At 41.3% G+C, this 230,686-nt stretch carries 214 protein-coding genes and 3 tRNA genes (2 of these 217 only partly in view); 128 read left to right on the top strand and 89 right to left on the bottom strand.

Translation table 11 applies throughout. The features are described from left to right. From J2W55_RS22440 to J2W55_RS22370, 15 genes are all read left to right on the top strand, one after another. Nucleotides 1-367 carry the 3' portion of a glycoside hydrolase family 97 protein gene (locus tag J2W55_RS22440; RefSeq protein ID WP_310101469.1) on the top strand. It extends 1,586 nt beyond the left edge of the window, so only the last 367 of its 1,953 coding nucleotides appear in the window; its start codon lies off the left edge, out of view; it ends in the stop codon at nt 365-367. A gap of 39 nt (nt 368-406) precedes the next feature. Continuing rightward, a complete protein-coding gene (gene fucP / locus J2W55_RS22435; protein ID WP_310101465.1) occupies nt 407-1,675 on the top strand; it encodes an L-fucose:H+ symporter permease in 1,269 nt (422 codons plus the stop codon). 17 nt (nt 1,676-1,692) lie between these two features. Next, nucleotides 1,693-2,709, top strand: a complete 1,017-nt coding sequence (locus J2W55_RS22430) for an aldo/keto reductase (RefSeq protein ID WP_310101461.1) — start codon at nt 1,693-1,695, stop codon at nt 2,707-2,709. 15 nt (nt 2,710-2,724) lie between these two features. Beyond that, nucleotides 2,725-3,060: an L-rhamnose mutarotase gene (locus J2W55_RS22425; RefSeq protein WP_310101459.1), complete on the top strand. Its 336-nt coding sequence runs from the start codon at nt 2,725-2,727 to the stop codon at nt 3,058-3,060. A gap of 10 nt (nt 3,061-3,070) precedes the next feature. Then, nucleotides 3,071-4,084: a zinc-binding alcohol dehydrogenase family protein gene (locus J2W55_RS22420; protein ID WP_310101456.1), complete on the top strand. Its 1,014-nt coding sequence runs from the start codon at nt 3,071-3,073 to the stop codon at nt 4,082-4,084. Between the two features lie 196 nt (nt 4,085-4,280). Beyond that, nucleotides 4,281-5,723 (top strand): family 43 glycosylhydrolase, encoded by a 1,443-nt coding sequence (locus J2W55_RS22415; protein ID WP_310101454.1) that lies wholly within the window; start codon nt 4,281-4,283, stop codon nt 5,721-5,723. Between the two features lie 15 nt (nt 5,724-5,738). After that, nucleotides 5,739-7,352, top strand: a complete 1,614-nt coding sequence (locus tag J2W55_RS22410) for a glycoside hydrolase family 43 protein (protein WP_310101452.1) — start codon at nt 5,739-5,741, stop codon at nt 7,350-7,352. Nucleotides 7,353-7,656: 304 nt separating this feature from the next. Beyond that, nucleotides 7,657-11,856, top strand: coding sequence for a two-component regulator propeller domain-containing protein (locus J2W55_RS22405; RefSeq protein ID WP_310101449.1), 4,200 nt, complete (start codon nt 7,657-7,659; stop codon nt 11,854-11,856). A 524-nt stretch (nt 11,857-12,380) separates the two neighbouring features. After that, nucleotides 12,381-15,584, top strand: coding sequence for a SusC/RagA family TonB-linked outer membrane protein (locus tag J2W55_RS22400; RefSeq protein ID WP_310101444.1), 3,204 nt, complete (start codon nt 12,381-12,383; stop codon nt 15,582-15,584). 23 nt (nt 15,585-15,607) lie between these two features. Then, nucleotides 15,608-17,179 carry a RagB/SusD family nutrient uptake outer membrane protein gene (locus J2W55_RS22395; protein WP_310101440.1) on the top strand — a complete coding sequence of 524 codons (1,572 nt, stop codon included), beginning with the start codon at nt 15,608-15,610 and terminating at the stop codon, nt 17,177-17,179. Between the two features lie 71 nt (nt 17,180-17,250). Beyond that, nucleotides 17,251-18,432, top strand: coding sequence for a glycan-binding surface protein (locus tag J2W55_RS22390; protein WP_310101437.1), 1,182 nt, complete (start codon nt 17,251-17,253; stop codon nt 18,430-18,432). A gap of 185 nt (nt 18,433-18,617) precedes the next feature. After that, complete coding sequence (locus J2W55_RS22385) at nt 18,618-20,072, top strand: cellulase family glycosylhydrolase (RefSeq protein WP_310101433.1); 1,455 nt, start codon at nt 18,618-18,620, stop codon at nt 20,070-20,072. A 222-nt stretch (nt 20,073-20,294) separates the two neighbouring features. Beyond that, a complete protein-coding gene (locus J2W55_RS22380; RefSeq protein ID WP_310101430.1) occupies nt 20,295-22,382 on the top strand; it encodes a beta-galactosidase in 2,088 nt (695 codons plus the stop codon). A gap of 18 nt (nt 22,383-22,400) precedes the next feature. Then, nucleotides 22,401-24,848 carry a glycoside hydrolase family 2 TIM barrel-domain containing protein gene (locus J2W55_RS22375; RefSeq protein ID WP_310101427.1) on the top strand — a complete coding sequence of 816 codons (2,448 nt, stop codon included), beginning with the start codon at nt 22,401-22,403 and terminating at the stop codon, nt 24,846-24,848. A 184-nt stretch (nt 24,849-25,032) separates the two neighbouring features. Further along, nucleotides 25,033-26,727: a cellulase family glycosylhydrolase gene (locus tag J2W55_RS22370; protein WP_310101424.1), complete on the top strand. Its 1,695-nt coding sequence runs from the start codon at nt 25,033-25,035 to the stop codon at nt 26,725-26,727. 195 nt (nt 26,728-26,922) lie between these two features. Here the strand turns inward: J2W55_RS22370 and J2W55_RS22365 are convergent, their stop codons facing one another. The 3 genes from J2W55_RS22365 to J2W55_RS22355 all read right to left on the bottom strand — a co-directional run bounded on the left by J2W55_RS22365 (nt 26,923) and on the right by J2W55_RS22355 (nt 32,421). Then, nucleotides 26,923-28,500: a GH39 family glycosyl hydrolase gene (locus J2W55_RS22365; protein ID WP_310101421.1), complete on the bottom strand. Its 1,578-nt coding sequence runs from the start codon at nt 28,498-28,500 to the stop codon at nt 26,923-26,925. A gap of 31 nt (nt 28,501-28,531) precedes the next feature. Continuing rightward, nucleotides 28,532-30,568 carry a glycoside hydrolase family 3 C-terminal domain-containing protein gene (locus J2W55_RS22360; RefSeq protein WP_310101418.1) on the bottom strand — a complete coding sequence of 679 codons (2,037 nt, stop codon included), beginning with the start codon at nt 30,566-30,568 and terminating at the stop codon, nt 28,532-28,534. A 905-nt stretch (nt 30,569-31,473) separates the two neighbouring features. Continuing rightward, nucleotides 31,474-32,421, bottom strand: coding sequence for an NmrA/HSCARG family protein (locus tag J2W55_RS22355; protein ID WP_310101415.1), 948 nt, complete (start codon nt 32,419-32,421; stop codon nt 31,474-31,476). A gap of 107 nt (nt 32,422-32,528) precedes the next feature. Here J2W55_RS22355 and J2W55_RS22350 point away from each other — a divergent pair, with 107 nt between their 5' ends. The 10 genes from J2W55_RS22350 (at nt 32,529) to J2W55_RS22305 (ending at nt 42,894) form a co-directional block, all read left to right on the top strand. Continuing rightward, the gene (locus tag J2W55_RS22350; RefSeq protein WP_310101412.1) at nt 32,529-32,906 is read left to right on the top strand and encodes a winged helix-turn-helix transcriptional regulator; all 378 of its coding nucleotides are present in this window, start codon (nt 32,529-32,531) and stop codon (nt 32,904-32,906) included. A gap of 407 nt (nt 32,907-33,313) precedes the next feature. Beyond that, a complete protein-coding gene (locus J2W55_RS22345) occupies nt 33,314-34,009 on the top strand; it encodes a hypothetical protein (RefSeq protein WP_310101409.1) in 696 nt (231 codons plus the stop codon). A 12-nt stretch (nt 34,010-34,021) separates the two neighbouring features. Continuing rightward, complete coding sequence (locus tag J2W55_RS22340) at nt 34,022-35,992, top strand: c-type cytochrome (RefSeq protein WP_310101406.1); 1,971 nt, start codon at nt 34,022-34,024, stop codon at nt 35,990-35,992. A gap of 127 nt (nt 35,993-36,119) precedes the next feature. Then, nucleotides 36,120-36,482 carry a transmembrane 220 family protein gene (locus tag J2W55_RS22335; protein WP_310101402.1) on the top strand — a complete coding sequence of 121 codons (363 nt, stop codon included), beginning with the start codon at nt 36,120-36,122 and terminating at the stop codon, nt 36,480-36,482. A gap of 9 nt (nt 36,483-36,491) precedes the next feature. Continuing rightward, nucleotides 36,492-37,211, top strand: coding sequence for an EboA domain-containing protein (locus J2W55_RS22330; RefSeq protein ID WP_310101399.1), 720 nt, complete (start codon nt 36,492-36,494; stop codon nt 37,209-37,211). A 31-nt stretch (nt 37,212-37,242) separates the two neighbouring features. Beyond that, nucleotides 37,243-38,226 (top strand): TatD family hydrolase, encoded by a 984-nt coding sequence (locus tag J2W55_RS22325; RefSeq protein WP_310101397.1) that lies wholly within the window; start codon nt 37,243-37,245, stop codon nt 38,224-38,226. Nucleotides 38,227-38,231: 5 nt separating this feature from the next. Beyond that, nucleotides 38,232-39,119, top strand: a complete 888-nt coding sequence (eboC, locus tag J2W55_RS22320; RefSeq protein ID WP_310101394.1) for a UbiA-like protein EboC — start codon at nt 38,232-38,234, stop codon at nt 39,117-39,119. Nucleotides 39,120-39,148: 29 nt separating this feature from the next. Next, complete coding sequence (locus tag J2W55_RS22315) at nt 39,149-40,312, top strand: 3-dehydroquinate synthase (RefSeq protein WP_310101391.1); 1,164 nt, start codon at nt 39,149-39,151, stop codon at nt 40,310-40,312. A gap of 12 nt (nt 40,313-40,324) precedes the next feature. After that, a complete protein-coding gene (eboE, locus tag J2W55_RS22310; RefSeq protein ID WP_310101389.1) occupies nt 40,325-41,530 on the top strand; it encodes a metabolite traffic protein EboE in 1,206 nt (401 codons plus the stop codon). Nucleotides 41,531-41,535: 5 nt separating this feature from the next. Then, a complete protein-coding gene (locus tag J2W55_RS22305) occupies nt 41,536-42,894 on the top strand; it encodes an alkaline phosphatase family protein (RefSeq protein WP_310101387.1) in 1,359 nt (452 codons plus the stop codon). A gap of 106 nt (nt 42,895-43,000) precedes the next feature. Here the strand turns inward: J2W55_RS22305 and J2W55_RS22300 are convergent, their stop codons facing one another. Together J2W55_RS22300 and J2W55_RS22295 are read right to left on the bottom strand one after the other, a co-directional pair. Then, nucleotides 43,001-43,999, bottom strand: coding sequence for a PorP/SprF family type IX secretion system membrane protein (locus tag J2W55_RS22300; RefSeq protein WP_310101384.1), 999 nt, complete (start codon nt 43,997-43,999; stop codon nt 43,001-43,003). Beyond that, nucleotides 43,996-48,039: a DUF8696 domain-containing protein gene (locus tag J2W55_RS22295; RefSeq protein ID WP_310101381.1), complete on the bottom strand. Its 4,044-nt coding sequence runs from the start codon at nt 48,037-48,039 to the stop codon at nt 43,996-43,998. Before J2W55_RS22295 ends, J2W55_RS22300 begins: the two co-directional genes overlap by 4 nt. A 719-nt stretch (nt 48,040-48,758) precedes the next feature. Between J2W55_RS22295 and J2W55_RS22290 the strand changes: the two genes are divergently transcribed. The 4 genes from J2W55_RS22290 (at nt 48,759) to J2W55_RS22275 (ending at nt 55,731) form a co-directional block, all read left to right on the top strand. Beyond that, the gene (locus J2W55_RS22290; RefSeq protein WP_310101378.1) at nt 48,759-49,331 is read left to right on the top strand and encodes an RNA polymerase sigma-70 factor; all 573 of its coding nucleotides are present in this window, start codon (nt 48,759-48,761) and stop codon (nt 49,329-49,331) included. A 146-nt stretch (nt 49,332-49,477) separates the two neighbouring features. Next, the gene (locus tag J2W55_RS22285) at nt 49,478-50,524 is read left to right on the top strand and encodes a FecR family protein (protein ID WP_310101375.1); all 1,047 of its coding nucleotides are present in this window, start codon (nt 49,478-49,480) and stop codon (nt 50,522-50,524) included. A 203-nt stretch (nt 50,525-50,727) separates the two neighbouring features. Then, entirely contained in the window at nt 50,728-54,072 is a 3,345-nt protein-coding gene (locus J2W55_RS22280) for a TonB-dependent receptor (RefSeq protein WP_310101371.1), read from the top strand. A 21-nt stretch (nt 54,073-54,093) separates the two neighbouring features. Next, the gene (locus J2W55_RS22275) at nt 54,094-55,731 is read left to right on the top strand and encodes a RagB/SusD family nutrient uptake outer membrane protein (RefSeq protein WP_310101368.1); all 1,638 of its coding nucleotides are present in this window, start codon (nt 54,094-54,096) and stop codon (nt 55,729-55,731) included. 107 nt (nt 55,732-55,838) lie between these two features. Here the strand turns inward: J2W55_RS22275 and J2W55_RS22270 are convergent, their stop codons facing one another. From J2W55_RS22270 to J2W55_RS22255, 4 genes are all read right to left on the bottom strand, one after another. Continuing rightward, complete coding sequence (locus J2W55_RS22270) at nt 55,839-56,312, bottom strand: DinB family protein (RefSeq protein ID WP_310101848.1); 474 nt, start codon at nt 56,310-56,312, stop codon at nt 55,839-55,841. A 1,473-nt stretch (nt 56,313-57,785) separates the two neighbouring features. Next, nucleotides 57,786-58,364, bottom strand: a complete 579-nt coding sequence (locus J2W55_RS22265) for a Swt1 family HEPN domain-containing protein (RefSeq protein ID WP_310101365.1) — start codon at nt 58,362-58,364, stop codon at nt 57,786-57,788. Further along, complete coding sequence (locus J2W55_RS22260) at nt 58,361-58,993, bottom strand: DUF5343 domain-containing protein (protein ID WP_310101361.1); 633 nt, start codon at nt 58,991-58,993, stop codon at nt 58,361-58,363. Before J2W55_RS22260 ends, J2W55_RS22265 begins: the two co-directional genes overlap by 4 nt. Before the next feature lie 65 nt (nt 58,994-59,058). Further along, entirely contained in the window at nt 59,059-60,513 is a 1,455-nt protein-coding gene (locus J2W55_RS22255; protein WP_310101358.1) for an RtcB family protein, read from the bottom strand. 212 nt (nt 60,514-60,725) lie between these two features. Between J2W55_RS22255 and J2W55_RS22250 the strand changes: the two genes are divergently transcribed. From J2W55_RS22250 to prfH, 5 genes are all read left to right on the top strand, one after another. Then, on the top strand, nt 60,726-61,745 hold the full coding sequence (locus J2W55_RS22250) for a helix-turn-helix transcriptional regulator (protein WP_310101355.1): 1,020 nt from the start codon (nt 60,726-60,728) through the stop codon (nt 61,743-61,745). 37 nt (nt 61,746-61,782) lie between these two features. Further along, nucleotides 61,783-62,421 (top strand): hypothetical protein, encoded by a 639-nt coding sequence (locus J2W55_RS22245; protein ID WP_310101352.1) that lies wholly within the window; start codon nt 61,783-61,785, stop codon nt 62,419-62,421. A gap of 314 nt (nt 62,422-62,735) precedes the next feature. Further along, the gene (locus J2W55_RS22240) at nt 62,736-63,467 is read left to right on the top strand and encodes a hypothetical protein (protein ID WP_310101349.1); all 732 of its coding nucleotides are present in this window, start codon (nt 62,736-62,738) and stop codon (nt 63,465-63,467) included. 5 nt (nt 63,468-63,472) lie between these two features. Continuing rightward, nucleotides 63,473-64,873, top strand: a complete 1,401-nt coding sequence (locus J2W55_RS22235; RefSeq protein WP_310101346.1) for an RtcB family protein — start codon at nt 63,473-63,475, stop codon at nt 64,871-64,873. A gap of 2 nt (nt 64,874-64,875) precedes the next feature. After that, the gene (gene prfH, locus J2W55_RS22230) at nt 64,876-65,493 is read left to right on the top strand and encodes a peptide chain release factor H (RefSeq protein ID WP_310101343.1); all 618 of its coding nucleotides are present in this window, start codon (nt 64,876-64,878) and stop codon (nt 65,491-65,493) included. Nucleotides 65,494-66,004: 511 nt separating this feature from the next. Here prfH and J2W55_RS22225 read toward each other — a convergent pair. After that, nucleotides 66,005-66,077 (bottom strand) — tRNA-Lys (locus J2W55_RS22225). Nucleotides 66,078-66,210: 133 nt separating this feature from the next. Next, on the bottom strand, nt 66,211-67,233 hold the full coding sequence (locus J2W55_RS22220; protein ID WP_310101341.1) for a YCF48-related protein: 1,023 nt from the start codon (nt 67,231-67,233) through the stop codon (nt 66,211-66,213). 191 nt (nt 67,234-67,424) lie between these two features. Here J2W55_RS22220 and J2W55_RS22215 point away from each other — a divergent pair. Both J2W55_RS22215 and J2W55_RS22210 read left to right on the top strand, forming a co-directional pair. Beyond that, nucleotides 67,425-67,508: transfer RNA gene (locus tag J2W55_RS22215), tRNA-Leu, on the top strand. Nucleotides 67,509-67,587: 79 nt separating this feature from the next. Next, nucleotides 67,588-67,671 (top strand) — tRNA-Leu (locus tag J2W55_RS22210). Between the two features lie 46 nt (nt 67,672-67,717). On the opposite strand, the gene J2W55_RS22205 is transcribed toward J2W55_RS22210, so the two are convergent. The 11 genes from J2W55_RS22205 to J2W55_RS22155 all read right to left on the bottom strand — a co-directional run bounded on the left by J2W55_RS22205 (nt 67,718) and on the right by J2W55_RS22155 (nt 77,710). Then, nucleotides 67,718-68,551, bottom strand: a complete 834-nt coding sequence (locus J2W55_RS22205; RefSeq protein WP_310101338.1) for an O-fucosyltransferase family protein — start codon at nt 68,549-68,551, stop codon at nt 67,718-67,720. Between the two features lie 159 nt (nt 68,552-68,710). Continuing rightward, complete coding sequence (locus tag J2W55_RS22200; RefSeq protein WP_310101336.1) at nt 68,711-69,046, bottom strand: hypothetical protein; 336 nt, start codon at nt 69,044-69,046, stop codon at nt 68,711-68,713. Nucleotides 69,047-69,311: 265 nt separating this feature from the next. Further along, a complete protein-coding gene (locus J2W55_RS22195) occupies nt 69,312-70,142 on the bottom strand; it encodes a hypothetical protein (RefSeq protein ID WP_310101334.1) in 831 nt (276 codons plus the stop codon). Between the two features lie 95 nt (nt 70,143-70,237). Continuing rightward, nucleotides 70,238-70,882 (bottom strand): hypothetical protein, encoded by a 645-nt coding sequence (locus J2W55_RS22190; RefSeq protein ID WP_310101331.1) that lies wholly within the window; start codon nt 70,880-70,882, stop codon nt 70,238-70,240. A 221-nt stretch (nt 70,883-71,103) separates the two neighbouring features. Continuing rightward, complete coding sequence (locus J2W55_RS22185; RefSeq protein WP_310101328.1) at nt 71,104-71,748, bottom strand: hypothetical protein; 645 nt, start codon at nt 71,746-71,748, stop codon at nt 71,104-71,106. Continuing rightward, entirely contained in the window at nt 71,741-72,007 is a 267-nt protein-coding gene (locus J2W55_RS22180; protein WP_310101325.1) for a hypothetical protein, read from the bottom strand. Before J2W55_RS22180 ends, J2W55_RS22185 begins: the two co-directional genes overlap by 8 nt. Nucleotides 72,008-72,084: 77 nt before the next feature. Next, nucleotides 72,085-72,645, bottom strand: a complete 561-nt coding sequence (locus tag J2W55_RS22175; RefSeq protein WP_310101322.1) for a hypothetical protein — start codon at nt 72,643-72,645, stop codon at nt 72,085-72,087. Between the two features lie 225 nt (nt 72,646-72,870). Then, complete coding sequence (locus tag J2W55_RS22170; protein ID WP_310101319.1) at nt 72,871-73,509, bottom strand: hypothetical protein; 639 nt, start codon at nt 73,507-73,509, stop codon at nt 72,871-72,873. Between the two features lie 888 nt (nt 73,510-74,397). Further along, on the bottom strand, nt 74,398-76,446 hold the full coding sequence (locus J2W55_RS22165; RefSeq protein WP_310101317.1) for a hypothetical protein: 2,049 nt from the start codon (nt 76,444-76,446) through the stop codon (nt 74,398-74,400). A gap of 106 nt (nt 76,447-76,552) precedes the next feature. Further along, a complete protein-coding gene (locus J2W55_RS22160; protein ID WP_310101314.1) occupies nt 76,553-76,951 on the bottom strand; it encodes a hypothetical protein in 399 nt (132 codons plus the stop codon). A gap of 300 nt (nt 76,952-77,251) precedes the next feature. Beyond that, nucleotides 77,252-77,710, bottom strand: a complete 459-nt coding sequence (locus J2W55_RS22155) for a terminase small subunit (protein ID WP_310101311.1) — start codon at nt 77,708-77,710, stop codon at nt 77,252-77,254. A gap of 207 nt (nt 77,711-77,917) precedes the next feature. On the opposite strand from J2W55_RS22155, the gene J2W55_RS22150 reads away from it, so the two are divergent. The 5 genes from J2W55_RS22150 (at nt 77,918) to J2W55_RS22130 (ending at nt 81,634) form a co-directional block, all read left to right on the top strand. Then, nucleotides 77,918-78,421, top strand: a complete 504-nt coding sequence (locus tag J2W55_RS22150) for an Xre family toxin-antitoxin system antitoxin (protein WP_310101308.1) — start codon at nt 77,918-77,920, stop codon at nt 78,419-78,421. A gap of 121 nt (nt 78,422-78,542) precedes the next feature. Continuing rightward, on the top strand, nt 78,543-79,007 hold the full coding sequence (locus J2W55_RS22145; protein ID WP_310101305.1) for an RES family NAD+ phosphorylase: 465 nt from the start codon (nt 78,543-78,545) through the stop codon (nt 79,005-79,007). A 91-nt stretch (nt 79,008-79,098) separates the two neighbouring features. After that, complete coding sequence (locus J2W55_RS22140) at nt 79,099-80,352, top strand: BamA/TamA family outer membrane protein (RefSeq protein WP_310101302.1); 1,254 nt, start codon at nt 79,099-79,101, stop codon at nt 80,350-80,352. A gap of 225 nt (nt 80,353-80,577) precedes the next feature. Further along, nucleotides 80,578-81,174 carry a hypothetical protein gene (locus J2W55_RS22135; protein WP_310101300.1) on the top strand — a complete coding sequence of 199 codons (597 nt, stop codon included), beginning with the start codon at nt 80,578-80,580 and terminating at the stop codon, nt 81,172-81,174. 157 nt (nt 81,175-81,331) lie between these two features. Next, a complete protein-coding gene (locus J2W55_RS22130) occupies nt 81,332-81,634 on the top strand; it encodes an RNA recognition motif domain-containing protein (protein WP_310101297.1) in 303 nt (100 codons plus the stop codon). Nucleotides 81,635-81,841: 207 nt separating this feature from the next. Here the strand turns inward: J2W55_RS22130 and J2W55_RS22125 are convergent, their stop codons facing one another. Both J2W55_RS22125 and J2W55_RS22120 read right to left on the bottom strand, forming a co-directional pair. Further along, a complete protein-coding gene (locus J2W55_RS22125; protein WP_310101294.1) occupies nt 81,842-82,192 on the bottom strand; it encodes a hypothetical protein in 351 nt (116 codons plus the stop codon). 367 nt (nt 82,193-82,559) lie between these two features. Further along, complete coding sequence (locus J2W55_RS22120; protein ID WP_310101290.1) at nt 82,560-83,261, bottom strand: S24 family peptidase; 702 nt, start codon at nt 83,259-83,261, stop codon at nt 82,560-82,562. A gap of 159 nt (nt 83,262-83,420) precedes the next feature. Between J2W55_RS22120 and J2W55_RS22115 the strand changes: the two genes are divergently transcribed. Next, nucleotides 83,421-83,603 carry a hypothetical protein gene (locus J2W55_RS22115; RefSeq protein ID WP_310101288.1) on the top strand — a complete coding sequence of 61 codons (183 nt, stop codon included), beginning with the start codon at nt 83,421-83,423 and terminating at the stop codon, nt 83,601-83,603. 47 nt (nt 83,604-83,650) lie between these two features. Then, entirely contained in the window at nt 83,651-84,064 is a 414-nt protein-coding gene (locus J2W55_RS22110) for a hypothetical protein (RefSeq protein WP_310101286.1), read from the top strand. A 150-nt stretch (nt 84,065-84,214) separates the two neighbouring features. Here J2W55_RS22110 and J2W55_RS22105 read toward each other — a convergent pair whose 3' ends face one another. Then, a complete protein-coding gene (locus tag J2W55_RS22105; RefSeq protein WP_310101283.1) occupies nt 84,215-84,553 on the bottom strand; it encodes a hypothetical protein in 339 nt (112 codons plus the stop codon). A gap of 211 nt (nt 84,554-84,764) precedes the next feature. On the opposite strand from J2W55_RS22105, the gene J2W55_RS22100 reads away from it, so the two are divergent. Continuing rightward, nucleotides 84,765-85,076 carry a hypothetical protein gene (locus J2W55_RS22100; RefSeq protein WP_310101281.1) on the top strand — a complete coding sequence of 104 codons (312 nt, stop codon included), beginning with the start codon at nt 84,765-84,767 and terminating at the stop codon, nt 85,074-85,076. A gap of 90 nt (nt 85,077-85,166) precedes the next feature. Further along, the gene (locus tag J2W55_RS22095) at nt 85,167-85,526 is read left to right on the top strand and encodes a hypothetical protein (protein WP_310101276.1); all 360 of its coding nucleotides are present in this window, start codon (nt 85,167-85,169) and stop codon (nt 85,524-85,526) included. Between the two features lie 57 nt (nt 85,527-85,583). On the opposite strand, the gene J2W55_RS22090 is transcribed toward J2W55_RS22095, so the two are convergent. Further along, the gene (locus J2W55_RS22090) at nt 85,584-87,818 is read right to left on the bottom strand and encodes a tetratricopeptide repeat protein (RefSeq protein WP_310101273.1); all 2,235 of its coding nucleotides are present in this window, start codon (nt 87,816-87,818) and stop codon (nt 85,584-85,586) included. A gap of 745 nt (nt 87,819-88,563) precedes the next feature. Between J2W55_RS22090 and J2W55_RS22085 the strand changes: the two genes are divergently transcribed. After that, on the top strand, nt 88,564-89,301 hold the full coding sequence (locus tag J2W55_RS22085) for a hypothetical protein (RefSeq protein ID WP_310101270.1): 738 nt from the start codon (nt 88,564-88,566) through the stop codon (nt 89,299-89,301). A gap of 49 nt (nt 89,302-89,350) precedes the next feature. On the opposite strand, the gene J2W55_RS22080 is transcribed toward J2W55_RS22085, so the two are convergent. After that, nucleotides 89,351-90,172, bottom strand: coding sequence for an alpha/beta fold hydrolase (locus J2W55_RS22080; protein WP_310101267.1), 822 nt, complete (start codon nt 90,170-90,172; stop codon nt 89,351-89,353). 240 nt (nt 90,173-90,412) lie between these two features. Here J2W55_RS22080 and J2W55_RS22075 point away from each other — a divergent pair, with 240 nt between their 5' ends. Both J2W55_RS22075 and J2W55_RS22070 read left to right on the top strand, forming a co-directional pair. Beyond that, complete coding sequence (locus tag J2W55_RS22075; protein ID WP_310101264.1) at nt 90,413-91,234, top strand: N-acetylmuramoyl-L-alanine amidase family protein; 822 nt, start codon at nt 90,413-90,415, stop codon at nt 91,232-91,234. 157 nt (nt 91,235-91,391) lie between these two features. Continuing rightward, the gene (locus J2W55_RS22070) at nt 91,392-92,495 is read left to right on the top strand and encodes a Gfo/Idh/MocA family oxidoreductase (protein ID WP_310101260.1); all 1,104 of its coding nucleotides are present in this window, start codon (nt 91,392-91,394) and stop codon (nt 92,493-92,495) included. A 49-nt stretch (nt 92,496-92,544) separates the two neighbouring features. Here the strand turns inward: J2W55_RS22070 and J2W55_RS22065 are convergent, their stop codons facing one another. Beyond that, nucleotides 92,545-93,006 (bottom strand): hypothetical protein, encoded by a 462-nt coding sequence (locus J2W55_RS22065; protein ID WP_310101257.1) that lies wholly within the window; start codon nt 93,004-93,006, stop codon nt 92,545-92,547. A gap of 123 nt (nt 93,007-93,129) precedes the next feature. On the opposite strand from J2W55_RS22065, the gene J2W55_RS22060 reads away from it, so the two are divergent. From J2W55_RS22060 to J2W55_RS22045, 4 genes are all read left to right on the top strand, one after another. Next, the gene (locus tag J2W55_RS22060) at nt 93,130-93,348 is read left to right on the top strand and encodes a hypothetical protein (RefSeq protein WP_310101254.1); all 219 of its coding nucleotides are present in this window, start codon (nt 93,130-93,132) and stop codon (nt 93,346-93,348) included. Between the two features lie 195 nt (nt 93,349-93,543). Beyond that, on the top strand, nt 93,544-94,119 hold the full coding sequence (locus J2W55_RS22055; protein ID WP_310101251.1) for a YceI family protein: 576 nt from the start codon (nt 93,544-93,546) through the stop codon (nt 94,117-94,119). Between the two features lie 144 nt (nt 94,120-94,263). Continuing rightward, entirely contained in the window at nt 94,264-95,514 is a 1,251-nt protein-coding gene (locus J2W55_RS22050; RefSeq protein WP_310101248.1) for a DUF2130 domain-containing protein, read from the top strand. A 31-nt stretch (nt 95,515-95,545) separates the two neighbouring features. Next, nucleotides 95,546-96,466, top strand: coding sequence for a ChbG/HpnK family deacetylase (locus J2W55_RS22045; protein ID WP_310101244.1), 921 nt, complete (start codon nt 95,546-95,548; stop codon nt 96,464-96,466). Nucleotides 96,467-96,468: 2 nt separating this feature from the next. Here the strand turns inward: J2W55_RS22045 and J2W55_RS22040 are convergent, their stop codons facing one another. The 5 genes from J2W55_RS22040 to J2W55_RS22020 all read right to left on the bottom strand — a co-directional run bounded on the left by J2W55_RS22040 (nt 96,469) and on the right by J2W55_RS22020 (nt 100,391). Beyond that, nucleotides 96,469-96,681, bottom strand: a complete 213-nt coding sequence (locus J2W55_RS22040) for a hypothetical protein (protein ID WP_310101242.1) — start codon at nt 96,679-96,681, stop codon at nt 96,469-96,471. 165 nt (nt 96,682-96,846) lie between these two features. Continuing rightward, entirely contained in the window at nt 96,847-97,812 is a 966-nt protein-coding gene (locus tag J2W55_RS22035) for an EamA family transporter (RefSeq protein WP_310101239.1), read from the bottom strand. A gap of 7 nt (nt 97,813-97,819) precedes the next feature. Further along, complete coding sequence (locus J2W55_RS22030; RefSeq protein WP_310101236.1) at nt 97,820-98,299, bottom strand: Lrp/AsnC family transcriptional regulator; 480 nt, start codon at nt 98,297-98,299, stop codon at nt 97,820-97,822. Between the two features lie 335 nt (nt 98,300-98,634). Then, a complete protein-coding gene (locus tag J2W55_RS22025) occupies nt 98,635-98,940 on the bottom strand; it encodes a DUF3892 domain-containing protein (protein ID WP_310101233.1) in 306 nt (101 codons plus the stop codon). Between the two features lie 197 nt (nt 98,941-99,137). Next, nucleotides 99,138-100,391 (bottom strand): metallophosphoesterase, encoded by a 1,254-nt coding sequence (locus J2W55_RS22020; RefSeq protein ID WP_310101230.1) that lies wholly within the window; start codon nt 100,389-100,391, stop codon nt 99,138-99,140. Between the two features lie 113 nt (nt 100,392-100,504). Between J2W55_RS22020 and J2W55_RS22015 the strand changes: the two genes are divergently transcribed. Together J2W55_RS22015 and J2W55_RS22010 are read left to right on the top strand one after the other, a co-directional pair. Next, nucleotides 100,505-101,365, top strand: a complete 861-nt coding sequence (locus J2W55_RS22015) for a glycoside hydrolase family 16 protein (RefSeq protein ID WP_310101227.1) — start codon at nt 100,505-100,507, stop codon at nt 101,363-101,365. Between the two features lie 212 nt (nt 101,366-101,577). Then, the gene (locus J2W55_RS22010; protein WP_310101224.1) at nt 101,578-101,775 is read left to right on the top strand and encodes a hypothetical protein; all 198 of its coding nucleotides are present in this window, start codon (nt 101,578-101,580) and stop codon (nt 101,773-101,775) included. 81 nt (nt 101,776-101,856) lie between these two features. Here J2W55_RS22010 and J2W55_RS22005 read toward each other — a convergent pair whose 3' ends face one another. Beyond that, nucleotides 101,857-102,528, bottom strand: a complete 672-nt coding sequence (locus J2W55_RS22005) for a Pr6Pr family membrane protein (protein WP_310101222.1) — start codon at nt 102,526-102,528, stop codon at nt 101,857-101,859. 491 nt (nt 102,529-103,019) lie between these two features. Between J2W55_RS22005 and J2W55_RS22000 the strand changes: the two genes are divergently transcribed. After that, complete coding sequence (locus J2W55_RS22000) at nt 103,020-103,454, top strand: VOC family protein (RefSeq protein ID WP_310101219.1); 435 nt, start codon at nt 103,020-103,022, stop codon at nt 103,452-103,454. Between the two features lie 9 nt (nt 103,455-103,463). Here J2W55_RS22000 and J2W55_RS21995 read toward each other — a convergent pair whose 3' ends face one another. The 4 genes from J2W55_RS21995 to J2W55_RS21980 are packed head-to-tail and all read right to left on the bottom strand — an operon-like array spanning nt 103,464 to nt 104,946. Beyond that, the gene (locus J2W55_RS21995; RefSeq protein WP_310101216.1) at nt 103,464-103,667 is read right to left on the bottom strand and encodes a hypothetical protein; all 204 of its coding nucleotides are present in this window, start codon (nt 103,665-103,667) and stop codon (nt 103,464-103,466) included. A gap of 11 nt (nt 103,668-103,678) precedes the next feature. Then, nucleotides 103,679-103,894: a hypothetical protein gene (locus tag J2W55_RS21990; protein WP_310101213.1), complete on the bottom strand. Its 216-nt coding sequence runs from the start codon at nt 103,892-103,894 to the stop codon at nt 103,679-103,681. Between the two features lie 19 nt (nt 103,895-103,913). Then, nucleotides 103,914-104,324: a hypothetical protein gene (locus J2W55_RS21985; protein WP_310101211.1), complete on the bottom strand. Its 411-nt coding sequence runs from the start codon at nt 104,322-104,324 to the stop codon at nt 103,914-103,916. Between the two features lie 49 nt (nt 104,325-104,373). Beyond that, nucleotides 104,374-104,946, bottom strand: a complete 573-nt coding sequence (locus J2W55_RS21980; RefSeq protein WP_310101208.1) for an RNA polymerase sigma factor — start codon at nt 104,944-104,946, stop codon at nt 104,374-104,376. Between the two features lie 155 nt (nt 104,947-105,101). Between J2W55_RS21980 and J2W55_RS21975 the strand changes: the two genes are divergently transcribed. Beyond that, nucleotides 105,102-107,948, top strand: coding sequence for a hypothetical protein (locus tag J2W55_RS21975; protein WP_310101205.1), 2,847 nt, complete (start codon nt 105,102-105,104; stop codon nt 107,946-107,948). Between the two features lie 29 nt (nt 107,949-107,977). On the opposite strand, the gene J2W55_RS21970 is transcribed toward J2W55_RS21975, so the two are convergent. From J2W55_RS21970 to J2W55_RS21960, 3 genes are all read right to left on the bottom strand, one after another. Beyond that, nucleotides 107,978-108,751, bottom strand: a complete 774-nt coding sequence (locus tag J2W55_RS21970; RefSeq protein ID WP_310101202.1) for a copper homeostasis protein CutC — start codon at nt 108,749-108,751, stop codon at nt 107,978-107,980. Between the two features lie 134 nt (nt 108,752-108,885). Further along, nucleotides 108,886-109,893 (bottom strand): glycosylasparaginase, encoded by a 1,008-nt coding sequence (locus J2W55_RS21965; RefSeq protein ID WP_310101199.1) that lies wholly within the window; start codon nt 109,891-109,893, stop codon nt 108,886-108,888. 87 nt (nt 109,894-109,980) lie between these two features. After that, on the bottom strand, nt 109,981-110,397 hold the full coding sequence (locus tag J2W55_RS21960) for a putative signal transducing protein (protein WP_310101196.1): 417 nt from the start codon (nt 110,395-110,397) through the stop codon (nt 109,981-109,983). Nucleotides 110,398-110,453: 56 nt separating this feature from the next. On the opposite strand from J2W55_RS21960, the gene J2W55_RS21955 reads away from it, so the two are divergent. The 3 genes from J2W55_RS21955 (at nt 110,454) to J2W55_RS21945 (ending at nt 112,548) form a co-directional block, all read left to right on the top strand. After that, a complete protein-coding gene (locus J2W55_RS21955; protein ID WP_310101193.1) occupies nt 110,454-111,404 on the top strand; it encodes a helix-turn-helix transcriptional regulator in 951 nt (316 codons plus the stop codon). A gap of 170 nt (nt 111,405-111,574) precedes the next feature. Continuing rightward, entirely contained in the window at nt 111,575-111,997 is a 423-nt protein-coding gene (locus J2W55_RS21950) for an SRPBCC family protein (RefSeq protein WP_310101190.1), read from the top strand. A gap of 95 nt (nt 111,998-112,092) precedes the next feature. Further along, nucleotides 112,093-112,548 carry a GyrI-like domain-containing protein gene (locus tag J2W55_RS21945; protein ID WP_310101187.1) on the top strand — a complete coding sequence of 152 codons (456 nt, stop codon included), beginning with the start codon at nt 112,093-112,095 and terminating at the stop codon, nt 112,546-112,548. 141 nt (nt 112,549-112,689) lie between these two features. On the opposite strand, the gene J2W55_RS21940 is transcribed toward J2W55_RS21945, so the two are convergent. Then, nucleotides 112,690-114,024 (bottom strand): dihydroorotase, encoded by a 1,335-nt coding sequence (locus J2W55_RS21940; RefSeq protein WP_310101185.1) that lies wholly within the window; start codon nt 114,022-114,024, stop codon nt 112,690-112,692. A 179-nt stretch (nt 114,025-114,203) separates the two neighbouring features. Here J2W55_RS21940 and J2W55_RS21935 point away from each other — a divergent pair, with 179 nt between their 5' ends. The 8 genes from J2W55_RS21935 to J2W55_RS21900 all read left to right on the top strand — a co-directional run bounded on the left by J2W55_RS21935 (nt 114,204) and on the right by J2W55_RS21900 (nt 123,648). Further along, a complete protein-coding gene (locus tag J2W55_RS21935; protein WP_310101182.1) occupies nt 114,204-115,553 on the top strand; it encodes a DEAD/DEAH box helicase in 1,350 nt (449 codons plus the stop codon). A gap of 51 nt (nt 115,554-115,604) precedes the next feature. Next, complete coding sequence (locus tag J2W55_RS21930) at nt 115,605-115,871, top strand: hypothetical protein (protein WP_310101179.1); 267 nt, start codon at nt 115,605-115,607, stop codon at nt 115,869-115,871. A gap of 84 nt (nt 115,872-115,955) precedes the next feature. Then, entirely contained in the window at nt 115,956-116,285 is a 330-nt protein-coding gene (gldC, locus tag J2W55_RS21925; protein WP_310101177.1) for a gliding motility protein GldC, read from the top strand. Between the two features lie 2 nt (nt 116,286-116,287). Beyond that, a complete protein-coding gene (locus tag J2W55_RS21920; RefSeq protein ID WP_310101174.1) occupies nt 116,288-116,692 on the top strand; it encodes a hypothetical protein in 405 nt (134 codons plus the stop codon). A 141-nt stretch (nt 116,693-116,833) separates the two neighbouring features. Further along, the gene (locus J2W55_RS21915) at nt 116,834-120,280 is read left to right on the top strand and encodes a response regulator (RefSeq protein WP_310101172.1); all 3,447 of its coding nucleotides are present in this window, start codon (nt 116,834-116,836) and stop codon (nt 120,278-120,280) included. A gap of 1 nt (nt 120,281) precedes the next feature. After that, nucleotides 120,282-121,112, top strand: a complete 831-nt coding sequence (locus tag J2W55_RS21910) for a CheR family methyltransferase (RefSeq protein ID WP_310101169.1) — start codon at nt 120,282-120,284, stop codon at nt 121,110-121,112. Then, nucleotides 121,102-121,689 (top strand): chemotaxis protein CheB, encoded by a 588-nt coding sequence (locus J2W55_RS21905; protein ID WP_310101165.1) that lies wholly within the window; start codon nt 121,102-121,104, stop codon nt 121,687-121,689. The genes J2W55_RS21910 and J2W55_RS21905 overlap by 11 nt, the downstream gene beginning before the upstream one ends. Nucleotides 121,690-121,719: 30 nt before the next feature. Next, nucleotides 121,720-123,648 (top strand): hybrid sensor histidine kinase/response regulator, encoded by a 1,929-nt coding sequence (locus J2W55_RS21900; protein ID WP_310101160.1) that lies wholly within the window; start codon nt 121,720-121,722, stop codon nt 123,646-123,648. A 4-nt stretch (nt 123,649-123,652) separates the two neighbouring features. On the opposite strand, the gene J2W55_RS21895 is transcribed toward J2W55_RS21900, so the two are convergent. Next, nucleotides 123,653-124,138 carry a methylated-DNA--[protein]-cysteine S-methyltransferase gene (locus J2W55_RS21895; protein WP_310101157.1) on the bottom strand — a complete coding sequence of 162 codons (486 nt, stop codon included), beginning with the start codon at nt 124,136-124,138 and terminating at the stop codon, nt 123,653-123,655. A 118-nt stretch (nt 124,139-124,256) separates the two neighbouring features. Here J2W55_RS21895 and J2W55_RS21890 point away from each other — a divergent pair, with 118 nt between their 5' ends. The 5 genes from J2W55_RS21890 (at nt 124,257) to J2W55_RS21870 (ending at nt 128,931) form a co-directional block, all read left to right on the top strand. Next, a complete protein-coding gene (locus J2W55_RS21890) occupies nt 124,257-124,940 on the top strand; it encodes a heme exporter protein CcmB (protein ID WP_310101154.1) in 684 nt (227 codons plus the stop codon). 180 nt (nt 124,941-125,120) lie between these two features. Further along, nucleotides 125,121-126,311: a carboxypeptidase-like regulatory domain-containing protein gene (locus J2W55_RS21885; protein WP_310101151.1), complete on the top strand. Its 1,191-nt coding sequence runs from the start codon at nt 125,121-125,123 to the stop codon at nt 126,309-126,311. 151 nt (nt 126,312-126,462) lie between these two features. Next, nucleotides 126,463-127,134 carry a cytochrome c biogenesis protein CcsA gene (gene ccsA / locus J2W55_RS21880; RefSeq protein ID WP_374726378.1) on the top strand — a complete coding sequence of 224 codons (672 nt, stop codon included), beginning with the start codon at nt 126,463-126,465 and terminating at the stop codon, nt 127,132-127,134. After that, on the top strand, nt 127,134-127,343 hold the full coding sequence (locus tag J2W55_RS21875; RefSeq protein ID WP_310101148.1) for a CcmD family protein: 210 nt from the start codon (nt 127,134-127,136) through the stop codon (nt 127,341-127,343). The genes ccsA (J2W55_RS21880) and J2W55_RS21875 overlap by 1 nt, the downstream gene beginning before the upstream one ends. A 151-nt stretch (nt 127,344-127,494) precedes the next feature. Next, on the top strand, nt 127,495-128,931 hold the full coding sequence (locus J2W55_RS21870; protein WP_310101145.1) for a Glu/Leu/Phe/Val family dehydrogenase: 1,437 nt from the start codon (nt 127,495-127,497) through the stop codon (nt 128,929-128,931). Nucleotides 128,932-129,100: 169 nt separating this feature from the next. Here J2W55_RS21870 and J2W55_RS21865 read toward each other — a convergent pair whose 3' ends face one another. Next, complete coding sequence (locus J2W55_RS21865) at nt 129,101-129,277, bottom strand: hypothetical protein (protein WP_310101142.1); 177 nt, start codon at nt 129,275-129,277, stop codon at nt 129,101-129,103. A 190-nt stretch (nt 129,278-129,467) separates the two neighbouring features. Here J2W55_RS21865 and J2W55_RS21860 point away from each other — a divergent pair, with 190 nt between their 5' ends. The 3 genes from J2W55_RS21860 to J2W55_RS21850 are packed head-to-tail and all read left to right on the top strand — an operon-like array spanning nt 129,468 to nt 133,113. Further along, nucleotides 129,468-129,878, top strand: coding sequence for a cytochrome c maturation protein CcmE domain-containing protein (locus J2W55_RS21860; protein WP_310101140.1), 411 nt, complete (start codon nt 129,468-129,470; stop codon nt 129,876-129,878). 10 nt (nt 129,879-129,888) lie between these two features. Beyond that, nucleotides 129,889-132,345, top strand: coding sequence for a cytochrome c biogenesis protein CcsA (gene ccsA, locus J2W55_RS21855; protein ID WP_310101138.1), 2,457 nt, complete (start codon nt 129,889-129,891; stop codon nt 132,343-132,345). Between the two features lie 45 nt (nt 132,346-132,390). Beyond that, on the top strand, nt 132,391-133,113 hold the full coding sequence (locus tag J2W55_RS21850; protein WP_310101135.1) for a phytanoyl-CoA dioxygenase family protein: 723 nt from the start codon (nt 132,391-132,393) through the stop codon (nt 133,111-133,113). An 814-nt stretch (nt 133,114-133,927) separates the two neighbouring features. On the opposite strand, the gene J2W55_RS21845 is transcribed toward J2W55_RS21850, so the two are convergent. Next, nucleotides 133,928-134,851 (bottom strand): alpha/beta fold hydrolase, encoded by a 924-nt coding sequence (locus tag J2W55_RS21845; protein WP_310101132.1) that lies wholly within the window; start codon nt 134,849-134,851, stop codon nt 133,928-133,930. An 82-nt stretch (nt 134,852-134,933) separates the two neighbouring features. Here J2W55_RS21845 and J2W55_RS21840 point away from each other — a divergent pair, with 82 nt between their 5' ends. The 6 genes from J2W55_RS21840 to J2W55_RS21815 all read left to right on the top strand — a co-directional run bounded on the left by J2W55_RS21840 (nt 134,934) and on the right by J2W55_RS21815 (nt 138,348). After that, nucleotides 134,934-135,716 (top strand): Rossmann-like and DUF2520 domain-containing protein, encoded by a 783-nt coding sequence (locus J2W55_RS21840; RefSeq protein WP_310101130.1) that lies wholly within the window; start codon nt 134,934-134,936, stop codon nt 135,714-135,716. Nucleotides 135,717-135,735: 19 nt separating this feature from the next. Continuing rightward, nucleotides 135,736-136,068 carry a 2Fe-2S iron-sulfur cluster-binding protein gene (locus J2W55_RS21835; protein WP_310101127.1) on the top strand — a complete coding sequence of 111 codons (333 nt, stop codon included), beginning with the start codon at nt 135,736-135,738 and terminating at the stop codon, nt 136,066-136,068. 72 nt (nt 136,069-136,140) lie between these two features. Beyond that, nucleotides 136,141-136,383, top strand: coding sequence for a Fe-S cluster assembly protein IscX (iscX, locus tag J2W55_RS21830; RefSeq protein WP_310101125.1), 243 nt, complete (start codon nt 136,141-136,143; stop codon nt 136,381-136,383). A 95-nt stretch (nt 136,384-136,478) separates the two neighbouring features. Then, the gene (locus J2W55_RS21825) at nt 136,479-137,000 is read left to right on the top strand and encodes a KdsC family phosphatase (RefSeq protein ID WP_310101123.1); all 522 of its coding nucleotides are present in this window, start codon (nt 136,479-136,481) and stop codon (nt 136,998-137,000) included. A 61-nt stretch (nt 137,001-137,061) separates the two neighbouring features. Further along, on the top strand, nt 137,062-137,628 hold the full coding sequence (locus J2W55_RS21820; protein ID WP_310101120.1) for a Maf family protein: 567 nt from the start codon (nt 137,062-137,064) through the stop codon (nt 137,626-137,628). A 66-nt stretch (nt 137,629-137,694) separates the two neighbouring features. Next, nucleotides 137,695-138,348: a DUF4136 domain-containing protein gene (locus J2W55_RS21815; protein WP_310101117.1), complete on the top strand. Its 654-nt coding sequence runs from the start codon at nt 137,695-137,697 to the stop codon at nt 138,346-138,348. A gap of 41 nt (nt 138,349-138,389) precedes the next feature. On the opposite strand, the gene J2W55_RS21810 is transcribed toward J2W55_RS21815, so the two are convergent. The 3 genes from J2W55_RS21810 to J2W55_RS21800 all read right to left on the bottom strand — a co-directional run bounded on the left by J2W55_RS21810 (nt 138,390) and on the right by J2W55_RS21800 (nt 143,855). Further along, nucleotides 138,390-138,611, bottom strand: coding sequence for a hypothetical protein (locus J2W55_RS21810; RefSeq protein WP_310101115.1), 222 nt, complete (start codon nt 138,609-138,611; stop codon nt 138,390-138,392). Nucleotide 138,612: 1 nt separating this feature from the next. Next, complete coding sequence (locus tag J2W55_RS21805) at nt 138,613-142,065, bottom strand: beta strand repeat-containing protein (protein WP_310101112.1); 3,453 nt, start codon at nt 142,063-142,065, stop codon at nt 138,613-138,615. Nucleotides 142,066-142,349: 284 nt separating this feature from the next. Then, a complete protein-coding gene (locus tag J2W55_RS21800; RefSeq protein WP_310101109.1) occupies nt 142,350-143,855 on the bottom strand; it encodes an ATP-binding cassette domain-containing protein in 1,506 nt (501 codons plus the stop codon). A gap of 821 nt (nt 143,856-144,676) precedes the next feature. Here J2W55_RS21800 and J2W55_RS21795 point away from each other — a divergent pair. Both J2W55_RS21795 and J2W55_RS21790 read left to right on the top strand, forming a co-directional pair. Then, nucleotides 144,677-144,847, top strand: coding sequence for a phosphatidate cytidylyltransferase (locus J2W55_RS21795; protein ID WP_310101105.1), 171 nt, complete (start codon nt 144,677-144,679; stop codon nt 144,845-144,847). Nucleotides 144,848-144,940: 93 nt separating this feature from the next. Further along, the gene (locus J2W55_RS21790; protein WP_310101103.1) at nt 144,941-145,396 is read left to right on the top strand and encodes a PA2169 family four-helix-bundle protein; all 456 of its coding nucleotides are present in this window, start codon (nt 144,941-144,943) and stop codon (nt 145,394-145,396) included. A 126-nt stretch (nt 145,397-145,522) separates the two neighbouring features. Here J2W55_RS21790 and J2W55_RS21785 read toward each other — a convergent pair whose 3' ends face one another. Continuing rightward, a complete protein-coding gene (locus J2W55_RS21785; RefSeq protein WP_310101100.1) occupies nt 145,523-145,738 on the bottom strand; it encodes a hypothetical protein in 216 nt (71 codons plus the stop codon). A 177-nt stretch (nt 145,739-145,915) separates the two neighbouring features. Further along, a complete protein-coding gene (locus J2W55_RS21780; protein WP_310101097.1) occupies nt 145,916-146,134 on the bottom strand; it encodes a hypothetical protein in 219 nt (72 codons plus the stop codon). Nucleotides 146,135-146,478: 344 nt separating this feature from the next. Between J2W55_RS21780 and J2W55_RS21775 the strand changes: the two genes are divergently transcribed. The 3 genes from J2W55_RS21775 to J2W55_RS21765 all read left to right on the top strand — a co-directional run bounded on the left by J2W55_RS21775 (nt 146,479) and on the right by J2W55_RS21765 (nt 149,498). Further along, nucleotides 146,479-147,045, top strand: a complete 567-nt coding sequence (locus J2W55_RS21775) for an RNA polymerase sigma factor (protein ID WP_310101094.1) — start codon at nt 146,479-146,481, stop codon at nt 147,043-147,045. Between the two features lie 19 nt (nt 147,046-147,064). Beyond that, nucleotides 147,065-148,177, top strand: coding sequence for a S1C family serine protease (locus tag J2W55_RS21770; RefSeq protein WP_310101091.1), 1,113 nt, complete (start codon nt 147,065-147,067; stop codon nt 148,175-148,177). Nucleotides 148,178-148,427: 250 nt separating this feature from the next. Continuing rightward, a complete protein-coding gene (locus J2W55_RS21765; protein ID WP_310101089.1) occupies nt 148,428-149,498 on the top strand; it encodes an acyltransferase family protein in 1,071 nt (356 codons plus the stop codon). A gap of 26 nt (nt 149,499-149,524) precedes the next feature. Here the strand turns inward: J2W55_RS21765 and J2W55_RS21760 are convergent, their stop codons facing one another. After that, nucleotides 149,525-150,721 (bottom strand): NADH-quinone oxidoreductase subunit D, encoded by a 1,197-nt coding sequence (locus J2W55_RS21760; RefSeq protein WP_310101842.1) that lies wholly within the window; start codon nt 150,719-150,721, stop codon nt 149,525-149,527. A 493-nt stretch (nt 150,722-151,214) separates the two neighbouring features. Here J2W55_RS21760 and J2W55_RS21755 point away from each other — a divergent pair, with 493 nt between their 5' ends. Next, on the top strand, nt 151,215-151,802 hold the full coding sequence (locus J2W55_RS21755; RefSeq protein ID WP_310101086.1) for a fasciclin domain-containing protein: 588 nt from the start codon (nt 151,215-151,217) through the stop codon (nt 151,800-151,802). A gap of 81 nt (nt 151,803-151,883) precedes the next feature. Here the strand turns inward: J2W55_RS21755 and J2W55_RS21750 are convergent, their stop codons facing one another. After that, on the bottom strand, nt 151,884-152,378 hold the full coding sequence (locus J2W55_RS21750; protein WP_310101083.1) for a hypothetical protein: 495 nt from the start codon (nt 152,376-152,378) through the stop codon (nt 151,884-151,886). Between the two features lie 96 nt (nt 152,379-152,474). Here J2W55_RS21750 and J2W55_RS21745 point away from each other — a divergent pair, with 96 nt between their 5' ends. Next, nucleotides 152,475-153,104, top strand: a complete 630-nt coding sequence (locus tag J2W55_RS21745; protein WP_310101080.1) for a hypothetical protein — start codon at nt 152,475-152,477, stop codon at nt 153,102-153,104. Between the two features lie 15 nt (nt 153,105-153,119). Here the strand turns inward: J2W55_RS21745 and J2W55_RS21740 are convergent, their stop codons facing one another. The 3 genes from J2W55_RS21740 to J2W55_RS21730 all read right to left on the bottom strand — a co-directional run bounded on the left by J2W55_RS21740 (nt 153,120) and on the right by J2W55_RS21730 (nt 155,363). Continuing rightward, nucleotides 153,120-154,028 (bottom strand): alpha/beta hydrolase fold domain-containing protein, encoded by a 909-nt coding sequence (locus J2W55_RS21740; protein ID WP_310101077.1) that lies wholly within the window; start codon nt 154,026-154,028, stop codon nt 153,120-153,122. A 248-nt stretch (nt 154,029-154,276) separates the two neighbouring features. Then, nucleotides 154,277-154,759: an NADH-quinone oxidoreductase subunit B gene (locus J2W55_RS21735; protein ID WP_310101074.1), complete on the bottom strand. Its 483-nt coding sequence runs from the start codon at nt 154,757-154,759 to the stop codon at nt 154,277-154,279. Further along, entirely contained in the window at nt 154,752-155,363 is a 612-nt protein-coding gene (locus J2W55_RS21730) for an NADH-quinone oxidoreductase subunit A (protein WP_310101072.1), read from the bottom strand. Before J2W55_RS21730 ends, J2W55_RS21735 begins: the two co-directional genes overlap by 8 nt. Here J2W55_RS21730 and J2W55_RS21725 point away from each other — a divergent pair. After that, on the top strand, nt 155,362-156,576 hold the full coding sequence (locus J2W55_RS21725) for a BaiN/RdsA family NAD(P)/FAD-dependent oxidoreductase (protein ID WP_310101069.1): 1,215 nt from the start codon (nt 155,362-155,364) through the stop codon (nt 156,574-156,576). The two genes, J2W55_RS21730 and J2W55_RS21725, sit on opposite strands and share 2 nt — an antisense overlap. A 55-nt stretch (nt 156,577-156,631) precedes the next feature. Here the strand turns inward: J2W55_RS21725 and J2W55_RS21720 are convergent, their stop codons facing one another. Beyond that, entirely contained in the window at nt 156,632-157,084 is a 453-nt protein-coding gene (locus J2W55_RS21720) for a DUF1569 domain-containing protein (RefSeq protein ID WP_310101067.1), read from the bottom strand. 115 nt (nt 157,085-157,199) lie between these two features. Between J2W55_RS21720 and J2W55_RS21715 the strand changes: the two genes are divergently transcribed. Beyond that, nucleotides 157,200-158,171: a glycosyl transferase family 90 gene (locus J2W55_RS21715; protein WP_310101064.1), complete on the top strand. Its 972-nt coding sequence runs from the start codon at nt 157,200-157,202 to the stop codon at nt 158,169-158,171. Between the two features lie 80 nt (nt 158,172-158,251). Here J2W55_RS21715 and J2W55_RS21710 read toward each other — a convergent pair whose 3' ends face one another. Then, a complete protein-coding gene (locus J2W55_RS21710) occupies nt 158,252-159,232 on the bottom strand; it encodes a hypothetical protein (protein WP_310101061.1) in 981 nt (326 codons plus the stop codon). A 393-nt stretch (nt 159,233-159,625) separates the two neighbouring features. Here J2W55_RS21710 and J2W55_RS21705 point away from each other — a divergent pair, with 393 nt between their 5' ends. From J2W55_RS21705 to purE, 3 genes are all read left to right on the top strand, one after another. Beyond that, nucleotides 159,626-160,018, top strand: coding sequence for a hypothetical protein (locus J2W55_RS21705; protein ID WP_310101058.1), 393 nt, complete (start codon nt 159,626-159,628; stop codon nt 160,016-160,018). A 55-nt stretch (nt 160,019-160,073) separates the two neighbouring features. Next, nucleotides 160,074-161,213 (top strand): 5-(carboxyamino)imidazole ribonucleotide synthase, encoded by a 1,140-nt coding sequence (locus J2W55_RS21700; protein WP_310101055.1) that lies wholly within the window; start codon nt 160,074-160,076, stop codon nt 161,211-161,213. 150 nt (nt 161,214-161,363) lie between these two features. Beyond that, complete coding sequence (gene purE, locus J2W55_RS21695; RefSeq protein WP_310101051.1) at nt 161,364-161,855, top strand: 5-(carboxyamino)imidazole ribonucleotide mutase; 492 nt, start codon at nt 161,364-161,366, stop codon at nt 161,853-161,855. Nucleotides 161,856-162,798: 943 nt separating this feature from the next. Here the strand turns inward: purE and J2W55_RS21690 are convergent. Next, nucleotides 162,799-163,362 carry a YqgE/AlgH family protein gene (locus J2W55_RS21690; RefSeq protein WP_310101048.1) on the bottom strand — a complete coding sequence of 188 codons (564 nt, stop codon included), beginning with the start codon at nt 163,360-163,362 and terminating at the stop codon, nt 162,799-162,801. A 109-nt stretch (nt 163,363-163,471) separates the two neighbouring features. Between J2W55_RS21690 and pdxH the strand changes: the two genes are divergently transcribed. Both pdxH and J2W55_RS21680 read left to right on the top strand, forming a co-directional pair. Further along, the gene (gene pdxH / locus J2W55_RS21685) at nt 163,472-164,119 is read left to right on the top strand and encodes a pyridoxamine 5'-phosphate oxidase (protein ID WP_310101045.1); all 648 of its coding nucleotides are present in this window, start codon (nt 163,472-163,474) and stop codon (nt 164,117-164,119) included. Next, nucleotides 164,116-164,613 (top strand): NADH-quinone oxidoreductase subunit C, encoded by a 498-nt coding sequence (locus J2W55_RS21680; protein ID WP_310101043.1) that lies wholly within the window; start codon nt 164,116-164,118, stop codon nt 164,611-164,613. The genes pdxH and J2W55_RS21680 overlap by 4 nt, the downstream gene beginning before the upstream one ends. An 892-nt stretch (nt 164,614-165,505) precedes the next feature. Here the strand turns inward: J2W55_RS21680 and J2W55_RS21675 are convergent. Next, nucleotides 165,506-166,192 (bottom strand): hypothetical protein, encoded by a 687-nt coding sequence (locus J2W55_RS21675; RefSeq protein ID WP_310101041.1) that lies wholly within the window; start codon nt 166,190-166,192, stop codon nt 165,506-165,508. Between the two features lie 44 nt (nt 166,193-166,236). Here J2W55_RS21675 and J2W55_RS21670 point away from each other — a divergent pair, with 44 nt between their 5' ends. Continuing rightward, a complete protein-coding gene (locus J2W55_RS21670) occupies nt 166,237-167,253 on the top strand; it encodes a threonine aldolase family protein (RefSeq protein WP_310101039.1) in 1,017 nt (338 codons plus the stop codon). A gap of 90 nt (nt 167,254-167,343) precedes the next feature. Here J2W55_RS21670 and J2W55_RS21665 read toward each other — a convergent pair whose 3' ends face one another. Then, nucleotides 167,344-167,859, bottom strand: coding sequence for a YceI family protein (locus J2W55_RS21665; protein ID WP_310101037.1), 516 nt, complete (start codon nt 167,857-167,859; stop codon nt 167,344-167,346). 228 nt (nt 167,860-168,087) lie between these two features. Between J2W55_RS21665 and J2W55_RS21660 the strand changes: the two genes are divergently transcribed. Beyond that, nucleotides 168,088-168,624: a hypothetical protein gene (locus J2W55_RS21660; protein WP_310101034.1), complete on the top strand. Its 537-nt coding sequence runs from the start codon at nt 168,088-168,090 to the stop codon at nt 168,622-168,624. 96 nt (nt 168,625-168,720) lie between these two features. Here the strand turns inward: J2W55_RS21660 and J2W55_RS21655 are convergent, their stop codons facing one another. Continuing rightward, nucleotides 168,721-169,734, bottom strand: coding sequence for an aldo/keto reductase (locus J2W55_RS21655; protein ID WP_310101033.1), 1,014 nt, complete (start codon nt 169,732-169,734; stop codon nt 168,721-168,723). Between the two features lie 151 nt (nt 169,735-169,885). Here J2W55_RS21655 and J2W55_RS21650 point away from each other — a divergent pair, with 151 nt between their 5' ends. Then, complete coding sequence (locus J2W55_RS21650; protein WP_310101031.1) at nt 169,886-170,971, top strand: DNA topoisomerase IB; 1,086 nt, start codon at nt 169,886-169,888, stop codon at nt 170,969-170,971. A 44-nt stretch (nt 170,972-171,015) separates the two neighbouring features. On the opposite strand, the gene J2W55_RS21645 is transcribed toward J2W55_RS21650, so the two are convergent. Together J2W55_RS21645 and J2W55_RS21640 are read right to left on the bottom strand one after the other, a co-directional pair. Continuing rightward, on the bottom strand, nt 171,016-172,752 hold the full coding sequence (locus J2W55_RS21645) for a M56 family metallopeptidase (protein WP_310101028.1): 1,737 nt from the start codon (nt 172,750-172,752) through the stop codon (nt 171,016-171,018). An 11-nt stretch (nt 172,753-172,763) separates the two neighbouring features. Then, nucleotides 172,764-173,120 carry a BlaI/MecI/CopY family transcriptional regulator gene (locus tag J2W55_RS21640; RefSeq protein WP_310101025.1) on the bottom strand — a complete coding sequence of 119 codons (357 nt, stop codon included), beginning with the start codon at nt 173,118-173,120 and terminating at the stop codon, nt 172,764-172,766. Nucleotides 173,121-173,377: 257 nt separating this feature from the next. On the opposite strand from J2W55_RS21640, the gene J2W55_RS21635 reads away from it, so the two are divergent. From J2W55_RS21635 to accC, 8 genes are all read left to right on the top strand, one after another. Further along, the gene (locus tag J2W55_RS21635) at nt 173,378-174,955 is read left to right on the top strand and encodes an FAD-dependent oxidoreductase (protein ID WP_310101023.1); all 1,578 of its coding nucleotides are present in this window, start codon (nt 173,378-173,380) and stop codon (nt 174,953-174,955) included. A 126-nt stretch (nt 174,956-175,081) separates the two neighbouring features. Further along, on the top strand, nt 175,082-176,251 hold the full coding sequence (locus J2W55_RS21630) for a pyridoxal phosphate-dependent aminotransferase (protein WP_310101020.1): 1,170 nt from the start codon (nt 175,082-175,084) through the stop codon (nt 176,249-176,251). Between the two features lie 82 nt (nt 176,252-176,333). Beyond that, entirely contained in the window at nt 176,334-177,326 is a 993-nt protein-coding gene (locus J2W55_RS21625; protein ID WP_310101017.1) for a Hint domain-containing protein, read from the top strand. A 179-nt stretch (nt 177,327-177,505) separates the two neighbouring features. After that, on the top strand, nt 177,506-178,366 hold the full coding sequence (locus J2W55_RS21620) for an SDR family oxidoreductase (RefSeq protein ID WP_310101014.1): 861 nt from the start codon (nt 177,506-177,508) through the stop codon (nt 178,364-178,366). A gap of 100 nt (nt 178,367-178,466) precedes the next feature. Then, the gene (locus J2W55_RS21615; RefSeq protein ID WP_310101011.1) at nt 178,467-178,958 is read left to right on the top strand and encodes a c-type cytochrome; all 492 of its coding nucleotides are present in this window, start codon (nt 178,467-178,469) and stop codon (nt 178,956-178,958) included. A 67-nt stretch (nt 178,959-179,025) separates the two neighbouring features. After that, on the top strand, nt 179,026-179,538 hold the full coding sequence (locus J2W55_RS21610) for a GNAT family N-acetyltransferase (protein ID WP_310101008.1): 513 nt from the start codon (nt 179,026-179,028) through the stop codon (nt 179,536-179,538). Nucleotides 179,539-179,736: 198 nt separating this feature from the next. Next, nucleotides 179,737-179,958, top strand: coding sequence for a hypothetical protein (locus J2W55_RS21605; RefSeq protein ID WP_310101005.1), 222 nt, complete (start codon nt 179,737-179,739; stop codon nt 179,956-179,958). A gap of 80 nt (nt 179,959-180,038) precedes the next feature. Then, nucleotides 180,039-181,523, top strand: coding sequence for an acetyl-CoA carboxylase biotin carboxylase subunit (accC, locus tag J2W55_RS21600; protein WP_310101001.1), 1,485 nt, complete (start codon nt 180,039-180,041; stop codon nt 181,521-181,523). A gap of 7 nt (nt 181,524-181,530) precedes the next feature. Here the strand turns inward: accC and J2W55_RS21595 are convergent, their stop codons facing one another. After that, a complete protein-coding gene (locus J2W55_RS21595) occupies nt 181,531-182,175 on the bottom strand; it encodes an HAD family hydrolase (protein ID WP_310100998.1) in 645 nt (214 codons plus the stop codon). Between the two features lie 337 nt (nt 182,176-182,512). Between J2W55_RS21595 and J2W55_RS21590 the strand changes: the two genes are divergently transcribed. Further along, nucleotides 182,513-182,839: a hypothetical protein gene (locus tag J2W55_RS21590; protein WP_310100995.1), complete on the top strand. Its 327-nt coding sequence runs from the start codon at nt 182,513-182,515 to the stop codon at nt 182,837-182,839. 173 nt (nt 182,840-183,012) lie between these two features. On the opposite strand, the gene J2W55_RS21585 is transcribed toward J2W55_RS21590, so the two are convergent. From J2W55_RS21585 to J2W55_RS21570, 4 genes are all read right to left on the bottom strand, one after another. Next, nucleotides 183,013-183,165, bottom strand: coding sequence for a hypothetical protein (locus J2W55_RS21585; RefSeq protein ID WP_310100992.1), 153 nt, complete (start codon nt 183,163-183,165; stop codon nt 183,013-183,015). Nucleotides 183,166-183,298: 133 nt separating this feature from the next. After that, complete coding sequence (locus J2W55_RS21580; RefSeq protein ID WP_310100989.1) at nt 183,299-183,706, bottom strand: DUF983 domain-containing protein; 408 nt, start codon at nt 183,704-183,706, stop codon at nt 183,299-183,301. Next, complete coding sequence (locus tag J2W55_RS21575; protein WP_310100986.1) at nt 183,696-184,580, bottom strand: AraC family transcriptional regulator; 885 nt, start codon at nt 184,578-184,580, stop codon at nt 183,696-183,698. The genes J2W55_RS21580 and J2W55_RS21575 overlap by 11 nt, the downstream gene beginning before the upstream one ends. A gap of 137 nt (nt 184,581-184,717) precedes the next feature. Next, complete coding sequence (locus J2W55_RS21570; RefSeq protein WP_310100983.1) at nt 184,718-185,668, bottom strand: aldo/keto reductase; 951 nt, start codon at nt 185,666-185,668, stop codon at nt 184,718-184,720. A gap of 230 nt (nt 185,669-185,898) precedes the next feature. On the opposite strand from J2W55_RS21570, the gene J2W55_RS21565 reads away from it, so the two are divergent. From J2W55_RS21565 to J2W55_RS21520, 10 genes are all read left to right on the top strand, one after another. Continuing rightward, nucleotides 185,899-186,369, top strand: coding sequence for a nuclear transport factor 2 family protein (locus tag J2W55_RS21565; protein WP_310100981.1), 471 nt, complete (start codon nt 185,899-185,901; stop codon nt 186,367-186,369). Nucleotides 186,370-186,524: 155 nt separating this feature from the next. Then, on the top strand, nt 186,525-189,479 hold the full coding sequence (locus tag J2W55_RS21560; RefSeq protein ID WP_310100978.1) for a ligand-binding sensor domain-containing protein: 2,955 nt from the start codon (nt 186,525-186,527) through the stop codon (nt 189,477-189,479). Between the two features lie 13 nt (nt 189,480-189,492). Continuing rightward, nucleotides 189,493-190,119 (top strand): response regulator, encoded by a 627-nt coding sequence (locus tag J2W55_RS21555; protein ID WP_310100976.1) that lies wholly within the window; start codon nt 189,493-189,495, stop codon nt 190,117-190,119. A 249-nt stretch (nt 190,120-190,368) separates the two neighbouring features. Further along, on the top strand, nt 190,369-190,737 hold the full coding sequence (locus J2W55_RS21550; RefSeq protein ID WP_310100973.1) for a VOC family protein: 369 nt from the start codon (nt 190,369-190,371) through the stop codon (nt 190,735-190,737). A 9-nt stretch (nt 190,738-190,746) separates the two neighbouring features. Beyond that, complete coding sequence (locus J2W55_RS21545; RefSeq protein ID WP_310100970.1) at nt 190,747-191,610, top strand: helix-turn-helix domain-containing protein; 864 nt, start codon at nt 190,747-190,749, stop codon at nt 191,608-191,610. Between the two features lie 643 nt (nt 191,611-192,253). Next, nucleotides 192,254-195,442 (top strand): SusC/RagA family TonB-linked outer membrane protein, encoded by a 3,189-nt coding sequence (locus J2W55_RS21540; RefSeq protein ID WP_310100967.1) that lies wholly within the window; start codon nt 192,254-192,256, stop codon nt 195,440-195,442. An 11-nt stretch (nt 195,443-195,453) separates the two neighbouring features. Then, nucleotides 195,454-196,998, top strand: a complete 1,545-nt coding sequence (locus J2W55_RS21535; protein ID WP_310100963.1) for a SusD/RagB family nutrient-binding outer membrane lipoprotein — start codon at nt 195,454-195,456, stop codon at nt 196,996-196,998. A 19-nt stretch (nt 196,999-197,017) separates the two neighbouring features. Next, nucleotides 197,018-197,704: an immunoglobulin-like domain-containing protein gene (locus J2W55_RS21530; protein ID WP_310100959.1), complete on the top strand. Its 687-nt coding sequence runs from the start codon at nt 197,018-197,020 to the stop codon at nt 197,702-197,704. Nucleotides 197,705-197,717: 13 nt separating this feature from the next. Continuing rightward, the gene (locus tag J2W55_RS21525; RefSeq protein WP_310100956.1) at nt 197,718-198,236 is read left to right on the top strand and encodes a lipid-binding protein; all 519 of its coding nucleotides are present in this window, start codon (nt 197,718-197,720) and stop codon (nt 198,234-198,236) included. 370 nt (nt 198,237-198,606) lie between these two features. After that, a complete protein-coding gene (locus tag J2W55_RS21520; protein ID WP_310100954.1) occupies nt 198,607-198,807 on the top strand; it encodes a hypothetical protein in 201 nt (66 codons plus the stop codon). A gap of 18 nt (nt 198,808-198,825) precedes the next feature. Here J2W55_RS21520 and J2W55_RS21515 read toward each other — a convergent pair whose 3' ends face one another. Continuing rightward, a complete protein-coding gene (locus J2W55_RS21515) occupies nt 198,826-200,973 on the bottom strand; it encodes an FUSC family membrane protein (protein WP_310100951.1) in 2,148 nt (715 codons plus the stop codon). Nucleotides 200,974-201,268: 295 nt separating this feature from the next. Here J2W55_RS21515 and J2W55_RS21510 point away from each other — a divergent pair, with 295 nt between their 5' ends. Further along, nucleotides 201,269-203,842, top strand: a complete 2,574-nt coding sequence (locus tag J2W55_RS21510) for a phosphoenolpyruvate carboxylase (RefSeq protein ID WP_310100948.1) — start codon at nt 201,269-201,271, stop codon at nt 203,840-203,842. 126 nt (nt 203,843-203,968) lie between these two features. On the opposite strand, the gene J2W55_RS21505 is transcribed toward J2W55_RS21510, so the two are convergent. The 3 genes from J2W55_RS21505 to J2W55_RS21495 form a co-directional block, all read right to left on the bottom strand. After that, nucleotides 203,969-204,628 carry a YdeI/OmpD-associated family protein gene (locus J2W55_RS21505; RefSeq protein WP_310100945.1) on the bottom strand — a complete coding sequence of 220 codons (660 nt, stop codon included), beginning with the start codon at nt 204,626-204,628 and terminating at the stop codon, nt 203,969-203,971. A gap of 52 nt (nt 204,629-204,680) precedes the next feature. Beyond that, complete coding sequence (locus J2W55_RS21500) at nt 204,681-205,211, bottom strand: RNA methyltransferase (protein ID WP_310100942.1); 531 nt, start codon at nt 205,209-205,211, stop codon at nt 204,681-204,683. A gap of 69 nt (nt 205,212-205,280) precedes the next feature. After that, nucleotides 205,281-206,447 (bottom strand): galactokinase, encoded by a 1,167-nt coding sequence (locus J2W55_RS21495; RefSeq protein ID WP_310100939.1) that lies wholly within the window; start codon nt 206,445-206,447, stop codon nt 205,281-205,283. Between the two features lie 203 nt (nt 206,448-206,650). Here J2W55_RS21495 and J2W55_RS21490 point away from each other — a divergent pair, with 203 nt between their 5' ends. After that, entirely contained in the window at nt 206,651-206,941 is a 291-nt protein-coding gene (locus J2W55_RS21490; RefSeq protein WP_310100935.1) for a YciI family protein, read from the top strand. A gap of 96 nt (nt 206,942-207,037) precedes the next feature. Here the strand turns inward: J2W55_RS21490 and J2W55_RS21485 are convergent, their stop codons facing one another. The 4 genes from J2W55_RS21485 to J2W55_RS21470 all read right to left on the bottom strand — a co-directional run bounded on the left by J2W55_RS21485 (nt 207,038) and on the right by J2W55_RS21470 (nt 211,692). Next, nucleotides 207,038-207,466 carry a hypothetical protein gene (locus tag J2W55_RS21485; protein ID WP_310100932.1) on the bottom strand — a complete coding sequence of 143 codons (429 nt, stop codon included), beginning with the start codon at nt 207,464-207,466 and terminating at the stop codon, nt 207,038-207,040. A 74-nt stretch (nt 207,467-207,540) separates the two neighbouring features. Then, a complete protein-coding gene (locus J2W55_RS21480; RefSeq protein ID WP_310100929.1) occupies nt 207,541-208,392 on the bottom strand; it encodes an aldo/keto reductase in 852 nt (283 codons plus the stop codon). A gap of 116 nt (nt 208,393-208,508) precedes the next feature. After that, on the bottom strand, nt 208,509-208,913 hold the full coding sequence (locus tag J2W55_RS21475) for a DUF1761 domain-containing protein (protein ID WP_310100926.1): 405 nt from the start codon (nt 208,911-208,913) through the stop codon (nt 208,509-208,511). A gap of 58 nt (nt 208,914-208,971) precedes the next feature. Further along, nucleotides 208,972-211,692, bottom strand: coding sequence for a carboxypeptidase-like regulatory domain-containing protein (locus tag J2W55_RS21470; RefSeq protein WP_310100923.1), 2,721 nt, complete (start codon nt 211,690-211,692; stop codon nt 208,972-208,974). Between the two features lie 402 nt (nt 211,693-212,094). On the opposite strand from J2W55_RS21470, the gene J2W55_RS21465 reads away from it, so the two are divergent. Continuing rightward, a complete protein-coding gene (locus J2W55_RS21465; RefSeq protein WP_310100920.1) occupies nt 212,095-212,679 on the top strand; it encodes an O-methyltransferase in 585 nt (194 codons plus the stop codon). Nucleotides 212,680-212,753: 74 nt separating this feature from the next. Here the strand turns inward: J2W55_RS21465 and J2W55_RS21460 are convergent, their stop codons facing one another. The 5 genes from J2W55_RS21460 to J2W55_RS21440 form a co-directional block, all read right to left on the bottom strand. Next, nucleotides 212,754-213,047 carry a DUF3892 domain-containing protein gene (locus J2W55_RS21460; protein WP_310100918.1) on the bottom strand — a complete coding sequence of 98 codons (294 nt, stop codon included), beginning with the start codon at nt 213,045-213,047 and terminating at the stop codon, nt 212,754-212,756. A gap of 245 nt (nt 213,048-213,292) precedes the next feature. Further along, nucleotides 213,293-213,508 (bottom strand): hypothetical protein, encoded by a 216-nt coding sequence (locus J2W55_RS21455; RefSeq protein ID WP_076371974.1) that lies wholly within the window; start codon nt 213,506-213,508, stop codon nt 213,293-213,295. Nucleotides 213,509-213,640: 132 nt separating this feature from the next. Continuing rightward, nucleotides 213,641-214,201 carry a GNAT family N-acetyltransferase gene (locus J2W55_RS21450; RefSeq protein WP_310100913.1) on the bottom strand — a complete coding sequence of 187 codons (561 nt, stop codon included), beginning with the start codon at nt 214,199-214,201 and terminating at the stop codon, nt 213,641-213,643. Next, on the bottom strand, nt 214,201-215,376 hold the full coding sequence (locus J2W55_RS21445; protein ID WP_310100910.1) for a M28 family metallopeptidase: 1,176 nt from the start codon (nt 215,374-215,376) through the stop codon (nt 214,201-214,203). Before J2W55_RS21445 ends, J2W55_RS21450 begins: the two co-directional genes overlap by 1 nt. Nucleotides 215,377-215,404: 28 nt before the next feature. Further along, complete coding sequence (locus tag J2W55_RS21440) at nt 215,405-216,340, bottom strand: hydroxypyruvate isomerase family protein (RefSeq protein ID WP_310100907.1); 936 nt, start codon at nt 216,338-216,340, stop codon at nt 215,405-215,407. 367 nt (nt 216,341-216,707) lie between these two features. On the opposite strand from J2W55_RS21440, the gene J2W55_RS21435 reads away from it, so the two are divergent. The 5 genes from J2W55_RS21435 to J2W55_RS21415 all read left to right on the top strand — a co-directional run bounded on the left by J2W55_RS21435 (nt 216,708) and on the right by J2W55_RS21415 (nt 219,723). After that, nucleotides 216,708-216,872 (top strand): hypothetical protein, encoded by a 165-nt coding sequence (locus tag J2W55_RS21435; protein ID WP_310100904.1) that lies wholly within the window; start codon nt 216,708-216,710, stop codon nt 216,870-216,872. Nucleotides 216,873-217,190: 318 nt separating this feature from the next. Continuing rightward, a complete protein-coding gene (locus J2W55_RS21430) occupies nt 217,191-218,033 on the top strand; it encodes a glycosyltransferase family 92 protein (protein WP_310100901.1) in 843 nt (280 codons plus the stop codon). Between the two features lie 81 nt (nt 218,034-218,114). Continuing rightward, entirely contained in the window at nt 218,115-218,615 is a 501-nt protein-coding gene (locus J2W55_RS21425) for a hypothetical protein (protein WP_310100898.1), read from the top strand. A gap of 38 nt (nt 218,616-218,653) precedes the next feature. Next, complete coding sequence (locus tag J2W55_RS21420) at nt 218,654-218,851, top strand: hypothetical protein (protein ID WP_166088302.1); 198 nt, start codon at nt 218,654-218,656, stop codon at nt 218,849-218,851. A 278-nt stretch (nt 218,852-219,129) separates the two neighbouring features. Beyond that, complete coding sequence (locus tag J2W55_RS21415; protein WP_310100893.1) at nt 219,130-219,723, top strand: hypothetical protein; 594 nt, start codon at nt 219,130-219,132, stop codon at nt 219,721-219,723. A gap of 79 nt (nt 219,724-219,802) precedes the next feature. Here J2W55_RS21415 and J2W55_RS21410 read toward each other — a convergent pair whose 3' ends face one another. Beyond that, nucleotides 219,803-220,132 carry a YbjQ family protein gene (locus tag J2W55_RS21410; RefSeq protein WP_310100890.1) on the bottom strand — a complete coding sequence of 110 codons (330 nt, stop codon included), beginning with the start codon at nt 220,130-220,132 and terminating at the stop codon, nt 219,803-219,805. A 143-nt stretch (nt 220,133-220,275) separates the two neighbouring features. Then, a complete protein-coding gene (ppnP, locus tag J2W55_RS21405) occupies nt 220,276-220,557 on the bottom strand; it encodes a pyrimidine/purine nucleoside phosphorylase (RefSeq protein ID WP_310100889.1) in 282 nt (93 codons plus the stop codon). Between the two features lie 167 nt (nt 220,558-220,724). On the opposite strand from ppnP, the gene J2W55_RS21400 reads away from it, so the two are divergent. Next, the gene (locus tag J2W55_RS21400) at nt 220,725-221,291 is read left to right on the top strand and encodes a DUF6252 family protein (RefSeq protein WP_310100886.1); all 567 of its coding nucleotides are present in this window, start codon (nt 220,725-220,727) and stop codon (nt 221,289-221,291) included. A gap of 152 nt (nt 221,292-221,443) precedes the next feature. Here the strand turns inward: J2W55_RS21400 and J2W55_RS21395 are convergent, their stop codons facing one another. The 3 genes from J2W55_RS21395 to J2W55_RS21385 all read right to left on the bottom strand — a co-directional run bounded on the left by J2W55_RS21395 (nt 221,444) and on the right by J2W55_RS21385 (nt 223,402). Beyond that, nucleotides 221,444-221,839, bottom strand: coding sequence for a hypothetical protein (locus tag J2W55_RS21395; protein WP_310100883.1), 396 nt, complete (start codon nt 221,837-221,839; stop codon nt 221,444-221,446). 182 nt (nt 221,840-222,021) lie between these two features. Beyond that, nucleotides 222,022-222,792, bottom strand: coding sequence for an oxygenase MpaB family protein (locus J2W55_RS21390; protein ID WP_310100880.1), 771 nt, complete (start codon nt 222,790-222,792; stop codon nt 222,022-222,024). 220 nt (nt 222,793-223,012) lie between these two features. Next, nucleotides 223,013-223,402 carry a hypothetical protein gene (locus J2W55_RS21385; RefSeq protein WP_310100877.1) on the bottom strand — a complete coding sequence of 130 codons (390 nt, stop codon included), beginning with the start codon at nt 223,400-223,402 and terminating at the stop codon, nt 223,013-223,015. A gap of 328 nt (nt 223,403-223,730) precedes the next feature. Here J2W55_RS21385 and mutS point away from each other — a divergent pair, with 328 nt between their 5' ends. Further along, nucleotides 223,731-226,340, top strand: coding sequence for a DNA mismatch repair protein MutS (mutS, locus tag J2W55_RS21380; RefSeq protein ID WP_310100874.1), 2,610 nt, complete (start codon nt 223,731-223,733; stop codon nt 226,338-226,340). Nucleotides 226,341-226,424: 84 nt separating this feature from the next. Here mutS and J2W55_RS21375 read toward each other — a convergent pair whose 3' ends face one another. Together J2W55_RS21375 and J2W55_RS21370 are read right to left on the bottom strand one after the other, a co-directional pair. After that, on the bottom strand, nt 226,425-226,964 hold the full coding sequence (locus J2W55_RS21375) for a pyridoxamine 5'-phosphate oxidase family protein (protein WP_310100872.1): 540 nt from the start codon (nt 226,962-226,964) through the stop codon (nt 226,425-226,427). Between the two features lie 150 nt (nt 226,965-227,114). After that, nucleotides 227,115-228,482, bottom strand: a complete 1,368-nt coding sequence (locus J2W55_RS21370) for an exonuclease domain-containing protein (RefSeq protein ID WP_310100870.1) — start codon at nt 228,480-228,482, stop codon at nt 227,115-227,117. Nucleotides 228,483-228,724: 242 nt separating this feature from the next. Between J2W55_RS21370 and J2W55_RS21365 the strand changes: the two genes are divergently transcribed. Beyond that, nucleotides 228,725-228,919 (top strand): hypothetical protein, encoded by a 195-nt coding sequence (locus J2W55_RS21365; RefSeq protein WP_310100866.1) that lies wholly within the window; start codon nt 228,725-228,727, stop codon nt 228,917-228,919. 473 nt (nt 228,920-229,392) lie between these two features. On the opposite strand, the gene yidC is transcribed toward J2W55_RS21365, so the two are convergent. Next, nucleotides 229,393-230,686: the 3' portion of a membrane protein insertase YidC gene (yidC, locus tag J2W55_RS21360; RefSeq protein WP_310100863.1), read on the bottom strand. The gene runs 536 nt beyond the window's last position; the window shows 1,294 of its 1,830 coding nt (coding positions 537-1,830); its start codon lies off the right edge, out of view; it ends in the stop codon at nt 229,393-229,395.

Genomic DNA, 230,686 nt, shown 5'->3' with positions numbered 1-230,686 from the left:
TACCGTTTACTGCGATGCACCGGAACATATTTTGGGTAAGCCCGGATCTGATTTTTTAAACAACATGCCTACCGTTTGGGATGACACCAGGGTGCTGGGCGGATACCCCGGAGAATACGTCATTATTGCAAAAAGAAGTGGAAAAGACTGGTATGTGGGTGCGATGACCAATGATTCTGCAAGAAGCGTGCAACTGAAAATGGATTTTTTATCTCCCGGCAAATTTACATTGTCATCCTGGGCAGATGTTATATCCTCCCCTCAAAGTTTAACCAAGTCTAAAAAAGCGGTTTCGGCAAGTTCAGTTATTAATATCCATTTGGATACCGCAGGAGGGTGGGTGGCGAAGATCACCGCCAGTAATTAAGGATGGCTTTTCATCAGTAAACGCAATATAATACCGATCATGACAAAGAATAAAAGTCTTTTCCCTTTCATATTGATTACCAGTTTGTTTTTTTTATGGGGTTTTGCACATAACCTTGATCCCATATTGATACCACATCTGAAGAAATCATTTACCCTTACAACTGTTCAGGCTACCCTGGTTGATTCAGCTGTATTTATAGCGTATTTTTTAATGGCTTTGCCGGCGGGTTTTATTATGAAAAAATACGGTTATAAAACCGGTATTATAACAGGCCTGCTTATTTTTGCATTTGGTTCGTATTTGTTTATACCAGCGGCCAATATGCAACAGTACACATTTTTTCTGATTGCTTTGTTTATCATAGCCTGCGGACTAACCATTTTAGAAACAGCCGCTAATCCTTATGCTTCGTCATTAGGCGATCCTGCAACCTCTACTCAAAGGCTCAACTTTGCGCAATCGTTTAATGGGCTGGCCACAACCCTGGCTCCTATAATTGGCGGGCGCATTATACTAACTAAAGGATATACACCGGCACAATTAAGTGTAATGACAGAGGAAGGCCGCAAGCTGGCGCTTGCTGCTGAAGCCTCTTCGGTAAAAATGCCTTATTTTATACTCGGTAGCGTATTGGTTATCATTGCCATTCTGTTTGCTTTTACCCGCCTGCCTAAAATACAGCACCATGAAGGCCATAAGGCCAGTAAAAATATTTTTCACGCCCTAAAACACCGGCATTTGGCCTGGGGTGTCGCCGCTCAGTTTTTTTATGTAGGTGCGCAGGTTTGCGTGTTCAGTTTATTTATCCTATATGCAACAAAATCCGCCGGCCTGACAGAAGTAGAGACGACCTACTATTTGGCTGTATGCGGTTTTGCGTTTTTGATCGGCAGGTTTATCGGTACATTTTTAATGCGGTATTACAGCTCAGCAGGTTTACTGGGTGCCTATGCGGGTATTAACACTTTACTTTGCATTATTGCTATTTTCGGTCATGGCATATCAACCGTTTATACAGTAATAGGGATTTGTTTTTTTATGTCCATCATGTTCCCAACCATTTTTGCGCTTGGGATAAAGGAATTAAAAGGCGATACCGAATTCGGCAGCAGCCTCATCATTATGTCTATTGTCGGCGGTGCTATTTTGCCGAGGGCTTTTGGCTATATCAGTGATGTGACAGGCAATATTCAATATGGATACGTAGTGCCATTGATCTGTTTCGCGGTGGTAGCTGTTTTTGGATTTAAAGGCCATCAAGTAAAAGTAAAGCCTGAGAGTTTACCGGTTTCAGCCATTCTTTAAAAATAATTATTGTTTACATGCAAAAGATCAGTTTACCCAAAGTAATTTTTGGAACCAGTGGTTTGGGGAATTTATATGTAGCACTCTCTGATGTGGATAAGTGTGCTATTGTTGCTGAAAGCGTCAGATGTTCCCCAAAACCGGTCGTATTTGACTCGGCGGGTAAGTATGGTGCCGGGCTTGCGCTGGAATCACTGGGTAGAGCTTTAAAACAATTGAATGTTGATCCTAAAGATGTATTGATCAGCAATAAGCTGGGATGGCTTCGCACCGAATTAACGACAGCCGAACCTACTTTTGAACCAGGCGTATGGTGCGATCTGAAACATGACGCCGTTCAAAGGATAAGTTATGGAGGCATCCTGGAATGCTATGAACAGGGGAATGAGTTGCTGGGCGATTACAGGGCAGAACTGATATCGGTGCATGACCCTGATGAATATCTTGCCGCAGCAAAAAATGAGCCTGATCAAATACAACGTTACCGGGATATATTGGGGGCTTACCGTGCATTGAATGAATTAAGGGATCAAGGTAAAGTGAAGGGCATAGGTGTGGGTTCAAAAGATTGGAGGATCATTAAAAGAATAGCCCATGATGTAAAGCTGGATTGGGTGATGATTGCCAACAGCATGACAATCCACAGCCATCCCAGTGAGTTAGTGGAGTTTATGCAGCATCTTGAAAACCAGGGAACACTGATCATCAACTCAGCGGTTTTTAACGGAGGTTTTTTAACAGGGGCGGATTATTATAATTATCAATTAACAGATCCGGTAAAAGACAGCGGTTTATATCATTGGCGGGAGCAGTTTTATCAACTGTGTACCGGTTATAAAATAAAACCGGCTGATGCGTGCGTAGCATTTGGACTAAATGCCCCGGGTGTTAAAAGTATTGCATTGAATACCACAAAGGCAGAAAGAGTGGCGCAAAATGTTGCGGTAGCTTCGTTAAAAATCCCAACAGAATTTTGGAGTGAAATGAAAGAACGCGGACTGATCGATAAGTCGTACGCTTCTGTCTATTTGTAAAGATTAAATACTGTCATGAAGAGATATTGTTTGGCCCTTGATTTAAAGGATGACCCGCAATTGATAGCGGAATATGAACATTGGCACAGTACAGGAAATGGCTGGCCCGAGATACGTAAAAGCATACTGGATGCGGAAATCAGGGATATGCAGATCTACCGCACGGGCAACCGTTTATTTATGATCATGGAAACAAGTGATCATTATGAAGCTGAAAAAAAAGAACAAATGGATGCGGTTAACCCAAAGGTACAAGAGTGGGAACAGCTGATGTGGAAATTTCAGCAGCCCTTGCCCTGGGCAAAAGAAGGGGAGAAGTGGGTGATTATGAAACAGATTTTTCAGCTTTGATAATATTAATATGCGGGTAGTAGTTTGTGAGGAGCCCGGTAAACTGGCTTTTAAAGATCAGGAAATACCTGAAATAAAAGAAAGTTATGCCCAGATCAGGATTAGGAGAATAGGGATATGCGGTACAGACCTGCATGCTTTTGAAGGTACACAACCATATTTTAATTATCCCCGTATTTTGGGGCACGAGCTTTCAGGTGAGTTAATTGAGCCTAACGGTGCACCGGGCTTTAAAAAAGGTGAAATAATTACTTTCATCCCTTATTTTAACTGTGGAGTTTGTATTGCCTGCAGAGCTGGAAGACCCAACTGCTGCGCTAATATTAACGTTTGTGGCGTTCACGTAGACGGGGGAATGGCTGAATATCTGAATGTGCCGGCCTATTCATTGGTACATGGAGATGGTTTGAGTTACGATGACTTGGCTTTGGTAGAACCGTTAGCTATAGGTGCCCATAGTATCAGACGGGCTGATGTAAAGCCCGGCGAGTTTGTACTGGTTATAGGCGCGGGACCTATAGGGCTCGGAATAATGGAATTTGCCCGTATTGCAGGCGGTAGAGTAATTGCTATGGACCTCAACACAAAACGACTTGAATTTTGCCGGGACCGATTGAAGGTAGATCATATTATTAATGTATCGATCGAAAACATACAGGAGCGCCTGGCTCAAATAACTGATGGCGATATGCCTGCTGTAGTGATAGATGCCACGGGCAGCTTGAAAGCGATTAACAGTGGATTTCAATATATGGCACATGGCGCCAGATATATATTGGTTGGTTTGCAAAAAGGAGACATTAGCTTTAGTCATCCGGAGTTTCATAAGCGCGAGGCTACATTAATGAGCAGCCGTAATGCTACCCGGGAAGATTTTGAACATGTGATTGCGTCCATGAAGAAAGGTTTGGTGCAACCTGCTAATTATATTACCCATCGGGTACGTTTTGACAAGGTTAAGGATGAATTTGATAGCTGGCTTGATCCTGCCAATGGTGTAATTAAAGCGATGATAGAACTATAGCAGTTAATTGTAACTCAGCGCAGCTTTTATAGGAGCTCGCGTGGCATGGCCGCGGTTTGCGAATAACAACTACCATTACCTAACTATCGCTACTTGCTATTGTTAAATCGGGGCATATCGATAAACTGTTTGGTTTTGACATGCAATATATACCTATTGGTAGAAAGGCAAATAAACTAATTCGGCATTGATAAAAATGAATAGTACTAAATATAACTTTTCAATCTATTTTAAACGGAACGCGTATACGTCTTTTAGAACCATTCTGTTGTCCGCTTGCTTTGGTTTAATTTCACTTCCGGCAAAATCACAGGTGTCCAACCCTTTTGGTCATGCGCTTATCCCCGACATGATCGCTGATGCAAGTATTCAGGTGATTGACGGCGTATTTTATTGCTATGCGACGACGGATGGCTATGACAGGGGACTGGATGCATCCGGGCCGCCCGTAGTATGGAAGTCGAAGGATTTTGTAAACTGGAGTTTCTCTGGAACTTATTTTCCCTCAGCTTTGAATCAAAAATACTGGGCTCCGAGCAAAGCCATTTCAGCCAATGGCAAATATTATATTTACCCCACGGTAAATGGATTTATGTACCCGGCAGTTTCGGCTTCTCCCGACGGCCCGTTCAGGTTAGCGAAAGGCCCGGATACTTTTATCATGCCTTATTCCGCCGGAACGCTATTATCGTCGAAAAACTCAAAACCACCGCTGGGTATCGATGCTGAGATTTTTGTAGATGATGACCACCAGGCTTATGTGTTCTGGCAACACAGGTGCGCGGCTAAACTCGCAGCAGACATGATCACTGTCGACAGCAATGTCATTAATATACCCACTCCCAGAAAAGCATATTCTGAAGGTCCCATTTTTTTTAAACGTAAAGGTGTTTACTATTATCTATATACACAGGGCGGGGATGAGAAATACCAGTACGCCTACGTGACCAGTACAGTCTCCCCATTGGGGCCGTTTGATTTTCCGAAGAACGATCTCGTATCGACTACTGATCATCAACGGCATATCTTTGGTCCCGGTCATGGCTGTGTTTTTAATGTGCCCGGAACGGATAACTATTATTTTGCTTATCTTGAATTCGGCCGCGGCAGTACCAACCGGCAAACCTATGTCAATAAACTCACCTTCAATGACGACGGAACGATTCGTCCTGTAGAACTTACGCTGGATGGTTTAGGTGCGCTGGGGTCCGTTCACCGCGATAAAAAAATAAAGATTATCGCTGCTACCGCTTCGAGTGTTCGCCCGAATTTGCTGGTAAAACCGAATCAAGACACGCTGCTACACCGGACAGAATCCTTTGGGCCAGCCTTTGCTTTCGACGGACAGAACGGCTCACGCTGGATGCCCGCTCCGGAAGATACGGCTAACTGGATGGTAGCTGATCTGGGCAGGGTTCAAAAGCTTAAACGCAGCGATCTGTATTTTGTCAGGCCGACGGCAGGGCATACCTACAAACTTGAATACTCCGCAGATGGTAGTAACTGGCAAACATGCGTTGAGCATTCCGATCTGAAAATTCAATCGCCCCATACTGACAACCTCCTGATCAGAGCCCGTTATTTAAGAGTGAAAATAACAAGCGGTGTAAAAGGGATATGGGAATGGAATATTTATTAGGTCAAGTTTCTTGATATGAAAGTTATCCGGATATTTTTTATACTATTTTTCCTTCAATTTCAGGCCTTGTTCCTGTACGGCCAACTTTCGGAGCAATGGGGCGACCAGAAAAACGGCACATATGTTAATCCTGTCTTGCCTGCAGACTACAGCGACCTCGATGCCATCCGTGTTGGAGAAGATTACTATGCCATTTCATCGACTATGCAATTCTCGCCGGGAATGGTGGTACTGCACTCCAGGGATTTGGTAAACTGGGAGATCATCGGCCACGTTGTTAAAGATCTTACCGCAATCAGTCCGGAATTGAACTGGAACCGCATGAATGCCTACGGAAAAGGTATATGGGCTGGTTCTATAAGATACTATAAAAACAAGTTTTGGGTTTATTTCGGCACTCCTGACGATGGATTTTTTATGAGCTCGGCCAGCAGCGCTGCCGGGCCCTGGGAACCGTTACATCAGGTTTGGAAAACCAGGGGCTGGGACGATTGCAGTTCTTTTTGTGACGACGACGGCCAGCTTTATTTTATCGCGACAAATTTTGAATTTGATCCTAAAACCAACAAACAATATAATATCCATCTGTTTAAGATGAGCCCGGATGGTAAAGGCCTTATCACCTCATCAGACACGATCATTCATCAGTCCAAGGGTAGCGAAGCCAATAAGCTGTATAAGATTGGCGGTCTTTATTTCCACTATTTTAGTGAGGTTAGGGAAGAAGGGCGTGTAATGATGATGGAGCGAGCGAAAAAACTTACCGGTCCCTGGGAGATCAGACAGTTGAATCATGTTGATACAAAGCTGGATAAGGAACCGAACCAGGGTGGTTTAATACAACTTCCAAACGGTCAGTGGTGTTTTTTTACACATCATGGCACGGGTGACTGGGAAGGCCGAGTAGCCAGTTTGCTGCCTGTTCAATGGGTTGACGGATGGCCTATCATTGGAGCCGTCGGAGAAGACGGTATAGGCCGCATGGTGTGGTCGGCCGCTAAACCGATCAACAATAAAAGCGACCTTGAAATTAAAAGCAGCGATGATTTCAGTTCGCCAATACTAAATGCGCAATGGGAATGGAATTACCAGCCCAGAATCGAAAAATGGTCGCTGACCGAGCGTCCGGGGCATCTTCGTCTCCACGCGTTTGAAACGGTTAAGCCTGTTAAACCGCTATATCATATTTTAACGGCAGGAAATACGCTGACACAGCGGACTATGCGAACCCAGGCTAATACAGTCACCATCAAAATGAATATCGCGCATATGGCCGATGGTCAGTACGCCGGCCTCACACATTTTTCTACGACCAGTTATTCCACACTGGGTGTAAGACAGGTTCAAAACGAGCGATACCTGGTATATGAGTATAACGGGAAAGATACGGTTGGCGTCAAGATAACTGGAAAATCGATCTGGCTTCGTTCAACGTGGGACATCCATGGCAAAAACACTTACTCGTTCAGCTTGACCGGTCGGGTATTCATTCCCTTTGCAGGCATCACACAACTCACATGGGGGAGTTATCGGGGAGACCGGATCGGCATCTACAATTACAATGTACTCGGAGATAAAGGCTATGTGGATATTGATTGGTTCAGGTACCGATACTGGAAAAAAGAATAAAAATGGCTTATGGACATACTCATCAGGATTTACATCATGAAATTTTTTAACCTGCTAATTATATTACCCATCGGGTTGGTTTGGATAAGGTCAAGGATGAATTTGAAAGCCGGCTTGATGCCGCAAATGGCGTAATTAAGTCAAGATAAAAGCACAGCAGATACCTCTCCCTTCCCCAATTATCAGATTAAAAATGAAGGATGTTAATCATTTATCAGAACGGGTATTGTGAACATTGTGTAACTTAGTATTCTTGCTTTTTTAAACGATAGCCCGTTGGTTTTTGATTTTTCAACTATATTCCATGTACCCCAAATTTTATATTTTCATTATAGTTATATTCTTCTCATGCAGTGATGTTTTTGGGCAGAGTAGTCAATATCGTTTCTCACACTTAGATGTAGGCGATGGCTTATCGCACAACCAGGTTAATTGCATATTTAAAGATTCGGAAGGTTTTATGTGGTTCGGCACCGCATTCGGCCTCAATAGATTTGATGGTTATACCTTTAAAGTTTTTCAGCATGATAGCAATAACAAAAATTCTGTTAACAATGACTTTATAACCAAAATTTTTGAAGGTCCTGATCGTAAGCTGTGGATATCAACACGTAATGGATATTGCTTTTACGATATTGATAAAGAGCGTTTCAATGATGATGTGTCGTCATTATCGCATTCTTTAAAACTACCTGTTTACCCGAATGCCTCAAAGATATTGCGAACCGGCTCTTCCGACTTTTGGTTTCTCTACCCCGATTCTGGTATTTACAGATATAATGCTATAACAAGGCAAACAAAACGCTATTATCATAGCATTATTTCGGCTCCATCTTTATACTCAAATTCCATTGCAGATATCGCCCTTGATGGTAAAGGCAACTTATGGATAGTTTACAGTGATGCCACCGTCGAGATGCTTGATGTTAAACAAAATAAAATTATTTATCATACTGATGCTCTCAACAAGGCAACTCATAACAAAAGCGATTTTTATTCTTTAACTGTCGACCGGGACAACGACCTATGGCTTTACGCACCGTATGTTGATTTAGGGGTATTTTATTATAAACCATCAACAGGTGTGTTGCGGCATATTGATAAGGAATCAGCAGGGGTAAAGCTAAATGTAAATATCATTACCAATATTATCCAGGCCGACGATGGCCGGATATGGATTTCTACCGACCATGGGGGGATCAATATATTGGATAAAAAGAAATTCGAAATTACCTACTTGCTGAACCGTGAAGACGATTCCAAATCATTAAGGCATAATTCAACAATGCTATATAAGGATAATCTTGGTATTATATGGGCCGGCACCTATAAAAAAGGAGTAAGTTATTATCATAAAAATATTATCAGGTTCCCGCTGTACAGGCATTTTGCATCAGATCCTGCAAGTTTAAGTTTTAACGATATCAACAAGTTTGCCGAAGACAAACTGGGGAATTTGTGGATTGGCACCAACGGGGGCGGTCTGATTTATTTTAACCGAAAAACGGGTAAGTTTACACAATACAAGCACCAGCCCCAAACTCCCAATAGCCTCAGTAATGATATCATTGTAAGCTTATGTATTGATCATGATCAAAAGTTATGGGTGGGTACTTATTTTGGCGGTTTAGACTGCTTTGACGGTAAGACCTTTACCCATTACAAACACGATGATAAATTAGCGACAAGTATTGCTGATGACCGGATCTGGAGCATTTTGGAAGATTCCTCACACCGTTTATGGATAGGGACTTTTGCAGGAGGGCTTGAAATATTTGACCGCTCAAAAAAAATATTTTACCATCCGTTTAAACAAACTGATATAAGATCGTTGTTGATATCCTCGATCTTTGAGGATAAACAGGGTAATATCTGGACAGGCGGCTATTTAGGGATAGATGTTATATTAAAAAATAGTGGGCGGGTGATCCATTATATCTCGAATGGAAACGGTGGAAATAATTTGGTGGATAATAACATCAACAGTATTAACGAAGATCGCCGCGGGCTGATTTGGATTGCCACAACAGGTGGATTGAGTATTTTGAATCCCAAAACAGATACATTTACGTCGTTAACAAAAAAAAACGGACTTCCTGCTAATTCAATATCGGGTACGGAAGAGGATAATGAGGGGGGGATGTGGCTGAGTACATCAAATGGTTTAAGTCATGTCACCCTTACACCTGCTGGCAAAGGGTTTAATTTTCGCTTTGAAAATTTTGACGAAACGGATGGCTTGCAGGGTCGGGAATTCAATTTAAGTTCAGCTTTAAAGACACGTGCAGGCGAATTGATGTTCGGAGGCGGTGACGGTTTCAATATTTTTGATCCGGCTACCATAAAGCCCATTGCCAATAAGCCTCAATTGATCTTTACCGATTTTCAGTTATTCAATAAAAGTATTTTAGCAAATGAAGCTATTGATGGGCATGTCGTACTCAAAAAAGCCATATCTGCAACACGTGAAATTGTACTTAATCACAGTGAAAACGTATTCTCCATAGAATTTGCCGCGCTTGATTTTTTTAATCCTGACAAAGTTAAACATCAATATATGCTGGAAGGTTTCGATAAGGGATGGGTAAACGCAGACAACAGAACACGGAAAGCCAGCTATACTAATCTTGATGAAGGTGATTATGTGTTTAAGGTACGGGCATCCAACATAGAGAACGTATGGAATTCGGATTATATTTTTTTGAAAATTAAAGTACTTCCGCCTTTTTGGAAATCGACGTTCGCGTACATAATCTACGTAACATTGTTTTTTGCTATCCTTTTGTTAATTCGCCAAAGGGGGATACAAAAAATCAAAAGACAATTCATTGCTGAAAAAGAGAAGCAGGAAGCAAAGTTATTAATTGAACAGGAGCGGCAAGAAGTAAAGCGCATGCAGGAACTTGATCAAATGAAGATTAAGTTTTTTACTAATGTAAGCCACGAATTCAGAACGCCGTTATCCCTGATTATGGCACCTGTTGATAAAATGCTTAATCATACAAATGATGCTGGTCAGAAACAGCAATTGGGTATGGTCAGGAAAAATGCCGGACGATTGTTGAACCTGGTAAATCAGTTGCTTGATTTCAGAAAAATGGAGGTACAGGAGTTAAAACTGCATGCCAGAAGCGGTGATATCATTAAATTTATTTCAGATGTCTCATTGTCGTTTACCGACATAGCTGAGGAAAAAGGCATTTCATTTGCCTTTGATACAGATACCGAAGGCCAGATAGCCTGCTTTGATCATGATAAAATTGAAAGAATGTTATTCAACCTGCTTTCAAATGCTTTCAAATTTACTCCGGGGGGCGGGCATGTAAGTGTTTTGCTAAATATAAAACAGGAAAAATTTGATGATGCTCGCCAGGTGCTCGAAATTAAAGTTATTGATACAGGCATTGGTATCCCGAAGGATAAGTTGGATAAGGTTTTTGAAAGATTCTTTCAGCACGATGTCGCAGGTTCAGTACTTAACCAGGGCAGTGGAATTGGCCTTGCAATTACCCGCGAATTTGTTAAGATGCATAATGGTGAAATTACGGTGGAAAGTGAGGTAAACCGCGGCAGTTGTTTTACCATACAGTTACCATTGCAGGTGGATTCCTCCACGCCTGATGGAAATATCGATACAGAAAGTGAAAAAAAAGCAAGCCCTTTGACAGTTGTAGAGACCAATACTGAACCAAGGCACCCATTAGCCGATAAAAAGCCAACTGTGCTGCTGGTAGAAGATAATGAAGATTTTCGTTTTTACTTAAAAGACAATCTGAAGGAGATATTTTTTATAGTCGAAGCCTCGAATGGTAAGGAGGGTTGGCAAAAAGCATTATCACAACACCCGGATATTATGGTTACTGACATTAGTATGCCCGAGATGAACGGCATTGACCTTTGCAAAAAGGTTAAAACTGATAAACGTACCGCTCATATCCCTGTGATTTTACTAACGGCTATAACCGGTGAAGAAGAACAGTTAAAAGGATTGGAAACAGGTGCAAATGATTATATGACTAAGCCGTTCAACTTCGAGGTTTTGCTTTCAAAAATTAAAAACCTCTTGCTATTACAGGAAACGTTTAAACGAACCTATAAAAAGCAAATGACCGTACAGTTGGAGGAGATATCAGTACAGTCAGACGATGAGGTTCTTTTGAGAAACATAGTTAATTACATAGAGCAAAACATTACGAATTACAACCTGTCTGTAAAAGAGCTAAGCGAACAAATGAACATGAGTCGCGTGTCACTTTATAAAAAAGTTTTAATGCTAACGGGTAAAGCACCTGTGGAGTTTATCAGGTTCATCAGGTTAAAAAAAGCGGTTCAGCTGCTTGAAAGTAGCCAGATGAGTATCAGCCAGGTGTCTTATGAAGTTGGATTTAACACGCCTAATTACTTTACCAAAATGTTTAAGGAAGAATATGGTATGCTTCCCTCCGAATATGTTAATGCAAGTCGCAAAGACAAATCCTCAACCGGATCAGTAATTAAAAAGTAAGTAGTTATATCGCTTGCTTAAATCATCTCAGCTACGATGCTTGAGTTGCCTTGCCGTTTGTTGCCTATTTAAGTCAAATACTCTCCGAAATACCAAACAAATCGCGTCTGTTGCATGGTTATTTAGTTGTAATTAACTGACTATAAGATTGTTGCGGTGTGGTTAACATTCGTTCCATAAACGTTATCAAAACGGCTATCTCTGTTTTTGCAACTGTTTTAGTTTTATAAAACGAGAAGCCGGATTGCCTTTACTCCAGTTCCGCATACTCGGCCAATTTATAAACTAATAACTATATAATTATTTTTTGCTTGATGGAATTGCTATTACCAAGGGTATCGGCCATATTGAAGCTTCAGCTTTGCAATCGATTGTTAGCATGCTTTATAACAGGCATCGCATCACCCCCACATTTTATTAACTAATTCAATAACCCCTAATTAAATCAGCTCAATTATGAATGAATCAAACTGAATGTTTTTCATCCCAACACAATTATGAACCAATTATGAACCCCAATTAACATGGAAAAAAATTTACGAAAAAGATTAAAACATGGTGTACTGCTGTTAATGGCTTTGCTGTTGCTAAGCCTCACTGGCTATGCGCAAACGCACCGTATTATCGGCAAAATAATGAGTGCTGATGATTCCCAGCCTCTGCCAGGTGCAACCGTAAGAATTAAAGGAACAAAAAACGTGGTAACCGCAAATGCAAGTGGTATGTATGGTATAGATGCTAAAACCGGCGATGTGCTTGTTTTTTCATTTACAGGTTTTAAAGCTAACGAGGTTTCCGTTACTGCTGCCAATACAATAAATGTATCGCTCACCAATACAACTAACGCCTTAAACGAAGTTGTTGTAATTGGCTATGGTACCTCAAGGCGCAAGGATTTAACCGGCGCTATCGCCTCCGTCTCATCTGCGGATATCGCGAAAACGGTGTCTACAACGTTTGATCAGGCATTGCAGGGCAGAGTAGCAGGGGTTAACGTTATTCAAAACTCTGGCCAGCCGGGTGCGGGCGTTTCTATCCAGGTGCGTGGTTTAGGCTCCATAAACGCCGGTGTTGATCCCCTTTATGTAATTGACGGTGTGATCATTCCACCGGGACAACCCTCGTCAACCGGTGGGGTATATATGGGTAATAGCGGCACCCGTAATAATCCCCTGTCAACCATTAACCCTAACGATATAGCCACAATTGATGTATTAAAAGATGCTTCGGCTATAGCCATTTATGGTTCGCAAGGTAGCAATGGGGTTGTTATCATTACTACTAAAAGGGGAAAGGCAGGAGCTCCTAAAATTAATTTCGACAATTATTATGGTATTCAGCAGGTACCAAAATATTTGCCGATGATGAATTTACAGCAATATGCCACATTTTTAAATGCCAGGGCGGTAGTTACGGGCGCTACACCTGTTACTGATTTTGTGAATCCGCAATATTTGGGTACAGGTACCGATTGGCAAAGGGCGATATTTAAAAATGCAGGTATGTATAATGCAAACCTGTCTCTTAGCGGTGGTGATGACCGTACAACCTATTATATTGGCGGTAGTTATTTAAACCAGGACGGCACCGTTTTAAGCTCTAATTTTAAAAGAACCGCGCTTAAAATTAACTTAGATAATAAAACCACTAATTGGTTAAAAATAGGAACCAGTTTAACGTTTTCGGGCATCAAAGAAAACGTGAATGCCAGCGTTTACGATCTGATCAATGCCACCCTTAACCTTCCGCCAAATATTGCCCCGGTTAACCCGGATGGTAGTATAGGCGCTATTCCAACTCCGGGGCAAACGGTAGCCAATACCTACAATCCTAACCCAATAGCCGCGGCTGCCATGAATACTAACAAGGTACAGCGTTCGCAAGCTTATGGTAATTTTTACGGGGATATCAGCTTTACCAAGGACCTGAAACTGCATAATGAGGTAACTGGTAATTTCGATTATGGTAATGTTAACCAGTTTTACCCAACGTTTACCATTAACGGAATACTAAACCCAATTAACAGCGCTGCTGTTACGGCAACAAATAACAAAAGTTTTACCGTACGTAACTATTTTAGTTATGACCACTATGCTGCCAGCTACAGTATTAATGCAACAGCCGGTCACGAAGCAAGCTCAGGCACCTATACTTATTTAAGTGGCGGCCGTACCGGTTTTTTTGCAAACAACCCGCAGGATCTGAGTTTGGGTAATGCTTCAACAGCATCAAACTCAGGAGGATCAAGCAATTACTCCAATGAATCATACCTGGCAAGGGTAACCGCTGGTTATCTGTATAAATATAACCTTACTGCCACTTACCGCAAAGATGGCAACTCTAATTTTGCCGATGGCAAACGATGGGTGGGTACCTATGCCTTTGGCGGATCATGGAACGCTGAAAAGGAAAACTTTTTGAAAGGTGTTAAAGCCATTGACCAGCTAAAACTTAGGCTTAGTTATGGGCTTACCAACAATGCCAACTTACCGGCCTATACATATGGTTCATCCATTGGTACAGGAACCGTTGGCCTTGGGCAGGGTTCTTTAGTGTTAAACATAGCTAATCCTAATGTTCAATGGGAAACCTCTAAAAGCTTAGATGCTGGTCTGGACATCAGCTTTCTGAAAAACCGTATACAACTTACTGCCGATGTTTATAATCGCAAAACCAATAATCTGTTGCTTCAAATCCCGCTGCCGGGTTATGCAGGTACAAATGGGGCAGGCAGTTTAAGCGCGCCATGGGGCAATATCGGCTCTATCCAGAATAAGGGATTTGAGTTTACCTTAAATACCCGTAATATCCAGAATAACGCATTTTCGTGGAATACAACTTTAACCTTTTCTTTAAACAAAAATAAAATATTATCACTCAATAACGCCAACGGTGCTTTATATGGTAAAATTAATAATGCCAGTGTAATAGTAAGCAGAACCGCTGTAGGCAGCTCTATTGGCGATTTTTATGGTTACATAGCCCAGGGTGTTTTTAAAAATGCTGCTGACCTCAAATCATCTTCCTTACCAGCAGGGGCGATTGTTGACTACACACAGGGAATATGGGTTGGTGATACCAAATATAAGGATTTAAACAAAGATGGTGTAATTGATGCCAATGACATGACCAATCTGGGATCGTCATTACCAAAGTTTACTTATGGCATCAACAATTCTTTCGGCTACAAAGGGTTTGATATGACTATATTTTTTACCGGCAGTTATGGTAACAAAATATTGAACTACAATAAGGTTTTACACGAAGACCCAAATAGCGGTGCAACCGGTTATTTCTCCAGTTTAACTAATTATGCACAGGTTACTTTAATTGACCCCTCAGGGTCTAAAACCGATGTAAATAATGTATCTGTTAGCAATCCGGGCACATCGGTACCGGGTTTCCGTGTATCCGGTGATCCCAATCAGAATAACCGCATTTCATCACGTTTTATTGAGAGTGGCTCGTATCTGCGCCTTAAAAATATAGCAATTGGCTATAATTTGCCAACAAGCGTAGTGGCAAAACTGCACGTGCATTCGCTAAGGGTATACGGTAATATTCAAAACCTGTTTACCATAACCAAATACACAGGATATGATCCGGAAATAGGTACTAACGTTCCAAATCAATCTGGGCAGGGTACCAACGGCTTAACATCAGGTATTGATTGGGGCAGATATCCAACCCCACGTATTTACACATTCGGGTTTAATGTGGGCCTTTAATCGTTATTTAAAAAAGAGAAAACATGAAACGCATTAACAAAATATGGATCTTTTCTTTGTGTGCAGTGCTTGGGTTAAGTGCTTGCAAAAAAGATTTTCTGAATAAAGGGGTCCCAACAGATAAATTAGTTGCTAATACCTATTATCAAACCTCGGCCGAGTTAAGAGCTGCAACAGCAGGGCTGTACACCAAACCCTGGTTTGATTTTAACTACCCCTTTATTGTGTACGTGGGCGATGTTATGTCGGGTAATACAGTTAGTAATCCTTACAATACCAACGCCTCGCAATTTTCAAATTTTACCATAGCCAACGGTTATGGCGGTTTAAGCTATGGCTGGTCATCGTTGTTCAATGTGGTGGCACAATCAAACACTACTATCAATAATGTTACCAATTTCAGCCCCGTATCATTAGGTTCGGCACGAACCGCTGCAATTGGCGAGGCTCGGTTTATGCGCGCAGCAGCTTATTTTTACCTGGTACAATTATGGGGACCTGTACCTATTGTAGAAAGCAGTGATAAATTGGTCGATAAACCCTTACTACACCGTAATATACAGAGCGATATTTATAAGTTTATCATTAATGACCTTCACTATGCGGCGTCAAATCTTCCTGCAACTGATGATCCGGGCCGCGTTACCAAATGGTCGGCTAAAGGATTGTTGGCAAAGGTTTTTTTAACTAAAGCAGGTATTACAGGCACTCGTGTGCAGTCAGATCTGGACAGTGCTAAGTATTATGCCGCTGATGTGATTAATAATAGCGGCTTATCACTTTTTCCTAATTACTATGACGCGTTTTTAACACTCAATAAAAACAATCCCGAAATGCTCTTTGGGTTACAATTTACTGTAGCCACCGGTGCAGACTGGACAACCAACGATTTCAGGCAAACGGCTATTGAGGGTGATCCAAATATTGATGGTATTGGCGGTGGCGGATGGGACGGCTTGCGCATCAGTAAGGACATGTTTGATAACTATTCTTTAGCCGATAAGCGACGTAAAGCTACTTTTATGTTGAATGGGGACATTTACCCGGAACTGATAACCACCCAAAATCCCAATGGTTATAGCATGACTGATGCAAGCGGCGCTTACGTTAAGAAATATGTTATTGGCGGCCCGTTGGCAAACAGGGGCGATAATATAACATTAATGCACGGCGACATGCCAAATTATTTGTTAAGGCTGGCTGACGTTTATCTGGTGTATGTAGAGGCTGCTTTGGGTACCAATGCCAGCACAAGTGATGCTACGGCCTTAAACTATTTTAACCAGATACGCACAAGAGCTGGTTTGCCAATCGCCACTTCCTTAACCTTTGATGATGTATTTAAGGAACGAAGACTTGAACTGGCGTTGGAATATCAGTTTTGGTTCGATCTGAAAAGGCTGCATGATTACAACCCTGCAAAGGCCGAGGCTTTTATAAAAGCGCAGCATCGCAACGCATTTACTTATACAGCAGGAGCTACTACAGAACCAACGGTTACGCAAGTTACACCGGCGTATTATACGCTCCCTTACCCGGCGGTAGAGGTTACAGCTGATCCCCTGCTTACTCAGGCTCCGGTAGCTTATTACTAAACAGCCAGAAAACTAAAAACAGAATATTAAACAATATTAAAGTTTTTGAGATGAAAAAGATCTTACTAAATATGACAAACACAATAATGATGGTGATTTTAGCAGGTATTGTGTTTATGTCGTCATCATGTAAAAAGGATGGCACAACCAAAGGTTCCGGTAACCCTGTCATTACCGGGATAAGAGCCTACAAGGCATCTCCGCATGACAGTGTGCTTACCAAAGCTAACCCCGGCGATTACGTAGTTTTGCAGGGTAGCCATTTAACGGGTATAACCGCGGTTTATTTTGATGGCACCAAAGCTGCCGTTAACACAGCCTTAGGTTCTGATGTTAATTTTCCTGTTGTAATACCCGCCAATATACCATTCGCAACAGTTACTAACGACCAGCTTAATACGATAGTAGTAACTACTGCTACAGGTACGGTTACCTACAAATTTCCAATCACCGCGCCAGCTCCTCATATTACTGCCATCTCTAACGAGATGGCTAATGCGGGTGATGTCATTACGCTAAGCGGCACAGGTTTGTTTGCTTTAACCAGCGTTACTTTTCCCGGAAACATAGCTGCAACGACCTTCAACGGTGGTGCCGACGGGTCGCAAGCCATGGTTACTGTTCCAGCCGGTGTTACTACTTCCGGTCCGTTAGTTGTGACGACCAAATATGGTACATCAACCTCAGTTAAAGACGCGGTATTGAATGATAACGCTGATGTGCTTTTAAACTTTGATGATAAAAATGGTTTTACTCCATGGAGCGCCCTGCCGCTCGTAGTATCTTCTGTTTCGAATCCGGCCATAAAAGCAAACCGCGGTAAGTTTTTATATTGGAACGCCAAAGGTATTACCGCCGGAAGTTATTATGTTGGCGATTTGGCAACGCCAACAGATGGAAGCCAGTTAGCTTATCCAACAACCATAAGTAGCAGTGAGCCTGCAGCTAATCTGGCGGTTAAATTTGAGGTCAACATACCGGTTGGAATGAGTTCAGGCGAGATTGATTTTGATGTCAATTATAGCCACACCTATGCCTGGAGCCCCTGGCTGATCAATGGCTCAACCCGGGTTACAGTTGTTACTAACGGCTGGCAAACAATTACGATCCCATTAAGCTCATTTCCTGGTATCTCAACCTATAACGATATAAAAGGGCAGCCCATTCAGCTCTTTTATGTTAATAATGGCAGTGGCATTACCCAGGACGTAAATATTGGGTTTGATAATTTCCGTATTGTAAAAATTAAATAAGAGAGAGTTAAAGTTGATTATAAGTTAATGCCTGGGGCCTTTACCGAAGGTCCCAGCATTTTTTACACCATATCAATTCTGGGCTTTCTTGTACAGAGCGTCTTCCTACTACTGGTTTGGTCCATAATGGTTAAGAAATACACAAAATGTGTGGTTCTGATAAAAAGGGCCTAATTATTATAAAAATGAAAACAGTGAATTTTTTAAGTATATTATTTTCTATTGTGGTTGTTTCTTTCTTCTCGTGTAAGAAGGCAAATAATCCAGCCGCAGAACTAACAATTAATCAGACCTCAATAGTATTTACACCCGAAGGTGGAACTCAGGACTTATCCCTTGCAAGTAACGCTACCTGGAACATCAGCAATGCCGGATCTTCCTGGCTGCAATTGAGCACAACATCTGGCAACAGCGGCAGCGCGGTTGTTCATTTAACAACGCTGTCTCAAAATAGCACGGGATCAACACGTTCCAGCATTTTGGTCATAAGTTCTTCAAATGGTGAATTAAGAAAGGTAACAGTGTCTCAGACATCCGCGATCTACCCCTCTTATAATACTTCGCCAAAAGCACCGGATGCAAGTGGAATGAGCAGTAATGCCGTTCAAATCGCAGCCAAAATCAAGTTAGGGTGGAATATCGGCAATACCCTGGAAGCCCAGGGCGGTGAAACAGGTTGGGGTAACCCCCTTATTACTGAAGATTACATAAAATTTGTAAAACAGCAGGGCTTTAATGCCATTCGCCTTCCATGTGCCTGGAACATGGGGCATTTAAGTAACCAGTCGACCGCTCAAATAGACCCCAACTGGCTTAACAGGGTAAAGGAAGTGGTAGGCTACTGTGTAAAAAACGATATGTATGTTTTACTTAACATACATTGGGATGGTGGCTGGTTAGATAATAACATTAATGCGATAAAACAGGATTCCATCAATGCAAAACAAAAAGCACTTTGGGAGCAGATAGCAACAACCATGCGCGATTTTGATGAACACCTGATGTTTGCCAGCGCCAATGAACCACCTGTTGACAATGCAGCACAGATGGCCATACTTGCCAGCTATCACCAGACTTTTGTCAATGCGGTTCGGTCCACTGGTGGCAAAAACAGTTACCGTGTGTTAGTGGTTCAGGGCCCATCAACTAATATGGACAAAACAAGTGAATTAATGACATCCCTTCCACAGGATCAGGCGGCTGCCCGGATGATGGTTGAAGTGCATTACTACGATCCATTTCAATTCACCTCGTTAGACGGCGATGCCACCTGGGGTAAAATGTTCTACTACTGGGGTACAGGCCATCATTCAACTATTGAACCTGATCGCAATGCTACCTGGGGTGAGGAAAGTGGGGTAGATGCTTCCTTCGTCAAAATGAAAAAATTTGCCGACAAAGGAATTCCCGTTTTATTGGGCGAATATGGAGCTTATAGGCGTAACAACACCGCACACGTTCCGTTAGACCTGCCAACACATGAAGCTTCCGTGGATTATTGGTTAACGTATATTACCAAAAAAGCGATAGCTAACGGGATGCTGCCATTTTACTGGGACACAGGCGGTGCTTTGGACAGGCGAAATTATACTGTGAAAGATCAACGCACGATTGTTGCCATCAAGGCAGGTGCTAATTAAAGATCGAAACAGATTAACCTGTATTTTATACAGGGCAATTGAAATGTAGAACTGCCGGTTTTATGGAATAAAGGATTTTTTTCCTGATGCCGGCAGCATTCCGAATAGCGAAACTATTGTTAAGCTCTTAATATATCAAGCTGCCATTATTGCAAATGCTGAAATGAAAATGTATTATTAAATAACCATAGCAGCTTCCATATAAAATCTCCACATCTACAGATGAGAAAAATCATAACCATAATTATTGTAACCCTTTTAATCCCATCAGCAGTTTTAAAAGCCCAGGACGCCAATCGGTTTTTCCCTGAAAAGGATCTGGTGACCACCGGTATTTATTATTACCCCGAGCATTGGAGTGAAACCCAGTGGGAACGAGATATAAAAAAGATATCAGACATGGGTTTTGAATTTGTTCACCTGGCCGAATTTGCCTGGTTCAAAATGGAACCGGAGGAAGGCCAGTTTGACTTTACCTGGCTCGACAAGGTGGTGGCCCTATGCACAAAATATCACCTGAAAGTGCTGCTATGTACCCCTTCTGCTACCACTCCAACGTGGATGCGGATAAACTACCCCGAGACATTTGTGATGGATGGCCATTATATCCGTGGAGAGAACGGTACTCGTGGATTAGAATCGATAGTCAATCCGAAATTTCGCGGTTACGTGAAGAGAATAGTAACGGAAATGGCCAAGCGATACGGGCAGAACAGCAATGTGATAGGATGGCAAATAGATAACGAACCCGGTGCTGTTTCCGATTATAGTCCCTCATCGCAGGAAGCATTCAGAGCGTGGCTGAAAAATAAATACAAAACCATTGATGCATTAAACAATGCCTGGGGAGCCGCTTTCTGGAGCCAGTGGTTTAATAGTTTTGACCAGGTGATCATACCAAACACCAACCTGGTTGGCTGGTGGGGGAACAACCCTCATGCCCTGCTTGATTTTAAAAGATATTCGGCAGATGCCCAGGCCGGGTTCCTTGATTTTCAGGCAGATGTTTTACGGGATTATATATCAAAGGCACAATTTGTCACCACCAATTATACTGCCATATGTACGGGTTCGGACCCTAGCCGTACTACAAAGCTTGATTTTGCGGCGTACACCGCATATCCAAACGGAGGCAGTAATAATATTGGTGAATCAGGCTTCCGTTTAGGCAACAGCGATGTTGTTCTTTTTGCTTCAGAATATTACAAATCAGTTGGCGGCCTGTCAGGCGTTTTGGAGATTCAGCCCGGCCCCGTTAATTGGGGGAGCTACAATCCCTTGCTTTTGCCGGGAACCGTTAGGCTGTGGCTGTACCACAGCTTTGCAGCAGGAGGGAAGATAGCCTGTTCCTACCGCTTTCGTCAGATCCTGTATGGTGCAGAACAATATCATGCCGGTGTGATACAAACGGATGGCGTAACACCCTCACAGGGAGGTAAAGATTATATGCAGTTCATGAAAGAAGTGACCGAACTGCGGAAGCAATACAAACCAGGTATGAAGACGCCCGCAAAGCTGGCCGCGCGCGCTAGCGCAATTCTGTGGAATGTAGAAAATTACTGGAGCATTGACAGGCAAAAGCAGACCGGGCAATGGAATACCTGGGATTACCCGGTGAAATTCCTGAAAACCGCAAGATCATTGGGTGCGCCTGTTGATGTGATCCGGGAAACGGCAGATTTGTCGAAGTATAAGGTCGCAATAGTACCGGCCTATGAAATGATCGATTCGGCATTGGTAAAAAAATGGAACGACTATGTAACCAAAGGCGGCCATTTGGTGATCACCTGCCGTACCGGTACCAAAGACCGCAGAGGCCATTTTTGGGAAGGCGAAACAGCCATGCCGCTATCAAATCTGATCGGTGCTCATATCAGCCAAACGGATATGCTTTCATCCTATGGCAAGGGCGATATATTGATGAATTTAAATCATTACGCATGGCATAGTTGGGCGGATTTGATTGTACCCAATAATGCATCCGATGTGTTGGCTACTTATGATAATCAGTTTTATAAAGGGAAAGCGGCGGTTGTAAAACATCGGGTAGGCAAAGGAACCGTAACCTATATCGGAGTAGATACTGATGATTCCAAATTAGAAAAAGATGTATTGCGGCAGATTTACAAAGATGCCGGTGCTACAACAGAGGATTATCCTCCCGGTGTATTTGTTTACTGGCGTGATGGCTTCTATACGGCATTAAATTATTCGTCAGAAAATTACACCGTAAACCTGCCGGATAATGCAAAAGTTTTAATTGGAGAAAAGATCCTAAAACCTGCTGGAGTGCTGGTATGGACAGAATAGTTTTACATCAACACCATTATGAAACAACCTAATAATTATAATATTAAATATTATATAAAAACGGTGATTACGGCTTTCCTGCTACTATTAGCTGGTAACAGCGCATGTCAGGCTCAAGCCGCTAATAAAACTGAACGCAAACAGCTATTTGATTATAACTGGAAATTTTTTCAGGGCGATACAGCGTCGGCAAGATCAAAGGATTTTAATGATGCTGATTGGCGGAACCTTGATTTACCGCACGATTGGAGTATTGAAGGGAAAGTAAATCCTAAAAACCCAACGAGCGGCGCAGGTGGATATTTCCCGGCAGGCATTGGCTGGTATCGGAAAACCTTCAAAGCTCCTGGTGAATGGAAAGGCAAAAAAGTTTCTGTTTATTTTGAAGGGGTTTATATGAACTCTGAAGTTTTTATAAACGGAAAATCACTTGGGGTTCATCCGTATGGTTACTCCTCGTTTAGTTACGACCTTTCACCTTATTTGAATTTTACCGGTGAAAATGTGATAGCGGTCAGGGTTGATAATTCAAAACAAATTAACAGCAGGTGGTACAGTGGTTCCGGTATCTATCGCCATGTTTGGATGATGGTCACTGATAAGGTGCATATAGGGAATTGGGGAGTAGCGATCACAACTCCTGATGTCTCTGCTAAAAAAGCAACCGTTCAAATTAAAACATTAATAAAAAACGAAACGGGCCTGGCTCAAAGCGTTATTCTCAATACCCGGTTAAAGGATGCAAATTCTAAAAATGCAGGAAACAACCAAATAAAGATTGAACTGGCTGCCAACAGCGAAAAGGAAGTAACCCAAACTATATCAGTAACAGGCCCTGTATTATGGGCGCCGGAAACACCAGATTTATATGAAGCTCAGATACAGTTGCTGCAAAATAAAAAAACAGTTGACGAGACGAAGACCAAATTTGGCATACACTCTATAAAATTCACGCCTGAAAACGGTTTTCAACTTAACGGCAAAACCGTAAAAATCAATGGCGGATGTGTGCACCATGATAATGGCTGCCTGGGTGCTGCCGCGTTTGACCGGGCAGAGGAACGCAAGATCGAACTACTAAAGAATGCGGGATTTAATGCTGTGAGAACATCGCATAACACACCCTCCGAAACTTTTTTAAATGCTTGTGACAGGTTAGGTCTGCTGGTTATTGATGAGGCATTTGATTGCTGGAGAATAGGGAAAAACAAAAATGATTACGCGCAATATTTTAGCCAGTGGTGGAAACGCGATTTAGACGCCATGGTACTGCGCGATCGTAACCACCCCTCCATTGTGATGTGGAGCATTGGCAATGAAGTAGCGGAGAGAGGCACCTCCGGAGCTGTAAAAACAGCCGAAATGCTTGCAGGTGCAATAAAAAACATAGATACAACCCGCCCGGTTACATCCGCGATTGTGGATAATGGTAAAGAGTGGACAGTTATGGATTCGCTTATGGCCGCCCATGATGTAGCAGGTTATAATTATCATTTATGGAGCGCGCCTGCCGATCATAAGCGTGTTCCCTCACGGATGATCGTTCAAACAGAGTCGTATCCCAAAGATGCTTTTGCAAATTGGAAGCTGGTAAAAAACAATAGTTACGTTATTGGTGATTTTGTTTGGACAGCTATGGATTACCTTGGCGAATCGGGCATAGGCCGCTCGTATTACTCGGGTGAAGTGCCCGGGGAGAACTGGGAACATGATTTTTTTCCCTGGCATGGCGCCTACTGCGGCGATATGGATCTGACGGGATGGAGAAAACCTATTTCGCACTACCGTAACTTGTTATACAATAATACCGAAAAGCTTTATATGGCTGTTCGTGAGCCCGAGCCGGATCCACTGGAGATTAAAACAACATTGTGGTCGGTATGGCCCACATGGGAAAGCTGGACCTGGCCGGACTATGCTGGAAAGGACCTTAAAGTAGAAGTTTATTCCAGATATCCTAAAGTACGTCTTTACTTAAACAATAAACTCATCGGGGAAAAGCCAACGACTGAAGAGGAGGGATATAAAGCTGAATTTGCCGTACCCTATTCACCGGGTCAGCTAAAAGCGGTTGGTGTTGATAACGGTAAGGAAACAGAATCAACCATTCTGCAAACTGCCGGTGATGCCGCTCAAATTAAACTAACCGCTGATCGAAAAGAAATAGTTGCTAACGGACAGGACTTGTGTTATGTCACTGTAGAGATAACCGACAAAGATGGGATACTTCAACCAAACGCAGGCAACCGCCTGATCTTCAAAATTGAAGGTGCAGGCACGATTGCAGGAGTAGCCAACGCGGATATGAAAGATACAGACACATATGTATCTAATACCCGCAAAGCCTGGCATGGACGTGCGCAGGTGGTAATTAAAAGTACACACAGCGCAAGTGATGTTAAACTTACAGTTAGTTCGCCCGGTTTATCCGGAGCTGCTTTGAATATAAAAGCATTTTCCAGATAAAATAATTAAAAAAAGTGTGGTGAACTGCTTTATGCCCTTTTTTAATAGGTGGGAAGGGGTGCGGAAAGACCCGTGCTCATAAATGTAATAGCGTTTTGGAGCTGAGTGTCAACAGTCAGCTGTTCTTGTACTTAATAATCAGTCAGTTATTTCGCTTGAATTTTAAACCAATTTTATTTACAATATGAGAACATTAAATTATTTTTTCAGCTTCATTATCATCCTGGCAGCGTCGGGATGTCAAAAGCAGCAAATTGCCAGTCCGGCCGCTAAGTCGCTTGTCAAAACGAGTACCAAGTCATTGACTGCAACCAGCTATCCGAGTTACAACACGTCGCCGCTTGCACCCGATCAAACAGGAGTAACCAGCACAGCCACTCAGCTTGCTGCGAAGTTCCAGTTAGGGTGGAATATTGGTAACACACTTGAAGCAACAGGGGGTGAAACAAACTGGGGCAATCCCGCGGTGACCCAGGCACTTATCGACCAGGTTAAAAAAAGTGGTTTTACCGCAGTTCGTATCCCTTGCGATTGGGATCAGTATGCTAACGCCACCACTGCTCAAATTCAGCAATCATGGCTTGATAGGGTGAAGCAGGTTGTTCAATACTGCGTTAACGACGGTTTGTATGTGATACTAAATATACATTGGGACGGCGGATGGCTGGAGAACAATTGCACTACCGGCGCACAGGCGGCAGTTAATGCTAAACAGAAGGCATTTTGGGAGCAAATAGCTACTCAAATGCGTGGTTTTGATGAACATGTGATTTTTGCCAGCGCGAATGAGCCTGCCGTATCAGATGCCACAGGGATGGGGGTTTTACTATCTTACCATCAAACGTTTGTCAATGCGGTTCGATCAACCGGTGGTCGCAATAGTTACCGGGTGCTGCTTGTCCAGGGACCATCAACCAATATCGATTACACCAACAATTTTATGAACACCCTCCCTACAGATCCTGCGTCAAATCGCCTGATGGTTGAGGTACACTATTACGCTCCATTTAATTTTGCTGGTTTGTCCGCAGATGCAAGTTGGGGTAATATGTTCTATTATTGGGGTAGCGGATATCATTCTACCACCGACGCTTCGCGAAATGCTACCTGGGGCGAAGAGTCAGATGCTCCTGCAGAGTTCCCGCTGATGAAGAGCAAGTTTATTGATAAGGGCATTCCGGTTATGTTGGGGGAATATGGAGCAATCCGCCGGCTCCAAACGCTTTCAGGCGATGCATTAACTTTGCATGAGGCCGGTAGGGCATACTATCTTAATTATATCACACATCAGGCATTGAAATACGGCTTGCGGCCATTTTATTTTGATGACGGGTCGCAAGGAAATAATGCATTCAGAATCATTAACAGGCAAACTAATGGAGTTGCCGATCAACAAGGCTTAGCCGCAGTAATGCAAGGAGCGCAAAATGGTACATCCTCAACCATTCAGGTTGGACAAGTTTATCAAATTGTCAACAGAAATAGTTTTAAAGCTTTGGAGTTTGCCGGCTGGGGCACTGCCAATCAAACAGCAGCCGACCAATGGGATTATTTAACTGGAGCAAACCAGCAATTTAAAGTGGAAGATGCCGGAAGCGGTTACTATAGATTAACACCTATGCATGCCACCGGAAAATGTTTGGAAATGTATGGCTGGTATGGAGCTAACGGTGGTCAGGCTGATTTATGGGATTATACAGGCGGGAATAATCAAAAATGGCTAATTCAGATAACCGACAATGGATACTATAAGATTATCAATGCAAATAGCGGAAAAGCCCTCGAAGTTTCAGGATATGCGCTCAATAACGGCGGCGGCGTTGAACAGTGGGATTACCAGGGAGGTAGAAATCAGCAATGGGCGTTTTTGAAATTATAGGTCAGTAGCATGAGAGCCTGTTTAAATTGTTATCGTAATTTTATTATAAACTATAAACCATACGTTTTGCAATTAGCGGCGGTGATGATCATCAAAAATGAAACCCGTGCTTTTTGTATTTATAAAATTATTATTGAATAACATTTAAACAGGCTTTAAGTACCATGCTGTCTTCGATATAACCTACTGTCCTGATTAATTAACCCGGTTTACCTTAATTAAAAATACATCATTTTGGCGAATAGCCAGCTGTTTGGTTAAATTACCGGATGTATTTATGGTAACCATACTCTGCTCAATTGGATCGTCCGCATCTTTTTGTTTAAGCGTTTTTACCTGTGCGGTTGTGAGTTGCGATGGAGAACCCATTTCAAAATAAGCCGAGTAAGGATCATTTGCATGGTAACCGGTTTTATAAATGCTCAGCTTATATTTGCCCGGCTTTAGCCCCTGAAGCTTGAATTCAACAGGTGCCGCAGGTTTTGATGGCAGAAGCCTTTTATAGAAAATCTGGTTGTTTACGCTATCTCCCGGATGGTCAATAGTAAAGTCCCATAATAAGGCTTGTATCTCATCATTTCCGTTCTTGCAAACAAAAGCACTTGAGTCGGTACATTGCAACTCGGCATTACCAAGTTGGTTGAGGTATTTAAAAGCATAATAGGCAGGCTTTTTTATATCCTGGTAGTTCATTAAACCAAAGCCACCATGGAAAGGGGTAACCCTGGGGCCGGCTTCTTCAAAAACATCAGTAAACGTCCAATAAGACATCGAGTTTACAACCGTTGCTGCCCGTTTAATCGTATTTAAGATATAAGCGGCTTCATGATAACTGTCGTGAATGGGATCAGCTGGGGTGTAGGATGCGCTCCATTCTGTATAATGCAATTCCAAATTTGGCATCTTGGATTGTATGATCTGCTTTTTTGAATGGTACATGTCATCAGCGATAGCATTCCTGTTTTGGCTTATAACGGTGCCGGCGTTACCCGTGGCATCTAAAAATCCCTGCTTTACTCCATAGGCATGTGTACTGATAAAATCAACAGGCACTTTTTGTTGCGCGCAAAAATCAATCATTTCTGGTATCCAGGCATTACCTGCGGTAGCCGGGCCGCCAACACGATAACTGGCCGACACACTCTTAATAGCGGTAGCCGTTTCTTTATAAAGTTTAAAATAGTCCTGCTGGGTACCTGTAAAAAAGCCGTCCTTAAGGTTAGGTTCGTTCCATATCTCAAAATACCAACTGGCCACTTCTTCTTTTCCATAACGTTGTGTCCAATGTTCAACCAATGCTTTAACCAGGTTGTTCCATTTTTGATAATCTTTCGGCGGTGTAACATTTCCCCTCCACCAGAAAATAGTTTGTGTGCCGCTGGCTAAGGCGCCCGGCATAAAACCAACTTCAACAAATGGTTTCATTTGAATGGATTGCAAAAAGTCGAAAAGTTCATCGATATACTGAAAATTATAGATCGGTTTTCCGTTTTTATCCTCAAAATAAACACCCATATCATCAGTCAATAAGCCGTGAAAGCGGATGTACTTGAATCCGCACTCGTTATGTGCGATCTTAAGCTGTCGCTGCCAGTCTGCACGCAATCCTTCATTAGCGCGTCCAGCTCCTACGCATAAGTTTATGCTTTGAGGCAGCTGTCCCTTTATCTGGTTAATATTAATATTGACCGCTCTTTTATTAGTGATTAACTGCGCCTTTGCTGCGGTGCAAACGAAAATGAGTAATATAAATACAAAGTATTTTATTTTCATGGTTTTATAATTCTATAATATCAAAGTTTACTTAATTTATGGAAAAGGATGCTACCTGCCTTATATCTTTTGATGAGGATGCAGCCATTATTTTATACTCGCCGGGCTCAATTACCCATTTGCTTTGCTTATCATCAAAATAAGCCAGGTCATTAATACCGACATTCATAGCAACAGCAATGGTTTTACCCGGTGCAATCAAGATCTTTTTGAATGCTTTAAGTTCTTTATCAGCCTTTAAAACTGTGGGATTTACCTTGCTTACGTATAGCTGAACAACTTCTTTCCCCGGCATATTTCCTTTATTTGTTACGTTCACAGATACCGCGATTTTATCCCCAGGCTTATAACTCTTCTTATCTGTTTTTAAAGCGGAGTAGCCAAAACTGGTATAGGATAGCCCATAGCCAAAGCAATACAGCGGATCGATCTTTTTAGTATCGTACCAACGATATCCCACTAAAATGCCTTCTTTGTATTCGGCAGTCAAACTATCTCCGGGGTAGGTATTTAAAGCAAATGCAGGTGAATCATGCAGTGAAACCGGGAAAGTGAAAGGTAATTTTCCCGAGGGATTTATTACTCCTTTTAGCACATCGGCCAATGCATTGCCAGCTTCCGAGCCGTTAAACCATGACCATACAATGGTATGCGCCGATCTTTTAATCTCATTGAGATCATAAGGAGCCCCTGCCATTATTATGATGACAGTATTGGGATTTGAGGCTGTGACCGCGTTAATCAATGTCTGCTCTCCGAAGGGGAGTTCCAGATTCTTACGGTCATGCGCTTCACTCTCATATTCACGGTTTGAACCAATGCATAGTATGGCAATATCAGTTGTTTTGGCGAGTGCCACGGCTTCATCAATCAATGCCTGATCAGGCTTGTCATAATCGGCATTTTTCTTTTTATTTGCCAAATAATTTGCCTTATAACCCTGTGCAAATTTAATCTCGGCGGTTTTGCCGAACTTAGCCCTGATACCAGCCAATGCTGTTACTTCGTGTTTGGCCTTTACGCCGGCACCATAGCCTCCTAAAGCAAAGGTACGGGTGGCGTTATCACCAATTACTGCAATACTTTTTACGTTGTTTTTTAAAGGAAGCAGCCCCACATCGTTCTTTAACAACACTATCGATTCGGATGCGATATCATAAGCCGCTTTACTGTGCGCAGGAGTAGCTATCGACCCTGAAGGATGATTTTCACTCATGGAGGTGTGGTACATCACCCATAAAATTCTGCGTACCTTATCATCAATTGTTTTTTCAGATACCTGCCCAGCCTTAACTGCCGCAAGCAAAGGTTTCGCAAAATACCATTGGTCATATGCACCACTGGTTCCCATTTCAATATCCAGCCCGTTATTTGCAGCGGCTACAGTATGGTGGGTACCGCCCCAGTCAGACATGACAACGCCTTTGAATCCCCATTCCTTTTTTAATATTTTATTAAGCATAAAATCGTTTTCCGAGCACCAATAACCATTTACCTTATTGTAAGCCGACATGATGCTGTAGGCATTCCCCTGTTGTATAGCCGCCTTAAAAGCGGGTAAGTAAATTTCGCGGAGCGTCCTTTGGTCAATTACAGCGTTCACGCTGTCGCGACCTGCTTCCTGGTTATTAGCGGCAAAGTGTTTTACACAAGCCGATACGTGCTGACTCTGGATGCCCTTTACCGACTGGATGGCTAATTGTGCGTTCAGATAAGGGTCTTCGGAATAATACTCATACGTACGCCCGCAAAGGGGCATCCGGCAAATGTTGAATGCCGGCGAAAGTATCACTATCTTTTTACGGGCATTAGCTTCCTGACCCAATACAACACCATACCGGTTAGCCATGTCGGGGTTCCAGGTGGCGGCTATAGCCGAGCCGTTAGGCAAAAAAGTGGCAGAATCGGTTGTCCAGTTAGCCGAGTTCCAGTCAAAACGTTTGATCTCTTCGCGCACGCCCAGCGGCCCATCGTCAGAAGTTAACTCGGGAATTCCCAAACGCTTCACGCCGCCCGAAGAAAACAAAGCGTTGCCATGCAGCATGTCGATCTTTTCTTCCAGGGTCATCTTTTTAATTATTCTATTTATCTTAATCTGTAGGGCGGCTTCACTTTTATTTTGTGCCGAAACGTTGCAGCACAGAAAAACTGCAATTGAACATAGGGTAATATATTTTGTCATTCTTAATATCATTTCAATTAACGTGTATGGTTTAAGTCAGGGCTCCTTTGCAGTTACTGCCGATTAAGGCAGCAATGCTATTATTATCAATCTGTCTTTTTGTTAAATCGCTGATCGCGCGCTCCTTTATCAACTCCTATCTTTAATCTCTCGGTAGTGATTATGATGTTTTTATGCTCAACTCATTCCGAATGTTTTTACCTCTTGCCAATTGTATTGCCGATGGAGCTGTTTGGCAATAGTTGTTGGATTGAAAGAAAAGGAGATCATAAATATTCTAAGCATTAACCCTTGCATATCCATATAATAAATGATACGACATTGAAAATGCCTGAAACTGTTTTATGCATTAGTGATAGAAAATATACTTCAATAATTTAATGTGTAAGATTTATCCGATTGATAGATAAATTGGCTTATAAGCTGTGAAGGTATCAGGCACAGGCTGAAAAGGAGGGGGCATTTGTAAATATCAATGCAACAAATGTTAATGCAATTGTAATGCAATGAAATACAATTTATTACAAGTGAATGTGTAGAAGTGGATTTGAGAGATGGTGGAGCAATCTCCTAAGTGCCTGTATATACTTTTTTATTCTTTATGATACACATTATTCAAAAAGTATCAAATAGAAATTAATGATTCAGTGCGCTGTGCTAACCTTAAAAGGGCATACTAAAGGTGATGTAATTACTATAAATCAATGTGCATAAAATCAAGTATCTTCATTTATAAAGGCTGCGGCTGGTGTCACGCAAAAGTATGCCCTAAAAGTACAGCAGAGCAATGGCTAATAAGAAAGCTTTTGGCCTTGCCAATTTGTGATGCGCAGGAATTGCTCCCAGGTCAGGCTATCGGGATTGATTTGGCGGCTCCATAATAAATCGCGCTCTTTACTGAAATACCCGTATTCAACTGCATACTCTGCCATGCCAAGAATCTCATCCACTAAAAGTTGGTTTGAGCTGAATTCCGGCAAATAATGCAAAAAGTCCTTGCGTGTAAATGCAGAACGATATGCTGCCTTTTTACCGGTAACACGGGCGAAAGTATCAACCATTTCCTGTGGTGAAATGATATCACCTATAACAGGGAGGGACTTACCGGCATACCGATTCGGATTCGAAAAGATCTCCAAAACAGCCGGCCCTGTGGCTGTAAGAGGATCGACAAATGGGGCACGGAAGTCTTTAGGTAAGTAAATTGGAAATACCAGCGTGTCGCCCTCCATTCGGGGGGTGTAAAACTCTATAAGGTTGGTATAGAAAAATGCCATTAAGATAAACGAACTCTTGATGGGGAGCGTGCGGATATAGGCTTCTATGGCGGCCTTGTCCGTAAAATGTGGAGCGAACTTTTTACCCGCTGTAATTTGATCTACATTTTCCAGGCTGCTGAAAATGATGTGCTTAACTCCGGCCTGAACCGCCGCGTCTGCCAACTGTTTACCCAGTTCTGCTTCGTGCATTTGCGGAGGAACGATACTTGGTGTCATCAGAAAAACACCATCCGAGCCGCGGAATGCTTCCTCGAATTTTTTTTGATAGCCCAGTTCAAGAGGTAATTGCACAAGTTCGGCTCCTTGGTTAGCCAAACTCTGTGCTTCCGGAGAATGAATGCGGCGGGTAATACCGCGTACGCGGTAACGTCCGCTTTGTAATAACGTATGTGCAGCACTGCGCCCTTGTTTGCCCAAAATGCCGACGATGGTGATTAGTGGTTTATCGTTTTGTGTCATCGCTTTTGTATAAATATTAAACTATAATTTTTATAGTTGCAAAACTATTTTTAGTCAATTACTTTTGCAATAACTATCTATTTTGATAGTCCTAAAGATTTTATATCGTGAAAACAGAATGTATCGGTGACCACGTTAAACTCAATGGTAAAACTTATCCGTGTACCGTGAGCCTGGCTATGGATTTGATTGGCGGGAAATGGAAAACGGTAATCTTGTATCATTTAAAAGCCGAGCCGAAAAGGTATAGCGAGCTTTTAAAAGAAATGCAGACGGTGACGGAAATGACCCTGAGTTTGCAGTTGAAACAATTGGAAAAAGATGGTTTAATTGTAAGAAAGGTATATGGTAAAAAGCCTCCTGTTAAGGTGGTTTATAGCCTAACTGATTTTGGAAAAACGCTTATCCCTACTTTAGAAGCGATCACAGCCTGGGGGAATCAGATCGCCGAGCAAAAAGGTGAATTTATCAATATCGCCACTTAAATGAATACCATTACCTAAAACCTAAGTAGCAGTAATTTTTACAACAAATTTTAACTTCAGATCTTCCGCGAGAACCTGAGATGATAACCGATATTTTTTAAGGATTGATATAAGTATAAGAATAACAACTTTTATTGTCTGATAATTTTTAAAATCTGGTGCAATTTTTATCTTTACAACAAGGTTTGCAATCGATTGTATTCATTCCAATAACCAATTTTAAATTATTATATAAGATGTACCCTATTCAATTTAAACCTATCCCAATGTATTTTGGAAGAAAAAGGTTGTTAATTTTACTTATTTGTCAGCTGGTTGGCCCAACGCTTATGGCACATGCTGCATTTCCCTTGCATAGTTCACCCTTTTTTCGTGAACCATTAGCAAAGCGGGCTTTATCAAAGGAAATGCAACCACGTATTGCAATAAACCCCGGAAACTTGTCCGATTCTGTGCTGATTGATGCGGTTTCCAATATGGTTATACGCAGTTTCTCCGATCTGCCCGGGGGTATTCGTATTACGCACGCCGTTAATGTTGGCAGCCCGGCACAAGTACACTATACCTATGATTTGGATAAGGGAATGATTGTACAGGTTTGGCACGGCCGGTTTTTAAATGCCAGCACCATGTGGATAGGAAGGGGCGATGGTTCATCGCGCCCTCTGGGGGATGCCAAATATCTTGGTAAGCCGGTACCCGCCATTGAGAAATTAAACACCCCCCAGGCCGCTTGGGCTCAAGATACCGCAGGTACAGGATTTAAGCCTAAAGGATACGTACTGAATGCCGCTGGTCAGCCAACCTTCCGGTATGTCATTTATGGTTCTGCGGTGGATGACGCCAGTACGGTGATGGAAAATGGAAAAGGTATTCACCGGGAAATTGTTTTGAAGAACCAGGTTGAAGGCTTGTATATGCATCTTGCTATGGGTAGTCACATTGAAATGCTGAGTGACGGATCGTATGCCATTGATAATAAATCCTATAATATTCGAATAGATGATGGCGGAGGGAACAAACCTGTTATTCGTGAGGTTAGTGGCAAACAGGAACTGATTATCCCGATCCAGAAAAAATTAACCTATTCCATCATCTTTTAGACAACCCTGGTCATGAATTATACATTAAAACGCTTAGTAAACAAAGCCGCTTTATTTACCATACTAATAGCATGTGCTCTTTTAAGTCATGTTACCGATATTTTTGCTCAGGCCGAATCGCCTAAAGAAGATGATTTTTTCAAGATTATGACCGTTCCGGTACCTGAGGACGTTATATTGGAAGTTGGTGGTCTGTGCCTTATACCAGATGGCAGCCTCGCCGTAACCACGAGGCGTGGCGATATCTTTATGGTTGAAAATCCAACCAGTCAACATCCGGTTTTTCATAAATTTGCATCAGGCCTTCACGAAGTTTTAGGCGCTGTTTGGAAAAATGACGCGCTGTATGTAGCACAGCGCGGCGAGCTTACCAAGTTGGTCGATACTGATAAGGATGGCAAAGCCGATGTTTATGAAACTATTTATGCGTGGCCCCTATCGGGCAATTACCATGAATACAGCTTTGGCCCCAAGCTCGCGCCCGATGGTTCATTTTTTGTTACGCTGAATCTTGGTTTTCCCGATACCTGGTGGCACCCCAAAAGCATGGTGCCTTACAGAGGCTGGGCACTTAATATCAAAGAGGATGGCACCGTTACTCCCTGGGCTGCAGGATTTCGTTCGCCATGCGGCATCAGCATGATTGATGGTGAATTATGGTATAGCGATAATCAAGGTGACTGGGTAGGCTCGGGTAGTATTATGCAGATTAAGAAGGGCGCATTTATGGGCCATCCGGCAAGCTTAGTATGGACTAAACTACCTAACTCCCCGCTAAAGCTTACACAAGAGCAATTTTTTGCGAAAAATAATCCCAGGGTTGAATTTGATAAAGATGGAAAGCCGTTTAAGCCGCAGGATATTGTTAATGAAAAATACAAGACTGAGTTTGAGGAAAAAAAAGAGTTCCCTGATTTAACTTTGCCTGTTGTTTGGTTACCACACGCCATATTGGGCATTTCTAACTCTGAAATTGTAAAAATACCCAAAGGAGTATTTGGTCCCTTTGCCGGTCAGTTATTGATAGGCGACCAGGGTCAAAGTATGGTTGACCGTATTTTTTTAGAAAAAGTAAATGGCGAATACCAGGGAGCGGCCTGGGCTTTTCGCAGTGGCTTTCAATCAGGTATTGTGAGACTGGCATGGCTGCCTGACGGCTCATTAGCTGCAGGCGAAACCAGTCGTGGCTGGGGTGCGGCTGGTGAAGCAGCCATGGGCCTGCAGCGTTTACTATGGAACAATAAAATGCCTTTTGAAATGAAGGCTGTTCGTGCCATGCCCGATGGTTTTGAAATAGAGTTTACCAAGCCGGTTGAAAGAAAATCAGCTAATGATATTGCGTCTTACTCCATAGAAAGCTTTATATATAAATACCACGGGGTGTACGGCAGTCCGCCGGTGAGTACCCAGCAATGTCCAATTATCGGCGTTAAAGTATCTGCCGATGGTTTACGTGCCAGGCTAATCGTAAAGAACCTGCGCAGGTTTTATATTCATAATATTACAATTAATGGTGTGCGGGATAAGGAGAATTACTATAATTTGGTACACCCAACGGCTTATTACACCTTGAATAATATTCCTGTAGGAGAAAAATTAGCAATGGCAGGGGTAAGCAGGCTGAACTCGGCTAATAAAATCAAAAAGGCAACAGCCGTAGGTGCCAAGAAAGGGACTACAATAAAAGGTGCTAACACAAAATTAGTGAGATCAGTTAATGCCATTCCAACTTATGAAGAGATTAAACCGTTATTGTTGAAAAATACCTGTTTATCATGTCATAACGCTAATAAGCGTCAGGTTGGTCCGGCGTATGCAGATGTGGCTAAAAGAAAATATAGTATAACTGAGCTGGTGCAGCTAATCCATAATCCTAAGCCCGAACATTGGCCAGACTATTCAACACCAATGCCGCCAATGCCGCAGGTACCGAAGGAGGAGGCACGGAAAATTGCGTTATGGATAAATTCGCTGGCAAAATAATTTTAATAAGCGGGTAGTTTGTATAAACCGGCTATTTTAATTTACTTGGACTGAAATATCCGTATTTAAAATCCGTATTGGTTATATTAATATATGGTTAACAGTTGTTAGTTTTATCATTATTCACATGCTTTTAATTTTAAATATCATTTTCCTGCTTTCCTTCCTGGTTTTCGCCTGGCTAAATCTGAATGATGTTGACTGGTACTTATGGGTGCCCATATATTTAAGCGCTGCCATATGTTGCGGTTTGGCAGCATTCGGCAAATTTTACCCGCTGGTTTACATTTTGCTGATAACGTTTTATCTGGGTTACGCGATAATTCTTTTTTTTCAAAAAGATGGCGTACGTGACTGGGTAACTAAATATAATAAGCCCAGTTTGGTTGAAAGCATGCAGGCAACCAAGCCTTACATTGAAAAAACAAGGGAGTTTTTTGGTTTATTGATCATTGCCGCGGCACTACTAATTAACTATCTTGTGCTTTAACAATAGGTTATGAACACCCCCGATAAAGAGAAATTAAACGCCCTGATTGCTAACATTATACAGGATAATATCAGTCCGGATTCGTGGATCTGGCTTAGTGCAGAAAGTAACAAAAATAATAAAGCTGCTTTTAATACCGCTTTCGTTATGATACCACGTAAAACCGGTAAGGCAGGTATTACGGTTACACAGCGGCAACAAGAGTTATTGGCGGCTTTAAAACCAGGTTTCACCATCAATTACTGGAGTGCCGACAGGCTTAGCAGGGTTTGGTTGTTGATTCAGTATGATAGTACAGATAAAGACCATTATTTTAACATTGTTGAAAACCTTTTCTCGGTCGCCGAAATGAATGAGCAGGTCGCTTTGTATTCGGCCCTTCCACTATTGCCTTATCCTCAATTGTGGGTTAAACGCTGTATGGAAGGCATTCGGAGTAATATAAGTACTGTGTTGGAAGCTATTATGTATGATAATCCTTTTCCGGCAGAAAACCTGGAAGAGCCGGCATGGAACCAAATGGTTTTAAAAGCTTTCTTTACAGAAAAACAGGTAGACCACTTATACGGCCTTGACAAAAGGGCTAATGAAGAACTGGCCCGCATATTGATCGATTATGCTATGGAACGTCACTCGGCCGGTCGTACAGTAGATCCTATGCTTTGGTATTTGGTTGGAAAGTTTGTTGACTCAAAACGATTGGATGATATGAAACAAGGTAAATTTTAACAAATTATTGATCATAAAAACGGTAAAAAACATGTGTTGCAGCCATAATATAGAAGAAAGAAGTTTAGAATCAGCGCAATCTGCCGAGAAATTCGATATGGATTTGATAAAAGGGATGAAATTCTTTGATCCACATGTACATATGACCTCGCGCACTACTGATGATTATCAGGCCATGGCCGATGCAGGAATAGTTGCTCTTATTGAACCTTCTTTTTGGTTAGGGCAGCCCCGTACCGGTGTTGATAGCTTTAAAGATTATTATAGCAGCCTTGTTGGCTGGGAAAGGTTTCGTTCCTCGCAGTTTGGAATAAAGCATTACTGCACTATAGGACTCAATTCAAGAGAAGCCAATAATGAATCCCTGGCCGAACAGGTTATGGAAATGCTGCCATTATTTATGTATAAAGATGGCGTTGTTGGCATTGGCGAAATAGGATTTGATGATCAAACCGCTGCCGAGGAAAAATATTACCGTTTACAGCTTGAATTAGCAAAGGAGGCTGGTTTACCGGTACAAATACATACTCCCCATCGTGATAAAAAGCGGGGTACCCAACGCAGCATGGATATAGCCGTTGAACATGGGCTTAATCCCTATATGGTAATTGTTGACCATAATAACGAGGAAACCGTGAAAGAAGTGCTTGACAGGGGTTTTTGGGCAGCCTTTACCATTTACCCGTTTACCAAAATGGGTAACCAGCGTATGGTTGAGATCACCAAACAATACGGCCCCGAACGGATCATGGTCAACTCTGCGGCAGACTGGGGCATTAGCGATCCGCTGGCGGTACCAAAAACTGCAGCTTTAATGAAACTTAATGGAATAAGTCTTGCCGATATAGAACTGGTTACTTATCGTAATGCCATAACGGCTTTTGCCCAAAGCGGTCAAATCAATGAGGCTGACTTTACTACAACCATTGACCAGAGTGCCAAATTTGAAGGAAACAGCATATTAAGAGGAGGCCAACAACCCCGTATTGATAAATCTTCTATTATTATCAGCTGATCGCCTTGAAAAAAATATTTGATTATTTAAGGATGATGAGGCCTGCCAACGTTGTAACCTCAGTTGCGGATGTTTTAGCTGGTGTTGCAATAGCTGGTGTTTTTTCGACCGGTGTTTTCAGTGATCATTTAACTGCCATATTAATGCTCTGTTTTTCAACAGCTTGCTTATATGGTGGTGGTATTGTATTTAATGATGTTTTTGATGCCGAACTGGATAAGATTGAACGGCCTGAACGTGCTATTCCAAGCGGCCGCATCAGCCTTAGGCAGGCGACCATATTTGGCAGTACCCTTTTATTTGCAGGGATTATAGCCGCAGGTATGGTAAGCTCAATATCAGCGTTATTGGCAGCCGGGATTAGTTTTTTTGCTTTACTGTATAACAAGATCAGCAAACATCATCCCTTTGCCGGCCCGCTTAACATGGGAATTTGCAGAGGTTTAAACCTGCTCTTAGGTATCAGCATAATAACTGCTTCTTTAGCACAATGGTATTTTTTGGCTGCCGTACCCATAGTTTATATCTTTTCCATTACCATGATCAGTCGCGGAGAGGTACATGGAGGCAGTAAGCAAAATTTATACATTGCTGCACTTTTGTATAGCATAGTAACCGCTTGTATTCTTTTCTTTTCCTACAGAAATAATAAGTTACTCCTGTCCGTTATTATTCTTATTCCCTTTTTGTGGATGATCTTTAAGCCTTTATTAAAGGCCATTCAAAACCCCGTTGGTAAAAATATTGGTATGGCGGTAAAAGCTGGTGTTATTTCATTAATATTGATGGATGCTGCGTGGGCGGTAACATTTAGCACGATTTATGCGGCATTGGCCATAGCGAGTTTACTTCCATTGTCTATCTGGCTGGCTAAATTTTTTGCTGTTACTTAATTATATTGACTTAAAATATTTCTCAGCATATGAAGCACTTATCTCAATCTTTTTCTATAAAGTTTGAATATCAGGTTTATTTTACAACGGGTATTTTTAATAAAACCAATACCCTGTTTCATGATTTTTTGCACAGTACCGGAACGTCGGCCTCATTACGTAAAATACTTTTCGTTGCCGATAAAGGCGTGATAGATACACATCCGGAGCTCATAACGGAGATACAGGAGTATTTCTCTGTTGATAGCCAGATACAGCTTATTCCTGATATTTTAATTGTACCGGGTGGCGAGATCGTAAAAAATGGTATAGCTTATTTTAACAACATTGTTGAGGCTGTTAATACCTTTGGCATTGACAGGCATTCTTATATTGCCGCTATTGGCGGCGGTTCGGTGCTTGACATGGTGGGTTATGCCGCAGCGGTGTCGCACCGGGGCATTAAGCATATACGTATACCAACCACCGTACTCTCTCAGAACGACTCCGGGATCGGTGTTAAAAATGGGATTAACTTTTTTTCCAAGAAAAACTTTTTAGGAACATTCGCCCCTCCGGCGGTGGTTTTTAATGATGATAATTTCTTAAAAACATTAACGGATCGCGATTGGCGTTCAGGGATCTCTGAAGCGGTAAAGGTTGCCTTATTAAAAGATGAGCAATTTTTTAACTGGATTGAAGCTAATACTGCAGCATTGGTTCAACGTGATATGGCGGCAATGAATTATCTGATCTGGAAGTGCGCACAGCTCCATATGGAACATATAGCTGGTAAAGATCCTTTTGAAAACGGATCGTCACGGCCGCTTGATTTTGGTCACTGGAGCGCACATAAACTGGAATACCTGAGCAATTTTGAAGTACGCCATGGTGAGGCAGTGGCTATGGGTATTGCGCTTGATACCGTTTATGCCGAACTTTCAGGCCGGTTACCATCTGTGCAAAGTAAAAGGATAATCCAAACATTGCAAAACCTTGGTTTTGAAGTTTCGCACCCTTTATTGCAAGTAGATAAAAACAACAGTCCCATATTGGCCGGACTGGAAGAATTTCGCGAACATTTAGGTGGACAGCTAACCATTATGCTGCTTAAAGCAATTGGAGAAGGCGAAGAGGTACATGAAATTGATACTGACCTGTTAAAACAGGCTGGTGAAAAATTGGCAGAGATGTACAAACTTCAACTGCAATAACACCTTACATTTATGAAACTTACCGCAGGACATTTAACCTATTGCACTAACATACATGTTGGGGAAAACTGGGCCGATCATTTCAATGCGTTAAAACTTAGCTTCCCCGAAATAAAGCAACAACTGTCGCCCAATGCGCCAATGGGTATTGGGTTACGGCTGTCAAATATTGCCAGCATAGAACTTCTTCAGGGTGATAATCTGCTACAGTTTAAACAATGGCTACAACTGCAGGAAGCCTATGTATTTACCATGAACGGCTTCCCTTATGGTGGGTTCCATCATACCATAGTTAAAGACCAGGTGCATGCACCCGACTGGACAACCGACGATCGTGTAGCTTATACCTTAAGGCTATTTCATATTTTGGCTAATTTGCTGCCCGAGGGTATGGCAGGTGGTATATCTACTTCGCCTTTGAGTTACCGCAACTGGTTTAAGACAGCGCCTGCATTGGAAGCGGCCAAATCCGATGCTACTAAAAACATACTGCGGATAGCCGCAGAACTTAACCTGATAAAGCAAAAAACAGGTATTCAATTACATTTGGACATTGAACCCGAACCAGACGGAATACTGGAAACCGGACGTGAGTTTATAAATTGGTTTGAGCAGGACCTGCTGCTGCAAGGTTCTGTTTTTTTTGAACAAAACTATCAAATACCGGCTGCAGAATCACAAAAGCTTATTAAGGACCATGTGAACCTATGCTACGATGTTTGTCATTTTGCTATTGGTTACGAACCGCATGAACTTGTTATTGAGGAACTAACTAATAAGGGGATCAAAGTTGGCAAGATACAGATCAGCGCTGCATTAAAAGCCAAATTTGATGTTTCGCATACTAATAAACAGACTATTCTTGCGGAGTTTGAAAAATTTAATGAATCAACCTACCTGCACCAGGTTATTGCCAGGCTTGCCGATGGCAAATTGTTGCGCTACCCTGATTTGCCCGATGCATTAACAGCAACAGATGATGCCCGGGAATGGAGGGCTCATTTCCATGTACCTGTATTTTCAGAAGATTTTGGCTTGGTTCAGTCTACACAAGCTGATATTATAAAAGTACTGGAGATCCAAATGGAAAAGCCTTTTACTGATCATCTGGAAGTAGAAACCTATACCTGGGGTGTGTTACCCGATTCCTTGAAAATCCCGCTTACGCAATCAATTATCCGCGAGCTTGAATGGGTTAAATACAAATTAACAAACTGATAACTATGATGAATAAAACAGTTGTTATTGATATTGTAGGATTATCTACCGCTGTGATTGGCGAACACACACCCTTTTTAAAAGCATATATCGCCCGCAAAAACCTGAACATTATTGAACCGCTTTTACCCGCTGTAACTACTGCGGTGCAATCAGCATATCTAACCGGGAAATATCCGGTTGAAAATGGCATAGTGGGTAACGGTTGGTATGATCGTATTGATAGCGAAGTTAAATTCTGGAAGCAATCAAATAAGCTGGTAAACGGCGACAAGATTTGGGATAAGGCGAAAAAGGCAGATGCTTCATTTACTTCTTCGATGATGTTTTGGTGGTATAATATGTATTCAACTGCCGATTATTCGGTAACACCACGACCTAATTATTTGGCAGACGGAAGGAAGATGCCCGATTGCTATTCGCACCCTGCAGCGTTGCGCGATGAACTTCAGGAAAAGCTGGGCCAATTTCCGTTGTTTCAGTTCTGGGGCCCTGGAGCTAATATTAAATCGAGCAAATGGATAGCAGATGCATCTATGTATACTGATGATCTGCATAACCCTACGCTTACATTAATTTATCTTCCGCATTTAGATTATTGTCTGCAAAAGTTTGGACCCTATGAATCAAAAATAGCTAAAGAGCTTGGAGAAATAGATGCCCTTCTTGAAGAACTGGTTACTTTTTATGAAAAGAAGGAAGCACGTATCATCCTTTTATCTGAATATGGTATTGCCCCGGTAAGTAATCCTATACATTTAAACCGTTTATTCCGTGAACATAACCTGTTACAAATTCGGGTAGAGCGGGGATTAGAACTGCTCGATCCCGGCGCCTCCAAAGCGTTTGTTGTTGCCGATCATCAAATTGCACATGTATATATTAATGATCCGTCTGTAACCGAACAGGTAAAAGCTTTATTAAAAACTGTACCAGGTATTGAGTTGGTACTTGATCGTGAAGGTCAGTCGGCTCATCATATAAATCATGAGCGTGCCGGCGAATTGGTATTAGTAGCTGCCGAAAACAGCTGGTTTACCTATTATTTTTGGCTGGATGATGCCAAAGCCCCTGATTACGCCCGGGTGGTTGACATTCATAAGAAACCAGGTTATGACCCTGTAGAAATGTTTATGACCTCAAAAGCCCGGGCAGGATACAAATTACTTCGTAAAAAGGCCGGGCTCAGGTATGTAATGGATGTGATTCCCTTAGATGCTACGCTGATCAAAGGCTCGCACGGACGGATTAATGTTCCCGAAAAGTATAAGCCGGTGTTAATAACTAATGACAAGGTTTTGCAGGATCATATTGCTCCGGTTGATATTTTTGATATTATCTGGCAGCATTTAACCAAGGCATAATACCCGATAGGGTCGGTGTAAATTTAACGCCGGAATATTTGGTCGTCAGATTTAACGATGGTAATCTGGTTATGCCCTGATCTTTAAAGATGATTAGCTTTGGGCCTCAAAACTTAGGGCAAACCACCGACGGATTGATAGGGCCTCTGCGGAAAACATAAACCAACGAAAGCTCAAAACCGCCATGTCCGTTTGTTGCTCCTTTTAAGGCGGACGTGTTAACGTCGTAACTTAATCCGATGGCAAAACTTTTGAGGCGATAACCCACGTTGGTAACTGCCGCATCGCCGATGCGATACATTCCCCCTAAAATTAAACCGTTATCGCCTGCAAATTTCACTTCAGAATAAACACCCAATGCTTTTGTTGTGTTTGTCTGTTGACTAATGTAAATAGCATGAGGTATTATGTCAAGGTTATCTGAGGCCTTAACCTTGATACCCGCGTGCCCGGCAAAACGAACGGCCAGTTTGCTTTTTATGGAGCCGCCCGTAAAAGGGTCTGCTGGTGAGGTGAGATGAGCAGCGCTTACACCTGCAAATGCATTTGCTGTATGAGTTGGGTCACTATCATAGTAAAATATTCCTGCACCTGCGTCAAATACCGTTGCACTGGTTGTTGCAAAACCTTCAAAACTGGGAGTATTTGGATCAAAGCCGGTTACGGGGTTGTATTGATCGTCCAACTGAAGCTTGCTGGGGTCGAAACTGCGATTGATTATTCCGGCTTGGATACCGAAATGCAGTTTTTGCATACCGTCGGCAGAAATACTTATGCCGTATCCGTACGAACCGTATGCAGCAAGATATTTGTAACCGGCTGTACCTGCCGACTGGTTTAAAATATTAAACCCAAGACCCGTTTTTTCGCCCAGGCGCGAATCAATCGAAAGGGCTGTTGTTTTATACCCATCAGGAATACCGCTCCATTGGTTTTTAGCATTGGCATTAATTCGGATATCGCCATCAATAATCCCCGTTAGCGCAGGGTTAAGCCATAAAGGATTGGCATAATATTGTGAAAAATGAGGATCTACCTGTGCTTTAACAACACTGGCAAGTGCTAATTGGAACAGGAGCAATATGAGTAAAACTAACTTTTTCACCTTAATAGCGTAATTGTGCCTTTTTTCTTCACTTGTTTCCCGTCGTTAATAATTGCTTCCAGATAATATACATATACACCTGGGGGCTCTGTTTTTCCTTTAAAAGTACCGTCCCATCCCTTTTGCTGAATTTGCGAAGTGTAAAGCAATTCGCCCCACTGGCTGTAAACATAAAATTTAAGGCTTTTTATATTTTCATTACGCACGTATACTAAATCGTTCTTTCCGTCGCCGTTGGGGGTAAAGGCATTGGCTACAAAAATATTATCAGCCTGGGCATTAACGGTTGTGCCCGTAACAGGAGCCGAATTGTTACTAAGCTGACAGGTGCTGCTTCCGGTTGCCCTTACAATAATGGTAATGCTTTGCCCTGTCAGCAAACCTGTAACCATATGCGTATTGCCATTGATACCTGAGCTCGGGATGACAAAAGTTTGGCCGCCATCGGTACTTACCTCATAGCCGGTGGCTTCCGGTATCGTATTCCAACTGAAAGTTAAACTTTGTGCAAGAGCAGTTTCAACATTTACAACCGGAGCCTGCAAAGGTTGTATTACCTCGGCCCTGGCTATAGAGCGTGTTGCCGATACGCAACTATTACTTACAGCCTCGGCATAATACATGGTGTTTGCATTAACTGGAGGTGTAATAAAGTTGTTGCCAGTGAAAACAGATAACCCGCCTGTTGGACTTGTATACCAGTTTATGGTTACGTTAATATCATTATTATCTGTTGTTAATGTTGCCGTTTCGCCGGGGCAAACTTGGGTTCCTTTTGCTGTTACTGTTGGCGGTGGAGTAATGGATACGTTTACCACAGTGCGGGGGGTAAAGGACACACAACCTGAAACATTATTTACCGCCTCTACATAATACGTAGCATTGTTATTAACGGGAGAGAGCGTAAAATTGGGACCGGTAAATATAGGACTGCCAACTAAAGGAGTAAGATACCAGTTATAAGTATAGCCTTGTTGCGGGTTTAATATGCTCAGAACGGGCGTGCCTCCCCGGCATGTTGAAACCGGATTTGTAACCAATACCGGCCCTGGTGGAAGTGGGTTAACAGTTATAGGTACACTTGCCAGCGCTAAACTTGTACAGATACCATTTGATGCTTCTACATAAAAAGTTTGGGAGGCAGCTAAGGGGCCGGCTGTATACGAAGGGCCAGTGAAAAGTATATTGTTTTTAGCCGGACTATCATACCAGATATAAGATAACGTCGGGTTTGGAGATAATACTGAAATTGTGGTCATATCGCCGGTACAAACGGGCGAAACCGGACCTACTGATACATTAGCTGGGATTTGATTAACAACTATTTTTTCTGTGTTACTCGAAAGCGGTACCTGGCAGATGCCAGAGGTTACATCACGCCTGAACATGGTTGTAGTGGTAATTACCGGAGGGTCATAATCAATACCTGTTGCACCAGGTATCAGGCTCCAGTTTGTATTGTTATTGGTTGAGCTATACCATTGATAATGATATGAACCTGGGCCATCACCTCCTTGTACAATGCTGCCCGAAATTACCGGAGGGTCAACACTTTCGCAATTGGAAGTGACCGGGGCCGATATGGAATTGGATGTTACAGGCGGTGTTATATGTATTTCAATAATATTACTGATCAAAGACGTTGTACAGGCACTGCTCATTACTACCCGGCGATAGAACATGGTTGAAGTAAGATTAGGCGGATCAAAGTTGGCAGATGTTTGACCGCTTATGTCGGTAAATGCTGCTGCAGTATTGGTTGATGATTGCTGCCATTGATAAGTGTAGCTATCGTTGGCACCTGTGGGTAGTGAACCTGCGATTGGCGTTGCATTTCCTGATTGACAAAAACTGCTTACCAATGGAGGTGTAATGGTGTTATTATCTAAAGCCTGGTAAACAGTTATAACTACCGGGTTGCTTTGTAATGGGTTTAAACAAGCTCCTGATGATACCATTCGTTTAAACCATGTGGTAACAGTTAGCGCAGGCACAACATAATCCGCATTGGTTGCATTACTTATACGATTATAACTAATATTATCTGTCGAACTCATCCATTGATAGGCATATACACCATTGCCGCCTGCCGGCAATTGCGTGGTAATGGTTAGGGGCTGACTGGAACCGCAATAAACTGCATTTGCCGGTTGGTTTATTACGTTTGACGTAATTGCTGGTGTTACTTTTATTGTTACAGGGTTACTAACCAACGGTGTATTACAGAGACCTGATTTTACACTACGCTGGTATGTGGTTGTTTGAGTTATTGTGTGAGGATCAAAGTTTTGTTGGTTAGAATTGGGTATATCAATAAAAGGACCGCCATTTACTGAGCTTTGCCATGAATAAATATAGGTTCCGCTGCCGCCTGTGGGAGTTGATCCGATTATCAATCCGGAAGAACCACTTTCACAAAGTTCAGTTATTGACGGTGCTTGTATAGTGTTATTGTTTAAAGCCGGCTGTATAGTTATTGTAACCGCGTTGCTGTATATCGGTGTATTGCAACCTGGTACCATAACGCCCCGCCTGTAAGTCGTTGTTTGAGTTATGGTTTGCGGATCAAAATTCTGCAGGTTGGAGTTTGGAATATCGGTAAAGGGGCCGCCATTAACAGCACTTTGCCAAATATAAGTATAGGAAGCCCCGCCGGTTGGTATTGTGCCTGTTATTGGGCCCGGGATACCGCTTGAACAAAATGCAGTTATTGCAGGCGCTGTAATGGTATTGCCAGATACCGCCGAACTTACAATAACAAAGATCTGGTTGCTGACCAACGGTATTGTACAGGCACCGGAAGTAACCAGGCGCTGATAATAGGTTGTGCCGGTTGTTGCGGGTAACTGATAATCCTGATTTTGCGCATCGGTACCGGGTATATTGGTATATCGGCCGCCATCTGGCGAACTTTGCCACTGATAGGCATAAACTCCGATGCCGCCTGCTGCTGCGGTGCCCTTAATAACAACTCCGCCAATGGGACAGTCTGGGGCAAAAATTGAATTATTACTCAGACCAGGCTGTATAACTATGGTAACCACATTACTGTATGAGGGTATTGTGCAGGCACCGGAAATAGCGCCTCGCCGGTAATAAGTAGTAGTTGTTAGCGCAGGATGGTCGTAGTCTTGCCGGGTTGCATTATTCCCCGGTAAATCTGTAAAATTAACACCATCGGCTGAGTTTTGCCACTGGTAACGAAAAGTACCTGTACCGCCCGAAGGTATATTCCCATTTATAATTGATGGTATGCCGCGGATGCAATAGAAAACAGTTGCCGGATTATATATCTGGTTATTGGTTATGGCCTTTAAAATAGTAATGGTAACCTTGTTACTCACTGATGGTGGATTACACACTCCGGAAGTTACCTTGCGCTGGTAAACAGTAGTGGAACTTAGCACAGGCGGGTCATAATCAACGCCGATAGCTCCTGGAATATCTGTAAAATTCGCCCCCCCGTTTGTTGATTGCTGCCATTGGTAGTTATAAGTAACGCCGTCTCCACCGGTTGCGGCGCTGCCGGTTATAACATCAGGGTCGCTGTTTACGCACAGCGTAACCGCAGGCGGAGCGGTTATCTGGTTAGTAGCAATAGCTGTTTTTGGATTTACAGTAACATCATAATAAGAATCATAAGTTGTACCCAAAGCAGTTCTTATGCTGCGCCTGAAGCTATATATTTGGGGGGTGTTTACAACGTTTGAGAGTGTTGCTGTTATATAATCGGCACCGGAATTAACTCCCGGAGCTGTTACCCAATTATTGGCGGCGTTAAGTACTTGCCAAATAAATGTGCCAGCCGGGGTGGGTATGTCGCCGGGTATTGTTGCTGATGTTCCACTGCAGATTGACAGAGAAACTACAGCTTTGAATGTATTTGCTTCAGATATTGTAACAGGAATGCTTACAGGAACAATATGTTTTTTAACTTTTTTATAATTGCGCAGATGCTTTAAATAATGAGCATTGGCACACAGGCCTATTGATAACAAAAGCACCGGCAGAATTAAACAACGGACGCTTTTTTTTATCATATGCAGGATAAGGTTTTAGGTTTGTACGTTTAGACAACTAACAATCTGTCAGTTTGTTAAAATGTATATAAAGTTATCATTACCCGGCTTATTTTTAAGTTTTTTTTCAAACAATATTGCGGGCATTTTCTGATTTGCTTCGTGGTTGTAATCGAACCTCACATTGATGAAAAAGTAGCAGCAGGCGCTGCAATAAGAACTATGATAGCCATTGCATAAATGGCTTGCCGAATATTGATGTTTGCTCCCTATATCCCTGAAATTTTAAATGCCGGAGCATAATCTTATAATAACAGTTATATTAACACTTATTTATAGGTTAATAAAGCGTATTATTTATTAAAGCTAAAGCTTGGTAAATAATGGCTTATATTATTTAAGGCATTAAACTGATATGATTTTGTATTTACTCAACTCAATATTTTCGCTAAAAATTTATTAGTGTTGTATATACAATTATTTTTCTTTTTTTGATCAGAAAATAAAAAATATTGTTTAGCTTGCCTTCAATTATAACCTAAGTAATGTTATTAACATGCTGATACATTAATGCCAAATTGAAGCAGATGAAATGTGAAAAATGCACAATTCGCTGAAATTAAAGGTATTAATTAAATAGCTGTTATTAATATGTGTTAAATAAATTAACAATTAGCTGTTGGTGATTGTACTAACAGAATTAAGCTATTGATCTGTTTGCAAACGCATAAAGCGCCAAAATGAAGAAGTTATGTGGTCTTCCTGATAATGAGTTAGTCGAACTTTTCGGCCAGGGAGATATTGCAGCTTTTGAAGAGATTTATAACAGGTACTGGTTGGATCTGTATGCGGCGGCATATAAACGACTTAAAGAAAGGGAGCCTGCAAAAGAGATCGTTCAGGATTTTTTTACAAGTTTTTGGATCAACAGAACTCAGGTTAAAATACACTCATCCCTCCAGGGATACTTGTTTACATCAATAAGATATTTGGTATTAAATTATAAAAGAGCCGAGGCTGTTAGAAATACCTATAATGAATTACTCTTGCTGGTGAATGATCGTTTTGATAATTCTACCGAAGAAAATTTCAGTTACAAAGAGTTAAAAGAAAGGGTTGATATGGAGGTAAATCAATTACCTACCAAATGCCGCTTTGTTTTTGAACTAAGCCGAAATCAATATAAAACTAATAAGGAAATAGCCCGGCTTTTAGGGATATCCGAAAAAACCGTAGAGAACCATCTTACTAAAGCGCTCCGCTATTTACGGGTCAATATTAACGTCATCCTTCTTTTCTTTTTCATTAAGTAACTGCTTAAGAATAACCAGTTTCATCACGTTTTAAGAACAATTTTTATTTTTTTTTAAAATTATTCTGAATTAAGTAGGGGATAAGGCTTACTAAGGTTACATCTTATTATAAACCATAATTAAATCTTGTATTTAACAAGCACTTAATGAAAAAGAAATTACCTGCCGATCTGTTGGAGAAATATTTTGCAGGCAACTGTAATGAACAGGAAATAGCTGAGATACGTTCCTGGTATGAATCATTTGAATTGGATCAGGACGATGTTTCTAATCTGTCGGAGGATGAAAAGAAAGCTTTCAAAATAACGATGTGGAACAGCATTGAGGACAATATTAAGGCCGCCGAAAATGATAACATCTTTCAGCTCAATAAAGGATGGTCAACGCGGTTTAAGTCGGTTATATATTGGGTAACCAGCAGTGCCGCTGTATTACTGATTCTGTTTCTGGTAAAATATAAGGTGCCTTCCAAAAATTCGGTGCAGGAAAATAATGAAAAACTAATGGTGACCAACACTACAAACACTATCCGGAAAGTAATACTCTCTGATAGCAGTATGGTGTGGATAAGCCCACAATCAACATTAACTTATTTAAAAGTATTTGATAAAAATAAGCGCGAAGTAACCTTGACGGGTGAAGCCTTTTTTGAAGTAACAAAAGATCATAAACGACCCTTTTCAATTTATACCGGAAACGTGGTTACAAAGGTATGGGGAACAAGCTTTCGCATACGTTCTTATGTCCAGGATAAAACCACTAGAGTTAATGTGATTACAGGGAAAGTTTCAGTAAGCCTTACCGGGCAAAAGGAAAAAAGTGAGGAATTAAATGCAGCAGGGCAAACCAATGATGTAAACCAGGGGGTAATGTTGCTGCCCAATCAGGAAGCTGTTTATGATAAACAACTTGACCATTTACAGAAAAATGACGAAGTGAAGGATACATCGATAGATATGTGGAAAAAAATGAGCTTATCTTTTAATAACACCAGGATAAAAGAGGTATTTGCCGTACTTAATAAAAATTTCCATGTACATATAAGCTCCGGTGACGAAAAGATAAATTCAGACTATTTGAAGGCCGATTTTACCAACGAAAATCTGCCTGCTATTATGGATATCCTGAAAAAAACATTGGATGTAAACTACACGGTTCATGGAAATGAATTTGTACTGGAAAGCAATAAATAACCAATTATATAAATAACCAAATTACCCCTAATGATTAAAAATATGGAAAAACGAATTAGTACCTAACCCATTAAATTTTCTTGAAAAAGAATAGGAGTGCTGGAGACACTCCTAAACCTTTTTATACCCGGAATGTGACGCCTTTAACAGGTGATCCGGGCAGTTCTATGTCTCAATTTTTATCAAAAGAAACACTTAAATGTATGAAGATTTATTTACAAAACCATTTTGACTGGTTTAAAATTATGAAAGTCACTTTTAGTCAGCTCGTAATAGCGCTCATTTTTACAGGGATGTCCTATGCCACGTCAAGCAAGGGACAGGCTGTATTGGACCGGCGGCTTGATTTTAATATCCGTAACTCGAGCTTGAATACTGTTTTGAAACAATTGGAGAAGGAAACGAATTTAAAATTTGTTTACCGCAAGAGCCTTGTTGAAAAGGAACAGGGAGTATCTATTGATGCGAAGCAAGAAAAGTTAAAAGAAATACTTGCTGAGCTTTTACAATCAAGGGGTATTACGTTTGAGATTATTAGCGACCGTATTGTGTTGAGTAAAATTAATAAAGATGATAACACAAGCGGTTTACCCGTCGCCCAGGAGCAGGTTTCACCTTCAGAAATTAACTCAACAGATGTAAATGCCAAAACTATAACCGGCAAGGTAACTGATGAAGATGATAAGCCTATGCCCGGGGTAAGCGTTAAAATTAAAGGCACCAGTTTAGGTACGCAAACCGACGTTGATGGCAAATATTCCTTAAGTGTTCCTAATGATAATGCTATCCTGGTGTTTTCTTTTATTGGTTATATACAGCAGGAAGTTGTACCTAACGGACGCAATATTATTAACATACTGCTTAAGGCATCACCTAACTCGTTAAATGAAGTTGTTGTAATTGGTTATGGGAGCCAAAGACGAGCGGATGTAACCAGTTCGGTTGCTACAGTAAAGGCCGAAAATTTTGTTAAAGGACCTGTATTGGATGCAGGGCAGTTATTGCAGGGCAAAGTTGCGGGTTTAACGGTTGCGGCTCCAAGCGGTAACCCAACGGACGGTACACAGGTTTTATTACGGGGTAATACCACTTTATTTGGTGCTAATTCTAACCCTTTAGTAATAATTGATGGGGTTCCCGGCGATCTTAAAACGGTAGCTCCCGAAGATATAGAATCAATAGACGTATTAAAAGACGGTTCATCGGCTGCTATTTATGGAGTAAGGGGTTCTAACGGTGTGATTATCATAACCACTAAAAGAGCAAAAGGAACAAATACCAACAGTGTTGATTACAGCGGCTACACCACAACCCAGGTTATTTCAAAGAAATTGGATATGCTCACGGCGCAGGATTACCGCGACCAGATAAAAGCCGGAACAAGACTGGCATCATGGGATGCCGGAAGTAATACCGACTGGCTAAAAGAAGCAACCCGCACACCTTTTACACAAGTTCACAACCTTACTATAAAAGGTGGAAACAGCGCAACAAACTACCTTGTTTCTGCAAATTATCGTGCGTTGCAGGGTATCTTTAAAAAGAGTGACAACAACACGTTCACCGGTAGAATTGATGTGAACCATAGTATGTGGGATAATAAACTGAAGTTTAATTTCGGTTTACTTAATCAAACCAATAATTATACAAGAAATAATAACGGAGATAACAGTTTTAATGGCTGGATATACAGACAAACGGTGATCCGTAACCCTACAGAGCCGGTACGCAATGCAAATGGCGATTTTTATGAACAAACAGGGAATTTTGACTATGAAAATCCACTGGCGCTTTTGTATGAAAGTGATGGCGAATCAAAAAATGTAAACTCCCGTATGAACGGTACCATTACTTACAAACCTATAAGCGATTTAAAGCTATCCGCTCTTTTTTCTTACTCCAGGTTTAATGCAAATAACGGATACGCAGAAACTAAAAAACATATTTCTACAATTAAAAATGGCTTAAATGGCTTTGCGTCGGTAAGTTCCAAATTGTCTATTGACAGGTTGACAGAATGGACAGCTGAATATTCTAAGTCAGTAAATGACCACCATTTTGTTGTTTTAGCAGGATATGGTTATCAGGAAAATGTTACTTCAAATACTTATGCTGATAACCAGGATTTCCCGACTGATATTTTTGGTTATAATAACATTGGGTTGGGCGAAGGGATAAAGAACCAGCTGGCTAATTTGAGCAGTGGTAAAATCGAAACTAACCTGATCAGCTTTTTTGGAAGATTAAATTACAGCTACAAAGACAAGTACCTGCTGATGGCGAGTTTAAGACGTGAAGGAGCCAGTCAGTTGTATGGAGCCAATAATCCCTGGGGTAGTTTTTGGGCGGTTTCTGGCGGTTGGAGAATAACCAAAGAAAACTTCATGAAAGACCAGGAATTGTTTGATGACATAAAATTGCGGGCAGGCTACGGTATAACCGGAAACCCGCCGTTGGTTGGTTTCTTGAGCCAGCCATTAATAAATTATGGCGATTATGTATATTCTAATGGAAAATGGACACGGATTCTGAAACCTGCTACCAACGCTAATCCATTTATCAGGTGGGAAGAAAAAGCAGAAACCAACATTGGAGCCGACTTCAGCATGTTAAGAGGCAGGATAAGCGGTAGTATAGATGTTTATAAGCGTCAGATCAAAGGGTTACTTTATGATTATTCAGTGCCAAGTCCTCCAAACTTATATCCAATTACAACCGCCAACGTGGGTAAAATGGAAAATAAGGGTATAGAGGTGATGCTAAATTTTGTGCCGGTAAAATCAAGGAGTTTTGTATGGAATACGAGTGTTAATTTCTCCACCAATACCAACAAACTGGTTAGTTTATCAAACGAATTGTACCAAACAACTACACCTTATTTCACCACAGGATTTGCTGGTATACCGGTTCAAACCTTTACCAATATTGTAACCATAGGTAAGGGCATCGGCGATTTTTATGGATATAAAGTTATTGACATTGATGCAAACGGTAAATGGATATATGAAGGTCGGGATGGTAAACCGGTTAAGTATGATGATTTTGCTCATAGCTTTGAGGATAAGAAAGTAATTGGTAACGGCCTGCCCAAATTTTACGCAGGTTGGAACAATAGTTTCTCTTATAAAAATTTTGATTTAAGTGTTACCATGCGTGGAGCGTTTGGTTACCAGATCATCAACTCACAAAGAATGTACATGGAAAACCCTGCCATTCAAAATTATAATATTTTAAAATCTGCCTATAAGCCTGTTTTTGGAAAAACAGAGTTAAAAGTAAACGCATTGGAGTTTAACAGCTATTATGTAGAGAACGGCGACTTCTGGAAAGTAGACAACATTACTTTTGGTTACAATTTCAATAAAATAAAAACTGGTTATCTCAAAGGTGCACGTATCTACGTGTCAACTTTAAACACCTTCACTATTACCAAATACAAGGGCCTGGACCCGGAAGTGAACAGGCTGGGCTTAAGCCCGGGTTTGGATGACCGTGATAAGTACCCAACTACCCGTTCATTTACCTTGGGAGTAAACTTGAATTTTTAACAATTGAAAAGGAATCAGACAATGAAAAAGTTTCAAAAAATATATTTCATTATTGCGGTATTTGTTGCTGTAATAAGTATAACCGCCTGTACTAAATTAAAAGATACACCATATACGGCCATTATATCCACCAAATTTAATCCAACCCAGGCTGATCTTGCCGCCTTGGTGGGAGCAGGATATTCTCAATGGCGTTTTATATTGCTCGATTGGAATGGCCTTTGGCGTGCGCAAGAAGTTACAGGCGATCAGCTGGTTATACCTAAACGGCCCTGGGGATGGTTTGACGATGGCGTTTATCAAAGATTGCACAAGCATACCTGGACCACCGATGATGATGTGGTTAATCAAACCTGGTCAAGAACCTATGCAGGTATTACCAATTGCAACCGGATCATTTATCAGATAGAGTCGGGCCTTATCCCGATTACTACTGGGAAAGAAGCAACCCTGGCCGAGTTGAAAGTGCTGCGGGCATCATACTACGCAATTTTGTGCGATTTTTATGGTAATGTTCCTATCGTAACAAAGTTTGACCTTCCGGCTGGTTTTTTACCTAAACAAAATACCCGCACCGAAGTATATGATTTTATTGTTAAGGAACTTACTGACAATATACCATTGTTAAGTGCCGAAAATAATGTAGCCACTTACGGAAAGTTTAATAAATGGGCTGCTTATACACTTCTTGCCAAAATGCACCTGAATGCTGGTGTTTACACTGGGACACCTAAATGGACCGAATGTATTGCTGCCTGCGACGCTGTTATAAATTCAGGGGCAGGGTATATGCTGGAGCCTGCCCAGAAAAATGTATTTGTAACAGAAAATCAAAACTCAAAGGAGATTATTTTCGCATTACCTATGGATGAGGATTATACCAACAATTGGAATGCCTTTGATCTGCACATGCAAACACTGCAACAGGAAAACCAGGCTACCTATAATCTTAAAAACACCCCATGGGGCGGTATATGTGCAATCCCTCAGTTTATAAATACCTTTGATCAAAGTGATGCCCGATACCAGAACAACTGGATAAAGGGTCAGCAATATACTTCGGCTGGTCAGATGCTTTATGTTGCCCAGGGCGATTTTACCGGTAAACCATTAAACTTTGTTAATGAACTGCCCGGACTTGAAAAAGGAGAATCTGTGCATGGTTTTCGTTTAGGTAAATTTGAAATAAAAATGGGGGCAACCAACAGGTTAAGTAATGATTATCCGGTTTTCCGCTATGCTGATGTATTGATGATGAAAGCTGAGTGTCTGCTGCGTACCGGGAAGGCAGATGAGGCTGCTGTTATTGTTACCCAGGTAAGACAACGTGATTTTGCCTCAAACCCCGCTAAGGCTACTGTTACCGGAGCGCAGTTACAACAAGGTAGTTCATATGCATATGGTCTTCAGGATAATGTAAATAATCAACATACCACTGAGGGTGGTGCTGATATTCAGTATGGCAGGTTTTTAGATGAGCTGGGCTGGGAGTTTGATCAGGAAGGGCACAGGCGTACCGATATGATCAGATTTGGGGCTTTCACCAAAAAGTCATGGCTGTCTCATGCGGCAACCAATAATATAAACAGGATACTGTTTCCAATACCAAGAACACAAATAGAAAAAAATGCTAACCTGAAGCAAAATACCGGCTATTAATAATAAACAAAGCAGGCAATAACCAAGAACAGGACAACAAATTTGTTGTCCTGTTCTCTTGCTGACCGGCTACAAAAGGGAACAAATAACAGCAAGGTTTAAAATCTCTAACCAAAATATTTCATTCCGTCTTTGCCTAAACCCCTTCTTAATATTCCTATTTGGCCTATGGTATAAGCCTGATGATGGTTTGTAAATGCCCATTTTCCGCCCAGGGTATTATCAAAAGGGGAAATAGGGTGCTTAGCGTTAGTCACAGCATTTAAGGCCTCGTCGGGAAGTGCTTCAAGGCCGGCCCTTATTTGAGGGGTATCTTCATTCCACTTATCTCTGATCATCTGAAGCGTGGGCATCTCGCTTGTGCCGGCGTTGCGGTCGGCATCGGTGGCGCCGGCATTGGTATAAAAGTGATCGCGCCACGGCAAGTATATCTCCACACCACCTGTAATGGCTAAGTTATACTGCGCCCAAAGCAAGTGCCCGGCAAGCCATTTAATACTATTCATCGGCTGAGCGATAATTTTATTTGATTCATCTTCACTTATATCATCTATGACCTTGTTAAAGAGTACATGATGCAGGTCAAACTGGGCGAGTAATATTTTTTTGCTGACATTTTATTTTGTTTTTAGAGATTTCGCATCTAATGCCGAAATAATCACTACCCTTTCACAACCTGGTAGTGAATAATGATCACTCCCGATTTCAAGGGTGTGGCTTTATCTTATCGAACAGTCGGGATTGCCCATTTTCCTCAATAACTGGCTGTAAGGCGACACTACACGAAACGGTTGCCAATTGCACAAAATTCTTTGGCCAGTAAACCAGTTAACGTGTTCACGTTCACGGCGTGAACACCGTGAACAAACATGAACACCTGATTATCAACGATATATAAAATAAGGTATAATATTACCTAGATTTGTTATCGCTTGATTATGAGTTATATACGAAAAATATGATATTAAAAATTGACTTAACCCGTGAACATCTGTGAACGCGAGCTTTTGCTGGATATGCGAGTCATAGCGGGACTTCTTTATAGTGAAATGCTATTTTAATAACGTCACGCACGGACGCGTGCGCCATGAGACGAGGGCAATCTGTTGAATGGCTAAGCTGAAAGCTTAATATGTTTTAAGTCCAAGTAGGAAGCTCGGACCAGCGGGAGAGGCACAAGCGTGACGCTTGTAGCAGCGGGGAGGAGTTTGTATATTTAATCACAAAATGAAATACCTAAAAAGTTATCGGGCAATTTCTATTATAGCTTATTTTGTAATCATATTGAAAGGACAAATAATAGGATTACCTTTTCTGCTTTGGCTTGCCTTTACTATTTTTGATTTTGGTAATATAAATCAAGTACTTGCCCTTATGGCAGTACTAGGATTGATACTTATTTTCCGAAATTGGAATAAAGCGAGGACGCGGAAAATTCTGCTTGCCGATTTTTCGTGTTTTATACTTTTAACCATTCCCATCATTGGCCGTTTAAATACGGTGCCCCTTAACATGTTTAATTATGGTGCTTTTATTATTCCAACAACGGTTTTTGTTCTGTGCTATCTAACGTCGTTAATATATTCCTGTAAACAATATCTCGTTCTTCAAAAAGCAACTGTATAGCAAGATGGAGGTGGTGTAGTGTGGATTAGTAAGCCGAAAGCTTAATATGTTTTAAGTCCAAGTTGGAAGCTCGGACCAGTGAGGGGGCACAAGCGTTGCGCTTGTGGCAACTGGGGACACTAACCATAAGCTAAACACCTCAAGCAAAACAATGTAGATTTTGCGGGCATGATTGGCATTGAAATCTGTAGTCGCAGACTACTGGCATAGGTTATTCGTAGACATAGTCTACGAACAGCGGGGGAATCGTGAGTTTCGTAGTTTTCAGGTACAATACGGTATACATAATCCCAAAGCAGTAGGCTCGACTTCACCCACTCATATGAGGCAAATTCAATGGATGGGTAATACAAGATAGAAGCCGAAGACATATTGCCAATAAAATTATGTGATTTAAAATGTCGGTTGATTTTTTTTAATAATAAATATTAACCAACCTGATTTATCCAATCTCGAATGTACATTCCGATTCTTTCTATATCATGATTGACTAACTCCCCACTATGCATAATAACGTTCCTTGATCGCTCTAATGTTTTAATGATTTGTTCGGCCCATTCTATAGAGTTTATATGTGGCTCAAATTCAGTTATATTATTTCTTATAATTGAAATTAAATCGCCAAATTCAGTATAATTAATAATAGTATCGCCTCTTGGCGTATGCCAACGTATTTTACTTTCCTCCAGACGCCTACTTTCCGCTTTCTGTCTTATTTTTTCCGATACGGCAATAGTCCACCAATTTTCACCTTTTGTTTCTAAAAGTTTTTTACTGACAAAAGCTCTAATTGTATTTTCGAATGCACATATAGCAGTGTAAACTATTGCCATTTTTTGTGCATTTACAACTAATTCTTCATCTAATTCATCTATCCCTAAACTATTATGAATTTCAATAAATGTCTCATCTCTAGCCTTAGATTTTTTTATTCGTTCAGTTTTATCAAGAGCTTCTTCTGTTAAGATACCTCTAAAAACAAAAGAGTATAATGGATCCGTTTTCATAGTAAATGTTCCTTTAAACTTTTGAAAATAGCATCGTAGACTGTTATATCTCTTGTTTCCGGTAAATGAATTTGAATATTATAATGCATTTCCGTTGTGATGTTTTTTTGAATTAGCTCATGCCGAGTCTTATGATCTTCAGAATCGGAACTGTCATTTTGATAATTCTTTTTTTCAAATGATACAACTTCATTGCTTTTCACAGAGCTGAAATCCGCATAATTACACAAAGCTTTAAATGTACTGGCCATCAGAGATAATACTTTATCGGATTTAGTGCCTTGTAATAAAGTTTTTAATTTGTTTTTAACCTCACTTTCAGACATCTCATTCGCTTTTAAATTTACATTAAATAGGTCGGAATAGGCATCTTTTATAGCTTCAGCTAAGATTTGCTTTGATTGTGTTTGATCTATAAATTTGAAATACTTTTCTTGCGGAGTACCATTTGAATCTATAAATCCTAAAGCTTTCAATACGCCAATTAACAATCTATCATTAGTGCTTTTAAATTCAAGTTGCTCAAGGAATTTGGTAGTGAATTTTGCTGGTGGCTGGGCATTGAGCAAAGAGTTCAAAAATGAATTTAAATTCTTTGGGGTCATTAAATATTGTTCCGGTAAGGCCATATAATTAGGTTTGAATAAATGTAAGAAAAAGTGTTGATTATTAAATATTTAGTAAAGCAATTACCTCAATCTTCCGGCTTCTCCCTCGCATCCGCCATCCTCACTATCCTCGGCTCAAACTTGGCTAACACTTCCACCAAGTCATGCTGCGCCGCCATTACGGTATGGATATCTTTATAGGCCATTGGGGCTTCGTCCACATCGCTGCCCATCAGGGTAATGCGTTTATCAACCAAATTGGCGGCAATGGCGGCTTTGTCCAATGTCTTAAAGGCCGCGCTGCGGCTCATGGCCCTGCCCGCACCATGACTGGCCGAGTTAATGCTGGTCGCATCGCCTTTGCCACGTACTAAAAAGCCGGGTGTACTCATGCTGCCGGGGATGATGCCTAACACACCTTCACCTGCCGGCGTTGCGCCTTTACGGTGCACCATTACTTCGGTACCATCGGCCAGTTGCTCTTTCCAGGCAAAATTGTGGTGGTTCTCAATCATGCTGATTGGTTTAACACCTAAGGCACGGGCAATTTTGTTATGGATCTCGTGGTGGTTGGCGCTGGCGTATTCGCCGGCCAGGTTCATGGCAATCCAGTATTCCTGGCCTTCGTCTTTATCCAGGTCTAACCAGGCCAAATGTTTGGCTTCGGCAGGGAGTTTGGTTTTGGTCATGGCTATGCGGCTATAGTGGTCGGCAATGGTACCGCCAAACCCACGTGAGCCGGAATGAGAAAGCAATGCCAAATATTTACCCGCCGGGATATCATTTAAAGTACCGTCGGCAATAGTTAATTCACCCCATTCCACAAAGTGGTTACCGGTGCCGCTGGTACCTAATTGCGCGTAAGCTTTATCCTTTAACCCACGGATAATCTTAGTTTCGCCCCAGGTCTTACTATCAAACAACGAGCTATCAAAATAAGACTTTGCGGTGCAACCCATACCAAAGTAGGTGTTATCAACCAATATATTCTTCAGCTTGTCGGTTTCAGTATCAATGGCTTCGGCAGGCAGCTCGAAAATGCTTAAACACATCCTACAAGCAATATCCACCCCAACAGCAAAGGGGATAATGGTATTTGCCGTGGTAGCCAATACACCGCCAATAGGCAGGCCGTAACCCTGATGCGCATCGGGCATTAAGGCTCCGGCAACAGCAATGGGTAATTGTACTGCTGTACGCATTTGCGCTAAAGCACCCACTTCAATGTTTTCCAGTCCCCACACCGGGAAGTCGGCTATTTCTTCTTTCAGCTTAAAATTGGTGCGGGCTTGTTTTACAAACTTGCCCAGCTTACGCATAGCAATTACGTCTTCGGCCAGGTTTTTAAACTTACCGCCTTTTTTAAGGGTGTAGGGTATAGGGTCGTCTATCAATGCTTCTAAATTGGCCAGTATTTCGGGCTTAGGCATTACATTGTGTTTTAGCAGGCCGTTAGCAACGCGACTAAAGTTTACCAATACTTCTACATCATTAATGCCTAATGCCTTTAACTCGTTGTTGCCTATTTTTTCCTTTTCCATATCTATTGCGGTAATGAATTTAACAATTTAAAGTCTCCGGGCCAAAATCCCTCTCCCCGGATCGGGAGAGGGGGCGTTTGTGAACAGGTTTAGCCTTTCGACAGTACAAAGAGAAAAATCAAGTGCGCAGCGTATTTGCGCAGTAAAAAATAATTTATAAATTCATCAAAAAATAAATCCGAAACCGAACATCACAAATCCGAAATCAAATAATGCCTGTAAACCGCAATGCGCTCATCCGCTATCGCACTATTGACCAATGCCTGCAAAACCGCTTTAAAAAATGGACGCTGGACGATCTGATTGAAGCCTGCAGCGATGCCTTATACGAATACCAGGGGATTGATACGGGTGTGAGCCGCCGTACTGTACAGGCTGATATGGAGATGATGCGTAGCAATAAGCTGGGTTACGAAGCCCCGATAGTGGTGGTTGATAAAAAGTATTACACCTATGGCGATAAGAATTATAGCATAACCAACAGTCCGCTTAACCAGCAGGATATGCAGGTATTAAATGAGGTTTCGGGTTTGTTAAAGCAATTTAAAGGCTTCAACCATTTCAGCGACCTAAATGAAATGGTAAGTAAGCTGGAAGATAAGATCTATACGCAAAAGACACATAGTCCGCCTGTAATTGACTTCGAGAAAAATGACAACCTGAAGGGTTTAGAGTGGATTGAAGTTATCCGCAAGGCCATTGTTGCAAAGCGGACGCTTTGTGTTACTTACCAGTCTTTCAAAGCGCGAGAAGCAAGTACATTTTGCTTCAGTGGATATTTATTGAAAGAATATCGTAACCGCTGGTTTGTTTTAGGTCGGTCGCACCAGCGCCATGGGCCGTTGCTGACCCTGGCTTTAGACCGTATACAAACCGTGGAAGAGCACGCGGATGATTACCGTGAAAATACGGAGTTAAACCTGAGCACTTACTACAATGATGTATTAGGAGTAACTAAAAGCCCGAACCAACGTGATTGTGAGGTTGTGTTTTGGATTGATGCTGCTAATGCGCCTTACGTAATAACCAAACCATTGCATCATACTCAAAAGCTATTAAGTGAGGATGAAACCGGGAAAATATTCAGCATCAGGGTGATATTGAACTTTGAGTTAGAACGGGAATTATTAGGGTTTGGCGCAAAGATGAGGGTGTTGGGACCGAGGATACTGGTTAAACAGATTAAAGAGCAGCTAACTAAAACCATAGAGAATTATGGTAGCGACAATTGAGCATGTGTATGATTATTAATAACCTTCCTTCAATAAGATGTTAAAAGAGAATAGAAGAATAGAGTTAAAACTACCTCGGGAGCTCGAAGTGATTTTTGCGAGTTTAGATTATGAGAAAGAAGGCTGGTTGGTTGAGAAGAATTTGTCGTTCTCTGAAGATAAGCTACAATTTGATTTTGTGTTGCATTTAGGTGATGAAGAAAAAACAAAGCAACAATGGCAAATGATTGTTGAGGGCTATAAAACCAGCAGGTTTTATCCGAAAAAATTGGGTTCTTACTTTCAATTTTATGATCATCATTTTCTGTTATGGGAATTTCAAAATATATGGACCGAGTTATATGTGAAGAAAAAGACCGTCAATCCAGAAGCTTTGCTTGCTGACCTATGTGTGACTCATCAAAAGTCGTTCGGTAACTTTTTGCCTTTGGGCAAATTCTTTAATGGAGCAAATAATTTTTTAGAATTATGCAATTCTGGCTTTGGAATGTTTAGTAAAGGGCCTAAAAAAATATTAGATGTTTATTATGATTGTTTGCAAAGGGCAGGTACTGAGCCTTATTTTTTTGGACAATCTAATCTGGATTTAGAGAATTCAGATCTGAAGCTTTTAATTATTGGTGATTGTTATTTTATCGGGAACAACTTCCATTTTATAAGATCTGTAGCTGATTGAACTTTTCTTTTTTAGATAGATCAATATAATTTTCTATTTTTGCATTTAATTCCTGATTTGTTAATCTTTTAAATATCAAGGAATCATGACAGAACTACGCTACATATCACCCCTTTCGCTCATTGCCCATTAGGCAGGCAAACACCATGCTTTTTATTGAATTAAGTTAAGTCACTTTAGTGGCCATGCTGATTGTTTTTGCCTGCCGAATTAATTTATTGGGTTTTGTTGAGCGCTCTTAAAAGGGTATATCCTTACTCAAGGACGAAATAGAGATCCAATAACATTTCAAGACAAAATTAAATGGAAGTCCGATGGACATACATGAATGGCCGCGCTGTATCAAATCGGCGCGGCAAAAAAGTCGGCTCGTTAAAACAGATCGTGATAAACAACTAATTCAACTGGACAAACGGCGCGATGAACTATGGAAGCAAAAAATGCTTTTGCCAATGGTTGCGCTTGAACATCCGTATCAACGTGGTTGGAAACGATTCTTTGTGTTGCGGGACGATGTAAAGCATAGCCCAAGGAAGGACTTTTATGAGGCGTTGTTAACAAAAATCAATACGGTTGAATATCATCGGGACAGATCTTTCAAACGGAAAAAGCGACGTAAACAACGTTACGTATACCAAGTAAAAGCGCAGATGCTACGTGAATTTTCGCAGCATAGCTGGGATATAAACAGGATAAAATTAACCGAAGAGGAAAAGGTTTGTTTTACCCGTATCGAAACATTCGATGTTAAAACTTACCATACAGAGGTTAAATACGTGTTTGCCGAGCCCTGGCGATATATGCTTAAGATAATGCCACACATGGTTACGCATGTTAAAATGATGGACGCGGATATTGAAGGAGAGCTATCGTATATAGATGTTCACATTGATAACAACCACTTGTGGCCACGCATTAACCTGTTAACCCGTGGCCGGAGTTATCGTTGGAAGGACGAGTTTAACGAGCGCGCCAAATACATTAACAAATTAAAGAACATACCCAGGTATGCCGGTAAAGAAGCTTACCTGGAATTAGAAACATAGGCCACATGGGCAATTTAAGAACAAAAGATTTAAGTAAAATAGGTTACCATAACGATCAGCTGCGAAGCCTGGTGATTGGGATAGCCGCTAAAAATTTTAAACACCACAGCAAGGAGCAACTGCTTGATTTGCTGGTGAGTATTAAGAACGACCCGGGAGCATTTCTGGATGATGAATTGACAAGCAAGATAGCCGAAAAGGTGATCGGCAAAACAGATGCGCCCTTGTTTAAAACGTTTGAACTGCGCGATCAGCCGGTGTGTTGTAAAACCTATGGCGGCAAGGGTATTGAGCAGTCGGCCAAAAAGCAAATGGAGCTGGCTAACCTGCTGCCTGTAAGCGTACAAGGTGCATTAATGCCCGATGCCCATATGGGTTTTGGTTTGCCTATTGGTGGTGTGCTGGCTACGGATAACGCGGTGATCCCCTATGCAGTAGGTATGGATATCGGCTGCCGCATGGCACTATCGATTATTGACGAAAGCGATGGTTTCCTGAAACGGTTTGAATACCAAATTAAACAAGCATTAAAAAACCACACCCATTTTGGTATGGAAGGCGGTTTGGATGTAAGACAGGAGCACGAAGTGCTGGATAGCACGGTGTTTAATGAGATGCCTTTTCTGAAACCGCTGCGAAGTAAGGCCGTAAGGCAATTAGGAACATCGGGCAACGGCAACCATTTTGTAGAATTTGGCGAGATTGAATTGTTGGCTGATAATACCTTAGGCTTACCGGCTAAAAAGTACTCGGCTTTGTTAACGCATTCAGGTAGTCGTGGATTAGGCTCGGCAATAGCAAGGCATTACGCGCAGATAGCCATGAATACTTGTAAACTTCCGCGACACGCACAGCAACTGGCCTGGCTGGATATGAATAGCGAGGCAGGCCAGGAATACTGGTTAACTATGACTTTGGCCGGCGACTATGCCAAAGCCTGCCACGAGCGTATTCATGCTAACCTGTTAAAGGCTTTAAGTTTAAAGGCGCTGCACGTGGTAGAAAACCACCACAACTTTGCATGGAAGGATCAACTGGCTGATGGTCGGAATGTGATCATCCATCGCAAGGGTGCAACACCTGCGCACAAAGGCGAGCTGGGAATTATCCCGGGGAGCATGACTGCTCCGGCTTATCTGGTATCTGGCAAAGGCACCACGGATGCTTTATATTCTGCATCCCACGGTGCTGGCCGGGCCATGAGCAGGCAAAAGGCTAAGGACAGTATGACAGTGTCGGCAATGAAAAAGCTATTGACCAATGCGGGCGTTACCCTAATTGGCGGCACAGTTGAAGAGAACCCCTTGGCTTATAAAGATATCGAAACCGTAATAGCAGCGCAAAGCGATCTGGTCGATATCCAAGGCAAGTTTTATCCACGTATCGTTAGAATGAATAAGAAGTAGTGATGAAAAAGATGATAATACAGATAACCTCAGGCAAAGGCCCGGCAGAATGCTGCCGGGTTGTAGCCTGCGTGCAAAGCCAGATGATGAAACAGGCCAAACAGCAGGATATCCAAATTGAAGTATTGGAAAATAAGGCCGGCGAATTAAACGGCACTTTACTATCTGCCACAATGTTGGCTGAAGGCGATAACCTGGATGCATTCGTAAAAGAATGGATAGGAACCGTACAATGGATAGCACAAAGTCCATATCGCAAATACCACAAGCGCAAAAACTGGTTTGTTGGCGTAGCTGCTTTTGATGTGAAAGAACTGATGCAATGGAACGTTAAGGATGTAAAGTTGGAAACCTGCCGCTCATCCGGCCCGGGCGGGCAAAACGTAAACAAGGTAGAAACTGCGGTACGTGGAACCCATTTGCCGTCTGGCTTGCAGGTAATGGCAATGGATACGCGATCACAATTAGGAAATAAAAAACTTTGCCTGGCCCGGCTGGAAGCCAAAATAATGGTTTGGCAAACCGAACAACTTATAGAACAACAACAGAGCCAATGGCAGGGGCATAATGCCTTGGAAAGGGGTAATCCGGTTAAAACGATAAAGGCCGAATTGCTTTAACTCTTGATGTTATTCAGACTGAAAAGCAGATCGCCTCATGATATTCGTGAGGCGGTCTTTATTGTATGCGATATATCATATTACTGTCACATTACCTCTTAGATTGGATGTATTTCTTGCAAAGGCTTGTAGCCATGCCCGAGTTGATCGACTTTAATAAATTTAGTCACCGTGATCCTTATCGACCATGTTAATTATTAACTCATCAATTTTATCGAATGGATAAACCGATTTGTTAACGTTTATAAAGACCAGTAGATTGAGCAGCGTCAACCGATTGTTGAGAAAGGTTACTTCTTAGCTTTATTAACATTGATTAGTTCCCGATAATAAATTTCGGTCTGAACGGTTTGGCATTGTTTGATATGTTTTACCTCAAATCGCACGTTCCCTTGGCCGATTCCAGTAAAAATAGGTTTTGAAGCTGCAACATAGGTAAAACAATTGTTTTACCAGTACAAAAAAATACCCTGTAAGTTTTTGACTTACAGGGTATTATGCTGATTTTAAGTGATCCCGCTGGGATTCGAACCCAGGACCCCAACATTAAAAGTGTTATGCTCTACCAGCTGAGCTACGGAATCAAACTTTTAACTTTTTCGATTTAATTATCGTTTCCGTTTAAAGTGGTGCAAATATAGAAGTATTTGAAATAAGGTGCAAGCGTTTTTTTGAATTAATTTTTAAGTCTTTTTTAAGGTATTCATAGCCAATATACTACATTTTAAAAATGGCGATTTTACCACCATTCCCTGCAAGTAAAACTAATTTTCCGCGCTTCGCTTTACTGCAGACATTAAAACTTGCTTCATCGATCTTTGTCCATGTCTTGCCTCCATCGTGGGTGATATTGCTTCCAGAAGTGCCTGTAGAAAGAAATACGTCGCCTTTGATATGTTCGACGCAAGATTGAAATCCCGAAGGACCCTTTTGTGGAATATTAAAAAATGGAAAAGGACGTATTGGATATGTCGCCGCGATAGAATCCGTCTTTCGGTCATTTTCATAATCGCCGCCCACTATTATTCCTTGCCTCCTTCCAATTGCTATGGAGAAAGCTCCCTGGCTTGCTTTGTTATGGATAATTGGCAAATCAGCATAACTCCATATGTTATTATAAATGGAAAATGTAATCATTCTGCTATTTTTACCCCCTGAGACTATAAACAGGTTTTTACTGCTTATTCTTAAACAGGTACCACTGGCGGCAAAGCATGCTTCACCCGTTAGGGCATCCGGAAGATTTGATACCTTTGTCCATGTTTCGCCGCCATCTTTAGTTTCTAACAAAAAGAATTTGCTGTTTATAGGATCACCAAGAATATAGCCGTGCTGGTTATTAATGAAATCCATTGCATCAAAAAAATAGGCAGAATCGGTTTTATGATATTTTTCCTCCCAGGTTTTACCTCCATTAGTGGTTTTTAACACCAATGCGGGCGTACCAGAACTCATGATCACAGCCTCTTTATCTGAAAAAGCCTCTATATCTCTGAAGTCAGATTTTTCATGTCCTTTTACCTGTTCCCAAATCCAGGTTTTTCCGCCATCATTGGTTGTAGCTATATAACCTTTACTTCCGCTTATCCACGCTGTTTTATCATCGACTACTGACAGCCCTCTGATGTTGGAAGGTTTATTATTATCTGTGAGTATGATATTTTGGGCATATACATCGAAAGTAAATAGGGAGATTATAAAAAATAATGTGCTAAAAATAAGCGGGTTTCGATTTGTCATTTGCGGTTGAATAAAAAGCAAGTGTTATCGAAATTAATTTTAAATAGGGTAACGAACAACTTTAACTCAAATTTTGTATTATTTAGTTTCCAATTTGATGGAAACAATTATATTTGCACGCTTATTTAAATAATACTTGTAGCATGAAATAAGGGTTTGGCCTCATTATTCAAATTGCAGTATAAAGTTAAGCCCGGATGGCGAAATTGGTAAACGTTGCGGTCTCAGAAGCCGTTGAGAATTGTCTCTTGAGAGTTCGAGTCTCTCTTCGGGCACGCCTGATGTAAAATTGATCGTCTTAAATTGCACTGTTCATCCAAAATGGACAAAATTTAAGATGATCAATTTCAAGAAGCCCAGGTGGCGAAATTGGTAGACGCACCATCTTGAGGGGGTGGCATTCGCAAGGATGTACGAGTTCGAATCTCGTTCTGGGCACTTCGAGACGGTCAGATGGCCGAAAACAGGATTATCCTGGCGAAAATTAGTCTATTTTAATTATCGTCAATTGTGTATTATTGAATTTGGCAGCTACTTCGGTGAAAGAACTCCAATATGAGCCGAAAATTTCACTTGTATAAGAAAGACAATATAAATCTGTTACTGCATCCTGCATACCATGAATAGTTATTCTGCTATTTTCCTTTCTGTTAATTATTATTTTTGAATTTCCAAAAGTCGAGATAATTTTTTTTTCAACCTCATGATCATCGGAGCATAAAAAAAATGTTGTTTTTTCTTCGGTGATTAATTTTTTCTCTATTGCTTTTATAAATAATTCTATTGGACTTTTTTCTATCGAAATTACATTGTCAGTTCGTCTTATATGTACACCTACAACGAGTTGATTGAAGTTTTTCGTTATTAAATTAATTTTATCTTTGATTTTTTTTATCGGAATAAGATATTTAAATGATGGTATGTTGTCACCAAACTCCTGACAAGTTTGTATATAAATGTTTTTATCTTTTTGGGCTGATAATATGCTTAATATATTAATACCAATCCAAGTATTTGATGGAAAGTTACCCTCGATGATGCAATAATCAATACCAATTAACTTGTTTCTTAGGGAGAATAGAGTTCTTTTAATTAGCCCAACTTCATTTGACGGTTTTAGGTAGCGATAGGAGATTGGTTTAGAGATTATCTTGAATGCATCTGAGTTTTCAAATAATAAGTCAAATGGGCAATTTAATTCATAATTTTCATTCCATATTATGGTTAGGTCTGTATTTAGTATGCCTTTAAGCCATATGCCAGATGCAATTACTCGCATTCGATTTGCTAAGCCTCCAATTGGTTCAATAATAATCATTCATCAAATATAAAAGCCCTGATAATTCGCTATTATTTTGCTTGGCAGACAGTATTTTAAAACTACTGGCCTTATTTAACACTGTATAAAGATTAAGTTAAATTTGATAATCTATTATGCTTGAAGAATGTAACTTTTCATTTTTATTTAGCTTTAAGTTCATGCACTTCTTGCTGCAATAAAACTACTTTGGTTTGATGCAGCAACATTATCCAGTTTCATATAAATGGCATTATTGGCAAATTGCGATGTGTTGGAAGTTTCCATAAAAATTCGGTTACTGATTGCAGTATTCAAAAATTCGTAAGTGTAAGCAGTAGGCTTTCCATTCCACCCCCACCGTTTATTTACTGCATCATAATACTGAGGTATAATCGCTGGCGGTGTAGGCGTCAATGATGGATTAGGCGACTTTTTCATCCATGCCATAATGTTATGCAGTACAGACGATGTCAAAAGCAATGTATCATGGCCAAAGCCAGCCGCCTCATGCATGTAATAATTTCGGCCGGTGTTCAGCGCACCTTTGTAAAGCGTTCGCGTCCATCCTATGTATGGATCTGTTGTTCCCTGTGCAAAATAGGTTGGTATGTTGTTTTCATTGTATGACGTATCGCTAAAATTAGTATAAATGCGCTGATAGGGATTATATCCAAATGTCGCTTTATAGCAACTATCTACACTTTGGGTAAAGTTATATGCCGTTTGTATGGTATTACCGGCAGAAAGTCCTATAGCGGCGTTATAATAACCGTATAAGTTAACTACCGGGGTAATGCCAAATGACGTTTCCCAATTTTTTTATACTTTCAACAGGGCTGAATACTGCATTGATAATAAATTTGCCAAGGCTTGCAAATACGCTGTTGACTTTCTCCACAACCACTCCTATGGCTGCTAACGCCCCCCTTAACCTTTTACTACCTTCGGTGGTATTTGTAAGATATTCCGCAACAGATTGCAGAACCAGAACAAGTAAACCAAAGCCTGTAGCTTTTATTGCACCGCCAACGCTTTGAAAGCCAGTTTTTACAACTTCCAAACCGGTTTTCATGGCGTTGAACCCAGATGAAACAGAGCCTAAAACCGGACCGAAAGAACCTGCGCCTTCTTTAAGTTTATCAAACGATGATTTAAATGCATTAACCGACCCTTTATGAAAATCAAAGGCTTCTTTGCTTTTGGTTACAGCAGCTGTTTGTGAGCCTACTACGTTGGTTAGCGAAACAATATTTACCTGAAGCTGCTGCACCAGCGCTGTTGACACACCTTGACTTTGGGTAAGCCTGTTATAGGCCATAGTTAGTGCGGCCAGCAACGCTATATTTTGCTGGGCAGAGCCATTATAGGCGTTAAGTGCCTGCATGCCTTTATTAATTTCATCGGTAATGTTTTTTAAACTACTCTTTGTTTTATCAATTTGACTGGCAAGCGATTGATAAGCGTTGCTGTTTTTTTTGGTGCCCGCGGTTAGGGCATCCTGCTTACTGATTAGCGTTTGTAACGTTTGATTTAGTGCCGCTGCATCCTGCTTTAGTTGATTTGTTATGAGCTCAACTTGCTTTAAAACGTCTTGATTATTTCCTGTCATAAATTTTTATGTTTAATATGATAATTGGCATACTTAATGTTTTTAAAGAGCAAAACTTAAGTTTTGCTCTTTAACGTTAATTGTAGCATTGGATATTATTTTTTAGTAGTAAACAAATCAATTTCGTTGAATTTGCCATCCTGTGCATATATGTAATAATCGCTATCAGCTAATGTATAACCTGCTGGCATTTCAAATTTTAAGTAATGTTTCCTTATCAGTTTAAAATTTGGTTTTATGGCATACCAATGTCGTCCAAACCCTCCATACTCTTCTACACTGTCTTTTTTTATATAAGTACCTAAAAAGCCGGTTTTATATTTTAATAAGCTATCCTGATAAAATACACCGGGCGCAGTAAGCATTTCAGATTTTAATGACGAGTCTAAATTCATTTTCAACTTATCCTTTTTCCATTCGGCAATTTTCATCCGGTTTATATCGCCGCTATTTATAGGTCTAATTAAGCGAAACAAAAAAACCATATTTGAAGCGGTATCAGTAACCACATGTTTTTCCGCGTATAGTTTATCACCTGGTTTAACCTTATCCCAGGTGTCTTCATAGCCGTTATTAAATATCCATACAAATAACTGTATAATTAAAAACAACGCAATCACTGCTGCCAAAGCGCCATAAAAAAGCACGTTGAGTAAGCCATATCTGTTAACAAGTCTGTTAAAAAGGCTGTAAGAAATTACGCCGCCCGCTATGTTTTCAATATTATTAAAATCTGCCATAAGGTTGTTTAGGTTTTGCTAATTTTATTGGTAAATGTAAAGAAATAAAAAACATTCACAAAAAATAACTTCAATATTTTATCCCAGTTTATCAACTCCGGTCGATTAAATTTCTGTAGTCTGAGACTACCGGCATAATCGTCCGGAGTCGGAGAATCGGACAGCGGGGGGGGGAAGAAGACTCAAGTCTTGCTCTTTAACGTTAATTGTAGCATTGGATGTTATTTTTTAGTAGTAAACAAATCAATTTCGTTGAATTTGCCATCCTGTGCACTTATGTAATAATCGCTATCAGCTAATGTATAGCCTGCTGGCATTTCAAATTTTAAGTAATGTTTCCTGATCAGTTTAAAATTTGGTTTTATGGCATACCAATGTTGTCCAAATCCTCCATACTCTTCTACACTGTCTTTTTTAATATAGGTACCTAAAAAGCCGGTTTTATATTTTAGTAAGCTATCCTGATAAAATATGCCTGGTGCGGTTAGCATTTTAGATTTTAATGACGAGTCTATTTTCATTTTCAACTTATCCTTTTTCCATTCGGCAATTTTCATCCGGTCTATATCGTCGCTATTTATAGGCCTAATTAAGCGAAATAAAAAAACCATTCTTGAAGCGGTATCAGTAACCACACGTTTTTCCGCGTATAGTTTATCACCCGGCTTAACTTTATCCCAAGTGTCTTCATAGCCGTTATTAAATATCCATACAAATAACTGTATAATTAAAAACAGCGCAATTACCAAACTCAGCGCACCATAAAAAAGCACGTTGAGTAAACCGTATCTGTTAACGAGTCTGTTAAAAAGGCTGTAAGAAATTACGCTGCCAGCTATGTTTTCAATATCATCAAGATCAGCCATAAGGTTGTTTAGGTTTTGCTAATTTTATTGGTAAATATAAAAAATGAAAAGTAATTACAAAAAATAAATTCAATATTTTATCCCGGTTTATCAACTCCGATCGATTAAATTTCTGTAGTCTGAAGACTACCGGCATAATCGTCCGAAGTCGGAGACTTCGGACAGCGGAGTTTTTCAAAGCATCCATCGTATCTTTGTATTCTTTCGCTTTTTTAATGTCATCGTCGGTAATACCAACATCGGTATTTTGATTGGTCATATATCTTATATTTAATGTTTTAAATGCCGTTTGGCATAATTGATGAGAGTTTTATAAAGAACAATTATTCTTTATAATTAAAAAATCGAGGTTTGGCTGTCGGTAGTTTGATAAGTATATATATAATAACAAGTATCTGCAATTACATAATTGTCAGGTATTTTGTCAGGATTATTGACTTTATCAATCATCTGCACAACTGGCTTAATTGCATAAAGATACGGCTTATCGTTTACTGACATTCTTTTAATATAATCACCTATATAGGTGGTTTTATATCTAAGTAATCTTTTAATTATTATAGCATCTCCCGTAGTAACAATTTTTAAAGGGGCAGATGGATTGAACTTTTTCTTAAACTCTGCCTTTTTTGACGAATCAATATTTAAATTATCAATTTCTGCTAAGGTCATTGGCCTTACTAACTTATAGATATCTATGTTAAAATCATGACTCACGCGGTCATCTGCTGCATAAAGTTTGTCTCCCTTATTTAAATGCACTGGTACAAATGTCATATAAGCTGCAATGAAATATGCTTTTTCGTAAAAGCAAAGGCTAAGAAAAAGTAAAACGCTAACAATGGTTATTATCAGCCTTTTGCGTTTGGCTTTATTATTAGATTTTTGTTGTTGCATGGTGGTGTTTAGGCTTGAATGCTAATTTTTTTAGTAAAAATAAGCAATAGATTGATCAATTGCAAAAAGCAATCAAAAAAAATAAATTCACTGTTTTATTTCAGTTTATCAACTCCGATCGATTAAATTTCTGTAGTCTGAAGACTACCGGCATAATCGTCCGAAGTCGGAGACTTCGAACAGCGAGGGGGAGGTAAATGAAATCATAAAAATCAATGTTTTTGACTATTTTTTATGAAACTCCTTTACTTCTTTATTTGTAACGTTACCTGCTGAAATGTAAACCTTATCTTTTACAAGTACGTAATTATCTGGTATTTTAGGCAAACCAGAACTATAATACTCCTTGATTAAAGCATTCTTATTAGCTGTAATTTCATAATAAACAAAATTTATCCTGTATATATCACGATTGTAGTGATCAATTAATTTATGAGAAACCCGGTTTAAAACGGTACCAACATAAGCAGTTTTATATTTATATAGGCTATCATTAATTAAACCATCATCAGACATTACCATGAATGGCTCTAAGGATGGGTCTATTTTTGATTTCAACCGATCTTTATCAGTTGTACTAATGGTCATTTGATCAAGGTCAGTTGCTGTTAAGGGCCGAGCAATTTTGTAAATGACTATTGCATCTGATTTGTTGCTGTTTACAAAGGTGCCTAATGCATAAAGTTTATCACCAGGTTTATAATGACTTACGTTTAGATGATAAACACTATAACCCAATATTATTTTATAATTGTATGCTACAACACTTAATAACAATACAATTATGCCTATAATTAATATTCTGCGTTTATTTTTAATTAATGTAGTACTATTAGATTGTTTTACTAATCTTGCGTTTTTCAAATGGATTATAGAGTTTAGGTGTTGCTAATTTTTTTAGTAAAAATAAACAATAAATTAGTCAATTGCAAAAAGTAATCAAAAAAAATAAATTCACTGTTTTATCTCAGTTTATCAACTCCATTGAATTAAATTTATGTAGTCTGAAGACTACCAGCATAGTCGTCTGAAATCGGAGAATCGGACAGCGCCAGTCGTTTAATTCTCCTATCTGCTGTTCGAAGTCTCTGACTTCGAACAGCGAACATTCCCCATGGTTATTTCGATGAGCAAGGATTGGGTTGAGCAGGGTGCGAAGAGAAATCTTGTACGGCTCGACTACCACACGTATAAGATTTCTCACCCTTGCCTTTCACTGCCCCCGCCCCTCAAGGGTTCGAAATGACATTTGTTTTTTTATTACCATTCCTAGTTGTCATTTCGATGAGCAAGGATTGGGTTGAGCAGGGTGCGAAGAGAAATCTTGTACGGCTCGACTACCACACGTATAAGATTTCTCACCCTTGCCTTTCACTGCCCCCTCCCCTCAAGGGTTCGAAATGACATTTGTTTTTTTATTACCATTCCTAGTTGTCATTTCGATGAGCAAGGATTGGGTTGAGCAGGGTGCGAAGAGAAATCTTGTACGACTTGATTTACCACACGTATAAAATTTCTCACCCTTGCCTTTCACTGCCCCCGCCCCTCAAGGGTTCGAAATGACAATCGTTTTTTTATTACCATTCTCTCCGCTGTTCGAAGTTAGAGACTTCGAACTATTATTCCAGTAGTTTCCAACTACCGGTGCCAGAAGCCTGGTTAAATCGTTTTACGGTAGTCAGAGACTATCAGCATATTTAATCCGAAGTCGGAGAATCGGACAGCGGGAGAGATAACATATGGCTTATTCTCTTAACCCAGTTTCACCAGCTCCACCTTGGTAGGTTGTCCCTTGCGCCAGCTATCAATTTTGTTGATGTAGTAATAGGCGCTGTCCTGCTCCAGGTAAACGGGGATCAGCAGGTTAAGCTCCAGGATATCGCGCGGGGTAAGCAAAATGTAGCGTACCACCTTTTTGGTTTGCCTGAGTATTTTTTCGAGCTCGGGGTAGTACGTTGTGCGCAGATCGTCCCACAGCAGGCTATGTTCGGCCCCGGTCTTATTAAAATAGGGTACTGATATTACATCGTTTACCGTAATGTGGTTGTCGCCATCGGTAAAGGTAACGGAGGGTGAGCCGCTTTGATTGCGCAGATCCATCTTCTGGTCAACCAATATCCGTGGCTGTGTACCGATGGTGAAATCAACGGCATCGGCATCCTGCGTGGTATCAACCTTTAAAATTTGTGCAATACTGTCGCCTATGTAGGGCCGGGAAAGGGTAGGGGCAAACTGGCTCTCAAACAAGGTAGTTGTTAAAGGCAAGGTTTTATCTGCCACGCTGATCTGCGAGTTGCCAAAATTTTTGGGTAAAATGGCATCGTCTTCCTTAGAGGTCATGGTGTTTACCTGGGCATAGCTGCCCAACTGAAAAGAAACGGTTTTGCCCTGGTTTAGGCACTGCTTTGTCCAGTTTACGGCCAAGGGGATATTATTCACAATATCACGAAAGGAGGAGAACGTAACCGTACGCGTGGTATTATCAGTTTGGCAAATGATGCCGAACCGCTGCAGGGTGTCTTTCAGCAGGTCTTTTTGTGTAATATCCGGAAAGATGCGCTCGCATTGTATTTCCTGCCCATACAATACATTTTGGTTTTTGGCTTTAATGCTTAATGATGCCCCGGTATAAAGCGTGAACACCTCGGGCTCGCCCCCAAAAAATTCCCAGCGTACCGATACCTTATACCCGGGTTGAAAATCAATGTCTGCTGATATTGTTTTAACACCAAAGGTAAATTGCCCTTCTAAACCACCACCGCTGGTGCCATCAACCCTTGTCCAGTTTGAAAGATCATAGTTTAACGGATACTGCAGATATTGCCCGTTGGGCAAGTCAAGCCGTATAATGATGTTGATGTTTGAAGGGATCCTGTCGTTTTTTTTACCCCTGAAATAAAACCGCGGAATGGTGACCAGCACCTGTCCGGTAAATACATATTTTGATGTAAAGGTAGTGCCGTCAAACTGTCCCTGTTTGTTGTTTTTAATATCGCCGAATGAAAAAGTACCCTTGCCAAACGGATCAGAAATGGCATAGTGCCGAACGCTTTTATCAATGGTGGTATAAGCCAGCATGCCCAGGTCATCGGGTTGGGTTTGATAATCGGTGCCATGTTCAAAAGTGTCATTTGCAAACTGCACAATTAGTTTATCATACATAGGCTGTTTCAGCAAAAATGATTCGGGGTTAATTTTATAACCCGTGGTTTTCGCAAACAGTTCGATAGCCGTTTTCAGGAAAAAACCCGGGCGCAGGTATCGTACGTTAATGCTGGTATCATTTTTAAAGTCGACGGGTATTTTACCATAGTCAACCACAGGCCATATATAGCCACTGGTGTTTATTTGCGAGTGGGCCACATTACTCACATTCCAGATGTGCTGATAGGGTTCAAATACCTTCTTTTTTCCTATATCGGTATTGCTATCGCCCATATCATAAATGTTTACATCAAGGGAGTCAAAAAAATCAACGTTACCGCTTAATACGGTTATGCTGGCGGTATCCTGCTCTATAAGGTTAAGTTGAGCAATGGCGCTGGGAACTATCTCCAGCCCGTCCTGAATGATCCTGGCTTCGTAATTATCATAAGGCAGACTGGTGGTAAAGGCCACATCATCAGGAAAACCAAGTATTTGCCGGTTGCGCTGGGTTAGGGGCAGCTTAAACTGGTTGCTGGTGTTGCCCTGCTGATTCTTCACGTCGGCCAGGTTATTGATCTGGAAGGTGAGGGCAATAGGGCTGTCGTCGCTAAGGTCAACCAACTGGTTGTTAAGGTATAGTTGTATCTGGTCCATGGGTTTTTGATTTCGGAATTCGGATGTTCGATTTCGGATTCGCAAAAATTTAGTGATTTTCGAATTGTCTAAAGCCGAAATCGAACATCCGAAATCCCAAATATCCTTACTGTGTTTGTATATTGATAGATGGCATGTTGAACGTTACGCTGAACGGCGCGCGGCCGTTGCGGCTTTCATACTCGCTGTAGGTGGCGGTATTGATAACAATGGTTTGCCATTTTACCGGGTTTTTGTTCACCAGCATTTGTACTTTGGGCGAGTATTTGATGGATTGCAGGCCCTTGATGTCATTAACGGAAAGGTCCTCGGCCATCACCTTCATTTTTTGCCCCGCCGTTTTGCTGATCACTTCTTCAATACCGGTTTGATTTTCCCAGTCGCTCACAAAGTTCTTAATAATCACGGCGTTCTGTACATCAAGACTAACAATAGCAAATGTTTTACCCGAGCTGGTACCTCCCTGGTTAACAACTATATGCCTGTTTGAAAAATAATTTTGCATAAAAAGGACCGATCCCCCCCAGGCCGTGAAAAGGCGGGGCATTAATATCATTCATCATGGTATTTATTGTTATAGTTACTGTGAGTTTTGTAATTTCTATCAGCGTTACATTACCTGATCAGATCAGGCAGAATAGACTAACGCTTTTATGTGAAAAATGCCATTTGGCATAAATGTATTCAAATATACTAAAATTATTAGTTATTAGCAAAATAAATTTGATAATTTATTTAACAGGCAAGTGTCTTGCAAAAGCATTTGCCAAGGTGCAAAAACGACTTTGATACAGGTTTGTAAAGGTTAAAATATAACCTCTTTTTCGCTCCCTGCGGGGAGGGGCCCGCTATTTATAATTTCAACTTTTAGCGTATTGTCGGTTTGTGCCGCCGGTTTGTTCACGGTATGTTTATCGTTCCAGCCCATGGTTTTAAGTGCAAATATAACCCCGGTTGGAGTTTGGTAGAGCCGTGCTTCATAAGCGGCTTCCACACGCAGGCGCGCCCGTTTAAGTATATGGGCATGTTTTCCGGTGTCTTCATAGGCCTCAAACTCCTGTTTGCTGGTAAACCCCAGAAACAGGGCCAGACCTGCAATAGTGGCGGGTTCGCCATCCCAAAGCTTCTGCTCCCTGGCAATTCTTTTTTTGCCGGCCGCTGTTTTTTGTTCCGGGGGATATTTGCCGTCGATGTATATAAAATATCGATCGATACGCTTGGTAAGCACCCCGGCTGTTTTTAAAAAATATGGATTTGTTTTCATTATGAATTAAATGACGTTTGGCATAATTAGTATCAAATGTAGGGAATATATTTTATAAATGCTAATTTTTTTGGTAAAATATTTTGGGCGGCATAAACAGATGCAGGCTGACGGCAGGTTTGCTTTGAATTGTGTGTATAGCGGAGCATTTGTAGAATAAAAAAGCAAAATATTTTTGTTTTAAATAGAAAATAATTACATTTGTGTATGAGCAAAGAAATTAAAAACCAAGGAACAGGAGTTGGTGCCAAACGTGCCGCGCCACGCCCGTATGTAATGCCCGAAACCACATCCGTACCAATGGTAAATGATCTTTTGGAGCCTTATGAAGTTTATTTTAAATCGCCCCTTGCTAAATTGGGCGCTATAAAACAAGGTTTGCACGCTGATGCCATTACTGATTTGCTGCAGGTTACCGGCGCTACGCAAATTGATATAGCCAGGTGGCTTGATATTACCGAGCCTACACTGCGTAAACATATACAAGGTTCGCGTGAGTTAAACCGTGGTTTAAGTGAGCATATTATACAGCTTTTTGAACTTTTTGATAAAGGCCTTGATACCTTCGGCTCGCTCGATGAATTTAAAAGCTGGCTTAAAAACTATAACCCCGGCATAGATGCCATACCTTTTGAACTATTAGATACACTTACCGGTATAAGTATAGTGTTAAACCAGCTCATCCGTATTGATTACGGGGTATTGGCTTAATCAGCTATGGGTTTTGAGTAATGAGTTATAAGTTTTTATTTTTTTAAAACTTATAACCTGTAATTGGTAATACTGCTCAAAACTCATTATTCAAACTTATTACTCATAACGCAGCGCAAATTTGAACGTTTACAGGATAAGCCAAACCAAGTACGCCCATGACCGTAAAGGTTCAGGAGTTGACGGACGATGGAACTCGCAGGGGCAATATGTTATTTATACTGGCGGATCGCTGGCGCTTTCATGCCTGGAGAAACTTGTTCATACACCCGGTACGGCATTATACAGCGGCGATTTTTCGGTGATTACCTTACATATACCAGATACCTTACCTGTTTTTGAACTTACCATAACCAAGCTGGCCAAGCTTAATGCCAACTGGCACAAAGTGATCAATTACCCCATTACCCAGCTTTTAGGCGATACCTGGCTACGAAAAATGGAAACCGCCGTTTTAAAGGTCCCTTCGGCCATTATTGATATGGAATATAATTACCTGCTTAATCCGGCCCATCCCGATTTTGAAAAAATAAAGATCAGCAGCGTAAGTAAATTTGCCTTTGACCCCAGGTTAAAAGCCCATTAACAAATTGGGTTAAAACAGATAATTCAGGTTATTATTTGGATATTTATTTTATAATTGCATTTCTGAGCCTTTATAAAAGGATAAGATTATAATGCGTATAAAAAAAATATTTACCGGGGCCTTTATTTTTACAGCTTTATTGTTTGGTAATACAAAGCTACTTGCCCAGGATAAAAGATATATACCTTTAGGGCATACCAAGTATAAAGACACGCTGCTGGTTGCCCATCCGGATACTACTTTTGAGAAGGATCTGTTTGATGTAATAAAATTAATTTTTGATAAAAACTATAAGCAAGGGAAGGCAGATTCTGTAACCACCAAGCCGGTGATATCTGTTGTGCCGGCGGTAGGGTACACCCTGCAAACCTCCCTGGCAGGCACGCTATCCGGCAATGTGGTTTTTCGCACAGCTCCCAACACCCGCATATCAACAATTACCGCTAATCCCGCCTATACTCAAAAAAAGCAGGTGATCATACCATTGCAATCAAACATCTGGACAAAAGACAACCAGTATGATTTTATTGGCGATTTCCGGTTTTATAAATATCCGCAAAGCAGCTTTGGTTTGGGCAGTAACTCTGACCTGGCTAATGAAAATCCACTTGATTATACTTTTTTTCGTTTTTATGAAACCGTGTTAAGGCATATAGCCGGTAATTTTTACGCGGGCCTGGGGTATATTTTTGACGACCGCTGGAACATGTCGGAAAAAGGACAGGCCAATGGCCAGATCTCCGACTTTGAAAAATACGGACCCACCAGGCGTTCCATCTCAACAGGCATCACCTTCAGCGCTTTGTTTGATAGCCGCGATAATTCAATAAATGCCTCGCGCGGTTTTTACACTTCTTTGCAATACCGCGATAATTATACCTTTTTGGGTAGCACAACAGCATGGAGATCCTTAATTATTGATATACGTAAATACTATAAATTTCCTGAAACATCAGATAATATATTGGCTTTTTGGTCGTACAACTGGCTGGTGCTCAATGGCAGGCCCGCATACCTCGATCTGCCGGCAACAGGTCACGACCCTGGGAATACTACAGGTCGGGGGTATATCCAGGGCCGGTTTAGGGGCGCGCAAATGGTATATTTAGAAAGTGAATACCGTTTTAAGTTAACCCGCAACGGTTTGTTGGGAGGAGTAGCCTTTATAAACGCGCAATCTTTTTCGGCAGCGCCCGGCACACGCCTGCAAGGTATACAACAAGGCTTCGGCCCGGGATTGCGTATTAAGCTCAACAAGGTTTCAAAAACAAACATAGCTATTGATTATGGTTTCGGCCGCGAAAGCTCAAGAGGGTTGTTTATAAACGTAGGGGAGGTTTTTTAGCAATCTGCAGCAGTTGGTTGGTTTACACTTTGGGCAAAGTTTTTATAGGGCATATCGACCTTTATTTTTTTGTTATATTTATTAAAGAAAATGTCGTTTTGTAAAAAGCAAACATTATTTCAATAATGTTTATCAGTTGTAAAAAAGTGTTAAATATTTGTTTAATTTAAATGCGCGAATGAATTTTTTAATTATTTATTATTAGATTTAGCCATCTGATTGCCTATGAACAACGTTCGGTTTACAAAGTGGCTCATTTCCCTTACTTTACTCCTTTCGGTGGCGGTATCCTCGTGCCAAAAAGACGATAACGTAAAGGGCATGGATACAGTTAAACAAACGGCCGTAGCTGATAGTGTTTCGACATTAAGCGTTACTAACGCTCCCGGTAATTTCTTGGCAGGCAAAGGTACGCTTAAAGTCACTATTGAAGATTCCACTTATACTTTTGATGCAGCTACTGATTCTGTGGCATTTATCAATGTCCATACCGACGATAGCAAGTATTTTGGTATTACAGCTATAAACAAAGCCCATACGATGAGCTTTGGTATCAGTTCCGTAGGTTTTGCAGCCACCAATGTAAATAGCAAAGTAGCTGGTAGTCAACTTCTTTTTAAAGTTGATGATAAAAAACCAGTTTTGCAGTATACACTTACCCGTTATGCTGACCAGGAGGAATCAGGTAAAATAAGCCTTGAAAAATATAACAGCGAAAATATAATAGCCAAAGGCACCTTCTTTACTTTTTTAGCTAAGGACGATAAAGCAAATTCCCCTTTTTATCGTGTTGAAGGCAGTTTTGAGCTCCAGCTTAAATAATTGCTTACTAAATTATAATGAAAATTGGGGAGGGTAAAACAAGTGAACCCCACTGCGTAATTTGAAGGTAAAAAAGCCGGTAATATCTGCCCGTTGCTCTGAAGATAGCCTTAATTTGCTCATTTTTTCGTATCTTTATGCAAATTTTAATATATTGATGAAAGTATTTATTGCAGGGCTTCCTTTAGAAGTAGATGAAGCCGAATTAACAGCAGTTTTTGGTGATTTTGGGCCGGTTAAATCCCTTAGGATCATTAAAGATCGCGAAACAAAGGAGAGTAGGGGCTTTGGGTTTGTTGAAATGGTTAATGATAATGAAGCGAAAGAGGCGATAAGGTGTATGAATGGAGCAAGTTATTATGGTCGCAGAATTACAGTTAACGTAGCCGAAGATAAAGGACCGGGTTTTAATACCGGTGGCGCCAATGGCGGTGGCAAAGGTGGTTTCAGACGTAACTAAGAGCTGATAAATTTATTCTTCTTAAAGTATATAAAGCCGGCCAAGTCCGGCTTTTTTTGTGAAATAAGATCAATTTTAACAATAATCTTAGCTGATTAATGGGCGTTTTGTTTAAAATAATAAACCAGGTTGGTGAGAAGCCTGGTTCGATATTAATTATTACGGGTGATCTTATTAAGGTTGATAAACAGCGTTAACATGCCTGGATCAGGCCAGGGTTTTGGCATGGGGTATATTAACGGTATTTAACAAAAAATCGAGTTTTAAATTTAATTCATTAAGAGGTATTTCGCCATTTTCAAAAGCTGTGGTGAGCAGGTCAAGCTCCCGGGTAATATCTGGCGTGCCTGATGGATAACTATTGTTGTTGATCTTACTAAGTTGCTGCTGATTCTCTAATGCATTGATTTTGTACTCGGCCACTGTAAGCAGATAAAGGTGCTGTACATCATTTGTGTACAAGTGATCATTTAGTTTACTTTCCTGTTGCTTATTAAATGCAACTAAAATTATAGCGGCAATAATGGCTATAATCACAAGCATCATGATAGGTTCCATCTTTTAGTTATTATAATTTAGGTAACCACATGCCAGGGGGCATTGGTTGTTTATTAAAATAAATATATGAGTATTATATTTTATTTTTTGCTATAGTGTTGATAAGTCGGTTAAATGTTAATAAATATTTAATATATAGTTAATGATTTCAAGTTTGAACGTTGGATCTGGCTGTTTAACCTAACTACTTCCTGGTTTTTAACTGGATGATTATTACCCGAAGCATCAAAATCAAAACAGCGTAAAATGCAATGTTTTGCAATTTGTTGCCTACGCTAAATTGATCAATAAAATACAAAGCTTTAGCTGTCATGCGGGTAAGGTTGAGTTCAATTAAACAGTCTATTTGTTGTTTTATTGCATTTAATTAATGATTATGTTTTTTGTGTATGTCTTTTACGAGGCATAATTTTTTTATGTCGGCAATTTTGATGCTAAAAGGAGCATATTTAAGCCGGTTGCCAATCATTTCTGTAGTATTATCCGAGTGGGCAATAACCTCGTCGGGATTATCGCCAGCCAGTAAACGTTTGTACATGCGGTACTCGCCCCATTCAATATAATATACCTCCCCGGGTAGTATTTTTTTATCATGTATTACCTTCAAAGCTACCCAACAGCCATTTTCAAGATATGGATACATGGAATGACCCCAAACGGGTAATGCAAAGTCGCAATCCTCAATTCCGGGAAAATTCATGCGACCAACCGGCATAGAATCATTAATGTCATTATAAACTTCCACACCTGAGGCGGTAGCTGAAATTTCATACATCGGGATGCCTTCTTCTGTTTTATTTACTGTATTATTTTCTGTAGTGGTGGCTTGTTTCTTGCCTGTTATGAAATCTCTGTATTTTTCTTTAAAAATTCTGAGTTTCTCTGGATCGATATTTTGCCGGCTTTTAACAATTTCGGTAATTGAACTTGGTGAGTTAAAGCCAAGTGCCTCTGCCAATTGTGCATTCCCCATAAATGCTTTTCCCTTCAATTGGTTATAAAGGATAATAAACTCCAGGGTTTCCGGGCGAACTGTCTTTATTTTATTGGGTTTTGGTGTATCATCCATGATAAAGAAATTTATTTAATTTTTTCTTGATTATAATAAAGATATTTCTGTATATTTGTTTCGTTGATTATGCTAATGTACTATAAATATAAACAAAAGCAAATATAATCACACAGAATTTAAAGAAATATTTATTACAGAAATCAATAATTAAAAATTATGCATATAGCTTACTCAGCCCTGCAACAACCAGAAGGAGATAACCAGTATTATAACTCACTAACGCCCGTTCCAGAACCTTTGTTACGATACCAGGCCTATCAGGCTGCCTGTATCAAATACCAGGAAGAAATTGCCGCTATACAGAAATATATGCCGGGCTGGATGCCGGCTTTTAAATAGCAATTGCTGTATTCGTAAACCTCTTTGAACCAAACAAACCAAACAAAATGATAAAAATCGCACAAAAACTAAAAGATCAATTATGGTGGCTCATTATATCAGTTGATTATGATTATAGCCGCATTGCTGTTGCCGACCACGACCTTACGGACGAAACGCTTACACTTTGGCTGGAAGATAAGCATGACTTTAAAAACTCACTTGATGAATGTCTTCAGGTTGATATTAAGGCGCGCGAATTTGCCAAAATAATTAAAACGGAAAATCTGAACAGCTATGAGGGAAGTAAGATGCATCCTACAAAAAACTTCATATACCAAGCCCGTGTCGAAATAAATTCTCCGTTAAAATGGTACCAGGACGATGCCGCTGTAATTGAACAACAATGGGCCCGTGATGCGGTATTAAAGGCAATACTTACCCAATTGGTTGAAACAGAGGCTGCAGGTATATATGATTAATGCCGATATCTCACGGCCTAACTATGCCAATCGGCATAGTTAGGCCGTGTTTAAGTAACTTATATAATCTCCCAAAGCATTACTAATTTGTTTAACAGGGGAATACGAAGGACCTGTTCTGTACAGAGCAGGTCCTTCGCTGTATTTTAGTTACTTCACCTTTACCTGTTGTTTTTCCGGTTGTTCCAGTTCTACCAGTTCATCAACTTCGCTTATAGCCTCGGCAGGCTGGCTTGCATAGTTGAGTTTACGGAAACGCCATTGGGCAAATGCGGGCTCCTGGAAGCGGTTTATCAGCTTAAAAAATTTCGGAAAATTATGTACTTCTTCCAATAATACACCCGTTACAATACCATTATTATCCAATATCTCGCGGATGGTATATTCTTTATCTTTAGTTATCCAGATCTCAAAATCCCGCCTTATCTCTTCGCTTTTTTCAGGGTCAATCCTGTCGTTTATGCAAATTACCTTATCTCCTGGTTTCATAATATTACAAGCTTTTAAAAGCTGTCTTTTTTATGTACAGCCGCACAATTTACAAAGTACCGGTTTTTAAACCGGAAATTAAAAGCCACTTTGTAAAAAATGAGCGCTCAAATGATTGGTTGCTGCTATGTCTATTGTTCTTTCAAATCAAAATTTGCGCAACTTATATATTAACAATATCGTAATAGCGTATATATCAAACACAAAGACCATGGATTTATTTTATTTTTTTCTGATCTTGGGATCTATAGCAGTTTACCTGATCTTGAGGTTTGATAAGCAGCAACGCCGCAAAGCAAATACCTTACTACATCAAACCAACGATGTACAGCCATTGTTTCTTATAAAAAGCTTAGAACAAAAACTTAGCAGGTTGAATGCGGTATTAGCAGTTAATACAACTGAAAGCGTAGTAGGGGATCGGCTAAAAAAGATAACCGCCGACTATAACCATGGCCATATTAATATACAAGCCTACAATAACCGGTTAAGTGAGTTATTGCGCGAAGCAGAAGCGCGCTGATTGTTTATAAATCAATAAGCAGCTTAGCTGATCTCAAAAAACAAATAAATATTTGCCGATTGAACAAATTGTTTATTATTGCAGTCATATATGTCTGACGAAGCTATAATAAAACGGTTAAAGGTGATTGTGAAGGAGTACGGCGGCCAGTTGGGTCTTGCCGGTGCTATTGGCGTTGATCAAGGCTTCATTAGTAAAGTGATCAACCAAAAGCAAGACATCAGTTACTATCTTATCCGTAAGCTTTGCTTTCAGCTCAAATATTCGCCTGAGTGGCTTATACTCGGGACGGGTGAAAAAAAGATAGATAAGCCCGAATCGGCTAAGCTGATCACCGAAATACAAATGATGCGCACCGAAGTGGATATTTTACACGCCCGTATGCGTGCCTATGAGATGGAGATTAAAGAGTTGCGCGATCAATTACATCTTGACAAAAAGGCCGGTTAACAGGTTTATCTCCAAAGCTGATTTAAATAACACTGTTCAATCCTAACCTGTTTAATTTTATTTGCAATACCTTGCTGCCACGGCCGCCGCATTTTTTGATCCCAGTTCTACAGCTTTATTAAAATCGGCGCAAGCTTCTGTTTTTTCATTAAGTGTAAATTTTGCAATGCCGCGTTGTAAATAAACGTCCCCGTTTTTAGGGGTTAAACTTATTGCAGTATTACAATCGTCAATGGCACCCTGGGCATCGTTAAGCATAATTTTCAACGCAGCAAGGTCTGTATATATATCAGCTCCGCTGGCGCCAACTTTTAAGGCACTCGCAAAATCGTCGGTTGCTCCTTGTTTATCGCCCAACTTGTTTTTGGCTACACTTATGTGTGCATAAGCTTTAGCATTGTTGGGGTTCAGGTATAACGCGTTATGAAAATCGTCAACGGCACCTGCATAATCTTTTATCGCCAGTTTAACATCGCCCCTTAATACAAATGCTTCGTCGCTTGAATAAATTGAAACAGCCTTATCCAGATCAGCAATTGCACCTTTATAGTTTTTTAATTTGGCTTTTATATGGCCCCGGTTTTGGTAAAGCACCGCTGATGTATCAGATATGGAATCAACTTTCAACGCGGTATTAAAATCGGCCAGGGCACCATTGTTATCTTCGGCAGCGGCGCGGCTCAAACCACGCTTCAGCAGCAATGAAATATTTCCTGGGTTTTTAGTAATACCAGCATCATAATCGGCCATAGCACCTTTCATATCACCGGCTGCTGCTTTAGCCGTGCCCCTAAAAAGATAAAAATCTGAATTTGCCGGATTTAAACCGATAGCAGTAGTAAAAAGCTGTATACCGTTATTGGTATATTTAAAAAAATCGGGTACTTTACCCAGCCGCATATAGGCGTCCTCGCGTTTAGGTGAAAGCTCTATTAGTTTTTCAAAGTCTTTTACGGCCCCGGCATGGTCATTTACCTTGTCTTTTTCAATACCGCGATTTAAGTAAGCATAAGTATAGGAAGCATTTATCCGGATGGCTGTGGTATAGTCGCGAATTGCAGCTTGCCTGTTGCCCATATTGCGGTAGGCATCACCGCGTACCAGATATGCTTCGTCGCTTTTGTTGTTAATATTTATTGCCAGTGTAAGATCGGCTATCACACCAGCGGTATCTTTTAAGGCCATTTTTGCTTTGCTGCGACTCACATATGCTTTTAAGCTTTTGGGATTCAACGTTACCGCGGTATCGGCATCAAGTTTGGCGCCCTGGTTATCATTTAGTTCCAGTTTAACGCCTGAACGGTTCTGATAAGCCTCCGGATTTTTGTTATCAAGTGCTATTGACCGGTTCAGATCTTCAAGGGCGCCGTTAAAATCTTTCAGGTTGGTTTTTACCAGGCTACGGTATAAATACACATCAGCTTTATTCTGAAATTGCGCTGCAGCTTTATTAAAGTAATCAAGAGCTCCTTTGTTGTCGCCCATATTACTCATGGCGTTGGCCGTGTAAAGAAATAGATTTTTAAGACCGGGATTTATTGCCGCGGCTTTTTTGTAATCATCAACTGCTCCTTTAAAATCGCCCTGATTGCTCCTGGCGTTAGCTCTGTAAAAATATGCCTCGGCATCCTGCGGGTCAAGTGTTAAGGTAGTGGTATAATCTGCAATGGCGCCGCGGTAATCATTTACATTAACCTTTGCGCCGGCACGATACCGGTATAGCTCCGCCTTTTTTGGGGTTAGTTTTATTGCCGCGTCATAATCATTAATGGCGCTGGTAAAATCGCCTTTGTTATTTTGAGCCAAACCTCTGAGCTCGTATAGTTCGGTATTATCTGCAGCAAATTTCAACGCTAAAGTAAAATCGGTAATGGCGCCGGCATAATCTTTTATGTTTGATTTTGCATTACCCCGGTATTGGTACATTTTGGCATTTTGCGGTTCAAGGGCAATGGCTTTGTCAAAATCGTTAATAGCGTTTTGATAATCGCCAATATTGCTTTCGGCATTGGCTTTGTAATAATAGGCGTTGGCAAAATTTGGCTTAAGACTTAACGCTTTGGCATAATCGGCAATGGCTGCCTTGTAATCCTTAATGTTTCCGTAAGCGTTTGCGCGATAAAAGTAAGCTTCGTCGCTTTTATCGTTGAGTTGTATGGCGAGGGTAAAATATTGTATGGCGGCTTTATATTCTTTTGCGTTGGCACTGGTATTTCCGTTTTGGATGTAAGTGCTAACTGTTTGGGCAAATGTGGATAACGGTAAAAAAATAAGAAACAAGAATTTTTTCATTTGCAAAAATAGGATTTAACGCATTCAGTTGAAAGCCGGCAGAATATAGCAAAGCTTATACCGGAATTAAAAATACATCAGGAGATTTGACTAACGGGCTTTTTTAACAAGCAGGAAAGGAAAACTTGGGGCATAAAAGCCCCAGTTATCAGTTTGGGTAAGTTAGGGGACGTGTTTAAGTAACGTATAGCAAATTGTATAAATTAAGTATAAGACGCCTCGTTGTGTTCGTCGGCATGGTGTTGATTGCGCTTTTTGTTGTATGCAATAACAGCAGTGCAAAGGAGGATGCAAAAGACCAGTGAAAGCTCTATAATCACATGTGTCATTGGTATACGGCCCTGGTTTTTCGAGAGCAAAATGCCTGCATCAGGAAGAAGCAACCCGAATAATGGGAAGCAAAAGAACATTCTCAATATTATTAATTTTTCCATAATTACTAACATTTAGTATGATAATGCTAAAGTACACATAATTTCTTTATTATTTAAATAATATAACTAAATATCTTGTGGTACTACTACAATTCGGCAACGCGATTGTTTTAATTTTTCAAAAAAAAAATAATTTAAACCCCAGTTACATGCAAAATAAACGGAACTGTTTAAAGATTACCAATTTTTTAGAGCTGTGAGCCGGGCGTTATTTTATTAACATTTTATATGATTGCCTACCCGGAATTGTTTAAATATTTAATATATTGATACAGGTTGAAAACTGTAGTTTTTTTTTATTTTTACGAGTAATGAACCCTAAACAATTTAACTACGGCAACAATGGCAATGCAACCCCTGGCGTTCGTTATTCTCCGGTACCTTATTATTTAAAAGCCTTATTTATAATAATATGTACGTGCATTTGCAGCATAAGCATAGCCCAACGACGGTCGCATGCCGCTTTGACTTATGGCGGTGGAGGAGGGGGCAGTAATTTTGATTCAGGCTATGGTGTTATGCTGGGTATGGCCTATGATGCGCCGCTGGGTAATTTAAAGGGAGTGTATAAGCCCGCGGTAGATTTTAATTTAGGCGTAGCCCGTTTTATGGATAAATTTACAGTAAGCTTCACATTGGGTTATCATGCCTATAAGCCTAAAAACGATACTACAAACACAGATGAGGTTGAAAATACCAACGTGGTTTATAGCAATTACAAGGTATATTCGGCGTATGCGGGAATAATTTATAACCTTAACCTGTCTGAAAGTGCGAGGCTTTACGGAGGGGCAAACCTGGGCCTGTATTATACCCATTATGCTTATACATTTGTTGCTAACAATGATTCTTTTATTGCTGATCTGCAGCAGCAGAACTTTTATATGGCTCCGCGTTTGGGGATCATTTTTGCGTTAACCAATACTATAGGATTAAGTTTCGAGTCAAAGTATAACTTTTTTTCACCCATCGGAAAGTCGGAAACAGAAAGCTCCGGTACATTTTATACGTCGGTAGCAGGACAGGCAGCCCTGACTTACAAATTTTAAAGGTGATATCAAGAATACGTGCAGTGAATTGACCTCCGGTTAATAGGCTTTATTTGTAAGGCTGTTCAAAAAACTCATCTACTTTTCTGTTAAATTCATCCTTGTGTTCAATCAATGTGGGATGACCAGAGTGTGGCACAATCCACAGATATGCTTTCGGGATGTTTTGAGAAATAAGCACAGTATGCTGAGTGGGGATAACGTCATGATCGCCGGCAATAATAAGCGAGGGGCATTTAATAGCCTTTAGGTCAGACAGCTTAATGTTGGGTTGAAACCAATCAAGCAGAAAAATTTTCCAATCATTTTTTTCCTTCGCTGTTTTAAACACCATATTTTTTTTGGCGTTATAATCTTTTTGTTCCTGTTTCCAGTATGATGGAACAATGCCGGTAGAATCGGGCCATAAATTGGCTCCGGTTGATGCCAGTTTTATTACTTTGCCCGGATGCCGCATAGCCAGTTCAAGTGCATTGATACCGCCATCGCTCCAACCAATAACATATGCCGAATCAATATGCATGGTATCAAGCAGGGTGGCAAAATCATCGGCCATCATCTCAAAACTTAATGAATCACGGTCATCACGTGATTTGCCGTGCGCCCTGCTGTCAACAGCAATAACTTTATATTTTTTTGCAAAATAGGGTATGTTATTTTCAAAGGCGCTAATGCTGCCACCATTGCCATGTATAAGCAATAGCGGTTTTCCCGTGCCATAAACTTCGGCGTACAACTTTATGCCATGTATGTCATAATATTTACCTGCCTCGGGGTTATTGCCGTATGATATTTTTTTTTCGCGATTGCATCCAATTTGTATGAGCCCCAGGCAAATAAACAGGATCGATAATGATTTTTGGATCTGCATAAAGGTTAATGGTTGTAATATGATTAAAAGTAAATATGTAGTTAAAGCTGCTAAACTGCGCCACCGTTTAACAAAATAAATATAAGTTAACTAATTGGTAAAATGTATGTTAACAAGCCAACTAATATTACCTTTGCGCTCATTAATTAAATTGCTTTTAAACCATATAAGTAAAACAATATCTTATAAATATATTTTAGTAAAGAGTATGTTTTACTGTAGGTGACTAACTTTTTTTTCATGCCAGCTATTCGCAAAAAAAATACTTATAAAATCGCATTCATTTTTTTTATTGTAAACCTTTTTAGTGCTGCTGTTTGCCTGGGTCAGCAAGAGGCTGCGACCAGTGTGAGCCGGTTTAAGTTCAAAACTGTAATTATCGACGCCGGACATGGAGGGAAAGACCCTGGAGCGCACGGTGCTTATTCAAAAGAAAAAAATGTTGCCCTTAGCATTGCAAAAAAATTGCGCGACCTGATTATTGATGAAACAACCGGTATTAAGGTGGTTATGACCCGCAGCACTGACGTTTTTGTTGAACTGCATAAACGGGCCGATATAGCTAATAATAATCATGGTAACCTGTTTATATCTATCCATTGCAACTCGTCGCCGCAGCGCCGGAGCACTGAGCGGGGCACATTGTTGTTGGTATACGGCTTTCACCGCAGCCAGGAACAGCGCGAAGCCCTGCGCGAAAACGCATCTATCTATATTGAAAAGGATTATAAGGATAAATACAACGGCTATGGCAACGACGCGGTTGTGAACACCATTGTTTTAAACGCGTTTCAGCAAAAATACCGGAAACAAAGTATCCAGTTTGGCGATCTGGTGAACCGGGAGTTTAAAAAGACCGACGGACGCCACAGTTTTGGTGTGAAGGAGCAGGGTGTACTGGTACTGGCCCAAAGTGGAATGCCCGCGGTGCTGGTTGAAACGGGCTTCATTAATAACCCATCCGACGAAAAGTACCTGAACTCAGATGCCGGCCAAACTGAAATTGCCCGGTCGATATTGCGGTCATTAAAACAATACCGCGATAATCTGGAGGGAAGATAGTCCCGGTTGATTTAAACGGATTGTGTTGGTCAGTGCCACCTGTACAAATGTATCCTGTAAATTCTGACTTAGAGATTGGTTTATCAAACAAAACCTCTATATAGCTTGTATTTATAGGTTATTAACCCATTCACTTTCAATTAAATCAACCTAAAAAATGGCACTACAAAAAACATCCCGCAGAGATTTTATCCGCAATGCCTCGTTAGGCATTGGGGCGTTGGCTATTGGTCCGGCGTTGTCACAACTGGCTATGGCAAAGCCCGGCAAAAAATTAGGTATAGCACTGGTAGGCTTAGGCGGCTATGCCGGTGGGCAACTGGCACCTGCCTTGCAGAAAACTCAAAATTGTTATTTGGCAGGTATAGTTACAGGTACGCCTTCAAAGGCGGTTGATTGGGCTAAAAAATATAACATTCCACAGGAAAACATTTATAACTATCAAAATTTTGATGAAATAGCTAAAAACAAAGCTATTGACATTGTATATGTGGTGCTGCCGGTTGCCTTGCACAAAGAATATACTATAAGGGCAGCACAGGCCGGCAAGCATGTGATATGTGAAAAACCGATGGCTGTTAATGCCAAAGACTGCGAAGACATGATAGCGGCTTGCAAAAAGTCAAATCGGTTATTGTCTATAGGTTATCGCCTGCATTTTGAGCCGCATAATATAGAAATAATGCGGCTTGGCCAAAAACAGGTGTTCGGTAAGGTAAAAAGCATAGATACTGGTAATGGATTTACTTATGGTGGTGACCCCAATGCCTGGCGATTAAAAAAAGCACTGGCTGGCGGCGGCGGGTTGATGGATATGGGAGTGTATGCTATCCAGGCTTCGCGCTATACACTTGGGCAAGAGCCCATAGCCGTGAAAGCTACACAGGAGAAAACCCGCCCAGAGCTTTTTAAAGAAGTTGATGAAACCGTTTTCTGGGAGTTGAAGTTTCCCGGCGGCCAAAAAGTTACAGGCAAATCAAGTTATAATCATGATTGGGGTTATGTAAAGGCCGAGGCCGAGCGTGGCAAGTTTCAGCTTGAACCTGCATATGGCTATGGTGGTATTGAAGGTTTTACCAGTAATGGTCCGTTAAAATTTCCGCAGATTGTACAGCAGGCAGCTCAAATGGACGATTTTGCTAATTGCGTAAACCTCAATAAGCAAAGCCGTGTACCCGGAGAAGAGGGTTGGAAGGATATGAGGGTAATTGATGCTATTTATCGCAGCCTTGACTCAGGCAATTGGGAAAAAATAGGTTAAAACAACAAAACCAGGCATTGCCTGGTTTTGTTGTTTTAACGCGTAGGGCTTAATTATTAACCTTTATATATTTTTGCACCTCACTGCCTACCGTAATTTTAAGCGTATCTGAGCTTATTTTGTACGGGGATGTGTTTAAAAAAACCTGGTTAACAGTAGTACCACCTCCATTAAGGTCAGAAGAATTGAGTTTCTGATTTAATTTAATGTACAGTTGTGTGCCGTTGGTGTCAAATGTGCCTTTAAAGTAAGTGCTGTTTACTGTTGATACCGGGGTTGCAGAGGCATCTGTTTGCAATGCGAACAAAAAGCCTTCATAAAAAGAAAGTGTTTGCACACTATCGCCCTGGGCTGTGCGGTGTATGGTTCTTTTCCAGGCGCCAAACAGGTTTGTGTCTTCGTTTGATCCTGGTATTATACCTTTATCTTTTGAGCAGGATTGTAATGATATTATAAAGCCTAAAGAAGCAAGCAGCATTACTGCTTTGTTATAATAATTTTTAATGTTCATAGTAAAAATTTAAGTTACAAATTGTTTGTTTTTTTATTAATAACGCAAAGTAAACACCATTGCGTACAAAAAAGTTTTAGTAAGTGTGAGTTTTTATGGTAATTTTATGAAAACTATATTAACATGGAGCCTTTTACTATAACCATTAATGAAGTGGATTATCAGGTGAGCCTTCATTCTGGGTTCCCCCGGTTATTCGACATTGTTAATAAAAATATCAATTACACCATTGGCAAAACCGACGCAGGTAACTGGGTTTATATCAAACATGAGCCGTCGTCTGCAGTTATTCCACTGGAGCAGATCGGTGCCGCAATTGACGATCATGTATTTGAAGATTAACGGTTTATAATTAAGCAAATAAACTTTGGCGACATCCCGGAGTATTGATGTGTTTGTGAAAAAAGTCCACTAAATTGGTAGATATTTGTCATGGAATTTTAATAAAAACATGTTTAAACATTTATCTTGAAAAATATCTGAATCATTTGTATACTTTTGGCCAATTAACAAAAAGAAATTAAAAAAATAAAAACAATGAAAAAGATCTTTATCCTGTTTGCATCAGCATTTTTGTACACGGCCGCATCAGCACAAACCACCTGGACGGTTGACAAAGCACATTCAAACGTTAAATTTACTGTTACCCACTTGCTGGTAAACGACGTTGATGGCACTTTTAAAACCTATGATGCTACCATCACTTCAGCAAAACCTGATTTCAGCGATGCTAAAGTTTCATTTGTGGTACAAACAGCTTCTGTAAGTACCGACAATGATTACCGCGATAAACATCTTTCGGGCCCTGAGTTTTTTGATGTTGCAAACAAGCCAACACTTACTTTCACCAGTACAGGTATTTCAAAAACATCTGATAAACATTATGCCGTAACAGGTAACCTTACTTTAGCAGGAGTTACTAAACCGGTTACATTTGATTTGTGGTATCGTGGTACTATAACCAACCCTATGAGCAAGGCTGATGATGCTGGTTTCCAGTTAACAGGTACTATCAAACGGTCTGATTTTAATTTTGGCAGTAAATTTGGCTCAGCAATGTTAAGCGACGAGGTAGCAATTAAAGCTAATGGCGAATTTGCTAAAGCTAAATAACTAAAAAATATATATTATTAGCACTACGGCGCACTCATGCAAATGGGTGCGCTGTTTGTTTTTTACTATACCTTGAAGTGTGTTATGCACACGGCAAAATCCTTATCTTTGATCTGCATAATTATTTTTTTGTAATATTTATATATGGCTACAGAAGTTAAGTGCCCAAGTTGTGGTTTTGGTTTTCCGATAGAGGAGGTGATGGCCGAAGAGTATAAAAAGGAGCTCAGGATAAAAATGCAGGATTATACCCGGCAAAAAGAGGAAGAGTACCGGAAAAAGGATGAAGAGTTTTTAATTAGGGAGCGGCAGCAAAAAGATGTTTTTGAAATGCGGCTTGCCGAAGAAAAAAAACAATTACAACTGGCTATGGAGCAAAACCTTCGCAAATCCATTAGTCAGGATTATGAGAACCAGGTGCAGATGCTTAAAATTTCGGCACAGGAAAGCGAAGAGAAGCTAAAGCTATCGCGGCAAAAGGAACTGGAGTTTTTGCAGCGTGAAAAACAATTGCAGCAAAAGGAAGAAGAAATGGAACTTGCTTTGCAGCGTAAATTGCAGGAACAACGTAATGAATTAAGCGAACTGATAAGGAAGCAGGAAGCCGAACGCCACAGTATAAAAGATACCGAATACCAACTAAAGGTTAAAGAGCTTGAAAAACAGCTTGACGACCAGAAAAAGCTGGCTGATGAAATGAAACGCAAGGCCGAGCAGGGCTCCATGCAATTGCAGGGCGAAGCGCAGGAATTGATACTGGAAGAGCTGCTGCGTAATTATTTTCCGTTTGATGTGATAAGCGAGGTGGGAAAAGGCGTACGCGGGGCCGATTGTGTACAAACTGTGCGCAATCAGTTTGGGCAGGAGTGCGGCCGTATTATATATGAAAGCAAGCGTACCAACGCATTTGGCGCCGACTGGATTGAAAAATTAAAGAAGGATATGCGCAGCATAGGAGTTGACGTTGCGGTGATAGTTACCCAGTGTTATCCTAAAGGCATGGATTGCTTTGGCGAAAAAGATGGGGTTTGGATCTGCAGCTTTGATGAGGTAAAAGCGGTATCTTACATTCTGCGCGATAGCGTGATCAAGCTGTCAAACCAGGCGCGGTCGCAGGAGAATAAAGGCGATAAAATGCATTTACTTTATGATTATTTAACCAGTAGTGAGTTTTCTGAGCAATGGAAGGCTATTAGGGAGGGATATATGAGCATGCGCCTGTCTATACAAAAAGAGCGCGATGCAATGGAGAAGATGTGGAAATCGCGCGAGAAACAGCTGGACAAAGTTTTATTGAACGCTGCTCATATAAAAGGAAGCATTGAGGGTATTGCAGGGAGCGATTCCATACAACTTAGTTTAACCGATGATGATGATACCTTGTTATTAGAATAATAACAAACCCTGTTCAATTTATACCTGGTATATGAAGAAGTCTATCTCACTTTATTTATGCACACTGTTAATAGCCGCTGCAATATTGCCGGCCCGGGCCCAGCAATCTTCGGACAAGCTCCCGCAGCTGTTGATAAGGCTTGATGATATTGGCATGAACCATTCTGTAAATATGGCTGCCGAAAAGGTGGCTAAAACAGGAATGCCATTTTCTGTGTCATTACAATTTGCCTGTCCCTGGTATCTGGAAGCTGTTGAAATATTAAAGCAGTATCCGCAGGTAAGTGTAGGCGTTCATTTAACGCTCACCTCGGAGTGGAAAAACTATCGCTGGGGACCGGTACTTGGCCGTACGGCAGTACCCAGCCTGGTTGATAGCAATGGTTATTTCCCCCAGTCGACAAGGGCATTTGCCAAAAGCGGATATAAACTTGATGAGGTGGAGAAAGAACTGTCGGCACAAATTGAACGGGCTTTGGCATCCGGTTTAAAGATAAGCTATATTGATCCACACATGGGCATTGCCCTGTCAACCCCTGAACTAAGGGCTTTGACTGAGAAACTTGCCCATAAATATAAGCTGGGTATTTCGATACTAAGTAGTGTTAATTACTTTGATGAAACCTATAAAGAGATGTGGGGCGAGCCTATTGCTACTAAGAAGTCGGCATTTTTAGCCTATGTGAGCAAGCTTAACCCAGACAGGCCCAACCTGATGGTGTTGCATGTTGCTACACCCAGCCCTGAAATGGATGTTTTGGTTGACATGAACAGTAATATGATGAATACAAAAGATGGTAAGCCCCTTACCAGTCTGCACAGGCAAACCGAACTTGATGCATTGCTTTCGCCTGAGTTCAGGGATATGATAAATAAAAAATTCCAGATGGTCAACTACCAGCAACTATTGTCAACAAAGGATGTCGGCATACTCAAAGCTTCTGACAAATAACTTTATTTGTTTTTTGAGGTAATTACAACTATAATACCTCCAATCAAAACTATACCGCCCACGTACGGTGGCCAGTTAACAGTTTTCTGTCTGTCGGCAGATACCTGTATGGGACCTGCGTCAATGATTTTTTCTTTTTTGGTGTAAGTAAAGCCCGTCCAGATAAGCATTATGGCTCCGGCAATAATGAGCACTATTCCAATAATTTTATTCATGGCCGATGATTTGAAGTGTTTATTACTATAAAATTCTAAACAACCTCAATTTGTTTGTTGGCAGGCAAAATAATAATAACAATTGCGAATGAACCAGGAGATATGATACAAGGATCAGGATGTCATATTAACCAAATTTAATGCCCCTGATCCTTGTTTGTTTGATTAGTTGTCGGTTACGGCCAGTTCTGGCCTGGTTTGTTTTTCTTTACGGTATTTGCTAAGGTTAATCAATAATACGCTGCCTAAAATAATAACCAGGCCGCCTATTTGCGTAAACGAAATGTGTTCATCGGCAAACAGTACACCTAACACAACGGCTATAACAGGGTTTACATAAGCATAGGTGCTCACCTGTGTTGCAGGGCGCACCTGCAAAAGCCATACATAAGCGCTGAACGCAGCTATTGATCCAAAGAATATTAGATAAATCAGTGCATACCAGCTATGGGCCGGAATATTATGCCATTGTACATGTTGTATTTCATGGTTTGCAAAGCTTGCCGGTATAAACATAAGTCCGGCGGCCAGCATTTGCCATGCAGTGTTTACCGATGCGGATACCTCGGTGCTATGATATTTAGAATATAAGGATCCTGATGCCCATGACATTGATCCTATAAGCAGTAGTAACATGCCGGGCAGTTTTGAAAGACCTATTGATGAACCAAATAAACTGCCAATTTGCTCACTGAACAATAGTATAACGCCGGCAAAGCCTATAACCAAACCAACAATGGTTGACGTGCTTTTAAAGTTTACATGCCAGTTTTGCCTGTCAAACAATACAAACCATATTGGCGCCGATGATACCATGATTGCTACCATTGCACTTGGCAGCGTTTGTTCAACCCAAATTACCGCACCATTGCCCACCACCAACAGCAAAAAGCCTGTAACCGCTGCGTGAATGATACTGCGTTTAACCAAAACCTTCTCGCCTTTAATGACGCACCAAATGATTAATAAAATGCCGGCAGTAGTAAAACGGAGAGCGCCAATCAACAACGGCGGAAAGCCGTCTACAGCCATTTTTATAAAAAAATAAGTTGAGCCCCAAACCAGGTAAACAATAGCAAACGCTATGATTACCAATATGGGTGATGCGGATTTTTGAGGTGTTAAGGTCATGATGATATTATTTTTGAGGTATAACTAATTGTTGTTGTTCTTTTACAGTTTCAAGCACTATGGTGGTGCGGGTGCTTAAAATGTTAGGTATTTTGCTAAAGTGTGAACGCATAATTCTCATAAGCGAGGCCGAATCATAGGTGCGCACTTTAACCAGATAGCAGTCATCACCGGCAACATGATGTACTTCCTGCACTTCGGGTATTTTGGCCAGTTCAATTGTGGCATTGCTGCTGCCCGGGCCGTCCGAAGCTTTCATAAATATGAAGGCCAGTAAGTTTTGCTGTAATGCAGCCGGGTTTATACGTGCTGTGTATTGCTGTATAACGTTTTTTTGTTCCAGCTTTTTTACCCTTTCCAAGATCCCCGAGGGAGCCATACCCAGTTCGCGTGCAAGGTCGGCGTTGGATATGCGGGCGTTTTCCTGCATCAGGCGTAAAATGTGCAGGTCCGTTTTATCTAAAATTATTTCTGTTTCGCTAATCATTCTGTAATATTAAGGTATTAATGAATTATATTCAATATAATTTAATAAAAATGAATTTAATTCGACAAAACTATCGTATTGGTGTTTAAACGTCTATTTAATGGATCGCGAACCGGCTTAGAAACACCGGGTTTGTTCCATATAAAATGCCAAGGAGCTAATTCCCGGTTGATATCATTAAGATCTGGTATAATGAATAATTCAGGGTTGAGGGGCCTGATCTTTGTTTATATAAAGAGAACTATCAACTTATCGGGTTTACGGTACTCCATAAAAAACAAACACCCGTCAAAATTATGACAGGTGCAAGCAGATAAGGTATAGGTTCTCTTAAATTATTTTGTTGCCGGTAAATTTAGCAGTTTGTCAGATTTGGTTTCATCAAAAGCGGTTTTTACATATTTATATCCACTTTTGGTTGTTGCAGTAAGTAATTTGGCTTTATTCCCTTCTTCGTCTAAAACGTAGGCGGTGCCATTGTCATTGATCCAGTCAAAAAGCACATCTCTTGTGGTAATTCCACGATTTTGGGTATGATCATCAATCCACATTAAGGAGTTGATAGCCAGATATGGATTATCATACTCATCATTGGTTCTGTATACACCAGTTATTTGTATGGGCATTATTAGTAGTATCAAAGTTTAAAGCCATAAAACTCTGAATTATATGCTGCCCGGTCAATCGGTGAAAACACCGTATTTTTCGGTATTTAAACCCGGTGTTTTCACGGGTATGATTATGTTGATAAGTATTTTGCTGGAATTAAATTAACAGCCTTTAATGCTTTTTTTATTAATAAGCCGATATGCGTATCATGACGGTAAGACTTTGGAGATCAGGTATTTTTCTTTAATTCAATTACGGTGATCTCGGGCCATATACCCAGGCGGCCCGAAAATGCCAGGAAGCCAAACCCCCGGTTTACATACAGATATCGGTTCTTTTCGTTGGCCAAACCTGCCCAGTCAAGATACCTGTATTTTACCGGGCTCCATTTAAAACCCGGGATTTCGATGCCAAACTGCGCACCGTGGGTGTGTCCCGAAAGGGTAAGATGAATATTTGTAGCGTTATAGCGTACCTGTTCTTCCCAATGGGTTGGGTCATGTGACAGCAGTATCTTAAAGGCATCTTTTGGAACACCTTGCAGGGCCTTGTTCAAATCGCCTACTTGTTTAAAGCCGCGTCCCCAGTTTTGTACACCTATAAGCGATATTTTTTGCCCGTTTTTTTCAATGGTCACATTTTCATCAAGCAGCAGGCGGTAACCCAGGGCCTTGTGATGTTGTTTTAATTGTTCAAGGTTTGCGGCTTTTTCCTGCTCACTATCCCATTCTATGTAGTCGCCGTAATCATGATTGCCCAGTATCGAAAATTGTCCGTAAGCAGCCTTGATCTGACCAAATCTATCAATGTACGGTTCAATTTCCGACGCTGCATTATTAACAAGGTCGCCGGTAAAAACAAAAAGGTCGCTTTTTTGCGCTTTTGCCATATCAATACCACGCTGCATAGCTTCCGTATTATCAAAACTGCCCGAGTGAATATCAGACAGCTGGGTAATAGTAAAACCATCAAAGGCATCGGGTAAATCGTCAAAATAAAGCGTAGTGCGGTGTAACTTGTAATCATATTTACCTTTAAACATAGCGTAAAACATGGAAGTGAAGGGCACGGCGGCGGCCAACACTGCTATTTCGCTGATAAATTTGCGGCGGCCCGGAAAAACCGGCTGACTGTTATTTTGACTCGCGAGGTTAAACAGGCCAACAAAAAATCTACCCAGATCACCAAGTGATAATACAATAACAAAAAACAATTTGGTTATAAAAAAGGTGAGGAACAGGCTCAAAACCCATTCATGGAAAGGGCGCATGCCTCTGGCTGTGGTAAAACTTCCAAAACCCAGCAAAAACAGGGCAATTACTCCTACAGAAATAAATAGATATCCAAAGAGCACCACATTACGCCATAAAGGTGATTGCCAGTCGGCACTTAAGGTTTTCAGGCCCGAAAAAATGTACCAGTCAAGCAATAAGCTGACAGTTGATATGATTAAGAATACCCTGAAAAAACCACTGTTGTGCATGTAAATATATATTAGCCTGCAATTTAAAAAAGGAAAGGTAATTAAAGGGTAAAATTTGGCGCGATAAAAACTCATCGTATAAAATCATATTTTAGCTATCAAATCATATAGCCATGAAATTTCGTCGTCTTTTATTAATAGCCACCCTTTTACCGGGCTTAGGATTACACGCGCAGCAATCACCTAAAACTGATACCGTATTTTTTGACGATTTTAAAAGCCCGGTACTTGACCGGGCCAAATGGAACGTAGAGGTTACCGGCAACACCGTAAATGACGAACAGCAGGCCTATGTCGATTCGATCGCTACCATATATATGGTTGATGGCAATGATGCCGGGGGAGCTGTAAACGGCGCGCTTGTTTTAAAAGCGGTATACAAGCCGGGATTTACCAGCAAGGAACAAAAGAAGTACGATTTTATATCGGGCAGGATCAACACCCGGGCTAAAATGGAATTTACTTATGGCACTGCTTCCGCACGTATGAAAATGACTGCAGGTGCCGGGCTATGGCCTGCATTTTGGGCGCTGGGTAACGGCGAATGGCCCGGCTGTGGTGAGATAGATGTTATGGAAACAGTGGGCGATTCGAGCTGGACCAGTCATGCTTTGCATGGTCCAAACTATTTTGGTAATACGCCGCTTGTTCACCGGTCTTTTTTTGCTGCCGGTACTGATGTTACCAAATGGCATGTTTATTCGGTTGACTGGACTCCTGCCAGCCTGGTTTTTAAAATAGATGGCAAGATAACATATACAGTAACCAAACCTATGGTTGAAAAATATGGCCGCTGGGCTTTTGATAATAAAAAATTCATCATCCTTAATTTTGCGCTGGGAGGCGGGTATCCGGCCGGTTATAATAAGATCAGTAAACCATATTACGGAATATCTGAAAATACAGTAAACAAAATAAAAGCGGGACAGGCAAAAGTATTTGTTGACTGGGTATTGGTTACCAAGCGGAGGTAGTAATTGTTAAAGTTTGTTAAAGATGTGTAACAAGGTTGCAGCAGCAATAATAGATATTGCAATGATTACGTTTTACTATTATAAAATGCAAAAAACGCAAAAATGTCATTATAAAATGGCTTAAATTTTACTTTTTTTAAACATAGTACTAATTACAATTGCATATTTTTGAATTATCAATTTAAACGTTAAACAATTAAACATCTACCATTATGGCAATATTAACAATCCAAATACCAGACAGCGAAGTAACTACTTTATCAAGCATAATTGAGCAAGTGGCAGGCAGCGTAATAAAAGTTAATGCAGACGAAGATATAAACACCAATGAGTGCCTGCAAAAAGAAGATTTTTTTATCGAAAATAAATTGGCCCGATCTGTACACAAAAGTTATCTGTGGAACGATTAAGTATCAATATATAAATTAAACTGTTAATACACCATAAAAAGGAATGCCCGGCTCAATAAGCCGGGCATTCCTTTTTTTATTTTACGCTTTATTTTGCTTGCTTAAAGCACGGGTTAACAGGATAAGCAGTAAGCCCAGTGCCAAAAAAACAACAAGTAATACCAGGGAATTAATTGCTATAGTAAAATAACCAAGCTTTCCCGCATCTATAAAAGGGTAAGGGTAAAAGTTGGTAGCGGCGCCGCGGATAAGTGTATATATAAGGTATAAAAACGGAAACCATAGCCAGTTTAATGATTGTGCCCATTTCAATTTTTCTTTTGGTGAAAAAATTAACCAGCAAACAAAAAACAATATCGGATTAATAGAGTGCAGTAACTCATCGGCCACTTTAAATAAATCCTCAGGATGCCATAAACTACGTAATATGATATTGTAAACCAAACCTACAACCGTTATATACAAAACGATACCGGTAAGCACGTATCCGCGGGAGAAAAATTTATAAACTGTTGTGGATCGGTTTAATAATAAAGCGCTTAGTCCCAAGCCCGCCAGCAGGTTGGATTGAATGGTGAAAAAGCTAAATAACTGTACCAGTACACCAACAAGACTCCATCCATTTTTCATATAAGCTGGTATAGATATGTAGAATTGGAGTATCAGGCTTAACCAAATTACAATTACTGATAAAAATAAAACAATAAAGGAAAGTGTGCTTGGGTAACGGTGTTGTTCTGATGCCTGCGACATAAATATACTTTTAATAAAAGTAAATATAACACTCCCCAAAACGAATAAAATGCGTTTGCTCAAATACCTGTTTTATACAGTAAATTAGATAATAAAGGTAACAACGCGATGCCTTTACACGTAATAACTAATATGCCTGGCTATTTAACCATACCCAAATCAATTTGCTGCAAGTTTTGTAAAATTTGCGGGGCGCGTCCTGTTATCGAGGCTGATTCGGCCGGATTATACGTGGTTAAGTGCCCTAATGATAATGGTCACTATCAAACCCGCCCGGGGTTAATTGACATAGATGACTGGAACAGGAATAACACCATACATTTTGTATCAGTCCGTGATATTAACGCACAGATTTCTTTTAAGTAACAATTTCCTTGCTTTTTTTAATGCGGCGTTTAAAAGTATATCTTTAGCTTTTAAAACCTAAAGAAATGACATCTTTTTTCAATTCAAATATAAATATGCGTAAGCTTAAGTTCGCAATACTCTTCATGGCTTTTATTTTACCGATGTTTTGCCAGGCACAAACCGGCACCGACGCGGTGCCCGTAGTTGACCACATAGCTATTTGCGTACATGATCTTAAAAAAAGTACAGCTTTTTATACCGATGTAATGCACTTGCAAAAAGTGCCAAATCCGTTTGCCGATACCGTACACCAGTGGTATAGCCTGGGCAATGGTGTCAAGCTGCACGCCATACAGGGCGACTGTACAGGTAAGCACGAAAAAGCCGAACATCTTTGCTTTACAGTAAGCTCGGTTAAGGAATTTGCCAAAAAGCTCGACGCAATGAACATTCCTTATAATAACTGGAAAGGCGACAGCAAGGAACCCACTTTACGACAGGACGGGGTATTGCAGCTATATTTTCAGGACCCTGACGGATACTGGATAGAGATCAACAGCCCGGCAAAAGGTAAGTAGTTGGTTCCATTAAAGCTTTTTTAACTGCTTTTTAAACCAATGCCCTTTCCACAGCCAAAAGCCAGATAGTACTATCACCGGGAAAAATACCCATTTTACGGCGATAGCGGCATGTGGCAGGTTAGCTACTGGTCCGTATATGTAACCAACAACCGGGATACTTAATATAATATGCATCCACCGGATAACCTTTCTTTCTAAAGCGGCTGTCATGATATATTATACTAATACTTCAGCTCCTGGCAATGAATGCCGGCTTTTTGCAAAAGAGATTCAATGTATTGGGGCGACAGGTCACTGGACACAATACGCAATATGTTATCACAATCTTCCAGGTCAAAGTTCCATTGAGCAATAGCCGGAACTTTGGTGAGCAGGGTAGTTACCTTGCTCACCTGTCGCGGTTCTTTAACGCTTGTTGAAAATACCAGCACATCCATAATCAGGCAGATTAATTTGTTATTGATCTTTTTTTTCTTCTTCCTTTTCAGTTTTATAATCGTCCCATTGGCGGCCAAATTTGCCAAAGCCCGGGCCATGACCTTCCCAATGGCACATGCGGTCGCGCATTTTAGCTCTAAATTTCTCCTGTTCTTCGGGGCTCATATTCTTAAAGCGCTGTTCCATGCGTTTGCGCATCCATGGCGCGCCGCCACCCCAGCCCGGGCGCCCGCCTTTACCAAAGCCAAATAAAATTTTACACAAAACAAATATCCCCATAGCCTGCCAAAATGTAATTGTACCTACATGCAAAATATCAGGCAATAAATTATTCCATAACTGCATCACTACAAAGCTGATGAGCGACAGGAAGGCGGCAACTGCCAGCGGAATAAATATAAAACGCCCTCTATAAAATACTTTTTTCATTTTCTTGATTTTTAATGTTCTTAATAGCCTGCTTTATACAGGTTATCGTTTAATATTCTGTTATTTCTTTATACAATTGTTGCAAACGCTTGCGCAAGTGCAGTACCGCGTATCTTTTGCGCGACACCAGTGTTTGAATCTTTTCACCTGTAGTATCCGCTATTTCCTGGAACGACAGATCGTCAAGTTCATGCCATATAAACACGTCCTTTTGCTCGCATGGTAATTCATCAAGCGCCATAAATAACTCATCCCAAAACAAATTGCGCAAATACTCGGTTTCCGGAGTACTGGTTTCGGTGAATAGTATCGTTTTAAAGTCAACCGCATCATCCTCGCTATCTTCGCCGGTTAGCATATCATCAAGCAGAGTTTCTGATTTCTTTTTATGCTTGTCTGTTATTTTATTGCGGGCTACCCGGTAAAGCCAGGCGCTGGTTTGTTCAATAGGTTCAGAGTTGATCACAGAGCTAAACTGGTACCAAACATCCTGCAGTATGTCTTCGGCATCAGCATCATTTTTTACCCTACGGCGGATAAACCCCAACAGGTTTTTACCATACTCTTTTATAGTATGTATAATATGACTGTTCTTGTCTTCGGGCATTGTTGCGGTTATCAACTTTTTACTTCTTTAAAGATAAAGACGATTGAGGGTTGAAAACATTTTAAATTATTTTAAAAGAAAATAAACATAGGCTAAGCGAGATGAAGCACACACCGCAATTTGTTAAACTGATTGTTTAAATTACAAATTGTACTTACTTTGAGCCCCGAATGAATAAGCCTTTTGCCGTTTACAAAACTTTACAAAAACTGTTGCTGCCGGCGCTGTTGTTGGCTGCAACCATAACCAGGGCGCAGGAGTTTGGGGGCAATCCGCCATCATTAAAATGGAAGCAGGTTAACACACCCGCCGCCAAAATTATTTTTCCGGCCGGAATGGATTCTGCAGGAGTGGGCGTGGCAAACATCATACAGCAAATGAACGGTTTAATAAAACCAACCATAGGGTTTAAGCAAAAACAGGTGAGCATAGTTTTGCAAAACCAAACCACGGTGGCCAATGGTTATGTGGGTTTGGCCCCCTTCAGGAGCGAATTTTTTTTAACGCCCGAACAAAACAGCTTTGACATTGGCAGCCTGCCCTGGCCGCGGCAACTGGCCATTCATGAATTCAGGCATGTACAGCAGTATAATAATTTCAACGTAGGCCTGTCGCACACTTTGCATATTTTGTTTGGCGAGGGCGGACAAGCCCTGGGTAATGATCTATCAGTACCTAATTGGTTTTTTGAGGGGGATGCTGTTTTTAATGAAACTCATGTAAGCGAACAGGGCCGGGGGCGTATTCCATATTTTTTTAATGGTTACAGGGCATTATGGGCAGCCGGTAAAAATTACAGTTACATGAAACTACGCAATGGGTCGTATCGTGATTTTGTACCTGATCATTATCCGTTAGGGTATATGCTGGTTGCGTACGGTCGCGAGCAATATGGCGATAACGTTTGGAAAAATGTAACGCACGACGCCGCGGCTTTTAAGGGGGGATTTTATCCTTTTCAAAAGGCTGTGAAGAAATATACCGGTGAAGATTTTAAAACATTTACCAATAATGGGCTCAGTTATTTTAAAGAACAGTTTGCCGGCAGCGACATAAACGTTGAAACTCCCTCCGACGCCCCAAAACATTTTGATGCCGACAGGGAATATCCAGCCTATATTAATGACAGTACGCTCATTTATATGAAAAGTACGTATGACCATATACCCGCCTTTATCATAAAAACAGGAAATAAGGAACGCCGCATCAGCACCAGGTCATACTCTATAGACAACTATTTTAACTATCATGACGGTAAAGTAGTATACGCCAGTTACCGCCCTGACCCGCGCTGGGGATACCGTAATTACAGCGAACTGATGCTGCTTGATATAAAAACAGGCAAAGAGCACCGCATCACCAACAAAACAAAATATTTTTCGCCGGCTTTTAGTGCCGATGGGAAACGGATCGTAGCAGCGCAGGTGGCCACGTCAGGAGTAAGTGAACTGCATTTACTAAATATCAATGGCGAACTTATTAACGCATTACCCAACCCGCTAAAGTTGTTTTATACGTATCCCCAATTTTATGGTGATGATAAGCTGATAGCCGCCGTGCGCGATGCAGAAGGCAAAATGACCCTGGCCCTGATTGATATAGCAACAGGCGCAACAAAGTACTTAATGACCCTTAGCTTTAGGCCAATAGGTTTTGTCACGGTTAAAAATGACGATGTTTATTTTACCCGGACTGAGGATATTAACGACAGGTTGTTTGTACTGAAATTAAATACTAACCAGTTTTATGAACTGCTGCCTTCCGAAAAGGTTAGCTCCATTGGCTATTATCAACCTGCAATTGCAGATAATAAGCTGGCTTGGGTAGGTTTTACAGCATCAGGCTACCAAATAAACCAAGTAAATAAAAAAGACCTTAAATGGATAGCCGCAGGCAGTGAGTATGTGCACTATCTCCCTGACATGGGTATCAAGGCGCTTGAAAGAGATTCATCAGCCAATATGCTTTCCAATGTGATTGATAAACCACTACCGGTTACCAATTATTCAAAAGGGCATGGCCTGTTCAATTTTCATAGTATTATCCCCAACATCAGCGACCCCAATTATTCCTTTGCCATTACAGGGGAAAACGTGCTGAACACCTTTCAATCCGAACTGTCATTTGACTACAACCGTAATGAGGGTTACAAACAGTTTGGCTTTGACGCTATTTATGGGGCATTGTTTCCTTACATATCAGGCGGCGTTGACTATACTTTAGACCGCCGGCAATTTTACAAAGGCAATTATGTATATTGGAACGAAACATCAATACACGGAGGGCTGCAGGTGCCGCTCAATTTTAGTGCAGGCAAGCATTTAACCGGCCTTACTTTTGGAAGCGATGTATATTTTAACCAAACCAACTTTCAGCAGGGGAACGCCCAGCGGTTTAATAACAGAAGTTATGCCTATCTGAACAATACGATATCGTTTAGCAACCAAACCCAGGCGGCACGGCAAAATATATATCCGAGGCTGGCTCAGAGTATTAGCCTGAATTATAAATCGGCTATAACAGGAGCGGGGGCTACGCAATTGCTGGCATCGGGTACATTTTATTTTCCGGGACTGGTTACCAATCATAGCCTGGTGGTCAATGTGGCCCATCAGCAAAAGGGCAAAAACAATGTAATAGGGTTCTCCAACAATTTCCCCTTTAGCAAAGGTTATACCGCCGAAAGCCTGGATGAGATGAACAAGATTGGCTTAAACTATCATTTTCCTTTTGCCTATCCCGATGCCGGCTTTGGCAATATTGTTTACCTGCTGCGTTTACGAGGGTTGCTGTTTTTTGATTACACCCGCGCAACTGCCGATAACTTTTTTACCAACGGCAGCAACTTTAAGCAAAACTTCCGCTCAGCCGGTGCCGGGGTGTTTTTTGATACCAAATTTTTTAACCAGAACAGCATATCATTCGGCATCAGATACAGCCGCCTGCTTGATGATGACTTTTTTGGAGGCACCGGCCGCAACCGGATCGAGCTGGTATTACCGGTTACGTTTTTTTAGAAAAGCGCCGGGAACTGTTTTTAATTGTATTAATGAGCTCCCTTCGGTCGGTTGTTATTAGCCAGCCGTACCAATTCCTTTACTCTTTGAGCACTGGTAACATCCATACTATATTCATCGCCGGGTTCATTGCTCATTAAAATAGATTCATTTTTATATTGCATTTTGCTTTGAACATGTACACGGGCCGATGAATGTACTTCGGATACACCGGTAAAATGCACCAGATCGGCCACATTGGCCTCGGTAACACCGCTACCCGGCATGATGCTGATTCGGCCTGCTGCTTTCTCAACCAGGTGGTTAATGATGATAGCGCCTTCAATAGCGGTGGTTTTACCGCCGGAGGTGAGTATGCGTTCGCATCCCATCTCAATAATGTCCTCAAGGGCCTGAAACTGATCTGCACACATATCAAACGCCCGGTGAAAGGTAACACCCAAACCCCATTGTTTGGCCAGGCGCACCATTTCAAGGCAGCGTTCCTTATCAATGGTACCATCGGCATTCAATATGCCTATTACAATGCCATCGCAGCCGGCCTCAATGCAGTACCTGATATCGGCCAGCATAATGTCATACTCCAGGTGAGTGTATAAAAAATCGCCTCCGCGGGGGCGTATCAAAACATATAGCTTAATGTGCAGCATACGGCGGGCCTGTAATATTTGCCCGTGCGATGGGGTAGTACCGCCTTCTTTTAAGTTTTCGCAAAGCTCTACCCGCACAGCTCCGCCTTCCTGGGCGGCCAAAGCAGAGGTGACAGAGTTGGCGCAAACTTCAAGGGAAACGGGTTTGATCATAGTTTTGGGGTATTTATAGTTAGTTTATTAATTAGTTAGTCATAGTCCACAGATAAAAGATAATGGCAGCAAAAGGCATTTACCGTATCTGTATTTGTTACCGCGAAGCCGGATCAATTGTATTTAGGTTTGGCTCAATAAAAGCTTTTCCCTTTTATCAAAAGATCCTGTTGCTGTGCGTTGCAAACTGCAAAAGAGAATCCGCTTTGTATAGCATAAGCACCATATTCGCCTTTTTTATTGATGGCTAAAAAACCAACTTGTATCTGTTTTGCTGTTTCGGGTTTCTTTTTAATGATCCGGCGTACCGCCTCTTTGCACGCATCCTCTGGCGAAAGCCCCTGGCGCATCAGTTCCACCACCAAAAAGCTGCCCACATTCCTGATCACTTCTTCGCCTACTCCGGTTGATGTAGCGCCGCCTACCTCGTTATCAACATATAAGCCAGCGCCTATTATTGGGCTGTCGCCAACACGGCCGTGCAACTTAAATGCCATACCACTGGTAGTGCAGCCGCCCGATATATTGCCCTTGGCATCAATAGCCAGCATGCCTATGGTGTCATGATTGTACTTGTCACCTGGTTTGCTGCCGTTCTCAATGTTCATTACCGGGCTGTACTTAGCCGTTTTAAGCCATTCTTTCCATATTTTTTCCGATTCAGGTGTTAACAATTTTTCTTTCTTCATGCCCTGCTCTACAGCAAACTGGGTAGCGCCATCGCCAACTAGCATTACATGCGGGGTTTTCTCCATCACTAAACGGGCTACTGATATGGGGTGGGCAATATTTTCCATGGCAGCAACTGATCCGCAATTTCCAAGCTCATCCATGATACATGAATCCAGGGTTACACGGCCATCACGATCAGGCAGACCGGTGCGGCCAACTGTATGATTGGTAATATCCTCTGCTTCGGGTATCCTTGCACCGGCTTCTATCGCGTCGAGCGCCCGGCCACCGGTTGACAGTACCTTCCAGGCACCTTTATTGGCTATAATACCAAAATCCCAGGTTGATATAACGATAGGAAAATTAGTAGCTGAACCTGAGGAAATTGTTTTTGCTATAGCAGAACGTGACAAGGCTGCCAGCGAAGCACCAGCGGCTGATATTTGAATGAACTTACGGCGGTTATACATAGCGCTAATATAAAAAAAACCGCTATAAAAACGTTTTATATGGTGTTTTGATATGTTTTTTAAAAGTCGGCAGGTGATTGCCGCTTTTTATTCAAAATCCTGCTGACAGTTAAAGCAGTGCCAGGCTTTGGTATTGTAAAACGGAAAAACAGATGAAAGAAAAGAAGAGAATTTACCCGGATCGGCGGGGCCAATATTGGTCGACGCGCAAAACGGACATACAATTACATGATTTGATTCCTCATCAACTTCTATATGGTCCTGATCATGCAGATCGCCCTGCGCTGCCAGTATTTCGCGGCATTTTTCAAGATCGCGCTCAAATATTTTGAGCTTAATGCCACCTACCGCCTGGTTATACAGCGGGTTGGCGCCTATAATGTTTTCATCTGCGATAAAACAGGGTATGCCGTTGTCTTCAAGTTTGGTGCGTATAATGTGTGCAAGCATCACATCATAGTAGCTTTCAAGTGTTATGATCTTATCATCTGGTTGGTTAGCCATAGCGATAAATAAAATATTTACCCAAAGGTAGTTTGTTTTTTGCTTAATTTGATGTTATGAACCGCATCGACCGCATTTCGGCTATTTTGATACAGCTACAATCTCGCAGGGTAGTAAAAGCATCTGATATTGCCGAACGCTTTAATATTAGCTTGCGTACCGTATATCGTGATGTAAAAACCCTTGAAGAAGCAGGTATTCCGCTCATGGGCGAGGCCGGTGTGGGTTACTCCATTATGGATGGTTACCGTTTACCACCGGTAATGTTTACCCGTGAGGAGGCGACCGCCTTTTTAACTGCCGAAAAATTTGTTGAAAAGCTAACGGATACCACAACAATGAAGCACCACCAGTCGGCAATGTTTAAGGTGCGGGCCATATTAAAAACTGCCGAAAAAGACGCACTGGAGAACCTTGATGGCAGTATTGAAGTGTTAAAAAGCCATAGCCAGAAACGGGCCGGCAATAATACTGACCATATACAAACCATACTGGATAGCATTGTACAAAAAAGGCTTTTACGTATGGATTACTTTGCGGGCCATAGCCAGGAGTTCACCCAGCGGGATGTAGAGCCTGTTGGCATTTTTTTTCTGGACAGCTTTTGGCATTTAATTGCTTATTGCCGTTTACGTAATGATTACCGCGATTTCAGGGTTGACAGGATCCGCAAAATTATCACTACTGATATTAATTACAATGGCAGTAAACACCCGACTTTAAAAGCATACATAGCCCAAACCGCCCAGGAAAAGCAGCTGGAAACGGTTGTTATCAGGGTTGATAAAGAGATATCCCATCATCTCGATTATCAAAAATACTACAGCGGTTTTGTATCTGAAAAAGCCATTGGAAATAAGATTGAAATGACCTTTTTAACCTCATCTATTGAAGGCTTTGCACGGTGGTTTATGATGTTTGGCGACTGTGCCGAAATCATACAACCACGGGCTTTAGTTGATAAGGTTAAAACCATAACCGCGGCCATCGCTCAAAAAAACATTTAGGCCTTCGTTTTTCCTGCTGACATAGGGTTGTCATTACCCGGTGTTTAATTTGTTTAACTAAAGCAAAACGAGCTGTTATGGTCGTGTTTTTGTGGGTAAAATTATTCGCCTGGAATATGGTTATCAAAAGACAAGATGGCAGTAAGTGTCTCATTTTAAATAAAAACACTATGGAAAAGCTAACATTAAACACCGAATTAAAATTCAAAGCTCCGGCATCAAAAGTATGGCAGGGTCTTACTGATCCTGAGATGGTAAAAGAATACTTTTTTGGCACTACCCTGGAATCAAGCTGGAGGGTAGGGGAGCCTATTGTATTTAGTGGTGAGTGGGATGGCAAAAAGTACCGCGATCATGGAACCATACTGGATATTGATCCGGGTAAATTTGTAAAGTATACCTACTGGAGCAGTATGAGCGGTACCGAAGATAAGCCTGAAAATTATGCTAATATTACCTATCGGCTTACCGAAAATAATGGTGAAACAACACTGCATATCACCCAGGATAACATCAAAAACCAGGAAGTAAAGGAACACTCGGAACAAAATTGGCAAGGTGTTTTTGGAGGATTAAGAAAAATGATTGAGTGACAATTAGTATAAATTAATTATTTATATAAATATTGTAAAATTTTGACCTAAAGTTATTTATATATCAATATAACAAAAAGTGATAACTTGAAATTATGCACAAAACACATATAAAGGGTTTCTTTTTACTGGGTATCTCAGTACGAACCATCAACCAGAACGGGCAGGCAGAAAAAGACATCGATGAACTTTGGTGTCGTTTTATGGACGACAATATTTTACTGCAAATTGCCGACAGGATAAGCGACGAAGTATACTGTGTTTATACCGACTATGAAACAGACCACAGCGGCTACTATACCGCTGTACTGGGTTGCCGGGTAAACTCGCTTGATAACATTCCCGTGGGCCTCATTAGCCTTACTATAGCTCCGGGTACTTATACACGATATACAGCTAAAAGCTGGGTATCGGGCCGCGTGGCGCAAACCTGGCAGCATATATGGAACAGCAACCTTAACCGCAGGTTCAGTACCGACTTTGACGTATACGGAGTCAAAGCCCAAAATCCGGAAGATACGCGGGTGGAGATCTATGTGGGAATAAAGTAAAATGCCTTCATCTGTGTGTATATACCTCCGACAGTCTCAAGCTTCGGAGGCCTGCAACTTCACTATTTTGAATACATTCAGGATAGAAATTTCGCTATTTTTACTCCAGAAAGTTCTGTATTTTAGAATTAAACTATTTTATTAATGGTTAAAATTCAGTCGGTTACCATGGTTACCTTCAATTAAACTTCCGTTAGCAAAAGCTATATTGCCCGACACCAAAGTATAAGCAATCTTTGAATCGAAAGTAATCCCTTCAAACGGGCTCCAGCCACATTTGTATAAAATATTGTCTTTGTTTACGTTCCAGAGTTTATTCAAATTCACCAGCACCAGATCGGCCCAGTAACCTTCGCGTATAAAGCCGCGTCTGTCAATCCGGAAACAGGTAGCCACATTATGGGCCATTTTTTCGGCTATTTGTTCAAGGGATATTTTACCCTGGTGATACAGTTGCAGCATGGTTGGCAAGGCGTGTTGCACCAGTGGTCCGCCAGATGGCGCCTGCAGGTAGGGGAGCGCTTTTTCTTCGAGGGTGTGCGGGGCATGGTCGGTAGCAATAACGTCTATGCGTCCATCCAGTACAGCCTGCAAAATAGCGTCGCGGTCATTAATAGTTTTCACCGCAGGGTTCCATTTAATAAAATTGCCTTTGGTTTCATAATCAGCATCAGTAAACCATAAATGATGTACGCATGCCTCGGCGGTAATGCGTTTATCTTTTAGGGCTATTTTGTTATCAAACAGGTGGGTTTCCTTTGCTGTTGATATATGCAGGATATGCAGGCGCGTGTTGTGCTTTTTTGCCAGTTCAACCGCTAATGACGATGACAGGTAACAGGCCTCTTCGCTCCTGATGATGGGGTGCAGTCTAACCGGGATATTTTCGCCCAGCAATTCTTTGTAATGGTTCAGATTTCTTTTAACGGTGGCTTCATCCTCGCAGTGCACAGCTATCAGCATGGGCGATTGCGCAAAAAGCTTATCCAATGTATTGGGATTATCAACCAGCATATTCCCGGTTGATGATCCCATAAAAACCTTAATGCCGCAAACATTGGCAGCGTTGGTACGCAATACCTGGTCCAGATTGTCATTTGATGCGCCCATGAAAAACGAATAGTTGGCCAATGAGTTGCGCGAGGCTATCTGGTATTTGTCTTCAAGCAGGTCTTGTGTTAAAGTATTGGGCACAGTATTGGGCATTTCCATAAAGGAGGTAATACCCCCGGCCACGGCCGCACGCGATTCTGAATAGATGTTGGCCTTATGCGTTAAGCCCGGCTCGCGAAAGTGTACCTGATCGTCAATACAACCTGGTAGCAGGTGCAAACCTTCTGCGTTGATTACCTCATCGGCATGAACATCGATGTTAGCATCTATCCGTTCAATAAAACCATCTTTTACCAGTATGTCAGTTACATATTGCCGGCCTTCGTTTACTACGGTTGCTGCTTTGATGAGGATGTTTGCCATATATTGATTTCAGATCTGGGATGTTTCGATTTGGGATTTAAATGCTGCAAATTTAGCATATAAATTAAAACTAATTTTCACCGCGACACTTCGATATCCAACATTCCGTATTCAACGTTACAATTTCCATCTCAAATCTCACATCTCATATCTATCTTTCAAAATCCTATCTTTGCGGCATGGCTGTAACTTTTGATGAATTTAATTTTAACCGGCAAATATTGAATGCGATAGCTGATGCTGGTTACACCGAAGCTACGCCCATTCAGCAAAAAGCCATCCCGCCTATTTTAAACGGACAGGATGTTATGGGTATAGCGCAAACCGGCACCGGTAAAACGGCAGCCTATGTATTACCCATTATCATGAAGCTGAAATATGCACAGGGTGATAATCCGCGGGCGCTTATTGTTTCGCCAACGCGCGAACTGGCCATGCAGATAGAGGAAAATGTAAAAACGTTTGCCGCCAATACCGATCTGCGGGTTGTGGTGCTTTATGGCGGCTTAGGCCCCAAAACTCAAATTGAACAGATCAATAAAGGTGTTGATATTATTGTGGCCACCCCTGGCCGTTTTATGGATATTTACCTAGCCGGTCACATCGTAACTAAAACCCTGCAGGTGCTGGTTTTAGATGAGGCTGATAAAATGATGGATATGGGCTTTATGCCCCAGATAAACCGCATACTGGAAGTGGTGCCGGTTAAAAGGCAAAATTTGTTGTTTTCGGCCACCATGAGCGATAAGATCCACGAGCTATCAAATAATTTTTTGGAGTACCCTACCATTATTGAAGTAACGCCGCAGGCTACCCCGGCACAAACGGTAACCCAGCATTTATACCATGTGCCCAACGTTAAAACAAAGATAAACCTGCTCAAAAAGCTGCTTGATCAGGAAGGGGATATTACCAAGCTTATCATTTTTTGCAAAACCCGCGTAGCGGCCGAGGATGTTTACAAATTTCTACTGCGCAAGTTTGGCGAAAAGGAGGTAAGGGTGCTGCATGCCAATAAAGGCCAAAATACCCGTATCAATTCTATCAATTCGTTTAAGAACGATGAGGTGAAAATTTTAGTGGCTACTGACGTGGCATCGCGCGGTATTGACGTGAGCGATGTAAGCCATGTCATCAACTTTGACGTGCCTGTTGTAATTGAAGATTATGTGCACCGCATAGGCCGTACAGGCAGGGCATTACAATCAGGCGTGGCCATCACCTTTTGCGGGCCGTCTGAAGAATATTACCTGAAAAAGATAGAAAAGCTGATCAAGCAAACTATCCCGGTATCAATCATTCCTGACGACGTTTTTGTGGAAGAAACCGGTTACAACGAGCGGCAGGAGCAGAACAAGGAAATTGACATGCAGAAGCGCAAAGAGGACCCTGAGTTTAAAGGAGCCTTTCACGAAAAGAAAACCCTTAACCAGCGTAAAAAGTTCGATGCCGCCAAAGAAAAAGCAAAATTTGGTTCAAAAGCGCCTAAAGGCGGTTCAAAAAGCCGATCGTTCAGAAAAAAGCATTAATTACAAACCGGGGCAAATACTGGTCCTCAAAAACTCAATAATCAAATATTCATGAAACTTCGTATTACCCCTTTAAATTTTGCCACTGCGTTTTTTATTCTGGCAGCAGCCTACATCTGGATATATGGGGCGCATATTGCCGGGCGTCCGCTGGAAAGCTGGAAGGGGACCATAGGCTGGATATTTGTACTCTTTGCAGTGGTTGTCTTTTTTCTCGACCTGATATTTCGTAACTTTTTTGCTCAGCTTAAAAAATTGTGGATAGTTGAGCTATGCTTTATAGCCCTGGTGGTTATTATATTTTTATTGGTTAAATAATTACAAAACCATTATAAGCGGGGTGATCAAAAATTAGGATACTTGCAGCTTGAAAAACTAATTACTTTTAAAACAGATTAATAGATGAAAACTGCTGAAATAAAGCTTACCATTAACCTTGATGATAACAATGTACCTGAAACCATTATGTGGGAATCAACAGATGCGCAAAACAAGGAGGCTTTACCTGTAAAATCGATGATGCTGGCACTGTGGGACCAGAACTATAAAAACACCCTGCGCATTGATCTTTGGACAAAAGATATGCCCGTTGATGAAATGAAACGCTTTTTTTATGAAACCCTGCAAACCATGGGCGATAGTTTTTTACGTGCCACAGGCGAAAAAAATATTGTTGAGGACCTGCGCGACTATTGTGCTCACTTTGCCGATAAAATGGAAATAAAGCAATAACCATGCGCATCAGTTCAATTTTGTCGTTTGTGGGATTTACTTTGCTTTTTGCAGGTACCTACTGCCCTTTGTTGCGCCCCTTTCATATTGTTAGCTGGAATGTTTACCAGCTTAACCAACCGTATGGCCTGGTATTGCTGCTGGTAGCCATAATTGGCATTGCGGCCTCATTTTTAAATCAGCCAAAAATTATACGGGCAACAGCATGGATATCGCTGATCCTGGTAGTAATGCTGTTTATTGCTTCATTGTTAAAAATTCACTTTGCTTTTAGCTTCATCCCTTTTCATAAGTTTGAAAATTTTTTAGCCAGGCAAATCAAGTTTAAATGGGGCTGGTATGTATTGTTTTCGGGAGCTGTACTTGCACTTGCGGGCGCACTGGCCAATAAACCGGATATATATTAAAAGCCCCGAAGCCGGCGACGAAAAAAATATTGCTTAAATGTTTATTCGTATGTTTACTATTACTTAATGTTTATTAGCCCGTATAATAGTAAAAAAGATTTTTTTTAAACATATTTGTGTTAGATAAATAAATACGTCTGCATGTTAAACTTTTCTTTTCGCCAGCAAGTATTAGCTGGCTTTATAGTATCCATCATTCTTGTTTTAGCGGTTGGCATATTATCTTACAATAGCATTAGAAAATTTGAGGAGGACGACGAATGGGTTGAACATACACAAAAAGTTATCAATACATCCGAAGACCTGTTGCAACAGTTGGTTGATGCAGAAACCGGTATGCGCGGGTTTGCAGCTACCGGGAACAACGCGTTTCTTGAACCTTATCAGGCTGCCCTGCCAAACGTTACTGCCTATCTTGATAGCCTGCAGGAATTGATAAGGGATAACCCAATCCAGCATAAACGTGTTGATTCTATAAAGAAACTGGTAACGTCCCAGCTTTTAATTTTAAAAAACAATATCGAGACCCGTAAAAATAATGGGCTTGATTACATGCTGCAAAACCATATGTTTTTAAACGGCAAAGAGAATATGGATAATATCCGTATGATCAATGCTCATTTAATTTCAACAGAGAACAGGCTGCTTGCCCTGCGTAAAGAAAATTCACAAGCTGCATCACATACCATCGTAACGGTTATTGTTAGCGGTTCTATCGTATTTCTGATCGTTATCCTGATACTGTTCTTTTACATACAGTCAACGTTTGACCGGCAGAAAAAGATAGAAGACGAAATTAAAATAGCCAACACTGAGCTCAATAAAGTAATTGCCGAAAACGAAGCCAAAAACTGGTTGCTAACAGGTTCAGGCAAACTAAATGATACAATGCAGGGCCAGCAGAGCGAAAAAGAACTATCAGGAAATATATTAACTGAGGTTTGCGCTTATACCAAAGCGGCAGCTGGCACATTATACCTGTATAATGAAACCAATGAGCGGTTGGAGTTTTATGCCTCATACGCTTTTCATGATCCCGGGTTTATTAAAAAAACCATCCAGTTATCAGAAGGCTGGATAGGGCAGGTGGCTAAGGACCAGAAGGCCGCGGTTGTTAAAGGTAAGCTGAACGAAAAGCTTGATCTGGAATCGTCAGTGATCAAGGAAACACTGACCGAAAATATTATTATTCCTTTCTTTTTTGATAAAAAACTGAAAGGCGTAATGGAAATAGCATATGCCAGCGAGCTTAACAAAAATAGTTATGACTATTTAATGGCTGTGGCCAATGATATAGGCATTGCTGTTAATACAGCGCAGGCACGTACCATAATGCATGACCTGTTTGAAGAAACGCAGCAACAGGCCGAGGAACTGGAAGCTCAACAGGAAGAAATGCGCGTTACCAACGAAGAGCTGATGAACAAAACAGAAATGTTGCAGGCATCAGAAGAAGAACTGCGCGTGCAGCAGGAAGAGTTGCGTACCATAAATGCCGAACTTGAAGAAAAAGCAAGCCTGCTTGAAGAAAAGAACCAGGCCATTGAACAGGCCCGTGCCGCCATTAACCTGAAAGTTGACGAGCTGGAAACCACCGGTAAATATAAATCGGAGTTTTTAGCCAATATGAGCCATGAGCTGCGCACACCGTTAAACAGCATATTGGTACTGGCCCGCATATTGAAAGATAACAAACCGGCCAACCTTTCTGAAGACCAGGTTAAGTATGCCAGTGTGATCTTTAATGCCGGTAATGATCTGCTTACGCTTATCAATGATATACTGGACCTTTCAAAAATTGAATCGGGTAAACTGGAGATGCAAAATGAAGATATCAGGGTATCTGAAATTTTGAATGATATGGAAATGCTTTTCGCCCAGGTTGCCAGCAACAAAAGCATCAATTTCACAACCAGCATAGCCAAAAACGTACCTCAAACCATATTTACCGACAAGGTAAGGGTTGAGCAGGTTATTAAAAACCTGCTTTCAAACGCGTTTAAGTTCACCGCCGAAAACGGTTCAATCTCCATTAATGCAACGTTGGGGCAAAAAGAAAATACAATTAGCTTTGCCATAAAAGATTCAGGTATAGGCATACCTCCAGAAAAGCAGCGTATTATATTTGAAGCCTTTCAGCAGGCCGACGGCTCAACCAGCCGTAAATACGGAGGCACTGGTTTGGGCTTATCAATAAGCCGTGAATTGGCCCTACTGCTTGGCGGCAGTATAAGTCTCAGCAGCGTGCATGGTATAGGCAGCGAGTTTGTGCTTACTATTCCTTTCGCTGCACGGCAGGAAACAGCGGTGCAGGAGGATATTTTGCCAACGGCACAAACATTTAATCCTGAAGCCTCATTTTTAAAACCGGCTAAATTTACTCATGATGGTAATCGTGATCCGCTTGTTGTTATTGTAGAAGACGATAGGAACTTTGCCAACATATTGCAGGATTACGCCCGTGATCACGGTTACAAATCGGTTATGGTGCACGAAGGTACAAACGCTGTTGAAGCCATAAAAGAAAACCGGCCCGATGCTGTGATACTTGATATTATGCTGCCGGGCAAAGACGGATGGCAAATATTAAAGGAATTGAAGGGCGATGAGGAAACTATGCACATCCCTGTACATTTAATGTCGGCAGGTGAGGCGGCCGCAAACCGTGTACGCCGCGAAGGGGCCATCAGTTTTCTTAAAAAGCCAATAAATACCGAAACCCTTGATAAACTCTTCGCAGATATCATGTTGCAAAGCGGTACGCGGTTTAAACAGATATTGCTGGTTGAGGATCACAAAGCCCAAAGCCAGGCTTTAAAAGAGATGATGCAAAGCCAGGGTATTACGGTTGACCAGGCGTTTGATGGCGAGTCGGCTTTTAGAATGCTGCATGAAAACGAATACCAGTGCGTGATACTTGATCTGAACCTGCCAGACATATCAGGGCTCGACCTGTTGGATAAGATCAAGGAAGTAGAACGTTTTTCTGCGCTGCCAGTAATTGTGAACACCGCTATGGAGCTTGATAAAACATCAGTTAACAGGCTTATGCAGTATGCCAATGCCATGGTAGTAAAAACAAATAAATCTGCCGACAGGCTTATCGACGAAGTAAACCTTTTCCTGAACAAGATCAGTGGCTCAGCAGACAATCATCAGGATCAAAGCGCATCGTTCGGCAAAGCAAAATTACCAACCAAGGGCAAGGAAGCCATAAAGGGTAAAAAGGTGCTTATTGTTGACGATGATATGCGTAATATTTTTGCACTGAGCAGCGCCTTGCAAAGTCATGACCTTGTTGTTGAAATAGCCAACGACGGCGAAGAAGCGATATCCAAGCTGGAAGAGGTTGCTGATATTGATATTGTACTAATGGATATCATGATGCCTAAAATGGATGGTTATGAAGCTACAAGGCATATACGGAAGCAAAACAAATGGGTAAAGCTGCCTATAATAGCTTTAACAGCAAAAGCAATGAAAGACGACCGGGAAAAGTGCATAGCGGCTGGTGCCAATGATTATATTACCAAACCGGTTGATATTGACAGGCTAATTTCATTAATGCAATTGTGGATGGAAAGTTGATATGAGCGATACTGCAGTTATTATAACGCACCCTCAGATAATTGAGCTTATTGACCTGGTAAAAAGGGTACACGGGTTTGATTTTTCGGGCTATACCAAGGCTTCGTTAAAAAGACGGATTACCAGGATAATGCAGCTTAAGAAACTGGAATTTTATGACCTGAAACATATACTGGTTAATGACCAGCATTTTTTTCAGGTTTTTTTGGAAGAAATTACTGTGAACGTTACCGAGATGTTTCGCGATCCGTCATTTTACGCGGCGTTAAACCAACAGGTTGTGCCCTACCTGTCAACTTATCAGCATGCCAAGGTTTGGTGTGCAGGTTGTTCAACGGGCGAAGAGGTTTATTCGCTTGCCATATTGCTGCGCGAGGCAGGGCTCAGCAAAAAATCATTTATTTACGGTACTGATATTAATACCGAAGTACTGAGGGAAGCACGCAGAGGCATATATAGTCTCCGCAACATTAAAAGCTATGCCGAGAATTATCAGTTAACGGGGCTGAAAGGATCAATATCTGATAATTTTACAATGTTGTATGATGCCGCGTCTGTACATAACGAACTGAAGCAGAACACCCTGTTTTCGGTACACAATTTAGTATCTGACGACGTTTTTAACGAGTTTCAGCTTATTAGCTGCCGCAATGTGTTCATTTATTTTGAAACCGTGCTCCAGGAACGCGTTCTGGAACTGTTTTATAAAAGTTTGTGCCCGCTCGGTTACTTATGTTTGGGCAGCAAAGAAACTATTCGTTCTGATGCTTTTAAGAAGAAATTTAGGGTGATCAATCAAAAAGAAAATATATACCAAAAAATTGGGGCCTGATAAAAATTTAATCGAACGCTGGCGTACTACCGAAGTTTTATTGATAGGTGGTTCGGCGGGTTCGTTTAAAATTTTGTTCCAGATAGTGAAGTGTCTGCCGCCCAATCTTGATAAGATAGTGATCATTGTTATTCATCGTAAAAGGAATTTTCTTAGCGAAATAGAAAAGCTTTTTGCCGAACACAGCAATATGAAACTGCGCGAGGTACAGGATAAAGACGTTCTTAAAAAAAATACGATCTATATAGCACCGGCAAATTATCATACGTTAATTGAAAAAGAAGGGTATTTTAGCCTTGATGTTTCAGAAGCGGTATGGTATTCAAAACCATCAATTGATGTAACCTTTGAAAGTGCTGCTGAAATTTATGAAAAACAATGCATGGCCATTTTGTTATCGGGCGCGAACCATGATGGGGCAGCAGGCATGCTTAAATTGAGAAATAACGGAGCTGTTACCATTGCGCAGCACCCAATGGATGCTGAAATGGACGAAATGCCAGCAGCAGCCATCAAGATAGGTGCTGCTGAGTATGTATTGAGAACAGACGAAATATTTAATTTTTTACACACATAATAGTCAACCTTATATTAATTAATTTATTCAATGACCCCAGTTAATATTCTTATTGTTGATGACAGAGAGGAGAATATTATAGCCCTTGAAGCATTATTAAAGCGCGAGGATATTCGTATATTTTCAACAACATCACCAAATGAAGCCCTTAAAATAGCCTGGGAAACACATATTGCCATTGCACTGGTTGATGTTCAAATGCCCGAAATGGATGGTTTTGAACTGGTAGAAATGCTGAAATCAAATCCGCGCACGAGGGATATCATGGTGATATTTGTAACAGCTATATCAAAAGAGGCCAAGTATGCCGTAAAGGGCCTGGGTACAGGAGCTGTTGATTATCTTTACAAACCGCTTGATCCGTACATAACATCAGCCAAGGTTGATTCATTTGTGCACCTGGCACGCAGTCAGGCCGAAATCAAACTCAAGAACCAGGAGCTGCAAAACTTTGCCATTGTTGTAAAGAATTCAGCCGATATTATTTGCTCGGTTGATGCGCAAACACTTCGTATCAATGATATTAACCCTGCGGTTGAAAACATTATGGGTTTTAAGGCCCAGGAGCTGTTGAGTAAAAGCATAGTTGATTTGGCTGTTGACGGGCAACGGCAAACGTTTCGTAAAAAACTGGGCGAAATTATTAAAGACAGCTTGAGTTTTGCTGTTTTTGAATTACAGTTTGAAACATTTGATAAACACGTGATATGGGTGGAGTGCCGGGCTTCCTATCATAATAAGACCATCTTTATCAATATTAGTGATATTTCTCCGCAAAAAAGTTACCAGGAACAGCTGATCAAGTCAAAAGAACATGCAGAGTACAGCAAAAAAGTGAAAGAAACTTTTTTGGCCAACATGAGCCATGAACTGCGCACCCCTGTTAATGGTATTATTGGCATAACCAACCTGCTGCTCAGGACCGATTTAAACGAACAACAAAAGGGGATGCTCGACCTGCTCGAAACATCATCAAAATCATTACTTGGCGTAATAAACGATGTGCTCGACCTTTCAAAAATAGAGGCCGGCAAATTCAATATTGTGCGCACCCCCAACAATATACATGGTTTGCTCAAATCTGTTTATGACTTGCTTAAGTTTAGGGCCGATGAAAGTAACATTGAGTTCATATTGGAGATAGACAAGGATATACCCGAAAACCTGATGGTTGATTCACTGAGGCTAAACCAGATACTGATGAACCTGCTTAGTAACGCCATTAAATTTACTGAAAGGGGCTATGTAAAGCTTAAGGTATCGGTTTTACAAAGGCACAATGATAAGGTTAAACTAAAGTACACCGTTGAAGATACGGGCATTGGTGTGCCAGCCGACAGGATCAATAAGATTTTTGAATCGTTTGAACAGGCCGAAGAAGATACTGTGAGCAAATACGGCGGTACCGGCCTTGGCTTAACCATTGTTAAAAAGCTTGCCGAATTAAAGGGCGGTGAACTTGCAGTAAGCAGCCAGTTAGGAAAAGGAAGTGTATTTGATTTCGTAAACTGGCATACCATTGCCGCTGCCCCACCCGAAAAGGTGAAACATAAAACAGACCGCGTGTTGGCCCCGTTTGATCATATACGCATTTTGGTAGCCGAAGATAATATGGTAAACCAATTTATGCTGGCTAAAATATTAAAGGACTGGAATGTGCAGGTTGAAATGGTTGATAACGGACGTAAAGTGTTGGATAGGCTTAGTGCTAAAGATTATGACATTATACTAATGGACACCCACATGCCCGAAATGAACGGGTACGAAGCCGCCCGTATTATACGCGTTGAATTTGACGAACCGAAAAGAAGTGTGCCTATTATATCGCTTTCGGCATCGTCCTTTGACCATGAGCAGGAAGAAGCCTTGTCAGCCGGGATGAATGATGTGCTTGCAAAGCCATTTCAACCGTTTCAACTGCACGAAAAAATGAACCGGTTATTAAAGATCAGAGCGTGAGATATTAAAAGTTAAGTTTAGTTTGTCCTACACCTAAAACGCGGGCCTCATGTTCAAGCAGCCATTGCTTGCGCCAAAGGCCGCCGGCGTAGCCGGTTAAACTGCCGTTTGAGCCAATAACCCGGTGACAGGGTACTACTATCCATAAATTATTTTTGCCGTTTGCCGCGGCGATAGCCCTTATAGCAAGCGGGTCATTCATCAATGCTGATTGCTGCGCGTAGCTGATTGTGCTGCCGTAGTTTATCAGCATTAACTGCTCCCATACCTTTTGCTGAAAAGCGGTGCCAGGTTGTTTTATAGGCAGATCGAATATTTTCCTGGTGCCCGCAAAATATTCATTAAGCTGATTGATGGCCATTTGTAAAAGAGAGGTAGGCGCCGGGGTAATATCGTGATCCTCATTTAATGCCGAAACGGCCGAAATGAAATCTTCATCTTCGGTAATGCGGGTTATACCAAGTGGGGTTTGGCAGTAAGCAACAGGCATTTGTTTTAGTTTTATAGGTAAATAATAATTGCAGAAGCAATATAATTTAATGTCAAACTTAAGGCAATAGGCCCAATCTAACAAATGAACCTATAAACTAATTATTACCTTTGCCGGTATGAAGCTCGTTAATGAAACCTGGCACTTGTTTAAAAAAGAAATTTTACTGGAGTGGCGGTCAAAGTATGCTTTTAATGGTGTTTTGTTATATGTGGTATCAACCGTATTTGTTTGTTACATATCATTTAACTTAACCCCGGGTTTTACGGGCAGCAGCGGTTACCCCGTAGTATGGAACGTATTGTTTTGGATAATTATGCTGTTTGCATCGGTTAACGCCATTGCCAAAAGCTTTATGCAGGAAAGCAAGAGCCGTTTGCTTTATTACTATTCCATAGCAAGTCCACAGGCTATTATCCTGTCAAAAACCATTTATAACATCCTGCTAATGTCGTTATTAAGTGTGTTGGCTATTACGGTGTACATGATATTCTTCACCAATACACTGGGCGACCCGCTATTTTATTTTTTAACGGTACTGTTGGGCAGCCTGAGTTTTTCAACGGTGTTCACCATGATATCGGCCATCGCCTCAAAAGCAGGCAACAATGGCACGCTGATGGCCATATTAAGCTTTCCGGTTATTATACCGGTTATACTGGTGCTTATCCGCCTGAGTAAAAACGCCATGGACGGGATAGACAGGGGCCTGAGCTTGGGCAACATTGGCGTTTTATGCGCAATAAATGTTATTGTAATCACTACTTCGCTCTTGCTTTTCCCTTTTTTGTGGCGCGATTGATTTTGAATGCTAAACGTTTTAAGCATACCTCCAGATTCCTTGTAATTCGATGTTGGAAGTATCTATTTCAAATTTGTAAAAATGTTATCGCAATAAATAAATACTTTCGCAATTCATCAAGCGTTCATAAAAAATGCGTTTTTTAGTATCTTGAAAAAAATTGTAGTATTTTCCTGATTGATGCGGCATTACTGGATCATTTTAATTTTTGCTTTATGCCCGTTTGTTACACTGGCTCAAAATGCTACCATAACAGGTACAGTAGTAAATGCCAATGGTAAAAGCCCGGTAACCAGGGCAAGCGTATTTTTAAGCAATGCCACTTACGGTACCGTAACTGCCGACGATGGCTCATTTACCCTTGCTGGTGTTAAACCCGGGCAGTATGAACTGGTTGTTACCACGGTAGGCTATGAAGATTACTCGCAAACCATACAGGTAGGCCACGAGCCTTTAAAGCTGAATATTGAGCTAACTCAAAAGGTATTGATGCTGCGCGAAGTGGTGATCAGCAGCGCGGCCGACTGGAAAAAGAACTACGAATTGTTCAGGCGCGATTTTATTGGCACTACAGAAAACTCCAAACTTTGTAAGGTTGTAAACCCGCATATCCTGAATCTTATTTATCACCGTAACAAGCAACAGCTGGAAGCATCGGGCGATGAGTTTTTGGTGGTGGAGAACCGAGCGCTTGGCTACCGCACCAAATTTTTACTCAAAAACTTTTTAAGTGATGGTATTGAGCATACTATTCAATATGCAGGCAAAGCGCTTTTTGAAGAGCTTCCGGGATCGGCCGAGCAAAAAAAGATATGGAAAATACAGCGCGAGAAAGCGTACTATGGTTCGCCGCAGCATTTTTACAGATCGTTATACAAGGACAAATTAAAGGAAGAGGGTTTTGAAGCGCATGATTTTACACGCTATCTTAATCATGAAAGGCCTGAAGAAGCCTTGATTCAGCAAAAGATCAAGCGGTTCAGGGATATTACACCAAACCGCGATTCGCTGATCAATTGGTACAAGATGGCCAACCTCACCAAATGGAACCGCGAAAATCTGGTACGCTTGCCTTATCAGTCGTTCGAGATATTACGAAAAACGCCGCAAGCGGGTATCTACGCTGTTGTTTTTCCGCATTATTTATATGTGGTATATACCAAAAAAGAAGAAACAACGGAGTTTAAGGATGTTTACCGCCCGCTTGATATGGGCAATTTTGAAACCAGCATTGTAAGCCTGTCCAATAGCTATATCCTGTTTGATATGAATGGCATAGTAATATCAAACCCAAGCCCGCTTTATGAGGGTACGTGGTCAAAGGCCAAGCTTGCCGACCTGCTGCCGGTTGATTATGAGCCGGGAGATTAGGGTTCATTAGTTCGGTTTTACGTTGGTAGCTGTCGATCACATTTTCAGTGTATGCTGGTCCGTCATTTCCAACCTATAAATCATTTAACTAATACAAATGAACCATTGAACCAATGAATTAATAAATTGCTACATTTGCCCATCAATCAATATGAAATTTATTTATCAAACCTGGTGGAAGGTATTAGCGGTAATTGTTGTTTTTTACACGCTGATAGCGGGGATGTTGCTTGATGTGCCGCATCTGCCTATAGTTCACGAAACGATCAGAAATACTTATTTCCACGTACCCATGTGGATTGCCATGTTCACTGTTTTTACCATATCGGTTATCTACAGCATTAAATATTTAAATACAGGTAAGGAGGAGTATGACCTCATAGCGGTAGAGTGTGCCAATACCGGCATTTTCTTCTTTGTATTAGGGTTAATAACCGGTATGCTGTGGGCCAAATACACCTGGGGCGAGTTCTGGAGCAACGACCCCAAACAAAACAGCGCGGCTATAGCGTTCCTGCTGTATTGTGCCTATTCGGTGTTGCGCAACTCCATTGATGAGGAACAAAAACGGGCAAAAATATCTGCTATTTATAACATATTTGCCTTTCCGGTAATGATTGTGCTGATCATGGTATTGCCCCGGATGACCGACTCCTTACACCCGGGCAACGGCGGTAATCCTGCCTTTGGCAAGCTTGACCTTGATAACCGGATGCGTATGGTGTTGTATCCCGCTTTTATAGCCTGGAGCTTTATGGCCATCTGGATAGCTTCGGTACGTTACCGCATCCGTTTAATTGAATATAAAAAGAACGAAAATTAATGAAGAAGTTTACGGTTTTGCTATTACTGGTACTCAGTTTTGTAACTGCTTTTGCCCAGCAAACACAATCTGTTGAAATGGCCGACGTTTTGCGCAGCTCGGGCAAAATATATGTTGTGGTGGCTACTATTGTTATAATTTTTGCCGGATTGGCTTTTTATTTATTCTCGATCGATAAAAGATTAAAAAAAATCGAAAAGGAAAAATAGTCTAAAAAATTTATCTATCTTGTTTAAAGATGGTTTTTGTACCATTGTTGTAAGGTGTATCTGAAACACTAACTATAAAATATTACGATATTGATAAAAAATGTACCAAATTTGTGTGCTTTTTTAAGAGTTTAATATTTATATAACAACCATGATTACGAATAATTTAGTTGCTGACCAGGATACCCATTTCTTTGGCGACGTATGCAAAAACTTTGATTACGCCGCTCAATTCACTAAACATGACGCCGGTTTATTAGACCAGATAAAATCATGTAACAGCGTTTACCGTTTCCGCTTCCCCATCCGCAAAGGGAATAGCTTTGAGGTGATTGACGCGTGGCGGGTAGAACACTCGCACCACCAATCGCCAACCAAGGGCGGTATACGCTACAGCGAAATGGTGAACGAGGATGAAGTGATGGCACTCGCTGCTTTAATGACCTACAAGTGCGCCATTGTTAACGTACCGTTTGGCGGAGCCAAAGGCGGTATAAAAATCAATCCAAAAAATTACACCGTTGGCGAGCTGGAAAACATTACCCGCCGCTACACCGTTGAGTTGATCAAGAAAAATTTTATAGGCCCAAGTATTGACGTGCCTGCACCTGATTATGGATCTGGTGAGCGTGAAATGAGCTGGATTGCCGATACTTATGCCACCATGAACCCCGGTCAGCTGGATGCCATGGGAGCTGTAACAGGTAAACCTATTGCCCTGCATGGTATTGCGGGCCGGCGCGAGGCTACCGGGCGCGGTGTGGCCATTGCCATTCGCGAGTGTGTAAGCGTTGGCGAGGATATGCAGGAAATTGGTTTATTGCCTGGCTTAGCCGGCAAGCGGGTAATTGTACAGGGCCTGGGAAATGTAGGTTATTATTCGGCAAAGTTCCTGGCCGAATTTGGCGCCATCATTGTTGGTCTTTGCGAGTTTGAGGGGGCTATCTATAATGAAGATGGCCTTGATGTTGAAGCAGTTTTTCAACACCGTAAAGCAACCGGTTCTATTTTGGGTTATGCCGGTGCCCTGCATGAATTTAAAAATACCATGGAAGGCCTGGAGCAGCCATGCGATATCCTGGTACCCGCGGCTTTAGAAAATCAGATAACCGAGTATAATATCAGGAATATACAAGCCAAAATTATTGCCGAAGGAGCCAATGGTCCAACCTCGCCCGAGGCCGAGGCTATATTCTACGCAAATGGCGGTATCATCATTCCGGATATGTATGCCAATGCAGGTGGTGTTACGGTATCGTATTTTGAATGGCTGAAAAACCTGAGCCATGTGGCATTTGGCCGTATGAACCGCAGGTTTGAAGAAAACTCAAACCTTAACCTGGTTAATATGGTTGAAGGAATCACGGGAGTTGCCTTAACTTCTGTACAGCGCTCAACCATTATAAAAGGCGCATCAGAACTTGAACTGGTAAACTCCGGACTGGAAGATACCATGATCCGCTCGTACCACGAGATTAGGGAGATCTTCAAGAACAACCCTAAAATTGACACCTTACGCAGCGCCGCAATGGTAGGCGCTATTAATAAAATAGCCGTATCATACCAGAATTTAGGTGTTTGGCCGTAAATAGATTGCCGCGCTATCGCTGGCAATGACAACTGTTTTAAAAGCGGCAGATTCAAAGAATCCGCCGCTTTTTGTTAGCGGTAAATAGATCAGGTCACTATATCCGGCGAATCAGATAATCCGGGAGAGACATGTGACGCGTCTTTACTATAACCAATGTTATTATATATTACCTGTGCCGCTTCACCAGCGCTATCCGGCGTTTATAAGCGCCCTTTTCCAATCGCTTGCCTTCAGATGGAACACTGTTGTCCCTTTCGCTTTTTGTAAGTTTCTGGTCATCATCGCCTTCGTCCTTGTACGCCGAAGGAATCCACTCCGGTCTGATTATCTTTTCATTGCTCATGATCAAAATAGCTTAAGTGAATTTACTAATAATATCCGAGGTCACTTCCAAAAGTCCTTTGTCCTAAAAGTCTTTACGCAAAAAAAAACTATTAAGAATAATTCTAAATAACACATATCCCTTGTAATAAACATTATTAGCTCAAGGTTTTGTATTTTTGCATTCTATTTTATAATATATAAGCCGCAAAATGAAGAAAAGTGCAATTTTTGGTCTTGTTGTTATAGCGATAGCTATAGCGGTTATCATTAGTGTTTACTCCAACTCAAGCACATACGGTAGTTTTAACGATGCCCTGAAAACCAAAAGCGAGCTGCATGTTGTTGGTCATCTGAACAAATCAAAAGAATTGTTTTATGATGCTACCAAGGATGCCAATTACTTTTCATTTTACATGAAAGATAATAAAGGCGAGGAGCGCAAGGTTATTTTTACAGGTACCAAACCTGAAGATTTTGAACGGTCGGAGCAACTGGTGCTTACCGGCACCATGGTTGGCAATGAGTTTCACGCCTCAAAAATACTGATGAAATGCCCTTCAAAATATACCCAGGACAAGTTAGAAGTTACAGAAGTAAAGGCTAAGCAAGCCAGCATATAGATCATTTTTGATGGATACAGTTTATAAAGGTGAACACCTTTTACCCGGGCATATAGGTCAGTTTTTTATCATACTTTCTTTTGGTGCAGCCCTTTTATCATTCCTTAGTTATTATTTTGCCACCACCGACGATGCGGGCAAGCTAAACAGCAGCTGGCAGCGCCTGGGTCGTATTGGCTTTTTTGTTAATTCGATTTCCATATTAGGGATAGGCGTATGCCTGTTTTATGTAATATACAATCACTATTTTGAGTATCATTATGCCTGGGCCTATACCTCGCGTTCATTGCCGGTGTACTACATTGTATCGGGCTTTTGGAACGGACAGGAGGGGGGCTTTTTGCTTTGGACCTTTTGGCAGGCTGTTTTGGGCAATATATTAATATGGCGCGCCAAATCATGGGAACGCCCGGTAATGACGGTTGTGGCTTTGTCGCAGGTGGTTTTAGGAACCATGGTGCTGGGTGTCGAAATTTTTGGTACCAGGATTGGCAGCTCGCCGTTCCTGTTGTTAAGAAACGCGCTGGAAGGCCCCATTTTCCAAAACCCCGATTACCTGTCGTTTATAAAAGACGGACAGGGCATGAACCCATCCCTTCAAAACTATTGGATGGTTATTCACCCGCCAACCCTGTTCCTGGGTTTTGCATCTATGGTGGTACCATTTGCTTACGCTGTGGCCGGCCTTTGGCAAAAACGGTATAAAGAGTGGGTGGTTCCTGCCATATCTTACTCCTTATTTGCCAGTATGATATTGGGTACCGGCGTAATCATGGGTGCGTTTTGGGCATATGAGTCGCTTAACTTTGGTGGTTTCTGGGCTTGGGATCCGGTAGAGAACGCATCAATTTTTCCATGGATAACGATGGTAGCGGCCCTGCATGTACTGGTTGTATATAAAAATACAGGTCATTCCTATTTTACGGCTACCTTTTTGGTGCTGATAACATTTGTTCTGGTATGGTACTCGTCATTCCTGTCGCGCAGCGGTATCCTGGGCGATACCTCGGTACACTCTTTTACTGATAACGGGATGTTTTGGCAGCTGGTTACGGGTGTTTTGATATTCCTGGCGCTTTCCGCTGTGCTTCTGGTAAACAGGTGGAAAGAGCTGCCAATTACAAAAAAAGACGAAGAAACCTATTCGCGTGAGTTTTGGATGTTTGTTGGCTCGGTATTTTTAGGCCTTTCCTGTTTCCACCTGCTGGTGGTTACATCAGTACCGGTTTGGAATGCCATGTTTGGCTCCAAGATAGCTCCGCCTACTGTAAGGCATTACAATGTTATACAATCGTCATTTGCCTTTGTGGTTACCATACTTACCGGCTTTACCCAGTTTTTAAAATACAAGAAAACTGATGTTACCCGTTTTTTTATTACTACGGGCATATACCTGGTTTTTGCTGTTTTGGTTACCGCCCTGGTGGTTTATGGCACCGGCATTTATAAGCTGAACTTTATATTCATGCTGGTAATGTGCGGTTCAGTATACTCCGTTATTGCGAATGGCAAAGTACTGGCCGACGCGCTTAAAGGTAAATTTAAACTGGCAGGCTCGGCAGTGGCGCATATCGGTTTTGGTTTGCTGATGGTTGGGGCATTGATAGCTGCCGGCACCAGCAACGTGATCTCTATAAATAACACCGGCGAAGGTTTTTCGCCTGAATTTGCCAAGGAACAGAACCCGCGTGAAAATATATTGGTATACCAAAATGAGCCTGTAAAAATGGGCGACTATATGGTAACCTATACAGGCGATTCTATTTCGTCGCCTAATCATTTCTTTAAAGTTGACTATAAGAAGATAGGAGCAGATGGTAAAGTTGAGAATGAATTTGTATTGAAGCCCAAGGCGTTGATCAGTCGCGGCCAAATGTCGGCATCGCCTGATACCAAGCATTATTTGTTTCATGATATGTATACGCATATCACCATGTTTTATCCGGCCCCGCTTGCCGATGGCAGCGACGAAAATAGCGCAGGCGCTCATAACGAAGCAAATGACGACAAAAACTATGATGCTCCGGTAAGTCATGAGGTTGCGCCCGGCGACACCATCAGGTACCGCGACGGCTATATTTTGATCAAAAGCCTTAATAAAGAAGCCAAAGTGCAAAACATTCCGATCACCGACAGTGATGTGGCCATTGGCGCTAACCTCGAGATCGTGTCGCACGGAAAAAAATATACAGCTGAACCCGTATACATGATAAAGAACGGCAACGTTTTTGATTTTGCCCGCAAGGTTGAGGATGCCGGTTTAAAACTGCGTTTCAGCAAAGTGATACCTGAAAATAAAAAGGTAGAGATCATGGTTTACCAGCAACCGGAAAGCAAAAAGAAATTTATTGTAATGAAGGCTATTCAGTTTCCTTATATCAATTTCTTCTGGGCAGGAACCATCATTATGGTAATCGGGTTTTTCTTGTCCATTTTGCGCCGTAATAAAGAGTTGAAAACGGTTTAACGTGTACACACGTACAAAAAACTGAAGCGGTTTAGTTATTGTTAGATGGATAATTATTTAGCCGGGCATCATGAACATATTTTAAATGATGGTTTTGCCATTGTCAATGATGTTTACACAGATGCCGAGGTTAACAGTATCTTAACCGTTATAGAAGCAGCCGACCAATCAAACCCGGCATTTCGCAAAACCGATGATCTGTTTGCCATTAGGCAATTTTTAAAGGAAGTACCGGCGGCACTTCCTTTAATTTTTAACAGCAATTTGAAAACGCTCGTTAATGCCTTGTTTGGTAATAATTATTTTACTGTAAAATCCATTTACTTTGATAAGCCCGAACTTTCCAACTGGTTTGTTGCCTGGCATCAGGATCTGACCATTGCGGTTAATAATAAAACCGAAATAGCGGGTTATGGTCCCTGGACGGTTAAGCAGAACCAATATGGCGTACAGCCCCCGCTTGCTGTTTTACAGGATAATTTTACCGTTCGCATTCATCTTGACGACGCCGGCGAAAATAATGGAGCGCTTAAGGTAATTCCCGGTTCGCACCTCAAAGGAGTTTATCGTCCGGAAACCATTAACTGGAGTGTGGAAACTGAAACTATTTGCACGGTTAGATCAGGCGGTATAATGATCATGCGGCCGCTATTGCTCCATGCGTCAAACCGAACTACTAATAATAAAAAGAGAAGAGTGGTACATATTGAGTTTAGCAGGGGCAATTTACCAGAAGAGATTGACTGGGCCGAGAAGCAAGCTATATAGGCGGCTTAATCACCTGAACGGAATATTCCAGGGTTTGTTATTCCCCCGTCGCCATAAAAGTATCATCTTCACATGTCATTGCGAGCGATAGCGCGGCAACCGCATGCTATACAGAGCGAACCAGCCTATCGTAGAGCGCTCGATTTCAGCCGGGCTGTTACCTCGTCATAAAAGCATCAATTTCCCAACGCGTCATTGCGAGGAACGAAGCAATCTCTATGCAATACAGAGCAAATATACTTATCGCAGAGCGCTCAATTGCCGCTAAGGCTGTTACTTTGTCTTGATACAAAGTAACCAAAAATCAAGTCAGCAGAGAGGCTTCTTCGCCGCACACGGCCTTTGCCCTGCAAACCAGGCAGAACCACGGGCTGCTAAATTTTGCCCCTACCGCGTTCGCGCATTACCCCGCGCTTCAGGCAAAATTGCTAATGCCCTTCCAACCGCACAGTCTAACATGTTCTGCCTGCTTTCACCCGAAGCTGTTCTGCTGACGGGAAAAAGGATGGTTTGCCGGTTCATTTTACGCACACTTTCGAGGTAAAAGACGACCGACCGTAGAGAGCTCATTAATCCCGATAAAAATAAAACAACATTAATAATCTCTATGCTGTACAGAGCGAGTAAACCTATCGCAGAATGTTCAATTGCCGCTGGGCTGTTACCTTATCGTTATAAAAGCAACAATTTCCCAACCCTTCATTGCTGCGAGGTGCGAAGCAATGGCTGTACAGAGCGAATATGCCTATGGCTCTACGACATCTATTTGCGCCGTATGGCTTTATGTGTTCATTGTCAGAGGGGATGGTTCATTTTACCCTTCCTTCAAAAACGATAATATCTTATTATTGACCATATCGGGTTTTTCGATGGATGGAAGGTGCGCGGCATCAGCAACCGGAAAAAAATCAACCTTTAATACACTGCGTATAGAATCGCTGAAACGGAAGGGCACTGTTCTGTCTTTTTTACCCCAAATTAATAGTACAGGTTTGTTGGCGGCATTAAGGCAAATGTTGCTTTGTTTTCCGTTTTGATCGTAATCATACAGGGTTGATACCAGGGCATTCCTAAACCCTTTAAAACGCATTTGAGGCAGGTAACGGTTTTCCCATTGTGGATGATCTTTAGGATACAGAAAATCATCAACCTGTCCTTTTGCACGCTCGTTGGAGTTAACAGCTTCGTTGTACAGGGTAAAACATTTTGGCGCAACAGGTTTTTCGCTTTCGTACGCCGGGTCAATAAGTATAACCTTATTCACCAGATCGGGGTGCTGGCAGGCAAAATTAGTTATAACTTTGCCTCCGAAGGAAATACCTGCTAAATTTACATGGCCTTGCAGCTTAAGGTTGCTTATTAGTTCCAGTAACTGGGTGTTGTATAGTTCTTTGTCATACGCAACGTCGGGCCGGTCTGAGTAGCCTCGTCCATACATATCATAACGGAGTACTTGATATCCTTTTTTTACCAGGAACTCGTAGGTGCCATCCCATATATAGTACGGAACGCTAAAGCCGTGAACCAGTATTACCACTTCGCCGTTTGCCGGGCCGTCAAGCTGGTAATGGGTTATACCCTTGCTTAATTTAATAAAGCTGCCATCAACGTTTTTGCGGTCGGCATTGGTTAAGGTTTTTTCCTCTTTATTATTATACTCATAAAAACCATATAATATTAAGGCAGATGCCCCCACCAGAAATATTATAATTATTATGCTTACTTTAAGTATTTTCATAGTGTATTAGATGATGGTGCCCTAAAATACAGAAATATTTAAACTACGCTTATTCAATGAATATTTTAATTTAAAAAATAACATGCTCATAACTTTTATCGGCTCTGGCAATGTGGCTACACATATGGCAGCCGCATTGAAAAACGCAGGCCATCGCATAGTGCAGGTTTATAGTCCCGATTTTCAACATGCCTCCATGCTGGCTTATCATGTTGGCGCGCAGGCCACCAATGAGCTGCATGCTATTATACCTGATACCGACCTCTTTATTGTTTCGGTTAAAGACGACGCCATCATTGAACTGGTTAAAGCACTGGCCAAACACCAAAAGCTGATAGTACATACATCGGGCTCAACAGATTTGAATAGTTTATTAGCTTTTACAGATAAGGCAGGCGTTTTGTACCCGCTGCAAACTTTCAGCAAAAGCAGGGAGGTTGATTTTGCCGCTGTGCCCTTATGCATTGAAGGGGCAAACGATGACATAAAAAACCAACTGGAGCAGCTTGCTTATACCATCAGCAAAAATGTTTACAGCATTAACTCGGCCGACCGCAAGATACTGCATCTGGCGGCCGTGTTTGCCTGTAATTTCCCTAATTACTTGTATACCGTAGCGCAGCAACTGCTGGCAGAGCACCAAATGAAATTTGATATGCTAAAGCCGCTGATATTGGAAACCGCCCAAAAAGTGCAGGAGCAACCCCCGGCGGCGGTGCAAACAGGCCCGGCTGTGCGCAACGACCGTGTTACTATGGATACTCATCTGCAAATGCTTGGCCATCAGCCCTATTTGCAGGAGATATATTCCTTATTAAGTCAGGGTATTATCAAAAACAATAATGTAGGGCATGAGGATGAGTAATTTTGTTACTTTTGCCTAAATGAACGTTTTTAAAGTAAAGATAAATTTCGAGGAAAAGGGGCATGAAACTATTGAACTGCCTATTGCCGAAGGAGAATCTGTATTAGATGTATGCCTGGAAAATGGCATCGAACTGCAGCATAACTGCGGGGGAGTTTGCGGATGCAGCACCTGCCATGTGTATGTAAACAAAGGAATGGACAACATTCAGGAAATATCTGATAAAGAAGAAGATTTTATTGACAGGGCCGTAAACCCACGTATAAATTCGCGCCTTGGATGCCAGTGTGTGATCTTAGACGGCGATATAGAAGTTACACTGCCCGATCAGTCGCAATTTTTGGGACATTAACGGTTAACATAAATATAATACGTACAACGCATAACATAACACGTATAACGTAAAGCTACAACCTAATTAAAGATGAGCGAGAATAAATTTGCCTTACCAATTCACTGGAACGATTACGAAGATATTGCTATTGAACTTTATGAAAAGTTTGGTAACGATTTTGACGAATCAAAAATATACCGCATCCGTTTTACTGAGTTGCTGGAGTGGGTACTTTCATTACCAAACTTTGTAGGCACAAGGGCCGAATCAAACGAAGGTCACCTGGAGCAGATCCAGTCGGCCTGGGTTTATGAGTGGCGCGATAATCAATAATTTCAAATTGGTGAGTTTTAAAGCTTAATTCATTAATTAAAATTAAGTGCTCAAAATTTGTTTAAATCATCAAACACTTGCTGTAATCCATAAAAATGGAATCATTTTTACATAAATTAAAAGATATAACCACACTTATTTTTGATGTGGATGGCGTACTGACCGACGGTTCGGTTTTTGTAACCGATACCGGCGAGCAAAGCCGTGCCTTCAACATCAAAGACGGGTATGCCCTGCAGCTTGCGGTTAAGTGCGGATATAATGTATGCGCTATATCGGGCAGCCGTTCAAAAAGCGCCATATACCGTTTAAACAGCTTGGGTGTACAGGACGTTTATATGGGCACGCACACCAAATCCCAGCGCTTTAAAATATATCTGGAAGAAAAAGCCATTATAGCCACCAATGTGTTGTACATGGGCGATGATATTCCCGATCTGGAGGTTATGAAACTGGCCGGATTGCCTGTTTGCCCAGCCGATGCCGTTGAAGAAATAAAGGCGGTAAGTGCCTATGTTTCGCCTTATGGCGGTGGCAGGGGCTGCGCCCGTGATATTATTGAAAAGGTACTTAAAGTTCAGGACAAGTGGATGAGCGAACAGGCTTACAGCTGGTAATCAAATTGAATTTTTAAGTTTTTTGGCTTTCATCCCCTATCTTTAATCATTAAAAACGCCTATGATCCCTAAAATCATTCTTGCATCAAAATCGCCCAGGCGGCAGGACCTGCTGAGGCTGATGGATATGGATTTTGAAGTTGTTTTAAAAGAAGTTGATGAGTCATATCCCGCCGGTTTAACACCCAGGGAGGTAGCCGTATACATCGCCAGGAAAAAAGCCGAAGCGTTTGACGAATCAATAACTGATGAGGTAGTGCTTACGGCCGATACTATTGTTTGTATTGATGGACAGATATTAGGCAAACCCGAAACGGCTGATCACGCTGTTGAAATGCTGCAAACCTTATCAGGCAAGGTACACCAAGTTATTACAGGAGTTTGCTTATTATATAAGCACAGGTACAATAGCTTTTTTGATGTTTCTGAAGTGTTTTTTCGCAAACTAAGCGATCAGGAGATAAGAAGTTACGTGGCCGAGTATAACCCGCTTGATAAAGCCGGTTCGTACGGCATACAGGAGCGGATAGGGTTAATAGGTATTGAACGGATAGATGGCTCTTATACCAATGTTGTAGGGCTCCCTACAGAAAAGTTATACGCTCAGTTAGTTAATTTAAATAATTAATTATTTAAATTAAACCTTTATTTATTAGATAGTCTAATGCTTAAATAATAAGGGAGCGAATTTATCATGAAAAGAGCTATTTATACAGGGCTGGCAATATTGCTGGTTTCAGCCTTATCTGCTTGCAGCAGTTATAACTATTATACAGCAGCCCGAAACAAAACTGATCTTTCATCTTACCGCACATTTGCCTGGCTACCACCCCAAACAAGCCACAAGGCCGGCGGTGTTGTAAAAAAGGAAATTGCCGACGAAAAAGTGAAAGATGCTGCTATTGCCGCGCTACAAACAAAAGGACTTAAATTACAGGAAAATGATCCCGACCTGCTGGTGAGTTACTCTACCGTAACCGGCAGAGGCATGAAAACAGAATTTTATCCGGCTTACTATGGCGGCTTCGGTTGGGGCGGCTGGGGTGGCTGGGGCTGGGGTTGGGGCTGGGGATACCGTCCGTTTTACGGCTACTATGGTGGCTGGGGCGGCTGGGGATATCCTTACGGCGGCTTTGGTGGTGCATATGCCCGCGTGCCGTATAAAGAAGGCACCCTCATCATTGATCTGATCGATCGTAATACCCGCAGACTGGTGTGGCGCGGATTTGGCGTAGGCGAACTGCATAACCCAAAAAGAACGTTAGAAGAATTGCCAAAAGTAGTTGACGGTGTTTTAAAACAACTGCAGTTAAATCAAATAAACCAAATGCAGGTTAAAAAAGCCTAAGGTTTTGTTCGGAAAGAAGATATATTTGATCCCTTTAGGCCCTAAGCCTGAAGGGATTTTTGTTTGCGATGTAAACGTATAGCGGCAAAAGTAACGGCAATAACCGCCAAAACAATTACCCAGGTATCAAGCGGGCAGCCATCAGGGCCGCCGTCATTGCCATCACACAGGCCATCACCCGGATCAGCAAAACAGTTTGTTGCAAACAGCAGGTAAATACACACACCCAGTAAAAATTTACACTTGCTTTTTACAAAGGTCATATTATTGCTTAAAAAATTTCGCACTTCCAATTCGTTTTCCTGTGGTTTCGTCAATAGCTTCAACAACATAAATCCCTTTAAGCAGGTTACCCACATCCTGTTGTATAGAGTCGGTATTGTTGGTTCTTATGGTTTTTATCAAGCCGCCTGCTGAACTTACAATATTAATTTGTACCCGGCTGTTATAAGTTTTGCCAAAGTTAATATTTATATTTTGGGTTGCATTGCTTGGATAAACCATAAACCTTAACAGGTTTGTTGTCAGGTAATTAAAAGCTAAATTTTTTGATGTGTCAATACTTCCCGTAACTAATTTTTGAATTAAACGGTATGTTATTTGCCCGCTGCCCGCTGTTGGGTTTGTAAAAGAGTAACTGCCTTTTGCTGAGGATTGCAGACTATCAATAGCTGAAAAAGATTTACCGCCATCGAGGCTTTTTTCTATAACGAAGCCAGTGAAATTACTTTCATTATCAGTTTTCCAGGTGAGTTGTACACCGGTGGTAACCTTTGTGCCGCTAAAACTCAGTAATTTATATGCATGTCCCGGTGCAATGCCAATGCTTAAATAAAAGCGGTCATGCGCATAACTGGCCTTATCGGTAGTAACATTAAAGCTATACTCCTGGTTATGCACCACATCTAAAGAGTCATTAGTGAATTTATCCTTTAAGAAGATACTATAGCGCTCATCAATGTTTTGTTTAAATGGTGAAGTAATCTTGTATAAACCATAGTTTGAAAAAGTTACAATTAGGTTTATGCGTTTCAGTTTTTCCAGGTCGGTAGTGTAATTTGCAAAGCAGCCAATAGAGTCGGCTGTTAGCGAGTAAAGCAGGTCGCCCTGGCCAGATGGTTGATAATATGGCGCGTCTTCGCCCTGAACAAATTTACCGTTGGCGGTTTTGTCGAAATTTATATCGGTGGAATTATGGATAATGGAATCTTTAGCTAACTCCAATCTTAGTCTCGGTATAGCATCCGCGTCGGCATTAGTGCTGGCCGCCGCTGTAGCTAATGTTTGTTGTATATTCCCTCCATGCGGGTTAACAGCCATTTTAGCCGCTGCTAAATGATTGTTTGGATTGGCAACATTAAATACAGGAATGCTTGAAGGGGCTGCACTATAAAGTGAATAGGCCACCTTCATGCTCTCGTTAAATGTAATAGCCGAAGCGGAAGTGGCTAACGTGAAAAATCCCTGACCTGATAAAGCATAACGGCTTGCCCCGGTACCGGCTGAATTTAAATTGGCATCATAAAGTGCAAATTTGGTGGAAGAGCTGTTTGTGCCAGTGCTGGCATCTTTAACCAGCATATAATAAAACTTGTTAGAGGTATTGGCAAGATAGAGTGCATGCAGATCAATAACAGAAGCATATGGGTTACCAATAAGATTGAGCCCTTTTTTTGTTGATGCGGTTGAAGCATAGGACAGCGTTTGAGGCGCACTAACAGCCGTTGCTGTATAGTAAGTAGGCACTGTTGCTGGGAAATTAATAATATTCGCGTTAAAGGAAGCATTGGTTGCACCTGTCCCTTTAATAACGGTCCCAAAAAAGTTTAACGTTGCATTATCAGTAGCTGGAAAGGGTTTTACAAACGGATTGCTAACGCTCCTGCTTCCCCTGAAATAATAAAGAAAGCCATTTGCCGGGGGAACACCCTGAGCTGTTGAGCTAAATGCTTTATACTCATTGCCAACTATCTGATTCACGTCGGTTGTGAGGGGGGCATTTTCATCATAAACAAAAACAGACGGACTGTTGCCTGTCGAAGCTGCATCATCAAACCCATTGGTTGAGCCACCGGGACCTGTTATGTAAGTTGTAGCGAATAATGGGACTAAATTATATGTACTTATAGTGCCATTAGTAAATGCTGTAGATGTATTGGTAACCGGTGATGAAAGCAGCATGTATCGGCGCAAAGTTCCTTTTACATAACGTTGTACATTGATATTTCCGGTTATAGTGCCGGCTGCAAGCGTACCAATGCTGGCATCGCCGGAGAGGGTGGATAGTAAGGTTAACGCGGTAGTTGAAGAGTTGCTACCTACTGCAAGAGTAGATGAACCGGTAACACTTAATGTATACAGCGGTGCTACGGTAAATTTGCTTCCTGATGCCATGCTTTTAGTACCACCGCCGCTAAAAGCTACATTATAAAAATTGGTGCCGGTGGCAGTGGCATCCGTTAGCGTTTGTGTGGTGCCATCAAAGGTAATGGTGGGCGTGGCATTAGGTGTAAAAGTTCCGGTGTTGGTATAATCTTTGGCAATACTTAAAGCGCCAGTGCCCATGGTCATGGTACCGGCATTGCTGAGCGTTCCGTTTACGTCAATAGTTCCCGAGCCTCCGGTAATGGTTGCAGTTGAATTATTCGTCCAGGTAGCCGCGGTTGAGCTGGTTGCACCAACTTTTGTTGCAGTATTAGTTGCATTGGAAAATGACACATCAGAGTATGTGGTAAATGTGGAGTCAATATTTAGGTAGCTTGTTGAACCAGCTGTTGTACCACCTATAACAGCCGTGCCGCTGCCTTGTATAATCAAATTGTCATAAGTGGGGTCTGTAGCGGCATTCGAGTTTACCACGCCGCCGCCCGAGCCAAAGCCAACTGTTGATGTTGTATAAATTATAGGATTTGCCCCCTTATAATTAACAGTTGCTTTACCCCCGGGAGCACGGTCTCCGTAAAAATTACAGGATGCATAGGGTAAAGGCATGGTTCCAATAGCATTTGTACCGTTAAGAATTAATGTCGGGTTGGTAATTGTATTACTCGTTTTGTAAGATGTGCGCGCATTAACTGTAAAATAACAAGAATTTGGAGAGGTGCTTCCCCTGTTGGTAAATGTTATTTGACCGCCTATTGTCATTGTGCCATTTTCCAGCCTTACCCCGCTTCCGTTTTGAACTTTTGCATTCAGATTCATATTAACGTTGGTAGCTACTGTAAAATTGGCAGCCTCTAAAATTAAAAAAGACAAATTGGTTGTTGTCCCCGACGTATTACCAAATTGTAAATTATCACAGGTTATCGTACCAGTGCCTCTGATGTCATTAAAAATACTACTGCCGGATACGCTATTTGAATTGTAATTTTGGGTAATATCGCCCAATACCGTCAATGTTACCCCAGTTACCGTTAATATTGTTCCGGTTATAGTTGTTCCGGCCAATACATATGATGACTTATACTGAATACTGCCAAATGTGATGGAGGCTACAGTAACATTTGAAGATAGAACAGGTTGGTTTGTATATGATAAACCTGTTACACCAAATTGAACAATATCAGAGGTACGGCCGTTACTTCCTGGGAAATTAGCAAGTGTACCATCTGGGCTGGTTCCCGTTACTGTCCAATTAGCTGTGGTGGTCCAGGACGTGGAAGTAAGACCATTCCAATTAAAGGTGTAAACTGCGAATGATCTGCTGTGTATAAACATTATGCATACAGCTAAAAGAATGGTTTTTAGTAATGGTGTTCGCAAATTCAGAAGAAACAAAGTGTTATTAATTAGTGTTTTGTGACACCCTTTGTACGGTATATTTTCTTTAAAGTTTCTTTTACCGCAATGATATTGCATACTTGAAGAATCACCGTAAAGAAATGTCGGTGTTTACAAATAGTCGCCTTTATGCTTGAGAAATTCAATACACTTTACCCAAGTTCCATTAATGGCTTCATCAATGTAGCATGCTTAGGTGCCATTTTCCGGCATTATTGGGATTAACTTACCACTTTCCCCTTATCCAGCCGCAAGACCTTATCAACGCTGTTTGGTATTTCGTGCTGATAATGGGTTACATAAATAAGGGTAACATTACTTAAGCTGCAAATGGTATCAACCAGGTTTTTAAAATGCAGTTGCTGATGATCATCCATCCCCTGGCAGGGCTCATCAAAAATAAGCAGCGCGGGATTTTTTATAAGTGCCCTGGCCAGCAGGCACAAACGCTGGGCACTTGCCGGTATATTTTTGAGGAGCGTACGTGCATACTGGTCAATCTCGAGCGCTTTCATCCAACGGAAGGCAATATCGGCACGGTCCTTATTACCTGGCCTGAACAGGCCAAGAGTATCATAATAGCCTGATTCAATTACCTGCAGGCAGCTGTTATCGGTAGGGAAGTACTGGTGCAGTTCGGGCGATACAAAACCGATCTTCTTTTTTATATCCCAGATACTTTCGCCCGTACCACGTTTTTTATCAAACAAGATGATATTGTTGGCGTAGGCCTGCGGGTTATCGCCGTTAATTAAACTTAATAAGGTTGATTTACCCGCGCCATTTGGGCCGAGCAGCGCCCATCTGTCGCCCGTCTTTATCTCCCAGTTTACATTGTCAAGTATAACTTTGTCGCCATATTGAATATGCACATTATCCATTTTTACTATCCAATCGTAAGCAGCCGGGTTTTTGTTAATATTTAACAAGCTGGCAAGCTCGGCAGTATCAATACTGTCGGCGGTGTTGGGTTCAAACAGGGTGGGGTTAAATTCGGCCCGGGCTATCTGATGAGTAATGACTCCGTTTTTTAAGGCGGCAACGTGAGTAATAGCATCCGGAATTTCATGTACCGAAGCAGCCATGACTACGCTGATGCCAGATGCTGTTATCTGCTCAATAATGCCGTTAAATTCCTGCCGGGTTTTTACATCCAGCCCGGTTAGGGGATTGTCTAATAACAGTAGTACCGGGTTTTTAAGCAGGGCCGCGGCCAGCATCAGACGTTTGGTTTCGCCGTTTGACAGTTTTATTAATTGCTTGTCGCGTAAACCATGCAAATTCAGCAGGCTAAGCGTATTATCAAATGTCCAGTGAGTGCCAGGCCGTGCAACGCTTTTAACGTCGTGTAAATAATCATCAACCGTTAAAGCATCTTCAGAATCTGACGAATTATAACGTTGCTGGTAATAAAAATCTGTGGTATTGGAAAGGTTCCTGAAATGGTGCCGGGGCTCCACAAGGGCTATGAGCTTGCTTTTAACATTAAGGCCGTTGTTGGGTACGGGCGAGTTTGCAAGCTCATGTTCAAAATGGTAGGTTACGGTGCCGCCGGTTATATTAAAGCGTCCAGCTATGGTTTGCAGTAAGGCGCTTTTGCCCGACCCGCTTTCGCCTATCAGGGCCCAGTTTTCGCCTTTATTTATTTGAAAAGTAAGGCCCTTAAACAGGGTATTTGTTAAAAATCTTACGGTTGCATTATCTATTGCAAAAAGTATATTAAACATAGCTTATCAGTAGCCGGTAAAAATACTTATCTGCCCGAAAAAAGCCGGTTTTATTTAGATAAAGTTTAAAAAAAGACAGCGCTTAAAGAACTAAGCAGTTCTTTTAAGCGTTTGGTTAGGATTTAAGTTCGCGTTGTTTTTATTTAACCTGTTCCAGGCGTCAATATTAACAAGCAAGTCCTTCACCGAATTGTGGCAACTCTTATTTGGACAGGCAACAATCCAAAACTTTTTATGCTGCTCAATTTGCGGCCTTTTTCCACACTTAATGCAATTTTCACAGTGAATGTTTGGCTGTATTTGTATTGTCATATGTTATGTAAATGATATTAATGATAGACGGTGTAAAATTAGATATTTTAAATCAGATACTGAGATAGTTGCATGAAAACATGCCCTATAAGTATGTAAATATTAACCTTTAGTATATAAACAATTTGTTAATTTTTTTAAAATTTTCTTGAGTTTAACATCAATCGCTTTAAATTGTTTGCTGATTATTATCAAAAATTAAATTTATAAAGCGTACTCCCTGGTTTACTTAGATATTTTGACTCTGAATTTGCGTAAAGGTTTAACAGAAGCAGTGAATTTTTTTCTGTTAAACTGTATAAACTTCAGTACAATTATCTTGCCGTGGTTTGTTAAATCTGTCCTCAAATTTGTAGCAGTTTTAATTAAACCTCACTGATTTTTTAAATAACTACACTGTAAAATGCCACACTACCATTTCCGCACAAAAAGGCCTGATTATTGCATTTGCTTAGTTGGAAAAAAAATATCCAATTAGTGTAATTAAATCATTCCTTAAAATCATCACCATGAAAAAAGTACATTTAGTATTGTTAACAGGACTGATCATGCTTACTGTAAGTGGCTGTTCTGTAATTGAAGGCATATTTAAGGCCGGGGCTGTTGTAGGTATCATATCGGTTGTTGTTGTTATTTTAGTTATCATATGGCTGATCTCCCTGTTTAGAGGTAAATCGTAATGTAAAGATGTAATTTACAAACACAATAATTATTGTATTATAAATTAAACATTTTAACTGTTAATGCGTTTTTGCTATATAAATCATACAATTATGGAAAACATACAAGAAACAACAGAAGTATTAAACGACCTCATACAGATCAATAATGATCGTATTACCGGATATGAACGGGCTTTAAAAGAATTAAGAGATGACGAAACAAACCTCAGGACTCTTTTCTTAACGCTGATAAAAGATAGCCAGCGGTATAAAATGGAATTAGGAACCGAGATTGAAGTGTTAGGTAAGGATATGGAGACAGGGACAACCACATCCGGCAAATTACACCGTGCATGGATGGATGTTAAGGCGGCTTTTACCGCTCATGATACGCATGATATATTGGAAGAATGCGAATTTGGTGAAGATGCCATACTGAAAACTTATAACAAAGCACTGGAAGAAGAATATTTGCCAGCCTATCTGCGCCAGTTAATAACAGCGCAACAAGCCGAATTGCTTATCCGGCATAATGAGATAAAAGCGCTGCGCGATAGTGTGCAATAAAATAGCTGAGGAGGAATACCCAGCAAATCCTGGAGCTTTTCTAAATAACAAGTAGGCCAGGTGAGCATAACGCAAAAAAAACGCCCCGAAAAACCCGGGGCGTTTTTTTTACTAATAAAAGTAAGATTACATTTTTTTAGCAGTGTCAGTTTTAGCAGTGTCGGTTTTAGTAGAATCAGTCATTGCACCCATTTTAGAAGCAGTATCTGTTTTTGCTGAGTCCATTGTAGCAGAATCCATTTTAGCTGAATCAGCAGATGAAGATGAACCAGAACCTTTACAAGCTGCAAATGAAGTAGCAATAGCTAAGGCTAATAAGCCAAGTTTGAATGAGTTTTTCATGATTAATTTTAATAAGTGATTTAATAGTTTTCTTGTTAATACTATAAATAACAAAAGGTAACCCATAACTTTTAAAAAAAATTACAGATTACCTTTTGTAAATAATAAATAAACTAAAAAATCAATAAAAAGTGATTGAAATTTATATTTCTACCGCCTTTTTATTATATAGTATAATTATTTTTTAGTTGTATCTTTTTTAACTGAATCAACAGCAGCAGCGCCAGCTGTAGCAGCAGAATCAACTGTAGTAGCTGAATCAGTTTTAGCAGAATCAACTTTAGCTGAATCAGCTTTAGTTGAATCAGTTGCTGAAGATGAACCAGAACCTTTACAAGCTGCAAAAGAAACGGCGATAGTTAAAGCTAATAAGCCAGTTTTAAAAGAATTTTTCATTTTGTGAGTTTTTAATTTTAATATTTTGTGATCGTTTTCATGTCTTAATACTGATATAACAAAAAGGTAACCCATGAAATCTTAAAAAAAAATAATTTCTATCGGTTTTGTAGTTCTTATAACAAGCAGGAGTATTTTTGAAGCAGGTTTTTTTATTGCAGATTTGCCGCTTATTTGGCAGCGGACGGCCCCGCTCAATTTGCAGTATTAAAACTGAACTGATGATTATAATGTATAATTGTAATTATTACAGCAGCAAACGGGTGAGTAATTGTTGATGATTTATTTTGGTTAAAATATTTTTTTATAACAAGGGTTACAATTTCGCATAAATAGTATTAATAGTGAACAAAGAGTTAAAAGCTTCGGCAACAACAGATAGCGAGATAGTTCTTGGTATACTTAATAACTCGGATGTAGTGTTAAAAAAGTTATATACAACCTACTTTCCGATGATATTACAGTTAATTATCAATAACAACGGAGATGAGGATGACGCCAAAGATATCTATCAGGAAGCGATCATAGTTCTTTATAATAAGATAAAAACGGGGCAATTTGAATTAAGCAGTAAGCTAAAAACTTATATTTATTCAGTTTGCCGCAGGCTTTGGCTCAAAAGGCTTAGCCAAATGAACAGGTACGGGGGCGATATAAGGGATTTTGAAGAGTATTTGCCTGTTGATGATGAGGTTGACAACCATAATGAGCGGGACGTACAGTTTAATAAAATGGAAAACGCGCTCCAGTTATTAGGCGAACCCTGTAAAACCATTATGGAAGATTTTTATATACATAACAGATCAATGCAGGAGATCTGCGAGCGTTTTGGCTACACCAATGCTGATAATGCCAAAACACAAAAATATAAATGCCTGCAAAGGCTGAAAAAGTTATTTTTTCAGCAATAATAAAAAGGAGCGAAACGAGATGAGCGATAACCAACTTACAGAGCTGATTGAACGGTACCTCAATGATGACATGAGTCATGATGAGCGTGTACAGTTTGAATTGCTCCGCAAAAACAATGCTGCTGTTGAAAGCCGGGTAGCCGAGCATAAACACTTTATTGGTTTGCTGAAGCAATACGGCGAGCGTTTGGAACTTGAAAAACGCCTGAACGCTATTCATGATGAAATTGATGTGCATGCCTTAAAAGAAGAAATGACGGTTCATCCGGTATGGATCGTGCGTATGTGGAGGCATCATCATTCTAAAATATCAGTTGCGGCCTCTATAGCTATATTTGCTATTTTGAGCACTTTATTTTTTACCGGTAAGCTTAACAACCACGAGTCTAACTTTGTACAGTTGAGCCAAAAGGTAGACAGGCTTCAAAACGCCAATGACCAGCTTAAGCAAACGGTTACCACAAGCCTTATACATACCGCCAAGGCAAACAAGCCCAAACCCAGTAATCCGGGTAATTTTAGGGGAACCGGCTTTGCCTTATCATCAAACGGTTATATAGCTACCAATTATCACGTAGTTACCGGCGCCGATTCAGTATACGTACAAAACGCCAGCGGCGAGTCGTTTCACGCCAGGGTAATTTATACAGAGCCTCAGTATGATATTGCCATATTGCAGATCAATGATCCAACTTTTAAAAATTTAGGCACCGTGCCTTACAACTTTAAAAAGACAGCGAGCGATCTGGGCGAAGATGTGTACACCTTTGGTTACCCAAGCGGGCAGGAGGTTTTTGGTCCGGGTTCATTAACCGCGGCTACCGGCTATCATGGCGATACCTTAAACTACCAGGTATCTATCCCGGTTGATTATGGTAACAGCGGTGGCCCTTTGCTCGACGACAAAGGTAACCTGATCGGCGTTATCCGGGGTTTACAAACCCAGGTGGCAGGCACCGCGTTCGCGGTTAAATCGGCTTATTTGTTAAAAGCGATCCAGAATATACCGTCTGATTCCTTAAGTAAATCATTAACCTTAAATACCAGGAATACGCTGGCCGGCTTAAGCCGCACACAACAGTTGAAAAAACTTAAAAACTATGTTTTCATGGTTAAAGTTTACAACCAATAATTTGCCCATCCAATAAAAATTAATAATTAAAAGGAGATATCGTAAGGTATCTCTTTTTTTGTGCCGGAAAGTTTTTCGGGCCATGAATGCGCTTTATGATTATTAATTTATCTTAAACTCATTAATATTTTTATTTATTATTGGTGAGATGTTTATTATATTCAAAAAAATGCATATTATTGCGGGCCGAAAATACGGTCCTACATTCTGCCTATCCGTTTAATTTATTTATAAAATACTGTAAAAAGTAATGGATACAAAGGGCACTATTAACAGAATTGATTCGCTGGATTATTTAAGAGGACTGGCTGCATTGGGTATCATGTGTTATCACATGTACTTATTTACCTACGGCGAAACAGACGCTTCAAGCGTTTTGGCAAGGATAAAAATTTACGGTGTTATCATATTTTATGTACTTAGCGGGCTAACCCTGTACAAGGTATATGCTAATAACTTCACTTTCAATAAACCGGTACTTACCGATTTTTATATCAAGCGGTTTTTCAGGATAGTCCCCCTTTTATGGATGGCTTCTATTTTAACCATGGTTTTCAACTATGAGCCCACTTACTTTACCTTAAAAAAGCTTATTGCCAATATAACAGTTGTACTTGGAGCTTTTAAACCCGAAACCTTTATTGCAAAAGGAGCATGGTCAATAGGGGATGAGCTCTTTTTTTACATGTTGTTCCCGTGCCTGTTGTGGCTTGTTAAATTCAACAAGTGGCTGTTTTGGAGTTTCATGGGGATTGCGTTGATTTTACTGTGTTACTTTACTTTTTACAAGTTAAACCCTGGTATAAGATTAGGAGAGCAGTGGGCCAATTATGTAAATCCGCTGGGGCATGTATTTTATTTTGGGGCTGGTATAGCATTGGGTACTATTGACGGTACCGAAAAATTTGGCAAGTGGGCTTTGGTAGCTATTTTGTCTGTTTGTGCCTTAATTGTTTTTTATCCAGTTTCCAATGGCGATCCTGTAGTGCTGGTTACCGGATATAACAGGTTGATATTAAGTGCATTTGTAATTGTATTATGTTTTCTTTTTTACAAGTGCAATTTTGAATTTTTGCCCCGCATTGTTAAAAACGCCCTCCATACGTTAGGTGCGATCAGCTTTTCGGTTTATTTGATACATCCTATTATATACGCTGTTCTTAAATCTTTGCTTTCGGTGTTTTCTGAACCCAACACCGCTGTTTTAATATCGCTGACGATGGTTCTTACCCTGGTTTTGAGTTTTTACAATTACAATTACTTTGAAAAATACTTTATCAAATGGGGTAAATCATTCAGCTTAAAATTAAGCGTTCAATAAGTTTCGGGCGGAGTTATAAGGTAAGCTTATCTGTCAACTTCGCCCAGTACAAAATCAATGGATCCTACAATAGCTATCAGGTCGGCTATCAGTACACCTTTTGATATTTCGGGCAGTACAGAAAGATTATTGAAACTTGGCCCGCGCGACTTTACCCGGGTAGGTATTTCCGATTTTCCGTCGGCTATAAAATAAAAGCCCAGCTCGCCTTTGGCACCTTCGCAGCGCACATAATAATCCTGTGCCTTGGGTATGGTTTTACGCGGCATTTTCGCGCGCGGATCAAAGTCTGGGGTCCTTTTAAGCTCATTTTGCAGCCGGTCAAGGCATTGTTCCACAATGCGTAATGATTGGGCTATCTCATCAACGCGTACCTTATACCGGTCCCAGCAATCGCCCACGGTGCCCATCAGGCCTTGCCCAACCGGGATGTCAAAATCAAGTTCAGGATAGGCCGAATAATTATCAATGCGCCGCAAATCCCACTTTAATCCCGAAGCACGTAACATTGGGCCCGAGCAGCCGTAATTAATAGCAACATCAAGCGGCAGCACACCCACGTTTGCCGTACGCGATATAAACACCTGGTTATCGGTAAGCAATTGGTTAAGTTCAACCATTTTGGGCTTAAAGTACTCTACAAAGTCGCGGCAGCGTTCCTCAAAACCTACAGGCAGGTCGTAAAACAAACCACCAACCCATATATAGTTGTACAGCATGCGTGAGCCCGAAGCCCACTCCAGCATCCCCATAATATGCTCCCGGTCTCTAAAACACCATAAAAAAGGGGTAAAAGCGCCAATATCAATACCGTAAGTACCAATGGCTATCAGGTGCGATGCAATGCGGTTAAGCTCGCAAACCAAAACACGTATATATTCAATACGCTTGGGGATGTCCTTATCAATGCCCATCATACGTTCAACCCCCATAACAAAAGCATGGCTGTTGTTCATTGATGCCAGGTAGTCCATCCTGTCGGTAAAAGGAATGGTTTGTTGGTAAGTTAATGATTCGGCGTGTTTTTCAAAGCAGCGGTGCAGGTAACCAATATGCGGAATAACCTCTTTAACTATTTCACCATCGGTTATCAGCTCCAAACGTAAAACCCCGTGTGTTGAAGGGTGCTGCGGCCCCATATTAAGCACCATATCTTCCACACTGGCATCAGCAATTTTTTTATGGTAGTTATTTAAAGCTTCTTCGTATTTAGGATTAGTGATCACCAATGTTGGATACTTTTAATTTAAACAGATACAATGCCCGCGCATCGCCACAAGGGGGTGCATAACAGGAAACCAAAAATCAGCTTTTTTTTTCATTTATCGGGTTAATTTTCATGTAAAATTAAACAGCAACCAACCAGGGGCAACCCTCAAATTCGCGGTTCAGGGTTAAGGCAGAGGAACTCAACGCCCAAAAGCCCCAAAAACAAACTAATTATTGTTCTGAGGTGTAAATTTCCTGAGATCCTAAGGAGGAGGGATATGTGCATCTGCCCGCCGCAATTCGTTGTCAAGTCGGTTTTTCTGATCCTTTACTCGCTCTGTCTTAGGGACTTACGCGCTATTTTAATTAATTAAAAACTATTTTATGTAATTATAGGTTATAAAACAGCGTTAAATACCAAGTATAAATAACTTAAAACGAAATTTTATAGAAAAAAACTGCTACGCATTACATTTTATTACTAACTAAAACTAAGAAAAAATGAACATGAAAAAGTCAGTTTTAATTGCCGTTGCATCGTTATTTATCGGAGCTTTATCAAACAATGCAATTGCCCAAACCCAACAACAGGATACTACTAAACACGATACGGCCGCCCAGGCTTCACCTGCCAGTCCTGCAGCTGCAGCATCAGGTGACCTGGTGAGTGTGCTTTCTACTTCTACAGACTTTGCCCCTTTGGCGCTGGCCATAAAAAGTGCCGATCTGGAAGCTACATTAAAAGGCCCCGGCCCATATACTTTATTTGCTCCAAATGATGTGGCCTTTAGTAAAGTGCCAAAACCAACCATGGACGAGCTTACAAAAGACCACGCCAAACTCGCAAAAATTTTAAAATATCACGTAGTAGCAGGTAAATATACTAAGGCCGATATTATTAAGGCCCTGAGTGCGGGTAAAGGCAAGGCTGTTTTAAAAACCATTGACGGCGACTCGCTAACCTTGTCAGTAAATGATAAGAGCAATTTGCAGATCACCGATGCCAAGGGAAATGCCGCCCTGGTAATCTCGTTTGATACGATGGCTTCCAATGGCGTTGTACACGGTCTTAACGGCCTGTTGATGCCTCAATAATTTAATCGTACGTTTGTTTAATTTTAAATCCAATAAAGAGCCCGGTAATTGACTGCCGGGTTTCTTTTTTTATGGCGGTTGTTATCCATTGCGTATGGCCGTAAATTTCCCGGCCTTGTAGTGCTTGTCGGCAATAAGTGCTATAGGCAGTCCGATGCAAACAATTAAAACCGCGATGCCTGTAATAACCCCCGCAAACTTAATAACAGGAAATGCTTTCTGGCTTATGGGGATAACCACCAGGTTCATGATCATCCAGGCGGTAAACCCGTACAATGCGGCTATAATATAGGCGTTTCGTAACCCCCTTTTAAAGAATGGGTAAAGCAGGTAAAACGCCCCGGTAAATAAAAGCGCTATCAGGTAATGAAATACCACCCCGGCAACTACCATTTCGGCTCCGCCTTTAAAGGCAGCCTTGCCGAACATACCGCTTGCAATAAATTTAAAAATAACGGCGGGACTTATTTTATAATTCAATATCAGGGCGGCCAAAGCGTCGAGCGTACCGGCTATCAGGCCTATCCAAAGGATCCGGATCAGGGTGCGGCTTTTATCAGGTGTAGTTTTTTGCATTAGGTTGATTAAATGGCATAAAGTTATAGTTTTTACAAAGAGCGCTATTTGTAATTGTAATTTATTTTTTTTCTTGTAAAAAAACTATTGATACAGATGCTTATTTTTATGCGGATGAATAATGATACCTGCCTTATCGAAATTCCCGCGTTGCTGAACAATAGAGTCAGCAAGATATTATCGTTTAGGGCAGAAAACCTGATCATTGAAAAGCCTTTAAGTTTAATGCCGCCCGATTTTATACCTGCCGAAACCATAACCGGATTCCGGTATGGGGTTAGCTGGATAAACGGTTTCACCTTTACAATAGGCAGGCAGTATTTTATTGAGGTACAAAACGATCAGCAAAAAGTGATTCATATAAAGCTTCCCAGCTATTATGGTATCCGCAAAAAGTTATACGGCCAAATATGGTCAGACATTATTTACCAACTGTGGCACAGTTATTTTATTAACCAGTATAACTACTATTATGAGCTGTACAATATCAATCAAACGTTTGAGCTTTGCGGTATTCAGTTTCATTTTTATGGCATCAGCTGGCATGTTCAAAACATTTTGCTTTGGGACGAGGTAGCGATCAGCAGTTACCGTACCTATTTCATGATCTATAACAGCAAAAACAAAATGCAATATAAAAGCAGGAATTTTGCCAGGGACTGGAATGCTGTTGTGCTGCAAGCCCTTTTGAAACGAATAGTTGATGAAAGAAAAGTACTGCAATAACCTCCTTAATCCATCTTATTTCAGGTACTCATCCAGGTACTGAAAGGCTTTTTCCCTGATGTTTTCCGCGTCAAACATTACACCAAAATGCGGTGCGTTGGGCACAATGATCAGGTCGTTTTTTACCCCGGCCAGTTTCAGGTGCAAACTTAATGAAATTGACTGTATAGGATTTACCGACTCGTCCTTTTCGCCCTGCACTATTAAAAATGGCGGGTCATTTTTATCGACATAAGTAACCGGACTTGCCTTTTGCGCCAGGTCGGGCCGATCAAACACCCAGGCTCCCAGCAGCAGGTTAACCGGGCTTTTAGCATCATTTACCTCAACACCTTTCAGCGAAAGAAAATCAGACGGGCCATAAAAATCAAGCACCACCTTTATTTTAAAGTCTGGCTTTTTTCCGCCGGCGTAAAACTCCTTCACATTATTGTTATTTGACAGGGCCAGCAAGGAAGCCAGGTGCCCGCCTGCCGAAAAGCCGATCAATGCTATTTTATCGCGGTCAAGTTTGTATTTGGCGGCGTTCTGATAAAGAAATTCAACGGCCTGGTTACAATCCTGTATCTGCGCCGGGAAGGGCGCGGTTGTGCTGTGGCGATAGTCGATAGAAGCAATGGCGTAGCCTTTATCTATAAAACCCTTCAGTGTTTGGGTCATATAACTCATATCGGCATATTTATCATTCAGCATCCATGCACCGCCGTGCACCCAAACAATAAGCGGATAACTGCTTTTTACAACCGGCGGCAGATAAATATCCAGCAGGTGTTTTTTTAGTGTATCGCCGGCATAGGGCACATTGTTAATGAATGTAGTTCCCTTGGGGAAAATATCCTGTTTGGGATTGGTAATAGTTTGTGCCTGACTATAAGCAGCGAAGCATAAAACTATGACAATGAGGTTAAGGCAGATCTTTTTCATAATTGGTTTATTAGCTTAAAGATATAAGATAATTACCAAATTTTTATACCTATTGAAACGAAAGGGCGCTTGAACAGGTGGTGCCGTATGGCAATACGGGGTTAGGGAAATTATTTATTGTTCATGTTCACGCTCGTGAACACCGTGAACATTCATGAACACTTGATAATCAGCTATTTGAATTTTTAGCTTTGCCTGTTTAAGTGTCACCACCATGCCAATGTTGGTGTTGTTACCAGCAACCTTCCTTATCCCCTTACCAAATGCTCTTGCTCAATTTTCTTTTGCAGTTCCAGTATGGAGCCTATTAAAGCTTCGGGGCGGGGCGGGCAGCCTTGTACGTATACATCAACGGGGATTACCCGGTCAACACCTTTTACCACATGGTAGCCATGCTGCCAGTAGGGGCCGCCGCAGTTGGAGCATGAACCCATTGATATTACATATTTAGGGTCGGGCATTTGCTCATACAGCCGTTTAATACGTTCGGCCATTTTAAAGGTAACCGTTCCGGCTATGATGATCACATCGGCATGGCGCGCAGACGGGCGCGGAAAAACGCCAAATCGGTCAAGGTCATAGGTTGATGCCATTGAACCCATCATTTCAATGGCACAGCAGGCAATCCCAAAGCTCAGCGGCCACAGGGATGATAAACGCGCCCAGTTAAGCAGGTCATCCAGTTTGGTGACAACTATACCACCGCTTTCACTTGTTACATCACTACTCATTTGCAGGCTTTTTAAAGGTGGGCTTAAACATAGGTTTTCTTACCGGCGTTGCTGCGGGTGTTTCTGCCGCAGTTACTGCTTGTTCGGCAGGTTCATCGTTAGTTAAACTAAATGCTTTAACGGTGTATTTACTTTGTTCCAGGTTCAATTGCTCATAAAATGACGTAGGAATAGCCACATCAGTAGTGGGTACTATAGGTTCGGCTTTTATCCATTCCAGGTCGCCTTTGCTCCAAACGTACACCAGCCCCAATATCAGGATGCCTAAAAACACAAACATTTCGGCCAGGGAGAACCATCCCCAGCGTGCATCCTGCGCTATAATTTCATGGCTGCCAAATACCGTTGCCCATGGAAAAATAAAAACCATCTCCACATCAAATAATAAAAAGATCAGCGCTATCACATAAAAACGCGAGTTAAAGGGCAGCCAGGCATTGCCGGTGGGTTCTTCGCCGCACTCATATGAGGTTAATTTTTCGTAATTGGGGTTTTTAGGAGCAAGCAGGCGGTTAACAAAAAAAATAACGCATACCATTATAATTCCGGTGATCAGAAAGATAAGTATCTTTCCAAATTCTGATATTTGCGAAACATCCGTCATGACTACAAATTTAACAAAACAAACCCATTTTGATGCAATAATAATTGGCGGCGGGGCCTGCGGGCTCATGTGCGCGGTACAGGCAGGCTTTTTGGGCAAGCGTACCCTCGTGCTCGAAAAAAACGACCGCGTGGGCGCTAAAATACTTATTAGTGGTGGCGGCAGGTGTAATTATACCAACCTGTATGCAACAGATCAGCAGTTTATATCACAAAACCCGCACTTTAGCAAATCGGCCTTTTCGCAGTGGACGGTTGATGATACCATTAGTTTTTTTGAAACCTATGGAATTACAGGCAAGGAAAAAACGCTGGGCCAGCTTTTCCCGGTGAGCGATAAGGCAAAAGATGTAGTACAGGTTTTTATTGACCTGTGTGTCGACCTGGACCAGGAAATATGGTGCGACGCTGAAGTTAAAATGGTTGAAAAAACAGGCGATGGTTTTACCGTTAGGGCAGAGGTTAACGGCCGGCAGGAATACATCAGCGCCCCAAGTGTGGTTATCGCTTCGGGCGGGCTGCCCATTCCCAAAATGGGCGCTACCGATTTTGGCTTGCGCACGGCCCGTAAATTCGACCTTAAAATTACAGATACAGCCCCCGCGCTGGTGCCGCTTACCATTACCGGCAAAGACCAGCCCTGGTATGAGCAATTATCGGGCAACAGTATTTTTTGCCGGGTTTGGAACAACAGGATCAGCTTTGAAGAGAACATCCTGTTTACGCATTGGGGATTGAGCGGCCCGGCAATATTGCAGATCTCGTCCTACTGGAAACCCGGCGAATATATCCATATCGACCTGCTGCCAAACCAAAACATTGCCGACCTGCTGCAGCAGGAAAAAGAGGCCAATGGGAAAAAAATGCTGCTGGCCTACCTTGCAGGCTTATATACCCGCAAGTTTGCCGAGGCGCTGAGCGATAAACTACCCGTAGAGAAGAACCTGGCATCGCTCACCAAAACCGATATTGAAAATATAAGCCAGCTGATACATGAGTTTAAGGTGAAGCCTGCCGGCGATAAAGGCTATGACAAGGCCGAGGTAATGCGCGGAGGCGTATCAACCGATGAGCTATCGTCAAAAACGCTGGAGAGCAAAAAGGTGCCCGGTTTGTTTTTTGGCGGCGAATGTGTGGATGTTACCGGCTGGCTGGGCGGCTACAATTTTCAATGGGCCTGGGCCAGCGGTTTTGTGATAGCGCAGAATCTATGATCAGCGTTTTCGGCTTGCAAGGTCTCTCTTCGAATCGGGACGACAGGCAGAGGCATTAAATAAGCCCGAACTGTTTAAAATGATGTGTAAAATGTTTGCCGTGCCATATCAGCCATTCCTGGTGGTTCATGGGGCCAAACCCGCCGTGAATAGCGGTTGTTCCCGGTTGTTTAAAATATTGGTCAAAATCGTCAAGCTCTTTCATTAATTGGTCAATGGCGGTTTCCATGTCAGGGTACTTGAAATCATCGGGCAGGTTTTCTAAAAAAACGTTCTTCGGAATTTCGGCATCGGTGTATACCATATACTGTTTGCTTTGATAAGCCTCTTCGGCGGGCCGGTCGCAGGTGGGCGTTTTTTTGCCGTTGGTCCATTCCACCTGGTCAACCAAATGCTCTACCATTTGCCGGGGCTTCATCTTCCCCCAAAGGGGCACGGCGTTTTCATCAAGCGACAGTAATAATTTTCGCAGCAGTGTACGGTTTGTAATATCAATAGGTTGTTCCATACGCATCGTTTTACCGTTTCGCTCAGTCAATAATACCTTCAGTATTTTGCAAAATTTAAGCTCAAAGTTTATATCGGGTCAAAATTTGTGAACTTTTGCTTAATATAGCTGCGTAATGACGATCTGGAAAAAGTTAAATATTGAAATAAAAAAAAGTAAAATACCTTACTATTCCAAAAATATTTTAAGGCAGCTCATTCCGTCAGCAATCTACCAGTCATCACTTGCCTCAAAATTAAAAGCCATAGATCATCACCCTAAAAAAGAGGCCCTGTTAAAGCGGGTAAACTATTATAACAAACTCAGTTCCGTAACCGAACCGGGCAGCAATGCCATTGAATTAGCGCAGATGCCCATATTTAAAAGCCCCAAAGCTTATAATTTTGACACATTTGAATATACCCGGTATTTTAAAAAAAGCCTGAAAGCAAACTTTCTTTTCGGAGATATTATTCATGTGGCAGATACGCCAACCTTACAAAAAAGCCGGCCTATTACTGACGATAATGCTAACGCCATTTTATTAAAACTGGACAAAAAACGACATTTTGTTTTTGTAAAAGACGATAAAAAGTACACCGACAAGATAAGCCTGCTGATAGGCCGCGGGTCAGTTACCCAGTCCCACCGCATACAGTTTATGGAAAAGTATTTTAACAACCCGCTGTGCAATCTGGGTCAGGTTAATCAAAACGGCGGCAACATAAACTGGTTAAAACCCAAAATATCCATAAGTGAACATTTGAACTATAAATTTATTTTAAGCCTGGAAGGCAATGATGTAGCCACCAATTTAAAGTGGATCATGTCGTCAAATTCCATAGCTGTAATGCCCCGGCCCAAATATGAAACCTGGTTTATGGAAGGCTTGCTGGTACCCGACTACCATTACATACACATTAAAGACGATTACTCGGATCTGGAACAAAAACTGCACTACTATATAAGTCACGAGCAGGAAGCCATAACCATTGTACGCAACGCCAATGCTTTTGTACACCAGTTTTTTAATAAAAAAGAAGAGGACCTGATATCATTACTGGTGCTCCAAAAGTATTTTTACTACACAGGGCAAATTGATAAATAAAGCGGACTATCCGGGCAAAAAAAAAGGCTTTCCCAAATTAACGGAAAAGCCTTTTTTTGATTTCGATCAGTTAATACCGACTACCAGGTAGCGTTATTAACGGTATAAGTACTTTTGCCGTCTGAATTATATGGAGGCAAAACACGCGCATAATAGTTGCCCCTAACAGAAGCAGTAACGGTTGACTGAGAAGCCTGAAAGGTACACAAAACACGATCAAGGTTGTTTCCATCAGTTTGAGATGCATTCACGTTTGATCCTGTAACGTGTGTAGTAGTGCCATTGCCTGTATTGATGAATGAAACATCAAAGCTTAAGTTGGTAATTGTTTTCTCGGTAGGTTCGCCTGCAGGCAGCCAGTTGTTAGGTTTATTTCCGCCTAAATACTCTTGTTTTATCCTTGTGTGTATGTAGCAAATGTAGGCAAAGGGATTTTGCTCAACATAGTTCTGTATTTCAAATACTAACTTACGTTTGCTGTTATTATCACCATTTCTTAAAAATTGATATTGATAACGTGCATCAATTTGTCCATTTGTTAAACTTACGCTTTGGGTTGAAAGTGATTGCCCGGTTGCGTTGTTAATAGCCCCGGCGCCTGCTTTAAATTTTAAAACACTTACACCCTGGTTGGCTTTAATCTTAGCCAACTGAGCTTCGTCTTTGTTTGGTATCAGGTGTTTATAGCCATTATTGAAATATACAATAGTGTCACCTATCATATATTCCCCTTTATTATTAATAATTGATTCATAAAAATCCGGGAAACCAAAGCTGGCAAAGGCAGCGGCAGCAGCAGAGTCGCTCCTTAATGATTTTACGCCTAATGATTTTTCCCATTTAGACAACGTTTCAGGATCTTTGTTAATTAGTTCATTAATAGTTTGGTTTAGGGCTTTGCTGTCCTTAAACACCAGTCGGCCGTTAACATTGGCAACCTCGGCATTAGTCAGATCAGTTGTGTTTTTGTTTGCAGCAATACCATTGTCTTTTTTGCAGGAAAACAATGCCACGCTTAGCAATACGGCAGTTGATAATCTTAGAATCAGGTTTTTTTTCATAGTATTTGATTGATAATATGTCACAATAATACTATAAAATATTTATGTATAGTGAAAAAATAATTATTATATATAAATTTAATAAATTCATAACATAAATATGTCTTCCTGTCTGCTTAATACTTAGCTTAAAGGCAGATAATTAAGCATATTAAGTTTTTAGGAAAATTATGCTGATAAAATGAAAAAGAAGCCGGCCTTTTGATTTCCGTTCCGGCTTGTTATTTTGCCGGAATAATGTTTAAATTGAACAGGCCGGAAATAGGCGGTTACTAATACCGGCCCCACCCAATTTGTGACATTAAGATTAGGGCTTTTAGCGCTATCATCTGTTACTTTGCGGGCATTAACTACCGTTTGCAGCCGGTATGTTTTTTACTTGAACAATACATCATGAAAATAATCCCAAAACAGCTTTTTAAAACCTTTTTGATCTCCGTTATACTATCTATAGCGGCAAACAGTATTTACTATGCCAGTATGCAAAAAGGTGCCGATATAACCAATGCTTTAACTACTATTATGGAGGACGCGACTTTCCTCAATATTGTCATTTTTATCATGAGCCTGCCCGCGTTGTTCCTGGCAAGCCCGGTTTACTGGAATAATTTAACGGTAAGGTTATTATTGTACTTTGCCGGTTCAATTATATTTATTGTAACGGCCCTGAGCCTGAAAATACAACCTGCAAACCGCGTAGTTTATTTACTGTCTGGAGGCATTTTTCTTATCGTTCACTCCGTGTTTTACTACTTTACCGTTAAAAAAGCGCGCCAGCTTAAGTGATATTGCAGCATTTTATGGCTTTTTGAAAGATTTCAGGTAAACTTGCAACATCAACATGAAAGCATTTTACGGAGATTTAAAATTAGGTATCCTGGGTGGCGGTCAACTTGGCCGTATGCTCATACAACAGGCTATAAATTACAACGTTAGCATCAAAGTTCTTGACCCCGACCGCGAAGCACCCTGCCGTAAGCTGTGCGACGAATTTACAGTAGGTTCATTAGGCGATTATGAAACGGTGTATAAATTTGGTAAAAATGTTGACCTGCTCACAATTGAAATTGAGAAGGTGAATGTTGATGCCCTTGAGCAACTGGAAAAAGAGGGGGTGTTGGTATATCCGCAATCGCGCATTATCAGGCTGATACAGGACAAGGGGCTGCAAAAACAATTTTTTAAAGAGAACGATATACCTACAGCCGATTTTCAGATCATATCATCGCCGCAGCAATTACAGCAAAGCCTTATACCTTTCCCTTACATTCAAAAACTGCGTAAAGATGGTTATGACGGTAAGGGTGTTTATAAAGTGGTTGATGAAACCTTTTTGCCGGGCGCTTTTAAAGAACCCAGCCTGATTGAAAAGTGGATTGATTTTGAAAAGGAAATAGGAATTATAGTAGCCCGCAATGAAAATGGCGAGATAAGTACCTTCCCGATGGTGGAGATGGAATTTAACCCCGAAGCCAACCTGGTTGAGTTTTTAATATCGCCGTCAACCCTGCCATTTGAGATACATGAACGCGCAGAGCAAATAGCCCGGAAGATAGCCGAAAACCTAAAAATAGTAGGTTTGCTGGCGGTTGAAATGTTTTTGGATAAGCAAGGCAAAATACTGGTTAATGAGCTTGCCCCCCGGCCGCATAACAGCGGCCACCAAACTATTGAGGGCAATGTGGTTTCGCAGTTTGAACAGCATTTACGGGCCATATTTAACCAGCCAATGGGTAATACCGCCTGCCTCAACAACGCTATTATGGTGAATGTTTTGGGCGAAGCAGGGTATGAAGGCCCGGCCGTTTACCAGGGCATTGAAAAAATATTGAAAGTGCCGGGTGTGTACGTGCATTTATATGGCAAGGCTTTAACCAAACCGTTTCGCAAAATGGGGCATGTTACCATTGTTGACGCCGACAGGGAAACAGCCATAGAAAAAGCCCGTTTTGTGCAGAAGACGTTGAAGGTGATCAGTTAATTATAAAAGACGTAATATAAAAATTGTCATTCTGAGCGGAGCGAAGAATTAACCACGTCATTGCGAGGAACGAAGCAATCTCTAAGCTATACAGGCAGATCCTGCAAATTGCTCCAAACCTCGCACTGACGGCTTTAAATAAACAACAATATGAGCCAACCCAAAGTAGCCATCATTATGGGCAGCAAGTCAGACTTGCATGTAATGCAAGACGCTGCCGATGTTTTAAAAGAATTAGGTGTAGCGTACGAAATCACCGTGGTATCGGCCCATCGTACACCCGACAGGATGTTTAGCTATGCCCGTGCTGCGGCGGATCGCGGTATTAAGGTAATTATTGCAGGCGCCGGCGGTGCCGCGCATTTACCGGGCATGGTTGCCTCGTTAACTCATTTGCCTGTAATTGGCGTGCCGGTAAAATCAAGCAATTCTATTGACGGATGGGACTCTATCCTGTCTATACTGCAAATGCCAAACGGCATCCCGGTGGCTACTGTGGCACTTAACGCGGCTAAAAACGCGGGCATACTGGCCGCGCAGATACTATCAACCGCCGATGAATACCTGGTTGAAAACCTCATCAACTTTAAAGAAGACCTTAAAAAGAAAGTAGAAGATTCGGCACGGGAAATGGAATCGTGAGTTGTTAGTGGTGAATGACACAAAAAAGGGCTGCAACCCTGAGCTTGTCGAAGGATAGTGGGAGGGCCTCTGCGCGCGCCCTTCGACAGGCGCAGGGTGACAGTCCGCACCCTCAAAATACAACTTATCATGTTAATCCGCGGACTTTGAAAGTGGAATGATGCAAAAAGGGCTGTCATCCTGAGCTTGTCGAAGGATAGTGGGAGGGCCTCTGCGCGCGCCCTTCGGCAAGCTCAGGGTGACAGGCCCGCCCGCCTCAAAATATAACTTGTCATGCTAATCTGCGGACTTTGAAAGTGGAATGATACAAAAAAGGCTGTCATCCTGAGCCTGTCGAAGGATAGTGGGACGGCCTCTGCGCGCGCCCTTCGACAGGCTCAGGGTGACAGTCCGCACCCTCAAAATACAACTTATCATGTTAATCCGCGGACTTTGAAAGTGGAATGATGCAAAAAGGCCTGTCATCCCGAGCTTGTCGAAGGATAGTGGGAGGGCCTCTGCGCGCGCCCTTCGACAAGCTCAGGGTGACAGGCCCGCCTGCCTCAAAATACAACGTGTTATGCTAATCCGCGGACTTTGAAAGTGGAATGATACAAAAAAGGCTGTCATCCTGAGCCTGTCGAAGGATAGTGCGGAAAGGCCTCTGCGCGCGCCCTTCGACAGGCTCAGGGTGACAGGTCCGTCCACCTATGGAAAAGCCGGCGAACAGCAACGCGAAGAAGATCCTTCGCTATCGCTCAGGATGACATGTGTGGGTAAATATGTGTGAGTAAGTATGTCATTGCTGTAGAGGTTAGATAATTCGGTAACAGAATTATTAAACCTTTACAATTGCGGGGAACGAAGCACTCGCGAACTACGCAGGGTTGCCCTGTAATGCGGGATTGCTACGCTGTCGTTCGCAATGACATAAAAGCAAGCCGTCATGGGTAGTTTGCCCAAACTAATTCAGCGTAGGGTTTTCGGGGAAATTGGCAATATGTGCGTAACGCTGCCCTAAACCGATCACTACGTCTTTCCAAAGGTTTTGTTCGTCGTTTGAAAACAGGGTTTCGCTTTTAAAGTTATCAGCAACTATCCAGCTATCCTGTATTATTTCGTCATCAAGCTGCTGCGGTGTCCACCCGGAGTATCCGGCAAAAAACTTTATTTCGCTTTCGGTTAGCTGGTAGTTTGACACCAGCTCTTTTGCCTGTTCAAAATCGCCTCCCCAAAATATGCCATGCGTAATTTCAATACCGCCCTCAATTTTTTCGGGAACGCAGTGTATAAAGTGAAGGGTGTTTTTGGCCACAGGCCCGCCATCATAAACCGGCAACTCGGAGTAGGATACATCGGGCAAAACATCGCCCAGTAAATATTCACTGTGATGGTTCAATATAAATCCCATTGCACCGTCGGGTGAATATTCCGTTAGTATAATAACCGACCTTTTAAAGTTCGGGTCGAGCATAAAAGGCTCCGAAATGAGTAAACGCCCCGCGGCAGCCGAAATTTGACTAAGCATAAGGTTTATATTTTAATATTATAACAAGCATAGTAAAAATATGTTCAATTATTAAATTGAATATATACATTATTAAGTACGATCTAATTAATTTGTAAGTTTGCATTCAATGAATCAGCAGGAAATACAAAATTTAAGGCAGGACTATTCTGCCGCCACCTTATCTGAAAAAGATACCAAGGCCGACCCGATAAACCAGTTCGAACAATGGTTTAACGAAGCCGTAGCCGCAAAATTGCCCGAACCCAACGTAATGACGCTGGCAACAGCCACATTAAACGGCAAACCATCTGCCCGTATTGTGCTGTTAAAGGGCTTTAATCAGTCCGGTTTTATGTTCTATACCAATTACTTAAGCCGTAAGGGCAAGGAGATAACCCGGAACCCGCAGGGCGCCCTGACTTTTTTTTGGGGTGAACTGGAACGCCAGGTACGTATTGAGGGCACCATTGAAAAATTAAGTAAGGAAGAATCGGAAAAATATTTTCATTCGCGCCCCAAGGGCAGCCAGATAGGGGCGGTGGTATCGCCACAGAGCCAGGAAATTGAAGGTCGCGAGGTTCTGGAAGAAAAATGGAACCAGCTGGAAGCTGAATATGATGGTAAGGAAGTGCCAAAACCATCATTTTGGGGAGGCTATATTTTAAACCCGCAGCTGATTGAATTTTGGCAGGGGCGCGCGAGCCGCTTACATGATCGTATTTTGTATAAAAAAGTTGATAAAAAAAGCTGGAAAAAGGTACGTTTAGCACCATGATGTTTAATGACATAAAACTTTTGCTGATCCAAAAATTTGGTGAATCGGTAATTGCCGGCGAAGAAACAGGCGGGCTGCAGCCCGCTTTGCTGATAAACCCCGACGATATTGCAGAGGTATGCCTGGAACTGCGGAATAATTCAAAAACTTATTTTGATTTTTTGTCGAGCCTGAGCGGGGTACATTATAATGACGATGATAACCGCTATGGGGTAGTATACCACCTGGCGTCTATACCCTATAAAACCCAGCTTACCTTGAAGGTAAGCAAGCCCCATGATCGCCAAAGCGCTGACCTGCCCGAATTTAAAAGCGTAACCAGCGTTTACCGCACGGCCGATTGGCATGAACGGGAGGCTTATGACTTGTTAGGTATTTTTTTTGAAGGTCACCCCGACCTGCGCCGCATCCTGTTGCCTGATGATTGGGAAGGTTTTCCCCTCCGGAAGGATTACCAGGCCGCGGAATTTTATAAAGGAATCAGGATAGATTAAAGGAGTCTAAACGCGGGGTAGACTCACCCCGGCTACGCTTCGCTGGCCGACCCTCTCTATGGCTTTGCCATAAAGAGGGTTGAGGAGTTGTTTTTTCTTTGCTCTTTTGTTCAATTATCTTTCATTTGTTTGTGAATTCCTCTTTGCGCCGCAGGCGGAGAGAGGGATGTCGAGCGGAGCGATGACAGGGTGAGTTTAAACGCGGGGCAGACTCACCCCGGCTACGCTTCGCTGGCCGACCCTCTCTATGGCTTTGCCATAAAGAGGGTTGAGGAAGAGTGATTTTTTCTTTGTCCTTTGTTCAATTATCTTTCATCTGATTTGTGAACTCCCTCTTTGCGCCGCAGGCGGAGAGAGGGATGTCGAGCGAAGCGACGACAGGGTGAGTTTAAACGCGGGGCAGACTCACCCCGGCTCCGCTACGCTGGCCGACCCTCTCTATGGCTTTGCCATAAAGAGGGTTGAGGAGTTGTTTTTCTTTGTTCTTTGTTCAATTATCTTTTATCTGATTATAAATTCCCTCTTTGCGCCGCGGGCGGAGAGAGGAACGTCGAGCGGAGCGACGACAGGGTGAGTCTAAACGCGGGGTAGACTCACCCGGCTATGCTACGCTGGCCGACCCTCTCTATGGCTTCGCCATAAAGAGGGTCGAGGGCGAGTGGTTTTTCTTTGCTCTTTTGTCGATTTATCTTTTGTATGGCCATGCCTGGGAAAGTCAATTCTAAAACTGTTTGATTTAGTGTTAAAATTGTAGTCAACATAAAAGATAAACCACGGAAAGCGCAATTATTTATCAAAAAAACAGCAGTTTTTTAGCTGTAATGCTGCTGACACTATTTTGTCAGCGTTCAGGTTTGTTCAGGTTCTCAATCAACCGGACACGCTCGTGGTCCTATTGCTTTTTGTGCGCGGCCGCCACTTCATTAAAATAAGCCACCAGCTTTTCAATGTTTTTCAATCCATACTGGTGTGCATGAATTTTCTCCACCACATCGGGCTCGTCGCCCATGATGTCAGCCATGATGTCTTCAAAATTTTCGTCTGTAAGTCGCTGCATTTCAGCGGTATTAGCACCGTAGTAATAAATGGTTTTTCCACCGCCGTTACGGCCGCGACCTCCACCCAATGAGATACCTACGCCGCCGCCCACGCCGCCGCCGTAGCCTCCGCTGCCATATCCCAGGCCAACTCCGGGCGAAATGCCAAAGCCGCTTCCGCCGCCTTTACCGCCCTGGGCTACGTAAAGCTTGGTTGGCTCGTCAAGTACTACCTTTACAAAGTCGGTTTCTTCCTTGCCCCATGATTCATTTTGAGGCGCATGTGCAACCACAAAGCTATCCTTGCCGGCCACGAAAGACCTTAGATCACTGGCACTTAGCTTATACGGGTTCGCTTTTTTGTCTTCCCTGAACTCAATGAAACCCTCATCTTTGATTGGTCCCTTGCCTGAGGGGTTAACCCTGATCAGCCCCGTTTCGCGGTTGCCTTTTACATCTGTAAAGGTGCCGGGCTGCCATTTTTGTGATTTTGCTGTTATAAAACACAGCATAAAAAATAAAATGATTAAAATTGAGCGCATAACGAGTTTAAAATACAAAGAACGCAATTTTTATACATTTTAATATGATGACCGTTGATTTACGCAGCGATACCGTAACCAAACCCACTCCCGGAATGCTGGAAGCTATGTGGAGTGCCAAAGTGGGTGATGATGTTTTTGGAGAGGATGAAACCGTTAGCGAACTGGAACAAAAAACCGCTGCTATTTTCGGTATGGAAGCAGGGCTGTTTTGCCCCTCAGGTACCATGACCAACCAGATAGCCATTAAGTGTTTTACCCAGCCGTTAGATGAGCTTATTGCCGACCAAACCGCGCACGTTTACCGTTATGAGGGTGGGGGTATTGCTTTTAACTCCGGTGCATCAACCCGTTTGCTGGATGGTTACCGGGGCATTATCACCGCCGAAATGATTGAACCGGAGATCAATGCTGAAAATATACATTACCCCCATACCAGCCTGGTAGTATTGGAAAATACTGTTAACAAAGGCGGCGGCAGCTGTTATACACTTGCCGATATTAAGCCAATTGCCGCGCTGTGTGAGGTTAAAGGACTAAAGCTTCATCTTGATGGCGCCCGTGTTTTTAATGCACTGACTCATACCGGCGATAAAGCTGCTGATTATGGTAAATATTTTAATGGCATATCTGTTTGTTTATCAAAGGGTTTAGGTGCTCCGGTGGGTTCGGTTTTACTGGCAGATGCATCAACCATTAAATATGCCCGTCGTATCCGCAAGGTTTTGGGTGGGGGATGGCGCCAGGCAGGTTTTTTGGCTGCGGCAGGCATTTACGCTTTGGATCATCATGTTGAGCGTCTAAAAATTGACCACGCCCATGCCACAATTTTGGGAGAAGAATTAAGCAAACTATCCTGGGTAAGCCATGTAATGCCTGTTGAAACCAATATAGTACTTTTTGATACTGTTGAATCTGCGGGCATCGTACTTGCCAGGCTGGCAGCTCAGGGTATTAAAGCAAGCGATACGGCTAAACACCGCATCCGTTTTGTAACTCATTTGGATGTTCATGCTGATCAAATAGAACATGTTGTAAAAGTACTAAAGAGCTTAGAGTAGTGATTGGTGAATAGTGAGTGAAAGTATAAAAATCCAGTTCGCAAACATCCTTACTCACTACTTTCAACTCACCATTCACTACTCGCCACTTTATTTAGTTACCGGCACATTTAACATAATTTGCAGATCATCAGGGGTTCCGTTTTTGGTGATATTGAAGTCCTTTGGTATTATTTTAAAGTTACCGTTAAAAACACCTTCATTCCCCTTATCATCAAATGTAAAATGAATAATAACAGGTTTTGTAACACCTTTCAGGGTTAGTTTGCCATTGGCATCGTATCCATTGCTGCTTTTGCTTACGGATGTCGATGCAAAGCTAATGGTAGGATAATGGTCGGCATCCAGTGCATCCTTGGCATGCATTGTTTTTATAAAAAAGCCCGTGCTTAATGTAGAAACGTCAATAGATGCCGATATTTTTGCATCCTCAGGGTGTGTTTTGTCGAATTGTATATTTGCCTTCAATCCCTGAAACTCTCCGTGAATTTTTCCATTTGCGAACTTTACTTCGTAGGGTTCCTTTACCTTCCAGGTGGTAGATGCAATAAAAGCCGAAAAACTAACAATTAATGCGATTAGCACCGGATACATTATTTTTTTCATAGAAATGTTTTTAGTGATTTGATACATTGAAATCTGTTTAAAAGATGGTCGTTGTAAAAAATACGAGCAGTTTTGACGATAGGTTGCCTGGTGTAAAAATTTCAGGTATAAGTCACATTTTGACTAAGGAGCTTGCCCGCCAGGGCAAAAATAAATTTGGAGCGAGGCAACCTATTTGTAAATGAGATAGTAATGTATATAGTGTTGTTTTACTAAAAATTATTACAAATGAAAAAACTATCAAAACTAATGAGCGCAGCGTTTATGGCCGCCATTTTGTTTTTTACAACCGAAACTAAGGCTCAAACCACACCGGCCAATGCTTTTGTTTTAAGCTTGGGTATTGAAACAGGTATCCCCACAGGTGTTGCCCGTCTTGGTACAAATTTTAACCTTGGAGGAACCGCACGTCTGCAGTATGGTATTACCAACAATTTTGCACTTACCTTCACTGCCGGCGGTTATCATTATTTCCCTAAAAAGATACCCGGACAGGATGCAAGATTTCAAAGCTATGGCGAATTGCCTATAAAAGCGGGTGTAAGAGAGTTTTTTCTGCCTAATGTATATGTTGGCGGTGAGGTAGGCATTGCTTTTGAAAAATTGGAAGGTCCGGATTGGGGGCCGCGTCGCTTAGATCTGTCGCCTAACTTAGGTTACGCTACCAAAAACTGGGATTTTGGCATCCATTATGATCACCTCACCCATAAAGACGATCACCTGGGTATATTTGCCTTACGGGTGGCTTATGGCTTTGGTTTGTAATTAAAATTACCTGCAATATTTATCGAGCGGAAGGCATATAGTTGTCTTCCGCTTTGCTTTAAATTAAAGGTGATATTAGCCAAAAGCTACCGCTGATTATCTGTTCTTGTTCTGATACTCAATGATCCAGCCTGGGTACTCTACAGGCAAAGCGCTCACTTCATCCATCTTTTGAAGGTCGTCAGCCGATAATTCTATATCAGTCGACCTGATGTTATCCAATAACTGATCTGCGTTTTTTGCACCTATAATAGTACTTGTAACGCCTTTTTGTAAACGCACCCAGGCCAATGCTATCTGCGCTGCCGACACACCATATTGCTTGCCTATACCAGCTATTACATCAATAATATCATACGCCTTTTCTTTGTTTATTAGCGGAAAATCAAAAGAGGACCTGCGCGCGCCGTCGGCATTTTGATTATCGCGGGTGAACTTGCCCGATAAAAAACCTCCCGCCAGCGGGCTCCAGGGCATCATAGCCAGGTTTTGATCAGCAGCAACCGGCAGTACTTCGCGCTCAATATCCCGGCCTGCCAGCGAATAAAAGTATTGCATCCCAACAAATTTATGCCAGCCATATTTTTCGGCAATACCCATGCCCTTCATCACCATCCAGCCAGGCCAGTTGCACACGGCTACATAGCGTACCTTGCCACTTAAAACGATATCATTTAATGATCGCATGATCTCTTCAACAGGTGTATGCAGGTCAACGCCATGTACGTATAAAATATCAACATGGTTAAGCTGCAGCCGTTTTAGGCTGGCATCAACCGACTGAAATATATGGTACCGGGATAAACCGCCGCTGTTTTTGCCCTGGTTTAAAAAAGCGCGAACCTTGGTGGCAATGATCAATTGGTCGCGGTCGAGCCCCACATCTTTAATGGATTGCCCAAGCAGTGTTTCCGATTCGCCAAAGGAGTACACATTGGCGGTATCAATAAAATTAATGCCCGAGTCAACCACGGTTTTCATGATGCTGTTAACATCCTGTTGCTGAGCCTTTCCTATGGCTTCGTATAAGCCTTTACCGCCAAAGGTCATGGTGCCAAAGCATATTTCAGAAACCAGCAGACCGGTATTCCCTAAAAAATTATATTTCATGAGTTGATGGTTTTTGTTTGACGTGAAATTAGTTACAATGCCCGGGTTTGTAAAGTAAACATCATTATAAAATAAAAGTTGGTTGGGGCAGTGCTATCTGGAGTTTGTCTTCAAAAACTTAATAGGCCGGGTTTTGTTATATCAACAGAATATGAACCGTCTGCTCCAAAAACTTGAAAAAATTGGCCGTGACCCTAAGATCACCGCAAAAGCTGTGGGCCTGCGGTATATGTCAGATTCTTCAGCCGGGTATACCCGTAAAAGAGCAGGCACAGGCTGGAGTTATTATGATGCCGAAGGTAAATTGGTTAAGGATAAAGAACTTATAAAACGCTTTAATAAATTGGTGATTCCGCCGGCATACGTCAACGTATGGATCTCGCCTTACGAAAACGGGCATTTACAATTTACAGGCATTGATACCGCCGGGCGTAAGCAATATCGCTACCATCCTGACTGGAGCCAGGTACGTAATCAATCCAAGTACCATCGCCTGCAAACCTTTGCTTCTCACTTACCTGCAATACGGGAACAGGTTGATCTGGACCTTTCGCGGCATAAACTTGATCATGAAAAAGTTGTGGCGCTTGTGATACGCTTAATGGAGCTTACCGCTATTAGGGTGGGCAATGAATCATATAAAAAGTTGTATGGCTCTTTTGGTTTAACCACCTTGCAAAACCGGCATATTAAAATTGAAGGGTCAAACCTTAGGTTTGAGTTTAAAGGCAAAAAAGGGGTTCTTCATAAAATAACGCTGCAAAGTAAAAAACTGGCCCGGCTGGTAAAGCAATGTCGCGATATCCCCGGGAAAGAGCTTTTTCAATATTATAATGCCGAAGGTGCCCGCTGCAGTATTGATTCTGGCGATATCAATAATTATTTGAAGGCAATTACGGGCGAGGATTTTACCGCTAAAGATTTCCGTACGTGGGCAGGCAGTGTAAGTGCTTTATATGCCTTTAAAAATGCCGGTGAATTTTCTAACGAAACGGAATGCCGCAAGAAAATTGTGAGCGTACTTGATGAAGTAGCTATTAACCTGGGCAACACGCGAACGGTTTGCAAGAAATATTATGTACATCCCTTAGTGATAAAAAGCTACGAGGAGGGTACTTTATTTAAATACATCAGCGACTTAGATGACGATAATGAAATAAAAGCGGCAGAGCTCAACAAAGCTGAAAAAGCCATGCTGAACTTGCTTGAAACAGAAAAACTGGCCGAAGCCAGTTAATTAAACTACATTTAAAGGTTAGGTTAAACTAAGGGAAAGTTTGCTTACTTTTTGTTTTTGGTGGTTATAAACACGACGCCGTTTTTGCCTTTATCGCCATATTTCTTATTAATTTCGGTGCCTTTTGAAACATTAACATCTTCTATTTGCCGGGAGTCTATTTTTTGTAAATCTGAAAAAGGAGCTTCTTTCCCGTTTATTATAAGCAGCGGATCGGAACCATCGGTTGTGTTTATTTGCACTCCATTTATATTTACAGCATTTTCAGCGCTTGCATTTGTTGCGGCTGAAATTTTTGCAACAGTGCTATTTGATACGACTACTTTTGGCATTACCCTAACATTGACAACTTTACGGGAAATTGCTGGTGAACTGTTTATGCTTATTGCTGTATCAACGATAACTACATTAGGGCGGTCAACTATGGTAATGTTATTATCAGCTTTCATCCTGTAACCGGTTACAGTAATAGCGTTGCTTTGAGCTACGTTTTTATGCTGACTATTGCTACCGTTGCCTGATTTTATTCCAATGGCTTTTTGATTTGTAGTTTTGTCAATAATTTTTTTGCCTTTCGGCGAATCCTTGATATATACCCTGATTATATTGGTGTCCTTAACCGCATTGGTTGCACTTTCAATGCTGGTAATTTTAGCGGGATCTGCATTTTTAACGATGCTTTTAACGCCATTTATTTTGTAAACTATAGTATCTTTTATGGCACCCCCCGCAATTATCAGCATTTTTTTAACTGTATCAGCTTTTAAAGCTCTGACAACTTTATTGGTTTTTTTAGGTTTAGCAATGGTTATTTGCCTGGCAACTGGCTTTTTATCCGTATTGATACGAATAATGTTTGTGATAGGATGAATTGCAGCCACCAGGTTCAACCTGATAGGCCTGGCAAAATCAGCTGTTGATATACTGAACACCAATAGCACCGTAATTACAGCGGGTACCAGGAAAGCATACCTGGTGAGGTTAAATTTTGAAGATCGTTTAGCGTTCATCATGATAATGCGTTTTTTTATGGTTGATATATTAAAATGGTTAACGATGCTTGGTTTATGATGATTAAAACTTACCGAAACCAAGCTATATTGATAGGTTTTACTGTCGATACCCTTGGTCAGGATCTTGCGGTCGGTTATAAACTCTATGTTCTCGCGGATAGCTTTTTTCATGAGCCATATACCCGGGTTAAACCAATAAAAAATGCTGCTTAATTCTGCCAGTAAGATATCGGCCGTGTGCCATTCATTCACGTGCACTTGTTCATGCAGTAGTATGGCCTTTAGGTCGGCCGGGCTATGTTTGGCCGGATTGATAAAAATGCTTTTCCAGAAAGAAAAGGGGGCAGCGTCTTTATCCATGACCCTTACCTGGTGACTGTTGATCGTAGCTGGTTTTGAATTTTTATACAGCTTGTACAGGGACACTAACTGCATTGTCAGTCTGACAGCCAATATAGATACCCCCAGCCAAAAAACAATCCCGGCCCAGTGCCAGTAATCAGGCTGACTCAATGGTTTTATCAGGCTTTGCACCGGGCCCTGCCAGTTTATGGCCACGTGTTGCACCGAACTGGCTAATCCATCATGACGTTGTACAAACGCTGATAGATTTATTTGGGGATAAACGCTGGCAAACAATATAGCTACCAGCAAATAAACGCGGTTTAAGGTATAAAAAGTAAGAGGCCTCAATATCAGGTAATAACCTGCACAAAATAACAGCAGGGCAATATTTACTTTAAGCAAAAAAACAAACAATGCTGGCATGGCTTTAGGTTTTATTGTTTTTCAATCAGTTTAATGATCTCCTGCAAATCGCTGGCACTTATCTTTTTCTCGTTGGCAAAAAAGGTAACCAGGTCTTTATAAGAATTCTGAAAGTAATCGCTTACAAAGCCGCTCATAAACCTCTTTTTATACTCCTCTTCCTGTATAGCAGGGTTATAGCGTAAAGAGTTGCCCATTTTTTCGCTCTTCAAAAAACCCTTACGTTCCAGGTTTTTAATGGTTGATGCCAGTGTAGTGTATGGTGGTTTAGGTTCTTCCAGTTGATCAAGGAAATCCTTAATAAAACCTGAGCCGCATTGCCATACTGCCTGCATGGCTTCTTCTTCCTGTTTTGATAATTTCTCCATTGTTATTACGATTGTTTCGTAAATCTACGAATATTTCGTAGATATGCAAATTTATTTTCCAATTTGTTATAGAATAAAAAAAGCGCCCCGCGAAAATTTAAGCAGTGAAACATAACGGGTTTTAATCGGAGGATTAGCAATAATCCATACAAACTCCGTAGATGTTATCATATTTAAAAAATTGTGGCAGGTCTTTTAATAAATCGTAAAAAAAATTATCTTTAGCACACAGGTTATTATAAAACATAAAACGCTTATTGAAAACTATTACACGCAGAGACTTTTTGGGTAAAGGAGCTATGCTTGCCGGGGGGGCTTACCCCGCTATGATGGCCCTGGGTTTGTTGCGCCCGGCACCGGCGCATGCCTTTAATTTATCAGGCGATGGTAAAGGCAAGCACATCATTATATTGGGTGCCGGTTTGGCCGGGATGACTTGCGCCTATGAGCTTAACAAGTTAGGTTATCAATGTACGGTACTGGAGGCCCGGCAACGAGCAGGCGGACGCTGCTGGAGTATTCGTAATGGCAGTACCCACCAGGAGGTTGATAAACCTGCGGTAAACGCTCGTTTTGACGATGGGCTGTACTTTAATGCCGGCCCGTCACGCATACCACATCATCATGAGCTTACCCTGCATTATTGTAAGGAGCTGGGGGTACCTATCCAGGTGTACAACAATGTTAACGAGGGCGCTTATTACTTTGCCGAAGGCAAAGGCCCGCTCTCCAATCAAAAGGTAAGGGTTAGAGAGGTTCATAATGATATTCGCGGCTATATGACCGAAATGCTGGCCAAAAGTATCGATCATGGTAGTCTTGATGGAAATTTAACCAAAGAGGACGGTGAAAAGATTATTGAGTATTTAAAAGCCGAAGGCGGTCTGGATATCGACAAGTTGTATAAGGCATCGGCCCGCAGGGGATATTCCGAATCGCCGGGCGCAGGTGACAAGCCGGGTAAAATAGCCGATCCGCATAAATTGGCCGATATACTGCATTCCGGTTTGATGGATCCTGATTTTTACAATGTAGCCGAATATACCTACGAATTGCAGATGACCATGTTCCAGGCCGTAGGTGGCATGGATCAGATTGCCAAAGCATTGGAAAAAAAAGTATCAGCATCTATAAAAATGGGAGCGGAGGTTACGGCCATAACCAATTTACCAGAAAGTGTTAAAATTACTTACAAAGACGCGCTGGGTGAGCATTTTTTAACGGGCGATATGTGTATTTGTACATTGCCGTTACCTGTGTTAAGCAATATCAGTAATAATTTTTCGGGCGATGTAAGCCGGGCTATTGATTATATTAGCTATAATTCAACCGGTAAAATAGGCCTGCAGTTTAAGCGCAGGTTTTGGGAAGAAGATGAACATATTTATGGCGGCATTACGCACACCAACAATGACCTTACACAAATATTTTATCCATCTTATGATTATCTTAAAAAAAAGGGTATCTTAATAGGATATTATAATTTTAACGAAAAAGCTCAGAAAATAGGCGCGTTAACCTATGCCGATCGCGAAAAATTCGCGCTGGAAAAAGGCAGATTGATACACCCCCAGTATGACAAGGAGTTTGAGCATTCATTTTCAATAAGCTGGCATAAAACCAAATACAATTTAGGTGGATGGGCGGTATATAATACCGAAACACGTAAAACGCAGTATCCTGTGCTTTTAAAACCTGATAAACGGGTTTATTTTGCCGGTGAGCATTTAACTTATTTAAATGCCTGGATGGCCGGGGCTTTTGAATCGGCCAGGAGCACGGTAGCTGCCCTGCATGCCAGGATAAGCGAGCAGCAGGTACAATATAAAAAATAATTAGTACCGGGTAATTAGCATCAAGTAGTTAATGACAACTGTATCCTTTGCGTAGGTTCTTCAAAAACATGATACTATTTACTTGATACTACCAACTAACTTAAAATATTAAATAACCAAACCACCATGGCAAATTCACTTAACCGCAGAAACTGGATCAAGTCCAGCGCATTTATGGCCGGGGGACTGGCCTTCTTTTCAGGTACAATCAATAAGCTGGCGGCTATGCCGGCGCGCGTTTTTAAGTCGTCAGAGCGCAGTTTAAATGATAAAGAGGTAATAACGAATGCCGGGTTTGAATTAAAAGCAAGGTTATTGGCCAATGAAAATCCATTTGGCCCGTCAGCGGCTGCTAAAAAGGCCATGCAGGAAACGCTGGATAAAAGTTATCAATACCCTTTTATGTTATTACCGCAGCTTTACGGAAAAATTGCGGCGTACGAAGGTGTAAAATCGCAAAATATTTTGATGGACGCTGGTTCAACGCCTTTATTGCTTGCTGCCGCTATGTATTTTACCAAAGGCGGTAAAACGGTTATTACCGGCGACCCGTCATATGATGATTTGCCCAGCCGTGCAGAAGCGTTAGAAGGTAAATGGGTAAAAGTACCGCTTACCGCCGATTATAAGCTGGATCTGGATGCGATGGAAGCTAAGGTGGATAGCAATACCGGGCTGGTTTACGTTTGCAATCCCAATAACCCAACGGCCACCATTGTAGATACCGAAAAACTGAAAGCGTTTTGCGAACGGGTATCAAAAAAAACAACCGTGTTTGTTGATGAAGCATATATTGATTACCTGCCCGATCCTCAGGCCTCTACTATGATTAGTCAGGTTAAGGCAGGTAATAATGTAATTGTGGCGCGTACTTTCTCTAAATTATATGGCTTTGCGGGTTTGCGGTTAGGTTACATTATTACCCAGCCCGAAACCGTAAAAATATTCGGTAAATACACCACACAATCATGGAGCATTACTGCAACTACGCTTGCTGCTGCCCTTGCCGCTTATCGCGAGGAGGCATTTTTGCAGGATACCTTAAAGAAAACAAATGCTTCAAAAGAATACCTTTATTCTGTACTGAAGAAAGAAGGATATGATTATATCCCGTCATCGGCAAATTTTGTGATGTTCCCGCTAAAAATGGACGGTCAGAAATTTGTGGGCGAAATGATGAAACGTGGTGTAGGTATACGTAACTGGAAACTTAACGGTAAGGACTGGTGCCGGGTAAGTATTGGCCGTATGGACGAAATGGAAGCCTTTGCCGACGCTTTTAAGCAGTTATCATAACTTAACAGAAATCAAAAAACAAAATTCGAAAAAAGAGGATGTTCTTTTATCCTGTCACCATTGTCTTTTATCCCCCAATTATATGCGCAAATTAATAGTAACACTCATTTTAACAAGTTTAATTTATTTAAGTAAGGCACAAACGGTAAACCCGCGACCGCTTACTAGGGATGAGTATAACAAGGCTCAAGCCTTTACCATTGCCGATCTGGACAAGGATACTTACGTAAAATTTGAAAACGCTTATGTGCTTGACAGGTATGAAAATCGTAAGCCTTATTTTATTACCGGCGCCGATGGGTTAAAAAAACGGGTAGACCTATACAAATTGATAGCTAAAGAAGGTATGCAGGAAATAGGATTGATGGTGTTTTATACCAATGAAAAAGGAAAATTGTATAAAGCTCTTGTGCCCGACTTTACTGCTGATGGCAAAGTTTGGGAAAAGTATTTTCAGGATATTGACAATATCAACAAAGAAGAAAAGAATTTTATACTCAAATTGTCCTATGTATTATCAAAGGAAGTCAGTTTTCAGCAATATAAAGCTTTAAACGCGGGTAAAGACATGAAAGAAGAGTCGGCCACCTACGGTAATGATATATGTTTCCCGGGAGATGAACTGGTAACTATGGCCAACGGTGAAAAGAAAATGCTGAAAACTGTAAAAGCCGGCGACGAAGTGATCACTATTGATCCCAAAACTAAAAAAAGCTCAGCGGTTAAGGTGAAAGAGCTAACCGTACATGACGCCAAAAACTATGCTTTAACCCGTTTGGTACTGGTAGCGGCAGTGGTTAGAAATACTAATAAAGGCCAACTGGTAAATTTAAATACCAAAATATTGCAGGCCACACCCAACCACCCCATGCTTACCAAACAGGGCCGCCTCAAGATGGGACAAATTGCAGAAGGACAGAAAGTATTGTGCCTTAACGAACAAACGGGCAAATATGAAACGTTTACTGTATTACAAAAAGCAGAACACAGTGGCGGTATACAAAAGGTATATAATATAATAGCCAATGGGGGCAGCACTCTGCTGATGAATGGTGTAATGGTAATGCAAAAATAGCAGTTGCTAAGGCATACCGGCCAATGAAACAAAAGCAAACAGCAGAGATTTTAGCGACCTAATTACGGGCAATTAGCTTGTTTGCTAACCATTATCAATAATTTTACGTTCAGCGGATAGGTGCATGTAATAAACAATAGTATCTTGCAAATAACAATCATACATTTAAAGGCTGGGGCATGGCATTAAAAACAACCGTTATAACCGGAGCAACATCCGGCATAGGGCGCGAAACAGCTTTGGCGCTTGCCGGGCAGGGGCATGCACTTTATTTATTGGTACGCAACACGCCAAAAGGAGAGCGGCTTAAGCAGGAAATAGCCGACAAAACAGGTAATAAAGAGGTTTTTGTTGTGCGATGCGATCTGGCAGATCTGCAAAGTGTTCGTGAAGCGGCAGAAGAGCTGACACAAAAATTGTTTGCCATAAATATACTTATTAATAACGCGGGGAGTGTTTTTGAAGATCGTCAGTTAAATAAGAACGGATTTGAAATGACCTTTATAACCAATCATCTGGGGCATTTTTTATTAACCCACAGCTTGATGCCGTTGCTGCAAAAAGGACAGGCACGCATAATTAATGTAAGTTCAGAAGCACATAAATGGGGCAAGCCACAGTTTGATGACCTGCAATGGGAGCAATCCTATAGTGCCATTAAAGCTTATGGTATGAGTAAATTGTTCAATATTTATTTTACCCAGTCGCTGGCCGAAAAATATGCCAACAAAGGTATCCTTGCCTTTTCCCTGCATCCCGGTACCGTAAAAACGAGCTTTGGGGCAGCGCTTAAGGGCCTGGGCAAAATAATGATCCTGTTGGCCCGCCCATTTATGATATCGGCTATGCAGGGCGCCGAAACTTCGGTATTTCTGGCAACCGCTCCGCGGCTTGATAAATACAATGGTGGCTATTTCAAAAAGAAAAAGATAGCAAAGACATCTGCCATAGCAACCGATACAGAATCGCGTAACAGGTTATGGGCCATTAGCGAAAAACTGCTTTCGCGTTATATGGTATGGCCGGCCATTGTGGATTGAGCGCTAATCCGTGTATCTTAAAAATTACCTTTTTAGTAAGGCTAAAAAGTTGTAACATTAAATGTTATTGGTTATTTTCGATGACTTAATTATGACAATTATGCCTTTTAATAAAAAAATAGTAGCCACACTTGGTTTGTTATCAGTTGTAGTATTTGGTGCCATGACCTCCATTACTCCAAAAAAGCAGCAGGACGAAGGCTTTAAAAACCTTAAGGTGCTCCCTAAAAATATCTCGAATGATGATCTTCATAAAGTGATGGAAGATTGGGAGCATTCATTGGGGGTACATTGCAATTTTTGCCATGTACGAAATGAGGAAACAAAGAAAATGGACTGGGCGAACGATACCAAGCCCGAAAAGGAAATGGCGCGTGATATGTATAAGATGATGAATAAGGTTAATCAGAAATACTTTCATGCCAAAAAAGACTCATTAGGGATGGTTATGCAAACAGGTGTTAATTGCAATACCTGCCACCGCGGTACAGCTCATCCCGAAGTGGTGGTTCCGGAGGGAAAGGGGCCGGGCGGAACACCTCCAGGTGGTCAGCCAGCTCCCGGCGCTGTTACTCCTGATAAAAAAGGATAGTTTAAAAGAAAATATATGATAACACCTCTGACAAAAAAATCAGGGGTGTTTTTAATTTGTAGTAGCTATGTCAAGTATAATAAACATCAGAGGCGCACTTGAGAATGATCTTTTGGCCATACTTAACATCTATAACGATGCCATACTTAACACAACCGCTGTTTACAGCGAGGAGCCTCACACTATTGAAATGCGAAAGGCATGGTATCATGAACGTATTACCAACGGTTTCCCCGTGCTGGTGGCCGAAACCGAAGGAAAAATCGCCGGTTTTTGTACCTATGGGCATTTTAGGGCATGGCCATGTTATCGCTACACGGTTGAGCATTCCGTTTATATTCATCCTTTGTTCAGAGGACAAGGCATCAGCAAGCTTTTGTTAAGACCACTTATTACTATTGCCGCGCAAAACGGAATCCATGCAGTAATAGCTGGTATTGACGGCGAAAATCAGGTGAGCTATCAGTTACATCAGTCACTTGGCTTTAAACAGGTTGCCCATTTTAAGGAGGTGGGATTTAAATTTGGCAGATGGCTTGATTTGCTTTTTATGGAATTACTGCTTGATGAGCATAAATAACCTAAATATTAATTTTATAATTAATATTATTTTTTAGCGTCCTGGTTAAAAATTCATACAAACTTCATTGTTTTATAATTAAATTAGCTTAATTTAGTTGAATATCAACTTGATATGGAAATAAAATTATCTAATAAGTATTTATTATAACTTTTGTTTTATCAAGATTTGTATGAATACCCCTAATTGCCTTTAATCATGACTGCTGACATCGAAGACGGGCCACGTATAGCGTCCATCAACCCAAAACAAGTTACTACCAATCATGGTCATTGTCGCTACTGCGGCAATACTAACCTAACCCGTATACCCAGGGGGCGGTTTGTAAGAAGGTTTTTGTTTTGGCTTCCACTTAAAAAATATGTTTGTTATCGCTGCCATCATAAAACTTACAGGTGGGGTAACAGGCAAAAAGGTTAGGTAAACTCACAATTTTTCGAAACTTTTCGCGAAAACGGAATTTACTGCCTTACAAAGCACAAATCCGTTACATTTGTTAAATGCAAAAGATACTGATTGCCAACCGGGGCGAAATAGCTTTAAGAGTAATGCGTTCTGCGCGCGAAATGGGTATTAAAACTGTTGCCGTATATTCAGATGCCGATCGTAATGCGCTGCATGTACGATATGCAGATGAAGCCATTTATATAGGTGCGGCGCCTTCCAGCCAGTCATACCTAAACGGCGAGAAAATTATTGCTGCATGCCGCCAAACCGGGGCGGAAGGGATTCATCCCGGCTATGGATTTTTGAGCGAGAATGCTGCTTTTGCAAGGCTGGTTAAAGCCGCGGGACTGGTACTTATTGGTCCGTCACCCGAAGCAATGGAGGTGATGGGGAATAAACTGTCGGCCAAGGCTGCAGCTTTAAAGTACAACATTCCTATGGTTCCCGGTACCGAGGAAGCTATTACGGATGTTGCAGAGGCCAAGAAACGGGCTGTTGAGGTTGGTTTCCCCATACTTATTAAGGCAGCGGCAGGGGGAGGCGGCAAGGGTATGCGTATTGTTGACAGCCCTGCTGAATTTGAAGAACAGATGCAACTGGCCGTGTCTGAGGCTACCTCGGCTTTTGGCGACGGATCTGTTTTTATTGAACGCTACGTATCTTCACCCCGGCATATCGAGATACAGGTTTTAGGCGATACACACGGCAACATAGTGCACCTTTTTGAGCGTGACTGCTCTGTACAGCGCCGTCACCAAAAAGTAATTGAAGAGGCTCCCTCAAAAGTACTTACTCCGCAACTCAGGGAGCAAATGGGAAAGTGTGCCGTTGATGTGGCGCGGTCCGTAAACTACACCGGCGCCGGTACGGTTGAGTTTATTATGGACGATGAGCTTAACTTTTACTTTCTGGAAATGAACACCCGCCTGCAGGTAGAACATCCCGTAACAGAACTGATAACCGGGATTGACCTGGTGAAGGAGCAGATACGTATTGCCCGGGGCGAAGCCATCAGTTTTAAACAGAGCGATCTGCAGATACGGGGCCATGCTATTGAGTTAAGGGTTTATGCCGAAGATCCGGCCAATAACTTTTTACCGGACATAGGCACTTTGCAAACTTATATTACCCCCAGGGGAGCCGGAGTTAGGGTTGACGATGGTTTTGAGCAGGGCATGGAAATCCCCATTTATTATGATCCGATGATAGCCAAGCTGATAGCTTATGGTGAAAACCGCACGGAAGCTATTGAGCGTATGCTGCGGGCCATTGATGAATACCAGATAACCGGAATAACCACCACTTTGGGTTTTGGCAGGTTTGTAATGCAGCATGAAGCATTTACATCAGGCAATTTTGATACCCACTTTGTTAAAAAGTATTTTACCCCCGATGTACTGAATTCCGATAACAAAGAAGAGGCTGCCATAGCCGCTATTATTATGGAACAGCTGCTTAGCGAAAAGAAAGCCAATACAGTAGCCACCCAAACCACAGAAGTAAGTAATTGGGTAAAAAACCGAAGCAGGTTGCAATAAGTGAATATTACAGTATTTCGGTTAATTCACTAAAGCTGTTTACTGTTGCTACCATGCCTTCGGGTACTATGCCAAAGCCGTAGCTTGCAAAAATGAAAGGCACGCCAGCCTGGGTAGCGGCTGTATAATCGCCCATAGTATCGCCTACATAAACCGGAGCTTTAAGCTGATGATCATTTACAATATCTTTAATATTATCAGCTTTCGGTTTACCTTTTGTGCCAAAACATTGGTGGCCTAAAAAGTGAGGGTGCATATTATTCAGATCTAAAAACACTTCGATATAGCCGCTTTGACAGTTGCTTACTATATATAACTTATATTTTGTACCAAGATATTTTAAGGTTTCTTCCAATTGCGGATATAATTCACCGCCTTTGGTGTGCAGTATTTCGAGTTCGCTGACAGCGCAAAGGGTTTGTACTTCTTTGCGCTGTTTTGTGTCAAGATCAGGGAACAGCTTATCAAAAATAGCGTCATAGGTCATCCCGGTGATGGATCTTACCCGTTCTATGGTCATTTCTTCATCAATATAGTCAACCTTTGAAACTGCAGCCTGCCAGGCCAGGGCCACATTGGCTGTGCTGTCCCAAAGCGTGCCATCAAGATCAAAAATTATACTGTCGAATTTATTATTTAGTGAGGTATCCATAGCGTCGGCAAAAGTAAGAGATTATTTTCTGAAGCGGTTACTTCAATGAAAGTAATTCATATTTTAAAGCTTTGGACTTGAACTATTAATTTGTTTGACGATGTGAAACATTAGATTGATATCGCTTTTTATTAATCATTGGTTAATTGTGGAGCGCCACCAATTTTGGCTGATTAATTATTAGTTGTAATTTATTCATTATTTCCTTATGATATTTAAAAATTGCGTAAAACTACGTATGGAAATCAGTGAAAACCCCTATTACTTTTGGCTTTGTAAAGATTAACTTTGAATTAATGCTGGAACGTGACAGATCAGGTATTTAAAGTCATTTACCATGAAGCTTTTTTATCACTTTTTAATTTTTGTGTTTGTATCTCTTTTGTTGGTTGCGTGTGCCAATATATTTACAACAAACAGCAAAGCACCGTTCAGTGATAAACCATCCGGTTTAAACCGGGACAATAGCAATCATGCTGATGGCTCGCAAAGAACTAAAGGCGAACGTACAGCTGATATAGCAGGATCTTTTAATTACAGGAGCCTTTTAAAAGCGAGAAGGTGGACTGATAACCAATGTTATTATAAGGATGTTTTTGGTTTTAAAAATATACAAACCGCTATTAGTCAAATAGCCGGTATAAGCAATATTTATAAGAATTGAGTTTTTAGTTAGTTTAATTTAGTTAGGGAACAGTTGGCAAACAGTCACTACAGCAATGTAATGGCTGTTTTGTTTAAATGGCTCTCCCATGTTCACAAATTGACATTTGGCTTGTGATATGTTTGAATACTTACGAAGCTTACAAGCCCCGTAAGTATGGTTACTCCAGCAAGTTAATATTTGGGAAAATTCCCGAATATGCAAAACAGTGTAAAAAGAGGTACTGCTAATAAAAAGTATATCCTTGCCAATTGCCTGTCATCAGCATTGCCCATTACAAATACGTTATACAGGTCTTTTTTTATCATATTTAATTTCGATTTCATAGTGTGAAATGGTAAAGTTTTATATGGATTTGACGAAACATGAATAACAAGGTTTAAATATTAAGCTTTATAAAAACAGCGCCTGCAGGTTTTAATTGCAGACGCTGTTTGCCATCAAAAGAAAGCGTAAAGGTCAGTTGGTTTTATCCTGGCTCATTTCGGGGTGGTAATGCAGCCCGGGGGTAAGCCAGTATAATAGTATCACTCTTGAATACCTAAAGTTAAAAGGCGACAGTATTACTGCAAAAGCCAATATAATGGTAACATATAACCATGGGTTGTGGCTGCCCGTTAATACACTAATGGCAACGGCTATGGTTACCATTTCGGCAACATTAAAGGCATAGCTTACAAACATGGCCACATAAAAGTAGCCGGGCTCTCTTTCATAAACCAAGCCGCAGTGCGAGCATGTTTTATGCATAACTTGTCCCTGAAAACCATACATCTTATTGGCAAACATATCACCGCGTCTGCAACGGGGGCATTTGGCATGTATAAAGGCTGGCCATACGTCTAATTTATATTTATTATTTTCCATGATCGTTTATTAATTTTTTTCTGAATTCTTCGGGAGTAATATTTTCCAGTTTTTTAAAAAACTTGGTGAAGTAGGAGTTATCGCTAAAATTTAATTTTAATGATATTTCACTGATACTTAATTTTTGATTGATAAGCATACGTTTGGCCTCCAGCAATATCCTGTTGCGGATAAGCTCACCGGCTGATATCCCCATTATATCTTTACAAACAGCATTGAGGTGGTTTGGGGTTATATACAGCATAGCTGCATAATCCTTTGGCAACCTCACATCGGTATAATGGTGTTCAATTAAATTTTTAAAGCTTTTAATAAGGGTTTGATTGTATGACGCGTTGCCGTTTAGTACTGAAGCGACACCCACCCGGTTAACCAATATAAATATCTGTAACATTAACAACCTAACCATATCACCTGCCGATAAAGCCGGTGTTGCAGCTTCGGCCAAAATAGCTTCAAACAGGGGCTTTATAGCTTTATAGGTTTGGTCGGGTAAATTGATCACCGCGTCTGCCAGGTTGCCGCTAAAAAATGAAAAACTTTCCAGGTAGCCATGTTGCAACAGGAATGACTGGATAAATGAGGCCGAAAAATTAATAATGTAACCATCCGTAAAACCCTCAAAGGCCCAGGAGTGTACCTGCCCGGGTATCATGAAATAAATTTGACCGGGCTTAACTTCAAAATTCTCAAAATCTATAGAGTGCGTTCCCCCGCCGGCGGTAAATAATACCAGGTGATAAAATGAGTGCCTATGCGTAGTGAACAGATTTTTATGTGTATCCAGGTATGGCGCAAACCGGCTTATGAGTATATCATCCTGATTTATATCAGATAAGGAGCATATATCATATAGTGGTATGTTTTGTAACATAAAACAAAGTTACTCATCAAATTACCATATATAATGGTACTATTTTTATTTTGAATGGTATTATTCAACGATAATTGATTAATGCCATTAAGTAACGATGTTTAGCGCAAAACATTAAAAGCGATCTTTGACCGGCTCTAATAAGCGCTCGCTATATTCAGCGTTTCAATGGCCTGGTTACTTAATTGCAGCGTTGCGGCCTGCGTAAGTTCATTAAGCTGTGACACACTTGTTGCGCTTGCTATAGGTGCAGTTACGCCGGGCCTTGCAATTAACCACGCTAAAGCAATGGTAACAGGCCTGGTGTCGTATTGTGCTGCTACCTCATCCAGGGCCTTTAAAATACGGAAACCGCGTTCCGTTAAATATCTTTTAACTGAACCGCCCCTGTTACTGCTTTCCAGATCTGCAGCCGACCGGTATTTTCCGCTTAAAAAGCCGCTGGCTAACGAAAAATAGGTAATAACACCCACATTCTGTTCTTTTATAAATGGTTCTAACGTAGTTTCGTAATTTTCTCTGTCAAACAGGTTATACTCGGGTTGCAGCGTTTGGTAAGGGGGCAGTCCTTTTTCCTTGCTTACTTTAAGTGATTCATGAAACCGCTCGACCGAAAAGTTAGAAGCTCCGATGGCTCTTACTTTACCATCTTTAATTAGCTGATCATATGCCCTCAGCGTTTCTTCAACCGGGGTGGAGGGATCATCATAATGCGATTGGTAAAGGTCAATATAATCAGTTTGCAGGCGGTTCAATGAATCCTCGGCAGACTTAATGATATATTCCTTTTTCAGCCCTTTTTTACCATCTTTGAATTCTGCACCTACTTTGGTAGCTATGATCACCTTTTGGCGCTTACCGCTTTGCTTAAGCCATTTGCCAATTTCCGTTTCTGATTCGCCGCCTTTATTGCCTGGTTTCCAGGTTGAGTAAACATCGGCGGTATCAACGGCGTTAAAGCCTGCGTCTAAAAACGAATCCAGTAAAACCGCGGTCGTGTTACCTTTCACGGTCCAGCCAAACACGTTGCCACCAAAAATCAATGGCGCTGTTTTTATGCCTGAGTTGCCCAATTCACGTTTTTCCATAGGTGTTTAATTAAAGGAATCTAAATTAATAGAAGTGCTGTAAAGCATAATTGTTTGTAAGCAAATGGAAAAAATAGGTAACTGGGGTTTAAAGAATTTTTACGGTTTAAAAGAATAAGATAAGTACTGACAAATTAATGACCAAATGGTGTTATACGCATATTTTTAAGGTGGTTCACACACATTTTAGTTGTATAACCATAGTGACATTTGATAAAAAAAATATCACAATGAAAAGTAAATTTTTAGTGGCTTGCATAATAAGCTTATTATCGGTCACCGCTACCTTTGCCTATACTGGTCCCAAAACCGAGGCTGATTATACAGCCGTGATCAAGGATTTTATTGACAGCCACATGAGCTCGAATTATAAAAAACTTAACAAAGTGCTGGATGAAAATTCCACTTTAAAGATACCCCGTGGTGAAAAGGTAATTCAACAAAGTAAAGAAAGTTTGATTGAAGCAATGAAAAGCAGCGCCGGTACACAACAAAATTGCCAGTCGAATTATGAAGTGCTTGCTAAAAGTGATGCACTGGTGATTGCCAGGGTCGACTTTAGCTATCAAAATAACATACAGCATAATTACCTTGTAGTTGAAAGGGATGACAAACAAGAATGGAAAATTACGCAGGTTTACAAAATGTTTGATGATATTGAAACACCTGATAATGGCAGCCCGGTAACCGCCAAAAACTGAATTTTTTAACTGATCTTATTATATAGTTCACGAGGCTTTTATCAATTCGGCCCTGTGACATTAATCACCCCAAAAGGGTGATTTTTTTTATTTTATTTAGCTTTATTTTGAATATTAATTGCGGTATTACCGCGGGCTATTTAAACTGTGTTGAATTGAACAATAATTTTTTTATCAGGGCGGTTGGGATTGTGTGTATGGCATTTGTTTGTTTAATACAAGCAAACCAGGTTTTTGCGCAAAAATATACGTTTGCTCACTATGATATAGAAGATGGGCTGATACAGTCGCAGGCAAACAGATTTTCAATGGATAACAACCATCGCCTGTGGATAGGTACGTTTGGCGGGGCTTGTCGTTTTGATGGAAAGGATTTTTTTGGGTACTCCAGGCAAAACGGTTTACCCAGTAATTTTGTAAGCGCTGTTCTCTCAGATAAAGGAGGGCGAACCTGGTTTGGTACGCTTGATGGGGTAGCAATGCTTTATAATGGCAAAACCAAAAACTACAAACCGGTTGTGTCTCATAAGGGCAACGTAGTTACTAATATCGTTCAGGATGGAACCGGGACAGTTTGGGTAGTAATGAGTTACGAGCTTTTCAAAATTACAGGCGATAAAATGCAGCCTGTAATATTTGATGACAGCGCCAAAGTAACCACCATAGCTATTGATAGTTCGGGAAAACTTTATGCCGCTGTTTATAAAAGCGGTTTATACAGTTTTAAAAATAATAAATGGACCCTTAGCACTGCGTTTAAGGGAGATTATGGATCAATACCCGTTAGAAAAATACTTTTTGACAGATTTGATAAGCAAAAAACATATCTCCTGGCCTGGAATGGCTTATATTATATTAATAACAACGAAGTAAGGCCGTACGCGCCCGGGCAAATGGCTGCTGTAAAAGGACAGTTACTCAGTTTGGAGCAGGACGCTTATAAAGGCTTATGGATAGGTACCGACAATGGAGCTTATTGTATTTTTGACGACGAGGTGATTCATTATAATTCTTCAAACGGACTAACAGATAACTCTATAGCCGACATATATAAAGATGCTGATGATAATTTGTGGCTTGGCAGTCTTGGTAATGGTATATACCGATGCGAAGGGAGTAAATATGTAACCTTTGATGCCTCGCAGGGTTTGCCTGATTCAAAGATAGTAATGGCCCTTACCAAAGACTGGAACGACAATATTTTATTAGGTGCCGATGGCGGCGGACTGATAAGATATGATGGCCGGAAATTAACCAATATACCTACACCTGTAACCCCTAAATATTTAAAAGGCATACAATGTTTATATACTGATAAAAATAAAACTACCTGGATAGGAACCAGTCAGGCTGGTTTATGGCAGTATAATAAAAATGGTTTCAAACAGATAAAGGATAGTGATGGCATAGGTTATAATTGCATAACGGCAGATAGCAGCGGGGTTATCTGGCTGGCAACTTCTATGGGTGGTTATTATATTGAGAACGGCTTATTGAAACAGTTGGAGGGAATACCTGCCTTTTCATCGTCATTGGTGGTAACCGGGCGCGACTCTGTGTTTATCGGCACGCAAAATGGCATTGTGCTTTCGGTAAACAAAAAAGTAGTTAACACTTTCAACCAAAATTCGCTCAAGAATTCCGCCATTCTGGCCATGCTTAAATACCGCAATCTGATGCTGATCGGTACTGATGACCGTGGTTTGTTTACCTGGGATATGAAAACCGGTCATTTAAAGAATTATACTATAAACGATGGCCTTAAGGCTAATACCATATATAGTTTGATAGCTGATGAATTTGGTAAAGTATGGATTGGTACTGGTAAAGGGGTAAACCGCATGCAGTTTAACCCCGATATTAAAAAATTTACGGTTATTGATAATACCGGCTCAAAAGAGCCGGTATTTGAAACCAATCAAAACGCTATACTTTATAAAGATCATCAAATTTGGGTAGGTACTACAAAGGCGGTTATGGTTTATAACACCCGGATAAAAATGCACGAGTCCGCACCTCCGCATATCCTTATTGAGAGCATAAAGTTAATGCCCCAGATAGGTAACAGCATCGATACTAATTATACTTACTTAGCTGATGGGGCAAAGCTGAATTACAATCAAAATCATCTGGCTATTTCTTTTTTAGGTATTTATTTAAAAAACCCTGAAGGGGTATCATACCGCTATAAACTGGTTGGCCTTGACAGTACGTTTTGTTCCCCAGTGAAAAATAATGTTGTTGAATATCCATCACTACCGCCGGGCAACTACACCTTTAAGGTTAAGGCGATCAGTCCCGATGGTAAGGTATCGGCAAGCACTGCTGATTTCAGTTTTGAGATAGTGCCGCCATTTTACAAAACACTAACTTTTCAGATTTCAGCAATATTGTTTTTTGTTTTGATAGGGTTTGGGTTGCAAAATATCTGGCACCATAGCAAAATACAGCGACAGCAGGTAATTGAAGCTATGAAACGTGAAGAGAAGATTAAGATAAGACAGCAAACCGCCGAAGACTTTCATGATGATCTGGGTAATAAGCTTACCCGTATAGCCATACTCTCAGAAATTTTAAATGCTAAGATCGATCAGGATAAAACAGATCAGCGTGGTCTTGTTGATCAGATCAAGCAAAACGCAGCCGCTCTTTACAATGGTACAAAGGATATTTTGTGGGCGCTTGATCCTAAAAGCGATAATTTGTACGAAACGTTGATCCACATAAAAGAAATTGGAATTGAACTTTTTCAGGACATGCCTACTGATTTTAAATTTGAGGATATAGACGAAGGTTTGCAGCAAATTAAGCTACCTATGGAGTATAGCCGTAATATTACCATGATATTTAAAGAGCTGCTTAACAATGCACTTAAACATGCAGAAGCAAGCAAGGTTATATTGAAAAAGGCCAGCGCCGATAAAAATGAGGTGGTACTGCGTTTTACAGATAATGGCAAAGGCTTTAACTGCGAAACTTTAACAAAAGGGCATGGTTTGCACAATATAAAAGCAAGGGCCAAACGTATTAATGCCGAATTGGTTATTGTATCAGAAACCGGGAAAGGGACTTCGGTTGAATTGAAATTCAAGAAAAATATTATTGGATAATTATAAGCCACAAATGAATCGCAATATAAAAATAACCATTATTGAGGACGATGAAACCATAAGAAGTGGTTATGCCTATTTAATTGGAGCAACAGAGGGTTACGAGGTAGTAAGTACCTATTGTTCATATGACGAAGCTGCCAAAAAAATTGCTACCGATAAGCCTGATGTGATACTTCTTGATATTGAATTGCCGGGCACTAACGGAGTTGATGCCATTCCTAAGTTAAAAAGGTTACTGCCACAATGCTTTATATTAATATTAACGGTTTACGAATCGGAGAAACTTATATTCAATGCACTGGCCAATGGTGCTTCAGGATATCTAACAAAAAACACACCTTCGGTTAAAATAATAGAATCGATCAAAGAAGTAAAAGAAGGCGGAGGACCCATGAGCATTAACATAGCCAAATTGGTTATACGCTCATTTCAAAAAAACCAGGAATCGCCATTGTCTAAACGCGAAACACAAATACTGGAACTTATTGGTGACGGAAAAAGCCGTAGCCAAATAGCAAAAGAATTATTTATCGACCTTGAAACCGTACGTAGTCACATTAAAAATATATATGTTAAGCTTGACGTAAACTCCCGTGCCGACGCTATAAAAATGGCAAAACAAAATAAGCTTATCTGACATAAATAATGCTTTACACGGTTAGGCAGCCTGTTTTGCGGCTGTTTTTACTATCTTTATTATTATTAAATAAAAAATAAATCCCCCTATTTGGGGGATACACAGCCTTGTTGGTTAAGCTAACTTTGGCATTGTACAGTGGTTTTAACTGACCGGCCGCTGTAACCTCACTAAAAATTATCACCCTAATTATCATGCTGTGATGTTGGGAGGTTGATATCCAAAATTTTTGCTAAGAATTATTGTAACATGAAACTGAAATACATTCCTGTTTTTGCAGAGGACGTTGACGCACAAATAGATTTTTATACCCAAAAACTGGGGTTTAACGCTATTGGCAATACTTGTTTTTCAGAAGGAGAGGAGTACACCGTATTACAGGCCAGTAATATAGATGTAGCACTTGTTGTGGCAGAAAGCAATGGTGCTAACGTTTTTAAGAGCTGCATTATATTGAATACCGAAGATTGCCTTAAAGATTATCATTTATATAAAACTGCCGGGGTGTTTTTTTATGCTGCGCCCAGGTATTTGCCTACCGGGCTGGCGGCCGAGTTTTTAGATCCGGCAGGCAACCGGTTTATTCTGTTAGAAGAGAGAAATTATACTGAAATATAAAATTTTTATATGATGGATTATTCAAAAACATTGCGGAACAATAATAAAATATACAGCCGCACCAGCAGTCACGGGCAAAACCAACAGTACAGCTCAGATTTTAGCCTGAGATTTGTATTCTCAGGAAATGAGCGTTATGACATAGGCAAGCGGCATTTATCAATATATCCCGATTCTTTTTTGATATTGAACCGGGGCACACAATACTCAACCGATACTGATTCAAGCATGCCTGTGCAATCATTCAGTATTAATTTTGATCAGCAATTTTTAGAAGATTTTAAGGAGTATTGGGCTTTTACTGATAATCGGTTATTAACTAAAAGCAATTACAAACAACGGCAGGAATTTGATGAAACTATTTATCCTTTCACAGGGGATATTATGTATAACGTATCTCATCTTAAACAATACCTTGATAATGGCATGCATGATGAACTGCTGATAAATGAATATTTAACCCATTGCCTAATCAACTATTTCAGCATTTATAATGAGGAAATACTTAAAAAAGCAGAAAAGCTTCATTTTTTAAACCAAAGTACTAAAATTGAGATCTTGCGCAGACTTAACCTGGCTAAAGAATATTTATATAGCAACTATAACCAAAATATAAGCCTCGAAGACCTGGCCGAACATTCCTGTCTGTCAGTTAATCACCTTTTACGCACATTTAAACAAGCTTTTAATTTAACTCCGCACCAGTTTTTGATACAATTACGCTTAAAAAGAGCCCAATTATTGTTAAAAAGTACAACATATCCAATTAATGAGGTAGTAAATCTTATTGGTTTTGAGTGCTCGAGTTCTTTTATCAGATTATTTAAAACACATTACAAAATTACCCCTCTAAAATATAGGCAAATAGCCTGAGCGGCTTGTGTTTTATGTTGCTCGGTGGTTAATAATATTATTATAATAAGTCACCCCTGAAATAGGTGTAGGCGGATATGCGAAAATTATCAAAATGGTGATTATCGCATATCCGCCTACATTTTCATATGTTATTATTGTGTTTGGTATTAGTCAAATAAGTTGTAATTTAGACTTATATAATAATTAACTATTAAACACATATTTATGATAATAGCACCTGCTTAATCCAACTAATATTCATTTCGACATTTACGCCTGGTATGAACTAAATGTACCTGAGAATAAGGCATTTTTCTCCAATTGGCACTCCCCTTCAATTGGCTTTAATCATTGATCATATAAGAAATTATTTTGTTAATGACATAACTCAAAACACATAAAAATAATTCATTAAGATATTAAGTTACTCGTTTGTTCTTTATAATCAGTTAATAGTTAAGAGGAGTTTTTTCCAGGAGTGGAGGAGACTTTGCATTTGTTAGTTCTAAATTTTAAAAAGAACTATAATTAGAAAATTCACAAAATATGAAATATAAACAAATACAAACAGATACTTAGCTTACTAAGCTAAATTAGCTTTCTGATAAAGCTAAAACGTAAAAAATAAAAAAAAGTATATTCTATAAATAATTTTAAAAGCATGAAGCATAAATTACTTAAAATTTTCATGGTTTGTTTTTTCGGCACGGTTTCAATGGCCTTTGCACAAAATAAAACCATAACCGGTACTGTTACCTCAAAGGACGACGGCTTGCCAATTCCAGGGGTAACGGTAAAAATTAAAGGCTCCAACCAGGGAGCTCAAACGAGCAATGATGGTAAATATTCCATTTCTGCGGCCGATGGTTCAACATTGGTATTTTCATTCATTGGTTATACTACTCAAGAGGTAGTTGCTACAAAAAACATCATTAATGTTACACTATCAACAGATAGCAAGCAATTGAGCGAAATTGTAGTTACTGGTTTAGGTATCAACAAAGCGAAAAAAACTTTAGGATATGCACAAACTACAGTAAAGAATGAAGACATCAACAGATCTGCATCTATTAACGCGCTTGGTGGATTACAAGGTAAAATAGCAGGTGTTAACATTTCAAACGTATCTGGTGCATCTGGCGGTTCAACCAAAATTATTTTACGTGGTTACACATCTTTAACTGGTTCAAATGCTCCGTTATACGTAATTGACGGGGTGCCCTTGAACAATGCGCGGTCTGGTTCTGATGATAATTTTGACTTTGGTAACAACGCCAACGACATTGATCCTAACTCCATTGATAATATATCATTCCTGAAAGGATCTGCCGCATCTGCCATATATGGTTCACGCGGTTCAAACGGTGTTGTGGTGATTACTACCAAAAAAGGAAAAGCCGGAGCTCCGGTTGTTAACTTTTCATCGGCAGCTACGGTAACAGATGTTGCTTTTGTTTACAAACCACAGAGTGAATTTGGACAAGGCTGGGATGGACACTTTGTATTGGGTGAAAACGGAAACTGGGGTCCTAAATATACAGGCCAGACATTGCCCTGGGGTTCCATTGTTGACAATGCACAATTGATAAGGCCGTTTTCGTTTATAAAAAATAACGTAAGAGACGCTTTTGATCGTGGATTGGAGCTAAATAACAACATATCTATTGCAGGTGGTACTGATGCATCAACTTATTTGATATCATATAACAACATTCATTCAAATGGTGTTTTACCAGGTCCGGCTGATAAATTTAACAGGAACAACTTTTCTTTTAGAGGAACTACTTCCTATAAAAAATTCTCGGCCGACGTTTCTATGAACTACGTATCAAAAGTTGGAAACTTTGTTGCAACAGGGCAGGGGCCAACTGGTGTAGGTACAACGTTTTATGAAAATATTTTGCAAATTCCTGGCAACATTCCAATTAAGGATTTAAGGGATTATAAAAATACATTCTTTAATGTAGATAATTACTACACTCCATTTGCCGAGAACCCATACTGGAATTTGAATGAGAATGGCAGCCGAAGCAAAAGTGACCGTTTTTATGGTAATATCAATCTGAATTTTAAAGCAACCGATTGGTTAACCATTAACTTCCAGCAGGGAGCCGACGTAACTAACTCCGGCGCTCGAATTTGGTACAATTCAAACTATCCGCTTCCGGGCAGCTGGGTTGGCGGAGCTAATACCGAGGGTGCTGTAAGAAAACCAGACGTGGGTAGTGTTGAAGAGGATAACTTCCAAAATTTTGAGTATGATAGTAAATTACAGGCACTGTTTAACAAAAAGTTCAGTACTGATTTTGATATTAACGGCCTTATTGGTGTCAACTATAATGACAGGGGTTCAAGATCACATATTTCCACTGTTGAGGTTTTGGCCATACCCGACTTTTTTAACCTATCAAACAGTTCTAATAAACCAATTTCTACGGAAACAAAACTTCACCAGCGTTTAGTAGGTTTTTATGCTCAGGGAACATTGGGTTTCAGAGATTATTTGTATTTAACCGTAACCGGCCGTAACGATATTACATCAACACTGGCAACAGGTAACAATAGTTATTTTTATCCCGGGGCCAATATCGCTTATGTGTTATCACAAGCACTTGGATTTACCAATAAAACAGTAACCTATGTTAAATTAAGAGGTAGCTATGGTGAAACTGGTAGTGACACAGGTCCGTACCAGATATATAATACTTTGAAGCAAACTAATTCGTCGCTGGGTTTTGGTAACCTACTGTTTCCGTTTAACGGAGTAGCAGGCTTTAGTATAAACGATATATTATATACTACCGGTTTAAAACCCGAGCGCGTAAAAGATTATGAGCTGGGTGGAGAGTTTAGGTTTTTAGATGACCGTTTAGGTTTAGATTTTACTTATTACCACAAGATTCGTAAAGATCAGATACTTAATGTGCCCATCGCGCCTTCAACAGGTTACGCAAGTCAGCTGATCAACTTTGGCGAGCTTACAGAACATGGTTACGAAGTGGCGCTCAATGCAACCCCTGTAAAAACCTCATGGGTTAAGTGGGATTTTAACTATACTTTTTCACGTAACAGGACTATGGTAAAATCATTACCTCCTGGTTTAGATAAAGTTATACTGAATGCTGATGGATATGGTGGTCAGTTCGTAGCAATGGCAGGTCAGCCGCTTGGTTTGTTACAGGCACCGGTTCCGGCATATGATCCTCAGGGGCATGTTATCGTTGATAGCCAGGGTTATCCTATTGCGGCTGCTGAAAATGGCACCTACGGTAATTTTCAGCATGACTTTGTAATGGGCTTTAATAACACTGTACGTGTAAAAGATTTCGCTTTAGGCTTTACCTTAGAGTGGGATAAAGGCGGTAAGTTTTATTCTGGAACTGCTGACTTATTTAACTTTGTTGGTGCAGATCCTAAAACTACTTACAATGACCGTAATCCATTCATCGTTCCAAACTCTGTTCAAAGGGTACTGGACGATGCGGGTAACGTAATTGGATATAGAGAAAATACTACACAAATAACCGAGGCTAACAATGATGACTTCTATTACACAACATCAAACAAAGCGTTGGCATGGTCAAGAGATATATTAGACAGAAGCTTTGTTAAATTAAGAGAGGTAACTTTAACCTACAACCTGCCAAAAACGTTCCTCAGAAAACTGGGGGCATCAAATGCAACAGTTGGCGTGTTTGGTAAAAATTTAATTACCTGGCTCCCTTCAGGTAACCATGTTGTAGATCCGGAAGTATCTAACTACGGAACTGATTTGGCAAGTGAGTACGGAGAGTTCAGAACAGCTCCACCATTAAGGTATTATGGTGCTTCACTAAAAGTTACATTTTAATTATTTGCATCATGAAAAATAAAAATATAAAAATTAAATCACTATTCGTTATACTGGCTGCCACATCATTATCATTTGGCTGCAGTAAAATAAATGATATAAACGTAAGCCCAAACGATCCGCCAATTGAGAAAGCCACCCCTCAGGTTTTATTCCCGTCGGCTGTGATGTCTACAGCAGGCCAGGTAGGAGGCGAATTGGATATCATTGGTGGCATATGGTCACAATACTGGACGCAGTCGCCCATCGCTAACCAGTTTAAAACCATTGATTCATATAACTTGCAAAGGCAGGATTTTAACCGTGGTTACAACGAATTATTTGCTGGTGCACTCGCCGATTACCAGTTAGGTATTACTAAGGCAAAAGAGGCCAAACTGTACAATTTTTATTTAATGTGTACAGTGATGAAAGCTTACACTTATGAAGTGCTTGTTGATTTATATGATAAAGTACCATATACTGAAGCTTTTCAGGGAGCAGCCAAGTTAAATCCTAAATTTGACGATGGCTTTGCCATTTACAAGGGCTTAATAGCTGAAATTGATGCTGCCTTAGCTACGGATTATAAAGGCGCTCCATTTGTAGGTAGTTCTGCCAGTACTGATTTCGTATTTGGCGGAACTATGGATTACTGGCTTAAATTTGCCAATACCTTAAAATTGAAAATGTATTTGCGCATGGTAAATACACATGCGGCCGAGGCTGAAGCGGGTATAAGAGCGCTATATGCAGCTCATGCTCAGTTTTTGGATACCGACGCCGGGGTAATAGAAAGCTCAGACAAGGTTAGTTATTTTACAGATGTTACCGATCAAAGAAATCCTATTTATGCCTATACTGTATTTAATTTAGGCGGAAACGATTTACGCGCGAGCAAAACGTTAGTAAGTTGGCTAACAGCACACAATGATCCTCGTGCGACCGTATATTTTGGAACAGCCAGCCCAATTTCCATTGACCAGGGCAACTATACCGCTCCTCAATCTGCACAGCCAAGTTATTATTCAGCCACAGCGCCTGCGTTTAAGGCAACAGACCCGGTGTATTTCTTAACCAAAGCCGAATCGCACTTTTTACAAGCAGAAGCAGGTGTCCGTTATGGAGTAGTTAGTGCGCAAACAGAGTTTCTTAATGGAGTAACTGCAGCTTTTGCTCAATATAGCTTAAGTGCACCTGCCGATACTTCTTATCAATGGGACAACACGTTTAATTCAGCTTCAACAGCCCGTAAAATAAAAAGGATCATTTATCAAAAATGGGCTTCGTTCCCTAACTCACATGCATTGGAAGGTTTTTTTGATCAACAGCGTACAGGTTATCCGGAAATATCGGATGTCTATTCTACTAATCCTCTTTATACTGAAGATACCAGGATAGATCCTTTACATCCGATAAATCATTCAGGTCAATGGGTGTATTCTAAAAACGGTGTAACTGGTGGCAGGTTCCCTAAACGTTTGGTTTTTCCAGACTCAGAACGCAGCAGAAATTCAAGCACTCCGGCCGAAGTTCCAATTACTACACCAGTATGGTGGGGTTTGCCAAATAAATAAATTTTAAATAGATAAGAATATGAAAAGATATATAAATTATTTGGCCATCCTAACAATATCGAGCATATTGTTAACAGCCTGCAATAAAGATAACTTCAATTATAAAGCGGGGTATGTTGGTCAATCAAAAATTACAAATTACGCTGTGTTTACAGTAAAAGGCGCCACAGCGGTGAGCGGCGTAAATTACACAGCTGTCGCTAAAGGAAGCGCATATACAGAACCCGGAGTTGAAGCTAAAGCGGGATCGGCAACCTTAAAGGTGACTACAAAAGGTACGGTAAATACCAGCACGCCCGGTGTGTACGTAATTTCATACAGCGCAACAAATTCTGATGGGTTTGATGCAACCGCTCAAAGGTTTGTGGTAGTTTACTCAACAGATGCAACAGCTGCCTCGAACAATTTTTCTGGCAATTATGCCAGAAATACCAATGGTTCAATAGCAGCCTGGACAAAGCTTGCTCCTGGCGTTTACGCGGTAAATAACCCTGGTGGTGCTCCTGGAACAAACTTAACCGTAGTTGTGTTTAACAATACGGGTAACAAAGTGTTTATTCCTGAACAGGTATCAAGCGATGGATCTGTAACCAGCTCTGATAACGAATCAACTGTAGCCGGGCCAGGTGGTACATTAACTCAGTATTCTATGAAGATTGTGAATCCTGGATATGGAACCTCCGTTAGAACATTTATTAAACAGTAAATTTATCAGAATCATGAAAAAAATAAATACTATCATATATACGGCGTTAACGTTGTTTGTAGTAGCGGCATTTACATCCTGCCAAAAGGATGAAAAGATAGGAGGAACCAAGGTACAATCTCTCGCGGGAGAATTTTGGGTAAAACTGGATGGTGGTAAAGGTGATTTTGGTGACAGTTACTATACCGTATTTACCTATAATACCGCTTCAAACCGGGCCGATAGCTTATGGTTGGATGATGGACTTGATGCCTCAACAGGGGTGCCTTTCTGGCAAATTAAAGGCAGGCTACACGCTGATGTACCAAACCTTACTTTCTCCGGTAAAGATGTTGCCAATCAGGATTATGAAAGTACTTTTACTGTCAGAAATGCTAAAATCATTCCTAAAGCAGCAACTGCGCCGGGCACTAAGACAAAAACCGATTCAATTTATTTTGAGATATCATTTAGCGATGATGCTGATCCTTCGGTATTTCACAAGGTTGGTGGCTACGCCCGAACCCGCTTTGATGCTGATGATCATTATTAATAGTTAATAACTCTTAATGCCAACCCGGAGCACGAAAGTGCTCCGGGTTTTTTATAGACTATTGTTTAGATATGCTGTTAACAATCAGACCAATTATAAACAACCTTTATTATGGGTGATTTTCACATATCTGATTTTTATTTTACATATTATGTTTGTAAGAACCAGATAGTTTTGTTAAGAATATTTGGTCAGTTAATAGTTAATTAAAAAAGTCAGTAACGCGAGGTCACTGACTTTTTCTTTATACGTAATTTAATAGGTTACGCCAAGTCTCCCGCATAATTTAAATATGCGAAAGTCACTTTTTTTAAATTGTTTGTAACGTTTTCGCCTTTATCCCAGTCTTAGGCTTACATATAACTTTAACATGAAAACATTTACACTACTGGCAGTTACCGGCGGACTTTTTTTTACATCGCTTTGTTTAAATAGCAAACATGTAAAAAAAACTGAGGTATGGTCAAAATGCAATGCGAAACATTGTATTAAGAAAGGCTGTGATAATGCAAAAAAGGGGAGGATTGGTGGTGTGAATACTAATGGCAAGGCCGCTTGTGGTCGCGGATAGCCATTATAATCACAAATCTCATTGTAAAATGTTGTCGGTAATTTTTGCTATATCATAGCTAATCTTATTAATAAACCCCAGTTGTTCTTTCAGTAAGTTATCTTCTGCTGATAGTTCCTGCTTCTCAACGTCAGGAACTACTACATTTTTGCCGATATTAAATTCAACAGGTTGGCTCTGTAATTTTTTGCAGCTTTCATTTAAAACCGATATACTTTTCTTAACCAGTTTAAGTGCCTCCGGATGGGGTTGCAGTGTTTCTTTTTTTACTAAACCAGAGGCTATGTTAGCGATGTATGATGAAAGGATGTGATTAAGCACCACAAACTTATGTACCTCTTTTACTTTACGCTGTTTGCTTTTAGGCTCAGATGTCATACGCTCGAAAGCTGCCGATAAATTGGCCGATTTTACATACACATCTTTACGGGCCAGTTTATACATGGTAGTTCCGGTTATCTTGCCTGACAGGCTTTCGGCAATAGTTATCAGATAGTTAATATTGGCTATGATCACATCGCGCAGGGTTTCCTGTATCTGCTCAAATTCCCAGGTAGGGAATATTACATAGCTTGCTATAAAAGCAATTGACGAACCTATCAGGGTATCTAATATACGCTCCTGCGCAACATTTAATAAGCCCACACCCAAAAACTTGAACAGAATAAGTACATAAGGTGTCATGAAAATTACGCTCACCACATAGTTTAACCGCTGAAAACTATATGCCCCTATCATGAATACCATTAAAAAGATAAACTGGGCAGTAGTATCAGGTATAAAGTTTAATATTAATATGCCGATAGCGCCGCCGCCAATGGTACCTATAAGGCGCTGATAGTTGCGTTGTTTGGATAAACTGAACCCGGGCTTTAGTATAACGATGATAGTTAACAGCACCCAATAACTATGATGACCCTGAGCCACCGTTTTAGCAGTAACAAAACCTACCAGACAAACTAATGCTACTCTTAAAGCATGTTTAAAGGCACCTGAGCCCAACGTTAAGTTATCAAAGAAAATATGCGGCGCGTAATCCTGGTGGGTTACAAATTGCGAATACTCTACATCGCCACGCACCTCTGTTGATTTTTGAGACGTTTTGGAATTGTAATAATTATAGATGTTGTTAATACTTTCGCTAAGGGTGCGCAGATTGATCAATATTTTTTTTAAAACCAGGTTACTGGTTTCCAGGTTGCTATTGCCAATAGCGTCAATTTTTAATTTCAGTTTTTCCAGCTCAATGTTAAAGTCTTTCAGGTGCCTGTGCCTGGTGTTTGATAGCACAATAAAGGCAATGTCATCCAACTCATCGGCCATGTGGTGCAGTATGCGGGCAAATTCATTCAGTATGCCGGTATCTTTAAATTTTTCCCGTATATAACTGTAATCATAATGCGTGGCCATGATCTGCTCAAACATATCAACCAGGTCAACAAACGTGAGTACCAGTATCCGACTGGCCCCGGTTGATTCCCTTACCAGCAGCCGGCTTTTAAACAACAGTTCACGAACGGCGTCCTGGTGCTGGCTTACCTGTATTTGCTGCGATACCAGCCTGCGGTAACTTTCGTCTATGTCCTTTTCCGGTAGATAAAAATCTGCTTTTATCCTTAAAAATTTTGCAATATCTGCTATATTTTCGCCAAGTGTTTGCTGTGCAGCCCGGTAAGGTCTTATTCCAAAAAATATAATGCTGAACACCATATACCATATGCCGCCCGCCAAAATGATTGCGCTATAGGCAAGCACGCCATTTGCAGGCAGGGCTTTATCCATCATAAATATCATGATGAGCAGGGACGAGGTACCCACCGATGCCGCCCGGTTGCCATAAACGGTAAACATGGAGAAAAGGAAGGAGAATAACGTTATTTCAAGCCCAAGCGTAAAAATATTGAGCCTTGCAAAGCCGGTGATAGCAGCAACGAGAAAAAGACACAGGTTGCCCACCGCCATAGAGTTGCGCTTATGGGAAATGGGGCCCGGATTATCAATTACACAAATACAAAGTGCACCTAATGACAATGTAAGCCCCAGTTCAAACTGGTTAAATTCCAGCAATACCAATGAGGGTAGTAATATGCCAATTGATATACGCAAACCATCAGAAAAATACTGGCTGTAAAAAAAGCTTTTTATTTCCCTGGTATTAATATTCATCAAAATAGTTATATGTTTTTTGAGTTAGCTGCAAAGCCATCTACAAGCAAGTTATAAAAATCTTTCAGCTTCATTATGCCTAATGATTTCTTTAACGTCTTTTTAATTCGAAATTCAGGTGCAAATTTACAATAATTTAATTTTTATGCCGTATTTTGGTAAATTTGGTATCAATATCATAATACTTTTATAAATTTAACTACTTTTAGCAGAATTTTAATTTTAGATAATTAAATTCACCCCCGGTTTTGTGCATTGGCCGGTACCGCTCAATTTTTACCAATTATTTTGAACTATGTCATTAACCTTAAAACTCAGTCAAAAAGAAACAACTTTTAACAACGAGGTTGTAACACGGTTTGAGTTATATAACAGTTTGTTTCAAACATTGCCTTTTTACCAGGTAAAAGACACCGGTATTTTATTGCCGTTTTTTAGTTCTCACTGTGAAAAAGGCGCAATTAAACAAGCATCGCCTACTGATATTATTGAAACGTTCTTTAAAAAATATGTACCGGATATTGACCATCGCGAACAGATAAACCGTTTGTTCAGGTTTATACAATATATTGAACGCCAGGTGGTTTTGTTTGACGCTATTGAAGATTCATCGTTTAACAAAATAGGTAAGTTTGATGATTCGGGCACGTTGCAGAGCTTGTTGCACCAGGCTACAATGAGCGATGAAACACGCAATAAGATCAGTGAAAAGCTTAAGGATTTTTCTTTGAGGCTTGTGCTTACGGCGCATCCAACCCAGTTTTACCCGGGCACTGTGCTGGGCATCATGACCGATCTTATAGAAGCGGTTAAAGTTAATGACATTCCAAACATTGATGTATTATTGCAGCAGTTGGGAAAAACCCCATTCTTTAACAAAACATCGCCAACCCCGGTTGATGAAGCCGTTAGCCTGTCATGGTTTTTAGAAAACATATTTTATTACGCCGTATCGGGTATCCAATCAAAACTTGAAGAAGAATTTGATATTGATGCAGCCGACAATCAGGTGCTTGAGCTTGGTTTTTGGCCGGGAGGCGACAGGGATGGCAATCCTAACGTTACCACGCAAACCACAAGGGAGGTGGCCAGCTTTTTAAGACAGCGTTTGTTCAGGTGCTATTATCGCGATTTTAAGGTGCTTAAGCGCCGCATTACCTTTAGAGGTGTTGAAAAAGCTATGGCAAAGCTGGAGAAATTGATATATAAGAATGCCAACGAACAGCACGATCCTAAGAATCTGCAGGGCGAATTACTGAGCCTGCTTCAATCTATTAAACAAACCATCGTGACTGATCACGATAGCCTGTTTGTTGATATTGTTGAAAACCTGATACAAAAGGTACGTTTATTTGGCTGTTATTTTGCCACGCTTGATATCAGACAGGATAGCCGCGTTTTACGCAGTGTATTTGACTATAGTGTAAAAAATATTAAAACTGGTATAGTTAAAGGGTATTCCGGCTTAACTGAAGAAGAGAAATTAAAACAAATAAGTTTTAACGAAGCTGATTTCCATTGTCCCGACGAAGCCGATGACATGACCCGCGACACCCTGAACACGATCAGGCTAATGCAGGAAATTCAAAAAAGCAATGGCGAAAAGGCATGCCAACGCTTTATTATCAGCAATTGCCAGCAGTCATCAGATATTTTACAGCTTATTGATCTGTTTTTATGGAGTGGGTGGAAAAAAGATAGTTTGAGTGTTGATTTCATGCCGCTGTTTGAAACCGTTAATGATTTGACCCGTGCGGCACAGATCATGGAACAGTTATATACCCATCCGTATTATGCCGAGCATTTAAAAAAACGAGGTAACAGGCAAACCATTATGCTTGGTTTTTCTGATAGTACCAAAGATGGTGGTTACCTGATGGCCAACTGGTCTATATACAAGGCCAAGGTTGAGTTAACTACCATGGCCCGTCAGTATGGAATAAGCCTGGCGTTTTTTGACGGCAGGGGCGGCCCTCCGGCCCGTGGCGGTGGTAAAACCCATCGTTTTTATGCCTCTATGGGCAATGAGATAGCTAATGAGCATATTCAGCTCACCATACAGGGGCAAACTGTAAGCTCGCAATATGGTTCCATTGAAACCGCCCGGTTCAATATGGAGCAGCTGATCAATGCAGGCATCATATCCGCATTACACCCTAACCATAACGATCTGCTTGATAACAGGCACAAGGACCTTATATCGCAAATGGCCGATGAAAGTTATAAGCTATTCATGGCCCTGCGCGCGCATCCTATGTTTGTAGAATACCTGGAAAAATACAGTCCGCTTAAATTATTGTCGCGTATTAATATCAGCAGCAGACCAACAAAAAGAAATGCCGGGGCGCCATTGAAACTTGAAGACCTGCGGGCTATCAGTTTTGTAACTTCATGGAGCCAGCTTAAACAGAATATTCCCGGCTTTTACGGTGTGGGCACTGCCTTGAAAAAGGTAAAGGACGATGGTAACTGGCAGGAGATAAAAGAGTTGTACAGAACTTCGGGCTTTTTCAAAACAATGCTGGATAACTGTATGATGTCTATGTCAAAATCAGATTTTAGAGTAACCGCATATCTGGAAAAGGATAAGAAGTTTGGCGAGTTCTGGAAATTGCTTAAGAATGAGTTTGACCTCACCCGCGAAATGTTACTTGAACTGACCGGAAGCACCGTACTGATGGAAGAATATCCTGTTGAACGCCGCTCTATAGCCATACGTGAAAAGATTGTATTGCCATTGGTGATCATTCAGCACTATGCTTTACAACGCCTGAATAGCAGCGACGACAGCGAACTTACCGAGATATATGATAAACTGGTGATCAGAACTGTTTATGGTATTGTGAACGCTGGGCGGAATTTAGCGTAAGGGCTTTTTTTGTCATTCTGAGACAGCGAAAGATCTGTTAACGAACATGCAAGTTGGCGAATAGATCGTTCGCCGCTTCAGCATGGTTGTTGCCTCAGTTGTTTTTTGATGGTTGCGCTGCCTTAATTACTTATCTGCAGGATTTTTCTTTTTATTGATCAGCATTTCTACCATTTTCGCCAAGCGGTCCTGGCGCGTTTTTTCCTGTTTGGCGGTTAATATCCATAATACGTATTCCTTTTTATTACTATAAGCCAACTGTTCAAACCAGGCCAGTGCACCGGTATGTTGTTCAAGTTCGGCTTTGATATAATCAGGCAAGGTAACCGTTCTGTTAGCTACGTCAATAAAAGCGCCGTACTCATTACTCTTTACGGCTTCGGCACGGCCTTCTGAAACTTTAACCTGTTCAACAGGACGAAAACGTAACGCTGTCCATGTTTCATTAATCGCAGCAGAAGCAACCGGGCGTAGCCCATACCGGGTTGGCGCATCCCAGCTGCCCGTCATTTCCAAATCGGTAACTATGCCCGACTTCTTTTTGGGATAGATGATCCATAATATGGTATCATCCTTTAATAAGGGTACTATTATTTGAAGATCGGCTTCCAGCTGAGCGCTATTGATAATAAATAGCTGCACGCCGTTGTAATGGCCATTTATATTGAAGTTTATTTCAACGTCAGCAGGGAGGGGTGTTAAATCATCTGCATAATGGGCCGGGGCGTTATACAACAACCAGCGAGAATTTGGCTTTATTTGTAGTTTTTTCGCGAGTGGGTTCATAGCTTGAACGGAAAATGTACAGCCAATTTAATAAGAAATTTGTATCAATTATCTATTTCGTCACTTTGGCAAAAAAATCCCACAATACTATGCCGGCCGATACTACAATGTTAAAAGAATGCTTGATGCCAAACTGCGGGATCTCGATACAGGCATCGATATTTTGCATTACCTCGTCGCTTACGCCATTTACCTCATTGCCGAATATCAAAGCATACCGTTCGTTTTCTGCAGGAGTAAATTCATTGAGCATGGTACTATTTTCGGCTTGTTCAATTGCGATGATCTTATAACCATCCCGGCGAAGTTGCTCTACAGCCTGCAAAGGGGTTTCATAATAGTTCCAGTTAACAGATTGCGTGGCACCGAGAGCCGTTTTTTCAATTTCGCGATGTGGGGGCTGCGCGGTGATACCGCACAGACATATTTGTTCAACTGCAAAACCATCTGAGGTACGGAAAATAGAACCGATGTTGTGCATGCTGCGTACATTATCAAGTACTACTGCTACCGGCAGCTTATCCTGTGCCTTAAATTCATCAACCGAAGCCCGGTTTAGCTCTTCTAACTTTAATTTGCGCATATTTTATAGTCCATGGTCCACGAAATATAACCATGGACTCTTAACAGCGCAAAAGTATTGATTAATCGCTTAATTTACGGCTACATTCAGTGAACCTACGCCATCGCCAATTAAAGAACTATAAACCGATGGGGCATAACCAATTTTATCGGTATAATACTGAGTTACTTCACGGCTAAAATCTTCAAAAGCATCGCCTTTTACCAATGCTATGGCACAGCCGCCGAATCCAGCGCCGGTCATGCGTGCACCGGCAACGTTAGGGTTGGTTTTGCTGTATTCCGCTACGGCATCGAGCTCAACGCCGCTAACTTCATACAAATCGCGCAGGGAATCATGCGAAGCATACATCAACCGGCCAAATTCAGCCAGGTTATTGTCTGCAAGCGCAACAGCGGCCAGTTTTACACGGTCGTTTTCTTCAATAACATGTTTGGCCCGCTTTAACACTACAGGGTTTGTTATCAAGTGCTCATGTTTTTTAAAGGTATCAGCATCAATATCGCACAGGTAGTTAATATCCAGGTCTTTTTGCAGGGCGGTTAGCGCCTCCTGGCATTCCTGTACCCGCTCGTTATATTTTGATTCGGCCAGTTGGCGGGGTTTATTGGTATTAATGATAGCCAAAACGTATTCGCCCAGGTTACTATCAACCGCCTGGTAGTCAAGCGTATCACAGTTAAGCATCAGGGCCTTGTTTTTTTCGCCAAAAGTAACGGCAAACTGGTCCATAATGCCTGAATTTACACCAATGAAGTTGTTTTCTACTGATTTTGACAATTTAACCAGGTCAAGCTTACTATATCCACAGTTAAACAGGTTATTAAGGGCATAAGCTGTAACCACTTCAATAGAAGCTGAAGATGAAAGGCCCGAGCTAATGGGGATATCGCCATAATAAAGCATATCCAGGCCTTTGAGCTGATGGCCGTCCTTTAAGAAATGATCAATTACACCAATAGGAAAATTAAACCAGCCATTCCCTTTTTTTTCATAACGTTGTTGTAAAGGAACATCCTGCTGGTCTGTGAAATTCAGGCTCCTGAAACGGAAAACGTTATCCTCATTAGGTGAAATTAAAAGGTAAGTGCCAAAGGTAATGGCACATGGCATAACCAGGCCGCCATTATAGTCAATATGTTCGCCAATAAGGTTTACCCGTCCCGGCGAAAAATATATATAATCTGCGTCTTTGTTATAAAGCTTGTTAAATTCCTGGTGTAAAATATTCTTCATTATACAGGTTTGTTTATTTGGAAAACAAATATTGTAAAAATTGTCAAATTTACAGTTATAAATTTAATTTTAATTTAAAAAAAATATTCTTTGCCGCTGGTATGGGGTTTTTACAACCATTTTTAATTTATAGCTTTATAAAAAGCGACACTAAAACAGAAAAACTGTTTTGATGTTGGATAAGAACATGATAAGTTTTGGCCATGAAACAATACCTGATTACCGGATATGATTATACCGATGCAGACGCGTTGCAACGCCGTATGAACGTGCGGCCGCATCATTTAGATGGCGTAAAGGCTCTGAAACAAAGCGGCAATTACATTATAGGCGGGGCTATATTGAACGAAGCGGGAAATATGATAGGTTCTGTGATTATAATGCAGTTTGAGACCGAGGAGGAGCTGGAAGCCTGGAAAAAGAACGAACCTTATATTACGCAAAAAATATGGGAGTCAGTTGATGTAAAGCCGTATAGAGTGGCCGATGTATGATATAAAAAAAGAATTTGTCATGCTGAACAGAGTGAAGCATCTTTTCCAGTACAAAAGCCGGCGCTCAGCAAGGCGAATGGGATACTTTGCTAACGTTTATTTCCAGCTGCTTAATTGCCAATAGCCATTGTTATCTTTAGTATAAAAGGCGGTATAAGTTATGGCATTCATGGTAAATTCAAACGAAAACTGGTTTACCGCATTGTCGTCAGGTAAGAAGTGAGGCAGAACACTGTTGGCGGCTAAAGCGATGGCATCCGCTAATTCATCAGGCTTTTCCAGTTCGTTTTGAAGTAACTGTTGGGTATGGCGCACGTAATCTGCGTAAGTGGCAAACTCATAGGTGTTATCCTTTAATTTGCGGGCCGCGGTAAAAGCTTGTTCTGCATACTGGTCTTTGTAGGCTTCCATAGCATTTAAAAGGTCTTCTGCAGATATTTCGGGCTGGCGGTCGTTACCTGGGGTATAAAAACTATTCAGGATCTCTTCTTTGCTTTTCATGTTCATATCTGCGCGTTGATGCATTTGTACCAATAAAAAAAGGACGCCGTAAACATAACGACATCCTTTTTATTTTACAGGATAGACCGCAATTTTATTTATCCGCCCAAAGCTTCCAGTTGCAGTATGTCATTTTCGGTTAAGGCTATATCGGCTGCTTTCATATTTTCTTCCAGGTGTTCAACACTTGATGTGCCGGGAATAAGTAAAATATTTGGTGAATGGTGCAACAGCCAGCTTAAGGCTATCTGGTGTATGGTGGCACTGTATTTATCGGCCACTCTTTGCAGTATTTGTTCACCCTGAACATTGCCGCCGCCCAATGGGTACCATGGTATAAAGGCAATGCCGTGCTCGCGGGTATATTGCAGCTCGGCTTCCCACTTGCGGTTGTCAACGCTGTACATGTTTTGTACCGACACCACTTCAAAAAATTCCTGTGCTTTCTTAATATCGTCCACACTCACTTCAGACAGACCAATGTGTTTGATCTTGCCATCCTGCTGTGCTTTCTGTAAAAATTCAAACGTTTTTTCGGCAGGTACTTTGGGGTCAATGCGGTGCAGTTGGTACAGATCTATCTGCTCAAGTTTTAAACGTTTTAAGCTGCCTTCCAGTGCTTCTTTTAAATGAGCCGGCGATGAGTCGATGGGCCATTCATTTGGACCGGTACGCAGTAAACCACCCTTGGTACCAATCACCAACCCGGCCGGATAGGGTGCAAGGGCTTCGGCAATCAGCTCTTCTGATACATGTGGACCGTAGCTATCGGCAGTATCAATAAAGTTAACGCCCAGCTCAACAGCCCGCTTTAAAACGCGTATGCATTCCTCTTTATCTTTAGGTGGACCCCAAATGCCCTGGCCGGTAATACGCATAGCGCCATAACCCAGGCGGTTTATAGTGTAGTCGCCGCCCAACCTGAAAGTTTTTTCAAATGTATTTGCCATTGTAATAGTAGTTGTTATAAGTTTCAACCCAAATATGGCTCCATTGTTTAAGAATATTATAAGTCGATTGTAAATTTGATACAACGCCTGAAATACCCGGACACCGACCGGTTAGGTTATCTCCACCAACCAATAATAGCTCCCATCAGCGTTAGTGATACCAGGCTATAGCCTCCGTTTATAAATATCAGGCGCCAGCTTTTAAGTTCAAACAGGCTCATGATAGCTATGGCGCTAAACGTCCAGATCCCAGCCAGGAAACCAGCCGTTGTGCCCCATGTCAGGTCGGTTTTGTCATCGGCCAAAAAGGCGGCCAGGTTTGCGGCCATAATTAGCGAGAATATAGCCGTCATGCCAAAAGAGCGTAATTTGCTCGAAGCTTTTAGTTTGTCTGTATTCAATTTATTATCAGCCATCCAGGCATTGGCAAATAATGCAGGTGAATACCAGATGCCGCCCACTATAAAAGAAGACAGCGCAGCTACCACAACAGCAGCCCAATTGATCAGCGAAGGATTCATGATGATAAGTTTATGTGTATAATAAAATTAAGAAAATAAATCCTTAATTATCACACAGTTACTTTACCCCAAAATGTATCACCTGTCTGCCTAAATTACCTTCTGAATCCAAACCTTCAATTATGGCGCGGTATGAGCCGCGGGCATCGCTGTTAAAGAAATTAAATGACGCTACGCCGTTTTTATCGGTTATTATCTTAGGGTTCCAGTAAATGGTATTACGGAGGTCGGCCCCAAGTGCACCTGCCTTGGTAACATCATATTTAGGCATATAAAACTCCCTGGCCTTATTATAACCCTGTATGGCAAATGTCACTACATTTTGTTTGGGAATAAGCGCCTGTAATTGGGCAAGGGTTATCTTTTGTTTCTTGATCACTTTTTTATTGATGATCAGCACACCGTTTGTTTGGTTCATCCGGTTAATGCCGCTTACCCCATCCTTTAAAAATATCTCCACAGAGGCCACTTCGGCACCGGTTATAGTCGACAGAAAGTTTACATCAACCGGCATGCTTCCAACGTATATCTGCACCGGTACTTTTTTCCCGGCGTTATAATCACGGGTAATATAAAAGTTGTTATCAACGTAAGTTAAACCAAAGGCCATGGTGCTTAAACAGTTTACTAAAAGAGGACAATCCTTTAACTGGTCGCCTGATATTTCATGGTCGGCCTGACCCGGCAGCCCCGCGAATGTGCCAAAATCATTATGACTTGGTTTTTTCTCAAACTTGGTTGACTTAACCACCACCTCTTTAAGTACGCGCGAATTTTGATATTGCCTGCGGGCATTATCAAGGTATGGGCGCATGGCACTGTCAATATTCACAATTTCGTCAGGCTGATTAGGGTTTTTACTTAATTTCTGATACAGTTCGCCGTTAACGTTAATCACCAGGTTTTTGCTGTTCACATTGTTGCGAGCGCTTAAGGTTATTTTTGAGGTATCCATTACCACCACATTGGAGAACTTAAAGTTACCCGACAGGTCAGTTATCGTTTCTGTCGAGAAATTCCTGTCGGGAATAAGCAGGCGTATGTTTGCCTTACCAACGGGCAAACCCGTAGTGGTTCTTAATATGCCCGATACTTCGATGCCTTGCTCCGGTGCAATGAAAATAGGTGGATTTTTATCGGCCAGGATATCTTCATAGGAGAAACGGCGGTACCCTTGAGTAAGCATCAGGATATCCAGGTTATCAAGTTTTTCCTGGTCGGGTTTGTTAAAGTAATAATTCGGTTTTTCAATGTATCCCTTCAGGTCTGATGTAAGCAGCAGGTTACTTAAAATTGTCGATTCTGCATCCTCATTGGTAGGTACGCTGGTATCATCAACAACAGCTACCGAGAAACTGCCCACAACGGGAGTAGTATTTGCTTTTGCCGATACGGCTATTTTTACGTTTTGCCGGGTGGTATATGATGGCTTATCGGTTTTTAAAGTGAGGTTCAACTGGTCATTATGCTGTACAAATATTACGCGTTCACACAAGGCATATCCGCCCGATGAAAACAGGGTAAGCTGTATAATGCCTGTAGGGAATTTGCTTTTAGGGATATTGGCCGAATAAACCAAGTTTTGCAAAACCGTTTGTGCCGCGTAATATACAACGCCGCCGCTTTGCGCCACTAAGTAAAAACTTTTGTTTTGCTTACGCTGTAAAAACAATTCATTTGCTGATATTTTAACGGTAAGGTTGTCCGGATCAGGGCTATATACGGCCAGGTTTATACCCATAGCCTGCACTCTCGGTAATTTATAGGTGGCTTGTGATCCATCGTCAAAAGTGATATGTGCTGTGTAGGCTTTGCCGGTTTCGGGGGTAATGGCAAATACACCCATACCCAAATGCGCGGTAGTTAAATTGGCCAAAACGGTGCCCTGGTCATCGGTAACGGTGCCTTTAACATCAACTCCCAGCCCTTTGGAGTTAATAGCTTTAAACGCAATTTTTGACCGGATGCCGTTGGTTAGCTGCCCGCTTTCGGGAAAAAACTGTACGTCATAACCTTTTACCGCGCCCTTTAATGAAAACGAATTGGTAACCGATTTTCGTTCGCCCATATCAATTGCCGTTACCAATGAGCCTGATGTTATAATGGCCGGGTCATTTTCAGGGATATCAACTATTAAGTGCCCTTTGGCGTCGGTACGGCCGCTGCCTTTACTTACCGCGTCGCCGTTTCGTATTAATTGCCAGCTTACCCGCCTGTCGGCATAAGGGTTATTGGCCGGGTCTTTATAAGTAATATCGGCATCAACTTTTACGGTAGTACTTTTAGCTTTACTCTTATAGGTTATAAAGGTGTTTACCTGGTTGTCAATGGCGTTGCCCACATTAATGGTATGGTCATAAAAGTAATCTGCATCAAAGTTACGCATCCAGTTAGTATAGGCCCTGATACGATAGCTGCCTTGTTTATAAGTATCGCCAGAAAGTGTGATGTTGCCGTTGGCGAAACCATTTTTAACAGGTAGCCGCAGGTTTTCCATCACCGAATCCTGGCTATTAATAACATCAACATAAACCACACCGCTTAAACCCGACGGCTGGTGTTTTTCGACAGTTACATAGGCTTTAAACCATATGGTATCACCTACGGCATAGTAAGGTTTATCCATATGCAGGTAAACTTTTTCAATGGGGTAACTGCTTTGGAACTTGGCGGTTTTTTCGATAACGGTACTTAGCGGGATGCTATCCTGTTGCGCAAAAGCGGCAAAACTAAATGGGAGCAGCAGAGAAATTACGAGTAAAAATTTTCTTGATATCATTAAATATAATATAAAGCGGCAAACAGGGGCTAATATAAACATTTAGGTTGTTGCATACGGAGCCGGCATGCCTTTTAACATTTTTTTACAAACCGGATAAGATCTGAATGATGATGCAGTTGCTAAATAACCCACTAAATCCTGATTATCCATTTTGCTATAACTAAACGGAAAGTTATGATCAATATGACAGATTGCCGGGATAATAACATGATTGTTACTTTTTGCGGCATCAATAGTAAAAATAAAATAACGGGATCATATCTTGATATGATTGGGTGAAATAATCATAATACTAAATCGGTATTTGGTATAAAAATTACCTTATTTGTTTGTTATTGTACTTTTAATGATTAAACTTGTGGTAAATAATATTAAAATATCAAAATCATTTAATTGCCCATGGATCAGGAAATAAAACAAGGATACCCCAAAGCTTACCGAGATATTGACAGTGCCACAAATGAGAGCGGGTTTAGCATGGCCTCAGATGTTTTAACCTGCTCTTTACTCCGAACATTGGCTGCTACAAAGCCCGGCGGCAAATTTTTAGAACTGGGTACCGGAACGGGGTTATCCACCTCCTGGATACTTGATGGTATGGATGGTGCATCATCACTTACTTCTATTGATAATGACGATCGCTTTTTGACCATAGCACGGCAATTTTTAAGTGCCGATAAACGGCTACAGCTGGTGTGCACTGATGGAGCCGATTGGTTTGACCAAAACAAACACTTAAAGTTCGACTATATTTTTGCCGATACCTGGCACGGCAAGTACCTGCTGCTTGACGAAGCCATAGCCATGCTTAACCCAGGCGGATTATATATTATTGATGATATGCTGCCCCAGCCCAACTGGCCCGAAGGCCATCATGAAAAAGCCATCAGTTTGCTGGAAGTATTGGAGCAAAGGACCGACCTGGTGCTTACCAGGCAGTGCTGGGCAACAGGCATTGTGATAGGTGTAAAAAGGACAGTGTAACCGTTTATAGCTACAGACGATCGATTTTAACCAGAAAAGAACGGAAATGATTAGCTATAGGCAGTAACCGCTGCCTATGCACTTTGAGGTAGTGCAAACAGATGGTCGGGCTCCGACTCATCATTAACCGTTTTAACATATTTATTCCCTTTGGGACAAACAGCAGGGATCAAACTGGTTTTATTACCATATTCGTCAAGAATGTAAGCTTCACCGTCGCCATCCTTAATCCAATCGTAAAGTTTTGCCCGTTCGGTAACCCCCTTTACTTTGATACGCTCATTTACCCATTCAAGCGCATCTATCGCTATGTAAGGGTTTTCATGGTGTTTAGCATCTGTTATTATACAAAGTATGCGCACTGACATTGTTTATTTGTTTTAATTATTAGGTATGATAAAATTAAAACAAATGACAAAATGAATAAATAGGTGTTTTCACCCATTTGATTTTGCGTAAAACTACCTGACTATTTTGCAGGATGCATCCGAAAAGCATTGGATTTTATTTAATTAAGCGGGGGGCTTAACTATAAAATAATCGGATAACAGAGAGGGGGGTGAAGAAATACCCTGGCTTAAAGCAAGCAGCCCAAACCAGGGTGTTTTATGATTTACCAGCCAGTGCCTTTTTTGGCATTGCCGTTTTTAATATGTTCTTCGGCAGTTGCTTTACCCATAATGGCTGCCATTTTATTGCCAGCGCTATCTTTACCGGTTGCTATGTACCTTCCCGATTTAATGTCAATAACAGGATCGATCATTGGTACATTTTTAGTTTTTGTTTTTACTGAATAAGCGGTAATACCGCTTCCTTTTTCTGTTGCCATGATAAGTTCTTTTGTTTTTTTAATGTAAACCCCATTTAATCCGAATTGTTTTCGGCTTTAGCTATAATTGGTATTATGCTGTAAACATGCATTAAAATTTTTTAATTCAAAATACCTTAGGTAAATATTTTGTTAACACATTTGGTTTTTTGTTAATAACGTATAAACTATGGTATCTTCAAAAAAACCGTTATGAAAGTAGTTCTCTTTAAAATACGCCTCCTGTACAAAATTGTTTCTTTTGAGCAGTTTTATGGAGGCCGCATTACGCGGGTTTACATTGGCTTGAATTGAATGAAGGCCCATAACCCCGAAACCATAGCGTATAGCGCTTTCTACAGCCTCCTGCATAAGGCCCTGACCCTGATATGCCGGGTTTAGCAGGTATCCTATTTCGGCCCGGTAATGCTCCTTTTCTATCCGCCAAAAGCCGATAGTGCCAATAAAGTGCTTGTCGGCCTGGGTGGTGATGCACCAGGTGATTCCGTTGCCGGCATCCAATAAATCGTTAATAACTTTTATCAGATCAACGGCGTCGTCAAGGGTTTTTGCCAGCGGACGGCTTATATATTGCATTATTTCGCTATTGCTCCGCAACTCAAAAAGATCGGGTGCATCGGCAAAAGTGAATTGCCTCAGTACTAAACGTGGTGTAGTTAAAACCGGAAAGGGCGTAAAATTTAACTGAAGCATTAATTGGCAGATGATATTGATGTATTTCTTTTTTTCATTAGGCTGCTGTTAAACTTTACTATCAGTTTAAACAGGTTATTATATGCGGTAAGGGGTAGCGTAGCGCTCAGGTCAAATACATCATGATAGGCTTTTATCCCGCCGAGTGTATAAATAAAAAAGGCGGGCACGCCCTTTTCTGTAAAAAAATAATGATCGCTGTTGGCAGCCTTTCCCCTGGGGTTTACATTTACCAGGTAATTGTTTTCCTTGTTGATTTGCTTTAAGGCCGCAAACTCCTGCGGATGAATAGTGGCATTTACCACTGTAATGCCTTCAATACCGGTACCGTCAAGATCCAGGTTGAGCAGGAAGCGAATGTTTTTTAGGGGGATAAGCGGATTTTCAGTAAAATATTTGGAACCTAATAATCCGGCCTCTTCGCCCGAGAAACAAATGAAAGCCATTGTAAAAGGTTGCGGATGGGCGGCATAATATTTTGCCAGGCTTAAGAGCTGCGCAATCCCGCTGGCATTATCATTAGCTCCCGGGAAGTAGGTATCGCTGCCCATTCCACCCAAATGATCATAATGTGCGGAAATAACAATAACAGAATCGGGGTTGATATTGCCCTTTACTACGCCGCAAATGTTGGCAGTTTTAAAAGCAGGCACCAATTCGTTTTCTATATCGGCGCTAATGGTTGCCGGCACTTGCTTTATTGCCTTTTTATCTATTTGTATCAGGGTATAATCAAGTGCCTTACCCTCAACAGACCAGGTGAGCTTATCTTCAAGCGATAATACAATGCGGTTTTTGCGGTCAACAAAATGCGTGCTGTCTACCTTTTCCAGTTTGCCTGTAGCGGTTATACCCTTGCTATCCGGGCTAACGATATATTCTTTGCCGGGAATAAGCTCAGCACCGTTGATCGCCACTTTCATTTTGCCCGGAAATGTATTAACCGGATAAGCAAATTCCTGCTGATAACTTTTACCGTCCATAGGCTTTATGCCGTATGCCTTAAATTGACCGGTTAAAAAAAGCGCGGCCTTATGAGCGCCATCTTTAGTATACCCGCGGCCCCAAAAGTAAGGAGAAGTTAAAGTGTCAACCATTTTACGGGCAAACAGGCCGTCCTGCGCCAGCAAACAGTTTGCAGTTAAGAGCAATAAGAGGGTAAGTTTAAATTTCATTTGCCGGGGTGAAGGCTTTTTTTGATGATCATATAAAACTATCAGCCTCCCTGTAAGCTTTGATCAGCGCCAGCTCGCCTTCTTTACCTTTACCCGCGTTACCATGCTCCATACCCAAAATACCTTTATATCCTTTATTATAAATGTGTTTGAATATATTTTTATAATTAACCTCGCCGGTACCGGGTTCGTTACGGCCCGGATTATCGCCAATCTGGTAGTAGCCAATTTCGTCATAAACCATATCAAGCGTAGGAATAATATTGCCCTGGTTGCGCTGCACATGGTACATATCGTACAAAATTTTACAGGAAGGGCTGCCCACTGCTTTGCAAATAGCATAAGCCTGGTCGGGCGTGCGTAAAAACAGGTTCGGGTTGTCACTCAGGGGTTCAAGCACCATAACCAGGCCGTGGGGTTCAATAATGGCCGTACCCTTTTTTATGGCCTCAATTACATTGGCTGTTTGAATGCCAATGGGCAAATTACGCACAAAATCGCCGGGAACCACCGTAAATAGTTTATTGTTAACACGTTTGGATACTTCAACTGCTTCCTTACAGCTGGCTATGAATTTATCCAGGTGATCAGCCGTACCGGCTGCCAGTAAATTGGTATCATTGCCCAGGCCGGGCTGCACAAAAACACCCATACCCATACCCAGGCTGGCCAGCGTATCGCCAATTTTCTTTTGCTGGTCTGCCGGGCGCGAAGACATGCCATTATCCTCAATAGCCCGGAAGCCCCTGTCATATGCGAATTTTATCTGGTCAATAAAATTGTCACCGGCATGGTTTTTAAACATTCCGTCATGTACACCGTAATTTAAGCGGAATGGTTTGTCGGTATCTGTATCGGTTACGGCGGTGTTACAGCTGCTGAGGGTAGCCGCATTTAAAACACTGGTTGTAAGTAGTGATGCACCGGCAAGCATGGAGCTTTGCATAAAGTTTCTGCGTTTCATAGGCAATTGGATTTGAGATAGCAAGATAAATAAAAAGTTGAGTGTTTGAAATCTGTTCAAGGCCGGGTTGCCCTGCACATTTCAGCAGTAGGGTTCGTTATTTCCGTAAAAAAATCGTATACTTGCATAATAACGGAAAATTTACTGCTATTCCCGCTTGGCGCCTGCCAATCAATTCATATTGATCAGGGTTCATTTTTATCCCCGCTGATACCGTTGCTGCCCGGAAATTAATTGACGATCCTTTTCATATATATTCAAAAACAGAACATTGGTTCAGTTGATTGGGCTTTAAGGTTTATAACCAGGGAAAGCATATTGTTTAACAAAATTCTAAATAAGCATGGCTAAATCGCAAGCAACCTTCATGAAAAAACAACTCGAAAAAAATCGTCAGAAAAAGAAAGAAGATAAAGAACAACGTAAATTGGAGCGCAAGCAAAATGGAGGCAGCGGAGATTTAGAAAGCATGATGGCTTATGTTAATGAATTTGGCGAAATCGTATCAACTCCTCCCGAAAAGAAAGCATAAACCATCCTTTGCAATTTTATGTAAGGTAATAAACACTTATTTATACTGCATAAAAACGTTAATCTTCCTAAAAGCTGTTTAAAAATACTTTCAGAAAAAGGTTCATCACCGTAGCAAATTTCGAAACTATTTTAAACAGCTTCTTCGTGTTGGTGTAATTCAGCGTATTGATATAGGTTTTATGATATTATTTTGAATATTTTAATGAATAACATTAAACAATGTTTTAAAAAAGTATTTTTGCTAAAGACATTGTCGATTTGAAATTTTTACAATAAAGTATTTGCCTAATTATCCTTATTCACTGTTTAAGCCCGCATGATTAAATCTCTACGCAATTTATATAGTTCCTATTTATATAAAGTTGCCATTTGCTGTATAGCAAAAAACGAAGACGAATATTTACCGGAGTGGATTGATTATCATATAAAAATTGGCGTTAGTCATTTTTATATTTATGATAACGATTCGGCTGTGCCAATTACCACTACCTTAAGCAGCTACATTAAAGATGGTATTGTGCAGGTTGAGCATATCACGGGGTATGGGCAGCAGATGCCGGTTCATGACCATTGCCTGGCTAATTACGGTTTTGAATGCCAGTGGATAGCGTTTATTGATGTTGACGAATTTATTGTGCCAAAAACGCTAACAGGTAATTTGCCGCAGTTTTTAGCTGATTATGAAAAATATGGTGGTTTGGCTGTACACTGGTTAGTATTTGGCTCCAACAGAAATTTAGAAAAACCCAAAACATCCCAAATTGAAACCTACACAAAACGGTCGCTAAAAACCGAGCCTGTAAATGGCCATATAAAAAGTATTGTTCAGCCCAGGTATGTAAAACGAGTTCCTGGCGACCCCCATCATTTTAAATATAAACTGGGCCGATACTGTGTTAATGAAAATTTTCAACGTATAAGAGGACCTATTGCAAAACACACTTCAAATAAAATACAGCTGAACCATTACTTTTTACGCTCTTTAGAGGAATTTAAGCTGAAAATAGCAAGGGGAAGAGCCGATAAGGGCGTTGACAGAAAACTGGATGAGTTTTATGATCTTGATAAAAGAGCCAACCAGGTCAGCGATGAAAGCGCTATAGAACTTGAACTGATCATGACCGAAATAGCCGGGGTGAAACCGGACAAGCTGAATTAATATAATCCATAATTATCATCACAGCGTAACTGAACTTTTTACTGTTTAAATTGTCATAGGAATACCGATATTTAAATTACTATGAAATTAAAAACATACCTTTTGCTGCCGGCCGTTTTAGTTGTGGCAGCATGTTCAGGCAATCATTCCCGGGGCTCTGATACGGTAAGCTCCAAAAGTGATCAAAAAGATACTTTAAAGGCCAATACAGATGCGCCGCCGGTAAATATGCAATATTGTTTTTACCATACCGACGGCACCCAGGCCCAGGATACTACTGCTGTTAACTTGATGATAAACGGTAATAAAGTAACAGGTAAAATGAGCTGGCTGCCCAAAGAAAAAGATGCACGTAAAGGAACTATTGACGGAACACTGAACGGCAACACCATAAAAGCCGTATGGGCCTTTATGCAGGAGGGTACTAAAGATACCGTAAGCGTTGAATTTCAGTTGCGGGGCAATGCGCTTGCACAAAAGCCTTACCAGTACGACGCTAAAACCGGCAGACAGCAAACCAATACCAGGGCCGACTACAGCGTTATTTACAGTATGAAAAATTGCACCGATGAGGCCAAATAATTACATTAGTTAAAAATATAACCCCACGGTAGTTTCATATGAAGAAAAGAGAAACCAGTATACTTTACCTTGTATTGGGCCTGTATACCCTCATGATCAGTTGGTATTACAACCACTCGCTGATCTTATTACTTATTCATTACCTGTTTTGGCCCGTTTACCTGGTGTATGAATTATTGATAGGCCACCTTGCAAATGGTATGTGGAAAACCATCCCGCTATCATACTTTAACTGATAGCGCTTTAACATTAAACAAAAACACCCGGTTACAGCCGGGTGTTTTTTTATGTCCGGATTTTTTGAAATCTGTAATACTACGCAAAAGCTATGCGTGGTTGCCCTATACCAGTTGCGTTAGCTTACGCGATAAATTTCAGTAATTATGCGTTTGTGATAGCGTAACAGCACTTTCCCGTTTTTTGTTACCGATACCCACCTTTGGTTCGCAGGTTAGCGCCTGGTAATTTATCCAGGGGCACTTTGTAAAAATCAACTTTAATAAGACATTAAATTATGAAAAAGCTAAATTATTTGCTTCTGTTTTTTGCGGTACCGGTATTAAGTTTATTATCATGTAAAAAAGGGGATGTTGGTCCGGCCGGCCCGGCTGGTCCCGAAGGCCCTAAGGGAGCAACAGGAGCATCAGGTGCTGCCGGAGCCGACGGCACAGATGGTGCCAACGGTGCAAAAGGGGCAACCGGTACCGCAAATGTAATTTATTCGGACTGGGCAACTGCCAAAAATTTCAGGGATACCACAGCAGATAACTCTGCAATGCACGCTGCCGATCTGGCCGCGCCGAAGCTAACCACAAGTATTATAAATAGCGGCACCGTAATGGTTTATTTTACTTTTGGCGGCGGTGTATATACCTTGCCTTATACCAGCTATGCGGGGGGTAAACAAAATACCATGAGCTATTGGCCGCGCCTGGGCCACTTTATTATCACCCGTTTTACAGCTGATAATTCAAACTCCGTGCCCTTATCAACAGTGCTGCAATACCGTTATGTGATCATCCCCGGGGGTATCACTGCTGCGGTAGCCAAACAGGTAAATATTAACGATTACGAGTCGGTTCGTAAGTTTTATAATATTAGAAATTAAGGGCATTTAGCCTGTAAACTAAGCAGCGAACGATGCACGGTAATTAATTTACCGTGCATCGTTTATGTTATTATAATGATCAGGTTTTTTCAACTACCACGGCTGTACCGTAGGCCAGCACCTCGGTTATACCCTGCATTACCTCATTGGCATCATAGCGCATGTTGATAATGGCATTGGCGCCTATGGCCTGCGCATGCTGTATTAAAAGCTGGTAAGCCTCCTCGCGGGCATTTTCGCAAAGCTCAACATAAATAGAAAGCCTGCCGCCAAAAAGCGATTGAAAGCCACCCGCAATATTGCCAAGCGCGCTGCGGCTGCGAACGGTAATGCCACGTACCACGCCTAAGTGTTTAACTACATGATAGCCCTCTAAAGAAGTGCTGGTTGTAATAAGTGAAGTATCCATCTGTTTTTATTTTGGTATATGTTTGATAATTAGATGCCGTACAAGCCGCATAATTACAAAATACTGTTTTTTATTTGTACCGGCTGGGATGAGGGCTTAGCTTAAGTGACGGTTTAGTTAAGTTCAGCAAACTGTATAGTATACTATTTGTACTTGCAAAGGTATGAGCTTTGTTCGTCGGTTTTTACCTTAAATGAAGTATTGGCCTCAACCTCAAATGATTGGCCGCCGGTAAATGATTGCCACTCATTTGCACCGGGTAGCAAAACAACCAGTTTACCTTCAATAACGGTCATGGTTTCATGGCTCGAGGTACCAAATTCATATTCGCCTTTTTCAATTACACCAATGGTACTGCGGCCCTGTGGGGTAGTGTAAGCGAGGGATTTAACAGAGCCCTCAAAGTATTCGTTTACGTTGATCATGCTTAAATAATTTTGAGGTCTAATATGGCTAAATAAAATCATTTGTTTAATAATTACCGCGCACATATAGCATCATTTGTAAAAACATAATGTTAAAATATGTGAAAAAAGTAACTTTGGTTGTAATTATTACTTCGCAAAGAGCGTTATTTGCATAAAATTTATATATGAAGAAAACTCAACTAATTATGCTGTTACTTTTATCAGCCATATGTATACAAAGCTGTAAAAAGGACGCAACTACTACTGCTTCTACAATCTCCGACAAAATACTATCTGCCAATATAAATGGTACTTCCTGGAATCCGGACACAGTAAATGCCGCGATTACTTATGACAATACTGCAAAAACTAAGACTTTTACCGTTGTTGGTACCGCCACCGAGCAAAGGGTAGGTATCAAAGTAACATTGCCAAACAGCACCAATACCAATGATTTTGCTTTAGGAACTTATAAAGTTAATGCTACCACTAACGTGGCGCTAAGTTATTATACACTGCAGCAAAACTCCAGCGGTGCTTATGAATATGTACAGGTGGGTACTGTTGAACCGGGTTCCGGTTCGGTAATTATAACGGCCATTGATACAGCTAAAAAACTAATAACCGGTACTTACTCGTTTTCAAGCCGGCAGATAGTGCGTGATAGTAATGGTAATATTGAATCAATTACAACCGTAAACGTTTTGCTAGGCACATTTACCAATCTGCCTTATACTTTTGTAGGTAGTTAGCAAAAGGCAAATTACCGGCATACATTAGTTGAATTAAATATATACTTAAATAAGGCTGTGCGCAGGCCGGCAATGCAGGCATAAATAGTACTTGTTAATAAAAAAGGCCCCGTTTGTATTTACAAACGGGGCCTTTTAATATTAAAACTGCTTTACTGACCAGGCCTTGTAGGTGTCGGACTGGTAGGAGTCGGATTGGTTGGCGTTGGCGTAGGAGTAGGACTTGGATTAGGGCTCGGTGTTGGCGAAGGTGTAGGACTTGGAGTTGGCATTGGAGTAGGGCTTGGATTCGTAGGAGTAGGCGTAGGGCTCGGATTTGGATCTGTAGGCGAAGTTGGCACCGGAGTTGGAGTTGGGTAAGTGGTTTTAGGTGCTTTCTTCTTTTTCTTTTTACCAGAAACAGTGTCAGTATCTGCAGGTAAAACCGTTGATTTGATGTTTAATCCATTAGTTTTTTGCCGGTCACCAGCTTTATGATTACCAGCAAAAACAACCGAAGCCGCAAATGTTAGTGCTATAGCTGCAGCTGTTATCCTTGAGTTTTTCATAATAATTTTCTTTAAGTGTCTTAAAAGTTAACTAATATGATAACATTGCCAAATGTGAATGGTTTTTGCTAATTGGAAATACAAGCAGATAGGTAATTGACCAATTATCCAATTATCATCCCGACCGTTAACAGCCGGGAATTTGAAAACTAACCGTTACGGTTAAATCTTATACGCCTTAGTTATGACCCTGCGTACAAATGATCAAGACTTTTTATTTGCGATTTGTAGGTTGCCGGCAGTAAGGCGTCACGTAAAATAAACTCCAGTTTTATTAACCTGAAAAACTTGTATATCCACAGCACAGGCAGCAGCCAGGGCACATTATTCAATTGCAGATGTTTATTTACCAGAGGCGGTATCATTAGTAACTGCGCCTGTTTTAACACCTCATACCGGAGCGGGCCAAGGTGCTTTTTATATTGACGATACAGATCAGTAGTGAGTTTGCTTTTGATAAGGTTATGCTGCAGATGATCATTACGCATGTGAAGGTACGATGTATAGGAAGCTGGTAAATCGGTAAGCCCCATACGTACGCCTACCCGTTTAAATACGGCGAAGGTTTGGGCTTTTTCCATGTTAGTAAGCGGGCGTTCCAGCAGCTCAAACGAGCGAATAGACAGATCAATGAGCATAAAAAGCACATCGCGATAGGCCCAATCAGGTATCGGCTCGCCGCGGCCCGCCTCAACCCCTTTATGAATGGCCGTAATTTTATCAATGGCCAGGAGCGCCGCGCTCTGTTCCGAAAAAATAATTTGCCGCGAATAACTTACAGTTGAGAACAATCTTCCTAAGGGATCGGCAGGCAGGCGACCGGTAAAATAAAGCCAGTCCACAGCTTTATTCAAGGCGAACTCGGCGGCAGCGCCGGCAAAAATAAACAGAATGGTATCAGCCTTTCCCCATATCTTCCGCACAATTGAATCTTCGTCAACAAAATATTCCATAGCCATCTATTGATAATTAAACATGTTATATCAAAGCTTTGTTTTATGTAAAAGTACTTTGTATTACAAAGTAAGTGATTATTATTAAAATTCCCAAATAATGTGTGTTTTGTATATCAAAAGGGGGGGACATTAAGCAAAAAAGCGTTGTATATGGACATATAATACTTTTAGATAATATGACAAACAAAGGCATTCAAATGCAACGTGCTTTTCGCTGTCAATTACTAAAGGGCGGATCCGACGCCAAAATAATAAGGCTAACAACTGCAATAACTGCCAGCGATATTCCCCCTATAAGTAAAGTTTTATGCCCGGCGGTGCGGCGGTGCAATGTTTTTTTGTAGGCGGCTGCCCTAAAAGCTTTAACATAAGTTGAATCATTTAGTAACGAAGTGTCACTTGAGTTTAATTGGGTGGGTTTAAAATAATCGGAACTACTGGGAAAATGATGCTGCTTGAATCGTTTCCAGGTACTACGTTCCAACTGGAATGATTTGACATCAGAATTGGCCATTTCTATCATAGCAGAATCCCGGGAGATGGTCTGTTGCCCTTTTAATCCCGGAGCAATAACCATCAGCATTAATGCAAGGAGCAGCGTTTTCATATTGTATCAGATAAATGTAACAATACTGATACAATGTACGGTGATAAATTGGATAAAGCAATAGTTTTATAATAATAAATATTTGATTTTAAGTAGGTTATGTGTAATTTGTTGATGCCAAACCTGATAAGGTATTTATAATTTGGAAGTGTTCACAGGTGTTCGTGGTATTCATGTGTCAAAAGCGTGAACACCGTGAGTGCTGGTATTAAGGTCGCCCCAAGACACGCTCCCCACCACTGGTATTCCACAAACCTCAACTTTTCCACAATCCGGTAAAAACGCGGGCAATGCATTAACTTTGCCCGTTAAATAAAAGGATAACCGCTTGGCTAAAGATACTACCAAAGAAACCCCCTTAATGCAGCAATATAATGCCATAAAGGCTAAGCACCCTGGTGCATTGCTGTTGTTTCGTGTGGGCGATTTTTATGAAACCTTTGGCGAGGACGCCATTAAAGCGTCGGGCATATTGGGTATTGTGCTTACCCGGCGTGCCAACGGTGCTGCTACACATATTGAACTGGCTGGCTTTCCCCACCACTCGCTCGAAACTTATTTGCCCAAACTGGTACGGGCGGGGCAGCGTGTGGCCATCTGCGATCAGCTGGAAGACCCCAAGACCACCAAAACCATTGTTAAACGCGGCGTTACCGAACTGGTTACCCCCGGCGTAGCAACCAATGACAACATACTTCATCAAAAAAGCAATAATTACCTGGCATCGCTGCATTTTGAAAAGAACAGCATCGGTATAGCCCTTATTGATATCTCGACAGGAGAGTTTATTACCGCGCAGGGTAACAGCGACTATATTGATAAACTGTTGCAAAGCTTCTCGCCCAGTGAGGTGATCTACCCTAAGAGCCGTACCCGCGACTTTAAGGATACCTACGGCGATCGCTTTTACACCTATGCCCTTGACGAGTGGCCCTACAGCGGCGATTACGCCAACGAAACGCTGCTCAAGCATTTTGGTGTAAAATCATTAAAAGGGTTTGGCATTGATAAGCTTAACCTGGGTATTGTTGCCGCGGGTGTGGCCATACATTACCTGAACGAGACCGAACACCGCAACTTGCAGCATATATCCTCTATCAGCCGTATTGAGGAAGACAGATATCTTTGGATAGACAGGTTTAGCATCCGCAACCTTGAGCTGGTAGGATCGACAAATGAAAATGCCATGACGCTGGTTGATGTGCTTGACCACACCTGCTCGCCCATGGGTGCCCGCCTGCTGCGCCGGTGGATAGTAATGCCCTTAAAAGAAATAAAACCCATTAACGACCGCCTGGGCGTGGTGGAGTACTTTATAGCGCTGGAAGAACTGCGTGAAAATTTGCAGCAGTATATTCGCCAGATAGGCGACCTGGAAAGGCTTATCTCTAAAATTGGTTTGCAAAAGGCCAATCCGCGCGAGGTGTGCCAGCTTAAAAAGGCATTGATGGCTATAGGGTCTATCAAAAAGATAGCCGAAACATCTGATAGCCAACCGCTCCGGGCCATTGGCGAACAGCTTAATCCGTGTGCGCTTATCTGCGAAAAGATAGAAAGGGAATTACATCCCGAGCCGCCGGTAATGATTGTAAAAGGTTCGGTGATGAACGAAGGGATTAATGAGGAACTTGACCGCCTGCGTAAAATAGCATTTGGAGGTAAAGGTTATTTGCTGGAGATACAAAAGCGCGAAGCTGAGCTGACCGGTATTCCATCGCTTAAGGTATCATTCAACAACGTATTTGGTTATTACCTGGAGGTTACGCACAGTCACCGTGATAAGGTGCCGACTGAATGGATCCGCAAGCAAACACTCGTAAATGCAGAACGATATATAACCCCTGAGCTAAAAGAATACGAAGAACAGATATTAGGCGCCGAAGAAAAGATACTTGCACTGGAAACCCGCCTGTATAATGATCTGGTATACGCCCTTGCAGAATATATTAAGCCCATACAGCTTAATGCCCAACTAATAGCCCGACTTGATGTGCTGCTTAATTTTGCCACCATATCAATCAAAAACTATTACGTAAAGCCGGAGATTAGTGACAGCCGGGTACTTGATATTAAAGGCGGTCGCCACCCCGTAATTGAAAAGAACCTGCCCATAGGCGAATCATACATTACCAATGATGTTTACCTTGACTCAGAAACGCAGCAGATCATTATTATTACCGGGCCCAATATGGCAGGTAAATCAGCGCTGTTAAGGCAAACAGGCCTTATTGTGCTTATGGCGCAAATGGGTTGCTTTGTACCTGCCAAGTCAGCTTCTATTGGATTGGTTGATAAAATATTTACCAGGGTAGGTGCATCAGACAACTTATCGTCGGGCGAATCAACCTTTATGGTGGAGATGAACGAGACTGCCAGCATACTGAATAACCTATCGGACCGAAGCCTGATCCTGTTGGATGAGATCGGCAGGGGTACTTCCACATACGATGGTATTTCTATCGCCTGGTCAATTGCCGAATACCTGCATAACCACCCTTCGGCTAAAGCCAAAACACTTTTTGCAACGCATTATCATGAATTGAATGAGTTAAGCAACAGCTTCAACCGGATCAAAAACTTTAATGTTTCGGTAAAAGAGGTTGGCCATCAGATCATATTTTTACGTAAGCTAGTACCTGGCGGCAGCGAGCACAGCTTTGGTATCCACGTAGCCAAACTGGCGGGCATGCCTCCCAAAGTATTGATCCGCGCCAATGAGATATTAAAGAAACTCGAAAATGAACGTACCGGCGGTGAGCACATTAAAGAAAGTATCCGTAAGGTGCAAAAGCAAGCGGTACAGATGCAAATGTTCTCAATAGATGACCCTGTACTGGTGAAAATCCGTGATACCCTGAACAATCTTGATGTAAATACGCTAACCCCTGTTGAAGCCCTTATGAAATTGGATGAGATACAGCGGGTTATAAAGAGTTGATACACTTTATTGATGTATAGAAAGTGCCGGTGAAGTCTGTTTGTCGCAGATTTTACCGGCACTTTTTAATAATTAGTTATACAGTTATTCAACTGTAAGTTTGCCTTCAATGGAGTCATCAAGGGTTTTACCAATGGCGGCGCCTGCCAGTTGTTTTATAAACGCTACAGCATTGCCATGCTTATTATCCCAGTAGTAGCCTTCAGTTGGTTCAACCTTAATGACAGATATACGCGGATCGTCCTTTCCTTCGGTAAACCAAACTTTTAGTATGGGTTCCCAAAGTTCATCGATCTTTTCTTTGTCATCGCTCACGGTTGCTATACCATAAATGTTTAGAAAATCAGAATGTGCCGATCCCTGGAACAGCAGGTGAACCATAGGGTCGGTTGACAGATCTTGGTTCTTGTGGCTATCCTTAGCGCTTAGGAACCACAGGTTGCCTTCATCATCTATCTTTTGTACGGCCATGGGGCGTACCGAGGCCGGGATGCCGGTTTTGATATTGCTCAGGAAAAAGCAGCTTTTGGCGCTATCTACCAGTTCTTTGATCTTGGCAATGGCCTCGGGGCCACCCAGATCTTTAAAATTATCCTCGGGTTGCTGTTGGTTAATGCTATCCATTTTACAAATGTTTTAATAGGTACGTGTTGAATATATAACCCGTTAAAACTTATATTGTGTGGATTTAATTAACTTTTAAGATAATTAATTATCAAAAATGTAAAATCAATCCAATCAATGGGCTCAACTAACTGTCAGGTTCCTAACCTCTCAGGGGCCAAACACTACCATTCTATCGGGATTGCGCATGGCGTAAGTAGTCACTATGTTTTTGATATAGTCATTACCGGGATATGGGGTAAGGTAGTTTTTTAGCTGTTGAATATTGTCGGCATCAAAGTAGTGGGATATATAACCCATTCCGTAAAACTGACCTTTTTCCACCAATATACAGCTATGTTCGTCACTGGTACGGCCTTCATCACGAATGGCATAAGTGGGCAGCGCCTGTTTAAGTTCGTCAATAGCTGTATTTACCTTTCTGTTGTAGTCATCAACCGTTTCAACGCCTTCACAGGCGCATAAACTGCCGCTGGCGCCTGTACAGGGATCATTATTCTTTTGTATGAAACAAAGTTTGGGGCAAAGGTTAAAATTTTCTATTAGTTTGTTAAGCAGGTTATAACCATCCAGCAGGGAGTTACAGGTATATATAGGGTCACTGTATTTGCGATATTTGTCAACAGCCAGGCGTATGTAGCCGCGCTGGTCTTCAAACGCATACAGGCAATAAGCGTTCTCAAAGCGTTTTAAAGAGCGGTTATATTTTGGCCAAAGGCGTTTGATCTCAATGGCTTCCAACACAAAGGCAATCAACTCGGTACCGCAAACCTGGTAAGTGATCTGACAAATATTACGCAGAAACTCCTGCCGCTGCAGGCCCGGATTGTTACCCGTAAAATGGCTACTCACCCGTTTTTTTATGTTTTTTGCTTTGCCCACATATATTACTTTCCCTTTTTGATCATGAAAATAATATACACCAGCAACGTAGGGCAGCTGGTCAATGTCTTTTTTAGGCAAATTGGGTGGTAATACCTGTTCTTTGGAGCCTTGTTTAAGGGCAAGCTTAATATGGCCCTCAGTGTCGCTGTTGATCAGCAGGGTAAATAAAGTGGCTGTTGCTTCGGCATCGCCTGCTGCACGGTGGCGGCTTTCATTGTCAATACCTAAATGCCTGCACAGGCGGCCAAGACTGTAAGACGGGAGGCCTGGTAATATTTTGCGGCCAAGCCTCACGGTACATAATTTATTACATTGAAGGTCATAGCCGGCTGCTGCCAAATGGTAGCGGACAAATGAATAATCGAAGTTTACGTTGTGCGCTACAAATATTTTTCCGTGAATAAGGTGGTAAACATCAGCCGCAACATCTTCAAAAGGCGGTGCGTTTTGCACCATTTCGTTGGTGATGCCGGTTAATGCACTGATATAAACTGGGATCTCTTTATTCGGGTTTACAAGGGTTTCAAAACGCTTAACTACCTTTTTGCCGTCATGTATGCATATGGCAATTTCGGTTATGCCATTAGCGCTGGCGTGCCCCCCGGTAGTTTCAATATCAACAATGGCATACATGTTTCAAATGTAATATAAGTTTGCTAAATATCTTAGTGTTTTTTGGATTTTTTGATGAGTGATGGTGTGGTGGTGAGTAGTGAGTGGTGAGTAGTGAGTGGTGAGTAGTGAGTAGTGAGTAGTGAGTGGTGAGTGGTGAGTTGGATGTGAGGGAGTGGGATGCAAGATTAAACAAGCGGCAAGCAAATAAAAAACGCTTCATTGCGAGGGACGAAGCAATCTCTAAGCTATACAAGGCCAATATGCCTATCGCAGAGCGCCCAATTGCCGCTAAGGCTGTTACTTTTGTCGCCACAAAAGTAACCAAAAAGGCTTTCAGCAGAAATGCTTCTTTGCCGCACATAGCCTTTGCCCTGCAAACCTGGCAGAACCACGGGCTGCTAAATTTTGCCGCTACTGCGTTCACTCATTACCCTGCGCTTCAGGCAAATTGCTAATGCCCTTCCAGCCGCACCGACACACCATGTTCTGCCTGTTTTCACCCGAAGCTGTTCTGCTGACGACAGGAAGAAAGGCGGGTAACAGCTTTACTAACGGCATCATTCTCCACGCGTCATTGCGAGGTACGAAGCAATCTCTATGCTTTACAGGGCGAATTTGTATGCTTAACCTGCCTGTGTAGTAGTGAGTAGTGAATGGTTAGTGGTGAGTTGCGTGTGAGATGTATTTAAGATTAAACAAGAGGCAAGCAAATAAAAACGCGTAGTTGCGAGGTACGAAGCAATCTCTATGCTTTACAGGGCGAATTTGAATGCTTAACCAGCCTGTGTAGAGATTGCTTCCAACCTCGCAATTGACCGGAATAGTAAAGACAAAGCCCCGGAAAGATTTTCTTTCCGGGGCTTTGTCTTTATCCTAAAATCTTTTATCCTGAAGTCCTTGGTCCTTTGACTCAAAGTCCAACAGAAAACTATTTTTTCTTTGGTTGTACCTGTTGCTGGCGCATCATTTCTTCCATACGGGCCTGAAAACCTGATTTTTTCTTTTTAGCATCATCGGGTTTCTTTTTGTTCTCCTGGATCTGGGCATGTATCTTTTTATCATCAACCATGAATTTGATCAGGTATTGCTGTAAAAAGGTAAGCATGTTGGCCAGGAAATAGTAATAGTTCAGTCCAGACGGATAGCTGTTCAGTGTAGCCAGGAATATGATAGGGGTGATGTAGCCAATGTACTTCATCTGCCCAGTGGCGCCCGATATCTGGTTGTTGAAATAAGTATAGATCAGCGTTGATATTGTCATCAGCAAACACATCAAACTAATATGATCGCCAATAAGCGGAATGGTAGGAAATGTAATTACCGCATCATAGGTTGAAAGATCGTGCATCCATAAAAAGCTTTCGCCGCGCAACTCAAACAAGCTCGGGAAAAAACGGAAGAACGCAATCACTATCGGCATCTGTATCAGCAATGGTAAACATCCGCCTAATGGGTTTACACCGGCCTTTTTATACAGCTTTAAATACTCCTGCTGTAAAAGGGTAGGGTTATCTTCACCAACTTTTGCTTTTATCTCATCCATTTCGGGCTTAAGCACGCGCATTTTGGCCATAGAAAGATATGACTTGTAAGTAAGCGGCGACAAAACCAGCTTAAGCACAATGGTTAATGCTAAAATGATAAGTCCGTAGTTCCAGTTAAACTGTTTCAAAAAGTTAAACACCGGTAATACAGCAAAACGGTTAATGTATTTTAACGGCCCCCAACCCAAATCTACCAGTTTTTGCAGGTCATTACCCTGTGCTTTAAGGGTTGAATAACGGTTAGGGCCAAAGTAAAATTCCAATGGCACACTGCCGTCTGCAGTACGCGCAATGGTCAAATCGGCTTTCATTTGTTTAACATCGGCGGTATCAGTAACATCAGTACTTACCGCCAGGTTTGATTTGCTTATGCCGTTTTTAGCAACCAATATGTTTGAAAAGAAGTGCTGCTTAAAGGCAACCCATTGCATTTTTTTATCACCAATTTCTTTCTGATCATCTTTTGAAACACTTAAATAATCGTCATGACCATCTGTATCAAGATAATACACTGTAGAGTACTGGCGCTCCTGTTTAATGTCTTTTTCCTGTTTGTGCAGGCTGGCGGCCCAGTTAATATTAACATTGCCGCTGTTATTGATAACACCGTCAAGTCCGCTTGGCTTCACCGTTAAACCTAATTTATAACCTGTGCCTTTTAAACTGTATATATAATCA

The organism is Mucilaginibacter pocheonensis (genome assembly GCF_031456535.1).
Classification (GTDB): domain Bacteria; phylum Bacteroidota; class Bacteroidia; order Sphingobacteriales; family Sphingobacteriaceae; genus Mucilaginibacter; species Mucilaginibacter pocheonensis.
This window is presented reverse-complemented; position numbering and strand designations above follow the sequence as displayed.

What these genes read in the sequence shown, in the direction of transcription:
- fucP (WP_310101465.1), top strand. Translation starts at nt 407, where the DNA reads ATGACAAAGAATAAAAGTCTTTTCCCTTTCATATTGATTACCAGTTTG.
- J2W55_RS22430 (WP_310101461.1), top strand. Translation starts at nt 1,693, where the DNA reads ATGCAAAAGATCAGTTTACCCAAAGTAATTTTTGGAACCAGTGGTTTG.
- J2W55_RS22425 (WP_310101459.1), top strand. Translation starts at nt 2,725, where the DNA reads ATGAAGAGATATTGTTTGGCCCTTGATTTAAAGGATGACCCGCAATTG.
- J2W55_RS22420 (WP_310101456.1), top strand. Translation starts at nt 3,071, where the DNA reads ATGCGGGTAGTAGTTTGTGAGGAGCCCGGTAAACTGGCTTTTAAAGAT.
- J2W55_RS22415 (WP_310101454.1), top strand. Translation starts at nt 4,281, where the DNA reads ATGAATAGTACTAAATATAACTTTTCAATCTATTTTAAACGGAACGCG.
- J2W55_RS22410 (WP_310101452.1), top strand. Translation starts at nt 5,739, where the DNA reads ATGAAAGTTATCCGGATATTTTTTATACTATTTTTCCTTCAATTTCAG.
- J2W55_RS22405 (WP_310101449.1), top strand. Translation starts at nt 7,657, where the DNA reads ATGTACCCCAAATTTTATATTTTCATTATAGTTATATTCTTCTCATGC.
- J2W55_RS22400 (WP_310101444.1), top strand. Translation starts at nt 12,381, where the DNA reads ATGGAAAAAAATTTACGAAAAAGATTAAAACATGGTGTACTGCTGTTA.
- J2W55_RS22395 (WP_310101440.1), top strand. Translation starts at nt 15,608, where the DNA reads ATGAAACGCATTAACAAAATATGGATCTTTTCTTTGTGTGCAGTGCTT.
- J2W55_RS22390 (WP_310101437.1), top strand. Translation starts at nt 17,251, where the DNA reads ATGACAAACACAATAATGATGGTGATTTTAGCAGGTATTGTGTTTATG.
- J2W55_RS22385 (WP_310101433.1), top strand. Translation starts at nt 18,618, where the DNA reads ATGAAAACAGTGAATTTTTTAAGTATATTATTTTCTATTGTGGTTGTT.
- J2W55_RS22380 (WP_310101430.1), top strand. Translation starts at nt 20,295, where the DNA reads ATGAGAAAAATCATAACCATAATTATTGTAACCCTTTTAATCCCATCA.
- J2W55_RS22375 (WP_310101427.1), top strand. Translation starts at nt 22,401, where the DNA reads ATGAAACAACCTAATAATTATAATATTAAATATTATATAAAAACGGTG.
- J2W55_RS22370 (WP_310101424.1), top strand. Translation starts at nt 25,033, where the DNA reads ATGAGAACATTAAATTATTTTTTCAGCTTCATTATCATCCTGGCAGCG.
- J2W55_RS22365 (WP_310101421.1), bottom strand. Translation starts at nt 28,500, where the DNA reads ATGAAAATAAAATACTTTGTATTTATATTACTCATTTTCGTTTGCACC.
- J2W55_RS22360 (WP_310101418.1), bottom strand. Translation starts at nt 30,568, where the DNA reads ATGACCCTGGAAGAAAAGATCGACATGCTGCATGGCAACGCTTTGTTT.
- J2W55_RS22355 (WP_310101415.1), bottom strand. Translation starts at nt 32,421, where the DNA reads ATGACACAAAACGATAAACCACTAATCACCATCGTCGGCATTTTGGGC.
- J2W55_RS22345 (WP_310101409.1), top strand. Translation starts at nt 33,314, where the DNA reads ATGCAACCACGTATTGCAATAAACCCCGGAAACTTGTCCGATTCTGTG.
- J2W55_RS22340 (WP_310101406.1), top strand. Translation starts at nt 34,022, where the DNA reads ATGAATTATACATTAAAACGCTTAGTAAACAAAGCCGCTTTATTTACC.
- J2W55_RS22335 (WP_310101402.1), top strand. Translation starts at nt 36,120, where the DNA reads ATGCTTTTAATTTTAAATATCATTTTCCTGCTTTCCTTCCTGGTTTTC.
- J2W55_RS22330 (WP_310101399.1), top strand. Translation starts at nt 36,492, where the DNA reads ATGAACACCCCCGATAAAGAGAAATTAAACGCCCTGATTGCTAACATT.
- J2W55_RS22325 (WP_310101397.1), top strand. Translation starts at nt 37,243, where the DNA reads ATGTGTTGCAGCCATAATATAGAAGAAAGAAGTTTAGAATCAGCGCAA.
- J2W55_RS22315 (WP_310101391.1), top strand. Translation starts at nt 39,149, where the DNA reads ATGAAGCACTTATCTCAATCTTTTTCTATAAAGTTTGAATATCAGGTT.
- eboE (WP_310101389.1), top strand. Translation starts at nt 40,325, where the DNA reads ATGAAACTTACCGCAGGACATTTAACCTATTGCACTAACATACATGTT.
- J2W55_RS22305 (WP_310101387.1), top strand. Translation starts at nt 41,536, where the DNA reads ATGATGAATAAAACAGTTGTTATTGATATTGTAGGATTATCTACCGCT.
- J2W55_RS22295 (WP_310101381.1), bottom strand. Translation starts at nt 48,039, where the DNA reads ATGATAAAAAAAAGCGTCCGTTGTTTAATTCTGCCGGTGCTTTTGTTA.
- J2W55_RS22290 (WP_310101378.1), top strand. Translation starts at nt 48,759, where the DNA reads ATGAAGAAGTTATGTGGTCTTCCTGATAATGAGTTAGTCGAACTTTTC.
- J2W55_RS22285 (WP_310101375.1), top strand. Translation starts at nt 49,478, where the DNA reads ATGAAAAAGAAATTACCTGCCGATCTGTTGGAGAAATATTTTGCAGGC.
- J2W55_RS22280 (WP_310101371.1), top strand. Translation starts at nt 50,728, where the DNA reads ATGAAGATTTATTTACAAAACCATTTTGACTGGTTTAAAATTATGAAA.
- J2W55_RS22275 (WP_310101368.1), top strand. Translation starts at nt 54,094, where the DNA reads ATGAAAAAGTTTCAAAAAATATATTTCATTATTGCGGTATTTGTTGCT.
- J2W55_RS22265 (WP_310101365.1), bottom strand. Translation starts at nt 58,364, where the DNA reads ATGAAAACGGATCCATTATACTCTTTTGTTTTTAGAGGTATCTTAACA.
- J2W55_RS22260 (WP_310101361.1), bottom strand. Translation starts at nt 58,993, where the DNA reads ATGGCCTTACCGGAACAATATTTAATGACCCCAAAGAATTTAAATTCA.
- J2W55_RS22255 (WP_310101358.1), bottom strand. Translation starts at nt 60,513, where the DNA reads ATGGAAAAGGAAAAAATAGGCAACAACGAGTTAAAGGCATTAGGCATT.
- J2W55_RS22250 (WP_310101355.1), top strand. Translation starts at nt 60,726, where the DNA reads ATGCCTGTAAACCGCAATGCGCTCATCCGCTATCGCACTATTGACCAA.
- J2W55_RS22245 (WP_310101352.1), top strand. Translation starts at nt 61,783, where the DNA reads ATGTTAAAAGAGAATAGAAGAATAGAGTTAAAACTACCTCGGGAGCTC.
- J2W55_RS22240 (WP_310101349.1), top strand. Translation starts at nt 62,736, where the DNA reads ATGGACATACATGAATGGCCGCGCTGTATCAAATCGGCGCGGCAAAAA.
- J2W55_RS22235 (WP_310101346.1), top strand. Translation starts at nt 63,473, where the DNA reads ATGGGCAATTTAAGAACAAAAGATTTAAGTAAAATAGGTTACCATAAC.
- prfH (WP_310101343.1), top strand. Translation starts at nt 64,876, where the DNA reads ATGAAAAAGATGATAATACAGATAACCTCAGGCAAAGGCCCGGCAGAA.
- J2W55_RS22220 (WP_310101341.1), bottom strand. Translation starts at nt 67,233, where the DNA reads ATGACAAATCGAAACCCGCTTATTTTTAGCACATTATTTTTTATAATC.
- J2W55_RS22205 (WP_310101338.1), bottom strand. Translation starts at nt 68,551, where the DNA reads ATGATTATTATTGAACCAATTGGAGGCTTAGCAAATCGAATGCGAGTA.
- J2W55_RS22200 (WP_310101336.1), bottom strand. Translation starts at nt 69,046, where the DNA reads ATGCATGAGGCGGCTGGCTTTGGCCATGATACATTGCTTTTGACATCG.
- J2W55_RS22195 (WP_310101334.1), bottom strand. Translation starts at nt 70,142, where the DNA reads ATGACAGGAAATAATCAAGACGTTTTAAAGCAAGTTGAGCTCATAACA.
- J2W55_RS22190 (WP_310101331.1), bottom strand. Translation starts at nt 70,882, where the DNA reads ATGGCAGATTTTAATAATATTGAAAACATAGCGGGCGGCGTAATTTCT.
- J2W55_RS22185 (WP_310101328.1), bottom strand. Translation starts at nt 71,748, where the DNA reads ATGGCTGATCTTGATGATATTGAAAACATAGCTGGCAGCGTAATTTCT.
- J2W55_RS22180 (WP_310101325.1), bottom strand. Translation starts at nt 72,007, where the DNA reads ATGACCAATCAAAATACCGATGTTGGTATTACCGACGATGACATTAAA.
- J2W55_RS22175 (WP_310101322.1), bottom strand. Translation starts at nt 72,645, where the DNA reads ATGCAACAACAAAAATCTAATAATAAAGCCAAACGCAAAAGGCTGATA.
- J2W55_RS22165 (WP_310101317.1), bottom strand. Translation starts at nt 76,446, where the DNA reads ATGGACCAGATACAACTATACCTTAACAACCAGTTGGTTGACCTTAGC.
- J2W55_RS22160 (WP_310101314.1), bottom strand. Translation starts at nt 76,951, where the DNA reads ATGCAAAATTATTTTTCAAACAGGCATATAGTTGTTAACCAGGGAGGT.
- J2W55_RS22155 (WP_310101311.1), bottom strand. Translation starts at nt 77,710, where the DNA reads ATGAAAACAAATCCATATTTTTTAAAAACAGCCGGGGTGCTTACCAAG.
- J2W55_RS22150 (WP_310101308.1), top strand. Translation starts at nt 77,918, where the DNA reads ATGAGCAAAGAAATTAAAAACCAAGGAACAGGAGTTGGTGCCAAACGT.
- J2W55_RS22140 (WP_310101302.1), top strand. Translation starts at nt 79,099, where the DNA reads ATGCGTATAAAAAAAATATTTACCGGGGCCTTTATTTTTACAGCTTTA.
- J2W55_RS22135 (WP_310101300.1), top strand. Translation starts at nt 80,578, where the DNA reads ATGAACAACGTTCGGTTTACAAAGTGGCTCATTTCCCTTACTTTACTC.
- J2W55_RS22130 (WP_310101297.1), top strand. Translation starts at nt 81,332, where the DNA reads ATGAAAGTATTTATTGCAGGGCTTCCTTTAGAAGTAGATGAAGCCGAA.
- J2W55_RS22125 (WP_310101294.1), bottom strand. Translation starts at nt 82,192, where the DNA reads ATGGAACCTATCATGATGCTTGTGATTATAGCCATTATTGCCGCTATA.
- J2W55_RS22120 (WP_310101290.1), bottom strand. Translation starts at nt 83,261, where the DNA reads ATGGATGATACACCAAAACCCAATAAAATAAAGACAGTTCGCCCGGAA.
- J2W55_RS22115 (WP_310101288.1), top strand. Translation starts at nt 83,421, where the DNA reads ATGCATATAGCTTACTCAGCCCTGCAACAACCAGAAGGAGATAACCAG.
- J2W55_RS22110 (WP_310101286.1), top strand. Translation starts at nt 83,651, where the DNA reads ATGATAAAAATCGCACAAAAACTAAAAGATCAATTATGGTGGCTCATT.
- J2W55_RS22105 (WP_310101283.1), bottom strand. Translation starts at nt 84,553, where the DNA reads ATGAAACCAGGAGATAAGGTAATTTGCATAAACGACAGGATTGACCCT.
- J2W55_RS22100 (WP_310101281.1), top strand. Translation starts at nt 84,765, where the DNA reads ATGGATTTATTTTATTTTTTTCTGATCTTGGGATCTATAGCAGTTTAC.
- J2W55_RS22095 (WP_310101276.1), top strand. Translation starts at nt 85,167, where the DNA reads ATGTCTGACGAAGCTATAATAAAACGGTTAAAGGTGATTGTGAAGGAG.
- J2W55_RS22090 (WP_310101273.1), bottom strand. Translation starts at nt 87,818, where the DNA reads ATGAAAAAATTCTTGTTTCTTATTTTTTTACCGTTATCCACATTTGCC.
- J2W55_RS22085 (WP_310101270.1), top strand. Translation starts at nt 88,564, where the DNA reads ATGAACCCTAAACAATTTAACTACGGCAACAATGGCAATGCAACCCCT.
- J2W55_RS22080 (WP_310101267.1), bottom strand. Translation starts at nt 90,172, where the DNA reads ATGCAGATCCAAAAATCATTATCGATCCTGTTTATTTGCCTGGGGCTC.
- J2W55_RS22075 (WP_310101264.1), top strand. Translation starts at nt 90,413, where the DNA reads ATGCCAGCTATTCGCAAAAAAAATACTTATAAAATCGCATTCATTTTT.
- J2W55_RS22070 (WP_310101260.1), top strand. Translation starts at nt 91,392, where the DNA reads ATGGCACTACAAAAAACATCCCGCAGAGATTTTATCCGCAATGCCTCG.
- J2W55_RS22065 (WP_310101257.1), bottom strand. Translation starts at nt 93,006, where the DNA reads ATGAACATTAAAAATTATTATAACAAAGCAGTAATGCTGCTTGCTTCT.
- J2W55_RS22060 (WP_310101254.1), top strand. Translation starts at nt 93,130, where the DNA reads ATGGAGCCTTTTACTATAACCATTAATGAAGTGGATTATCAGGTGAGC.
- J2W55_RS22055 (WP_310101251.1), top strand. Translation starts at nt 93,544, where the DNA reads ATGAAAAAGATCTTTATCCTGTTTGCATCAGCATTTTTGTACACGGCC.
- J2W55_RS22050 (WP_310101248.1), top strand. Translation starts at nt 94,264, where the DNA reads ATGGCTACAGAAGTTAAGTGCCCAAGTTGTGGTTTTGGTTTTCCGATA.
- J2W55_RS22045 (WP_310101244.1), top strand. Translation starts at nt 95,546, where the DNA reads ATGAAGAAGTCTATCTCACTTTATTTATGCACACTGTTAATAGCCGCT.
- J2W55_RS22040 (WP_310101242.1), bottom strand. Translation starts at nt 96,681, where the DNA reads ATGAATAAAATTATTGGAATAGTGCTCATTATTGCCGGAGCCATAATG.
- J2W55_RS22035 (WP_310101239.1), bottom strand. Translation starts at nt 97,812, where the DNA reads ATGACCTTAACACCTCAAAAATCCGCATCACCCATATTGGTAATCATA.
- J2W55_RS22030 (WP_310101236.1), bottom strand. Translation starts at nt 98,299, where the DNA reads ATGATTAGCGAAACAGAAATAATTTTAGATAAAACGGACCTGCACATT.
- J2W55_RS22020 (WP_310101230.1), bottom strand. Translation starts at nt 100,391, where the DNA reads ATGCACAACAGTGGTTTTTTCAGGGTATTCTTAATCATATCAACTGTC.
- J2W55_RS22015 (WP_310101227.1), top strand. Translation starts at nt 100,505, where the DNA reads ATGAAATTTCGTCGTCTTTTATTAATAGCCACCCTTTTACCGGGCTTA.
- J2W55_RS22010 (WP_310101224.1), top strand. Translation starts at nt 101,578, where the DNA reads ATGGCAATATTAACAATCCAAATACCAGACAGCGAAGTAACTACTTTA.
- J2W55_RS22005 (WP_310101222.1), bottom strand. Translation starts at nt 102,528, where the DNA reads ATGTCGCAGGCATCAGAACAACACCGTTACCCAAGCACACTTTCCTTT.
- J2W55_RS22000 (WP_310101219.1), top strand. Translation starts at nt 103,020, where the DNA reads ATGGCTTTTATTTTACCGATGTTTTGCCAGGCACAAACCGGCACCGAC.
- J2W55_RS21995 (WP_310101216.1), bottom strand. Translation starts at nt 103,667, where the DNA reads ATGACAGCCGCTTTAGAAAGAAAGGTTATCCGGTGGATGCATATTATA.
- J2W55_RS21990 (WP_310101213.1), bottom strand. Translation starts at nt 103,894, where the DNA reads ATGGATGTGCTGGTATTTTCAACAAGCGTTAAAGAACCGCGACAGGTG.
- J2W55_RS21985 (WP_310101211.1), bottom strand. Translation starts at nt 104,324, where the DNA reads ATGAAAAAAGTATTTTATAGAGGGCGTTTTATATTTATTCCGCTGGCA.
- J2W55_RS21975 (WP_310101205.1), top strand. Translation starts at nt 105,102, where the DNA reads ATGAATAAGCCTTTTGCCGTTTACAAAACTTTACAAAAACTGTTGCTG.
- J2W55_RS21970 (WP_310101202.1), bottom strand. Translation starts at nt 108,751, where the DNA reads ATGATCAAACCCGTTTCCCTTGAAGTTTGCGCCAACTCTGTCACCTCT.
- J2W55_RS21965 (WP_310101199.1), bottom strand. Translation starts at nt 109,893, where the DNA reads ATGTATAACCGCCGTAAGTTCATTCAAATATCAGCCGCTGGTGCTTCG.
- J2W55_RS21960 (WP_310101196.1), bottom strand. Translation starts at nt 110,397, where the DNA reads ATGGCTAACCAACCAGATGATAAGATCATAACACTTGAAAGCTACTAT.
- J2W55_RS21955 (WP_310101193.1), top strand. Translation starts at nt 110,454, where the DNA reads ATGAACCGCATCGACCGCATTTCGGCTATTTTGATACAGCTACAATCT.
- J2W55_RS21950 (WP_310101190.1), top strand. Translation starts at nt 111,575, where the DNA reads ATGGAAAAGCTAACATTAAACACCGAATTAAAATTCAAAGCTCCGGCA.
- J2W55_RS21945 (WP_310101187.1), top strand. Translation starts at nt 112,093, where the DNA reads ATGCACAAAACACATATAAAGGGTTTCTTTTTACTGGGTATCTCAGTA.
- J2W55_RS21940 (WP_310101185.1), bottom strand. Translation starts at nt 114,024, where the DNA reads ATGGCAAACATCCTCATCAAAGCAGCAACCGTAGTAAACGAAGGCCGG.
- J2W55_RS21935 (WP_310101182.1), top strand. Translation starts at nt 114,204, where the DNA reads ATGGCTGTAACTTTTGATGAATTTAATTTTAACCGGCAAATATTGAAT.
- J2W55_RS21930 (WP_310101179.1), top strand. Translation starts at nt 115,605, where the DNA reads ATGAAACTTCGTATTACCCCTTTAAATTTTGCCACTGCGTTTTTTATT.
- gldC (WP_310101177.1), top strand. Translation starts at nt 115,956, where the DNA reads ATGAAAACTGCTGAAATAAAGCTTACCATTAACCTTGATGATAACAAT.
- J2W55_RS21920 (WP_310101174.1), top strand. Translation starts at nt 116,288, where the DNA reads ATGCGCATCAGTTCAATTTTGTCGTTTGTGGGATTTACTTTGCTTTTT.
- J2W55_RS21915 (WP_310101172.1), top strand. Translation starts at nt 116,834, where the DNA reads ATGTTAAACTTTTCTTTTCGCCAGCAAGTATTAGCTGGCTTTATAGTA.
- J2W55_RS21910 (WP_310101169.1), top strand. Translation starts at nt 120,282, where the DNA reads ATGAGCGATACTGCAGTTATTATAACGCACCCTCAGATAATTGAGCTT.
- J2W55_RS21900 (WP_310101160.1), top strand. Translation starts at nt 121,720, where the DNA reads ATGACCCCAGTTAATATTCTTATTGTTGATGACAGAGAGGAGAATATT.
- J2W55_RS21895 (WP_310101157.1), bottom strand. Translation starts at nt 124,138, where the DNA reads ATGCCTGTTGCTTACTGCCAAACCCCACTTGGTATAACCCGCATTACC.
- J2W55_RS21890 (WP_310101154.1), top strand. Translation starts at nt 124,257, where the DNA reads ATGAAGCTCGTTAATGAAACCTGGCACTTGTTTAAAAAAGAAATTTTA.
- J2W55_RS21885 (WP_310101151.1), top strand. Translation starts at nt 125,121, where the DNA reads ATGCGGCATTACTGGATCATTTTAATTTTTGCTTTATGCCCGTTTGTT.
- ccsA (WP_374726378.1), top strand. Translation starts at nt 126,463, where the DNA reads ATGAAATTTATTTATCAAACCTGGTGGAAGGTATTAGCGGTAATTGTT.
- J2W55_RS21875 (WP_310101148.1), top strand. Translation starts at nt 127,134, where the DNA reads ATGAAGAAGTTTACGGTTTTGCTATTACTGGTACTCAGTTTTGTAACT.
- J2W55_RS21870 (WP_310101145.1), top strand. Translation starts at nt 127,495, where the DNA reads ATGATTACGAATAATTTAGTTGCTGACCAGGATACCCATTTCTTTGGC.
- J2W55_RS21865 (WP_310101142.1), bottom strand. Translation starts at nt 129,277, where the DNA reads ATGAGCAATGAAAAGATAATCAGACCGGAGTGGATTCCTTCGGCGTAC.
- J2W55_RS21860 (WP_310101140.1), top strand. Translation starts at nt 129,468, where the DNA reads ATGAAGAAAAGTGCAATTTTTGGTCTTGTTGTTATAGCGATAGCTATA.
- ccsA (WP_310101138.1), top strand. Translation starts at nt 129,889, where the DNA reads ATGGATACAGTTTATAAAGGTGAACACCTTTTACCCGGGCATATAGGT.
- J2W55_RS21850 (WP_310101135.1), top strand. Translation starts at nt 132,391, where the DNA reads ATGGATAATTATTTAGCCGGGCATCATGAACATATTTTAAATGATGGT.
- J2W55_RS21845 (WP_310101132.1), bottom strand. Translation starts at nt 134,851, where the DNA reads ATGAAAATACTTAAAGTAAGCATAATAATTATAATATTTCTGGTGGGG.
- J2W55_RS21840 (WP_310101130.1), top strand. Translation starts at nt 134,934, where the DNA reads ATGCTCATAACTTTTATCGGCTCTGGCAATGTGGCTACACATATGGCA.
- J2W55_RS21835 (WP_310101127.1), top strand. Translation starts at nt 135,736, where the DNA reads ATGAACGTTTTTAAAGTAAAGATAAATTTCGAGGAAAAGGGGCATGAA.
- iscX (WP_310101125.1), top strand. Translation starts at nt 136,141, where the DNA reads ATGAGCGAGAATAAATTTGCCTTACCAATTCACTGGAACGATTACGAA.
- J2W55_RS21825 (WP_310101123.1), top strand. Translation starts at nt 136,479, where the DNA reads ATGGAATCATTTTTACATAAATTAAAAGATATAACCACACTTATTTTT.
- J2W55_RS21820 (WP_310101120.1), top strand. Translation starts at nt 137,062, where the DNA reads ATGATCCCTAAAATCATTCTTGCATCAAAATCGCCCAGGCGGCAGGAC.
- J2W55_RS21815 (WP_310101117.1), top strand. Translation starts at nt 137,695, where the DNA reads ATGAAAAGAGCTATTTATACAGGGCTGGCAATATTGCTGGTTTCAGCC.
- J2W55_RS21810 (WP_310101115.1), bottom strand. Translation starts at nt 138,611, where the DNA reads ATGACCTTTGTAAAAAGCAAGTGTAAATTTTTACTGGGTGTGTGTATT.
- J2W55_RS21805 (WP_310101112.1), bottom strand. Translation starts at nt 142,065, where the DNA reads ATGTTTATACACAGCAGATCATTCGCAGTTTACACCTTTAATTGGAAT.
- J2W55_RS21800 (WP_310101109.1), bottom strand. Translation starts at nt 143,855, where the DNA reads ATGTTTAATATACTTTTTGCAATAGATAATGCAACCGTAAGATTTTTA.
- J2W55_RS21795 (WP_310101105.1), top strand. Translation starts at nt 144,677, where the DNA reads ATGAAAAAAGTACATTTAGTATTGTTAACAGGACTGATCATGCTTACT.
- J2W55_RS21790 (WP_310101103.1), top strand. Translation starts at nt 144,941, where the DNA reads ATGGAAAACATACAAGAAACAACAGAAGTATTAAACGACCTCATACAG.
- J2W55_RS21785 (WP_310101100.1), bottom strand. Translation starts at nt 145,738, where the DNA reads ATGAAAAACTCATTCAAACTTGGCTTATTAGCCTTAGCTATTGCTACT.
- J2W55_RS21780 (WP_310101097.1), bottom strand. Translation starts at nt 146,134, where the DNA reads ATGAAAAATTCTTTTAAAACTGGCTTATTAGCTTTAACTATCGCCGTT.
- J2W55_RS21770 (WP_310101091.1), top strand. Translation starts at nt 147,065, where the DNA reads ATGAGCGATAACCAACTTACAGAGCTGATTGAACGGTACCTCAATGAT.
- J2W55_RS21765 (WP_310101089.1), top strand. Translation starts at nt 148,428, where the DNA reads ATGGATACAAAGGGCACTATTAACAGAATTGATTCGCTGGATTATTTA.
- J2W55_RS21755 (WP_310101086.1), top strand. Translation starts at nt 151,215, where the DNA reads ATGAAAAAGTCAGTTTTAATTGCCGTTGCATCGTTATTTATCGGAGCT.
- J2W55_RS21750 (WP_310101083.1), bottom strand. Translation starts at nt 152,378, where the DNA reads ATGCAAAAAACTACACCTGATAAAAGCCGCACCCTGATCCGGATCCTT.
- J2W55_RS21745 (WP_310101080.1), top strand. Translation starts at nt 152,475, where the DNA reads ATGCTTATTTTTATGCGGATGAATAATGATACCTGCCTTATCGAAATT.
- J2W55_RS21740 (WP_310101077.1), bottom strand. Translation starts at nt 154,028, where the DNA reads ATGAAAAAGATCTGCCTTAACCTCATTGTCATAGTTTTATGCTTCGCT.
- J2W55_RS21735 (WP_310101074.1), bottom strand. Translation starts at nt 154,759, where the DNA reads ATGAGTAGTGATGTAACAAGTGAAAGCGGTGGTATAGTTGTCACCAAA.
- J2W55_RS21725 (WP_310101069.1), top strand. Translation starts at nt 155,362, where the DNA reads ATGACTACAAATTTAACAAAACAAACCCATTTTGATGCAATAATAATT.
- J2W55_RS21730 (WP_310101072.1), bottom strand. Translation starts at nt 155,363, where the DNA reads ATGACGGATGTTTCGCAAATATCAGAATTTGGAAAGATACTTATCTTT.
- J2W55_RS21720 (WP_310101067.1), bottom strand. Translation starts at nt 157,084, where the DNA reads ATGGAACAACCTATTGATATTACAAACCGTACACTGCTGCGAAAATTA.
- J2W55_RS21715 (WP_310101064.1), top strand. Translation starts at nt 157,200, where the DNA reads ATGACGATCTGGAAAAAGTTAAATATTGAAATAAAAAAAAGTAAAATA.
- J2W55_RS21710 (WP_310101061.1), bottom strand. Translation starts at nt 159,232, where the DNA reads ATGAAAAAAAACCTGATTCTAAGATTATCAACTGCCGTATTGCTAAGC.
- J2W55_RS21705 (WP_310101058.1), top strand. Translation starts at nt 159,626, where the DNA reads ATGAAAATAATCCCAAAACAGCTTTTTAAAACCTTTTTGATCTCCGTT.
- J2W55_RS21700 (WP_310101055.1), top strand. Translation starts at nt 160,074, where the DNA reads ATGAAAGCATTTTACGGAGATTTAAAATTAGGTATCCTGGGTGGCGGT.
- purE (WP_310101051.1), top strand. Translation starts at nt 161,364, where the DNA reads ATGAGCCAACCCAAAGTAGCCATCATTATGGGCAGCAAGTCAGACTTG.
- J2W55_RS21690 (WP_310101048.1), bottom strand. Translation starts at nt 163,362, where the DNA reads ATGCTTAGTCAAATTTCGGCTGCCGCGGGGCGTTTACTCATTTCGGAG.
- pdxH (WP_310101045.1), top strand. Translation starts at nt 163,472, where the DNA reads ATGAATCAGCAGGAAATACAAAATTTAAGGCAGGACTATTCTGCCGCC.
- J2W55_RS21680 (WP_310101043.1), top strand. Translation starts at nt 164,116, where the DNA reads ATGATGTTTAATGACATAAAACTTTTGCTGATCCAAAAATTTGGTGAA.
- J2W55_RS21675 (WP_310101041.1), bottom strand. Translation starts at nt 166,192, where the DNA reads ATGCGCTCAATTTTAATCATTTTATTTTTTATGCTGTGTTTTATAACA.
- J2W55_RS21670 (WP_310101039.1), top strand. Translation starts at nt 166,237, where the DNA reads ATGATGACCGTTGATTTACGCAGCGATACCGTAACCAAACCCACTCCC.
- J2W55_RS21665 (WP_310101037.1), bottom strand. Translation starts at nt 167,859, where the DNA reads ATGAAAAAAATAATGTATCCGGTGCTAATCGCATTAATTGTTAGTTTT.
- J2W55_RS21660 (WP_310101034.1), top strand. Translation starts at nt 168,088, where the DNA reads ATGAAAAAACTATCAAAACTAATGAGCGCAGCGTTTATGGCCGCCATT.
- J2W55_RS21655 (WP_310101033.1), bottom strand. Translation starts at nt 169,734, where the DNA reads ATGAAATATAATTTTTTAGGGAATACCGGTCTGCTGGTTTCTGAAATA.
- J2W55_RS21650 (WP_310101031.1), top strand. Translation starts at nt 169,886, where the DNA reads ATGAACCGTCTGCTCCAAAAACTTGAAAAAATTGGCCGTGACCCTAAG.
- J2W55_RS21645 (WP_310101028.1), bottom strand. Translation starts at nt 172,752, where the DNA reads ATGCCAGCATTGTTTGTTTTTTTGCTTAAAGTAAATATTGCCCTGCTG.
- J2W55_RS21640 (WP_310101025.1), bottom strand. Translation starts at nt 173,120, where the DNA reads ATGGAGAAATTATCAAAACAGGAAGAAGAAGCCATGCAGGCAGTATGG.
- J2W55_RS21630 (WP_310101020.1), top strand. Translation starts at nt 175,082, where the DNA reads ATGGCAAATTCACTTAACCGCAGAAACTGGATCAAGTCCAGCGCATTT.
- J2W55_RS21625 (WP_310101017.1), top strand. Translation starts at nt 176,334, where the DNA reads ATGCGCAAATTAATAGTAACACTCATTTTAACAAGTTTAATTTATTTA.
- J2W55_RS21620 (WP_310101014.1), top strand. Translation starts at nt 177,506, where the DNA reads ATGGCATTAAAAACAACCGTTATAACCGGAGCAACATCCGGCATAGGG.
- J2W55_RS21615 (WP_310101011.1), top strand. Translation starts at nt 178,467, where the DNA reads ATGCCTTTTAATAAAAAAATAGTAGCCACACTTGGTTTGTTATCAGTT.
- J2W55_RS21610 (WP_310101008.1), top strand. Translation starts at nt 179,026, where the DNA reads ATGTCAAGTATAATAAACATCAGAGGCGCACTTGAGAATGATCTTTTG.
- J2W55_RS21605 (WP_310101005.1), top strand. Translation starts at nt 179,737, where the DNA reads ATGACTGCTGACATCGAAGACGGGCCACGTATAGCGTCCATCAACCCA.
- accC (WP_310101001.1), top strand. Translation starts at nt 180,039, where the DNA reads ATGCAAAAGATACTGATTGCCAACCGGGGCGAAATAGCTTTAAGAGTA.
- J2W55_RS21595 (WP_310100998.1), bottom strand. Translation starts at nt 182,175, where the DNA reads ATGGATACCTCACTAAATAATAAATTCGACAGTATAATTTTTGATCTT.
- J2W55_RS21590 (WP_310100995.1), top strand. Translation starts at nt 182,513, where the DNA reads ATGAAGCTTTTTTATCACTTTTTAATTTTTGTGTTTGTATCTCTTTTG.
- J2W55_RS21585 (WP_310100992.1), bottom strand. Translation starts at nt 183,165, where the DNA reads ATGAAATCGAAATTAAATATGATAAAAAAAGACCTGTATAACGTATTT.
- J2W55_RS21580 (WP_310100989.1), bottom strand. Translation starts at nt 183,706, where the DNA reads ATGGAAAATAATAAATATAAATTAGACGTATGGCCAGCCTTTATACAT.
- J2W55_RS21575 (WP_310100986.1), bottom strand. Translation starts at nt 184,580, where the DNA reads ATGTTACAAAACATACCACTATATGATATATGCTCCTTATCTGATATA.
- J2W55_RS21570 (WP_310100983.1), bottom strand. Translation starts at nt 185,668, where the DNA reads ATGGAAAAACGTGAATTGGGCAACTCAGGCATAAAAACAGCGCCATTG.
- J2W55_RS21565 (WP_310100981.1), top strand. Translation starts at nt 185,899, where the DNA reads ATGAAAAGTAAATTTTTAGTGGCTTGCATAATAAGCTTATTATCGGTC.
- J2W55_RS21555 (WP_310100976.1), top strand. Translation starts at nt 189,493, where the DNA reads ATGAATCGCAATATAAAAATAACCATTATTGAGGACGATGAAACCATA.
- J2W55_RS21550 (WP_310100973.1), top strand. Translation starts at nt 190,369, where the DNA reads ATGAAACTGAAATACATTCCTGTTTTTGCAGAGGACGTTGACGCACAA.
- J2W55_RS21545 (WP_310100970.1), top strand. Translation starts at nt 190,747, where the DNA reads ATGATGGATTATTCAAAAACATTGCGGAACAATAATAAAATATACAGC.
- J2W55_RS21540 (WP_310100967.1), top strand. Translation starts at nt 192,254, where the DNA reads ATGAAGCATAAATTACTTAAAATTTTCATGGTTTGTTTTTTCGGCACG.
- J2W55_RS21535 (WP_310100963.1), top strand. Translation starts at nt 195,454, where the DNA reads ATGAAAAATAAAAATATAAAAATTAAATCACTATTCGTTATACTGGCT.
- J2W55_RS21530 (WP_310100959.1), top strand. Translation starts at nt 197,018, where the DNA reads ATGAAAAGATATATAAATTATTTGGCCATCCTAACAATATCGAGCATA.
- J2W55_RS21525 (WP_310100956.1), top strand. Translation starts at nt 197,718, where the DNA reads ATGAAAAAAATAAATACTATCATATATACGGCGTTAACGTTGTTTGTA.
- J2W55_RS21520 (WP_310100954.1), top strand. Translation starts at nt 198,607, where the DNA reads ATGAAAACATTTACACTACTGGCAGTTACCGGCGGACTTTTTTTTACA.
- J2W55_RS21515 (WP_310100951.1), bottom strand. Translation starts at nt 200,973, where the DNA reads ATGAATATTAATACCAGGGAAATAAAAAGCTTTTTTTACAGCCAGTAT.
- J2W55_RS21510 (WP_310100948.1), top strand. Translation starts at nt 201,269, where the DNA reads ATGTCATTAACCTTAAAACTCAGTCAAAAAGAAACAACTTTTAACAAC.
- J2W55_RS21505 (WP_310100945.1), bottom strand. Translation starts at nt 204,628, where the DNA reads ATGAACCCACTCGCGAAAAAACTACAAATAAAGCCAAATTCTCGCTGG.
- J2W55_RS21500 (WP_310100942.1), bottom strand. Translation starts at nt 205,211, where the DNA reads ATGCGCAAATTAAAGTTAGAAGAGCTAAACCGGGCTTCGGTTGATGAA.
- J2W55_RS21495 (WP_310100939.1), bottom strand. Translation starts at nt 206,447, where the DNA reads ATGAAGAATATTTTACACCAGGAATTTAACAAGCTTTATAACAAAGAC.
- J2W55_RS21490 (WP_310100935.1), top strand. Translation starts at nt 206,651, where the DNA reads ATGAAACAATACCTGATTACCGGATATGATTATACCGATGCAGACGCG.
- J2W55_RS21485 (WP_310100932.1), bottom strand. Translation starts at nt 207,466, where the DNA reads ATGCATCAACGCGCAGATATGAACATGAAAAGCAAAGAAGAGATCCTG.
- J2W55_RS21480 (WP_310100929.1), bottom strand. Translation starts at nt 208,392, where the DNA reads ATGGCAAATACATTTGAAAAAACTTTCAGGTTGGGCGGCGACTACACT.
- J2W55_RS21475 (WP_310100926.1), bottom strand. Translation starts at nt 208,913, where the DNA reads ATGAATCCTTCGCTGATCAATTGGGCTGCTGTTGTGGTAGCTGCGCTG.
- J2W55_RS21470 (WP_310100923.1), bottom strand. Translation starts at nt 211,692, where the DNA reads ATGATATCAAGAAAATTTTTACTCGTAATTTCTCTGCTGCTCCCATTT.
- J2W55_RS21465 (WP_310100920.1), top strand. Translation starts at nt 212,095, where the DNA reads ATGGATCAGGAAATAAAACAAGGATACCCCAAAGCTTACCGAGATATT.
- J2W55_RS21460 (WP_310100918.1), bottom strand. Translation starts at nt 213,047, where the DNA reads ATGTCAGTGCGCATACTTTGTATAATAACAGATGCTAAACACCATGAA.
- J2W55_RS21455 (WP_076371974.1), bottom strand. Translation starts at nt 213,508, where the DNA reads ATGGCAACAGAAAAAGGAAGCGGTATTACCGCTTATTCAGTAAAAACA.
- J2W55_RS21450 (WP_310100913.1), bottom strand. Translation starts at nt 214,201, where the DNA reads ATGCTTCAGTTAAATTTTACGCCCTTTCCGGTTTTAACTACACCACGT.
- J2W55_RS21445 (WP_310100910.1), bottom strand. Translation starts at nt 215,376, where the DNA reads ATGAAATTTAAACTTACCCTCTTATTGCTCTTAACTGCAAACTGTTTG.
- J2W55_RS21440 (WP_310100907.1), bottom strand. Translation starts at nt 216,340, where the DNA reads ATGAAACGCAGAAACTTTATGCAAAGCTCCATGCTTGCCGGTGCATCA.
- J2W55_RS21435 (WP_310100904.1), top strand. Translation starts at nt 216,708, where the DNA reads ATGAAAAAACAACTCGAAAAAAATCGTCAGAAAAAGAAAGAAGATAAA.
- J2W55_RS21430 (WP_310100901.1), top strand. Translation starts at nt 217,191, where the DNA reads ATGATTAAATCTCTACGCAATTTATATAGTTCCTATTTATATAAAGTT.
- J2W55_RS21425 (WP_310100898.1), top strand. Translation starts at nt 218,115, where the DNA reads ATGAAATTAAAAACATACCTTTTGCTGCCGGCCGTTTTAGTTGTGGCA.
- J2W55_RS21420 (WP_166088302.1), top strand. Translation starts at nt 218,654, where the DNA reads ATGAAGAAAAGAGAAACCAGTATACTTTACCTTGTATTGGGCCTGTAT.
- J2W55_RS21415 (WP_310100893.1), top strand. Translation starts at nt 219,130, where the DNA reads ATGAAAAAGCTAAATTATTTGCTTCTGTTTTTTGCGGTACCGGTATTA.
- J2W55_RS21410 (WP_310100890.1), bottom strand. Translation starts at nt 220,132, where the DNA reads ATGGATACTTCACTTATTACAACCAGCACTTCTTTAGAGGGCTATCAT.
- ppnP (WP_310100889.1), bottom strand. Translation starts at nt 220,557, where the DNA reads ATGATCAACGTAAACGAATACTTTGAGGGCTCTGTTAAATCCCTCGCT.
- J2W55_RS21400 (WP_310100886.1), top strand. Translation starts at nt 220,725, where the DNA reads ATGAAGAAAACTCAACTAATTATGCTGTTACTTTTATCAGCCATATGT.
- J2W55_RS21395 (WP_310100883.1), bottom strand. Translation starts at nt 221,839, where the DNA reads ATGAAAAACTCAAGGATAACAGCTGCAGCTATAGCACTAACATTTGCG.
- J2W55_RS21390 (WP_310100880.1), bottom strand. Translation starts at nt 222,792, where the DNA reads ATGGAATATTTTGTTGACGAAGATTCAATTGTGCGGAAGATATGGGGA.
- J2W55_RS21385 (WP_310100877.1), bottom strand. Translation starts at nt 223,402, where the DNA reads ATGAAAACGCTGCTCCTTGCATTAATGCTGATGGTTATTGCTCCGGGA.
- J2W55_RS21375 (WP_310100872.1), bottom strand. Translation starts at nt 226,964, where the DNA reads ATGGATAGCATTAACCAACAGCAACCCGAGGATAATTTTAAAGATCTG.
- J2W55_RS21370 (WP_310100870.1), bottom strand. Translation starts at nt 228,482, where the DNA reads ATGTATGCCATTGTTGATATTGAAACTACCGGGGGGCACGCCAGCGCT.
- J2W55_RS21365 (WP_310100866.1), top strand. Translation starts at nt 228,725, where the DNA reads ATGCCTATCGCAGAGCGCCCAATTGCCGCTAAGGCTGTTACTTTTGTC.